Consider the following 230,686-nt stretch of genomic DNA (forward strand, 5'->3'; position numbering starts at 1 on the left):
TTCCTTTACTAAAGTATGCATCACTTATATAATTATAAATTTCAGCTCTCTTTTCCTCTTTATCTTCTAACTTTAATGCCTCTTTATATTCTGCTACTGCTTCCTCATATTCTCCTTTATAATAATATGAGTTACCTTTATTATTATAAACAATTGCTTTTAACTCATCTGTACATTTTAGCTTTAATGCTTCTTCATATTCTCTTATTGCTTCTTCATATTTTCCTTTATAATAATATGAGTTACCTTTATTATTATAAATTTCTGCTTTCTTTTCCTCATTATCTTCCAACCTTAACGCTTCTTCATATTCTTTTGTTGCTTCTTCATATTTTCCTTTATAATAATATGAGTTACCTTTATTATTATAAATAATTGCTCTTAACTCACCTGTACATTTTAGCTTTAATGCTTCTTCATACTTTTTTATTGCTTCTTCATATTCTTTTTTATAATAATATGAGTTACCTATTTTATTATAAATTTCTGATTTTTTTTCTTCTTTACCTTCTAGATTTAATACTTTTTCATACTTTTTTATTGCCTCATCATATTCTCCTTTATTATAATACAAGTTACCTAAATTTTCATAAATTTTCACTTTTAACTCATCTTCACATTTTAGTTTTAATACTTCCTCATACTTCTTTATTGCATCATCATATTCTTCTTTATCATAATATTCATTTCCTTTTTTAAAAATATCTTCAACTAAACAAAATCCACTTTTATTGTTAGGTAAATTTTTTTCTATATCAACATTATTTTCTTTATTTCTATTCACATCACAATTTTTCATATGTTCCTCCATTTTCTAACCTTAAATAAGTTGAATAACCTATTTTTAATTAAGAAATACTTCCATTATATCAAATTAATCACATTTTAATTATACATAAATTACCTAATAAATCAAATTATACATAATAAAAAAGCTAAGAATAACCATAAGTTTACTCTTAGCTTTTAATGTTTATCATTTAATTGTTAAAAATCACTATACTCAATATATTCTCTTAACAATATATCTTTTTTATATTCTTCTTTTTCATCAATTAATTTCTTTAAATAATGTTTATGCTTAATAACGCCGACTTTTAAAGAACCTTTTAATTCTTTTAAAAAGTCAATTTTCTTCTCTATTAAAGGAACTTCACTTCCAGACCATGAATACGAACTAGAAAATAGTTCTATATTTTTAAAATCTTCTATATCTTTATTTCTTTCAAGGAAATATAATATAAATTCTATACAATTATTACTAAATATTTCTACAATAATCTTAAAAATTAATCTTATTTTTTCTTTATCTTCATAAAAATTATTAATATAATTTTTAATCCAATCTATTTTTCTTTCCTCATTATCATCATCTATAAAAAGATTTCCTAACCAGGTATGTTCAACACCACAATAATAATGTTCCTTTTCAGATTCTACTATTATTTTAAATGCTATAGTTACTAACTCGTTATAACTCTTTTCGCTCCATAACCTTTTAAATATTTCCCCATAATAATTAACACAATCAGATTCTAATATATTAATTATTAACTCCTCTAAAAAGTTCTTACTACCATTATTTATTAAGAAAATAAATAAATTCCCTTCATAATCAAATTCATTTCCAAATCCATAAATATATAATTTTTCTAACAAATCAAGATTACCATTGAACATTTCTACAATTTCTTCTTGATCATTAAGATCAAAATAACTTTTTAAGAAATAAGCTACATCAATTCTATTTACCTTATTATCAAGTAGTATTCTTGAAATATCTGTAATCAAGTTAGAATCAATTTTTAAAAATACTTTTAACTCTCTTATATTAGGCATAAAAAAATTTTCTTTTCTTATAAACTCTAAACATACACTTTTTATAGAATTACAATGTCTTTCTTCTATTAATCTCTCTGGAATATTAATAAGATACTTGTAAAATAAAGATCCTTTATTTTCATAATTATAACTATTTATCAATGCTTCTATTTCTTCTAACTTCATATATTTAAATGCTATAGCTATTATGTTATCTATACAATATAAATTTTTTACTTTAAATTTAAAATAGGCCTTTATAGCAAATATACTTAATTCTTTTTTATCTTCAATTTTTTGAAATAATATTTTAATTCCTTCACCTAGCTTGAAACTTTCATGACTATTTTTAATTGAAAGATTACTTAAATTTCTAAAAAACTCTATAAAACCATCTTCATTATAATTTTTAACTAAATTATAAATTTCATTACTTCTATTTTTTATCATAGTTTCATAATCTTCATAATTATTTCCTGTTAATGTATTATATATAACAAACTCTCTACATTCATTGTAATTAAATAAATCCTTGTTTTCTTTAAGATTAAATCTAATTATTTGCTTTTCAAAACACTTTAATATTTTAGCTTGTTTAAAAGTTAAATTAATAAACTTACTAAATATAAAATCTTTTATATATTTAAAATCTAATTTAAATATATTTTCAATCTCATCTTCAAAATTAGAATAAGGTTTATATTTTAATAAAATTTCATTTATATTTTTTTGATAATCTTGATTTAAATATAAAGTTCCTAGTATGATCCATATTTCTCCTCTTAATTTTTCTAACCCATCACAAGCAATTAAATTCATGCTTATTTGATTAAATGTTCTTTGGTTAACTCCTTCAAGTCTAGTAAAATCAAATTTTAAATATGTAGGAATTATATTTAAAAGTAATAAAGTTAAATTGATATTTTCACCTTCTCCTGATGCTTCCCATAAACATTTAATAATCTCTAATTCTTTCTCATAATTTAAGCTAAAAGATTGTTTATCATAACATAACCTATCTGAAAATAAGAAATAAAAATCCATTACATTTTTAGGCTTTTTATTGAATAACTCTAAACTTAAATATAGTGCATCCTCAAAGTTCTCACAATGCTTAAAAGCACCTAAAAGCTCTATTATTTCTGAGTCTATTTTATTATTATTTTTATCTTCAAAATTAAAATCTTTTAATGAAAAATCTTCATTTTCCATATTATCAATTTTCTCTTGAATATACATTAATGTTTTTTCTTCATTAAACCAATAAAATGTTTTAGCATATTCTAAATTTTCTCTATCATCATTAACTCTGTTCCATGCTTTCGTCACTTCATCTTTAAAATATTCTAAAACACCATCTCCATTAAAAAGTTGAAGAATCGTATTAATCATATAAACAATCTTTCTTTTATATCTAAAGAAAGCATATTCTATAATTTTCTCTAGAGTAATATATTTCTTTTCTATTAGAACATAATAAAATAAATAGTCCCTTATATTTTGGTCATTTATTTTCGTTGCTTTATCCATATATATATCAATAAGTTCTTTATCATGTAATTCTTCGCATATTAAATTGAATTCACTTTCTGATATATCACATTCTTCCAATAGTTTTGTTGCAACAGTATTTTCTTTATATTTAATTGGTCCAAATGATGCAATAATAAAAGCTGAAATTATCTTATTTTTTTCACCAAACTCTTTTTTTATTATGTCTCCATAATAATTTTCAAATATATCAACAGAATCATATATTGAATATATATCTTTTTCTTTAGCTATTTTTCCAGATAATATAGCTAATCTAGCATTTCCTTTTGCTATCTTTATAATTTGTTCAAGATATTTTTCATTTTTAATTCCAAGATTTTTTTTAAGTATTTCTTTTATAACTTCATCACTTAAAATATCTATTTTAAACTCTTCTAACCTTGCCTTTTTTGAAGTAATTTCTCTTACTCTATCTATAGCATACTCCCTAACGGTCATTATAACTTTAACTTTACAATTTACTGGAGGATCTATGACTTTATCTATTATATGTTGTAATTCTGTAGTTTGATTAGCATCATCTACAAATATTAAATATTCACCAGAACCTGAAATATAGTACTTTAAGTCTTCATAAAGCATATTACTATTATTTTTAATACAATATACCTTTGTATTAGTAATTTCACTATATTTCCTACAAGCCTCTATAACTAATCTTGTTTTTCCTATACCAGATTTTCCAATAACAAGCATAATATTATTATTTTGAATTTTACTAACTAAATCATTTAACTCTTCAACTCTTCCTATTAAGTCCATTCCTATAGACGCATTTATGTCACTTTTATCATATTTTTCTATAAAATCATCTATCTCAAAAAATTGTCCTGAATCAATTTCTATAGATAAATGATCCTTTGCTATTATAGGAAATCTTTCTAATAAATCATGTGAAACCGTACTAATATCAATTAAAGTTATTTTTACTTCTGGTATTAAATTTTCTAATGTTTCTTTTTGTTCAACATGTATATTAGTTGATGTATGGCAACATATAATTTCTTCTATTTTATCTATTTCAATATTTACTTTATTTTTATCAACACATGACAGTATATCCTTTTTAAGCTTTTCATATGAAGTACTTTCAACTGTTCCATACATTATAAAAATATACTTACCATTCTCAAGCTTAACATAGGAATCTGGAATACCTTTTGTAGGCTTATTGGTTCCCGTCTGAGATCCTAATGTTGTTATATTTTCATATTTATATTTCTTATATAGATAACTATCCATAAGTTTTTGATAGTCTCCACCACCTAAACCCATAATAGCTTGTTCAATTGCATTTATCTTACTCATAACCTCTCCTAAATTTTATTAATAAGTTTTAATTGATAAATAAAAATCTCTCTACCTATAATTTTATAAGCAAAGAGATTATATTAAAAGAAAATTTACACAAACATCTGTTGTAATAATCCTTTTTTCCATTTTCTTAATTCTTCTAATTTTTGATTTTCTTTTTCTATTATATTATCTATATTAGATAAAAACTTAGCAATTCTATTTTGTTCAACCAAACAAGGAAAATTAAAACTTAGCTCTTTAATAATAGCTGCTGATAAATTTCCCTGCCCTCCTTGAATATATGTTTCTATTATTTTTTCTTTATTATATCGTAATAAATTTAATAAATAGCAATTTATTATTTCTTTGCTTTTAATACATAAAATAGCCTGATTTATTGCTCCTTTCATTCTAGCTATACCAACCTCACCACTAGTAGCACCATATAAAGCATATAATAAGTCTCCCTTATCCACCATTTTAGCAGATGAATTTTTCAAACCAAGCTCTGATAGTTTTAATTCAGTTGTACATAAATTTATCTCAGCCGATCTTATAAAAGGAATATCTCCATCATAGTACATTTTATTTTTAGATGCAGGAGTACCACCTGAAAACATTGAACATACACTTCCGAGTTTTTTCTCTTCCCACTCAGGATAATCTCTCCCGTTCTCATCTTTAAATCTTATCTTTTGTGAGAATATTTTCTGCATCATTCCTTTTTTATAAGAGTTCCAATATTCTACTTTCTTTTCTTGTTTTTCTATTATACTATCTACTTTACTTAAGAAATTTGCTATTTTTTCTTGTTCTTCTAATGATGGGCAAAAAAATGTCATTGTTTTAAAATCTGTAAAACTAATAGCTTTTCCATCTCTTACCCCATATATTAACCCAGCTAATTTTTTTATAAAACGGCTACTCTTAAAAATATATGAAAAATATTTAGAATTAAATTTTTCTGAGTCTTTAAAGTTAAAAACTGTATATGCTGGACTTATTAAGCCTTCTTGATTTGATATTTCAAATCCCCCTTGAAAAGATCTCAAGCTAATTATAAAATCTCCTGCTTTAACTCTCTTATAATTTTTTACACTTTCAACATCAAACTTAATGTCTATTTCCAACTCTTCTCTTAATAATACACCTTTATCTTGCGTTACAGATAATACATTTAATTCTCCATTATGTTTTTTATCTGATATATTTATAAATAAATCATCAGCTTTATATTTTTTCCATTCATCTTCAAACCCTTTAAATCTTAACTTTGGTACATTCTTACTCATCCCTGTACCCCCTAAAGACCTAATTCTTTTAAGTCTGCTTCTAGACTTTTCTTTAGTTCTTCTATTTCTTTATCAAGTTCTTTTATATTATTTTGAACTTCTATTATATCTATTTCTTCTTCTTCCTCAAAGGTATCTACATATCTTGGAATGTTTAAGTTATAGTCATTTTCTTTTATTTCTTCCATAGTAGCTACATACGCATATTTATCTACATTTTCTCTATTTTTGTATGTTTCTACTATCTTTTCTACATCACTATCTCTTAATACATTTTGGTTTTTACCTTTTTCAAATTCATTTGATGCATCTATGAACATTATATCTTCAGTATTTTTTCTATTCTTTTTGAATACAAGTATTACTGTTGGGATTGATGTTCCAAAGAATATGTTTGCTGGTAATCCAATTACTGCATCTAAAACATTTCTTTGTTCTATAAGATATTTTCTTATAACTCCCTCTGCTGCTCCTCTGAATAATACTCCATGAGGAAGTACAACTGCCATTGTTCCATTATCATCTAAATGATGTATCATATGTTGTATGAATGCAAAGTCAGCCTTAGATTTTGGAGCTAGTTTTCCATAAGCTGAAAATCTTTCATCATCTAAAAACTTAGCATCTGCACTCCAGTTTGCTGAGTATGGAGGGTTAGCAACTATTGCTTCAAATTTTAAATCTTCATGTTGTGGATTTTCTAGGGTATCATCATTCTTAATATTGAAATCACTATATTTAACTCCATGAAGAAGCATGTTCATTCTTGCTAGGTTGTATGTTGTTGAAGTTTTCTCTTGTCCATAGAACATTCTAACCTTTGCTTCTCTTGCAACACGAAGTAGTAGTGAACCTGATCCACATGTTGGGTCATATACATTTTTAAGGTCAGTTTTTCCCATTGTAACTATCTTAGCTAATATCTTAGAAACCTGCTGAGGTGTATAGAACTCTCCTGCTTTCTTACCTGCATTAGCTGCAAACTGTCCTATAAGATACTCATAAGCATCTCCAAGTATATCTATTTCACTATTATCAAATTTAAAATCTATTTGAGCTATTTTTCCCATAACCTTAGCTATTAGCTCACTCCTACTCTTAACATCTTTACCAAGCTTAGTTGATTTTAAATCCATATCATCAAAAAGATGGTCAAAGTCCTCTTCACTTTCTTGTCCTAATGTAGATTCAGTTATGTTATTTATAGCTTCCTCTAGCATTTCTATATCAAAATCACCAGTTTCTATCTTTGCTAAAAGTTTACCAAATAAGAACTTAGGCTCAATGAAGTATCCTACATCATTTATTAACTCTTCTTGAAGTGCTTCTCTGTATTCTTCATCTTCCCAAGCTTCTTCATATTTCATGCCATCTTCTTCTAAAAGCTTGTTGGCTCTACTTTCTGCATTCTCTGAAAGATATCTATAGAATATAAGACCTAGTATGTAGTTTTTAAACTCACTAGCATCCATGTTTCCTCTTAAATCATTTGCTATATTCAATAAATTACTTTGCAAATTACTTTGCTGTTCCTTTTGTATTTCTGATGTACTCATTCTGTCTTCCCTGCTTTCCATATAACTTTTTCTTATACTATTATACTTAATAAATACTATATTTTAAATTAGTTTTTGTTTCATATAAAAGGATAATTCAATCTTAGTTAACACCTATATCTTCATTATTTACAATAGCTAATATAAACTACTCTTTGAAAAATTAATTAGGTATGACTCTCTCTAAAATCATACCTAATTAAAACATATCTATATTAAAAATTAAATTTCTTTACATGATTAACTATAAACATTTTTATCTTTTCTGCAAGTTTCTTCTTCTTTAAAAGACCTCCACTTAAGTTATCCTTTATTTCAGAACTATCAATTCTTCCTGAATATTCATATTCTGAAACATATTCTTTAACTTTAAGCTTATCTAACTCAACTTCATTTGAGAAATATTCTATTTCATCTACTCTTTTTGACTCTACAAAATCATTAAACATTTCATCTATAGAATCATCCTTTGTTGCACTTGGTACGACTTTATCTAAGAATTCTCTAATTAATTCTGATTTAAGTCTTAGGTTCTCATTATCAGCATTATCTAATAATCTCTTGATTTTTTCTATATCCTTCTTAGTTTTCTCTTTTGTATCAAAATCTATAGTTCTTATTAAGTTTAGTATATAGTTAACATTTATCTTATCTGTTTGCATAAGCTCTATGCCAAAGTCTATATCTACTAATATAGAAGTTTTAGGTTTACCTTTGACTCCTTCATATATAGTAAAGTATTTACTCTTATAGTCTTCATATTTTTGAGATGATATTCCTAATTTTCCTTCATCAAACTCAAATTCAACGAAGGTCTTAAGCTTAGTTAATTGTTTAGTTAGTTCTCTAAAAGCTTCTACAAACTCTTTCTTTTCAACTTCATCTTGCATGTAATCAATAGAATCTATTGTTGGTGCCACCTCATATAATCTATTAAGCTTTTCTTGGAACAGATTTAAATAATGGTCAAAGCTTTCCATTAATACTACATCTGTACTATCAGTTTGTGAGAATAAGCATATAGCATCATCTGTTTCCTTTTTTAAATTTCTATAACAAACTACATTACCATAAGGTTTTGTAGCATCTAATATTCTGTTAGTTCTTGAATATGCTTGTACAAGTCCATGATAGTTTAAGTTTCTATCTACATAAAGAGTGTTAAGTGGTTTACTATCAAATCCTGTTAAAAACATATTTACGACTATAACTATATCTAACTCTGAATTTTTAAGCTTTGTTGATAGGTTCTTAAAATATTCTTGGAAAGTATCAGTTGAGAAGTTTGATCCTTCCGCTTTAAACATATTGTTATAATCACTTATGATTCTCTCAAGGCTATCCCTTGAATGTTCATCTTTTCCACTTAAATCCTCATTATCTTGGAATGTATAAACTGCTGCTATTTTTAAATCATGGTCTAAAGCTTTAAAAGCATCATAATATTTTATAAGCATTGGAATGCTCTGAACTGTTAAAAGTGAACAGAACTTTCTTCCTGCTGTCTTTTTATCATGATTCTCTATTATGTGTGCAGTAATTTTCTCTATACGCTCATCATTCATAAAGACTTCTTCTTTATCTATAGCCTTTATAAATTCATCATCATACTCATTAACCTGTCCATCAAATGTTTTTATATATTCAACAGAAAATCCAAGCACGTTACCATCATTAATGGCATCTTTAATTAAATAATGATGTAAGCATTTATCAAAAATATCTGCTGTAGTTCTTCCATCTTGGCTCTTATTTTCTGGAAGTCTTGGTGTTCCTGTGAATCCAAAGTATTGAGCTTTAGTAAAATGCTTGTTTATAGCTGTATGCATCTCTCCAAATTGAGATCTATGGCACTCATCTATTATGAATACAACTTTCTCATCTCTATACTTATCCATTCTATGTGCATATTTTTCTGATTTTAAAAGTCTAGCTAACTTTTGTATTGTCGTTACAATAAGTCTTGTGTTTATATCCTCTATCTGTTTTATTAAAGTTCCAACATTGTCAGTTGTATCAACACAATCCTTTTCAAACTTGTTAAATTCCTCAACAGTTTGGCTATCTAAGTCTTTTCTATCTATTAGGAAAAATACCTTTTTAACATTCTTTTCATCTGCTAAAAGCTGACTTGCCTTAAAAGAAGTTAAAGTCTTTCCTGATCCTGTAGTATGCCAAATATATCCGTTGTTATTAGTTTCCTTAGCTCTATTCATTAAAGCTTCAACAGCATATATCTGATAAGGTCTCATAACCATAAGATTTTTTTCGCTCTCATTAATAATCATATACTTAGCTATAACCTTATTTAACATATGTCTATCTAAGAATGATTCAGCAAATTCTCTAAGGTTAGTTATTCTCTTATTCTTTTCATCACTCCAGAAAAAAGTAAAATCAAACTTAATATCCTTATCACTATTAGAATAGTACTTAGTATCAATACCATTACTAATAACGAAACATTGGATATATCTATATAAACCCTTAAAAGAATGTCTTCTATATCTTTCTATTTGATTAAAGGCCTCCTTAAAGTCCTTACCCCTTCTCTTTAACTCAATCTGAACCATAGGTAATCCATTAATAAGTATGGTAACATCATATCTATTAACATACTTACTTTCCATAGTTACCTGATTAGTAACTTGGAATATGTTGTTGTGCCAATTCTTACTATCAAAAAACTCTATGTAAACCTTAGTTCCATCCTCTCTCTCAAGAATGAACTTGTCCCTAAAAAGCTTAGCACTATTAAAAATACTCTTCTTCTTTAAATGAATAAGTATTCTCTCAAATTCTTTATCTGTAAAAGCTACACCTGCTAATTTATCTTTGTTGAACTCATATAAAACATCCCTAAAGTTTGCCTCTAAAGCTGATTCATCAGGTATAGTAACTCTTGTGTAGCCTTGCTCAACTAATTGATTAATTAATAATTCTTCTAATTCATGTTCGCTTTGATAAGTCATTATTAAAAAACTCTCTCCCCTGTAATCTATTTAAACTTACATTTCTTTTTATTTACCATTACTTTAAAATCTAAGCAAACTTTAAAGTATTTAGTATCTATTTGTATAATTATATTATAACAATAATGTTTGTTTATGGAAAATGTATTTTTTTATTTTTCACTGTATTAATCTATCATCATGTAATGCTAAATTATAAGTTAATATATAACTTTCATTTAAATATATTCAAAATCTTTATTATATAATTAATAATGTTTATAATAAAAAAATTACTAAGATATAAAAAACAGAATTATTCTAATCTTATTATCTCTTAGTAATTATATATTAAAAAACAGTTAATATATTTAACAAAGTAACTTTATATACTCATTCCTTAAGTATGTATTAATTATTTAGCAACTGCTACATGTATCTTTTTTTCTAGTTTAATGCAAAGATTCAAATTATATGTTACTTGTTTTTCATAATGTTTAAAGTTATATAATTTAAATATCTCTAAGGCCTCTATATAACATTTTTTTGACTTTTCTATACTCTCACTACTGTTATCAACCTCAGAAAGTGAAAAATATGCAGCACCTAAGTTTAGCTTAGTAATAGCATAATCTATAGGCAAACCTTCTTTAGTACGTATTTTTAATGCATTATTAAATGACTCAATAGCTTTCAAAACATTATTTTTCTTATCCTTACTTTCTGACAACTGAAAATAAGCTGCACCAAGATTAGCTTCAGTTGTTGCATAATCAATAGGTGTTTCATCAATAGTTCTAATTTTTAAAGCTAATTTAAGAGCTTCAATCGCTTTATTAATATTTGTACTTGAATCTTTAATCTTAGATAAATAATTATATGCATTTCCAATACTATTTTGGGTTGAAGCAAAATCTAATGGATATAGTTTAATACTTCTTACTTTTAAAGCTTCATTTAAACATTTAATAGATTCTTCTAAACAAGACTCTTTATCAGCTACATACTTAGATAACTCCATATATGCCACTCCTTGATTGTGTTTAGCTTGTGCATAACTAATAGAATACTTATCTATTGTAAAAACTTTTAATGCTTCCTTGCTAGAATTTATTGATTCTAATAGATATTCATATTTATCATCACCTTCATATAATCTTAGATATAATGTACCTAAGTTTATATTACAAATTGCATAATCTAAAGGATACTTTATAATACTTCTAACTCTTAATGATTCGTTATATGCAACTTTAGCATTATTTAAATTTTTATCTTTATCTATCAACCTAGAAAGTTTTTCATAAGCTATTCCAAGATTATTTTGTATTGAGCCATACTTAACTGGATCATTATCTATAGTTATAATTTTTAATGCTTCTAAATACGAATTTATAGCTATATATATATTAAATTCTTTGCCATCAATATCATAAGCTATTTGATAAGCAATTCCAAGATTATTTTTAGTGGAACAAAATTCAATAGGACATCTTTCAATTGTATAATACTCCAAAGCCTTTTCAAGATATTTTTTAGATTTACTTATATTTATTATAGTATCTTTGACTTCTGACAAACTCAAATATGCTACACCCAAATTATGACATGTTGCTGCATATTCAATTGGATATTTAGTAATAGTATAGTAGTCTAAACTAGTTTTAAAACACTCTATAGCTTTATTTAAATAAACTTCAGTGTTCTCTAGTTTGGAAAGTCCTAAATATACAAGCCCTAATGAGTGACTATTTGCAATATGTTCAGATAAAGTTATATCTGTCATATCTACACTCATTGCATCAGAATACATACTTAATGCTTTTAGTAAATTTTCTTCTTTTTCTCTTATTTCAGATAGCCTAAGATATGTTAATCCAAGATTATTTAAAGCAGAAATAAATTTTTTATTATTTTTATCTGAATATACTGTTATCGCATCGATTAATGCTTGCTCGGCTTTATTAAGATTTTCTTCTTTATCAGTTGCCTCTGATAGTCTGATGTAAGTGCAACCAATACTATTTTTGGTATATGTATAAATATCTGGATCAGATTCACTCGAAATTTTTTTCAAGACATTTTTATATTGATTTAACGCTTCCTTATAATTTTTTTTTTCGTAAAGACCATTTGCCTCTTTTAATATATCAACAGAATTATTAACCTCATTAATTGGAGAAGTAAAATTTATAGTATTATTTATAGTATTATTTCTTCCACTTATCTTACCATTATAAATCCCCTCATTGTTCTGTAAATTATCTATATTTTTTTCTTTCTTATGTATAAATAGATACTTTATTATCTTATAAGTAACGCCTATAACTGTAAGTCCTATTCCAGAAAATATCCACTCCTTTTGCTCTATTATATAATTTATAACATTGTCCATATTTCCATTCCTTTCAAACTAAAATCTACATTTATATAATATTTATTAAAAATAAACTTTTTATAGTATATTTATATGTTTATTAATAAGCTTGTTCTAATCTCATTAAATAAAGGTTAATATCAACTTAACTTTTATTTAATTAAATCTTCTTAGTAAATTCCACATATAAATTCTCTGGAACCTTATTATGAAGTTCTATCTCAACTGTTATTGGTTTCTCCCCTTCATACTTAACTACATCACCTTTTCCTATATAGATATAAGGCTGTACCTTTCTATCTATCTCCTTATACTTTCTAACGAAAAGATGTAGGTTAATTCCTCTTTCCTTATTGAATATTATGTTTTTTCCTCTTTCAGATGTTTGTGCTGTACTATTTGGTGTTTCCCATTGGAACAAGGTTCTACTTAGGAATTCATCCTTATAGTTAATGCTATCCTTTATATCTTCATCCTTATGCAAGTCTACAAAAAGGAAGTACTCTTTTCCATTTGCCATTAATCCACTTCCTCTAAAGGAACTATGTTTTTTCTCATAATTAGATAGAATTGCAGCATCTACCATTTGATATTGCTCATATAGTTTAAAGAATGGTACTCCAAAGTTTTCACTACCAAATCTCTTCTCATAAGTTATAAGTCCATAATTTAATAAATCCACTATTATTTCCTTATACTTTTTATCTGCCAATATCTTTTCAAAACTTAATAGTTTTATTAATTTCTCTCCAATTAGATCAAATAACTTAATATAATTGTTCTTTTCTCTTGAATCATAATAATCTTGGTTTAATGTTCTAAAAGCATGTTTAACTGTCTCTTCATCTACATATTGAATATACTTTCTTATTCCCTTTGAAGCCTCATCCACACTTAACTCACTTTTATTTATTAATTCCTTTATTATTGCAAATTCATGAGGTCTTTTTAAAGGTAATTTATCTGATAATTCCTTTAACACTTTAGCAAAATTTTCATCTAAAAGCTCTGGAGTTTCATAAGCTTTTTCTACCTTCTTAAGAAATCCTTGATAAGTCTTTCCATAGTTAATAAACTTAAGTGGATCTGGAGCTCCATCAAACTTAACATAATCCATTAACTGATATGGAATTTTTCCACCTAGTAAAGATTTAAACTCATTATATTCTTCATTTAAATACTTTAAGCTATTGAAATTCTCTGTATTAAGCTGCTGTAATATTCTCTCCTGTGCAATTCTATCCATCTGAATATTTGAACATCCTGGAATATCAGAAAAGTCTGTAGCAACTGAAACCTTTAAACTATCCTTATCATAATATCTACCACCCTTTAAGGCTAAGGCTATTAAAAAGGCCTTGTTATGATTTCCTATAAAATCTAAAACAGTTAAAAATTCTTTGCTTTTATGCTTTCTTAATCCTCTTCCAAGCTGTTGTATAAATATGATTGGTGAATTAGTAGGTCTAAGCATTAGCACCTGATTAATTGAAGGAATATCAACACCTTCATTAAATATATCAACTGTAAATATAACCTTTAATTCATGTTCCTCATTTTCAAGATTTTTTATCTCTTCTGTTCTCTTATCTATGGAATGATCTCCAGTTAAAGCTATACTAGGAATTCCAGCTTCATTAAACTTCTCTGCCATGTAGTAAGCATGTTCCTTAGTTATACAAAATCCCACTGTTTTTTGCTTGCTTCCATCAAAGCCATAGAAATTCATCTTGTCTATAATAAAATCAACTCTTGAGTTAATCATTAACCTCTTAGAAATCTCTGAAATATTGTCTAAATCAACATTGCTATAGTCAACTGAATCTATATCAGTTATTCCAAAGTAATGAAATGGAACAATAAGTTCATGCTCCAAAGCCTCATTTAATCTAATCTCTAAAGCTACATTGTTATCAAAGACCTGAAAAATATCTCCAGTATCACATCTCTCAGGAGTTGCAGTTATACCAAGTAAAAACTTAGTAGTAAAATGATTTAATATTCTCTCATATGTAGGGCTTGTACTATGATGCGCCTCATCTATAACTATGTAGTCAAAATCATCCCTCTTAAACTCTTCTAAATTTCTAGACATAGTTTGAATAGTAGAAAATAAATAATCAGCTTCCTGTTCCTTTGCATTCCCTGTGTAAAATCCCATGGTTATATTTTTGTTCTTACATAAACTTTTATAAGTTCTCTCAGCACTTCTTAAAATATCTTCCCTATGAACTAAGAATAATAACCTTTTAGGATTAAATGCCATAACATCAAAGGCTGACATATAAGTCTTTCCTGTTCCAGTTGCTGCAATGACTAAAGCCTTATCCTCTCCAGTATTTCTTAATCTTTCAAGGTTTTCCATAGCTTCTTTTTGCATGAAATTAGGCTTTATAACTTGATACTCACTAAAATCAACAGCTATTTCTCTCTGTTTCACTTTAAGGCTTTTAATAAACTCATTGTATTTCTCTAAAAACTCATCATCAACATATCCAGTTGAATTCCATATGCCATCATATTCTTCTAGTACTTCCTTAACAAAATCAGTATCCTTCTTAGAAATAATCATAACATTCCACTCAACATTGCTCTTTAAAGCCCTTTGAGTTATGTTAGATGAACCAATTATAATCTTAAAATTATCCTCATTTTCAAATATGTACGCCTTAGTGTGAAACCCCTTCTCACTATCAGCAATAAAAATCTTTAAATCTATATTCTCAAAACTTCTTACCTTATCTAAAGCCTTTGGCTCAGTAAAGTTTAAATATGTAGAAGTTATTATCTTTCCTTTAACTCCTCTTTCCTCTAAATCCTTAAAAGAATCTAAAAGAAGTTGAAGCCCACTAAAATTAATAAAGGCAACACTAAAATAAAAACTCTTACACTCACTTAGACTTTGCTTAAGTTCCGCTAAAAGATTTCCTCTTTGTGAATTAACAATAAGTCTGTTCTTAATAAGATATTTATCTTCATTGATGCCTTTATAATTTATTTCATCTGCTTCTATTTCATTATGTATAACTTTTTCCTTTATATCCTGTAATACGCTCATTCTAATGCTCCTAATTTAATAATATATAAATATATTTAACCTAGTAAATATCAATTATTCTAATAAAAACTTACCTCAATAAACACTTTCTATATTTGTATTTACTGTTTTATTTTAGCATTAAAACAATTTTATTTCCATTTAATAGTTAGTAATTATTAAACTATTTTATAACTAATAAATTCTCTAATTTTATCTCTTTTTAATTTAATCTCTAAGATTTTTATAACTATCCAAATAATACTTTTTGTAATGTTCCCATTTTCTTCTTTATTTATATAGGATAAAATTATATATAGACAATATATAGGTGAGGTTTTGACTATGGATTTTAAAAATATATGTTTAAAGAATTTAAATGAAAGAGATATACATCCTTTTCTTGTAAGGTACTTAGCAAAAAAATTAAATGTATACTCCAAAACAATATATCATGAATCATCGACTAAAGGTAATAAAGGTAAAAATGAATGGTTGCATCCAGATGTAGTTGGATTTAATCTTCCTGTTGAAAATTTGAGTGAGAAAGTTTTAGAGTTATGTGGCAATTTTTCAATAAATAGAGCAACAGTGTATTCTTTTGAACTAAAAAAGACTATTACTTTAGAATCATTAAGAGAACAGTTCTTCCAAGCAGTATCAAATTCAAGTTGGGCTAATGAAGGATACTTGGTAGGTGTAGATATTGATGTTAAAAATTTAGAACTAATACAAGAAATAAACCGATTATCAAGTGCCTTTGGCATAGGTGTTATAAAGCTAAACTTAAATAACTGTGAAGAAAGTGAAATATTATTTCCCGCTAAAAGAAAATCTGAACTAGAAGGCGAAACAATGAATAGACTTTTCACTATTAATAATGACTTTAGAGATTTTGTACAAGCTGTACTAGATAGCATAAAGATTAATCATCCTGTCGCTGATAAGTTCGATACTGTTTTACCTAAATCTGGTTTAAAAGAAATAATTGAAACTGCCATATCACCAATTAATAATAATAGTTATGCTGATATTGATAACTCTAATAACACAACCATAAAAAATACCTATTTAGGTTTAGATAACATCTTTACTGGCCAATCTCCAATTGAACTATGTATAGGAGATACTAAATTTCAAGTAAACAATTGGAAGGATTTATATATACAGACTTGTAACTACTTAATCGACTTAGATCCAAACCTTTTTATTTCCGCCGCTGAAAAAGTAAGAGGCAAAAAAAGAATGTACTTTAGCAAAAATAAAAGTGATGTATTTAAAGCACATTTATTAGAAAAAGTAGGTCTATATGCTGAAGTTAATTTTAGTGCAAATGCTATAATAAGAACTATTAGACATTTATTAAAAGATTTTAAAACTGATGAGAGCTCCGTGTTAATTCTTGTTGAAAATAATTAATACAAACTAATAAAAAAGATAGAAAGTCTATACCTTCTATCTTTTTTATTATTGTCTTTTAAAACTATTTTTTCTTTCTATAAACTCTTATTTTCTCATTAACTTCTTTATGAGATGACACTACCCCCTTAGATTCCAAATCATCTAAAAATTCAATAATAACATCATCTAATTCCAATTCAAAATAACCATTAAAGCCTAAAAACTCTTTATATTTATCATCTATATCTTTTAGTTTATTTTTTATTTCACTTACTTCTAAGTTGTCCATATCCTTAATAAGTTTCTTTATCTTTTCTAATTTTATTGATTCTTTTAATCTGAAAAATTCATCATCATCTACATCAGAAATTAATTCTTCTATTATATTATAATTTTTATTAAGTTCTAAATTTTCAAAGCCCAATTCTTTTATTATAGATACTTTATTATCTGTAGTTATTTTATCTGATGTTAATATTATACCAATTTCTCCTTCTTCTAACTCATAAAGATTTACATCTTTTATATAATCATCTATACAATTAAGTATTAATTTAATTGCATTTTTTCTATTAATTTGATTATATATAGATTCTGATAGACCAATCATTTTTTTATCTATTAAAAATGATATTCTATTTTCCGGTATGCTTTCTAAATCTAAATCAATAAAAGGCCTTTCAAATGATTTAACTAAAGATGATAAACTATTTTCAGATAACTTCATATTTAAAATTATAGCAGTCACTAACTCTTCGCCCTTTGTTTCATCTTCTTCGTAACCTAGTTTTTCTTCAGATAATTTTTTAACAACTTTTTTATTATCAAGAAAACCTATTAAAATATCATCTAAATTTTTATCATCTAATTTTCCATAATAACTAACTATATTTCTCCAATTAAATTCAACAACTCTGTTTTCCATCAAATATTTCCAATATATAGTATTATTCACATTATCTATATACTGTATTTTAAAATTCCTTTTTTTTATTAATTTTATTATATTTTCCTCTTTTGCACTCGAAGCATTTATTAAACTAATTATCTTATCGCCTTCTTCAGAAACATTATTTTCACTCAAAAGAACATTTTCTAAATATATATTAATATTTTTATTAATATATTCAATTATATTTTTCATCCCTGAATTCATTATATTTGAATAGCTAATTAAATTATTTTCGTTGTTACTCCCTCTATAAATTTCTTCATTAAAATCATTATAAAATTTTTCATTGAATAAAAATCTTAACATATTTTTATTTATACAATATAAATTCTTAGTATAGATATGCTCAACGACTTTACTACTTCTATCATTTTCACTTTTAGAATTTTCTAACCTTTCAAATTTTATATTTAAAGCATTAATTATATTAATTATTTTCTCAGGTATTTCATTAACTATATCCATATTTATAAAGTCTACTCTTCTAAGTAAATATTTTTTTATATCTGAAGCAATATTTTCTAAAAGAGTTTCTTCACATACGCCTTTTAATATACTATTAAAATTTCTTTCTCTGCTTATTTCATCAATTTTTTCATTAAAACATAACTCATAAAATATTTTTGGATTTAACTCAATACATCTTAAAATAAATATATTAAAACTTTTTAAATCACGATCCCTTAAAGCGTACAGGACCTTTAACTTAAAATCATCTAACTCTTTAAACTGTTCTAATATATTTCTAGCATTTATCTTATAGTCTTCAAAATTTTCAAAAATGAACTTTAATATATCCAAATTTAAAACACATTCATTTCTAAAATCATCTAAACTTATTTCATCAATAACTTCTTTTATATTCTTTAAAGAATAATCTAAATCTAATTTTTTATCACATGTAACTTCTTTTAAAAAATATTTTTCTTCTTTTGTTATTTTACCTTCTATAAAAATAGATATTAAATCATTATATTTTTCATCTATATAAGCTCTTCTAAAAAATAAAAGTAATATATCATTTCCTTCGAAATTATCTTTATATAATTCAATTTTAAAATTTTCTAAAAATAACTTGTCCTCTAATAAATATTTTAATGGCATTAAATTTAATCTATTTTTTTTATAACTTAATTCTTTAATTTCATTTTCTAAATTTTCAATTCTCTCTTTACAAGATAATCCATTAATATTTTTAATAGTGTTAAATCTTTCAAAAAAATTCCTCTTACTTCCATATACAGTAGCAAAATCCTCATTATTTATTGTCTTCCTAGTATTATATCTATACCCATCTTCAATAATTTCTATTTTTTCAATTTTTTCAATATTTTCTATTTGTTCCATTGTCAAATCTTCCAAATTTATATCACTATTATTATATGCAACACTAATTATTTTTTTATTATTCCAAGCATTAGAATAAACCTCTATTAATTCATCAAAAGAATTTAAACATTCCTTTTCAGTATTTATTTTTTCTTTCTTTTTTCTTTCTATTGATTTATCTATTGAATTCAAGCGTTCTTCTATAATATCCCTTTTCTTATTAATAACATTGTTGATATAACTTTCATTATTTTTAAGTTTAGCAAAATCCGAAGGATATAAGTTTTTATAAAGAATTATTGCAAATAATTTTTGAAACATTTCTTCTGTCTTTGCAATTTTTATTTTTTCATAATAGATTAAAAACTCATTAAAAGTATTGGTTAACAATCTCATATCATCTATAAATATTGATACATCATTTATAAATTGCTTACTTATTTTTATTTTATCTTCATCAATTTTATCCTCATTATATTCATCTATTAACTTCTTTAACTCCCCAAATGAGTTATTAGAATCAATCTTAGGTATTACTGGTATTATGTAATCAAAAAATTTCGTTCTATTTTTACAACAGTTAAAATCCTCATTTTGATTTTTTTTATCTTTTTCATTACAACATGAAAATATATCATCTTTTATAGCATAAACAAATTTAATTTTTCTTTTTATCATTAGCTTATTTGTGTTTATCTCTTCTGATTCATTAATTATATTATTTAGCTCCCTCAACCTAGTGAATATTTCTATATTATTGAATCTATCTAAGTCTTCAAAGAATACTACATTGTATTTATTTTTTTTAAAGAAATACATTATTTCATCTATATATTTATCAAATGACTTTATATCACTTTGAGCTTCTAAATTTAACTCAACACTTTTACTAGCTTTTATACTTTTTATACTAAAACTATTTAAAATAAACTTAATTAAAAAAACTAAGAAAATTAAACTTATTAGACATACTCCACCAATTATAAAAATAAATTGAATCTCAGTAGGATTAATAGAAAATTGATTTTGTAAAAATGTTAAAATTATTTCTTTGCATTCAACATATTTTTCACTTAGCCATTTAACATTAAATAAAATAATTGGAATCATTGCTATTATAGCTATCAATAAAATTTTAGAAACTTTTAATATTGTAAATTCATTGATTCTTTTAAATCTAGAATTAGGTATCTTACTATAATTTACTTTATAAAATAGTTGTTTTAATATACTTCTCTCCAATTGATCTTGTAGACTATCAATTTTATCTTTTTTACTATCCTTTTCAGCTCCTATACTCTCATTATTTTGTTTCTCTAAGAAATTCGCTAAAGATATATTTATACATTTAAATTCTTCGTAGTGTTTCTTAAAGCTTTCAATCACACTACTCTTACCAGCACCATAAGGTCCTGATAATGCTATGTTTAACGCTTTTTTATTTTTTATAGCTTCTAACAAAGTCCTTATATAAATATCATCCTTAGGCAAATCATCATTAGGAGATAATACCTTGATATTGTTCTCCTTTTCTTTTTCTATAAAATTCAATTTTAAACGCTTAAAAAAAACTCTCATTTAATATATGAATCTTCAAATATAAAATTTAAAGACTATTTACCTCCTTAATCTTAAATTACTTACCTTGTTATATTAACATATATTGATTAAAAATGTATTGAATTCCATATATTCTACTAAAGCTATCTAACTAATATTTACAAATTCAAAATTACTATAAAAAAAGAATGAGTTAAGCTCTAATTTAACTTATCAACTCATTCTAAATTTATCTTACCTAAATTTCTCTAACCTCAAATTTCCCTCTTCATCTAATTCACTAATTCCATCCTTATATTCATATCCCATCTTTCTATAGAACTCACATGCTGTAATTGATGCAGGTATCTCAATCCTTCTTGCTCTCAAAAAGTACTCATCATTTTCTAATGTTTCTATTATTTTTCTACCTATACCTTTTCCATGTAATTCTGGTTTAACAAATATAGTTAATAGAATACTCTCATCTTCTTTACCCCAGAAGCTTGATATTGCACCTACTCCAACAACTTCTTCTTCTACACAAACAACATACATATGTGCATATCCACTAACAAACAAAACTTTATCTTCATTATAAGTTTTTGCTAGTTCCTCCATCTCCTCTTTAGAATAGTCTTTATGTTAAATTCTAAAGAGTTTCTTCTTACTAATTCTGATACCTTTGCTGCATCTTCATTTTTAAACCTTCTTATACATAAATTCTCCATTTTACCCTTCCCCTTATATCTATCCTATTTTTCATTAATACCAAAATAGGAAATTAAATTTTGCGCCTTTTTTCTTCTAGCTTCTTTCTGTGTTTTCATAAGCTTTAACACTCTTCTCTTTAACCCTATTATTATCATAATAAGCTTTTACATAGTTCTTTTATTCATTTACTTCTGTCTTCCATTTCTAAAAGTTTAATAATCCTTCTTTAGTCTTTTCATAACTACTCAAATCAACACTTCTCATTAAAATATCTTTATTATCATATCCCTTAATATTCCAAAGAACATCACTATTCTCTTCTTCCCTAGGATAAAGCAACACGCACTTCTCACATTCCTTATAGCTAGTTATGTATGCATACATCTGATACACATCAGCTTGGCTATAATTTTCCTTTCCGTTCCTTGTTCCTCTTTTCCACTTTGTATCTATTATAATCTTAGGAACTCCTTCCTTATATATAACTATATCTGGCTTTAAGGATATTTCTTCTTTATTTCTTTTCTGATTATATAAAAGATGTTTTGATTTTTCTTGAGTACTTACAATTACATCTTTCTCTTCACACATTATCTCTTTTAAAACCACACCTATATATTCTTCATAAAGGTAGTTCATTTCAAATAATAATGTAAATCCAAAGTCTTTTCCTTTTGAGTTGTCTCCAATACTTCCATTTAGTATCATCTTGGCAAGTTCAAAGGAATTTTTAAATCTTTCGTTTCTTCTATTTAATTTATATCTATTAAGATTATGCTTCTCTATAAATTCATCACTTACATCTTCAAAACTTCTCTCTAAAATCCTTAAGTTACTTTTTAATCTTTCATTTTTAATTTCTCTTAAAAGAAAATATAAAGCTCTTTTAAGAATCCTATTAAAGAAATTATCCTCTGTAAATTCATCATAAGCACAATAGGCTTTACTTTTATTAAATCTGTTCACCTTAGAATGTTTAGTTACTAAAAGCTTTCCCTTTATGTTTCCTATGGAATTCTCCACAGAAACATATTCATTATAAGTTCCTTTTTGAAGTTCTTTTGAAAGCTCCCTATAAAATATCTCCCCTATAATATCTATAAGAGTTTTGTTTATACTATTGCTTTCCATAAACTCCTCAGCTCTTATGTTAAGCTTTTTGCATTTACTTAGCATAAATATAAGCATACTTCTATCCTGAGAATAATCTCCTGAAAGAGATATTTTAGGCAATATTTCTATTACTAAGTTATCTAAGGCTATAATCCCTACATAGTTTATAAATTTTAACTTTCTATATCCAAAGACCACTAATTGAGTGCTTAAATTCTCTTCTATATATTTTGATAAACTTTGAAACTCTCTTTCTGTTACATTGTTTTCTTCTTCTCCAATATAAAGGTAATTAAAGCCCTCTCTTAAGGTTATATACTTTTTACTCATAAATATTTTTAATCATATCCTTGGTGATTTCTTTATTAACAACAAAGTTTTCCTTTGTTCCTAAATCAGAGATATTATTAAACCCTTTGAATAAATCATCAGCTTTAATGCTTTCCTTATAAACTATGCATTTATTGTTTTCCTTATCATCAATTCCACCTAGAACCATACCAACTTTTTCATTATCTCCATAGAAATACTCTTGAAGAAGTGGTATTATCTTCTTTGTCATAGTATCAATAAGTTCTTCTAAAGTATTTATTCTAACAAAGTAAGCATGTCCTATTAAATGATCTCTATCAAGTAAAAATTCAACTCTCTTATTTATTTCCTCTAAAAGTTTACTAATGTCTATTTCATCAATCTCTTCTAAATCTTCATAAGAAGGCATCATCTCTTCAAAGCTAAACCTTCTTCTTAATGCAACATCTATTTGAGCAATAGATTTATCTGAAGTATTCATTGTTCCAATTATATAAAGATTACTTGGAAGGGCAAACTGTTCCTTAGTATATGGAAGACTTACAGTTACATGATTTGTTGTTCCAATTCTCTTATCCTCTTCTAAAAGAGTTATAAGTTCTCCAAAGACTTTAGATATGTTTCCTCTATTTATCTCATCTATAATAAGAACATATTTTTTATTATCTCTAAAAGCATCTTCCCTATTTATATTATCTAGAACAACCTTCTTTTTCTCTTCATAGTCTAGCTCTTCTCCACCTTGAGATTCCTTCTTTAAATCTCTCTTTAAAGCATCATAAGAAGCTCTTAAGGCTATTTTTTTCAAAACTCCATCCTCAGTTATAAAGTTTCCATTTCCATCAGACTTAAGACCTTCAACAAATTCCTCATATCCATAGCTTTGGTGAAAAGTACAAAACTCTATTTGTCCACTTTCAACTAACTGCTTATATCTATTTAATATCTTTTCTCTAGAATCACTTATCTCACTATAGAAATCCTTATCTATAATCTCAAGAGCCTTGTTTATAACATTATAAGTTTTTCCTGTTCCTGGAGGCCCATATAGTATGAAGTTCTTAGTTGATTCATCTAAACTTTCATTTTTATCAGAACCTATGTATTCTATTTCTTCTCCTGCATCACCTTCAGTTTTTTCTCCATTTAAAGCTCTATTAATCATTTCTAGAAGTTTCTTGTCGGCTACTTTTTCTATAGGTCTAAGATAGTTTATTCCCTCAATTTCTACAGGTTTATAATCTAAAAACTCAACATTTATACAATGACCAAGTTCTTCATCAAAATCATATCCTTCTCTTACATCTTCTAAAACCTTAGCTACAGCGTCAACTCTGTAAACTGTTGTCTTACCCTTTTCTCCTCTTGTAAATGAAGATTTTAAAAATATAATATCTCCTGTTTTTATATTGCTAAACTTTTTTAAAGACCTTCTTTCATTATCATTAGCCCCTATTGAGGATAAATATTCATCTAAAGCTTTGCTATCACCAATAACATCCTCTAAGTTCTCCTTAATATATCCTATGCAGACTTTTGATTTTTCCTTAAACTTTTCTAAAACATCTTGTCCACTATAACTATGTCCTAAAGACCAATAAGTAGGTTTTTTATTTGGATCTGGAATTTTTGAATATAAATATCCTGTAAGCTCTACATTATCAAAATCCTTAAACTCTGGAATCTTCTTTAAGCTTTTAGTTATAATAGCATTTAACTCAAAAACATTATCTATATTTCCTTTGACTCCAATTATCTTTCCAAGTTCCACAAGTTTATCCTTAGAATATATATCTAAAAATTTATCTGGAATATATATAGCTAGTATTTTTAAAAGCATAGTCTTAAAAATTGGAATATTAAGTTCTTCAATTTCATCAAACTTATCCTCTTTAGCAAGCTCTATTGCCTTCTTAATATTGCTCATCAATTTCTTATATTCATTATCAAGTTCAATACCCTCTACATATCTCTTCTTCTTTCCAGCACCTATACAATATTTCCCTGTACTATCCATATAAATATAAGACTTACTTGCATTTCCTCCGCCTATTCCTCCTCCAACTTTTTTTCCTCTCTCTAATTCATAAACGAAAGCCTTATCATAGGTTTCTGGATAATTATCCTTCTGTACAATATATCTCTTTATATCCATCTTATCCAAATCATCTAACTTAAACTCTTCTTTAAACCATTCTTTCCCCTCTTTTAACTTAGTAAAATAATCTCTCTTCAACTCAAAAGTATCCACATCATTTATAAGCTCTTGTAAATTCATATAACCACTCCTTACCACTTAACTTTACATAATATTTTATTTATTAAATTAACCTATATGTTAAATATACCCCTCTTAAAACACACTTACAATATTTAACTAAATGTTAACCACCAACTATTTTCATATAAAAAACAGTAGGTAGTCTTGTTTTTCCACAAAACTATCTACTGTCCCTTATCTAAAGCTTATAAAATATAGGTTTGTCTAATTTTTTTCTAAATTCAATTTATTTTATCTCCAATAAAATTCTTCACTTCATCTAAACTAATAGGTTTTGAAAAATAATATCCTTGAAATAAGTCACAACCTATTTCAACTAAAGATTCAAACTGCTCTTTTGTTTCAACCCCCTCAACAACTATTTTAAAATTAAGTTCATGTCCTATGTCCTTTATACTATTAATAATCCCATATTCATTTTGATCGGCATCATCTAATATACTCTTATCTATTTTTAATGAACCACCTTTAAATTTTTTTAAATATGAAAATGAAGTATATCCTGTACCAAAATCATCTAAAGACAATTTAAATCCTAAAAGTTTTAGTAAATTAAGATTTCTTATTGAGGCTTCTTCCTCCTCTATCATTACAGATTCTGTTATTTCTATACATATATTTTCACATCTTATACCATTCTTTTCTACTATTTCCTTAACCTTGTATGCAAAATCTTTTTCTAATAGTTGAATTGATGAAACGTTAATATTTACAACAAGGTCCTTATTCTTTTTAATAAGCTCTTTTACCTCAAAACATACAGTATTAAATATCCAATCCCCCAATTTTATTATATCTCTGTTATTTTCTGCAACACTTATAAATTCCATAGGTGGTACAAATCCAAGATTCTTGCTATTCCACCTTATTAAAGCTTCTAACTTTCTAACCTTTTTATTTTTATCAACAATAGGTTGATAAACCATAAAGAACTCATTTTCATCTATAGCTTTACTCAATTCCATAGATATAGTATCTTTTCTTTCTATCTCCTTGTACACTTTATAATCAAAGAATGCTAATTTATCAAAAACTCCTTTTTTCTTGTTTGTGTACATCATATAATCACTTTTTTTCATCAAAGTTTTAAAGTCTTTTCCATCCCTTGGATAAATAGCTACTCCAGCAGAAAAGGAAACTTCTAAATTGTAATTAAGAAATTTCTTATCCTTAAAAGTTCCTAATATATTTTTTTCATAAAAACCTTCTAATTCTTTATTATTTAAAAAGTTTTTATATAGAATTATAAATTCATCCCCTGATATTCTTGCCAAAGTTCCCCTCTTACCAATAGCCTTTGATAGCTTTTCCGCAAATACCTTTAAAAAACTATCTCCTACCCAATGTCCATAAACATCATTAATATTTTTAAATTTATTTAAATCTATAAATATTAATGCAAAGCTTTTTTCTCTTTCAACTTCTTTATGAAAAATCTCCTCTAATCCCTTTCTATTTGGAATCTTTGTAAGTGGATCAAAAAGTATATATTCCCTTGCCTTCTCATTAATAGCTGAATCAAAGGCATTTACAATAAAGTCTAACTGATTAAATCCCTTTTTATCTTCAAACTCTTTTTCATCATATTCATTTAATTGTTTTAAAAGTTTTTTTAACTTTGAGATATTATTTAAAAGAGGATTTAAAGCCTTTCTTTTAATTATTTCGAAGGAAAAAATAGTAAATAAAATGAATATTAAAAGCATTAATTCATTAGATCTATTTACATCATTCATCACCTTATAAATAAGCGTATTTTTCTTATCAAAATCAAACACTAAATTTTTTCTTTTAACAACAATCTCTTCATTATTTTCATTTATTTCTTCAAAAGTTCTTATCCCCTCTTTATGGTTATAATACTCTCCATCTGGAAGTTCAACATATATTGTTACTCCTCCATTTTGTTCATAAAGCTTTTCCATATATTCAGTAAATGCATCCATATATGCATTTACTAAAACACATCCTATAATATCCCCCTTTTCATTTTTTATAAATGATATTATAGATACAGTTTCTCTATTGTTATATAAATCTTTATGTATAGATGTAATAATTACATTCTTTCCCTTAAGAGTCTCCTCATATGCCTCCTTAAACCAGGGTCTACTTTCCATATTAAATTTAGCATAATCCCCCTTACTACTATAAAGTTCATCCGCCCTACTATCTACAACATCTATGGATTCTACAAAACTTGTAGCTGTTAGTAATCCTTGAGCATGTCTAATGCTTTTTTTAATTTCTTCTTCTTTCTCACTGTAGTTATTATCGGCTTCTATCAATTCTATTATCTTAGGATCACTTGCAAAATCCTGTACTAACACTTCAAGTCCCTTAAAAGTATTCTCTGTTAAACTCTCTGTTTGCTCACTATTGTTTATACATACTTGCTCAGTTATATTTCTTACAATATTTCTAGACCATAAAAAATCTAATATAGTCAAAGAAATTATCAATGCCAAAATTAAACCAAAAAAAGTCTTCAATGATCTTTCTATTTTCAAAAAGCTTCCCCCCTCAACCCCCAATTATCCTTGTCTATTTTCAAACATTATTAACACTTTATTGATATTATTATATCATTATCCCTCTCTAAACAACTTATACCCTATATTTCATATTTTTAAAAATTAAGGTAAAAATATAAAAAAGGAGAATTTTTTTCTTATTTTTTATATATAATGTCATAATTTAATCAAATATTTTGCTTTATATTTAAATATTTTTCACTTATTTTTTATTTAGCTCTGTTTTAGTTGAATGCTATTTATACTATAAACTTAGATAGATTAGATATGACAAGGATGATTTTAAAATCATAAAGTAGCTACTCAGCCCACTCACCACCAATGAAAAGCTTAGAAATGAAGTTATCATTTTTTCTTATGAATACTTGGATTTAATATATAGTAATGTATTATTAATAAAACTTATTAATAATATAGAGCCCACCTAAAAAACTTTAAAAATTAAGCAATTACGCAGAAAAATTTGCCTTAATAAAGAGATTTCTTTGACTATCAGTCCTTCTTTATCTTGGCAAATTTCTCATAGTAATTGCTATAAATTCTTAGTTAAACTCATTAAATTTCATAATATTTGATTTTCACTTAAAATTAAGTTAGGTCTGAAGTTTTAGTTAAAAATCAAAACGCCTCTAAAACAGAGCCTTATCAATCCTTATATATAGTTGAATTTTTTACTACTCCTCAATTGATGAAGTAATCCTCTTTAAGGGTCTTTCATTTGTTGAAGATGAACTTCCATACATATACTCAGTTCTATATTTCAGTACACATATTAATCCAAATATAGATGTTATTGCTTCAGCAAATGGAATTACTAACCACACTCCAGTTACTCCAAATATATATGGCAGAACTATAATTCCTACTATAAATAGTACCAATGTTCTTAAAAATGATAACATAGCAGATATCTTTCCATTAGAATATGCTGTGAACATACCTGATGTAAATATGTTGAATCCACTAATCAAAAATCCTACTGAGAATATAGTAAATCCTTCTAAAGTTATATTAAAAATACTGCTTCCCTTTGGTGAAAAGGCAGCTATTAGATTTTCTGAAATAAGATTTGATATAACAAAGGATAATACTGCAAATATTCCTATGGTTATATAACTATATCTTACTATCTTCTTTAACTGCTCCTGATCTTTACTTCCATAGCTATAACTTATACGTGGAGCTACTCCAGATGTAAATCCTATATATGCTGAATTTAATAGTAGCTCTGCATATAAAACTATTGTTATTGATGCTACTCCATCCTCTCCTAAAAACTTAATCATAACTATATTAAATAAGAATGTTGCTACTGCTGCTGCTAACTGAGTAACCATTTCTGATAATCCATTTATACAGCTATCTTTTATTAGAGAAAAATCTAACTTAGGTTTTACAAAATGAAGTATATTCTTCTTTTTATAGAAGTAGAAAATTCCTATAATAGCTGGTACAACATATCCTATTCCTGTTGCAATGGCTGCACCTGATATTCCCATACCTAATTCAGCTATAAAAATATAATCAAATATTATATTTAATATTCCTCCTATTATAGAAGATACTAAAGCTAACATAGGCACTCCAGCTGTTACTAAGAAGTAATCAAAATACATTTTTAACATTACAAATGGTGAGAATAATAGCATTATAGCTAAGTATGCATAACAGTCCTTAAATAATAAATCAGTTCCTCCTAATATTCTTATAATGTCATTTATAAATATAAAAGATACTATTGCTATAACAGTTCCAATTATCAAAAGAGTAACAATTAAAAGTGAAAAAGTTTCTCTAGCCTCTTTTATATTCTTTTCTCCCATATATTTAGCTACAATAGCACTTCCTCCTGTAGCAAACATAACACTAACCCCTGAAAAAAATAATACTATTGGTATTACTATATTTAAAGAAGATAATGCATTAGCTCCAACAAAGTTAGATACAAACACTCCATCTATAATTGTGTATAATGAGAAAAAAATCATCATTACAACTGTTGGTAAGGTCAATTTCATAAGTGTAAAAAAATTAATCTTTTTATCTAAATAGTTTTTCATATAATACTCCTTGAATTTTTATTTCTTTTGACATAGAATATTCTAAAGTATTACCTAAGGGCATAGTCAACAAGGAGTTTTTATTATGGATAAAGAAAATAAAATGTATTTCACAACTGGAGAAATCGCAAAGCTATATGATATAAGCAAAAAAACATTATTTCACTATGATAAGATAGGATTATTTAAACCTGAAAAGGTTCTTCCTAATGGATATAGATACTACTCTCACTACCAGCTTGAGCTATTAAATGTAATATGTATTTTAAAAGATATAGGAGTACCGCTTTTAGATATAAAGGAGTTTATTGATAAGAGAAACATTACTAACAGTATAGAATTTCTAGAGTTAGAATCACAAAAAATTCTTAATGAAATAAGTCGTTTAAATAGAATAAATAACATAATATCAAATAAAATTAATATCATAAATGAAGGTAAAAAGCATACTGATGAAATCTTTATGGAAGAACAACCAGAAGAATATCTTATTTTAAGCGATGAAATTAATATAAGCACAGAGCTTCTTGACTATGATCTTGAAAATTATAGTGAAATAATTAAGTACTGCAATGAAAATAGCCTAGATGCTGGATATCCTGTAGGAAGTCTTATGAGCAAGGAAAATCTTCAAAACAATATTTTTAATGAGTACAGTTACTATTTCATCAAGGTTGATAAATTACCTCCCAACGACAAAAAAGGATTAGTTAAACCTAAAGGACTATATGTTGTTGGATATTCTCACGGATACTATGACAAAATCATTGATATGTACCCTCGCTTAATAGAATACATAAAGAAAAATAACCTAACTATTGTAGGTAATGCCTACGAACAAACCTTAATAGATGAAGTTTCCATCAAAGATATAAATAACTATGTAATTAAAGTCTCTATAGAGGTAAAGTAAAAATTAACACTTACCTAAAAAAGAGCTTTAAAATAACTTACTATGAAACCTGCAAACAAACTCTATTTGCAAAGGTTCTAAGTTATTTTAAAGCTCCTAAAACTTTATTTTAAAATATACTTTTTAACTATTTTATCTAATGACTCTAAAGTGTCCATCTCACTTTCCAAGTTCACTGCATAAACCCTAACCTTCTTATTTTTTTCCTCATCTAAATACCAAGACTCCAAATACTCCCCCTCTTCACCCTCTATTTTCTCATTATAAGGATAAAGCAATATTACTGTGCTTACATTTTTGTATCTGGTTAGATAAGCATACATTTGGTAAAGATCCTCTCTTTTAACTCCATGCCTATTGTAACTGCTTGATATTCTCTTCCACTTAGTATCTAAGATTATGCTTTCCTCTCCATTCTTTTCAATAACAATATCAGGTATCAATTTAAATACACCTTTATTGGTTTCCTCATTTATTAAAAGCTTATATTTTGAATGCTGCATATGAAGAGTTTCCTCTTGAATTAACTTTCCTAAAAGCTTTCCTATATAAAGTTCAAAGACTTCATTCATCTTAAATAGAATTGAATATGCCTTACTATCTCCCAAAGTTCCAAGAGATGATTCCCCTAAAACCAGCATTTTACCTAATGTAAAAGCTTCTTCAAACCTTTCATTAAGCCTGTTGAATCTATAGTTCTTCACATCATTTAAAGTAATGTTTCTTTCATCCACATCCCCTAAAATACTTTGAGAAAATTTAAGAAGCTTTAAGGTCTCCTTGTTTTTTATCTCCCTAATAAGACTTTTAATGAAATAGCTAAATATTCTATTTAACTTATTATCCTTAGAAAACTCCTCATACTTACAGAAAGCCTTTGGTGTACAAGAAGCCATATTTTTAATCTGTTCATTAAATAAAAGACTTCCCTTTAAAGAATTTCTATTTTCTTCAATATTCACATACTCTAAATAAATACCCTTGCTTAATTCTCTCTGTAGTTTTTTGCTAAATAAATAAGCCAAAATCTCATTTAAACTTTGCTTATATAATCTTAAGGAACTTATTTCTGAATAATTAATCTTCAAAATGCCACATTTAGAAAGCATATTTAGTAAGGATTTTCTTTCAAAATCAGGGTTATTTTTATTTATACTTATCTTGGGTAGTATTTCTATAGAAACCGTTGAAAGTCTTATATATCCTACATAGTTTATAAACCTTATGGTATCCTTGCCCCAAATTATGTTATCCTTATTTAGCTTTTCAGAAAGAACATAGTTATAAAGCTCATCAGACTCTTTTTTACTTATTACCTTCTCATAGTTATACTCATCATAAAAAGTTCCTTCTTCATATTCATGAAAGCCATTTTCCTTCTCAAAGCTCTCTTCATACAAGACAGTCTCCTCTTTAATCTCTTCCTTAATATCCTCTTCTAAATCCTTTTCCTTTTGAAAAAACTCTTTTCTCTTACTAAAATCATCTTCACCTTTTAAAGGCTCTTCCTGAAAATCCTCTTTTAAATAAACATCAAAGTTATTAGAAACTTTTTCTCCTAAGTCTCTTGCTTCTACCTCTTCTTTAAACTCTTTTGTTCTCTTTAAATCTTCTTTCTTACTTCTTATATTTATAAAATCATCTACAATCCTAAGTGATTCATAGCACTCCTGAACAACTATATGTCTCATATCTCTATTCCTCATCTTTATAAATATTAAAGAAGGATTCCTTTTCTGGATTCTCCACTATAGAATACTTATACTCTTCTCCATAAGACTCTACTCTCATTCCCTTAAATAGTTTCCTTACATCAATGCTTTTCTTTTCTATAAACCTGTTAGATTTACCTGCTTTACACGCTCCTCCAAGAACTAATTCTACCTTTTCCCAATCTCCATAGAAATACTCTTGTATTAAAGGAATAACCTTATTTTTCATTATGTAAACTAACTCTTCAAAATCAAGATTCTCCTTTAAAAAATAAGAATGTCCAATAGTATGTTCTCTATCAAATAAATATTCAATTCTTTCATTAATAACTCTTAAAAACTCTCTCACATTGATTCCTTCAACATCCTCTGGTAAAAGCTCTTCCTTAGGCATATATTCAAAGAACTGAAATCTTCTTCTTAAGGCAGTATCAAGTAAAGCTATGGATCTATCTGCTGTATTCATAGTTCCTAATATGTACAAATTCTTTGGTATTCCAAATCTCTCATTGGAATATGGAAGAGTAACCTTAAGCTCATTTTTCTCTCCAAGTCTCTTATCATCCTCTATTAATGTTATAAGTTCCCCAAAGATTTTAGATATATTTCCTCTATTAATCTCATCTATAATAAGTATGTAATTCTTATTGCTATTTAATGCCCTTTTGCAAAGTTTTTTAAAGATACCATCTTTAGGAACAAACCCTGTTCCACTCTCATTACTACGTAAGCCCTCCACAAAGTCCTCATACCCATAGGATTGATGGAATGTACAAAACTCTATTTGTCCATACTCTAAAAGCTTGTTAAATATTTTAACCGCTTCATCCCTTCTATGCTCATCATTTATTAGATTCTTATACTTTTTAAAGTCAATGATTTCTAGAGCTCTATTAATAGTATTAAAGGTTTTTCCTGTTCCAGGAGGACCATATAGAATTTGATTTTTAACTTTAAGAATATAAGGCTTTTCCTCTAAATAATCCTCTCTTTTACCCTCACTAACTCTCATTTCCTCTTCATAAGATAAAGAATACTCTCCTTCAACAGCTAAGTCATAGTAAGGCTTAAGTTTCCTAACTGTATTTTCAAAGAAGTCTCTTATTTCCTCTTTACTCATTTTTTGAGCATCTTCATAATATAAGCTTTTTCCAACTTGAAGTTTTAACTCTTTTCTCTCTTTTACATCATGTATTAAAGCGCTTATATCCTCTGTTTTTCCTCGCTCCAAATAACTATAAGGGCTATAATTATCCCAGTACTCAAGATCACCATTATCCTCATCTAATTTATCTAGAAATCTAAAATGTCTAATATAATCAACTTCATCACTTTTTAAATCCTTAGTTTCTAGAATTATTCTAAATCTAAGCTTATTTCCCTCATCAATTTTATCTGCAAATAAGGATATACTTGTAGATAAATTCAACTTTTCTGCATTTTTAAGCTCAATCCAAAGATAATTTCTAACTCTTGTTACTCTTGAAACTACTAGCCACTTTGATGCTCCTGCCTTTTCATAGTCCAAGCCATAAACTCCAAAGGACTCTGCAATACTCTTAAATTTATTTAAAGCTTTCTTTGCCTCTTCTCTTAAATTAATATACTTATTCCTATCTTCAACACTCTCTTCATTTTCTGGATTCTTATATTCTTCTCCTGCATACTTCTTCAAAAACTCTAATATGCTTAAATAATCTTCCTTACTTAAATTACTCATATCCTTTGAAATAAGCCAGTCCATTTTCCCCTCTCCTTTCTTCCTTAGTATCTATCACCTTCAAAATTTATTTTCATAATATTCCGTTTACACTCTTCTTCATACCTACTTCTATTATATACCTTTATTACCATTAGTCATTTGAAAATTTCTCTCTACTTTTAAAGCATAATTAGGGATGTATCAAAACTTATATATAAATTTAATATCCAACTTATATGTTATCTTTTTTTATGTATAACTCTAATATGAAACTTATTTATATGAGCTTTCTATATTTATAATCAAGTATTATTCTATATATCTTTGTATCATATGTCCTCGAAATTAATTACTTCTTACTTAATTGCATTTATTGCATATTTATATACATCACTCTTAAGTATCACTTAAGTTCTATTTTCAATAACTTAATTCATCTTTTATCTGTATTATTTTTCATTACTTACTTTATAATTAAATACATTTTTCCCATTTGTTCAATAGTTTTCTCTACTTTTCCTAAAGATATTAATTAATTTAATAAATAACCCGTTTAAGCTAAATAAATTTGAATAAAAAAAGGATTGGAAAACCAATCCTTTTTTTATAGCCTTTATAAAGCTGAGTATTACTAATATATACCTAAAATACCTGACCTTTATATTTAATATTAATATACTTTAAAATATTAAATCTTAAAGTATCAATTTTAAACTTACTATATGGTTTTAAAGTTTTAAGTATATTATAAATAAAAATTCTAAGAAAAGAATAATGTATATAGTCCTAATAATATTGAAACTACTACTATTATATATGCAATATTTGACTTTTCAGGCTTTTTAATATTAAAAATAATTGCAACTATTGATAAAAATCCAAAAGACCATGCAACTAGCTGTTCAGTTAAAAAGTTTATTGGCAAGCTAGTTGCGTTAAGATAAGCAATACACATTGACCATGCAGCTAAACAATAAAATATTATATTTTTCGCCTTTTTATTTTTTAAAAGATAAAGTAAAGAAATTCCTACTATACTTACTACCATCATGACAATAAATAATATTAATAAATATCCAAGAGCCATAATTCCCCCTCCTTTATAATGTGTTTTTCTATATCTTTATAATAACCAAAATTTCTGTATTTTTTAGTTATATAATTCTAAAGAATTCTAAAGATTATATAGGAAGTTTTATCTCTATTTTATATATTTTATTTGTTATACTATAGTCCACTTTCCCATTATAGCCTTCTACAATTTTTTTAATGTTCTTAAGTCCTATTCCATGACTCTCAACATTTTTATTTATTTTGTCCTTAATAATATTTGTTTGAATAAATGTAAGAATATTATTTGTAACAAATATCTTAATATCTACTTTTTCATTATTATTTGCATATTTTATAATATTTGAGTAAAGATTATCAAAAATCCTAGCTATATCCTGAGCATTAACTCTAATTTCAAAATTAATTAGTCCAAGATTATCTATTTCCACACAAAAATCATTATCCTCTAAAGCATCAGTAAACTCACTAATAAATTGTTCAAACATTAACTTTCCTTCAAGAATAGAAGATTCAAGAGAATTATTATTTTCAGTGTCTGTGTTTAAAAGTAAATTTGTTAACTCTTGTATTTGATAGGCTTTGTTTTGTATTATTTCAATATAATTTTCAAGCTTCTCATTACTATCATAATTTTTATTTTTTATAAAATCTGAATAAGATATAATAGCTGTAAGCGGTGTTCTAATATCATGAGATAAGGATCTAATCAACTCTTCTTTTTCTTTTTTTAGCTTCTCTTCATTTTCCATATGGTTTTGTAATGCAACAGAAAAACTATTAATATTATTAGCTAACTCTGAAAGTTCATTATCTCCTACACTATTTATTCTAAAGTTTAAGTTTCCACTTTTTAAAATCTGTATAGATTTAGTTATATATAAAATGTAAGATATTTTTTCACCTAAAAAAAATAAAAAAAATACGAAAAATATTATTAATGTAGCTAAAATACAAATTAGCTTTAACCAACTCAAAAACCCTGGATCTGATATAGAGTATGCACTATAATACCCATTTTCAACTAACTTTTCTGCAAAAGAAGTAGCAGTATAATAAAGAAAAGCAAAGCTAAAGCTTGCTATAACAACAGATGTAAGTAAGTAACCTATAAGTTCTAACCCCAATTTAGGTATTTTATATCTATTAATCAATATAATATCCCTTTCCCCAAGCTGTTTTAATATATTTTGGATTTCTTGTATCACTTTCTATCTTTTTTCTTAAATTCTTAATATGAACCATGACAGCACTATCTCCAACTACTTCTTCTTGCCATATGCTGTTATAAATGTGATCAATTGAAAATATTTTTTTACGATTAGTAATCAATAATTCTAAAATTTTATATTCAGTATGAGTAAGAGATATATTCCTTCCCTCACATATAACAGTCTCTGTCTCTGTATCAACACTCAAATCTTTAATCTCTATTTTAGATGATTTAATGTTAACTTGAGGTTGATATACTTGATAGCGTCTAAGTAATGCTTTTACTTTAAGCAACAATTCAGAATGAGAAAATGGCTTTGTTACATAATCATCTGCACCAGCTGAATATCCTATTGTCTTATCAGAGTCTTGAGAATAAGCTGTTAAAAATAAAATAGGTACAAATGACTTTTTTCTAATCTCAGTACTTATGATAAACCCAGACTTTCCTGGCATATCTACATCTAATATAACAATATCTACAGTATCATCTAATTTTTCAAGTGCTTCATCACCATCTTTAGCAGCAATTACATTATACCCCTCTCCAGAGAATAATATTTCAAGTATTTGTCTAATATCATTATCATCATCTGCAATTAAAATTGTATTTTGTTGTTTCCCTGGCATATTCTAAACTCCTTAACATTTCTTATTTTTTATAATTCTAATATAAAACTATAAAATATTCTACTAAACAACCTATTTATTCTCATAAAGTTAAACTGTCTATAATCATAAAAAATCCCTTCAACACTTTTATCAAGTAAAGTATTGAAAGGATAAAATCCATATTCAGTATTACAATTTCCTTTAAGAATGAATTTATCCCTAAGAAAATAAATTCTGACTTAATTCTTATTTTAATCAGTTTTATTAATACTAAAATAGAACTGTAAGCCCCTCTTAATGAGCAGTTAGTATTGTATCAAAGGAATACAATCTCACTAAAGTTCCATTGCATAAGTTCAAGATACCAAATTAAAAATTTTGACTTTCACTTAAACTCTATTTCTTCTTATTTAGGCCTACAATCATTCCACCTAACATACCAAAACATATTCCATATGCAATGGCTATTGACCCAAATTTATTTATGAATATTGAACCTATTGCTACTCCAAAGCACATTCCAAGGCTCATTCCATTTGCCATGTTATTATCTTCTACAGTTTCTTTCTTTTCCACAGAGCTTGTACTACCACCATCAGTCCCATCGTCCCCTTTGCTAAGCTTTGCATGCTTCTTACTAGAAACATTTACAGCTATTGCAATAGCGACTGAGAGAACAACTAAAGGTAAAGCCACTAAAATAAAGTCTTTCATAAATTCACACCCCAATAATTTTTCACTTATTTATTTAAAATCTTACCATAAAAGTATTATTTGCTTGACTAAGCCCCATAAAACTTTAAGTACTTTTCAATATTTGATTTTATATATTCAACACTATGATTTCCAGGAAATACATGATTTTCAGCATCTATTCCTTTTTCTTTTAATACTTCATATAAAGCTAAACATCCTTCATAAAATCTTCCTTCATCCTTATGTCCAGCATCAAGATAAACTTTAATATTAGGAGAAACCTCGTTATTTTTTACAATATATATTGGATCATATTTTTCCCATATATCCATACTCTCAAAATAAGCCTTATCTTCCTCTTCAAGCTTTAATTCTAATGCTGGCATATGTCCTCCCACCTTTGAAAACATATTTTTATGTCTAAAAGCATTATGAAGAGCTATATATCCACCGGCTGATGCTCCTCCTATGTATTTTCCCTCTTTATCCTGTATAGTATTAAAGTTCTTATCTATTAAAGGTATAACTTCTTTTATAAAATAATCTTCATACATACCTAAGTTTATAACTCTATTTTTCTCTTTAGAATCAAATACTTCCTTATATTTTAAAGATGAATTTAATCCCCTACTATTTTCAATTCTTGGACATACAATTATCATAGGATTTATTTCTTTAGATTCAATCATTGAATCAGCTACTTCATTCATATTAATGTGAAATATTATATCCTCATTTCCACTTCTCCCATGAAAAAAATACAATACAGGTACCGCCTTGCCCTCACTATAACATTCAGGTAAATACACATTAACTGCCATTTCCTTGCATAATATCTCACTATAAAAATTTATTTTTTCTACTCTTGATTTATTCAATTTTCCCCACCTCATCTACGTTCTCTAAATTAAATGATAAATACTAGGAAGCACTTAAAACTAGGCGTATTTTTCTATTCCATATAGTTATTTATTAAATAATAACATCTATTTTTGCTTTCCTCTGCAACTGCAGAATTCACTTGAAGTGGTAACATTGAACCACCCTCAAATTCTTTCTTTATTGACTCTACTCTCTTCTCTTTTTGATTAATCCATTCCACTTCACTTTTTTCAAGCTCTTTAAACTTTTCAGTACTTAGATTTTGCTTTAAGAATTTATAAATTTTATTTAGTTCATCATCATAAAGTTTAGATTGTTCATAGCTTACAGAATTCATCTCTGCTTGCGTAACATTAGGATTATTATTGCACTTTTCACCTATTTCATCTGCTTTATTGTCCACCTCTTGCATCTTACTAAAATACTCAGATTTTGTTTTAGGTAATGCTGACTTTTCTTTTTTAGAATCAGTTCCTTTATTCTCATTACTCTTAGTATTCTTACTTTCATTAGAGTTTTCTGTTGCCTTGCTATCTTTATCACTCTTTGATGAATTGCTGTCTTTATCATTGTTAGCAGTATTTGCCTTATCTTCTGAATTCTCCTTATTTAAGCTATCTTTATTTTCAATATTATTTTCCTTAGAAGCACTGTTATCTTCCTTATTATTACTTTCTGCATTAGTAGCTTCCTTATTTTCTGTGCTGCTTGTAGTAGTACTTTCATCTGTAGGAGTTGTCTTATCTCCACATCCAATTAAAGTTCCTAAACTAATTAATACAGTAGCCAAACTAATTAAACAATATTTCTTTTTCATAACCTATCTCCTTTAAAGTGTATTGATAATTACAATACTTTATTTCCATACTTATCAAAGTTTTTCTTTAATGCTTTCTCTGTAAAAATTATTGGCAAAATCATAAAGACAAGCTGTACTGCACAAAGTACACCACCCCAAAGCCCTATGGTGTTTTCATCCTTTTTAAGTAAAAATAACATACCTATTATAGAAATAATTAATACTACATACCCCATTTTAACCCACAACTTACCAAAATAATGATGTGCAAAGTCCCAAGTATCCTTGTTTTTCATAGACATTGATGTTCTATATCCAAAAGTATTATTAATCTCTCTAGGTGCTTTTTCACTAAAATATTTCCCAAACCCAATCATTGTAATTGGAATTAGCAAGTCCATAATCATCATAAAAATCCAAAATCCCATTTCACACCTCCTATTTTAATTCCATTATACTCCATTAATTCAATATACTCTATAAATCCACCACTGAATGTCATATTATAGAAGCCCTTTGTATAATATATACTAAAATGTTTGGAGTGATAATTTACTATGAAAAAACTTAATAATTATATAAGCTTAGGCTTATTATTTAATTGTATCTTCTTATTAGGTAACTGCACCAACTTACTTCCTGAATTTATAAAAGGCTTCTGTGTATCTTTAGGCATTGCACTAATATTCGTAGGAATCTATTATGAAAAAAACTCTATTCCTAAATAAATCTCTATTTTAAAGTAATATTAACAAAAGGGGTACCTACAAAGAACAAGTTTGCATTACTACTGTTATTGATGGACAAAATAATTTAATTATAGAATTAGTATTTAAATGAGACTTACATCTGATAGACACATGATAACTGATTATATCCTTTTAGACATATGGTAAATGGCCCTGTACTTTGTGCTAATATTCATAAAACTTATATTGTACTTTCAAAAGATTTATCATTAAAACATGAACTTATAAAAAGAGGAAAACATAAATAAGGATCTTATCCTATTCAACCTATTAATGTTATCCATACCACTTTAAAGAAATGGATGAATAGCTTTAATGGTGTTACAACAAAATATATAAGTAATTATATTATTAAGTGGTTCAAATGACTTCAAATATTCCATAAAAACAAAGAGATACTAAAGGCTAAGAATCTTATTGGTCAAAACAATATAAGCCATTTATATATCACAATAAAAGATTTGAAAAATAGAAATCCAATCTATGCATATGGTATGTTATATTTTGTTAATTATGTTATAATAAGTGTTACTAAAAACTATAATCTAATGAACAATGGTAAATTATTGGGTAACTAATGAATGACTACAAAATATATTTTGTAGTATCAAAGGGAGGTATGAATAATGAAAATAGTTTTTATGGGAACTCCTGATTTTGCAGTTCCATCATTGAATAAAATGATAGAGAAATATAATGTAAGTGCGATTGTAACACAACCTGATAAACCAAGTGGAAGAGGAAAAAAGATAACAATCTCACCAGTTAAAGAGGTGGGACTATTGAATCAAATTCCAATTTTTCAACCTAAAAAAATAAGAACAGACTCTATAGTTATTGAGAAATTAAAAGAAATAAAACCTGATTTTATCATTGTTGTAGCATATGGTCAAATTATAACTAAGGAAATACTTGATATACCAAGACTGGGATGTATTTGTCTACATGCGTCTCTACTTCCAATGTATAGAGGATCATCACCAATAAATTGGAGTTTAATAAATGGGGAAATAAGAACTGGAAATACAACTATACTAATGGATACTGGTATAGATACAGGTGATATGCTTATGAAAAGTGAGTTTGACATACCTGAATCTATGACAGCAGGAGAATTATACAATTTATTAAAAACAAATGGTGCTGAACTCTTAGAGGAAACAATAGATGGAATTGCCTCAGGTAAAATTTCTGGAGTAAAGCAACCAAGTGATGGAAGTTCTTATGTACAGATGTTAAACAAGCAAATGGCAAAGATTAATTGGAATGATAGTAGTATTAACATACATAATTTAATAAGAGGATTAAGTTCTTGGCCATATAAAAATATAAACTCATGGCCAACTGCTCATACTTATTGTAAAGATATTCCAATTAAAATATTCAAATCCAAGTCATTAGAGTCAAATATTATTAAACCACCTGGTTATATTATAGAAGCAAATAATGACGGAATTGCAGTCGCCACCAATAACGGTATTCTGGTTATAGAAATATTACAGTTTCCAGGGGGAAAACCTCTTGAGGTAAAAGAATTTTTAAAAGGAAATAAAATAGAAAAAGGCGTTATATTAACATAATTAATTAATAGTCTATATAAAACTACAATATTATGATTATTACTTTATAATATTGGAATATTTAACGTTATAGATGTGAACAATCACACCTATAATTTTTATAAGACTATCTTTCAACACTATATTAAAACATAGCCAAATAAAAAGACTTCATAAAAGCTTGATATTACCTTAAGTTATAAGTAATATAAAATACTTATTTATCCTTAAAGTTCTTTTTGCTTAAATGTAGTCTTTTTATATTTAAATCTCTAAGCTTTCCTCTAAATAAATCTAAGCCTATCTCTTTTTATTTTTACTGCTTGTAGCTATAATACTGCAAAAAATAGCAACACCTATTGCAATCCAAATAGCAATATCCATTTAAAACTCCCTTCAATTCATCTCTATACTAAGAATTATTACTTTTCCTCTTCTGGAATATTTCCATATTGTCTTTCAGCAGTCCATTCAAAGTGAATTTCATCTTTTTCATCTTTAAATATTTGTATTTTCTCATTATATTCCCCAACTTTCTTCTCGAAAGTTTTATACTCATTGATAACCGCCATATTAGGAATAGCTTCATTTAACTCCTTATCTAAAGATGAATAATCATAGCTAGCTACCCCATAAACTGCATTCATTAAATCAGTTAAAAGTGGTGTTTTGCTTATATTAAATTGTTCTCCCTTTTTTAAAGCAAAATTTATTCTCGCCAGTTCTGATTTATCATCTTCTAATTTTGTATCTTTAAGACCAACATTAAAGTACAATCCAAATTTAAACCCTCTTAAAGGCTCATTAACTTCACTAGAAACTATACCTACTGCTGTTTCAATACTGTTAACTTGAAAATGAATATTATTCTTTTCAAAAATCTTCTCTATAGGAGAAAACTTACTTTTCATCTCTTCTAACCATTGACTTCCAGATTTACTAGCAACAACATCTACTTCCTTTTTAACTACTCCAGTATTAATAGGTTTTATTAAAAACTTAGGAAGAATAATTAAAATAATAACTACCATTGTTATAATAATATTTTTCAATTTCATATTTATTCAACTCCACCAATTAATTCTGATTCTATTCTTCCCCTATCAATCTCATAAACCTTATCACATAAAAGCTTTATATCCTCTGAATTATGACTAGCTAAAAGTATAGTTGAACCCTTTTTCTTCAAATCAAATATAAGATTTCTTATATCAGAAACTCCTTGTTTATCAAGCCCATTCATAGGTTCATCTAATATTATTAGACTTGGCTTTTCCATAATAGCTTGTGCTATACCAAGACGTTGCTTCATGCCTAATGAATACTTTTTAATAGCTCTCTTATCCTTTGGATCTAAATCAACTATCTCTAAAGCCCTCTTTATATCTTCATCATTGATTTTATTTTGAATACTAGCTAAATATTTTAAATTATCAAAACCACTTATATGTTCTAGAAACCCTGGATTTTCAATTAAAATCCCAATATTTTCAGGAAAATCCTGATCTTTGCCTATTACCTTTCCATTAACCTTAACAAATCCTGCTGTAGGTTTTATAAGTCCACATATAGCCTTAAACAACATTGATTTTCCTGATCCATTTCTTCCTATGAATCCATATATCTTCCCTTCTTTAATCTTAAGATTTATATTATCTAAAATATTCATCCCTTTTATTTCTTTTCTATAGTTTTCAAAATCTATAATATAATTTTCCATAATATCCACACCCAATCTTAAAATTCTATATTTCTTCTATATAAAAAATGTCCACCTATTAAGTTTAAAACCAAAAATATGCTTAAATATATTAAAGCAAAATTAAAAGTTAAGCAATTGTTTCCACTAATAAATATATCTTCCTTCATAAGCATAGCTGCATTTCCAATTAAATATTTACTATTACCTAAGCTAGTTACGTATGATAGGACAAGAACTCCCAAAATAGATGCATTAAACTTTCTTGTTAAAAATGATAAATTACTTGCTAGTAATATTAATCCATTAAAAAATAAAAAATTAAGCACAAAAGTTTTTAAAATTATACTCTTCAAACTCACACCTTTGACTAATGAATTAAATTCATTAGGACTTGTCCAGTAACTCGCACCTTTAAAAATTAAAGATACTAAAAAAGTTATAGTATAAATAGTTATCAAAAATATTAATACATTAAAAAATGTCCATATAACATTAGAGTAATACCAATTCTTATATTCGTTTACTCTATAAAAAACAAAAATTTTCTTATCCTGAAACTGCTTAGAAAGTACATATATCATAGGAAGGTAAACAATTAAAATTAGTCCAAACCAATTAATATAACTAAAGAAGTTTTTTCCCTCTTTTGTTCCACCTGTTAAAAATAAAAATAAATCTCCAGTAGAATAAGCTATATATTCTGAATTTCTTTGAAAGAAAGTTGCTCCATAAAAAGCTAGTAAAATTGAAAAAAAAAGAAAATAAGTTATTAATCTTAAATTCTCATATTTTATATTTAGGAAAAACATATTATACTTTTTCAACATCACACCTCCTAAAAGCAATAATGCCAATTAGAAACAATAAACATATTATACTTATAGCCACTATATTTTCTTGACCAACAGTTAATAACTTCATACCATCTAATATATTTAAAGATAAATTATTGCTATAAGTAAATTTATGACACCAAATAGTGCCTAAATATCCTGTAGAAATCAATTTCAAAAACACTATACTTCTTGCATTGATTATTATGTAAATAAAGCATATAGAAGTAACTATTATACTTTTCTTAAATATGTATAGTAAAACATCTCGTACTAAAACCAGAAAATAACTAGCTATTATAAACTCAAAAATAGATATAGCCATAGCTTTAATTGGAGTGTATTCCTTTATGAAGTTAGCAAAATACAAATATTTACTTAAAACATCTACATTTTTTTCATTTAATATAGCTTGACTCCATTCACTGCCAAAATTGCTATAATATATTCCTAATACAAACACACATGCTCCTATAGCTGTTATGTATAAAGTTATAATTAATAAGTTAGTTATTTGATTTCCTATAAAAATTTTAAACTTACTTTTGCATCTAACAAAAAGATACTTATTACTCTCTTGAAAATTAGCTATTGGTGCTGTTACTAAAAACATAATAGGTAGAATTAACCATGTAAGTAAAAATCCATTAGAAAATATTCTAAAGAAATAGTCCCATTGATTTATTCCCTTTCCTGATAAAACAAAATACTCTGAAACACTATCCATATATACTCTGCAAACTATTAAAATTGCTAAAAATGTTAGGATAATCACATTCTTTTTATAACACTTGATTAAATTATATTTTATTAAAGCTATCATTGAATTATCTTTCATACCTATATTCCTTTCTTGAAAAATAAAAGAATACAATTGAAAATATCAATATTATAACAAAAAGTTGTAAAAATACTTGTCCTACAGTTACCCCATCTACTAATAGCCCAAAATCTGTAGCAACCTTAGTTTTTAGAGGTAATGGAAAGTTTAAAATCTCTGTTATATAACTACTTACAAAATAAAAAATTCCTGGGAATAATAATACAATAATCTCATTATCAATTAATGTAGAAACTCCTAATGCTATAGTTGAATATGCAAAGCCTACACAAAATTCAATTAATATTACTAAAGCTACATACCCATAAGGATTCTTTATCATAAAGTCATAAGTTATTCCACCAAGAGCAAGATTAGTATCATTAATATTTCCACCAATAAAAATATTAGTAAAATAAAATACTATTGCTATTGGTAAAATTATAGAAAGCCCTCCTACAATTCCATTTATAAGAAATCTAGAAACTCTATACTTTAAATCAGACATTCTACAGTCAATAAATATATCAAATCCACTTTTTCTCTCTCTTAAAAAAGTTGCTCCATAAACAAAAGGAGCTACAATAGGAATAATTTTTGAATATACCAAAATTGTAGCTCCTGAAAAAATTGCAAATTGATTTAAAACACCACTTCTTGTTAGTTCATTGATATTCAAATCACTTAATTTAAAAGGATTTAAATTAGGTAACCATAAATATATTCCATACAAACTAATTAAAATCATAAATAAAATAAATAACCATATCTTTTTACTTTTAAAAACTTTAATTAAGTCATCTACTATCATTTAATTTCTCCTATCTTAAAATATAATAGCTAAAAGTAACTACTTTTAGCTATTATAAAGTATTTTATATTAATACCATCCAAAGCTTCCAACTGCATTTCTATAATTCTGAGTGTAATTTAAATTTTTTAAAGCTAAGTAATATGTAGAACCTACTTGCATTCTTTTATTCCAATAATATTCATAAACATCCGCTGCAGGTGCTCCCTGTCTTACAGTAACAGGTTCTGAATACGCATTATCAGCAGATTCTAAATCGCCATTAGGATTTGCCACTGCTCTCGCTGACATTGTATATGAATCTAAATCTTGAATTTTATCCAGTTTAACATATCCATACCAAGTATTTGACCACTCTTTAACATCCTTTAAATCTGCTGCATCCTTAGCTCTCCAATTACTATGTGGAGCTAATGCCATTAAAAATGATTTTGCTTGTGGTAAAGTACTCTTAGAAAAAACTCCTGTTAGTAACATTATTCCTAACATAACTTTAGCTATTTTTTTTTTATTCATTTTAATCCTCCTTAGTTCTTTTTTATAATAATAACATATTTTTACTGTTAAATAAATACTTTTTTTGAATTTTCTTTGAATAAAATCATACTTTATTAATATATAATTAAAATATTAATAAATATCCTGAAAAATAATATTTATATCCAGTGTTCTCTATTACAAAGTATCTCTATTTCTAAAAAAGAGACTAAAGTCAATATTCTATAAAAATCACCTAATAATAAGCTTATTTATGTTCCTATTCCTCTAATTAGTTATCTATTAAGCTGAATGCTTCTGGTTTATAATCACATTAATGCTATAATTGTACTAAAGAAAATTTTATTACTATGGGTTTATAAAAGATTTTATTGAGTAACTTTAGGAGGAAAAAAATATGGAATTAAAAGATATTTTAAATTCTGGTGAGATGTATAATGATCTCTCAGAAGATTGTGTTAAAGCAAGAGATTATGCAACTAAACTAACTAAAAAATATAATGAAAGCACTGATCAAGAAGAGAGAAACAATATATTAAATAATCTTCTAAACAAGTGTGGAAAAAACTCTCATTTTGAACCAAATTTTAGATGTGAGTATGGTTTTAATATTTCAATTGGAGATAATTTCTTTGCAAACTTTGATTGTATTATATTAGATTGTGCTCCTGTAAATATAGGAAATAATGTCTTATTCGGACCAAGAGTAGGAATCTATTGTGCAAACCATGCCATAGATCCAATAGAAAGACAAAATGGTGGATGCTATTCCAAAGCAGTTAATATAGGCAATAATGTATGGATAGGTGCTGGTGTTCATATAGTTCAAGGAGTAAACATTGGAGACAATAGCGTAATTGGAGCTGGAAGCGTTGTTCTATCAGATATCCCTCCTAATGTGGTAGCTGCTGGTAATCCATGCAGAGTAATTAGAGAAATCACAGAAAATGATAAGACTGGCTATATTAAATAATAAAAATGGGGTAAATATTATGAAAACAGATGTTAAAAGAGAACTTGTTTTAAAGGAAGATTTAATTGAAGGTTTTAAAAAATTAGGACTAAAAGAAGGTCAAAACATAATGGTTCATGCATCCCTTGGTAGCTTAGGCTTTGTTTGTGGTGGAGAACAAATCGTAATTGAATCCTTAATTGAGGCTGTTGGTGCCAATGGAACCTTAATGATGCCAACTCAAACTTGGAAAAACCTAGATCCTTCTTATGGAGTTCATTGGGAAGAAGATGAAGAATGGTACCAAGCTATAAGAGATAATTGGCCTGCCTATGATAAAAATATAACTCCAACAAACACTATGGGAAAAGTAGCCGAAATGTTTAGAAAATGGCCTAATGCAGAAAGAAGTAATCACCCTGTTAGATCTGTAGCAGCCTTAGGAGAAAATGCTGTCTATCTAACAAAAAACCATGACTTAGAAAACATATTTGGTAAGGATTCTCCTCTAGATAAACTATATGATTTAGATGGATATATCTTATTAATTGGTGTTGGATATGATAAAAACACCTCGCTCCATTTAGCAGATGCCCTAGCAGAATACCCATCAAAGCACTATGAAACCAACAGCAGTGCAATGATGGTAAATGGTAAAAGAGAATGGGTAACATACAGAACCCTATATGTAGATGGTGAGGATTTTGAAAAAATAGGTGAAGACTTTGAAAAGACCAATAAAGTTAACACCATAAAAATTGGAAATGCAACAATTAAATTCATGAAACAAAGGGATTTGGTTAACTATGCAATTAAGTGGATAGAAAAAAACAGGAAGTAATATAGCTTCCTGTTTTTTTATTATCCATAATCTCACAATAATTTTATTGAACATCTTTGAATTTTAGGTATTATTTAAAACCTAAACCAACAAAGAATATTATTATATTTCAAAAAACCTTCAGAATTACATTTTTATAAAACATTAACTTAAAGTTATTAAGTTAATCTATAATATTACTAATGCACTCCAACTCTCTTTATATATACTATTCAATTATAGAAATTATTTTATTTCTAATAAATAATCCCTAAACGGTGATTCTTCTTTATTGATTATAATCCACTCCTCTTTAAACTCATTAAAACATTCTTCTGATATTTTTTTAATTTTTTCACATAATTCAATAATATAGTTATCCCATCCATCAGACTTATAACATTTAATTACTTCTATTATGTCTTTTATATTATCCAAACTAATGATTCTTTCTAAATATCTACAGACGCTATATGAAAGACTTGAATTTGCTGGAATGTTTTTAATAACTTTTTTAAGATTTTTTACTATTATTTCATTTATAGAATCAAAATTAATCAAAACTATTATAGTATCTTCTATTAAATGAAATTCTGTCTCTTCCCATCTATGGCTCAATAATTTATCCCAAATCTCAATTATTTTTTCTTCATAAATTTTCTCATTATAACTAGAATCTAACTTTTTGCACGAATTTTTAAGATTAAATATTCTAACTATGGTATTTCTATCTAAATTGTATTTATTATTTATAATATCTAAATCTGATTCACTATATCCTAATAAGAATGCTAAAATATAATATTCTATTATGTTAGATCTCATACTTTCATCATTAATTTCATTATCAAAAACATGTAAAATAGTTGATTTCAACAAATTATATCTTTCTTCATCAATAACTCTGCAATATGCAAAACCACTTAAAAACATCTCTTTATCAATATCTTTCTCCATATTTGTTATAATATTTTCAGTAAAATCTTTATCGATTGCTATAAAGCTATACAACTTTTCACCTAAAAATATATAAAACTCTTTCGGAGATTTCTCTTTTCTATTTAGTATTAATTCCTCTATATATTCTTTTTCTTCACTAAAATCCTTTAATTTAAATGAAAATACTATTTCTAGCTCTAAAATACCTCTATGGATTGAATTTATAAAGCTTGTAAAATTATCATTTTTTCCAGCCAATATCTTTCTAAAATCATCTACATTAGAAATTTTAATCTCTAATTTATCTATAATTCTTTTATATATAAGCTTAATTTCTTTCTTATTGATGTCTATTTTATTTAAAATAGTTGTTAACACTGAACATATTTTCCCTACTAAGTGTTTTTTACTTATAGAATGTTTATTCGGTTCTTCATATATATTATCTAAATTTTCTAAATAATTATCTATTAGTATTAAAATATTCTCATAATAAAGTGAAAAATCATTACTATTCTTTTCAATTATTTTATTTAAATTATTAAAAATATAATACATCCATTCATAATTTTTAATATTATTAAGTAAATTTATATTACTCATAAATAAATCTACATTTCTTTTTAAACACTCAATAAATAATTTAACATCCTCTTCCAAATCATATTCAATCAAAAAATCTTTATGCTTCTTCTCCTTATATTCATTCATATATCTAACCCAATCATTTAAATTCATAGATTTAGATTCATCACTGTTAATTGAAGCTATCTTTTTTACCCATCCCCCTTCACACTTTCCTATTATTGGTGTCAATTCATAATCATGTTTCATTTTGATTTTTAAACTTTCAAGCTCTTTTTTTATAGTTTTAAAATTACTTAATTCTTTAAATCTCTTATATCTCCATTCTTTTATATATTCTTCATCTTTTTCTTCATCAATATAAACAAAATATTTTCCCTTGTTTATCATACCTAGTAAATTTCCTTCTTTAATTTCCTCAAGATTGTTATAACTATTTAATAATCTAAAAACCTCTTTTATCTCTCCTGAAAATTCACTATTTCTAATCATATATTCTAAATCAAAGCTTTTCTCATTAACTTTTCTAATTAAATATTCAAACATATTATTTTTCACCAAAAAGTATAATGATAACTTTTTAAGGAAATATACTTCATTTTCAAATAATTTATCTATTAAATAATTGCCAATATTATGTGATTTCGAAATATTAAACAAAATTTCTATTTTTTTATCATTCATTAAGTAATCATCATCAAAAACTGATGAATATGAATAATAATTTAATAAACTTGAAACTATTTTTTTAAGATCATCTTTATCAGTAGGCTCTATTATATCTTTTATATCATCTATCTGATCATATATATTTTTTAAACCTACAAATTTTATTACAAAATTTGTACTTTCATTAATTTTAGATTTAATAAATAACTCCTTATTTTTTAAACTTATTTTAAATTTCTCATTTTCACCTTCATTCTTTATATAAATAGTTTCATATTCTTCAATAAAATTATCTATAAATTCTAAATTATTAGTTTCTAATAAATATCTCATTAGTCTATCATTGTATAAAACTCTACACTCAGTAAATCTATCCTTAAACATCTGCTTAACTATTAACTTCAATATTATTTTATCGTTCTCTTTAAAAAAGTTAAATATAGAAAATTCTTCAAAGCTTCTTAAAAAAGTATCTACTAAAACCTCAATAAATCTAGTGTTTTTTGTTTTTTCTAATAAGACTTTAAGACTAAAATTATTTATTTTCTTATTATATTTAGCTATAAATATAATAAACTCATATATTGATACATTATTCATGCTACTTTCTAAGCTTAAATTATATAAATTTTCTATATCTTCATCTTTTATTTCATTTATCTTGTTGTAAATACTATTTGTATACCTTAATATTGCAAGTATATTGGTACTTTCAGAATTAAAATAATTGCTTTTTGATATATCCTCATAATATTCAAAATTTCCATTTATTTTTTTGAAAAAATCTGATTGTAAATCCTTATAAAATGTTAACTTTTTTAATAATTCTGTTAAGTCACTTGCTTTTAATTTATCATTTTTATCAGTTCTAGACATCTTTTATATCCTTCCTTTTTTTCTTCGATATCATTTTTTATTTCCTTAATCAATCTAACAGTATTAGTAATTTCATTATATCCCATCTTCGATTTACTATATGTACAAAGCTTAATACAATAATTATCTTCATAATATCTGCTTAAAAAGTCCAATTTCTCAATTTCATAATCAAAGGAATCAAGAATAAGTATCCTCTGTTTATCTGTTTTATCTAACTTATTTTTCTCACCTTCAAATAAATAATTGAGAATTTCTAACTCCTGTAAACTATAACCTAAAAAAATAACATTATATTCTTCAAATATTTTTTTTAAGAAATTTTTATATACATTTTCTCCACTCCAATATCTTACAATATAATCTTCATTAGAAACTATCATGGTACTAATTTCATTTATACTTCCATGAATATGAAATACTTGTCCTGATTTTATTATACTTGGATTACTATCTACTAACTTAAAATCTTTTTCACTATAAAAAACTTTATTTACACTTCTTTTAGAATCACTACTAATAATCTCATTATTATCTTCAGCTAAAATATCCAATATGTCATCATAATTTGTTGTTACATTTATCATATTTAAATCATAAATCTGCTTAAAAATTTCATTTTCAGCTTTTATTCGTTTTATTCTGTTTACTTTTTCCCTAAAATTAACAATTGATTTAAAATCTTTATTAGATGCCTCTGAAAGTTTATCAATATTAGCAATAGCATCAAACTCATTTTCATTATAAGAAATTTTAAAAATCTCTTCATACATTTTGTTTGCTCTTTCCTTTAGATTATTATCCTTATTTATATTATGTTTAGCCATAGATATTACTGTTCTAAAATTTTCTTTTTTTAATAATTCGTAAGTTTCGAAATTAATCTTATTATTATCTTTTAAAATATCTAAATGCATATATGCAAATTCTTCCCAAGTTGGTAACCCTAAATTTTTAGAAAATCCAGATCCTATAAAAATTACTTTTTCACTTTTATCATCATCAAAAAATTCACTTAAACATCTTTTAAATTTTTCTTTCAAAACTATTCACCTCTTATAATAAATTAAAAAATAACGAGCAAACCTATAGCTAATTATATAATATATTGTATATTTTTTAAATTTATAAAGAATTTTAACATTAATTTTAGTTATATCAAAAAAGAATATATGTTACTTAAGCATATATTCTTTCTTTAATACATCAAATTTTCCTAACTAACTAATATCAAGCTGTATCTTGACCAATATATTATAAAAATTCCTCTTAACTTCTTTCCTTACATAGAATATTATTCTTAAAATAACTACTATTTAATAATTTTTTATCTCATAAAGGCTTACCATACAAAATAAAATTAAGTAAATAGATATAATCCAGTACCCACTTTTGATTTTATTTAAATAATCATCTAATATTATTATTGAAAACAAAGTTACTAAAATTTTGACCACTAACTCTGGCATAAAGAGAATACAAACCTTAATGTTAATAATTAAAATTTGATCAACTCCTAAAGTAATTAGTAACATTAAAGTTCAAAAAATTCAAAACCATCCAATAAATATATTCCCATAGAATTTTTTCTTTAATTTTAATACATTCCTTTCCCTCGCATTATTAAAATAAGAACTAATATTAAGCTATATCTTGCCTTATCAGAGAAGAAAAAGAATATCAAACTTAATATGGTGTATCTTAAAGCCAACTTCTTATTATATTTAAAGTAAATAATGCTGAGTATGAATATAATTAAATTTAAAATCATTAAGCAATCTATTATTAAATTTAAATTCTCATATAGTGTTGTGAAATTAAAGAATATAAATGCTGTACAAATAAACTCTATTATTAATCCCATGAATATTACTCTATCCATGTTTATTTCAATATTAGATTTTTCCCTTACTACCTTCTCCATAATAGATCCTCCCCTTACTTTCTTTTAACAACCTTCATTCTATGTGAAGCCTCACTGCCTAACTCTATGCTTCCCTTTTGCTCTAGGGTATTTTCATCATATATAAATAACTTTGAATCCTTAGTTAACACAAACACATAGCCATCAAGATTTTCTATATAGCTTATATTCTTTACATCATCAACTAACTTTTCAAACTCAAGTGTCTCCTTATTAAAAAGAAGGAATCCATTATTTTCATTATGAACTTTTCCATTTAATATATACTCATACTTCTCATTTCCATAGAAGTTGCTATTCATGTCATAAGGGACCTCTTTTCTCTCTTTGATTTCTCCTTGATTATCCATAAGAATAACTTCATTTTTATCTAAATCTCCATTTTCTTTAAAGGTTAAATTACTAAAGATTACATTGTTCCCCTTAGAATCCTGACATAGGGCATTAACCACATTACCTATGGCCTCTTTACTAACTACTCTTCCCTCTAATGTCTTTCTATTTATGGCATATAAACTTCTGTCTTGTGCATCTTTAAATCCTAACTTATTAGCACCTTCTAAGCTTAGAATTATCTCTTCCTCTCCAACATAATAATCCCTAATATATCCCTTTAAATAAAGTTCATTAATTGTCTCTTTACTATTACTATCAATTACTTTAAGCTTTAACCCTGGAGAATCCTCTGGTTGAATAGTAACATTCTGCTCAAGAAAAATCCTATTATTTTCACCATCACTTATTATGGTCTGTGGATCTCTTATATCATCAAACTCTATTTCATCCTCTAGCTTACCCTTATTAAAAATTAAAAGTCTATTTGCTCTTTCATAATTTTCTATATCCCTTGAATAAGGAACATATATTTTCCCCTCTGAATCCTTCTCAATAAAGAAAAGATTAGCCGAAGCATACTTTACATTGATATTATCTATCTTTGAGTATTGAATATTATCTTTCTCAATATCCTCAATTTGAAGAAGCATTAATCCATTACTATCTGTTATATAGATATCATATAATGAGTCCTCAGAATAACTTTTCTCAATATTTCCTTTACTTATAATAATTCCTACCTGCCGCTTAACACTTGGCCCTATAGCAATTAAAAACACTATTATAAGCGCTGCTATAAATACTTCCTTTTTATGTTTCATAATTCCCCCTTAATTCTCTCTCCCTATTATTTCTTTACAAGGTCTTATAATACTCTCAGATAAAAAAGATAAATTAAGTAACTTATTAAATTCAATAACCATCCTGATTCATCTAAGAGCTGATACGTACATATTACCATTTATTTTATAAATTTACTATATTTTCAATTAATTTGACATAAATTTTATAAGGAACATTTTTTTCTTAAACCAACACTGATTTAAAACATAACCAATACTCTTAATAATATGTAATAAAGGAGATTTTATGAAAAGAAATATAAATAAAAGCTTTGAAACTCTATGTGCCATCTTTATACTTTTCTCTCTGCTACTTTTTAAAAATGCACTTTTAATAATGTTTTTATCCTTAGCACTTCTTATCTTTGGATTAGTTAGCTTATTTAAAAATAACTCAGTTAAAATGAAATCTTAAAAAACACAAAACAAGGGTATATATCAAGACCACTTAAAATAAAACTTATAAATAGTATGAAGAAACTCTTCTAGCTTCTCTTTAGAATTTAAGCTAGTAATATTTATAAGTTTTATTATTTAAGTTTTGATACAGACCCTTGTCCATAATTAAACCTTATTTTATTTAATTATCTTTTTCTACTATGTATAAACAAAATTGTCACTACTATAAACCCTAATGCTCCAAATATTATTCCTATAACACCACCGGCTCTAGCTGTGGCTGAATCAATCATGGAATGAGTTTTAATACTATAATGAGCTTCTCCATGCATTGCACCATATAATCCACTTAGTATAAAACTCATAAGAAATATAACACAAATTATGAAACCAAAGGGTGTCATCTTCTTGTTCTTATTATTATCATCCATATGTTACTTCTTAATTAAAGAACGTGCCCTAATCCTTTCTCTAACTAAAACTCCTCATTCTTTACCTTATACTTTTATCTCTAAATCTAGTTCCTTATTCTCTCATTAGGCAGTAAAGTTCCCTGATTAAAAAATATCTTCCATTTTCCATTCTCTTCTTTCCATATGGAGCTACGAAGAAAATATCTCTTTCTTTCATCAATTTCATCATGTTTTACTACCTTATAAGTGGCTAACACGCAATCTTCTGATAATTCTCTTACTTCAAAGTTGAAAATCTCCCAATCTAAGTTTTTATAATCATCCTCAGCTTGAAATATATCTCCATTTTTATAGTGATATTCACTTCCCGAGCTACAGAATTCAACAAAATCATCTGCTACTATTTCATTTATTTTTTCTGCTGATTTTCTCACATCAGCCTTTAATAAATCATTTTCTAATTGAAATATTTCTTCTCTAACAGAATTCATATTATCACCTCCATATTACCCTCTATTTTTTTCTAATTGTTCTTTAAGTCTTTTCTATACAAGCTATGTATTTTTCTAAGCATTAAAGTTCTCTCTTCCGTACCTCTCTAATGTTCAATCTATTAATCTGTCATAAGTAATTTTTATGTCTTGGTCACTTTCTCTAGGCATAATTTTCCTCGAAATTCTTCCTAACTAAAAAATATTACTTTAAATACTCAATTAATCTTCCTTATACAAAATATTTTACTAATGAAAAATTACAAAATGAAGGCAAATAACAAATAATCTCAAAAAAATATAAAACAAATTTATTTCTTCTAAATACTCTTTATTTAAAATAAACTAAAAATAAAGCAGTTACAAAACAAAACTAAAATTTTGTCTTATAACTGCTTAAAAAAGGTTCTTTAATTTTTACTGTAGAACTTTGATTTTTAGATAGCTTTTAATTTACTTGTCGAGTAATAATTTGTATACATTGGGCAGATATATACTGCTAACTAGAAATCAAAATACACTTAAAAGAAAGCCTATTATTTATTAACTGAATAAAAACATCTCTTTGGTGAGCTTATTTTTTCTTCTTTCTTTAAATCTTTTATTGCTTTATCCACATCTTTTTTGTCTATTCCTGCTTTTTCAGCAATTTCTCCACCTTTTAATGGTTCTTCGGAGTTAGTTAATACTTCTAATACTTTTTCTTTAATGTCCATAATTTTCCCTCCTTGTAAAATAAATTCTCTCTATCTCTATTATAGACCTTAAAATCTTATTTTAAAATAGTAATTATTAATAAATATAAATTATTTTATATTTACTTCCCCAAAATATATTCATTTATATGTTGAAAAAATTGTTAACTTACTTCAGCTAATAGGCTATTATATTTTTCATTTAATTTATTCCATATATATTCTTTCTCTATTAAGTCTTTTGATATATTTATAAAACTCTTCATCTTAAATAAGAGCCACTCTCTTGTCTCTATATTGCTTACAAATTGAATATAATTACTATTATCAAGAATATCCACCGCTTTTACAATTAATGCTTCTTTTCCATAAGTCGCACACCTATTAAACATATCCTTAAATTGTTCGGTTTTATCATCAATTAAAGTATTAAAGGAGTTTGAAGATACTATATTGGTTATCTTTGTCCCAAAGTTATCCTGTAAATCACTTTCTGAAGTTTCAGTGTCCTCTAAAATGTCATGTAATAAACCTGCTAAAACAATATCTTCACTATACCCTAACTCATATAAATAGAAACCAACTCTAATACTATGAAGAAGAACAGACTTATTATTATGTCCTGTAGTATTTAATGCAATAGAAAGGTATTCAATTGCACTGTTCATTAATCTTTCCAAATTAAGATTTATATTATTCATTTTTTCATCTCCAAATCACAATAAATGGTAATATTAACATTATAGATTACACTATAATATACTTCAATTGTTCTACATAACTAAATATGAACACTTATTTGAAACAGAACCTAAATCTAAAACTAAAAAAACTCCATTTGAAATTTTATATTATTCAATGGAGCTTTTTAATTTAAACTATTTATTTTTTGGTTATTTTAAAAGTCATTCATTAATATAGTTATTATTTCATCAACTTCAAAGATATCCTTAGTTTCAAATATTTCTTGTAGATCTTCTATATTCTCATCTGAATGCTCTATATCCTTAGAATAAATACGGCTAACTTCAACCATATCCTCTTCAGTAAACTCACCTTTATCTATAAATCTTATTACAGATAGCTCCTTAATCATTAATGTACTGATTATAGCTAACTTTATTTTTGCAGACATATCATAGTCAAAGATAGCTTTCATGAAGTATCTAAATATGAAATAAACTAATATGTTCTTAAACTTGTATAAGTTCTCTTTATAATACTCATTAAACTCTCTATGTTTCTCAACATAGAACTCTTCTCTTCCCTCTAAATACTTTAATCCATTATCTAATCCCAGTGGATCATTAGAATTTATATGCTTTATGCTTTTATATACATTAAAATATTCATATAGGTTAGTGTATTTTGCACTTTCTTTTCTTTTGTAATTATCTAAATCCTTTATAAGTTTATTTAAGAACTTCTCTTCTTTATATTCTTCAATAACATCTTCTATTTCATCCATGTTACCTAAATCTATTTTATTTTGAACTTCTTTAACAAATTTAAGTGTTAGTGCTGCTTTTGTTCCTAAATCTAAATCAGCATGTTCCATAATGTTAAATACAACATCCCTACACCCTAAAAAGTCTGAAAGAACCTCTTCATCAATACCTTCGTCAAAGTAATTTTCGCCCTCATTAAAATCATTCTCTTCTCTATTATCCTCACAAATCTCCTCTTCGCTTAACTGAAAAGTATTATTTTCAGGCTTTCTTAAAATAATTCTTGCAGCCTCTGGACAGGATAGAGATATGCCTATTTCTCTTAAGTCCAAAAACTCTTCAGTATATCTTGGAAATTGCTTACAAGTGTGACAAAGATGCTCTTCTCCAAGATTAATATAAATATCACACATCTTGTCCTTATTTAAGAAAGAACAATTTCCATTATTCAGAAGAAAAACATTATCTCCATCATCATCTTTAACTATCTTACTTCTTAAGATTTCTCCAAATTCACCCTCAACATTCTCATAATAGTCATGGGTTTCATCATCAATAACAATTCCCCATCCAGCACAACAAGTATCTTCACACTCTGACGCTATACATTTAAAATCATTAAAATAAATCGGTACTCTTACTTTCATTTTCTTCCTCACAGTTTATACTAATTCTAAGTCTTACCTTTTAATTATATCAAAAAATATAAGTCCTTTGTTTAATACCACATATTTAAAAATATTTCCTATTTTATACTCTTTCTAAACTCTTGATTTCTCCTCTCAAAAGCTATTATTTTTATGAAAAACTCTAAAAATAATTATATTTACATTATTGCATAGTAAAGAAATCCAAATACTGTTATAATTTATTTGAAAAAATTCTATATTTTTCAAAATAGAGAAGTTTTTAATAATTAGGTTTCCATGCCTATTTATATCAAAAATAACTTTTAAATGAATGGGTAAATTTGAATTTTATGGAGGAGATTATATTTATGTGTAACAAAAATAATACATTTGAAAAGAATCTAGATATAAGCCATAAGCCAGAACCAATAAAGCTATTTGACAAGAATAATAACATATGGGATTCAAAGTATTTTAGAATTCCCAATATACAATTATTAAATGATGGTACAATTTTAACCTTTTCAGATATTCGTTATAATGGTCCTGATGACCATGCTTATATAGACATAGCTTCTGCACGTAGTACTGATTTTGGGAAGACATGGAGTTATCAAATAGCAATGAAAAATAATCGTATTAACTCTACCTACTCTCGTGTAATGGACTCCACAACAGTTATTACAAATACAGGTAGAATAATATTAATTGCAGGTTCATGGAATACAAATGGAAACTGGGCAATGACTACTACTTCCCTAAGAAGTGATTGGTCTGTTCAAATGATTTATTCTGATGATAATGGATTAACTTGGTCTAATAAAATAGATTTAACTACTAACTCCTCAAAAGTAAAAAATCAACCAAGTAATACAATTGGATGGCTAGGAGGTGTTGGCTCAGGTGTTGTAATGGCTGATGGAACAATAGTTATGCCAGCACAAATTTCATTAAGAGAAAATAATGAAAATAACTATTATTCATTAATTATCTATTCAAAGGATAATGGTGAAACATGGACAATGGGAAACAAAGTTCCTAATTCAAATACTTCTGAAAATATGGTTATAGAATTAGATGGAGCTTTAATTATGAGTACAAGATATGATTACTCTGGTTATAGAGCAGCATACATCTCTCATGATTTAGGAAACACTTGGGAAATATACGAACCTTTAAATGGTAAAATTTTAACTGGTAAGGGATCTGGATGCCAAGGTTCATTTATTAAGGCTACTACCTCAAATGGCCATAGAATCGGCTTAATTTCAGCACCTAAAAACACTAAAGGTGAATATATAAGAGACAATATTGCTGTTTATATGATTGATTTTGATGATTTATCTAAAGGAGTTCAGGAAATATGTATTCCTTATCCTAAAGATGGTAACAAATTAGGTGGTGGATATTCTTGTCTATCATTTAAAAATGGACATTTAAGCATTGTTTATGAAGCTAACGGAAATATAGAATATCAAGACTTAACACCTTATTACTTACTAATTAATAAATAATAATAAAATATCACACTATACTAAAAAAATCACACTAATTAATAAGACGCAACAAAATTTAAGACTAGAGGAGAATTTATAAAACAAATCCTTCTCTAGTCTTATCTATTACTAAAAATATTTCTAATTTTTCTAGAAGTAATTTTAATTTTTTCTTTCAAAGCGATTCCCTGTATTGGCATATATTATTGTAAATATTATTGAAGCTATTAAGTTAACTATCTTTTCACTAATATAAATCATCCTCATTTATGATAAAATATAAAAAAGATTTAAAGCTTACTCTGCTCTAAACCTTTTTCATTCTAACATATACATAATAATTCTCTTTTCTAATCCTATTTATATTGTCTATTTGTTTTTATTATTTTAAATCCTCTTTTTCATCATATCCTAAAAATGCTACCTTAGCTAAAACTCTCACTAAATCAATTGCTTTTTTCATAATAACTTCTCTCCTTATTAACTCTTTAATTTCAACTTTCTTATTTATTTATCCACTTAAATTCTAACTTTTTATTAGCTTGTCCACTTATTTTTTCTATTATCTTAAATCTTCTTTTTCGTCATATCCTAAGAATGTTACCTTAACTAATACTCTCATTAAATCCATTACCTTTTTCATAACTTACTATCTCCTTCTTAATTCTTTAAATTTAACTCTCTTATTTATCTACTTAAATTTCAACTCTTTTATAAGCTTGTCCAGTTTTTTATTATCTTAAATCTTCCTTTTCGTCATATCCTAAAAATGCTACTTTAACTAATACTCTTACTAAATCCATTGCTTTTTTCATAATCAAATCTCTCCTTTTTTATCTCTTAATTTCTCTTTTTGGTTGTTTCCCTCAACCCTTGATTTAATTATATATTCATAAGTAAAAATCTCATATTTAAGTTGATTACAACAAAATTACATATTTGAAAGGTAATATTTCTTTTATGTCATCTAAATTAACTATCCATAAATTATTATGATAGAAATATATAAGAAATATTTTAGTAAGCACCTATTAAACAATATAGTAAATATAGTAAATATTATTAAATACTATCTATTATTCATTATTGGTTTATAATATAGTTATGATATTTAGTTTAGGAGGATAACAAATGAAATATTTTATTGTTGAAGGTATACTAAAAAATTCAGAGAAGATTAATGAAAATATTATGAAAAAACATATGGCTTATACTCAAAAAGCAATGGATGAAGGAATGATATTAATGTCTGGTCTTAAGTCAGATATGAGTGGAGGTATCTTTGTTATTAAATCAGAGTCTATAGAAAAATTAGAAGCTTATTTATCAAATGAACCTTTTAAGCTTTACGGGATACAAGATTATAAATTTGTAGAATTTAATGCTCATTACTTTAATCAATCCCCAACTGAATGGTTTAATAAGTAAAAAGTAATATCTATTTCATATTTTAATAAATTAAAGTTTTCTTGAATCAAAAACTAAGCATAACCAATTCTCAATTTCAAAGAAAAAAAGATTTAAAGCCTACTCTGCTTTAAATCTTTTTCACTCTAACATATACATAACATTTACCTTTTCTAATTCTATTTTTTATACCTCATCATCTTTTGTCTTATTTTAAATCTTCTTCTTATCATATCCTAAAATGTTACCTTGACTAATACTTTCATTAAATCCATTACTTTTTTCATAATTAAATATCTTTTAATGAAATATAAAATTAGATGATTAATAAAATTAAAAAATTGAAACTGCTTCACATACCTTCAAACCTAACTTAATTTTTAAATTCATCATATATTTCAAAGTCTATTTTATCAGCTACTAACATATTATTTTCAAATTTATACTCTACTTTTACTTCTCCAACATATGATATGAAAGAAACCTGACCACCTATAGTAGCTTTTAGCTTTCCATTAGTAAGTTCATAACTTATGTTATTACCAAAATAAAGATCATTACCCCAATGCTTTTTAAATAAAGATTCATTATAAAGCATATTAATATGTTTACCACCAATATTAGTCTCTTTACCATTGATGTTAATACTAATATCAACCCTATCCTTAGCTTTATTTACTTTTGTTTTAACATTTTTAGCTATAATATCAAGAGGATTTTGAACCTTAATCTCTTCTAAAGTATCACTATTAAATATGTGTACTTCTTCAACATGAACCCCTGTTCCTGTCCATTTAGTTGTTATAACTATTAACTCTTTTTTATTATCATTATTAATGTCACTTAATATTAATTCAGGTCTAAAAGACAAACCAGAGTCAACAATCCAATTGAAAATCTTCTGTTTTCCTTTAACATCAAGAAGTATCTCCTGATATACGCCTTTTCCTTCATCAGAATCTAAAGCATATAAGTATATATACTCTTTAGGTATTGCTGCTAATACTACTGGAGGATCTGAATTACTCCTATAATTGGATTTATAAATAGTTTTCCCACTAACATAGGTATTCATCAAAATTGAAATCATTATAAAACCTATGAAAAGTATAAAAGCCCCTTTATTTTTAAACACCCAAATCACCTCAGTGTATTTTTTGCATTTCACTTTATAATTATTAAATAATGGTACTAACCCAATTTAAAAGTCTATTTTTCTATGTATTTAATTCTTGACTATCAAATAAACAATTAACTAAAAATCCACCACATAAATAAAGGGAATTTTCTTATTAAATAGAAAATAATATTATAAACTCTAAAATAGCCAGTATTCATATTGTCCTATTTCAAATAATAAAATTTAGAAAAATGAAAGAATCTAATGATCCTAAAGTATATAGCAAAACTTTTTATGGGCTATCCTTATGAAGAAAAAGTTATAATATATAGACAAAAATGAGATTGGAGATGTTAATCATGATACAGTTAGGTTGCTTAGCACGCTTTTTTAATAGATATGAAGATGAAGTTAAGTTTGCAAAAGAAAGTAACTTTGACTTCATGCAACTATGGTATGACAATAGAGGTATGTGTTTGCATGAAGATGATAAGGACTTTATTGATACTATAAACAAGCATAACTTTACCACAATTATTCATGCAGTTTTAAACATAAATGAATTTAAAGAACACATACCTAAATTATTAGATATTCTAAATAAACTAAATCATAAGGAGTTAATAGTTCATCCAATATGTGAAAATGAAGAAATAAACGAAGAAACATTAGACAAGTTAGATAAAAATATTAAGTATGCTTTAAATATACTTACTCCAAGTGGGATTACTCTATTCTTAGAAAACAATAGCAAGCTAGATCCAATCTTTACAACTACTGATGAAATTAAAGAAATATTTATCCAAAATAATGATTTAGAGTTCTTATTGGATATTGCTCATATAGATAATATGAATCATCTACAAGAAATGATTAATGTCAAAACACCCAAAATTCTTCACATTTCAGACAGACATTTTGATGTAGTTCATGAGCACTTACCCCTAGGACAAGGAGATATAGATTTTCAATACATATTTAGCAATTTATTGCCTGAATATAATGGAAAAATAATATTAGAGGTCGTAAATAAAGATTCAGATATACTACACTCTAAAGATTTAATTAAGAGCTTACTAAACACACCAAATTAATATAAATGAACCATATTTATCTTATTCAAAACATAAAAAAGAGATGTCTATGCCATGTATTATTATTTAAGATGCAAAGTAGTCTATTTTGCATAAAGTCACATTGAAAATCTTAACCTAAATTCAATCAAAAATAGAGCAAAGTACATATCTTTGCTCTATTTTAATTTAACCTGTTAATATAAATTGGAATTTACTTTTATTTATTTTTATTTTTTCCACTATCTAATCCTACTCCAATAGCTAAATTATCAAACACTAAACTAAAAGCAACACCTAAGCATAGCCCTAATCCTACATAACTTATATTTTTATTTTTCATATCTTTTCCCCTACAAATTCCTATTTATCAATTAGTTTAATGAATAATCTTACTTTTAATAAAAAATCTATACATAAAATTTATTCAAGATTTGTAGCTTTTAAAGAAAATATCAATGGTATAGTATCCCCTTCAGAAAATCTCCACCAACCTTCACTATCTTGTTTCATATTCATAAAATACTGATCATCACAAAATGGAAATTCATGAAGATACTCTAATTTTAGATTTGTTGAACACACTGCATTGATTATATCACTTAATGTATATTGCCATTCATAACTTGGAACCTCTACTATCACATCTTTATTTGCATAGTCTTCACTAGGTTCACAATATACTGGTTCATTACCCTCTCTAAAATATGATTTAGCCACACTTAGAGTCTTTCCATCCAATTCATCTGTCATCATCATACTAACTGGATGCCCATCCATCAAATAAAAAATACCATTGGGTTTTAAATACCCTTCTACTATTTTCATAAATTTATCTATATCATATAGCCAACAAATAACTCCATGTGAAGCAAAGACCATATCAAATTTTTCATCTAATATTTCTCTAATATTATAAACATCGCTACAAATAAAAGTCGCAGATAAATTACTTTCCTTAGCAATCTGATTTGCAACCTCTATTGATTTTGATGAAATATCCACCCCAACAACCTCAGCACCTAATCTAGCTAATGAAAGTGTATCTAATCCTATATGACATAATAAATGTAAGATCTTTTTTCCTCTAACATCACCAATTTCATCAATATGAATTTTTTTTAGAGATGATTTTCCTTTAATAAATCCGTTAATGTCATAATATCCTTTAGGCGACTCATTATGTATTATAGCTGCAGCATCCCAATGTTCTTTATTAAGCTTATTGTAATTCATACTCTCTCCTCCCCTTGTTACCATAAACGTATTAATACTGATTATCTATATCCTTATCTATGTAACAAATTTAAAGATTCCTATTTCCCTTTTTGAATAAAAAATACCATTTCACCCATTGTACCATATAATTAAATTAATGTAATATAAAACCAATATACTCTTATAAAAAAGAGCTTCATCACCTGAAACTCATTTATCAATTCACCTAATAATATATTTATAGTGTTCATAACTGGCCTTAACTTCAATACAATTGCTACTTATTTTTAAACTCCATAAACCTTCTATATGTTACTAAGCCAACTGACTCATAAAACTTTAATGCATCATCATTAAATTCCCACATATCTAATTCTATTTTATCAAACTTTTTAGCAGTAGCTTCTTTCTTAATAAAGTCAAACAACTCAGTTGCTACTCCTTGTCGTCTATACTTTTCATCTACACCAAATTCATTTATATGATAAAATCTCCTTGCTAAATTATATGGTGATTCTGATTTTTCAACATAGTCTACACATGCAAATCCACATATTTAATTATCTCTAAGAGCTACAATCACATCTGAATTATCACTTTCCCATAAAGTATAAATAAAATCTTGTAACTCTTTGCAAAATCCATCTTTAAAAATATCTGGACGCCCATTACAATGTACTTCATTTACAATTTTTCTAAGTTCATTAACTCTTTCTAGTTCTTCTCTAGTTGCATATCGTATCATAAAACCCTCTCCTATTTGTATTTATTCTTGGTTTTCTATATCATAGCAAAGTAAACTTCTTCGCCACTTAAAATCCAAGTAAAAAATTCATACTTTTTCCACTAGTTCTTGAATTTTAACTAATACATTTTTCTAATTGTTTCATCCACCGAAATACACTCTGCATATCTACCATTCCACATAAATTTATTATAATATTTATAACTTTTTTCCGCTGTCATAAATTTACTATTAACTGTTGTATTCGCATATGCTGGCACTATAATATTAAATCCATGTTCAAACCCGCATTTTATAGTAGCATCAATACAATAGTCAGTTTGAAGTCCTACAATGATTATTTTCTTTTCACCTTTATCTCTTAAGTATTCTAACAATCCTGTACCTTTAAAGGCACTATTAACCTTCTTATCAAATACTTTTTCTCCATTAATTGGTTTAAACTCTTCATATATTTCAAATCCGTCAGTTCCTTCTGTTAACTCACTTCCCTCTCCATCATCATGACGTACATATATTACTTCAATATTATTTTTCCTAGCATTACTTATTATTTTTTTAACATTATATACAAAGGTATCAAATTCATATAGTTCCTCATTTGTTATTAATTTTTGTGTATCAATTACTAGTAAAACCATTCTAATCTCCTTTTCAAATTCACACAGTTCATTCTTTTCTTTCAAAACGATTTCCTGCGTTGGTATATATTATTACAAAGATTATTGAGACTATAAGTACTGTAATTCCAATATTAAATAATATCTTCATCATAAAAACGTCACTCAATACAAACAATGTTATGCAGAAAGCAATAATAAATATAAGTTTGTCCATAAATTTTACTTACTAAACACCATTTTAAAATCTTCAAATACAACTGGCATGTCCTCTGTAAAGTTATAACCTAACATACTTCCTTCGCTAGAAAAGATTTTAGTATGCCCTTCGATCCATGACTCTAAATTTTTATCTTCTCCTTCTCTTTTGCATATATCAAAAGTAATATCTTTAAAAGGAATAATCATCACATTTGTAGTCTCTATCACACATTTAGGAATACCTTCCCAATCTGTAACAACGCTTAAATCACCGACCTGCGGTATTCTTTCTCCTTCAATTTGATACGCCAACAAGCTACTAGATGTTGCTTTTTTTTGTCCTATAAGTACTAATCTAAGTAATTCATTTGCCCATTTTTCAGTTAATTCAAAATGAAAGTACTCTATATATTTAGTATCTTTACTTCTATTTGTTTTCAATAAAAAATCTTCCCAAAATTCATTAATTATCTTTATTTTTTCACTCATACTTTCTCACTCTACAAATACCCATTTTATTACTTAATAGAATTATTACACTTCTATTTTCATTCCATCATATGCAAACTCTATGCCATCTAGCTCTTTTTCAAGTTGAACATAGTCATCATAAGATTTACCCCAATCCTCTTCTAGATGAGTTATGATTACTCTTTTAATATTATATTTACTTTTTAAATCCTCAATTTCATTCATGGTAAATAACTCATCCCTTAAAGGATTATCTTCTTTTAATAAGAAACCATCTTTTAATACATCTCCTACTATTGTGTTACCTATGACTAAACAATCTGCATCAAGAAACAATTTACTTTCTGGAAATGGCTTAACATCACAAGGTGCATATATTAGTTTCTTTCTTTCTTTTTCAAAAACAAATACTGTTGCATGATTTACTTTTAGAAAACTTATCTCTACCCCATGAATAAACACTTTATCATTTACACTTTTCCTATTAATAAGATTTCTCACATTCTCATAGTAGTCTAAATACGAACCATACTCAAAGCCTATTGAATTTATACTTTTCATAACATTGTCTAATGCAAAAACTTCTATTGGATTTTCACAATTCTTACCACAAGATATATCTAGCCAATTAAGTCTAAGGTGTTCAAAAACCCTCATTCCTAAAGTATGATCTGGATCAACATGACTAAATAAAACTCTCTCAATCTCATTTATGCCACAATAATTTATTCCATAAGCAATATCTTCTGGTGTATCAACCAAAAGGTTTATATCTTCTAAAAACAAACTACACCCACATCTTGAATAAGGCTTTCCCTTACTCCTTGCCTCTTTACAAACCTCACAATTGCATAATGGCTTAGGCAGTGAAACACATCCTCCACTTCCAACGATCTTAAAATTCATCTTTCTCATTCCCCCTTAAAGCTTAAAAAATAATAAATACTGTTTTTACATAAAAATACTTGCTTACTTTATCATTAAAAGTTCTTTTAATTTTATATTACACTCATAATAGCATATTTTTCCATAATTAATAATAAAAAAAGATTTAAAGCTTACTCTGCTTTAAATCTTTTCATTCTAACATATACATAATATTTACCTTTTCTAATTCTATTTTATAACTCATTATCTTTTTTCTTACTTTAAATCTTCTTTTTCATCATATCCTAAAAATGTTACCTTAGCTAAAACTCTCACTAAATCCATTGCTTTTTTCATAACTAATCTCTCCTTTTGTATCTCTTTATTTCTCTTTTGGTTGTTTTCCCTCAACCCTTGATTTAATTATATATTCTTAAACTTAAATCTCATATTTAAGTAGATTACACTTAGATTACATATTTGAAAGATAGTTTTTAAGTAATGTCACACTTCTTATTAGTAATAAAAACTTCTAAACTTTACCCATTAGTTCTATAAAAAATATAAGAAGTTTTACATATATAATTGTTATTTAAAAAAAGAAAAATTAAGAATAGATCATTAATTTATGTTAATATAATATTATGAAAATTTACCCAAAAACATTTAGGAGATACTTATGAAAAAAATTAAATACTTATTCAAATATAAAAAAGTAGGAATGTATTTTGTTATATTTAGCTTTGTATGCTCTATAACTAGCTTTATAAAAGTGTTTAACTATAGACTTACATTTTCAAAAATATTAAGCTTTTTATCTGGAGTTTTATTTTTAGCAGGCTCAATATATTCTCTTTGCTATTATTTGAAAGATTTAAAGAATAATTAGGAGGCACTTATGAAGGAAAGATTATCATACATATTTGAATTTAGGAAAAAAAAGATATTTACATGTACTTTGATATTTGTATGCTTCATATTAAGCATTTTTAGTACGTTATATACTACTTCATCACACACTAAGATACTTAACATATTATCAATACTATGTTTTTTAGCAGCTTTTATTACCTCTCTTTTTAATTTATTTAAAAAGCCAACTGATAATAAGACAAATAATAGTTCTAAAAGTAAGGTAAGTAAAAAATCTAAACGCTAAAGAATTAAAGAAACTTATAATCAATATAAAAATAATGTATGAATAAATATATTAATTTAAAGTTATTATATTTATCCATACATATTCTATTCTCTATATCGTTTTAAAATTTCACATCAAATAACTCTAATTTTTTTCAAGCTAGTTTAGTAATTTTTATTCCTTTTAATAGAGCAATTAAAGCTCCAATTCTTAATCCTGAAAATAAATTTTCAATATTGTTAGATTTAATTAAAGTATCTAAAGTCCCACTGGTTAATATGAATACAGTAAAAATAATAGCTATATTTATATACGCTCTTATAGGTTTTTCATTAATATAATCAAGAAAAGAACAACTCTTGCATAACTTCATTACTAAGAAATAAGCTACAAAGTACCCAGGTCCAAAATATAATGAAAACTCAAGCATAAAACTTCTCCCCCCACAACCACATGCAAATTTCTCTATAAATATTAACCTCTATTTTTTTAATTTATTGATTGCTTTTTAATAGTACTGAATTATTGAAATGTTTTGAATTCAAGAATGTGTACATAGCAACAAAAGCAGAATAAATTGTGTTTCCTATAAATGGTTGACTGACATAATTAATTGCTTGAAATAAACTTATAAAGAAAAAGGCTATAGAATAGACTAACATACTCCAATATCCCCATTTTCTTTGCTTTAAATATCCATAAGCTATTACTGCGGAAATTACAATTAATAATATTTGCACTAATCTTTCTGACATAAAAGGTACTGCAAATCTCACATTAAATGCAACATCTTGCTCAACATTTAATGTAAGTAGCACTGCCAAAGCACCAAATATTTGAAACCAACCAATAAATTTAATTCCCCCAGGATTTTTCCCCTCCATTTTAACACCTCCAACCAAATACCTTTTAGCTTGTTTCTATTTTAAATTGTTATATACAGTATATCTCACTTAAAGTATTCAAATAATACTTTTTGTAATTATTTACATTTAATTTGTTTTTAATCATACATATTTTATTCTCTTTTACTTAATTCAATAATTTCTTCTTGGTTATTCCATTTCATAATCACATTTAACTTATCTTTATTTTTATATTTTGATATATCTCCATATAAGTTCTTATCATAATCATCTTCTAAAGTAAAACCTCCTAATTTTTCAGATAACTCACCATATTCTAAAACTCCTCCACTAGTATTACCAGATAAATATTCAATATTAAAAGTAACCTCTAAAGGTAATTCTTCCTCACCTATATACTTGATATTTACCATAAACTTATCATCTTCATCAAATTTCATTATGGACTCCCAATGTAAATTTTCTCCCTCATAAGATACTTCTCTTACCTTCTTGCCATTGCACCCTATTATAATAATACAGAGCACAACCACTATAAATATTATGAAATATTTTCTCACTTCTTTGCCTCCTTTTAGTCAAAGTAATCTACACTTATTTCTTACTTTTTTCAGTATTATAATATGATAAATTACAATATTATTACAAATAAAAAAGCCTATATACTTAATTCATGTATATAGACTCTTTTTCATACTCTATCTTCTTATTATCTTTTGGTTTGAAGTGGCTAGCTTAACATCATATTGGATATTGTTACTTACCTTTAACTTTTCATCATACCTTCCAAACTTAAAGTACATATCTCCCTTTAGATTATATATATCTGGAAACTTTTCTTTAAACTTCTCTTCACTAAGTCCAGAATAAACTATAACCTTAAGCTTTCTCTTTCTTGCTGAATTAACCATGGCTCTTAGTTCCTTAGGTTGAAGTGACCATTCAAGACCTGCAAGTATGATTCCTTCATTAAAAGGGTCCTTTGTTACTTCATCCAATATTTCTTCTGAATCCTTCTCTATGTTTGGTAATTCCTTTAGATGCTGATTAAAGCACCCTTTGCAGTTTAAATTACAATCTACCGCACTTATTAGTGCGCCTATAAAGGGAGCATCCTCCACTCTCTCATGAACGATGCCCTTTGTTTTTATAATCATAGGCTTAACTGATTTCTATCCTTAAACTCTGATTTTTTACCATCATTGAAGAATTCAACTTTTCTTAAGTAGCCTGTTATTCTTTGATATAAATCTAATTTTTTGCCACATATAGGGCATTCTTCTACTTTTTCCTTTACGTATCCATGCTCTTCACAATATCTATTTAAAGGAGAAATGCTTACATAAGGTGTTCTATATTGCTTACAAACTGTCTTTACTATGTGTTTTGCCTTCTCTCCACTTATGGCTCCATCACAGTAAATATGGACAACAGTTCCTCCTGTGAATAATACTTGAAGCTTATCTTGATGATCAAATAATTGCTTTAAGTTTTTAACCTCACTAGGTGGCATATGACATGAGTTTGTATAGTATGGGTACTCTCTTCCTCCTCTAACTATAATGTCCTCAAAATCCTCTACATCCTTCTTAGCTAACCTGTAACATGTTGATTCTGCTGGAGTAGCCTCAAAGTTATAAAGATTTCCTGTTTCCTCTTGGAAGTTTATTAACTCTTCTCTTATGAAGTTACAAACCTTCATTGAGAATTCCATTCCCTCTTCAGTTAATATGTTCTTTCCATTAAAGTTTTCACACATCTCATTTAATCCAACTATTCCTATAGTACTAAAGTGATTTTTAAGTGTTCCTACATAAGTTGAGAAAGCTGGTAACATATCTTTATTTATGATATTCTCATTAAGCCATTTTCTCTTCTTCTCTAAGCTATCCTTTGCTATAACTAAGATTTCTCTTAAAGCACTGAAAAACTCTTTCTCATTATTTTTATGCTTGTATGCTACTCTTGGTAAGTTTATTGTAACAACACCTATACTTCCTGTGCTATCTCCACTTCCAAAAAGACCACCGTTTCTTTTTCTAAGCTCTCTTAAATCAAGGTTTAATCTACAACACATTGATCTTACATCACTTTGATCCATATCTGAATTCACAAAGTTTGCAAAGTAAGGATAACCAAACTTTCCTGTCATCTCAAATAACATATCATTATTTGGATTATCAAAGTCAAAGTTACTGTTTATATTGTAAGTTGGTATTGGATAAGAAAATGGTCTTCCATCATAATCCCCTTCATTCATAAGTTCATAGAAGGCTCTATTTAACATGTCCATTTCCTTTTGACATTCCTTATATGTGAACTCTTGAATTTCCCCTCCAATTAAAGCAGGATCATTTTCTAAATCCTTTGGTGGGAAAAGGTCAAATGTTATATTAGTGAAAGCTGGTTCTGCTCCTGCTCTACTATTACTATTTATACTAAATATGAAGTTTTGTAGATTTTGCTTAACTTCTTCATAAGTTAAATTATCACTTTTTATATACGGTGCTAGTAATGTATCAAAGGAGTTAAAGGCAACTGCTCCCATAATCTCATTTTGATATATTGTAACTAGGTTTGCTATTTGGTTTAATATGGCATCAAAATGTTTTGCTGGGCTACTAGTTGGAATATTAGGGATTCCTTGTACTCCCATAAGTATTATATTTCTTAATGAATATCCGCAGCAGTAAAGAGTTAATCCTCCTAAATCATGAATATGCATATCTCCATTTCTATAAGCATCTATTATTCTCTTCTCTTTATAAACCTCATTAAGCCAATAATCCTTAGAAACTTCAGCTATTATGTGCTTATTAAGACTTCCAAAGCTGTATGGTGAATTGGAGTTTTCATTGACTCTCCAATCTATTTTTTTAATATAATCATCTACTATTTTCTTACTAGATAACATATTTTTCACATCCTTTTTTCATATCCCTCTTGTTTTATACTGACATTATACATCAGTCCAAAATGTTATAATAAATACTCATATACCTATATAGTCATAATCAATTAGTTATTTGTTTTTTTTGGAAACACCTCTAATCTCTCATGCAATCTAAGTTTCTCCCAACTCACAACTTTTCTAAAAAATTTTAACCAAAATTATCCTAAATTACTCAGAATCATAAGAGAAACTAGTCTTTTCCTTGATTCTAAAAAAACAAAAATTTTTTATATAATTTTTTAAATTTATCCCTCAATTTAATATTTCCCCTCCTAAAATCAAACAAATTTTACATGATTTTATGTATTTTTTTTACAATCACTAATATTATTAACTAAGAAATATATAATTCATATATAATAATATATTATTTATTGGAGGAAATAATGAAAGATACTCTAAATACAAAGAAATGGGGATTAGGAAGTTTTTCATTTCTAATTTCTATATTTGCAATTATGTTTTCCTTTACCTATATAAATGGTAAATACCTAGGACAATATATATTTAACACCTTAGAAATATCTTTTCCTTATGAACTTACATCTTTAATACTATTAGTTATAGCTATTATTCTTAGTTCTAAATATAGTGAGGACAAGTTTGCAAAAGCAGGAAAAATTTTATCCCAAGTAGTAATTTCCTTAATATTAATTTCAGCTCTCCTTACTGCATTGCTTTAATTTTTAGCTATATTTTAAATTAATATTGTTTTTCATATATCTTCTTTCTACCTAAGCAAATTGTACCTATTACCGACTAAACAAATAAAACATTAATTTACACCTCTTATATTTCCTCTTCACTCTCTTTAATTTCCTCATTAACCTTATAAGCCTTAATAAAACAAAGTACTGCCAATAGGATATTTACATATGGAACTATTATTGTTATTTGAATAAAAAAGATTAATAAAACCCCACCAATTATCCAGAGGTTTCGTTTCATAGATAAACTCATTATATTCTCAACCCCTTTTTATATAATCAATTCATAATTTTGTAATATATTGAAATTATATTCCAGTAGAGTTAAAATTATTTATAATAAGATGTTTTTGATTGGAGGGATAAACTATGAAAAATGTAATACATACAAAAAAATTGGGAATAGGAAGTCTTACTTTATTAATCTCCCTATTTTCAGTTATGTTTTCATTTACCTACTTTAATGGAAAATATTTAGGAGAACATATCTTTAATTCCTTAGGAATCGTCTTTCCTTATGCGCTTACATCTTTAATTTTATTTGGCATAGCCTACTTTATTGCCTCTAAAAACATTGATGACAAATTCGCTAAAGCAGGGAAGAATATCTCAATAGTATTCTCAATATTGATTTTAGCATCATCTATACTTTCAATATTATTATAGCGTCTATTATAAACATAAACCTATGAAAGTAAGGTATTCTATCTATTTTGGCTAAAATAAATGGAATACCTTATTTAGCTTCTTAAACTCACTTTCACTATACTTTAATTCTCTTCCATTAATTTAAATAGCATTATCCTCTTTTTCTCTTCTATTAATCTACTAAAATCTAAGTATAAAAATTCGGACTAAAATTCAGAGTTCACATTAAGTTCTCTGTTTTTTCCCTATCACGTTTAAAGTTCTTGCCTGTTTTCTTATTTAAGTACTCAATTACAAAAGTATATATATTATTATTTTTTAATAGATTAATCTTTTGGTTCAGCTTTTCAGTAGGACAGGGTTATTTATATGAGCCGACTCCTCTTTACTTTTCAGTAGGCTGCTTTTTTCCATAATACTCCCTATGTGTTGCTTAATTCTTTTCTTTCATCTGTTTATTTTCAACACTAAGTTCCTCATATCTCTTTCCTATGCCATAAAAGGTATAGGTTCCTCCACTTTTAAGCAACTAAAAAATTAACACATCAGCATCTACTAATTTCTTTAGCCTTCTTCTCAAAACATCCTTAATTTTAATCCCTAAGATTGGTACACTTTCTAAACATTTTTCATACTTTACTCAATAAACAAAGTCACCCTCAATTTCTCTTTCAAGCATAACTCCTGTCCTTATAAAATTTACAAAATATCTTAGTATTCCTAAATCAATTGAATCTAATCCCATTTCTAAAGCCTTTTTTGGATTAAATCCTAAATAAGTAAACTGCATAATTTCCCCTCCCAAAATAACACCTAAAAAATTTATACATTAAACTTCTCTTCACTATATAAATACTTTTAACTTTGACTTTCAGCTATAAAAATCTAAAAAAACTTTATTTTTGTAATTTCATACAAAAAAAATCATTAGCTTAATTGGGTTCCATCTTTAGACTATCTATGCTATATCAATTTAATATTACAAAGTAATGTATCTTACAACTATATTATGGTTAAAGATTTTAAGATAAGACAGACTATATTTCTTTGGATATAATAAAATTTCTATGTCATTTGGAATTATTACCCATAAATTATGTATAATAAAATATACATTAATAAACAATTATATTGAATTTTGTATCATTTTTTATTTGATTAATATATAAATAGAAATTTACAAATGAGGTTTATAACAAGTTTATTATAATGTGAAATAAAAGGGGGATTTTAAATGAAAGCATATGAGAAGTTATATAAATTTTATAAAAAAGATTGGGGTAAGGATAGTATTAGATATGTAGATTTAATTATAAATGTAATTAGCACATTCAATTTAAATGTAAGTTCTATATTAGATGTTGGTTGCGGTACAGGAATCCTTGCAAAGGAGTTAAAAAATATGAACTTTGAAGTTAGTGGAATCGATATTTCAGAGGATATGATTAATGTAGCAAATGAAACAACAGCAGGAATTGAATTTGCAGTATCAGATATGAGGAATTTTAATTTAAATAAGAAATTTGATATGATTACATGTACCTTTGATGCTATTAATTATGTAATTGCTGATGAAGATATGAAAGACACTATGAATAATATTTATTATCACCTAAATTCGAATGGCTTTTTCATCTTTGATATCAATACACCTTATTTATATGAAGATAAGCACTTTGGAGTAATTAAGAGAGAGTTTGATGGTATTCATTTTGAACAAATATTAGAATATGATAGAACAACTCAAATAGGTACAACACTTTTTGATTTTGGTAATGATGATTTAGAAAAACATGTTCAAAGAGCATATTCAGTAGAAAAAATGGATGAATATCTTGTGAATGCTGGATTTAAAATAATTGGCAGATATAAGAACTTTAGAATGTTTCCTATAGAAGATAGAACATACAAAGTTTTTTATGTAGCAAAAAAGAAGTAATCCTTAATTTTATGAGAATTAGTTAAATTCCAACTTGTTTTAGAGATTATAGAAATTAAAATGTCAGCAAAAACTTGCTGACATTTATTTATATAATATTAAAAAGTAATTTAAATGTTTTGTAGTTTTAAATTAATTAGTCTAACCTATAAAGTAAAAAGCTATTTCCTACTTTACTGGTCTATTACCATATATAAATATTGTAATTACATTTAATACTATAGTAATCACTAAAAGAGTTCCTCCTGCAAATACCACGGCACCAATTGTATCCATAATAGCAGTCCAGTCTTCAATTTTCACCAAATAATTTACATAGAAAATTTGAAAAAATAATGAGGTAGCACATGCAATCATGCTCATAATAGATAGTAAGCCCCAATTTCTATTATTATGCTTTTTATGTTGTATAATGCTAATAACAGGAATTATCCAAGCAATTAAACCAAGAATTAAGCTAGCTGGATTAAGTAAAGTAATCATAATATTCTCCCTTCATTAAAAATTTAAAGTATTAATTTTTCTAAAAGTCCAACTCCATTTTAAGTATTCTTTTCTAGTCTTTCATTATAATTTTTTAAATCCTCACTTAATAAAAAGCTCTTTCTAAAATCACTTACTATTTTCTCATTCCTACTTATTATAAGTGTCTTCTCTCCATCCCAAGATATTATTTCCACCTCTGCAAGTGGATGTTGAATACTAACTGGATTTTTCCAAAGCTCCCCATTACCCTCTGCATAAGGAAGATCATATTTCATAACCTCTTTTAAGGATATCCCTTTCTTAAATCCACTTAATACACCCCAAATAAGTTGAAAATCTTCTGACTTAACTATCTCATCCAACTCACTTCCTGATAAAAAACAATATTCTCTTGATAACAGCTCATTAATCCTTTCATCCTTTGGATAAGCACAGCAGTCTGTAATAAGCCAATTAAACTCAGTATGAATATTATTAATAGCTAAAAATACCTTCTCTAAATCTGTATAATATTCTTCTCCTCTTTCTAGAACTAATCCTTTCAAGTTTCTCATCCCCTTCTAATATCCTATTTATATTAAACATATTCCTTTATTATTTAAAATAAAAGAAGGTTGCATATTTAGACAACCTTCTTTTATCAATAATAACCTTACTCAAATTTAATGATCCTATAGTCCTTCAAGCTCTCTAGCTTTCTCTTCTATCTTCTTTAATTCCTTATATGCGTGCTGAACCCTATCTTGTACAACATTAAGTTTCTCTAAATGCTCTATTGCTGCCTCTCTATAAATATCTCCAAGATCATTATCACACCAATTTGAGTTTTCAAGTTCATAGCCTTTAACCATTTCCTTGTCCTCATTATCCATATCATCAATATATGCCTTTAAAACATCAGATATATGTGTTAACTTAAATATTGCTTCTCCACTATATCCAGGCATTATATTTTTAAGAACTAATGTAGCTCCATCATCTCTAATTTCTATTTCTTGTTCTGGCAATTCTCCATCTAAAAGAACTGACTCCATCTTTTCAAAATCATCTATAAGTTTCTTTGCTTTTTTAGCTAATCTCATTTCCTTTGATTCCATTTTAAACTCCTCACTTTCTAGTCCAACTTTGAAGTTTTATTTATTCTATTATACTACATTACAACACTGCATTTCTGGATTGTCCACAAGTTTTAGAGTTATCTTTGAAAGATTAGTAACTCCACAAGCTTTTAGGTTATCCAAACAATTCTCTAATACTTTTTCAGTATTTTCAGAATTAACATCATAAGAATATGGCTTCATCTTACTTAAAGAGACCTCTTTATATCCTACCTCCTGAAGTACCTCACTTAAGTTTTTATCTAAATTAAAGGCTTCCAAAACACAACATAATTGAAAATAACCATACATCATGACACTATTCATTATTTCAGTTCCCCATATTTTATTGAAGAACTCCTTAAAGTTACTTTCCTTAGTCAATGGACTTGGTATATCCTTAATTATGTGGTATATCATCTCTTTTACCCTATTTAAGTTATTTTTTTTATCAACTTTTTTCCAATATGCAACAGCAAAGGAATTAGCAAAAAGCTCCTCATTAACACCATCCATGTCTACATTATTAATATCAACTAATACATGTCCAATTTCATGAATAATATTATACCAATGAAAATACAAATCAAACTTCTTTTGCACACTTTCTTCTCCAAAAAGCTGAGCAAAACCCATTTGTTCTTCCACTGTTCCTGTTTCATATTTCCCACTGATTATTTCATAACTCATAGATTCTCCCTCATTTCTTGTAACTTTCTAATACTCAAGAAAAATTTTCTTAAATACTTTTTATCCTGTGTCCCTCTTATATAATACTCTTAAAAGTTTATAAGTGTAATCATTTACTTTGCATATTTATATTTTATCACACCTAAATCACATTATAAAATTAACTAAGATTGAACTATTTGTATCATTTTGTATATATAGCAAAAAATAAAGAACTGTATCAAACTTAAAATAATAAAACTTACAAATTGAGATGAAAATAATACCCTTATAAGCTTTATTCTAAGTTTTTAATGATACAGCTCTTTAACATCTAGAATTTAAAATTTATGTCTAAAATTCATCGTAATTTATGCCAAAATCATTTTCAGGAAGATCTTTTGTCAGAATATAATAAGCAACTCCTATTAAAATAGGAACAATAAAAATTGATAAAGAAAATAAATAATATAAATTTAATAATTTCATAACAAAAACCTCCTTTTAATAATAAATAAATAACTAAATTATTTATTTATTAATAATATTATAACACCTCAAATCATAGATAAACAGACTGTTAACAAATTTTCTTTTATGTTATAATTAAGAGGTAGGTAATTTTATGAAGTTTTTCCTTATAATACACAAAAGCCTATATGCTAAAAACATACATATAGACCTTTTTTATTTAAGCTATTTTCTACTAACTTTCTTAATATTACAATCTTCTGATTGGAAAGAATAAATATAATTGTCCATTTTCCTTAGGATAATTATAATCAAATATAGCACCTGCTAATTTAATACCCTTTACTAAACTTTGTGTTTAAGTCACTTCCCATAAAACCTTATTACTTCATCTATTACCTAATAAAATTAGTAAGTACTCTCTCTTCTAATTCTGGTTTAAGAATGTTATTATCCTTACCTAATTCTATGCACTTCATTAACCATGCCATATTTCTACCTAAGACTCTCATTGTTTGCATACCTTCTAGGTCATTCCTTACATCCTCTGGGGTATATCCATGGACCATATTCCAATATTGAGAACTTACAACTGGCATATTAGATATTGTAAGATACTTGCTTAATTGATCTAAAGTTGAGGTTGTTCCAGCACGTCTAGCACTACATACAACTGCTCCTGGTTTAAATGCTAGATGTTTACCTCCACTATAAAATACTCTATCTAAAAAAGAAGTTATTGAACCTGATGCTGATGCATAATAAACTGGAGAACCAAATACAAATCCATCTGCATCCTTAGCCTTTTCCACAAAGTCATTTACAATATCCTTCATAAAGCATTCTCCTGTTTTTTTACATACACCACAGCCTATACATCCACCTATAGGTTTATTTCCTAATTGAAATATCTCAGTATCTATCCCATTCTCCTCTAAAGTTTTACTAACCTCTTGCAATGCTGTATAAGTGCATCCTTTCCTATTTGGACTTCCATTAACTAATAATACTTTCATTTTTGTACCTCCTTATTTTTAAACCACTTTATTATATTTTGGTTTTTACTTATTAATTCTTATTAATTTTTATTCCTAAATCTTCTTTTAATAAAATTATAAACCTTTGAGTTAACTTAAAGGCAAGAATTCTTTATTTTTCTTTAACTAAACTCTTAATGGCCTATATTTTAGTTGATTATTGATTTCATCTATCTTTTCAAATCTAACTTACATTTCTATCTAAAAATTAATACTAATTTAAAATAACTATTTTTAATAAGTTAATTAAATTGTCCCCTAATAATTCTGTAATTCTCAAAAAAAGAGGGCAAGATTGAATCCTGCCCTTCTACTTATACTAAGTTAATTTCAATTCATATAGTCTTACTTCATGTAACCTATAGCAAAGCTCTTTTAATTCTTCCTTTCTTTCTATAGGTGCTTCAAAATTAAAAGCTCTAATTCCAAATATCTCTCCACAATCATTAAGATTTATAAACTTCTTAATAATCTTATCTGTACTATTTCCTTTTACAAAAGCATTTAAATATTCTAACTTTCTCTCGAACCCTTGCTTTATATACCAATTATTTGCTTCTTCATCCTCTTGTGTCCATGCTTCAAATCGCCTTATTCCAAGTTCCATCAATCTCATCTTTGCATAATCAAGCATTTTAGTTGCAACAGAAAGATTTCTATACTCTGGCAAAACAGCTATGTTCCAAATTACTCCACCTAATTCACCTTTTAGATAACAAAGCTCTCCTTCTTTTCTCTCATATTCAATGTCAAGAATTCCTATTATCTTTCCATCCTTCTCAGCTACTATAGAAAGAGATGAATTTTTATAAAGCTCTTTTTCTCTTCTTATATCATCAAAATATGAAGTGTTCAAAAAAGAAAGCATTCTACAACATACCCATCCCTTCTCATCTTCACCTCTATACTCCCTAATAACCATATATCCACTCCTAAAATCAATATTAGGTATAAATAAACTTAAATTACTCGTTAAGGAAGTCTTCTAACCAGTTTATGGCTTCCTCTCTTCCCATAGGTGCACAATGACCATGTACATATGTTTCAAAGTCAATTTCCTTAACCTTATTTATGTAAGCTTCTAATTTATCCTTATCATACTTTTCCTTCTTTCCATAGAAGTCTATGCAGTCTGCATCTCCCACAAAAAGAACCTTATCTTCTTTTATATAAACTATAGATGAATCCTCTTCATGAGGCCCTCCAACTAGCTCCATGTCACAATTAATATTTCCTAAATCTAGGCTTAATTTCTTATCATATATAATATCAGCAGTTTCCACCTTTATCTTACTTCTATCTGGATACTCTATACGAATATGTTCATCACAAAACTCTATTTCCTCTCCACTTTCAAGACGTTCCTTCATAGCCTCTTCTGTCCATTCCCAAGCTTTCATATTCTCTAGCTTTTTATTAGTTAGTTTATTAGCTATCACTTGTCCATCAAAAGCACAAATAGCATATGTATGATCCCAATGCCAATGAGTTATTACTGCAATCTCTGGCTTTTCAAGTCCTCTTTCCTTTAATCCTTCATAGAAAAGCTCTAAATGAGCAGGTGAGTTTCCAGTATCAATCATAATTGAAAACTTATCCCCTTTAACATATCCTAAAGTGGGTCTATCACTATGAGAATCATTTTGCATATAATATACATTTTTGCTTAATTCCTTTAATATCATCTTTCTCTCTCCTCTTAATTTCATCCTAAATAGTTATTTAAATCTTATTTGTTCTCTAATACTTTTTATTAAATTAATTTATCTTAATCTGAGAGTTTCTTAAATCTCTTTTTAATCTATTTCAGTAAATTTCTATATAACCAATATCAATTTTTAATTGTCTTTTTTATTCACCTAATCATTTTATCTATATTAATACTAACTCTCTAAAGACTCAATTTCATAAAGCTTTGTAGGACTTCCCCACTTATCTATATCAAGTCCAATTTCACGAAATCCCATTTTTTCATAAAGCTGAATATGATCTGTACTTATATAAACCTTATTATAACCCAATTTATGAGCATATCTTCTTCCATGACTTATTAACTTTTCACTTAATCTCTGTCCCCTATGCTTCTCATCAATAAACAAAGTTGCAATCCAAGGAGTAAGCTCAATATTCCTAATTGGTTCATTCTTAATAAATTGATAAAAACCAATTATCTCTTCACCCTTAAGCATTACAAAACTCTGTGGTACTTTTCCCTTTAATGAAATTCCAAGCTCTAATTGTTCCTGAAAAAATGGTTTAACTCCCCATCCACAATTCTCTACATATTTTAAAACCCTATCCTTTAAGTGAAGATTTTCTTCAACTGAAAGTATTTTATATCCTTCTATCATATACACCTCTTAATTTAAATTACTATGAAAAAGTTTACTTAAATTATACACCATTGAAAATAAATTTTCCGCTCTTCTTCCATTTCTTAATATTAATGTTACAATGAAAGGGTACATAATTTACATGATTTTTCATGATTTACATTAAGAGGTGATTCTTATATGACTTTAATATTTATTGTGTTACTTATGGATTTATTATTTCCATTTATAATAGCTATTCCCTATAAGAGATATAGTCATAAAAAGGCAGTAATGAGCATGCTAGGCACTAAAAAAAACCCCTTAGGTTGGCTTTATAACCTCTGGATGGTTATATCAGGTTTTGTAATGATCTACTTTGGGTACGTATTATTTTCATACTACAACTCCCTTGAACACTCCCTAGCCCTTGCTCTTTTATTTTTATTTTTTCTATATGGTATTGGAGATGAAATTATATCAGGTCTTTTCACCTTAAATGAAAATAAGGAAGAGATAACTCTTTCTTCTAATATTCACGGTATAGGTTCTGCCTTAGGATTTATATCACTTCAATTTGCCCCCTTAGTTCTTGCTCTTTTGCAGTTTGAATCTAAGGAAACACTTTTAGGAATTTCCAGTATTATATTCTTTATGCTAAGCTTAATCTCCTTTGCATTCTTTGCTCTAGGAGAAAAACCTAAGTTTCAAAACACATTTTTATCCTTAGAAGGCTTATGGCAAAGACTTGCCCTACTATTTATGTATTGTCCATTTATAATTTGGATTTTATATAATTAATTTGTTAACTTTATTTCTCTTATGAATATTATTTTTGAATTTGAATATATTAATAAGCGGGTTATAAAGTCAAATATTTTCTCAAGGTTGATAAAGGTGTATTAAAATGCATTTACCTTGGCAATACCTATTTGAATGAACTTGAAAAATGCTAGATAGTTTAAAACTATCTAGCATTTTCATTTTAAAGCTTATTTGAAAATTTAACTTTTTGATCATGTTTTAAACTATTGTTGCTTTTTAGATATAACAGTAAGTCTAGCTAGAAACACAAACTTAAAACAGTACTTATTTTTAATATAAAAAAATAGAGTAAATCTATATAATAAATTTTGTATTTTTTACTTTTATTGGTATATAATGAAAGGAGAATTTAATTGTGGCTGGTGATAATTATGAAAACTATAGTTGATATATCAAATAATACTGTCATGGTAGGTGCAAAAATATATATTGAAGCCTACTCTAAAGAACCTTGGAATGAAAATCGTGAAATAGATTCAATATGCAGTTACATAAAAAGATTTCTTTTAGGAAACATGAATTTTGGATGGTTACTCTATGAAGATAACATTGCTATTGGAATAATTTTAGGAAGCATAATTCCTGCAATAGATGGTGATTATTTTAGAATTGAGGATTTATGCATATCTCCAGATAAACAAAATCTAGGTAATGGAAGTGAATTTTTAAAGCTAACCTCTGAGAAATTACTAACTTATGATATAGATTCTATTTTATTAAATACAGTTAAAGGGTTTCCTTCATGTAAATTTTATCTTAAGAATGGTTTTAATGAAATAAGCTCCTCAGCTCTATTTTGCTTAGAGTTAAATAATGAAAACTATTAATAATAAAAAGGTAGTCAATCTAAGCTTATTTACTCTAATTAAGAAAATTTTCTTTATAAAGTTTTCTTAATTTCAGTATTCTTTCTTAAGGACTACCTTATTACATAAAATTATACTTAACTTTTTACCTTTAATTGATATTATTTCTTTATAAAAACTTTTCTAAACTCTTAATGCGTTTCTAAAAGTTTAACTTTATAAACCTTATTAATTTTAGCAGGCCAGCCTTCTTCAATATCCCCGTCATAAATAACCTCTATCTTGTCTCCTTCTTTAATACAATCTACTGTATTTTTCTTTCCACTCCTATCAAATATATCAGCTCCAGAAGTGTTTACAAGAATAAGTTCATTTTCATAATTGACCAAAAGTCCATAATCAATTGTTCTAGCAACATCAGCTGTTAAGCTTTTTTCTTCCCTACCAAAAAGTAGAAATCCTGCGAAGAATATCATCAAAACAACTAAAATTCCAATAAAAACCTTCTTCATCTGTTTCTCCTTTGCTTATTCTATTAAATTATATTTATAAAATCTTATTTAGAGTTATCTCCCTCCTAACTCTAAATAAACATCTTTTTTTATTATATATATGAAATTCATCTTCTGTCATGTTCTGTCACGTTCTGTAATAGACCTTCATTGAATAATAGCTTTCATTTCCATATTAAACCATAGTTGTTTCTGTGATTATTTAGATAATACGTTTACTGAAATAAAAAATAATATTAATTAGTTATTTCTATAGCCTAACTCTTAATCCATCTAATAATCTTGTTTGAAAAATACCCTAAAGCCTCACATATGGTATAAAAAACAATATACCCTATGGCTGAAGAATTAAAAAATATTAAAGCAACAACTATAAAACTAACAGCTGAAACTATGTATGGAAAAACTATTCCCATATGTTTCTTACTTATCATAATCCCTTGAAGGAAAAATAATATTGGAAAGATGATTATTAAGCTTGCTATTAAAAGTCCCTTTAAATCTAATGTGCCTAATTGGGCTAAATCCAGTGATAAGAAAGCAGATAGAAGAAACATAATTAGGGCTGGAAAAAATACCACTACTCCATTTCTCTTATTTAATCCTCTCTCCTCATTCAAATCTAAAATCCTCCCCTTAAAAATATTTAACAGTCTCACTTTCAAGCTATATTCTAAATATAAATATAACTATAACTAATAATATTATAAATATATTCTCTCCAAAGTATATATATCCTCTAAAAAAGTAAAGAATTCTATAAAAGACTGCCTGGTTCCCATAATAATCTTTATACCATATTAGCAAAAGTACGATAGTACTTTATTCTAAAATACTTTTTTATAAAAACTCAATAAAATTTACAAATTTTAGTAATACACTTAAGAATTCAAGCATATAAATATCATAGTAGGGGAGTTTTTTGATAATGTACTAATTTGTCTGTTTCTTCATGAATTATGCAAAAAAAACTTCTCACAACATATTTGCCAAACTCTACATCAAATAAAATCTTAATATTTACCTAACCTAATTTGAGACTACTTTAATAAAAAGGTAGTCTCTACACCTTTTTAAATTGAATTACATGCTATTTTAAAAATTCTAACTAATCTAATACAAAAATAGAACCTACTTTTATTAAAAGTAAGCTCTATATTTTTTACTTCAATCTATTTATTTTTAAATCTTCTCGCCTGTTATAGATTTAAACTTCTAAAATTAGTTTCTCTCATTATTGTAGCTTTAAAACATCTATATAATTTTCCTCTTATTTTGTCCCTGCTTAAAAACTTATTATGCTTGGCTTGCCCAATCTGCTGGGTAAGTTACATATATAAATCTAGCATAATCTGGAACTGAGAATTGAATCTTTGATCCTTTTGGAATTAAGATAAGTTCTCCAGCATCTGCTGAAACCTTTCTTCCATCTATTATTATGTCTAGATGACCTTCTATAACATAGTCAATTTCATCATAGTTTAAAGTCCAGTCAAAAGTAGTTTCCTTCATTTCCATGATTCCAGCACCTAATCTTGGGCTTTCTTCTAATGTAAATAAGTCTTTAGTATAAACTACATCTCCTGATTTTCCTGTATCCATTCTGTTTGACTCATCAACCTTAACTGTTGGAAGCTTCACTGACATTATTCCACTTTTATCTTTATTTCTTATAAAGTCAACTGAATCATTATTACAAGCTCCAGCAAGCTTTTCTTCAATTATTTGTCTTACTAGTTTTTCTAATAAATCTTTACTTATGTTTTCCATAACTATTTAGTCTCCTTTACTTTTACTTTTCCTAAAGTTTTGTTTGCTATAAACATTGCAAGGATAACTGCTGTGATACCACCAACTAATTTAGCAACTATCATAGGGAATATCATATCTGCATTAAATCCAGCTGTAAATCCTAAGTGATCACCAAATACGAAAGAAGCTGATACTGCAAAAGCAATGTTTATAATCTTTCCTCTGTCATCCATGTCTTTTAACATACCAAACATTGGAATATTGTTTGCTAAGCTGGCAACCATACCTGCTGCAGCTATTTCATTCATTCCTAATACTTTTCCAAGAGCCATTAAAGGTTTCTTGAATACTTTAGTTATTATATAAACTAGTGGGAATGCTCCAGCTAAAACTATAGCAATGTCTCCAACTATTCCTATACCTTCGCTTATTGGATTCATTCCTGGAATTATTACTATTCCTGTTAAAGCTTCTATAATAGCAGCTGCTAAAGCTAAAGTTATGATTATAACAACTCCTTTTCCAAAGTAAGTAAATCCTTTAATCATAGCCTTTTCAGCTTTCATTAATCCTATAGCTATTAGAATTGCAAATATTATGATTGGAACTAAGTTTTTAAGAACCATCATTACTGGGAAACCTGCAACTAAACCTCCAACGAAAGCTCCTATTGGTATAGTTATTATCCCAGCTAAAATTCCTGTTGCTAAGAATTTATGATCTTTCTTTTCTATGATTCCTAATGATACTGGTATTGTAAATACTACAGTGGCTCCCATCATAGCTCCTACGATTAATCCACTGAACATACCTGCTTGTGGGTCTTGTGCTAAGCTTGCTGCAAGAGGTGCTCCTCCCATATCATTTGCAAGAATTGAACCTGCAAACATTGCTGGGTCTGCTCCTAAAGCATTAAATGCTGGTGTTACTATTGGCCCTAGAACATTAGCAAGTACTGGTGCTAAACAGATAACTCCAACCATGGCTAAAGCTAGTGCTCCCATAGCCATAATACCTTCTTCAAACTTTTCACCTATTCCAAACTTGTTTCCAAAACATTTGTCTATAGCTCCTAAAGCCATACAAATAACCATTATATAGATTATAACTTGGTTAATACTACTCATTTCTCTTCCCCCTTATTCTCAAAATTATTTTATGTCTTTCACTTTAAGTCCAAGTTCATACATCTCAAGTGATTAATCATAAATAAATTGAGTCTACTCAATAATATTTAAATTATTTTAATTTATTTAATTAAGTTCTTTGCTATTTCACTATGTACAAAAGGAATTATTGAAACATTTATAATATCCTTATCCTGTAAAATAGCTTGTCCTTCCCTCATTCCATTTTCTACACTGCTTAAATCTCCTGAAACTATATATACAAGCTTTCCTCCAATCCCAAAAGCTAACTGAAGTTTAACTAAGTTAACATCACTGCTTTTTAAGGTCTTATCTAAAGCTAATATACCTGATGAAACTTTTCCTGTTTCCATTATTCCAATTGATTTATCTTCTATATTTTTTTGAGAATATTTTCCCTTAAGGGCCTTTATTATATCATCATGAATAGAGTTTATAATAAAACTCCCAACTAGATATTTTTCTCCAAGACTTTCTCCAAACTCTATGGCCTCCTTAACCTCTCCAGCATCTCCATTAACAATCAAAAAGAATTTTCCTGGACATATGCTCTTAAGGTAAGAGACCTCTACAAAAGACTTTTTAACAACTTCATTTGAGACCTCAATGCCCTTGCTGATACTTCTAAACTCTAAAGCTCCAATGCTTTTATTCATATGAAACCCTCCAAACTTAAGCACCCTTTTGCTTTTCCCTAATATGTAAGTTCCAGATCCTAAACTTTTAAATAGAACTTTAAATTAAGTAGATGCCAAAATTTATCTAAAAATCAACACCAAGCTAAAACTTGCTTAAAAGTCTATTAATCTTCTAGGTCTATAGAATCAACAATACCAACTATTGCAGCATCTATAGGAACTTCTCTATTTCCAATTGATTGTCTTGCAGCACCACCCTTAGTTATAAGAACAGTGTCTCCGGTACCAGCACCAACATTATCAACGGCTACAAATAAGCCTTCCTTCTCCTTATGTTTACTTATAAGGATTTTAACTATTAAAAACTTTTGTCCATTTAGTTTTTCGTCTTTTCTAGTTGCCCACACATTTCCTACTACTTTTCCTAGTTCCATAATACTCTCACTCCTAATTCTTCTATTGATACTTTCCTAAGTGAAACTCCAAATCTTGGATTTGGCAATTTGAAGTTACACAACGTGTACTCCTACAAACATAGTGCGTAGTAAGTTTCTTTATTTTCAAATATGGATAACTCTAAAAACCCTTTAAGAAAGCCTTCTATGAAAAATCTTACTTATGTCTCTATCTCTGTTTATATAAAATAAAAAAATGGACATAATTTTAATCCTACAGTTTTAAGTGTTGGCATATATTCATTATTTATAGGTTAATCTTCTATTAGATACTTTCCCTTTATGATCCTAAAAGTCATCCATATTTAAAAAACTTAAGTTACTCTAAGAAAGCACAACGTTCAAATTATTTATGCGTATATAGTCCTTTGCTAACGGAGTAATTATAGCCTTTTTACTAACTATTAAAGTTCTTACTCCACTTATGTGAGGCTTTCTTAGATCACTTTCTGATACTAACCTTTTATTTGAAAGATTTATTGTGAACTTATCTTCAACAATAGAAGTTTCTAAGTTCTTTTCTCCTTCAAATTGCTTTTTTTCTTCACACAGGCAAACATTTTCATTTATTTTACACTTGATCTCGTTACAAGAAGCAAGCCTTTCTTCTTTGTTTCCTATTAAAATCTTGTTTAAGTCATCAATAACTTCTATACCATAGGCTAGAAGTTCCTCTTCAAACTTAATATATTTATTATATAAAACTTTTGGAGCTGTATTTTTGTACTTTCTGTACTCTATACCCTCCTCAAGAATATAAACTTTCTTACCTTTTAAAAGCATTTCTAAAGCAAAATTTTCTGACTTTGTTGTACATGTTCCTTGGGCAATATTGCTAAGACCTTTAATACAAAGCTTTGATATAAGTAAAATATCACAGTCCTTGCATTCTGATGTTAATGGATTGATATCAAATTCTCTTAAAGCCTTTCTATAAAAATCAACATTGCTCTCTCCAATTACCACAATAGACTTTTTCTTTTCTAAAGAATTGCCTTCCTTATTTTCCTCTTGAATTCTTTTGTATATTTCATCCACTAAAAATTCAATCAGCTTTTCATAATCCATATTAATTTTTACCTCCCTTCCATTTAGAGGTTTGATTTAACTTTTCTTACATATAGTTTTAATATCTATTAAGTTTAAATAAACTCTTTATTTTTAAATAATCTCTACCTACTCTAGTGAGTTCTATAGATATTTATTATTTATCATCTTTTCCAACTATTAAAGCGTAAGTTCCTTTTGAAAATCCACAAGCATTAGCTTCATCATAGTCAATATGCATAAAGGTTCTATACTTGTCACTAACTCTTACAACAACATCATCAAATATTAGAGGTCTTTTTCCTAAAACCTTGGCTCTAACAATTTCATTGTTATAAACTCCAAATTTCTTTGCATCCTCTGGTGTCATATGTATGTGTCTCTTAGCAACCATTAATCCTTTACTTAAAGCAATAGAAGCTCTATCTGTTGAAATTGTTATTCCTGCAGTATCTTCTAAATCTCCACTTAATTTGACTGGAGGTATAACTCCTAAGTTTAAAGCATCTGTAAATGAGATCTCTACTTGTGTTTCATCTCTAGGTGGTCCTAAAACCACAACATTTTCTATATTTCCTCTCGGTCCTGATATAGTAACTCTCTCTTTACAAACGTACTGACCTGGTTGAGATAAATCTTTTACCTTAGTTAACTCATGTCCCTCTCCAAAAAGTATTTTTACATGCTCTGGCTTTAAATGGACATGTCTACCTGAAGCCTCAACTTCTATAAAAGCCTCATCCTTAACTCTTCTAACTACTTCTTCTATAATATCATGTAATAGATTGTCCATAGCTTCCTCCTATTTCTCGTACTTTCCTGTTCTAACTTTAAAGATCATAATCCAAAATACTGAGGATAGTCTATTTAAAGCTCTAATTAAATCTTCTCTTTCAACTTGTCCATATTGACCCTTAAAAGCTTCATAAGCTGAAATCTCTGTTTCTCTTGTTAAGGTTCTTAAAACATTTAATTCAGCCACTACTTCACCCATCTCATAAGTTGGCATTTCATGTCCTATACCAAAGTATTTCTTAGGGTTATGTGATTTTTCTCTAAGCTCCTTTTCTGTCATTCCTTGAAGATAAAATCCTTCTAAAGGTTCACTTAAAACCTCACATCTTAATATTCTACCTGTAAAAGCTAATATTTCTTGAAGGTCATCCACAAGCTTATTCATTCCCTGCTTATGACAAATAACTTGAGTTTCTATGATTCTTGCTTCAAGAGAATCTATCTTTCCTCTGAATATTATTCTCTTATGATCTTTAAATACAAGAAGATTTCCAGTTAGATGTGTCATATGCTCTGGCTTTTCATCTAACTTTGCTCCAAAAACAGTTTCATATTTGTATTCTTTTTCTTTAACGACTTCTCTAATTATCTCTTTAGGTTCTGTTTCTTTATTTAATTTTTCCTCTTCAGAATTAACATAAACTAAATTTATATTATGTTCAGCTAAATAAGATTTGGCAGATGGAGTTATTATCTCTCCCTTAACAACCTTAAACTCCTTTAAGGCTTTCAGGTCTTCTCTGCTTAATCTTTTTCTTACCTCACCTTCTGTCAAAACAGCCATTTTATCACATCCCCTATTAGATGTATAAAAGGGATTACATAAAAATTTTTTTAAAATTCAGAGGGATCTTTTACTCCCTCTGAATTAAGTCTTATTTATGTAACCCCTAATTACAACTTTCTATTATTCAACTCTTGCTGCTTTTGGTAATATAGCATCAACTTCGAAGTGTGGTCTTGGGATTACATGTACTGAAAGTAATTCTCCAACTCTTTCTGCAGCAGCAGCTCCAGCGTCAGTAGCAGCTTTAACAGCTCCAACGTCTCCTCTAACCATAACAGTTACTAGTCCTCCACCAACTTGTTCTTTTCCTACTAATTGAACATTTGCAGCTTTAACCATTGCGTCAGCAGCCTCTATTGCTGCTACTAATCCTTTAGTTTCGATCATTCCTAATGCATTTCCGTTTGCCATAATAAATTCCTCCTCAAAATATCCTTCTTAATTCTTTTAATTTTGTTTTTAATTTAATTTTAAACTTTTTTGGTTAAAATTTCACATTGACCTTTTTTTGATCAAGTATTTTTAGTATTTTGTATTTTTTGACTTGAATTGTTTTAACTTTACATTTATATATGAGTCTAAAGATTTTTTCTCTAGACTTTTAATATTGCCTTAGTCTTAAACTTAATTTCTAAGTTAAAACTAAAACATATCAAACTAATTTGACTTTTATTAAGTAAGTCTTGTAGTTTCTCTTAAAATCAACTTACTTAAGCTCTTCAATAATCTTCTTAACTAAGTAGTTTATTAATTCTTCCTTCTCCTCACCTAATTCTAGGCTTGTAGCAACTTCTCTTGTAGCATCAGTAGCTAACTCTCTAATATCTTCAAGTTCTCTAACTCCATAAGCTACATTTCTTGTATTCATTAAATCTAATGGTCCTATGTTATTTGATGTAGAACTTCCTCCAATTGCACCGCATCCTAATGTTAAGGCAGGTACTAGGTTATTTGTAGCTCCTATTCCAGCAAGAGCTGCTGGTGAATTTACTACCATTCTTGAAACTGGCATTTCTAATGCAAATCTTTTAACAAGATCTTCATTATTTGCATGCATACAGAATGTATGTCCAGCTCCCTCATTTAGTAATATTTCTTTACATTTATTTAATACAGCATCTACATCCTCTTCTACAAAGAAAGTTAAAATTGTTGTTAACTTTTCTCTTGAGAATGGATACTTGTGTCCAACATGGCACTCTCTTGGAACTAAAACTCTTGCCCATGAAGGAATTCCTTCTAGACCAGCTAATTTAGCTATATCTTGTGGAGTTTTCCCAACTATTTGTGGGTTCATAGTTCCATTTGCTCTCATTACAAATTTAGAAAGTTGCTTTGCTTGTTCATCAGTTAAGAAGTAAGCTCCTTGTTCTTTTAATTCTCTAACAACTTCTGCTTCCATAGCTTTTTCAACTATTACTGATTGCTCTGAAGCACATATTGTTCCATTATCAAAAGTCTTAGAATCTAATATTCTCTTAACTGCTAACTTAACATCTGCACTCTTATCTATGAAGGCTGGTCCATTTCCTGGTCCAACACCTATAGCTGGTGTTCCTGATGAATAAGCTGCTCTAACCATTGCTTCTCCACCAGTTGCTAATATTAATGAAGTATCTTTATTTTTCATTAATTCATTAGTTCCCTCTATTGAAGGTACTGTTATACATCCTATAGCTCCTTCAGGGCATCCTGCTCTCTCAGCGGCAGCTGCTATTATCTTAGCTGTCTCAATAATACATTTCTTTGCACTTGGATGCGGTGATAAAACAATTGCATTTCTAGCTTTTATTGATATCATAGCTTTGTAGATAGCTGTTGATGTTGGGTTTGTTGATGGGATAAGACCTCCAACAACTCCTACTGGTATCATTACCTTGAAAACTCTCTTCTCAACATCTTCATCTACTATTCCAACTGTTTTAATGTCTTTTATTGAATCATAAACACTCTTTGCTGCGAAGACATTTTTTAACACCTTGTCTTGCCATTTTCCAAAGCCTGTTTCTTCATTTGCCATTTTAGCAAGCTTTTCAGCATTCTCATAAGCAGCCTCTGAAATTGCTTTGACAATTCTATCTATATCTTGCTGACTCATAAGTGCTAACTTGCTTTGTGCTTCCTTAGCCTTCCTTATAAGTCCCCTAGTTTCCTGAATGGAAACTAAGTCTTTATCTAAAAATTCCATTAACTTTCACCTTCTTCATCATATTTTAGTAGTATATCTACTAAATCTTTTTTCTTTAGAGATTTAAGCTTGTTAGAACTTATGTTAATATTTAAGGATTTTATTTTCTTTTTTAATTCCTTAACACTCATTTTAGATATTTCTTTTATATCTATGGAATTCACTTCTTTATCTAAAGGCTCTATAGCCTTGTTCTCTGAAGCATTTTCCTTTTCTTCTATAATTTCATCTGTCTCAGTAACTTCCTCTGAAGCTTCCTTTGATGTTTCTTCATTTTCAGAGATTTCACAAGCTTCTATTTCTTCTATTTTAGAAATATTCTCTTCTTGATTTTCCTCTATAACATTTTCAATACATTCAACAACATCTTCTTGTGGACTTTCTTCTTCAGATTCTGTATCTTCTAAAATAGATTTCACCGTATCTTCTTTTATTTCTTCATAGCCCTCTTGAATCTCTTCTTGAATTTCTTCTTCGATTTCCTCTTTTTCTAAATCCTTGTTATTTATTAAAAGAGCCTCCACCTCATCATCAAGTCTTGGAATCACATGAACACTTCTAAAACATCCAATTCTACTTGCATAGTTTTCAGCAGACTCCACTGCAGCTTGTACAGCATCAACATCTCCTGTAATCTTTACAGTTACGATTCCTCCAGTAACCTTCTCTATTCCAATCAAATCAACACTTGCAGCTTTTAAGGCTGTATCTGCAGCACATAAGGCTGGTACATATCCTATAAATTCTATTAATCCTAAAGCTTTTCCCATATTTTTAGCCTATTAGAATCCCATTGGGTTACTAGCTACTGATTGTACTGCCTCTGCAAAGGCATCACATGCTGCTTTACATGCTGATTGTGACCCTGTAAGTAAGGCTCCTGCAAAGTTTGTTTCTGTTGGAGGTGCAAAGAACTCACACATTTCAACATCTGCAGCCTTTAATGCTGCATCTAAAGCATACATTGCTTCTAATGGAGGAGCTACTAGGTAAGCTAATGCTTCCCCTTCTCTTATTCCGGCTGTTTTTGAAAGATATGATCCAGTTCTTGATACACATTGAGCATAATAACAAATTGAATCATCTTCATTTGCACTTATAAATCCAACTCCGCTATCTATGAAATCTATAGCAGCATTTAATCCACTTCTAACCTCAGCAGGACTTGGTCCAGCAAGGATACCAATTACTTCTCCAGCTAACTTTGTTGAAGCATTTCCAGCTCCTGCATACATTGATCTAGCATAAACTACATCAACCTCTGCTGCCTTTGTAGCCTCATCTAAAGCTGTATAAGTTACATCATCACAGTCAGATGTGATTAATCCTAAACTCTTGTGATGTGGCCCTAATTCTAATTTTTTAGCCATTTCTGGACTAACATTTGATATTATCTTAACGCTTAAAACATTAGGACGTATTAAATCATTTTTCATGCTTAATTCCCTCCAAACTTATAATTTAAGATCTATTCCTGAAGCTTTTTTATCTAACATTGTTTTTATTAACTCTGCAATGTGAGCTCCAGCTTCAACGGCAGTTGTTCCACCTCTATGAATATTTGATATAACGGTTCTCTTAGCCTCTGGCATTCCAACCTTTGGTTTATATGCTAAGTAAGCTGACATTGATTCTGCAGTTACAAGGCCTGGTCTTTCTCCAACTAGTAAGCAAACAACATCTGCTCCAGTTGCCTCGCCTACAGCATCCATAGCTGGAACTCTACAATATTTAACGAATAATATAGGTCCAACTTCTAAGCCATACATTTTTAATCCTTGTTCTATTGCAGGAAGAATATCTTCTAAGTTAGCTTCTATAGCAGCTGAGCTTAATCCATCTCCAACCATGATTTGAACTTTAGGATTTTTATCACACTCTGCTTTTATAAAATCTATTGTTTCTGGTGAAAACCTTCTTCCAAGGTCTGGACGAGTTACATATTCATCCTTATCAGTACATAAAGTTTTTACAGCTATTAATTTATTTTTCTTAATAAAATCCTCTGAAACATCTGAGAATACTGAATCTTGAGCTGCAGCATGGTCTGCTCTAACTCTTAAAGCTGTTATAGTCTTATATCTAGCACCAGCTCTTCCTGTTCCTAATCTAGCTGGAGTTTTAGCTTTCATAGCTAAGTAAGCTTCTCTATCAGCTGGATCATCAACTAAAAGCTGTTTCTTTATATCTATTTCTGTAATATCTGGTATAAACTCATCATCACTTTCTATTTGAGATTGATTTTGAGTAACTTCCTTAACCACTTTTTCTATTGATTGCGTATCAACTTGTCCAACCATTTGGCTAACTAATTGCTCAACCATTAGTTTTAAATCTTTTTCGTTCATAACTCTCTTCTCCCTCCTATCTTAAAAGTACAGATGCATCTCCAGCTTTTTTAGTAAGCTTTCCATCTTTATCTACAAATCCCATTTCTACTAACCATTCTTGGAATTCCTTAATAGCTGTTAATCCAAACATTTCTCTTAAGGCAGCTGTTTCATGGTATCCTGTAGTTTGGTAGTTAAGCATTACATCATCTCCATGTGGAATTCCCATGAAGTAAGTACATCCTGCTGCTGTTAATAATACAGCTAAGTTTTCTATATCATTTTGGTCTGCTTTCATGTGGTTTGTATAGCATGCATCACATCCCATTGGTATTCCTGTTAATTTACCCATGAAGTGGTCTTCTAAACCTGCTCTTATAACTTGTTTTGAATCATATAAGTACTCTGGTCCTATAAATCCAACAACTGTGTTAACTAAGAATGGTTGGAATCTCTTAGCGAATCCATAACATCTAGCCTCCATAGTTACTTGGTCAACTCCATGATGAGCATCTGATGAAAGCTCTGAACCTTGTCCAGTTTCAAAGTACATTACATTTGGACCTGTAGCTGTTCCTTGTTTTAAAGCTAATTGTCTAGCTTCTTCTATAGTTGCTGCATTAAATCCAAAAGCTTCGTTCCCTTTTTCAGAACCTGCTATTGACTGGAATATTAAGTCTGTTGGAGCTCCTTGTCTTATAGCTTCCATTTGAGTTGTTACGTGAGCTAGTACACAAGTTTGAGTTGGAATTTTAAACTTTTGCTTAATTTCCTCAAATCTCTTTAATACCTTAGTAACACTCTCAACTGAGTCATCAACTGGGTTTAATCCTAAAACTGCATCTCCAACTCCATAAGTTAATCCTTCTAATAATGAAGCCATGATTCCATCTGGATCATCTGTTGGATGGTTTGGTTGAAGTCTTGCTGATAAAGTTCCTTTTTCACCGATTGTTGTATTACAGTGAGCTGTTACAGTTATCTTTTTTGCCCCATATATTAAGTCCATGTTAGACATTAATTTTGCTACAGCTGCTACCATTTCAGAAGTTAAACCTCTTGAAACTCTTCTTATATCAGAACCTGTTGTATTTTCATCAAGTATCCATTCTCTGAAGTCAGATACTGTCCAGTGTTTTATCTCATCGTAAATTTTTTCGTTTACATCATCTTGAATTATTCTTGTTACCTCATCTATTTCATAAGGAACTGCTGGATTATTTCTTAAATCCTCTAAAGTTATATTTGATAATACAACCTTTGCTGCTACTCTCTCCTCTGAAGATTCAGCCGCTAATCCAGCTAATCTGTCTCCTGATTTCTCTTCATTTGCCTTAGCCATAACCTCATTTAAAGATTTGAAAGCATAGACTTTTCCAAATAATTTTGTTTTTAAAATCATTTCTTATCCTCCTTCCAATTAGTTAAAAACTAGTGTTTTTATAACAACAGGTAATACTCTTCCCTCTGCAATTGGTGCTCCAAGATCTATGTAATCACCATTTTCAACCTTAATACCATCAATACAGATAATTTCTTTTTCGAAATTAAGTAAGGAATATATTGCTTGTCCTAAAACCTTAGCCATGTCATTTTCTACAACTACTATGAGTTCTCCATCTTTCTTAATTAAATCCTTCATTCCATTTACAAGACCTTTTGCATACTCTTGTATTTCTTTAAAGGATGGGTTCTTTTTACCATTAATAGCTATAGCTATCTTTTGAAAGTCATTTTCTAATCTGAACCACTCTATTTTCTTTTTAAGAGCTTTTTCTAATTCTTCTGCTCCTTGACTTTCATCTTCTAGACTAAGCTTTAATATAGGTAAGTTTTTTATTGGGAAGCTATCATCTGTGTAAGTAATTGTACTTCCACTTATTTCTGTTGTATGAGAACCTGCTCCTACAACAGTTGCTCTTATGGTTTCAATGGATTTTATTACTTTAAGCTTCTTACATAAATCTGAGTTTTTAATAGCTTGTCCTAATATTATTCCAATATCGCCATATTTAAAGTAGTCTTGGATTTCTCCATCATAATATATATAATCTGCAACTCCTCCTGAGAAGGATATGCATTTTATCTCTGTTTCCAAGGCTATACTCTTGTTTGTTACTATGTAATCAAAGTATTCATCCTTAGGTCTTAAACCAACACTTTCTTCTAGCCAAGCAACCATCATATCAATTATTGGTTTAAGGTTTTCTAATGTGGCTCTAGTTCCTATTTCTAGTCCTAGATTTTTTTCTTTTATAATCTTTTCTATCTTAGGTGAAATATAAGTTATCTCTCTTGTACTTGGATTAATCTTTATAAGTCTTCCTCCTACATCAAGACATCCTGTTTCCTTCACCTCACCTCTTAAGAAAAGTGCAAGGTTACTTGTTCCTCCTCCAATGTCCATATTTACAACACTGGTTGAATGTTCCTTAGAATAAATATGTGCTCCAGCACCCTTTCCAGCTATAATACTTTCTAGGTCTGGTCCAGCTGTTGCCACAACGAAGTCTCCAGCGAATCCACTTAATGTATGTAATACATCGTTTGCATTTTCCTTTCTTGCTGTCTCTCCAGTTATGATTACTGCACCTGTTTGAATATCATCTTTATTTATTCCAGCCTTTTTATATTCTTCTTCAATGATTTCCTTTATTCTCTGTCCATCTATTTCAGTATTTGAAATAAGTGGCGTAAAATAAACTTCGCTTCTATAGATAATCTCCTTATCTACAATGCTTATTCTTGGAACGGTAAAAGCTGATGCTTCATTTTCAACTATTAACTTAGAAAATATAAGCTGAGTTGTACTTGTGCCTATGTCTATTCCAACACTTAAAAGTTCTTCTCTCACCCTTTCACCTCCTTAATGCTTTTCAAAAATTTTATAAGTTGTTGTTTTTTATGCCAACTCATAACACTCTAACTAAACTCTTTAGCTTAGATAAGTGTTTATTTTTTAGTTAGTCCTTAAAGTTCTAGCTAAAAAATAAACCCTCTCTTAAGCTAAAATTTTATTTTAAAGAACTAAAAAGGCTTAAAGTTACAGAAATAAACTAGATTAAAAATCTAAGTTTCCTTTTCTATAACCTTAAGCCTCTTTGCTCAATTCAAACCACTACCTCGCAGTTCATAGTTATTTACATTCTTTATTCTCTTCAATTTTAAAATTTAATATTACCCTAGTTCCTTGTTTACTAGAAGTTATATCCATAGTTCCTTTTAGTTGATCTTTCATATAACTATTAACTATGAATAATCCTAAGTTATTATTATTAACTAACCCTAAATCAAAACCACATCCATCATCTACAACAGCTATAGTCTTATCTTCTCCATGACTTTGAATAAGAATTTGAATTATTCCCTCTTCCTTATTACCAAATGCATGATCATAACAATTTTGTATAAGCTCATTCATTATTAGAAGCAAGCCAGTTAATTTTTCTCCACCTATATAAAAATTGTTTCCTGTTATATAGATGTTTATATTGGTTCCATACCAACTTTTCTTTATATTTTCTATTAGTACCTCAAAGGCATCTCTAACCTTAATATTACTTCCTTGTGACTTAGATAATAAATCATGAGTTGTGGCAATAGCAAGTATTCTGTTTACACTCTCTTCTAAATACTCTTTAGCTTCCTCACTTTTACAGCGTCTACTTTGACTTCTGAGTAATGCAGCTGCTGTTTGTAAACTATTTTTAACTCTGTGATGAGCTTCTTTTAAAGCTACTGACTTTAAAACTAATTCAGCCTCTTTATTTTTAACCTCACTTATGTCCTTTATTATATCTATCACTCTTAAGTTTTCTTTATTTGTAAATGTTCTACTTAATTCAAAATAAGAATTTTCAACTTGGATTTCTCTAACCTGTTTAAAACCCTCTTTTTTATTAAAAATTCTAGAAATGTCTTCAAATTTAGCTCCATCTAGGGATAATTTATCAAAATCATCTCCATAGTCTATGCTCTCATAGCCTAAACAATTATAGATGTTATCAGCCCTAATATTTTTTATAACAAGCTTTCCTTTTTTATCAAAAACAAGAATCCCATCATGAAGGTTATTTGTTATTAAAGTACCTTCTTTTAAAAGTTTTAAGAACCCTTTTGATTCTGATTTTTCATTTGCAGAACTTATGTCTATCTTGAAAGTAATTTCAAGCTCATTACTAATGTCTTTTTCTACTATTACAACTCCTACAACCTTTTCTTTATGAAGAATTGGATGTATTCTCTGTTTTACAAACTTATTTTCTTGATTTAGTGCCTTTATATCCTTATTAACTGTTCCAGTTTCTAAAGTTTCTAAAACACCAGGCTCATTTTCCTTTAAAGCTTTTTTTCCAACTACTTTTTCTCTATATAAGGAAGGTTTGTCCTCCGGAATAGCATGTTCTACTACAATAGCAAAGTTTTTATCTTTATCTAAAACATCTATAAATACATCACTTTCATAAAAATCAGCCATAAGTTGTAAAGACTTAGAAACTTCTCTTATCTTATTTATTTCTTCCTGGCTTAAAAGTGTGTACTCTCTACACAGTGTTCCAATCATTTGATTATTCCTCATATCCAACAATGATAATTTTTGCTATTTCAGCCATGGTAGTTCTTCTATCCATACTTAACTTTCTTATTCTATTATAAGCTTCATCCTCAGTTGAATTTAATTGCTTAACAAGTATTCCTTTTGCCTTCTCAATTAATTTTCTATCATTTAATTTGTTATTTATTTTATTAAAATCTCTTTTTAGTTCATCAAATTCTTCTGCCTTTGATAAGCACATTTCTATAGTAGGAATAAATACTTTTTCATTTACAGGCTTAATTATATATCCAAAGGCTCCTACTTCCTTAGCCATTTCAATATACTTTTTATCTTCAAATGCTGTTAATAATATTATGCCCCCAACTAATTTTTCTCTAGTTAATACCTTACTAGCTTTTATTCCATCTAATAAAGGCATATCTATATCCATTAAAACTAAGCTAGGATTACATTTTTTACAAACTTCAATTGCTTCAAAACCATCAGAAGCCTCTCCTACAACATCGTATCCATTAGCCTCTAAAATTTCCCTCGTATCCATTCTTGTAATAGGCTCATCATCGACTATTACTATAGTTCTTTTCATTAACAGTTCACCTCAAATTAAAATTTGTTTAAGTAATTAAATAACTCTTCTATTCCCACACCATCTACTGTATCAACTTTAAATATTTTACTTACTCCAGCTAATTTTAATCTTTCTTCTGCTATGTCTATTTCTTCTTTATTCTTAGCTAGATTTATCTTTGTGATAATACCTATTACATCTTTGCAAAATATACTTGCAAAACCTGGAGCAATGTAATTTTCTTCTGAAGTACAATCATAAACTAAGGCTATAATATCAGCATCTGTTGCTGTAACTATTAAAGCATTGTAGTACCCTCTGTTCTCCATGTACTCTCCAGGAGTATCTATGGCATTATCGTAAAGTTCTATGGATTGAGTTTTCTTATATTTTATCTCTAAATTGTTTAAGGCTTGGCACAAAGTTGTTTTTCCACTTCCTGTCTTACCCATAAATATTACTCTACTCATATCTTAAGTCCTCGTAATCTTAGTTGATGAGAAATTTAGAATGTTACTTAAAACATCTAAAACTTCATTTAAGGCTGACTCAACAGAACTTATATCACCAGTTACTATTAGGGATCCACTAAATCTATCAATAAAACCTAATGAAACTCCTGAAGCCTTTGTAGCAACATCTGCTGCTATTATAGATGCTTCACTTGGCGTTATAGTTAATATTCCTATAGCATCTTTCTTTGCTACTATAAGCCCTAACTTTTTATATATATCCTCATTAGGGTTTGCTATTATATGAGCAAGTGTAACTTGTTTCCCTGGTACATATTCTTGTATAATTCTCTGTTTTGACTCTTCTCCCATATGTTTCTCACCTTACTTTCACACGTTAAATTATTGACTAGTTAAATCCTTTTCATAACTCTTTAATAAAAAAGCCCCTTAAAGTTTCATTCCTATTTTTGAGTAAATGAAATCCCTTAAGAAGCTACATCGCTCTAAAACTTAATCACACCTTTGTGATAATCTTATTATAAATTTTAATCAATTCATTGTCAATATATTCATATATTTTTCATATTATTTTGTCATATTAACAAATTTACTGTCTTTTTCTTGGGCCTTTTCTAAAATAGTGACTTATGAAAACCATTTAAATAAAAGCTCCCTAAAAAACTAAATACCATAATCTTTTAAGGAGCTTTAAAAACAACTATTTATTTAATTTTGTTTAAAATTAATATTATATCCTCTTCATCTGGCACTCTTGGATTAGCCTCTGTACAAGCATCCTTTAATGCTAACTGAGCAACTTCTCGCTCTAATTTATTAACCTCTTCAATATCAACTTTACACTCTCTTAAAGTTGTAGGCATATTCATAAGTTTTTGCATCTTTTTAATTTCATTTATAAGATTTTTAACTAAACTTCTAGTATTTGATCCTTGTAAGCCAACTATTTTAGCTATTCTAGCATATTTTTTAGCAGCCTCATTAAAATCCTTTGTGTTATATCCTGTTATGTCTGCATTATATTCTATTACATGAGGTAATAATATTGAGTTAGTTCTTCCATGAGGCACATGGAATTTTCCTCCTAAAACATGGGCAATACCATGATTCACTCCTAAAGAAGCCTCATTAAATGCTAAGCCAGCTAAACAAGAAGCATTGTGCATCTTCTCTCTAGCTTCTATATCGTTTCCATCTTCATAAGCTTTTAGTAAATAGTTAAATACTAAAGTAGCAGCCTTCTCTGCCAAGGCATCTGAAAAGTCTGTTGCATTCTTAGAAACATAGGCTTCTAAAGCATGAGTAAGTACATCTATCCCTGTGTCAGCAGTTATGAAATTTGGAACTGTTTTAACAAGTTCTGGATCTAAAATTGCTATGTCTGGTAATAATTCATCTGAAACTAAAGGATATTTAATTCCTTTTTCCTTGTCTGTTATTACGGAGAATGAAGTAACCTCTGAGCCTGTACCACTAGTTGTTGGTATAGCTATAAACTTAATTTCATTTAATTCAACTATTTTCTTTGAGAAATCTATTATTGCTTTAGTTGCGTCTATGGCAGAACCTCCCCCTAAGGCAATAACCACATCTGGATTAAAAGCCTTAATCATTTCAATTCCACTTACAACTAGTTCAATTGGTGGATCTGGCACTATTTCACTAAATACACCAACCTCTGATGATGTTAAGTTATTAGTTAATTTTTCTATAGTCCCTGACTTCACCATAAAAGGATCTGTAACTATAAAAACTTTTTTGTTTTTAAGTTCTTTTAAATAATCTAAGGCTCCTTCTCCAAAAAGTATTTCTGTCTTAATCTTAAACCTATTCATTATTAGCTCCCCTCTTCTTATTAATTATGGGCAAGAGATTTTTATAAAGTAATATAGTTAGAATAAGTTTGATTTTCAAGAAATTAAGCTAGTTCTGAAGTACTAGCTAAAAATCAACAAATTCTTAAAATATATACTTATAAAAAAATAAGAAGCTCCATAGGGATTCCCTATGGAGCTTCTTTGCTCTCTAAACACCACATTGTGTTATTTTTAATATACTCTTTTAAAAAAAGCTTGTCAATAAAACTTAATTTTCTTTCTTTAGCTTCTTATCCTTTAAAGCTCTATAAATATAATATCCTCCAATAGCTAAGACTACAATACTAATTAAGGCTATTGAATAATGTTTTAAAGCTTTTTCTATAAAATCTTTGTTATCATAAGCAAAATATCCTAATGAAAGATAAAAAACATTCATAATTGTTATTCCTATGGCTGAAAGTACAATAAACATCCCCTTATTAACCTTTTCTGCCCCAGCAAAAAGAGATATGTATGTTCTTGTAAAAGGTAAAACCCTAGCTAAAAAAACAGTTATTCTTCCATATCTAGAAAATAGTCTATTTATCTTTTTAAATATAAATTTACTCTTTTTATGCTTTCTTTCAACAAAAGCAATAACTCTTTGCCCTGCATATTTTCCTACTGAATAACTTATTAAGGCACCAATAACTCCTCCAACTATAGATATTGGTAAAGCATACATAATGTTATATTTGCCACTTGCCACATTAGCCCCAACTGCAGGAAGCACGACTTCACTTGGAAATGGTAAACAGGCATACTCAAGTATATTTAATATAAATATTCCAACATACCCACAAGTACTTGCCAAATAAACTATAAAGCTAATAAAACTAGCAAAAAAATTCATAAACTATTTTCCTTTCTGTTTTTCTATAAATTTACTCTTTACTTATAGAAATAATTAAATGATAATAAGAAATCTAAACCTATTAAGAGTGATTATTCTTTCATGGATAAAAAAAACCTTAACCCTCAAAAGCTTATTCTAATTATTATCCTCTTTTAATATTCTTTGAGCTTCAGTAATTCCACCTGAAATAGCTCCTTCATATCCACCACCTGGGTTTACCCAAGCACCTACTAAGCTTAAGTTTTTTATAGAGGTTGTACTTTTAAGTCTATGTCTTCCTGCTTGCTTTACACTTTGAGCATATCCATAAACAGCTCCTTTAGGATTTCCTGTATATCTTTCCATAGTTCTAGGTGTTCCAAGCTCCTTAACCACAATATGCTCTTTAATCCCTTTATAATATTTTTCAACCCTCTCTATTATTTTCTCTATTACTTCTTCCTTTTGCTTCTTATATTCTATTCTATCCTTAGACCAATTATCATAATTATCTATATATGTTACAGTAAGAACTCCCTTATTATCCTCATTCAAGTTCTTGTCCATTCCATTGTAATTAGTAAGTAAAAAGCTGGCCTTCTCATAACTTCCTTCTAAAGATAGTAAGTAATTTTCTTCATGAGAACCATCACCTAAAATAAACACTTCATCATCTGGTATATTTAATTCTCTAGGATTACAATCTAATCCTAAATAAAGTTGAGATAAAGTACATCCTATCTTCTCATCAAAAATCTTCTTAACCTCTTTTTCCTCTAAGGCACCCTCTGGTAAAAGTTTATATGTACTTATAGGATTAACATTTGATACTATTCTTTTAGCTGTAAATATTTCTCCATTTTTAAGAGATATGCCCTTTACTTCTCCATTCTTATATATTATTCTTTCAACTTCACTTCTTAGCTTCACATCTCCCCCATACTCCTTTATAACTTCAACAAAGCTATCTGAAAGAACTTGAGCTCCTCCATGAACATAGTATTTTCCATACTTGTGGTAGGAAATCCAAGGAATAAAGAAGTATAATGCACTTAATTCTTTAGGTGGAAGTCCATAATACATCCAAAGTGCAGTAAATACCTTTATAAACTCCTCATTTGAAACATATTTCTTAATAACTTCATAAGTTGTCTTTTCTGACCAATTAATAAATAAGAAAACCTCTTTATTTATTTTTGATAAGAACTTAGCATCCTTATCTAGGATAAACTTATTAAATCCTTTTTCAAAGCTCTCAATAGCATTAAAAAGTTTTCTTATTCCATTTTCCTCAAGAGGAAATTTACTTATTAAAAGCTTTAAGTATTTTTCCTTATTATTAGGAATACATAGGTTCTCTCCATTATACTTTATATAATAAGCCTCTTCATTTCTTAAAGGCTTTACTTTATCATTTATTTTACATGCCTCAAAAATTCTTTTTAAGTTTCCGCCTTGATCTAATCCTCCAAGTCCATGAAGAGAAACATCAAAATTATATGATTTTCTCTTAAAGTTAGTAGCATATCCTCCTGCTAAAAAATGCTTTTCAAATACTCCAACCTTATATCCGCATACGGCTAATCTACTTCCTAGAGTTAATCCTCCTAATCCACTTCCAATAACTATTACGTCATAATCCATATTGGATTAACCTCCTTTCTCTCAAAACCATTTATAAATATTATAATACCAAATTATTCTTTTGAATTTATTACTAAAATCTTTATTATTTTTTGAAAACATTTTCTTGATTTTTTTAAAATAATATATTATAATCAATGTAAAGGTTTTATTGGTGACACCCTCTTTTCTTAATTTGTCATCAGTAAACTAATTATTTTTTCATTTTTAATGCACTTTTGTGTTATTTACGTATTATTGAATGTGATTTAAAAAAGACAAATACTTTGAGTATTTGTCTTTTTTGTATTTTTTATTCTTTTCTCCAATCATATACTTCTTTTTCAACGTTTATATGATGGCCATTTATTGAAACAGCATTACCATTAATCCATTTAATATCCACTGTTTCTATTTTATAATCCCAGTAAATATTTTTAATATTACCACTTAAATTATCTACTAACTCACATCTTGCAGCCCAATCATTTAAAGTTCCTGAGCTACATATATATGAATTTATGGTGTATCTCTTGTCTGGAGAATCATGACTCTCTTGAAAACTACCTACTGGTAATCTATCCATTGATATCTTATTATTTTTAAGACCCTTATAATAATAATTAAAGGTAGAAAACCAAATTGCTCCCAAAGTACCAATGACTATAAAAAATGTAAAAGCAATAATAACTTTATTTACCTTACATCTCTTATTTAAATCTATTTTCTCCACTTAATCTCTCCTTACGTTTTTAATAATCAAATTTTAAAACATTTTACCATTACTCAATAAAATTTAATTCGTAGCTTTTTGATTATTATGAAAATTTCTATATAAATTTAAAAAATTTTCAAGTATTCTAGCTGTCATTCCCCAAATAACATATTTATCATACTTGTAAAATATAACTTTGTACTTTCCTTCCCTAAATTTATAATCCTTTCCCCCGATTATATTATGAAAAGGAAAATCCTCCTTTGGAACATTCAGAATCTTACTATAAGTTACCTCTGGCTCATAGTTTATAAAATATTCTAAAGGAACTATTAATACATCCTCTACCTCCTCCTTATTTATCAAAATACTATTTATTATATCTTCTTTAGTATCTTTTGCAAAACCTAAAAATGGATAAATTAATATATTATTAGGTGAAACGTAAAAATCTAGCTCACTTATAATTTCTAAGTTCTCTTTTCCTAATCCAATTTCCTCAAAACATTCTCTTAAAGCAGCTTCCTTAGGGCTTTCTCCATCTTCCATAGCTCCTCCTGGAAAACATATTTCTCCTGGATTACTATTTAACTTGTTATTTCTTATCTCAAAAATAATATTATATTTCCCATCTATATTTATAAGAGGTATTAAAACGGCACATCTTTTCATGTCTTCCGATCCATTTACTCCAACTTCATATCCCTTAAATACTTCTTTTAATTCCTCAATATTACTCATAATATTTCTCTCACCTCTTGATACTAAATCTACTATTTCAAAATACTTATAATCTCTTTTTAAACCATAATAATTTCATATAAGTAAAGCTTTTTCTCAAATTTAAATCATAATATCTTATAAAATAAAATTTCATAAAAATTAACTTTATTTTTATAACCTTATGTTTCATAGTATTGCTAATTAACTCATATAATTTAATAACATGATATATACTTATATGTTAACCTTAATTAATATATAACATGAAAGTTCTCTGTGAACAAAGATTTAAATTCAAACTATTCTCTATATATTCTAAAGAAACTTTTAAAAACTCTAAAATTCTAAAGAAATTATAAAATACTATTCTTTTTTTATTATAAATTACTCACTTTAAATTTAATTAAAGCTTTCTTTTTAAATCTAACTATTTTTACAAAATAAATATTCCAATAATTAAGGAGGCCTATTCCATGGATTTCACTAAAACTATTGTACTATTAATTATCACTTTACTACTTCTCATCATAGGAAAATTTACCAAAAGTAGATTTATAACAATACTTTCACTAGTACCTTTTTCCTTAATCATATTAAACTTTTTATCATTTTTACATCACAGACTAATGAATTACTAAGCTTATTTTATTAAATACTCATAATAAACTCTTCAATCATCAATAATAATCCATTAAAAGTTTAAAGCCTACAAAAAGACGTTTATAAATTTAAATTTATGATACTAAAGTAAACTTTGAAATTTATATATGAAAGGACTTTATTATGAGTAAAAAATTTAATACAGAGGATTTAGAAAAACTTAATAATCCAGAAAGGTTAAGCTTAATAGATTTAAGATGCTTATAGAGTTTAAGTGAAGGTGAAAGAATTTTTGTTGCTGATTAGAAAGAAGGATTCCTTAAAGAAGTTCTTAATATTTATTTTAGGCTATGATTTAGACTATTGCTGATTTTCAGAGAAAAATAGCCCTCCCTAAACCGACCAGGAAGGCTAAAAAAATAAGTTAATAATTAAATCTATACATATATAAACCAATATCTTAATACGTTTACATTATAATTCTAATTTTATACTAAATCAAGCTTTTTTAAGAAAAATAGTAATTTTTATCCATATCAAATATTTTGTTTTTGAATATAATAATATATTCCCCTTAAATTTATTATTTGTTAAGGAATCTTAAGCCAAATGAAAATTATTTTGCTTAAGATTCTTTTTATTGTATATTTTACAAAAATTGGTCAACAATCCTAGTATAAATTTAAATAGGAGGGCTATTAAAAATGAACAAAAAAAATACCTTGATCCTTGTAGGATCACTAGTATGTGTAGCTTTATTAGGCTACTTTACATATTCAACTTTTTCTATATTAATGAAAGACAAAGCAACTTCTCAGAAGGTTTCAAGCAATAATCCTACTGATTATGATGAGGCTGATGATGTAGATACTTCTTCTGAGAATAAAGATAAAAATCAAGATTCACAAAATGACTTAAGTGAGAGATTGAAAGAAACTGATCCAAAGCAAAAAGAAAATGACTCATATACAAATGAAAAGCAATCTGAGAAAACTTCTAATAATTCAGAGGAAAAATCTACTGAAGAGAAATCAAATAAGAGCAAGACTAATGAAAACAGTGAGAAAACTTCCAATGAAAACTCAAACTCAAAGAAACCTGTAGATAATAATAACAAGGGAACTAAAACTGATGACTCTAAATCTGAAAGCAAGAAAACACTAAGCTACTCTTCTTACTTAAATGATTTAGAAACTGAAAAATATACTCTTAAAGAAAATGAAAGCTTAAGTGACGTTGCTAAAAAGTTTAAGGAAACTTGTACTGTTAATTCTAGTTTAAATATTATAAAATCTCTCAATCAAGTAAGTAATGTTTCTTCACTAGAATCAGGGGATACCTTACTAGTTCCTGTAAATGCTTTTGAGGATGGAAAAAAATACACAGTAAAAGAAGGGGATACTTGGTATAACATAGCAAGAAAATACTATCCTACTTATAATCATGAGGTTGTTATAGATTTTCTTATGAATGTTAATCCATTCCACAACGATATACTTCCATTAGGAGAGGAAGTATTCTTACCTAACATATAAATAATTTAGGTAAATATTACACTTAGCATCTTAAAAAACTTTTTTAAAGTAAACCTCTTTATTAAATAAAATTTTGAATAAAATGAAAAAGGACTTTAGATAAATACCTAATTAACGAAACCTATAACCATTTTTAAAAGACTGATAAATGTCTATTTTCTAAAATGTTTATAAGCCTTATTAATATAAGTATTTTCATAAGTCCTTTTTATTTTTAGACTATATTTTAAACTAGTGTTGATTTTTAAATAGAACTGTAAGACCATCTTATATCTTAAGAAAATCAAGTTTAAATATAAACTCATCATTTTTAATTTCAATGTCATAGTCAATATTACCATGGGTCTCTATTAAAGTTTTAACTATATAAAGCCCTAAGCCACTTCCGACTATTTCTTTATTTCTAGATTCATCTCCTCTATAAAATGCCTTAAATAATAAATCCTTATCTATATCTTCAGCATTTTCTACAAAGTTAATTATATATACAGATCCATTTTCAAATATCTTTATTCTTATATCTCTATTACCCTTTGAATATTTTAAACTGTTGTTTATTAAATTTGAAAAAACCATCTTTATTATATTTTCATCTCCAACTATATGTAGTTTTCCTTCTTCTAATATGTTTATCTTCAACCCTTTTTCATTCTTAAAGTAATCATGACCATAGATAACTTCATACACTAACTCATTTAAATTAAACTTTTTATAGGTTAAAGTTAGGCCCTCTTCATATTTAGCAAGGTTTATTATTTCCTGAACAAGACCTCTAAGTTCTTCCAGGCTTTCTAAGCTTTCTCTTAAATATTTATCTCTATCCTTATATGGACCTATATTATAAATCATACCTTCTATTTGTCCATTTATAACAGTTATAGGAGTTTTAAGTTCATGAGATATAGCCTTTAAGAAATCTCTTCTTCTCTTATCTTGTAGCTTTTCTTTTTCTATATCATTTACTAAGCTTTTATTAGCTTTTTTTAAATCCTTTATTGTTTTCTGTAAATTATAACTTATTGAATTAATACTTCTTGAAAGCTGCGCAATTTCATCATTTCCAGAATAATTAAGAATTGTGCTAAAATCTAAATTGGCAATTTTCTTTGATACCTCATTTATATTGCCTAAAGGCTTACTTATTACCTTTGAATATATGTATTGAGCTAATATTCCTATTCCTAAGGTTATTAAAGCTATTATTGGAAGCATAATTAGCATTATCTTCTGAATTTCATCTTTCATCCTATTAGGTGATATTATCTTTAAAGTACAATACTGATCTATTGATTTAAAATAGAAGTTTTTAATAATTTCAACATCTTCTTGCCTTGGTCTTAAGCTATCAACTGATCTTTTTAAGTGATTCATTCTATACTTCGTAACCATATTGTTATTAGATGCATAAACTACTTCACCATAGGAGTTGGTTATAAACACAAAACTTTCATTTTTATAAGCATATTGGTTTAAAGCACTTGTATAGTCACTTTCTTTTCCACTTTCTAAAATATTTATAATCTCGATTGTTGATTTTTCAATGCTATTTTTCTTGGAAGCTGAATATATTTTAGGAGCCGTAAAAAACAAAACCGTATATGTTATTATAGAGGTTATTAAAATAACAGCTGTAGATATAATAAATAGTTTTTTCTTTACCCCTATGCCGCACCACTTATTCTTTAAGAACATAACCAATTCCTTTAACTGTTCCGATATAGTCATATACGATTTTCTTTCTTATGTTTTTTATATGTGCATCAATAACCCTCATATCTCCATAATAGTCATATCCCCAGACTTCATTCATAAGAACTTCTCTAGAAAGCACTCTTGGATATGAATTCATTAAAAACTTCAATATATTAAATTCCTTTAAAGTCAATTCAATTTCTTCATTATCAACATAAGCCTTGTAGGTACTTAAATCTAGCTTTAACCCTTTAAACTTTATTATGCTATTATTTTCTTCCTCTTCTTCAATTCCACTTCTTCTTAAAACCGCTTCTACTCTTTTTATAAGCACATGAAAAGAAAATGGCTTAGTTATATAGTCATCAGCCATAGCATCAAAAGCCTTAATCTCATCACTGGCTTCACTTAAAGCAGTTAAAAATATATTGGCACCTTATTTTTTTCTCTTATTAAACCACATAGAGAGTATCCATCTAGTTTAGGCATCATGGCATCTAAGATAATTAAATCGAAATTATTATCCTTAAACTTATAGAATCCTTCTATTCCATTAAAAGCATACTCAACATAATATCCTTCACTTTTTAAAAACTCCACCACAAGTTCATTTATTTTCTTATCATCTTCAACTACTAATATTTTTTTCATGATTCCTCCTAAAGTATTTATCACTTAAAATATTCTATTAGAAATTTTAATTCTCATCCTTAAAACTTATTTAATAAATTTTATACTGTCTCATTATAATTTTTAATTTATCCTTTTTCTAATCTACTAATAAATACTTTCGCATACTAAAAACTCACTTTATAATATTATCATTATATTTCTCAAAAACTCATAATTTCACATTGAAAAGCAAATAAACCTCATTATAAATTTTAAATATTACATATCCTTCATTTATATAGATTAAATAGAAAAGATTATATAAATGATAATTATAATTTTAGCAAAATTAACTACAAAAAATTTAGTTTTAGAATTTTGTAACATATAGTTGTTTATTTAAATTCTAGATAATTTAAACAAAAAAATGAGTCGTAATTGTGACTTCAATTTCGACTCATTTATTTAATTCTTATAAATCTGTATTTATATAACTTGCTTTTAAAACAAAGCTCTATACTTCACCTTAGTTCTATTTGTTTCTTAGTATAGTTTATTTCTTAATGCCAATTTACTCCTACATAAAACCAAGTAATTATGAAGATTTATCTGGAAATCAATATCCACTTAAAACTAATCTAAAATTAAATATAATTCAAAATTTTATTATACTTTATAATATTTCCCTCTACTTACTATTGTCCATAGAATCCATATTATTATAAGTTCTAAGGCTATAAAAATATATACTCCATATGAAATCTTATTAATGAAATAATGCATTCCACCTAATATTCCACTTAATATAAAAATTAATATTGTTACTCCTAAATCATCCATTTTTCCACCATCCTTAAAACTTATGGAAAAAGGAAGGTGCTTGTCCATTGCTTTAAGAGCTATTAAGCTTAAAATCACTATTACTAAAAATATAGCTATAATTTGAGGTAAGATTCTTAAAGTGAATATCCATAAAAATATCAAAGATAATAAAATATAAACTGGTAAAACCATCTTATAAAAAACTCCCTTATATGCTCCCTTAAATATTGAAGCCATATCATCTATAGGAACAGCCTTATATATCCATGCTGCCTTAAATTGATCTGAATACTTAATCATAAGTATAACAGGAGCTAAGATGAATATACCAAGATACAACGTAAAAAAACTATTTGAATGAGCCATTCCAGTTTTCCACTCCGTAAAATTTCCATACTTATCAAATGTATTTGCTAGAAATATAAAAGGGAATATTAAAGCCATAGCTAAATTAGGATATGTTCTTAACTTAAAATTCCTCTCACTTTTTATTATATTTACAGTAAAGTTAAAGAAACTCTTCTCAGTATTGCTTCTACAAATTAAATTTCCAATCCTAAAAGAGAATGGAATCTTATCTTTTCCCTTATATGTATTGTTATTTAACTTTTGGATATAATCTTCAAATTTCTTAGCTATTTTAAAATAAATAAGTATTGATACTAATGGTGCTAAAACTGCTAATATGGTAAGCATTATCAATGTATTATTTATTTTCCCACTTTCTACTATTTCAAGTGGAGCTGCAAACCATAAAGAAGGAATTAATCCTTGCCACCATTTAGTGACAGTAAAAGTACTCTCCACTTCTAAAACATTAAAAAGTCTTCCTATAATTTGATACATAACCATTATTCCTACAGTAAGAAATATTTGAACTCCATTTATTATATCTTTAAGTTTTTCTCCATTAAAAAATTTAAGAACTAAATAATAAATAAAAGCTGTTATTAGTACCATAAATAAATTAATAAGTATAATCTCTAAAATAAAAACCACTGTAAATACTATTCCATATCTTAAGGAGACGATTATTCCTGCTCCACCATAGGCTAAACTTATTTTTGTCATATAAATCAAAATGTTAGTAATCTTAGCTGCATTTATTGTTTTAGAGCTCACCCCTGTAATTCCTAACAAATTCTTATCTTTAATATCTAAAAGAACATAGGCAAAATCTGTTATGAAACTACTTCCTATTACAAACATGAAAAATCCAAAATAAAGAGTCATTTGAAGCATTATATTATATTTAAAAACTATAACTAAGGCCATAAAGGCTCCCATTAATGCATACAATCCTAATGCCATACCAAACTTATTCTCTTTTTCTTCATTATATTTATTATTCATAGTAATTGTAGGTGCTCTTCTTTTATCCATAATAAGTTTAGTTTCTAAAATTAATTTCATCATTTCATAGTCAACACCAAGTTTTTCATAAAGGCCTCTAAATCTATCTACTATTTTTAAAGCTCTATCCTTCTTCATAAACTACACCCCTTTATAAGTGCAGTAAATTCTTCTGCTAATTTTTTATGATTATTAAAGCCAGTTAAATCATTAAATATTTCTTCTAAAGACTCTTCATTGCAGTTTTTCTTAAGCTCTTCAAAGCTTCCATCAGCAGCAACTACTCCATTATTTAGAAGAATTATTCTATGACTTATTTTTTCAACCACATCAATTATATGAGATGAATAGAATATGGTTTTACCCTCCTTAACTAGTTCAGATAAAATCTCTTTTATAACCATAACGCTATTTGCATCTAAGCCATTTAAAGGTTCATCTAAAAATAAAATATCTGGATTATGTATAAGACTTGATATTAAAAGAACTTTTTGTCTCATTCCCTTAGAAAAACTTGAAATTCTAGAATTATAAACTCCACCTATGCCTAATATTTTCATAAGTTGTTTACTCTTATATAAAACATCTTTATATTCCATGCCATATAATTGTCCCATAAAAGTTAGATACTCCTTAGCTGTCAAAGTATCATATATATCTGCCATTTCTGGGACATATCCAATTCTCTTTTTATAGCTTCCATCATTTTTTAGAATATTCTCTCCAAAAATCTCAACAGTACCTGTATACCCACTTAAAAGACCTAACATTATTTTAACCGTAGTACTTTTTCCTGCCCCATTAGTTCCAATGTAACCTATTATTTCACCTTTATGTATATCTAAATTTATTCCTTTTAAAACCTCTTTTGAACCAAAGTTCATTTTTAAATCTCTTATTTTTATAATAAGCTCATTATTTTTCTCAATACCTACCAAAGTTTTATCCCCCGTTTTATTAAATTATTTTTCTTCTAGCTCTTTCATATATCTAGCTAGTTTTTCAGAAGTTTCTTTTAAGCTTTCTTCCCTTTTATTCTCATTTTCTTGTTCTTGTAACTTTCTCATTTCATCAGCAAAACCTTTAGATCCTTCCCTAATCATTTCATTTCTAGCCTCTTTATTGCTTGTGTAAGCATCAATATTTTTCATATTTCTATCCTCTTTCTTAGTTTATTTAATGTAAAAATCCTCAACTTAATTATTAATTACATATGAATAATTTCTATGTCAAAAGATTCAATTTTCTCTAAAAAAATTAATTTAATCTGTTCTTAAAAATGTTAATTCCTATGAAATCCTATTATTTTTCTAAAGAATTTTTTTACATTATAGCATTATTTTACACCAGCAACTCTGTTCATACAATATTAACATTATATCAACTTACTAAATTATATATTCTTTTATTTTCAATAAATTAAATTCCTCTAAACTTCTCTTAATTTTAGCTAATCACTTAGAAGATTTACTACTTAATTAAATTCAAAAATTTATAATCTATTTTAAAGTAGTATCAATTTTTTTAGCCTGGTCTGAAAATCTAGCCAAAAATCAATATTCAACTAAAACATAGCCAAAATTTATATTCAACCTTTCAAACCTTAATCCCGACTAAATATTTTATCATATCTTTTAATAAGTTTTTTAATACTATATATTGAATTATTTTTTAACTCATGATATCATTTATTTAACAACTTAGTTAGTTTGATTTTTTCAACCTATCTATTATCTTACTAGCTAAGTTTCTATTCAGGATAAAATTAAATTTAAAACATAAAATATATAAAATACTTTCAGGAGGTATCTATTATGCTAATATTAACAACTGAAACAATTCCAGGTAAAGGAATAAAAGAAGTTAAAGGACTTGTTAAAGGAAGTACTGTGAGATGTAAGAACATTGGTAGAGATATAACTTCAAGCTTTAAAAATTTAGTTGGTGGAGAAATGACTTCATATACTGAAATGCTTACAGAAGCTAGACAAATCGCTATTGGAAGAATGGTAGATGAAGCTGAAGCTTTAGGTGCAAATGCAATTATCGGAATGAGACTTGTTTCTTCCTCTCTTGCTGCTGGAGCTGCTGAAATGGTTGCTTATGGTACAGCTGTTGTTTATGAATAGAAATAGGTAGGAAGTGTTTTTATGATTATAGTAGGATTAGTTGCCTTGTTTTATGGAACTATGATTCTCGGCTCTATAATTTTAGTTATTTGGGCAATAAGTAGCAGGATTAAAGAAAAAAAACGTGAAAAAGTTGATCACGAAAAATATAAAAAGTATTAATTTTTAATTTAATATATAAAAGTAATAACAATTTTTCTATTTATTTAAATTCTTTTCCTATTTAATAAAGGCAGTAAGTTAATTAACTTACTGCCTTTATTTTATCTATTAACTTTACTAAAATTCAACTTAGAGATCAGAAAATATTCTCTGTATCAAGTTTTACTTTTTATTGATTACTTTTTCTTTTTAACGGTTAATCCCCCAAGTGTAGCTAAAGCTGCTCCTGCTAACATTAACTCACCTGCTCCAATAGGCAATCCAGTGTTTGGAAGATTTTCATCTCCACCTGAATCCTCTCCACCTTCATTATCTCCTTTGTCTTCATCATCGCTTTCATCATCTGAGTCTTCTTTATCTTCATTATCCTCAGAATCATTTTCTTCATCACCTGGTTTATTTGAATCATCATTATCCTCTTCTTTATCTGACTCTGAATCAATAAACTTATTTATTTTATTTGTTAAATCTTCATATGCCCTTACAATTTCATCATCTGAAACATTATTATTTAATAACTCTTCAATATTTTTTAAGGCTTCTTCTAATTGAGTTCTTTCTTCATTTTCTTTATCTTTATTCTCAATTAAAACATTTTTCCCACGTTGAATTTCTTTTTTAATATCTTCAATTATAGACTCTAAAGACACAAATGTAGGTTTAACCTCAAATATTTCTACCTTTCCAGCCTCTTTCTCCCATAATAACTTTACAGATACTAACTGTCTTGGATTCTTAAGAACAAGCTCATTTAAGCCCTTATCTAATACTCCAAGCTCTAAAGTTTCTCCATTTACAGTCTTTCCAATAACCTTAGCACCTGATAAATTATCTGTACTTTGAGCCACTGTAATCTTTGAAATCAATCTCTCATCAAAGATTCTACGAAGAAGATAGTCTCCACTCTTAATTTCCCCTTCCGGTATATAAGCAGTATTTAAATTATTATCTCTTATATTTTCACTTCTGTCTGTATATGTGCCTTCTGAAGTAGCCTTAGTCTCAAACTCTTCTACAGTTGTATTTACTGTAAATTCTCTGACTCTTGACCAACGATCTTTGTATCCACTTGAAAGAACTCTAACATATTTAGCTTTTACATCTAAATCCTTTATTAAAGTATCCGTTCCTTCTACAATTCCTACCTTAATCCAATTTTCTCCATCTAAAGAATATTCAATATCTCCATCTATATAGTCTCCACCTGGTCCTTGAACTAGGCTTATATCCCTAATTCTCTTTTCTGTTCCAAGGTCTAATTGTACAAAATCATCTTTTTTAATGGTATCTGAACATACAAAAGATGTTCCATAATCATTATCCACAACAAAATCAGGATGTATATTTAAATTTGAGCTTATTCTTCTATTTGTTGTTACTACCCCCTTAGAATATCCTTCTAATAAAACCTTAATCTTATCAATATTAGCTTCAGTTTTCTCCTTGGCTTTTATTCTAAAGAACTTACCTACTACAGGAACTTCATTTTTAAAGCTAATACCTTGACTAACTTCTTCCCACTCTATATTATCAAAGGAACTTTCTAATACAAATTTATCACTTTCTATATCTCCTAAAACTTCAAAGCCAATTACACTCTTAACATCATTTATAGCAATTCCTATTGAATCCCCCTCTTCAAAAGAGACCTTATTTATATTGCTCATAGATATACTTTGATTTTCTCCCTCTGAAGTCTTATTTATCTTTAAATCTTTAACTTCCACATTTCCAATTAATTTTTCCTTACTCTTTCCAGTGTTAACTTTGAAATCTCTAACATATAATCTATTTTCAGAATCTGAAGGAACTCTATATCTTATGAATCTAGCCTTTATTCCAGTTTCAACCAATAATTCTTTATCTCCCTTATTAACTTCTAACTCTGTCCAGCTTTCTCCATCTACTGAATACTCTATTACTCCATCAGTTATAACATCTATATCATCATTATTTCTTCCCATAAGAAGATATATATCTTTAATTTCTTCAACTTGCCCTAAATCAAATCCTATAAACTCATCCTTTTTTACTGGAGCTGCAGACCAAAAGCCCGTATTGTCTTTATTGTCAAACATGTAATTTGGAACATGTGTTTCTTCTGATATAAACCACTCTGAATATTTATGATCAGCTATATTTCCAATTGATGTATAAGAATATTCCTTATTCTCTAATACAGTAGTCTCATTATTAAAATATTCATTTCCAACTTCATGAACCTTTCTTACAAATGGATCAACTACATTATTAGCAATTGTAGCTTTTATTCCATCTAAGTTTCTAAGGAGTTTTATTCCATCATACTTATCATTCCAAAACTCTGACATATCCGCATTTAATATATCTTCTAAAATCTCTATAGATTTAAGCCCAGATTTTCCATAAATCTCAAACTTTGATAAATGTGAATCTAATTGATTTAATAAAGTTTTATTTTCAAAATTAGCTCTTAATTTACTTGGTACCTGAACCATTTTAGAAAATTCATCTTCTAAACTATTTAATTCCTTACTAATATCAGAACCAACTTCCCACTTTTCCCATAAATTATCTATGGTATTTTGAAGTTCTGGTGAATCTGGTCTTCCTGTATCTAATCTAGTTGAATGGTTAGCAAAAATCTTAAATTCTTCTTTCATTTCACCTGCAATAATTTCAATAGCCTTGTCCCAAGATTCTTCTGCCTCATATGCCACTGTGTTCCATCCATAATCAGCTCCTGTTAGCGTTGAAATCTTTGATGCTTCAGAAAATCTCATAGGGTTAACTATGAATCCTGAAACCTCCTCATCCAATTCCTTATCTAAAGCATATATTGGTCCTAAAGCCATCTTATCTTCTTTATAATCATTAACAGGATAGTTCCACCATAACATCATTTTTCTATCATAGACATTTGAAACCTTCTTAGCATCCTCTAGACTAACCCCATTTGGAGGAATAACATCATTTCCTGTCCACATTACTTCAATATCTTTATCCAAAGTTTCAGCAAATTCTTTAGTATATGTTTTAACCTCTTCTCCGTTAAACATTGAACTTCCCCAATATTCTACCGGAACAGTTATTAAAGGTTTAACTCCCTCTTTAATCCTTATAAACTCCTCATTAAATCTATTTAAAACTTCTGCTTGTTGAACTCCATTATGATCCTCTATATCATCCCAAAGAATTGCAAAACTTCTAACTCCCATATTATATAAAGTTTCTGCTTTATTTATTAAAGCCTTAAAATCAGCTTCTCCCTCTTCTCCCTCAAACTTTATATCTAAACCTGGTGATATTGCAAAAACAAAATCAACCTTATTTTCATTAGCTGTTTCTATAAGCTCTTTCATTCTATCTAATTCAGAAGATGGATAAGGTTCTCTCCACTTTTCCCTATGATATGGATCTGACTTTGGAGCATATATATAAGCATTCATTTTATATTCGCCATACATTTTAATTTGATCCAATCTTTCTTCCTGAGTCCACGGTGTTCCATAGAAACCTTCAACAACAGCTCTCATTTTAAAAGTTGGCTCATCTTTTATAATAACTTCATTTAAAGTAATCTTATTATCTTCCTTTTCAATTAACTGTTTCAAACTTTTTACTCCATAAAAAGTTCCTGTTTCATCATTTCCTCTTATAACTATTCTATTTCCCTCTGTATTTTCATCAGCTACTAGTACATATCCATCATCTTTACTTATTGAAGATGTATCTACATTCATTTCTTCTAATGTATTTTCCATTTCCTCAATATTATCATCAACTTCTCCTATATAGATAGTTGTAGCACCTTCAACTTCTGACTCATTAATTTTTATTCCAAATTCAGTCAATATATTTTTTAAAAGTTCAAAGGCATATGTGTCTGCTAAATCTCCTCCTATTATATTAACTGAATTTTCCAAAACAAATTCACTATCTCCTAAAGACATCTCCTTAGGAGTCGGATATATACTTATATCTCTAGTAATATCATTCTTTTTCATTTCATTTTCTAGCCCTTCATCAGCCCTTACTGATACACTTATACCCAAGTTTAAGGCCATAACAGATGCCAAACACATTGTTAATTTTCTTCTAAAATCCTTTTTTATCATAAAATCCCCCAATATTCCCTTAATATTTAATCTAACTGTATTAAACGAAGTCAAAACCTTTTTTATTCTTTTAATACTTTATTTTACATTTAATACATTTTTATGATAACATGCGACACACTCTTTTGAAACCGTTTTTAAATTAATTAAACAAATGTTAATATAAACAATAATTAATAAATTTCTCTTTAATGAACAAACTAATAAAAAATAGAAAGGGTGATTTTATGAACGTATTTAAAAGGTTTTATGTAAGTTTATTTAATCCTAAGGAATACAAAGAATTTCTTAAAACCTCAGGAATCAGCACATTCTTTTACTTATTAGTATTATCTATTTTATTAGGTCTATTAGCTTTCAGCAGAAATTATACAAGTTTAAATACCTATTTTATTTCTAGAAAAACTTCCTTAGAGCAAAAAATACCACCTTTTGAAATTAAAGATGGAATTTTAGATTTAAAAGGCTCTAGTTTCGTGGTTTTTCCAGATGAAAGCTGGACCTTCGTACTAAATGATAAAGAACCCGCAGCTAACCTACTAAATGATTATAAGTCTGGAATTGCCTTTGGTAGTGATTCTTTATTAGTTAAATATGACAATAATAAGATTACTGAAGCTAATTATTCTAATATGAATCTTTCTTTAACTGACCAGCAATTAAAGGATTACTTAAACAGCATAGATAGAACATTAGGAAATACTTATTTAACTTCAATGGTAATACTTTTTGTTATTTTCTCATTTATAGCAGCCTTTATCTTAGCCATAATAGCTAAAATAATTTCTAGTATTAAAAATGACTCCTTAAAATTTGGTGGAGCAATGAAAATGAGCATGTATGGAATAACGCCTTGCTTACTAATTCTAGCACTTTTAAATTTAGTTAATATAAATATGCTTTTTAGTCTTCCATTAAGTTTTCTAGTTTCCATAATTTATGTTTACTTTGGAATTACCTACTTAAATGAATATCCAACCAAATAGATTTAATGTGTTATCTTTTCTTTTAAATTAGCTATTTTTATGATAAAACAAATAAAACTTCCTATATTGCTTTTACTATTGCTATATAGGAAGTTTTTTAATTAAACGAAAGTTTATCTATGTCTTGTGCAAAAATCAATATGACTAACTTTTATTGATTATTATCTCCTAAAAATTCATTTGCATATCTAACAACACCACTTACATTTTTTAATGCTTCTTCATTTAATTCTATTGCCATAAAATTCTCTTCTGGAACTTCAAAAGGTGAATTTATTCCCCATGTTCCAGCCTTTTTAAATCCAAACCTAGGATAATACTTATCATGACCTAAAACTATTATAGAATTATATCCAAGTTCCTTTGCCATTTTCATTCCTTCTCTTATAAGCTCACTTCCAATTCCTACACCTTGATACTTAGGTAAAACTGAAACTGGAGCTAAAGCTAAAGTCTCATATTTATTACTTTCATTTTCTATATTAGCCTTAGTTAATAATATGTGACCAACTATTTCTCCCTCTTTTTCGGCAACTAAAGATAACCCTTCAATGAAGTTTTCTCCATTTCTAAGCTTACTAACTAAAACATGTTCCATGTGATCACTATATTCTGCATTCTTAAAAGCTTCCTCAACTAAAAGCTCTACTGTCTTATGATCTTGTTCTAATTCTTTTCTTATGATTACTTGCATAAATCTAACTTCCCTTCTTAAATATAATAAATTTGTTTTCTAAAAAAATACTATTTACTATTCATATTATATTATCTCAAATATTGCTAAAATTATATATATTAATTGCTTGTTAACTACTTATTAACTTCTTATTTCATTCTTATTAATAAAAATTTTCTATTCATTTTGCAAAAGCTTGCAAAAATGAAGACCTCAGAGGAAAACAGATGACCACAGAGTCTATTTAGTGCCATTACAGAATTAACCCTTTAATCCTTACTACTCCCAATTTACCTAAGTTGCCCTTAATTATTACTAAGATTATAATTAAACTATAAGATAATTTACTATAAAATATAATTTAAAATTCTATAATTTTTTTGCTTAATAGTAGACTTGATTTATGTCTGCTATTTTCTTTGTAAATTAACTTATGAAGAAATTTAGGAGAGTGATATTTTGGAATCGAAAAAGAAGATCTTGAAAAGTGCCCTACTTATTGCACTTGGTTCAAGTATCTTAGCCTTTGGTAGTTATAACTTTAACTATCAAAACAATGTAACGGAAGGTGGAGTTTTAGGTCTATTACTTTTAGTAAAGAATGTCTTTGACGTATCTCCTTCTGTAACAAATTTAATTATAGACCTTTCATTATTTACATTGGGTGCTAAATTCTTTGGTAAAAAGTTCTTAGCCTGCTCAATATTCGCAACATTTTGCTTCTCAGTATCATATAAGTTTTGGGAAAGCATTGGATTTTTAACACCTGATTTTACTAATAACATGCTAATTGCTAGTATTTTAGCAGGTATTGGTGTTGGTGTTGGTGCAGGAATCGTCCTTCGTGGCGGTGGTGCCTCTGGTGGAGACGACGTAATAGCCTTATTGGGTAACAAATTTACACCTCTTAAGGTACAACATGTTTACATGTTAACAGATGCCATTGTTTTAATCTTATCATTAGTTTACCTAGACTTTAAACAAGTATTTTTCTCAATAATAGCAGTATGCATTAGTGGTAAATTAATAAGTGTTATATATGAATACAAAAACGATGGTATTGATACTAAAGATGAAACTAAGGAAGAGGAAGCTTTGGAGAACGGTGCTTCTCTTACGACTTAATAATTTAATAGATTTTAGATAAATAATTATAGATAAAAGAGCTTTAGAGGATTATCCTTTAAAGCTCTTTTATTTATAAAAATATTTAATTCATGCTATTTAAGTTCTTTTCTCATCATTATTAATTCCTTTGGAACTTCATACCCTCTTTTATTGTAAAAGGTCTCTGCAGTACTTCCTTTCATAGTCCAAAAATGAATTAATCCTACTTCCGTATCAATCAATCTATTCTCTAAAGCATTTAAAAGTTTCTTTCCAGTTCCTTTACCCTGCGAACTAGAATCAACAAAGAACTCCTTCACACAAAAATGTTCTCCATCATACCATTGCTCTAAAACCCCTAAAATAACACCCTCTATTTTTTCATCATTTTTCAAAATAGCTCCTCTAAATCCTGGTGTTAAAGTTACGTCTTTTAATCGCTTCTTAGCACTTTCAAAATTCCAAGGTTCATTCCAAGGTTCTTCACTAAAAGTTTTAACAAAAAGCTCAGCGCACTCATTTAAATCTTCTTCTTTAAATTCATATATATTGCTCATATCTCTTAAACTCCTATCAATTTTGATGCAAATTATAATATTATACTTAATTAAAAAATTAAAATTATCCAAAAATTATTTATTCTTTACTGACTTATAAATATAAAAAGCAAGTGTTCCAAATATAATAACTAAAACTATTGGTAAAAACCAAAGTGATAAATTATCTGTTTCACTAAAAATTGAAGTAGCTTGTTTTAACTGAATATAAGTAAAAGTTAACACAAGTTCAATATTAAGCACCCTAATTAAGGTTGATGCCATATTATATTGCCTTTCCTTATTTTCCTCTGTTATCCTTATTGCATAATTATATACTTCAGGATATCCTGCTAAAACATATAACCCTATATAAAGTATGACTACTATTGGCAATAAAAAAAACAACATATTTTTAGAGCCATATGCATCTATTTCTCCTTGGAAATTATAATGAGTTGGTATAATATTCGGTGCATTTCTCCATTCTATAAAAGTAATTATACATAAAGATATTGTTAATAGAACACCTATAATATCTAATGCCTTATTAATATTTTTATATTTTCCACTGCATCTCCATTTAGCCATATAATCTCACTTCCAAACTACATCTCTTACTATAATATATAAAAACCTTCTATTAAATTGCTTTTTTCTCTAATATTAATATATTTCTTCTCATCAGTACTTTTCTTTAAACTAATTATACACCTGGAAATATTGGAAAACCATAAAAATTCAAACTTATCTTTATACCCTAAAAATTAAAAGAGGATGATTTTACTCATCCTCTAATTCAGCTTTATTTTAAGTTACTTTCCTCTTTATATTAAAGATTATATTTTTCTAATATCTCTTTTTTAAACTCTCCATTTTCATAGAAAAGTTCTCCATCTGCATATATTCTTCCGCCATTTCTCATGTTACAAAGCATATCCCAATGAAGTGATGATCTATTTTTTCCACCAGCCTCTGGCATAGAATCTCCTATAGCCATATGAACTGTTCCACCTATTTTTTCATCAAATAACATGTTTCTAGTAAATTTCTTAATTCCATAGTTTGTTCCTATGGCAACTTCTCCAAAGTGACTTGCACCTTCATCAGTTTCTAATAAAGCCTTTAACAAATCTTCTCCTTTTTTAGCTTTATATGAAACAACCTTACCATCTTTAACTTCAAGTTCTATTCCCTCAATTTCTTTTCCCGCGTAAATGCCAGGGAATGAGAAAGTTATATGTCCATTTATTTTATTTTCAACTGGTGATGTGAATATTTCTCCATCTGGGAAGTTTTCTTTCCCATCACAGTTTATCCATTTTCTTCCCCCTACTGAAACCTTAATATCAGTTCCCTCTGCCAATATATGAAGTTCTTTTTTAGTATCTAGATACTTAACCCATCTTTCTTGCTCAGCACTTACTCTATTCCATTCTGCTACAGGATCTTCATAATCTAAAAGCCCCGCTCCATAAACAAAGTCTTCATATTCACTAAAACTCATAGAAGCTTCTTGTGCATCCGCATATGTAGGAAATTGAGTTCCACACCATCTTAAAGAACCATCTCCCATTCTTCCTGAATAGAATTTTCTCCATCCTTTTTCTCCAACTCTACTATCCTTTATTTTTTCTGAATCTATATTGCTAAAAGCTCTAGTATTTCTAGCTCCCCAAGCACTTAGCCAAACGTCAGCTCTCTCAAGCATAGTTTCCATAATTAAATTTCCTTCTATTAATTGCTCCTTTGAAGCAAATTTAAGCCTAGCTTCCTTAGCCTCTTCTGATTCTAAAATGTACTCAACATGAGCTCCTGCCTTAGTAGCTTCCTTCACTACTTCAGTAAGCCAAGGATTTGCAACCTCATTACAAGATACAAAAACAAAGTCTCCTTCCTTAACCCCTGTTGAATAATTTACAAGCAATTTAGCTAGCTTATTTAATCTTTGATCTGCCATAACTCTCATCCTTTCCCGATATATTAATTTATATATTATAAGTTGTCCTTATTTTTACTATGTTTTTCAATATTCACTTATAAGATTTTTAATAAATATTTTCTTCTTTATTTTATCTAATTATATTTTAACCCTTTTAACTTTTCATTTGCCTTAATAATATTCCCACACATAATACACATAGGAATTATAAAATATAAAAATGCTTTAACTCCTATTTGTGAGACTGCAAAAAGTGATATAAATATTGTTATAGTCATAAGTCAAATATTAGCTCTTACGGAATGATTACACTTTCTTAATTTATTAACAATAAAAATTCATCTTTTTTCTAAATCAATTATATTAATAAAAAATATGCACTAATTAAGCTGCCGTACTTCATTCACTTTTGTATTAATTATACACCTGTAAATTTTGGAAAACCATATTATTTATCAAATCTTTTCCATATTAAATATAAAAAAAAGAAAGTGAATATATTTTCACTTTCTCTTTTTAAACTCTATTACAAATTAACTTCCTACTCCCATAATCATTAAATACACTGGAACGTTAATTTTGTCCTATTATAATTTCCTATAGTATTTCTCTAGTTTCCTTCTTTAAGAATTCTTTTTCTTCACTATTTAAGTAAGATGCTAATGATTCATAAACCCTCTTATGGTAATCATTTAACCAAACCTTTTCTTCATTGTTTAATAGATCAACATTTATTCCTTCTAAATCTATTGGACAAAGTGAAATAGTATCGAATTTATAAAACTCTCCAAACTCTTCTGAATAAGTATCCTTAACAACTACCATTGTATTTTCTGTTCTTATTCCATACTTTCCTTCTCTATAAACTCCTGGTTCATTAGTTAAAATCATTCCAGGCTCTAAAGCTACTTTATTAGGTACTGGGCTTATACTTTGTGGTCCTTCATGAACATTTAGAAAGAATCCTACGCCATGTCCTGTTCCACACTTATAATCAATTCCTTCATTCCATAAAGGTTCTCTAGCTTTTATATCAAGTGCTGACCCAGTAGTCCCTTTTAGGAATTTAGCTCTCATAAGTCCTATATGTCCTTTTAAAACTAGAGTATAATCTTTCTTTTCTTCCTCTGTTAACGGCCCTAAGACAAAAGTTCTTGTTATATCTGTAGTTCCATCTAAGTATTGTCCACCTGAATCTATTAAAAAGAATCCTCTTGGTTCTAAAGTATAATCACTTTCTGGTGTTGCTGAATAATGCATCATAGCACCATGTTCCTTATGACCTGCTATAGTTCCAAAGCTAATTCCTTTAAACAATTCTCCTAAACTTCTAAACTCTTCTAATTTATCTGAAGCTGATATTTCACTTATCTCTATTTTACCAATATTATCTTTAAGCCATTTCATAAATCTAACCATGGCTACTCCATCTCTAACTTGACATGTCTTTAAGTTATCCAATTCAGTTTCATTCTTTACAGCCTTAAATCTAGTTGTTATATTACTAACTTCAACTATGTCATTTTTATCTTTAATACATTCGTATAAATAAGCACTTATTTTATTTGGATCAAGTAGAGTCTTTCCTTTTAACTCCCTAATATCATCTCCAATTTCATCATACCCTTTTAAAGTTATTCCTTCAGTTAAGAGTTCTGCTTCCATTTCAAAAGTAAACTTTGACTTGTCTACATAAATATAAGCCTCATCTTCTTTAACTATTGCATAACTTAAGACTACTGGATTACACTTAACATCATTTCCTCTAATATTATAAAGCCAAGCAATATCATCTAAAGAAGCTATAATGTAATTTTTAGCTTCCAATTTCTTCATTTCCCCTCTAATTTCTACTAATTTTTCTTTAGCACTTTTTCCACAATACTTAACCTCATGTAAAAATGCCTTTTCTTTAGGAAGACTTGGTCTATCTTCCCAAACTTCATTTAATAAATCTTCATCTATTTTTATTTTAACCTTATTTTCTTCTTCTAACTTTTTAAACTCTTTATAATCTCCTAATGAGAATACCTTACCATCAAAGGCTATGCATTCTCCCTCTTTTGAGTTTTCTTTAAGCCATTCTACTAAAGTTGGCCATCCTGGAATTCTCATTTTAAACATTTCAATTCTAGAACCTTTTAACTCATCTAAAGCTTGTATAAAATATCTACCATCAGTCCATAAAACAGCTTTATCTAACCCCACTAATAATGTTCCTGCTGACCCAGTAAAGCCTGACATATATGCTCTGCCCCTATAGTACTCACACACATACTCACTTTGGTGAGCATCTCCACTTGGAATTATATAATAATCAATTCCTTTTTCTTTCATAACTTTTCTTAAAGCTTCTAATCTTTCAGTCACTTTCATACTTCTAGCCCCCGTATTTATAAAAATTTTATACTTTTTAAGCATCTTATAAAAATATAAGTAAAACTTTAAAAATCACTCCTAAAAAATATTTTTAGGCTTTCAATAATAATAACACAAAAACAATCTCCTAAAAATACCAATTTTTCAATTAATATATTATACTTTATTTTATGTTTTTCTTTTGTCTTAACTATCATTTACGAGTATATTATTTAAGATAAAATTTCTTATATTTTAATAAAAACAAAAAAACACCTTAAAATATTATTTTTAATCTAATATTGACACCATTTATTTCCCATTATATATATTTAATGTCAAAATCACACAAAATATTTCCTAAAATAACAATATTAATGAAAATTATGTAAATATATCTTTAAAAAAAGGACTAACCTATGTAAATTCCTTGTTTTTTTATTATAATGTAACCATATTACATTTACTTAAATTCTATACAACAAAAAAATATATAAGAGAGATTTTTTATGAGAAAATTTTTAAAATCTGCTGTAGAATATTTATCCAAAGATCTTGATTTGGATAAAGAACTATTAGAACAAATTCAATATGTTGTCATTGTATTAACTTTTGAATTTATCAAATGTGTTTTAATTTTGTTGATTGCTGGAATACTAGGATACTTTAAGGAAAGTTTGATAGTAATTACAAGTATGTGTTTTATAAAGCCATTTATTGGTGGTTATCATGAAGATACTCAACTTAAATGCTTTATAGCTACTTTAATTATAACAACTAGTATAATTCTACTTACTATTTTTAGTAAATTAGATTTTTTTAGTATTGTCATCTTAAACTTATTTAGTATTTTTAGTATTTATAATAAAGCTCCAGTAATAGATAGTAGATTTCCATTGACTAAAGAAAATTTAATTAAAAGAAATAGAATAATAGGTGTTACAAATTCAATTATACTTTTTTTTGTAGCCTTAATATTCTTTAAAACTTCATGGATTTCTCAAACAATAACCTGGACTTTATTAATACAATCAATATTATTATTTAATAAATATAAAAGGGAGGAATTTTAAAATGAAAAAAACATTATTTTCAATGTTAGCATTATTAACAACATTCACTATTAGTGCAGGAACTGCTTCTTTCGCGACTATAGGAGTAGAAGAAATGCCTGAGTCAATGAAAAAGTCTAGATAAATGCATATATCTTTAACTTTAGCTGATATGATAAACTCTTTTTTACAATGTGTAATATTTATAAACACAATAAATTTATGCAGTAAAAAAGAATGTAAAAAACCAAAGTCTAAAATGTTATTTTATATATTGTTGTTATGGATAATAATATCCATAACAACTTTTTCCTTAGGAAATTCTAGTGTTGCAACTTTAATTTTGCATTTGGTAATGTTAATAATGGGAGGATTAATATATAAAAATGATTTATTAGCTGCTGGCATTGGGTTCAGTGTAGTTTATGCTTTTATTGTAATAACATTAATAATTTCATCTTTTATATATAATATTCTCTGCCAAAACATTCTAGTAGTAAAAGAAAATAATATATTCTACATACTTATTATGTATTTTCCACAGTATATTCTTTCTTTTTTAATTTTATCTAAAGAGAAATCTATATACTTAATTTATAAAACTATAAAATCTAGAAATAGTTCAATCATCTATTTAATACTTTGTACTATAGTATTAGACTTTATAGTTTCATTTAATGCGATTATTAATGCAAAAGATAATCCATTATTCAAAGAAATACTATTGATTTTATTATTCTTGTTTATAATATTTATTATAATATATTTTTCTAGTATAGAAAAAAAATCAAAAAAAATTGATCTATTAAATGCAAATTTAGAAGAAAACATTAATTCATTAAAAAAATTAAAGCATGATTATGGTTCTCAAATTTCTTATTTATATGGATTACACCTTATGGGGAACCATGAGAAACTAGGAGAATTATTAAAAAACATAATTAATGGAAATGATAATATTCTTAATAATGTTATTATTTCTGATAGTACTTCAATTATATCCATGATAGTGAATACGATTAACTTAAAGGATATTACTGTTTTAATAGATGAAAATGCTAATATTTCAGAAACTAACGTAAATGAATTAGATTTTCAACGCATAGTCTCTAATATCTTAAGAAATGCTGTTGAAGTATTAAATGGTAATGGTTTAATAAAAATCAATACTTATTATAACTTTAATTATTTTGTGCTTAAAATACAAAATAACGGCCCTAAGATTCCAAGTGAAATGTTAGATAAAATATTTAATAATGGATTTACTACAAAAAAAAATAGAGAAAATAATAATGGTTTTGGACTAGCTATAGTAAAAGAGTTAGTTGAATCATATGATGGTAAGATTGTTGTAAATAGTAATAGTAAACATACTGAATTTACAATTTACTTACCTATTAATAAAATAATTTTTTGATGAAAGAAACAGAATAATAAATTCTGTTTCTATTTTTAATCTATCTATACTATTATATTAGACCCTTTATTACCTCAATACCTTCTAAGGTTCTGTTTTCAATTCCTCCTGGGAATTTTTCTTCTGTCTCGAAAGCAAATCCAGCCCATCTATATAATTTAATAGCCTTGTGACTCCAAGTCTGAGTTGGGATATACATATCACAATCTCCCTCAATAGCTACCATTAGTTTTACACCTTCAGAAATAAGAGCTTTTCCTAACCCTTTTCCTTGATAATCAGGTTTAACAGCAACCCACTCCATAAATGGATGTCTTCTTTCCCCTGTATATCTCCACCAAGCTGTAAATGTAGCAATCTTTTCTCCATTTTCATTTTCTATAAATAATATTCTTCTCTCTATTTCACTTGAATATGGTATATATTTGTTTTCAAAATACTCTTTAGCGACATTAACATTCTCAAATTCTAAAACAGATGTTTCTATTTCAGCCCATGCTTTTTCATCACCTTTTTTAAACTTAACAAACTTAAATCCTTCTGGTAATGATGCACTCTTTAGCTTTGTTCCCTTTTCTCTTTTTAACACCATTCTGAAAAACTCAACACTCTTATCTAGCATAAAATTCACTCTCCTACTTACTTGTACAAATATTAAATATTTAAATTAACCACATTTTAAAGTAATCTTATTTCAAATCTCTTTATAATATTATATGAGAAACCCACTTTAATTAAATTATACTTCTAAACTAATCATAAATATTAAGAGCTTTAATATTTATTTTTTTAAACTTATTCATAGTTTAAGTTTCGCAAAGCCTATTCCATCTCCACTAAAAATTCTTCCTCTTCACTTCTTAAGACTTTTAAAAGTCTTAAACTTCCCAGTGCACAAATTAAGCTACACCCTCCAATGAATATGAATCCTCCACTATATGCCAGTTTAATGCCTAACTCAATTCCATAAATATTAGAAAAGATCATTTTGCATAGATCCACAACTACACCTACTAATAAGTTCCCTATTACTATGGCAATTCCCATAAATGTTAAAACAAAAGACATAGCTATCTCTATTTTTTCTCTAAACTCTTTAGCTATTATAGCCATAACTGTTGGATATATAGGTGCTATTCCAATTCCTGATAACATTAAAAGTAATGTTGCTCCCTTTCCTAAAAGTATCCCTATTATAATTGAAATTCCAGCAAAAGTTGAAACTATTAAAAGTGACTTAACAAACCCTAATTTGTCTATAATAGGTCCTAAAACAAGTCTAGCTAACATAAAAAAGAAGAAAAATCCCATAAGAACTTTAGAAGCATCTTCTCCTGAAAAACCTTGAGCTTTTTCTAAGTAATTAACTAACCATCCTCCTACAGTCATTTCACAGGTAACACCAAAGGATAATATAAATGTTATTAGTAATATCTTTTTATCCTTTATCATTTCTTTAAAAGATTCTTTTATACCAACAGATTCCTCATTTTTTGACTTTGGAAATTTACCCATTAAAGTAGGTATTATTGGAATTAAGGAAAGTAATAATACAATTAAATACATTCCTCTCCATCCCAAAGCTTGTCCACCTAAATTTGAGCTCATAAGTTTTGTAGCAATTAATGGAGCTATCATAGAGCTTAATCCATAAAAAAAGTGTGATAAGTTCATCATAGTTCCTGTATTCTTAGTAAAAGCTATAGCCGCAATTACCCCTAAAGCAATCTCAAGCATTCCATTTCCAAGATACATAATGAAATATGAACCTGAAAAAAATATATAATTTGGAGCCATACCTATTAAAATTCCTGAAAAAGCCATTATTAAAAAACATAATATAGTAGTATTCTTAAGTCCTATCTTCTTTGATAAGAATGGAGTATAAGTACAAGCAATCAAATACCCTATAGAATTTAAGGCTAAAAGCATTCCCAATTGTGCTTCATTTAAAGAAAAATTATCTTGAATTCTAGGAATGGCTGGTCCTTTTATATTCTCTGATAATCCAAATACTAAGAAACCAATAAACACAGTTGCTATTAATATTATTCCATTTAAATCTCTTTTCTTTTTCATCTTATTTCTCCCTTTATGATTTCTAAATTCCGTTTAATTATATATGCATTGTTATCTACTTTATAGTGAAAATATTCTATATTAACTTGATTTTTTAGTTTAAAATACACTTTATATTCTTAGACTATGCTTCAAAGTAGTTTGATTATTGAGCTAGAATTGGGAAACCTATTAATGAGCTAATTAGAGTTTTTCATTATGCGAATTTACTTATAGATTAATAATTAATCTATAATTCTATCTTCTAAAGTTTATACTAAGTGAAACCACCACCTCTAAAAATTACAATTAGGGTGGTTCTTCATTTTATGTTACAATATCTTATAATAGTATTATAGGACTGTATTTTATTGAGTTGTGGTTCTAATCCACTATACTCAAAAATTATCTAATTATTTAGCTATGTTTTAAACTAGTGTTACATTTAAATAAAACTGTTAAATTTTTAGATAAAATTACAAAAGTTGTAGATTATTTGAGGTGTTTTAAAATGGATATATGTGTTAGACCTGTATGGGCTGAAATAGATTTAGATGCAATAGCAAGCAATATGAAAGAAATAAAAAATTTAGTCGGTAACAAAGAAATAATAGCCGTGGTTAAGGCTAATGCTTATGGTCATGGAGCTTTAGATATAGCTTCAACTCTTTTAAAAAATGGAGCTTCTAAACTAGCTGTTGCAATAATAACAGAGGCTGATGAGCTTAGAGCTTCTGGTATAACTGCTCCAATAATGATTTTAGGATATACTCCTATAAGTTTCGCTGAAAACTTAATTAATAATGAAATTGAGCAAACAGTTTATGATGTGGAATACGCTAAAGAACTATCAGAATTTGCTTTAAAACTTGGAAAAAAAGCTAAAATACACATTGCAATAGATACTGGAATGGGCAGAATAGGCTTTCTTCCAAACGAAGAAGGATTAAATAATGTTTTAGAAATTTGTTCTTTACCAGGAATTGAGGTTGTAGGATTATTTACTCACTTCTCAACATCTGATGAGGAAGATAAAACTTATACTTATGAGCAATTTTCAAAATTAAATACTTTCAATAAAGCTTTAGAAGAAAAAGGAATATACATTCCTTTAAAGCATGCTTCTAATAGTGGTGCCATAATAGATTTACCGGAAACTTATTTAGATGGCGTTAGATGTGGAATTATTTCTTATGGATATTATCCATCTGAGGAAGTAAAAAAAGAAAACTTAAAACTTAAGCCAGCTCTTACTTTAAAAACAGCTGTTGCTTTTGTTAAAGAGTTAGATGAAAATATGTATGTAAGTTACGGAAGAACATATAAAACTAAAGAGAAAAGTAAAATTGCTACACTTCCAATAGGCTATGCTGATGGATATTCAAGATTACTTAGCGGAAAAGCAAAAGTTATAATAAATGGCCAATTTGCCAATGTTATAGGAAGAATTTGTATGGACCAATGCATGATTGATGTAACTCATATAGATGATGTTAAAATTGGTGATGAGGTAATTCTTTTAGGAGAAGAAAATGGCTTGAAATTTGATGCTAATGATATGGCAGAAATCATGGGAACAATAAACTATGAAATACTTTGTATGATAAGTCACAGAGTTCCTAGAATATATAAAAAGAATAATGAAATAGTTAAAGTTAGAAACTATATTTAATATAATAAAGCTTAAATAATAGGCTATGTTTTAGCTAAAAGTTGATTTTTAGCTAGTCCTTCAGACCTAACTTAATTTCGCAAAGTATTGCTATCACCTATTCCAGAATAATAGCTAAAGCTTTTAAACTCGCTCCGCTCAAACAGAAAAAGCTTCTTAACGCTATTATTCTTACATATATGATGCAATACTAACTGCTCATTAAGATGGTCTTACAGTTCTATCTAAAAATCAACATTAGTTTAAAACACAGACAAATAATAAAACTTATAAAAATATTCCGATAATTACTAGATATTCTCTTCATACTATTTATAAGTTTTATTTTAAGTTACTTTTTTATGTAGTCTATACTTTAACCTTCTGAATGCTCTTTATCATCATTTAAAACTATTATCAAACCTAAAATTGCAAATACTACACTAGTTGAAGTGACAAATGGATTTATATCCCCCGGTATAATCCATGATGTTAAAAAAACATATATTTCTGAAAAAAATGCTCCTAAAATCGGACTTAATAAAATTATAATGTATCCTAGATAATTCATATTTGTTTCCCCCTTATTTCTTATGAATAGTTATGATACTTTTTCCATAATACCCTATCAGTTCTTTTATTTATTATGAAGTCTATTATGATATTCCCCTAAAATTTTATTTTGTGTTTTTTATTATATTCTTCCTTTTTTACAGACTCTATCTTTGTTACATAGGTCACATACCCATCTTCCCATTCTCCTGTAATAACTAAGATATGTTCTCCTAATTCAGTTGGAGTAATTATAGTATTATTAGTTACGGTATATCCTATATTCTTTAATGAATCTTCCTCTACCACCTTAATACTCTTAGGTTCCTTTGAAAATTTTAAGTTTAAGCTGGCTCCTGCTGGCACATCACTACCCTCCATTTTCTTTGCAATATTCTCAGTGCTTTGTGGATCAGCTATAACTGCTTTCCCATTTTTATTCCAATTGTATCCATTAGCTTCAAATTCAATTTTTTCATTATCATAAGTTATTTTCAAACTTGGTAGATTAAATTCATTATCTTTATTTCTCCAAATTCCATAAAAAATAAAGCTAATTAAAAATATTCCTATTAAAATAAGTATTATTTTTTTCATACTCTTCTCCTACCATTCCCAAAGAAGCCTCTATAATAATTGAATTATTTTTCATAACAACATAACAGCTTCTCTTATTGACTATTAAATATACCTTTTTAATATTTTAATTTCAAAAGAAAATTTAAATATTGAAAAAATATTTACATAATATATTTTATGTAAAATTCTACTAGATTATTACTAAATTCAATATTTTTCATTCTTTTTTTCATAAAAAATACACACCAAAAAGGTGTGTATTTTATTAATTCTAATTATATTTATTTTTATTTATTATTAGGCTATTTTTTAACTAGGATTGACTTTTAGCTACGTCTGAAGAGCTAGTTAAAAGTCAACATTCATCTAAAACATAGCCTATTATTAAAATGATTAAACTTTTATCTTTCAGTTCTTAAGGTAATAGATTCTTTTGAAGAAAGTTCTCCATTACTATATTTAGCTGCAATCTTAAAGTTGTATATAGTGTGTCTATTCAATCCTGTAAAGATGTAAGAAGTTTCATCTTTTCCTATTTCAGCTACCTCTTTACCATCTTTGTAAAGTACATATCCTTCTAATCCAAATGAATTTTCAGGTGCACTCCACTGAACAGTAATATTTTTCTTTGAAATATCAGTTGCTTCAAAATCTCTAACTGGACTTACTATAATCTCTGTAGAATCCATAGCTTTTAAAGCCTCTTCTATTACAGCTTTTAATTCATCTAAAACTTTATTTACATCTTCTGTTAATGAGTTTTCATCATTATTAACCTTTTCAGCCTCTAAAATAGCATCTTCTAGCCTTATTTTTATATCTTCAAGATTATTGAATTCTTTAAGCTTCTCTAAAACTCCATAAGCTTTTTCTATTTCTCCTATTAATTCCTCTTTATTAGGAACCTTTGAAATTTCAAATTTAGCTTCTGCCTCAGTTAAATCAGAAATAGCATTATTTACAGCTTCTTGACCTACCTCTTCATCATTCAATACTTCTTTAGCCTTTTCTAAAGCACCTCTTAATTCTTCTATAGCACTAGGAATATATACTCCTTCTGCATTTTCTAACTTACTTTCTATTGAAGTTATTATCTTCTCCAATTGACCTTTTTCAACTACGTTTACTGATTCTATGAAAGTATCTAAAGCCTCTTTTAAAGAATTCGTTATATTTCTAACCTCTTCTGAAGTTGTAGAACTTTCAAATCCTTCTTCTGCTATTCTTATAGCTTCATTTAAAGCATCTAAATCTTCCTGATAATACTGACCATTTCCATTTCCAACAACTGCATTTTCTGCTTTTTCCTTAGCTAAAAGTAACATTGATTTATATGCAGTTTCAGCACTTACAGCATCATAGTATGAATCTAAAGCATTCTTTAATTCTTCATAAGCCATGTCTATTTCACTTTGTGAAACTTGTTTCTTATTGTAAACTTCTTTAGCCTCATCATTTTCATTTCTAAGCTTTTGAACTTCCATATTAACTATAGCTTTTTCATTGTAATTCATACTATTCATAATCTCTGGTAATATTTCATTTAGTAAAACATCAACATCACTTATTAAAGTTGCAAGTTTAGTTCTATTTATTTGAACAAATCCTTTATAGAACTCATTTAAAGCTGTCTTTAAATTATTTATAACTTCCTTAGCTTCTTTTGAGTTTATATCATTTCCTAAAGCTTCTTTAGCTTGCTCTATAGCATTTCCAAGTGCTTCTTTAGCCTCAGCAGTATAGTTTCCTGCCATATCTCCAACTACTGCACTATTATATATATCCTCAATAACTCTTATATAAGAAGCAAGACTTGAAGTAGAATCCCCTTTGTAAATTCTAATTTCTCCAATCTTAACATCCTCATTACTAAAATTAACTCTTACAAATCTTCCTATTTGACCTGATTTTAGTATATTAGAATATACAGCTTTGTTTTCTTCATTATCATTCTCATCTACTAAGTTTGTCCACTCTGTTCCATCATTAGAAGATTCTATAGAATACTTTAATGAAGAGCTTCCTTTACTTAATATCTCTATTGCTGATATATCCTTTTCTTTACTTAAATCAAAGGTTACAGCCTTTTCTTCTCCTTGTTCTGGAATCCAAAGAGTATTTTCATCTCCATCTCTTAAATTATTTATTTCAGAATTATTCGATGTTGCCTCAACCTTAGTTTCTTCTTTCATAGCTAAATTTTCTGGTATGGCAAATACATTTAATTCAGCTGCTGAAGCGAAGCCACCAACGCCTTCTAAAGCTACAAGTTTAACATGAGTTGCCTTTGTACTATCAAATTTTAATGTTTTTAAGCTTCCACTCTCATCCCAAGTTCCCTCTGAAACTTTTCTAAATTCATTGCCATCATTACTTACATGAAACTCATACTTAGTTATATTTCCATTTTTATTGCCACTTCTCGGAAGATAAGTAAACTTATTAATTTCATAACTTCCTCCAAGCTCTAAAGTTATACTTTGTGGTAATGCTTCTACAGGAGAATATTTTGTATGCCACATAGTATTTTCTTTTCCATCAATAGCAAAGCTTGCTAACCCTTCATTTCCTACATTAGGATGCTCTGAAGTTGCTGTTGCTTTCATATTTCCTTGTGGTAATGCTATTGAAGCTTGTTCTCCTTTATTTACGACTTCCTTAGCCATAGCCTTAATCTCTGCAATGGCCGCCCATGCTGCTGGATATGATCCACCTGGTGCTTTTCCTGTAATAGTAGCATGTATCTTCCTTATTTCTTTTCCTACAGGTATTTTATATGATTTTTCATTATCTTCTGTATTTGAAGTCATATCTAATACAGTCTCTCTATTTCCGCTTTCATCCTCTACTTCAACTTTAAACTGGAATCTAAAGCCTGCTTTTTCAAAATGAAGTTCTAAGAAATCAACAAAATTATTTTCTTCTAAATCAATTGTAGCATTTGCTGGAACTGCTCCATTAGCACTTATCCAAAGTGAACTTAAATTACCATCTGTAATATTTGATAGAGGATTTCCTCCTTGAGAAGGAGAACCACTTACTGATTTATTTTCTGCTATATTTACATATTGAACAGGCTTTTCCTTAGACATAGCTTTTACTTCTGCTATAGCTGCCCAAGCCCCTGGGTATTCACCACCTGCTGCTTTTCCAGTCATAGTAACATGTATTTTATTTATATCTTTTCCTACAGGTATTTTATAAGACTTTTCATTGTCTCCTTTATTTGAAGTCATATCTAATACTTTCTCTCTATTTCCACTTGCATCCTCTACTTCAACTTTAAACTGGAATCTAAGTCCTGCTTTTTCAAAGTAAAGTTCTAAGAAATCAACATTTTCTGTTCCTTGTAAATCTATAGAAGCAGTTGCTGGAGTTTGTCCTCCATTACTTACCCAAAGAGAATTTAGATTGCCATCTGTAATATTAGATAGTGGTTTTCCACTCTCTGATTCTGATCCAGCAACTGGCTTACCTAAAGCAACGTTAGTATATTCATCTACTGACTCTTTTCCTTCATATACCATTATTTCTGCTAATTCTGGTATTGTATATGATGGACTTAAACTTAAATCTACATCTGTCAATGTAACTCTAACTTTTTGTGCTTTACCTTTAAAATCAACTTCCTCAATAACACCTTTATTAGAATAATCCTCTGATTTATCTGATACTGTTACCCATTGTCCATTTTCATCCATGATTTCTACTTTGTATGCAACAGCTCTATCTCCAGCTTGATTTCTAAAAGCAAATTCTATTCCATCTACAGTTTTAACTCCTTCTAAGTCTACAATTACACTTGCAGGGTATCCCTCTCTATCAGCAACCCACATGCTTCCTGTGTTTCCATCTGTAATATTACTTAGAGGACTAGCTTCATTAGATCCATGAGTTTCACTGCTTACAGGCTTTCCTAAAGCAATATTAACTCTTTTCTCAACTTCACCTTCACCTAATATTTTATCCATATTAGTTACTGAATAGCCTTCCATAGCTATCTTAGCAAGTTCACCTAAATTTTCATTAGAAGCCTCTGTTGGATAAAGTTTATCTGTATCACTTTTCTTATTTACCCAATCATACTCCATCTTGAACCAATCTATATTAGGTGCCTTAGCTCCACCATCTAATTCTGTTTGTAATCCATTTATCCATTTTTCCCATCTAGCATAGTAATAATCCTCTGTTAATCCTGACCATTGTCTATTAGAATAGTCTTTAAGTCCACCACTATTAGCATTATTTCTTGATCCCCAAGTTGTTACCAAGGCTCTAGCATTAAACTCAAATAAGTCTTTAGTCCAATCATCAGCATCCTTAAGCATTGTTCTAGCATCTTCAATCCAATTTCCTATCAAAAATTCAGGTCTACTTGATAATACTCTCTCTTGAAGCTCTACAAGCTCTAAGAATTTTCCTGAAACAAATCTAAACTTATCTGAATCGCCATTATTGTAAGCATCACACATAACAGCATAATATTCTTGAGCAGAGTTAGCTAATAATTGTTTTAAAATATCTGCAAAATCATAAAGGAAAGCATCACTTTCTTTAAATTCATCATAGTTATTTGCAAAAATTTCAATAGCTTTTTCAAACTCACTCTTATCATAAACTATTTTTGAATGTCCCCAAGTTGAAGCACTTTGTATTCCAAATCCTGGTCTTGCATTTATAATAGACTCAGCCGCACCTTGATAATAATCATTTCTCTTCTTATAAGCTGTATCTAATATAATATTCCAAGCCTCTATAATTTCTTCATTTACCTTACCATATCTTCTTTCAATGTAGTCCTGAGTCCATGTTCTGAAATTTATTTGGTCTCTTGTCCAAGCCATATCAAATAAAAGTTCATATGCTAAAGGATTAGTATTTATAGCCTCTGGTGTAATACCTATACCAATCATATTTTCTGAATTTGCTAAGGCATTAGGAATCTCTGTAGCAAGTTTTTCTGGCGCTGCATCCATTCCCATTCTTCCACCAAAGTTGTGAAGCATATTCCAAACCCAAGGTAAGTCTCTATCCTCTAATCTCTTCCAGTCTGGACTTACCTCTGAGAAAAGATCTAAAACTATAACTTGGTCCTTCTTAGTTAATCCTTCTAATTTATTATTACTAGGATTTCCTTGCCAGTTTTGAATAACCCAAACTGCTTCATTATCATGTTCTATCATCTTATCTTGAATTATTTGATATATTCTTCCGTTATCTAATCCTCCAGTATTTCCTCCTTCATGGAATGGATCTACTCCATAGAAGTCAGTTACATCTCCAAATACTTCTTTTTGCTTTTTATAGAAAACATCTGCAACTTCTTGAAAATAATCTCTTTCTCCTTCATTCACATATGTTTTAAGCATGTCTGGTCTATCGAAACCACACCATCCTCCTTGAGAAATAGTTTGTGCTTCTGGATTTTTCTCCCTAAAATCTCTTGGAACCATACCTGAATATCCTTGTAAGACTGGACTTATTCCATAGGATTGCATTCTATCATGAAGCTTTCTTCCAAGTTCTGCTCTTTGCTCAAACCAATCATTAGGAAGTGGTCCTCCAAATCCAGTCATATTTTGCATATAGAACCAAGCAAAATATGCAGGTCCTGAAATAAATTCTTTAACCTCTTCATCACTATATCCAAACTCATTTAAAGTTCTTCTTAAAACCTCTTCTTGTCCAATTATATCTAAGACTAAATTTACTCCATTCATTGCACACCAGTCTAAGAACTCTTCATATTGCTCCCAATCCCAGAAAGCCATTGTATAAGAATAGGTACAGAAATTTAATGCATATCTATGTTCATATGGAGTATCTATAACTACCTTTTCTCCAACACTTGGCATTGTTTCAGGCATTTTTAAATTAGACTCCATTATTGGATTATAACTAACATTACAATAATTTTTTAAGTAATAATTAAACCCTGATGCTAATGAAACTCCATTATTTCCTTTTATTAAAATCTTTCCATCCTGTGAATCTGAAACTTCAAAAACATCATTACCATTAATCTCTTCTCTAAGTTCAAAGGTAAAGTTATCAACATACTCAGCTCCAATTACTCTACTGACTAAACTCTTAATCTCATTTATTGTTTTTTCCTCTGCATATCCTTTATCACTTTCAAATTTTTCATACTCTGTAGCCCATTTTGTTTCACTAAAATTAGATGTAGTGATTGGAGCTAATTCTGATAAACTTTCTCCTGTTTTCTTTCCAAAAACCTTAATTTCAGCTATATTAACCTTGTCATTATTACTATTTTGAACAACATCGATTCTTAATTTTCCAGCTCTAATATTATCGATGTTATGTGTATCTCCATTATTATCAGCTACTTTCTCATCATTTTTATATGCTATTTTATTGAATGTTTCTCCATCCTCTGAAGCATATATATTATATTTATAGGAAGCACCTACATTATTAAATATTTCTATTTTAGATAATTCATATATCTCTCCCAAATCAATTTCTATCCATCTATAGTCATTTGAAGACTCCCAATATGTTGATACATCTCCATCAATGACTAAGTCTGCTGTGTTCCCTTCTGTATTCCCCTTAGCAGTAACCGTAACCCCTTCTGTAATCTCAATTCCAGTAGATGCAAAAACTTTTACTGAACTAGGATTAACTAACCCTAATAAAAAAGTACTAGTTAAAGCATATGCCATTTGTTTTTTGAATTTTTTGCTAAACAAAATCTCTTCCCCCTAAACTAAAAAGTATTAAAATTATTGTCTACATAATATATATATGTAAATGTTTTGAAATTAATTCTTTTTACCCCAAAAATTTATGTTTTTTTACAAAAAATACACACCTAAAAAGGTGTGTATTTGAAATGTAATTAATTATATTTACTTTTTAATTTATTAAAATCCCTTATAAGGATTGTCTCTAGTATCATTTTTACCTAATTTTCTTGATTCTTTTGAATATCCTACTTCATCAGCAGTTTCATGTTTCATTTTTTCTACTTCTTTTTTAGTCTTTTGACCAGACTTCTTATTAGCTTTGCTATTTTTATTATTCTTATGAGCCAAAGTAAACACTCCTTTCAAATTTAGTTCTTATTTAGTATTTAACTTTAACAGCTCATCTATCCTAAAAACAACTTTCCAACACTGCTAACTATTTCTATAACTCTTTTAAGCTATTACTCTGAAACAATTAATATTATTCTATAAAGAATTTTTTTCATCCTCTCAAATGGATAATTTTTAATTTCAAAATTCAAACTTCAAAATTTTATTTTCACTTAAAATTAAATTATGATTGAAGATTTAGCTGAAAATCAATATTAATATAAAATAAAACTTAAGATTTTAAACTTAACATGGAGCTTCTTCAAATTCATAATCCTTTGTTACATCATTTACCCATTTTCCACTAATTACTCTATATACACTGACAAGTGACTTTAATATTTCATCACATTTTATAACTAAGAATACCAAGGCAACTGGAAGTTCTAAAACAAAGGCTGCAAAGAATCCTCCTGGAATAGCAACAAGCCACATAAAAATAAGATCATTTATTAAAACAAACTTCGCATCTCCACCACCTCGAAGTACACCCATCATAAAGTTGCTTGCAAGGGATTGAAATACTATTATTCCAGAAGTTACAGTCATTATTTCCATGGATATTAATTTTGTGCTATCAGATACATTATAGAAATTAACAATAGCTGGTTTTATAAATAAAATCATAAGTCCTGCTATGATTCCCATAATAACACTGAAAATTCCAACACTATGGGCATACTCTCTTGCTTTTTCCTTTTTACCTTCACCTATGGTATTTCCTATTATTACTGCTGTAGCATTAGACATACCAAAAATAAAAACTGTTACAAATTGGTGAGCCACTCCATTTATACTATTGGCAGCAACAACCTCAGTTCCCATTCTTCCAACTACAACTGATATCATAGAAGCTCCAATTGCCCAAAGCAACTCATTACATAACACAGGAGTACATAATCCAACATAGTCTTTTAAAATATTTTTATCAAGCTTTAATAAATGCTCTAACTTAAGCCCAATCTTTCTTTCATATAAAAACATAAATACTAGAACTATTGAAAATTCAGTTATTCTAGCACATACTGTGGCAATTGCTGCTCCATTTATCCCAAGCTCTGGTACTCCTAATTTTCCAAATATAAGAACCCAGTTTAATATTGCATTTACCACTAAAGAAGCACTGTAAACTATCATTGATATCCTTACAGTTTTTACTGAACGAAGCATCATTATTGTACAGTTTGTTATGGAATAGAATAAATATCCTATGCATACTATTCTTAAGTAGCTAGCTCCTAAATCTATAACAGCCATATCTGTTGTAAAAATCCCCATAAAATGTTTTGGTAAAAATGCTGCTATAAATATAAAAATTCCCGTTAAGGCTATACAAAATCTATACATTATAGCTAAAATTTTATGAATTGTTTTAATGTTTCCTTTTCCCCAATACTGCGAAATCATAATATTAGATCCACCAGCTAGTCCAAACATTAAAATCGTAAGTACAAAAAATAAATTATTCGCTATAGAAACTGCTGATAGTTGAATTTCCCCCAAAGCTCCAACCATTAAAGTATCTACCATGCTTACCATAAAAGTTATTAAGTTTTGTACTGCTATTGGCAAGGCAATACTAAAAAGTAACCTATAAAATTTTTTGTCCCTTGTTATAAGCATAATTAACCCCCCTTACTAAAAAATGCTTTCTTATAAAATTTCAATGTAAATTATAGCACTCTACATTAACTTATAATACTCCTTTAAATTTAATAATATATGAATATTTGAAAAATATTGTTAATATAAAACTAAGGAACTGTATCAAAATAACTTAATAAAACTTATAAACATATTCCGAGAATTGCTAAATTTCACTAAGAATTTATAAGTTTTATTATTTAAAGTTTTGATACAGTTCCTTAAAATCTAAACTAAATCCCCATTAACATAATGGTAATTTCCTTCTATAACTTTCATATCTTTTAGTTTTTCTACATCAATATAACTAGATGGTATATAAGTGTATTCTATAAGCTTATTTTTACCACCCTTGTCAGAATGCTTAACAAAAGCTAACATATAGACTTCTGTTATTTCTGAATTGTATGTTTTTTCTGGAGCATAAGTATCTACATTTGTAAAAAATTCGTTTACATCTTCATATGGAGATATTAAGTAAACTTCATCCCACTCAAAAGCTGTTGTTTTATTTAAAGAAGTTAAATCTAACTTTTTATCCTCTTCATTTTCTATAAGAGTAATAACTTCTTTATTTAATGATTTATTTTCTCCAATAAAATCATTTTCATATAATCCTAAATATGCTATAGAGACTAAAAAAACTACAACTAGAGACGTAATAGAGATAGTAACTTTTTTCTTCATATAGACCACCTCTCCATAAAATTCTTTAGCTTTTTTTAAATTAAAAAGGTAAGATATTATTTGTATATCTTACCTTAATTTTACCATATTACACCTAATTAATCACTCTATTAAATATAATTTAACATAAATAATTTATTTTCTAGCCTTTTGAATCTTAACTTTTTTACCTTTTATAGTAACTTCCTTAAAGTTTTTTAGGACTTTTTCTCCTTTTCCATTTAATATATCAACATAGGAAAATCCATCTTGAACATCTATTATTCCTATATCATCTCCAGTTAATCCTGGAAGATTACTAAAGCATCCAACAATATCAAAAGCTCTTATTTTCTTTTTCTTTCCACCATTAACATGTATTTTAACTATATCACTATGAATCTCTTTTTTAGGCTTTTTACTCTCTTTTAATTGAATCCTTTGGCTTTCTTTAAATATATTTCTTCCAGCCTTAACCTCTTCATCAGTAGGCATAGTTCCTTTTTTTATTTCATACCCAATATACTCTTCTATATTTTCTAAGTATTTTTTTTCATAGTTATTTACAAAAGTAACAGCCTTTCCTTCTCTTCCTGCTCTACCTGTTCTTCCGATTCTATGAACGTAACTTTCCATTTCCATTGGCACTTCATAGTTTATAACAAGCTCTATACTATCTACATGAATTCCTCTAGCAGCTATGTCTGTACAAACTAAAACCTTGAAGTGCTTATCTCTAAAGTTCTCCATAACCTCAATACGCTTCTTTTGATCCATGTCTCCATGAAGTTCATTACAAGTTATTCCTTCATCCTTAAGCATTTTGTAAACGGCTTTAACCTTGTTTCTTGTGTTACAGAAAACTATAGCACTTTCTGGATGATTAGCATAAAGAGTCTTCCATAAAGCTTTTTCTTTATTTTTCTCTTCTATTTCAATTACACTTTCTTCTATTCTATCTCTATTAAATACCTTTGATTTAACTTCTAAAAGAACAGAATTTCTCATATACTCCTCACACACTTCTTCTATTTCCTTAGAAAAAGTTGCTGAAAATAAGGCTGTTGTCTTATTTAATCTTAATCCTCCTAATATGTCTTTTATCTGATCAATAAATCCCATAGAAAGCATCTTATCCGCTTCATCTATTACCACATAGTTAACTTCACTTAAATCTAAAGTTCCTCTTTCCATATGGTCAAATACTCTTCCTGGTGTTCCTACTACTATATGTACTCTTTGTTTAAGTTCTCTAACTTGCTCATTAAAAGGTTGTTTACCAAATATGGCCGCACATCTTACCTTTTTTAATCTTCCTATATTAGCTAACTCATCTTTAACCTGAATTGCAAGTTCTCTAGTTGGTGTTAAAACCAAACATTGAACATTTTTTTCTTCAATATTTATTTTTTCACAAATAGGTATTCCAAAACTTGCAGTCTTACCACTACCAGTTTGAGATTTAACTATTATATCTCTTCCCTCTAAAAGCTTTGGAATTGAAGCTTCCTGAACCTCTGAAGGGTTCTTATATCCTAAATTATTAAGGGCCTTAATAATATCATCACTTAAATTAAATTCATTAAATTTCATATATTATGTTTATCTCCTTTGTTTTAAAACTTATGATCTTCTATAGTTATACCACATATTCATTCGTTATCCTAATTTATAATAAATAACTATTATACAATTTTCCATTCCTATTGTTTAACTTGTTTATTGTTCTAATACATTTCTTTTTCCTACATATTAAAATAATAACGAATATTAAAATCTGAAATAGATTAATTTTATTGAAAAATAATTCATAAAAAAGAGTGAAAATAAAAATTAGATACTTTTTATTTTCACTCATTATAAATTAATTCATATTATTTTTTATTTTAAAAGTCTAATTACATTTTCAGTTGTTATCTCTAAATTCCTAGTTCCATTTTGTAAAGCTTCATCTAAAGTTGAAACTCCAGTCATTATACTAAATATGCTCTTTATTCCTATTTCATAAAGACCTTCTATTCCATCTCCTACTTTACCTGCAAAAGCTATTGTGGAAACTCCACCTTCCTTAGCTACAGTGGCTACTCCCATTGGAGTTTTTCCATATATAGTTTGATCATCTATACTTCCTTCACCTGTAAATACAAAGTCTGCTCCTTTTACTTTCTCAGCTAGCTCTGTATGTTTTATCACAAGTTCTATACCTCTTTTAAGTTCTCCACCTAGTAATAATAAAGCTGCTCCAAGACCACCAGCGGCTCCTGATCCTTCTATATTTGAAACCTCTTTTCCTAAATCTCTACTTATTATAGAAGCATAATGAGTTAAGTTATTATCTAACTCTTTAACTACCTCTGGAGTCGCTCCTTTTTGTGGTCCGAATACTGCTGATGCTCCTTTTTCTCCTACTAATGGGTTAGTTACATCACAAGCAACTTCTATAGATACACCCTTTAACCTCTCATCTAAAGAAGTTAAATCTATACTTTCTATATCCTTTAGTGCTCCTCCACCAAAAGCTATTTGATTTCCTTCTTTATCTAAAATTTTTCCACCTAAGGCTTGAAGCATTCCTACTCCCCCATCATTAGTGGCACTTCCACCTATTCCTATAACTAAGTGCTTTATTCCCTCATCTAAAGCTGCTTTTATCACTTCTCCAGTTCCAAAAGTTGTTGTTATTAAAGGATTTCTCTCTTCTCTTTTAACAAGTTGAATTCCTGAAGCACTTGCCATTTCTATGACAGCAGTCTTCCCATTACCTAATACTCCATAGAAAGCTTCTACTTCTGTTCCTAATGGACCTGTAACCTTTAAAGTCTCAATTTTTCCACCTGTTGCATGAACTAAAGCCTCAACTGTTCCTTCTCCTCCGTCAGCCATAGGAACCTTTATACATTCTGCATCTTTAAAAACCTTTTTAATTCCTCTTTCCATGGCATTACAAGCTTCCATTGAAGTCATACTTTCTTTAAATGAATCTGGCGCTAATACAAATTTCATCTATGTTTCCTCCTGTAAGATACTTTCTCTTAATTTTTATTTTAAAATTCATTATGCTTACTAAAAATATTTTAATTTAATTCTTTTACTATTTTTAATTACATTCCTTAATAAATTCTTACTCCTTTTTAAATAAGTTTGACTTACCTAAATCAAAGTCTAAACTTTAAAATATAATATAGAATTTTTATATTTTATATGTGAAAAGTATAATTAGGCATTTTAATAAACACCAAACTATACTTTTCTAAAAAACTATTTTAATATTATTCCAAATATTATAGTAGATACAACTGTCATTGTTAATCCAACTAAAGACTCATATGGTATAAGCTTAAGTCTTTCTTTCATATCCATTGCTACGCTACCACCAGTTGAGTGGAAGAAACTACCGTGTGGTAAATGGTCTAAAACTGTAGCCCCAGCATGTATCATAGCGGCTGTAGCAAGTGGTGCAACTCCAAGTTGAACGATTGTTGGTCCAAATACTGATGTAGCCACCGCTGTTCCTGATGTAGTAGAAGCTGTTGCCGCTGACATAAGTATTCCTGAAACAGGAGCTAACATAAAGCTTGGTAAACCTAAAGTATTTATTCCGTTTATGATAACATCCTTTAATCCTGAGTTAGCAATTATTCCTGCTAAAGTTCCAGTTCCTATTAAAAGGATTGCAACACCACTCATCTTAGCTAGTCCATAAGTAGCGTATTGGTTAATATATTTAACTTTTCCCATAGCTATTATTCCACATAGACCACCTACTGGTAAGGCTATTAATGGGTCTATAGCTATTCCTGCTAATGGCCTTAACATTAATAATATTATTGCCACTAACGGTCCAACCATAGCTGGTAAGAATCCTGGCATATCTGCCGCTTCTTTCACACGTTCCTCTAAGTTAACAAAAGAACCTTTTTTCTTTATTCTACTTGCTAATATGCATGTAACTATAACACCAAATATAGCCGGTATAATACCTGCTATCATAACATTTGTTAATGAAACTCCTAAGTTATCAGCAGCTGCAATTGTATTTGGGTTTGGAGACATAATATTTCCTGCCTTACCTCCACCAACCATTGCTAATAATATAGCTGATTTACTTAAACCTGATTTGTGAGCTATTGCTAAAGCTATTGGAGATACTGTTATTACTGAAACGTCTACAAAAACTCCAACCATTGTTAATACCATCGTAGCTATGGCTAAAGCTATAAGAGCTCTTGATTCTCCTATTTTCTCAACTATTGTCTCTGCAATCTTTGCTGCGGCACCGGATTCAATTAAAACCCCTGCTAGTACCCCTGCTGTAAGTATTCTTAAGATAGCAGGCATCATATTTTTTGCGCCATCCATCATTAAATTAACTGTTCCTGTTAGTCCTGCTCCACCAATAAGTCCACCTATTAAAGCTCCTAATATAAGTCCGTATGCTGGATGAACCTTTTTTATAATAAGAGTAATTGCAACAACTAATGCAATCACTGCGCCTAAAGCTGTAACTGTTACGTCCACAATAAAATCCTCCTTTTCTTAATAAATCTAAGACCTAACTTATTCTTAAATTTGTTGACGAATTTCATTGTATAAGTTTTCATTTTTAAAATCATTATTAAATTTTCCTAATTAAAAAGGTTTTCTTTATGCATATGCACAAAGAAAACCTATACTTTTACTTTAATTCATTTACTATGTATGTAATCATAAATTGAAATAAATCCAAATAATTATCAAAGCTTAATCCTGTTATTTCCTCAATTTTCTCCAGCCTATAATTCAATGTATTTCTATGTATATGTAGTGACTCTGCCGTCTTTTTTCTCTCTCCACTATGCTTCATATAAGCTGTAAAGGTTTCTAATAGTTCTTCTCCCATATTTTCTTTTAATATCCTGTTTCTTATAATCTTCCATTCTTCTTCATTAAGAAAATTCTCTAAAAAACTAAAAACCTTTACCTTTGAATACTCATAAAAGAATTCACCTTTATATAATTTTTTTCCTATATCAACTGCTTCAACAGCTTCATTCATTGATTTAGAAATAATTTTATGTCTTGCACTTAGTCCTATTCTAGAGTTCATATTCATAATCATTTCTTTTAATTCCTTTAAGCGCTTATATAATAAATTATTATCTAATAAAATCATAACTATTCTGTTTGAAGTTAAATTTATATAGTACTCATCTTCTTTTATAAATCTCTTTACCATTTTTACATTTTCTTTGAATTCATCTTTTTCAAACTCTAAAACTAAAATTATTCTATCTAAGGAAATATTAATACCTACATTAGCACCTCTTTGTATAAATTCTAAATCATAAGATTCTTTTAAATATAACCATTCATAAAGGAATTCTTCCTTTAGTCTTTCCTTTATTATATGTTTATTTAAGGTATACTCTTGATTTATTAAAAGTTCAGCAGTAACCGTTACCAGTTGTGTGAATTGCCTAACCTTTTTAGGATTTCCAGTTATACCAATAACCCCTATAGCCTTGTCTCTAAAGAATATTGGTGAATTTACTCCAGACTTGACCTTATCTTCATCCTTAGATATTTCTATTACTTTCTTTACCTCTAATGCTTCTAGAGCTCCATTATGTAAAGTTCCAATTCTACTTGAATCACCACTTCCTATTATTATCCCTTTATTGTTCATTATGTTTACATTGTAAGGAATAACCTCCATCATTTTATTAACTATATTTTGAGCTAACTCCCTATTTAACATCATACTACGCTAAGTACAATTTTAATTTTTATTATACTTAACTCCTCCTCTCCTCAAACTGATACTAGCAAAAAATTTAAACATTTACAATAACTTAACTAAATAAAAGGATACAAAGTATTAATAACTTGTATCCCTTAAAATCTAAGCATAAATATTTTCTTTATTGAATCTATTTATTTTTATAGTTTTTCTAGTTATCATTTTATCTAAATTATAAAGAATCTAAATTCATGTACTATAATGCTAATTTGTAGATTTCAAAAACATCAGCTGTATTTAATTTGACAAAATTACCAACAGTATACGCATCATTATCTGTACATTTTTTAGCCATTTCTTCTAATCTATCTTCTCCTATTTCTAACTCTTTTAAAGTTGTTGGAAGATTTATTGATTTAAAGAATTCCTCAAGTTTTTTAATTCCTTCTAAAGCAATTTCATCTTTAGTTTTACCTTCAACTTGAACATCAAAAACCCTAGTAGCAAATTGATTGAATCTATCTAAATCATGCTTATAAACAAATTTCATCCAAGCTGGGAATATAACTGCTAAACCTGCACCATGAGTTACATCATATATTCCACTTAACTCATGTTCTATTTTATGTGATGCCCAGTCTGTTTCTCTTCCTGTACTTAGAATATTATTATGAGCTATTGTTCCAGACCACATAACTTCTGCAAAGCTATCATAATCTTCTTTATTTTTTAATACCTTAGGAACATTATTTATAACAGTTTTCATTGTTCCTTCAATTAGTCTATCTGTAAGTTCTACATTTTTTGTGTTTGTAAAATATCTTTCCATTAAATGAGCTAGAATATCTGCACTTCCTGCAGCTATTTGATACTCTGGTAAAGTAACACACAATTCTGGGTTTAACATTGAAAATTTAGGATATAAAAGTGGTGATCCTGTTGATTTTTTATACCATCCATCTTCATTAGTTATAACAGTTCCTGAACTTGATTCACTTCCAGCCGCTGGAATTGTAAGTACTGTGCCTATTGGTAATGCCTTTTCTATATTTAAATTCTTAGTGAAGAAATCCCATACATCTCCTTCATAAAAAACTCCAAAAGCTATAGCTTTAGCTGAGTCTATAACACTTCCTCCACCAACTGCAAGTATAAAATCAACCTTGCTATTTTTACAAAGTTCTATTCCTTTTTTAACTAAGCTTAATCTAGGATTAGGTTTAACCCCTCCAAGTTCTATTACATGTAGTCCTGCTTTATTTAAAGAATCTAAAATTTTATCATATAGACCATTTTTTATAATGCTTCCTCCACCATAATGGAAAAGTACCTTGCTTGCACCTAAATTCTTAATTTCTTCTCCAACAGAAGATTCAACACCTCTACCAAAGTTGATTTTAGTAGGATTATAAAAAGTAAAATTATCCATTCAAATCATCCCTTCTCTTTTTTCTCATATTGCTTTTATTTTTCCAAATTAATTACGTTTACATTATTATATATGACTTTTATCTTAAGTACAATATTCTACTACTATAGCTTAAACCTTAATTATGTTTAAAATATGTATATTCATTCACTAAGAACAATAAATAAATTCTATTTACTTAAAAATCCATATATTAAATCTAAAAGTTATAAAACTTTTAAATCACCATGGAAATTATTGCAATTTATCATTACGGGTATATAATAGATTTAAATTATGGGTTATGAGAGGTGATAAATATGATAAATCATAAAGGAGATTTTTGTACTGTATCACAATATGCAATATTAAAGTCCGACCCACGTTAAATAATGTGAATCTAAAAATCAATATTCTCTGAAAAGACTTAGTAAATTCATTAGTAAAAATTTAAAAGGGACTATATCAAAGTAACTTTTTAATAAAACTTACAAATATTACGAAGAAAATATCTAGATAATTTTCAGAATAATGACTATAAATTCTTAGCAAAATCTAGTAATTCTCAGAATATTTTTGTAAGTTTTATTATTAAGTTTTGATATAGTCCCATTATTAAATATATAAACTATGTATATTTCTATTTTATCTCATTTTCTATTTCTCTTAACCATTTTTCTATTATTTGTTTTTCATGTTGAAATTCTTTATCGTGTCTTTCATAGTTTTGAACAAACTTACTTAATTTATCATATAACTTTTCTAATTGCGCATCACTAACTATTGTTTTATTTGAATAAACTTCTCCAGTAGCTTCTCTTTTATTTTTTGCTTCTTCTAAAATAAGTAATAGCTTTCCTGCTAATTCTCTTTTCCCATCAATTTCTGCTGATATTAAAGCTTTTAATCTTTCTTCAGTATGTTTAGATGTTATATCAAAAAAATCGTCATCTAATCCAAATTCCTTTATAAAATTTTTAAATTCCTCAAAATTATTTTCGTTTTCCTTTTCAAAAATATCTTTAATTGCTACATATTTCATATTAATTCTCCTCCTAAATTTTCTAATCTATTAAGTTAAATGAGCATTAATACTTTATAATACTTGAATATATAATAATTTTGAATTCAATCGGCAGGCTAATCAAAAATATCAAATTAAATATTTTTTCTTACTTTCTGTAACTTAAATCATTAATATCGTTGATTAACTTGCCTAAAGCAAAACTTATTATAATTTTTAATTTACAATATAAAATTCATATAATTCAAAATAGCTAATACTCTTGTAATATTTAGTATTTTTTTCACAATAACCCAATAAATTTCTTTTCGTTCATTATAAAACTTTTTTAATGAATAATAAATTTTAAAAACAAATTAAAATATTAGTAAAATTTAAATTTACTAGTATTTTTCTAATATAATATTTCTATCTTTCTATTAATTAATATTTTAGAAGCATAAAAAATATTAAAATTACAAATTTTTATAATTTCACAAAAATTTCTTTATAATTTTAAATACTTATATCTTTTTCTATTAAATTAGAGGGTGGAAAAATCCACCCTTCTCCTTACAAAACAATATCTACATGTCCTATTAGTTATATACTAAAATCATCTTGCTCTTTAATTTGTAACTAAATTCTTTACTGGCAATTTTATTCTTTCTAAATATTTATTAAGCCATTCCTCTGTAGCAACTGAATATAGTGTTTTTCCATTCTCATCTAAGTTTGTAATATAAACTGTTGGTTCCTCTTCATGAGTAAAAACTGAAAAAGTAAATTCTTTTATGTTTGTTGCAACACCCCATTGTCCATCTTTATTCATAGCAACTACAGATAAATCTCCTGCTTGTCCTCTTCTTTCAATAAGTTTTCTATTCAAATCAATAATAACCTTATCACAAGCCTCTTGAGGAGTGATGCCTTCTTCCATTAGTCTAACTATTTCATAGGAAATGCATCCCTTCATTAAGTCTTCCCCTAAACCAGTAGCCGTTGCTCCTCCAACTTTACTATCAACATAAAACCCTGAGCCTATAACTGGTGAATCTCCAACTCTTCCTCTCTTTTTCATAAATAATCCACTAGTAGATGTAGCAACAACCATCTTTCCATTTTGATCTAAGGCAATTGCGCCAATAGTATCATGTCCATCATATGGGCTTAATCCTTTCTCTAATATTAGCTTCTTCTTTTCCTCATAAAACTCTCTTGCTCTTTCTGTAAGCATATCTTTTTCTTCAAAGCCCTCTTCCTTTGCATACTCATTAGCTCCTTGTCCAACTAAGAAACAATTCACTTTTCTTTCGCTTAATTTCTTTGCTATAGACACTGGATTTGCGAAATTATTAATTGAAGCAACAGCTCCCACATCTAAGGTATCTCCATCCATATAAGCTCCATCTAGTTCAACCTCACAACATTCATTTGGAAGACCTCCATATCCAACTGATTTAAAAAACTCAAAATCTTCAACAACATTTATGACTTTTTCAACAGCCTCACCTGCACTAAGCCCGCTCTTCATATCTGATTCAATTTCATTTATTCCGTCTATACCCATTCTCCAAGTTGTTATTACTCCATACTTCATAAAAAATCCCCCTATAAATTCAAAACTTTTTACTATAAACTTAATCTGCTTAAGTAATACTCAAGTCTCTCCCCTAATCTAGCACTTAAATTTAACTGATATTTTCAGAAAAGAAATTATAAGCTGAGCCTATAATACCAGCATTATTCTTGTGCTTGCAAAGGTCTATATTACATTTTACAAACTTCCACTTTGGTATTTTATTTAATGAATTTTCTAATCTTTCTAATAAATCTTCTCTTAAACTTATTCCGCCACCAATAAGTATTTTTTCTGGATTTAATATTGATGATAAATTATAGATCATTCTAGCAATATTTCCGTACCATTTTTCTATTATTAAGCTTACATTCACATCATTTTTAGCTTCTTCAAATATATTAGTTCCTAAAACATTTATAGATAAATCTAAACCCATATACTCACAATACATTCTTGAAAGTGCTGTAAACGAAGAATTATCACTTAAAGTCATATATCCTTCTTCATCTTTTGTAATCATGTAACAGAATTCTCCCCCTTTGAATTCTTTTCCTCGAATTAAATCCCCATTTAGAAATATTCCTCCACCTATACCAGTTCCAATAGTTATACAAATAAAATCGTCACAATTCATTGCACTTCCTGTGAATTTTTCAGCTAGCGCAACACAATTAGCATCATTTTCAATTAATACTGGAATATTTAATAGCCTTTCTAAATTTTCTTTTAAAGGATATCCTTCAATAAACCTAAATACTGTGCAATTATTCACTACTCCTTTTTTATTATGGACAAACCCAGGAATACTTATAGAAACTCCACTTATGTTTTCTTATTTCTTATATTCATGTACTATTCCTATTAAAGTATTGAGAAATTCTTCAATATTTAATTTATTTGTATTTGATTTATTAGCTTTAATAATTTCTCCATCTTCTCTTACTATTCCATGTTTAATAAATGTTCCACCTACATCTATTGCTACTATTTTTCTCATACCCTTCCCCCTATTTATTAGTTAAACTTAAAATTTGTAAATTTCTTTAATACTTCTACTTTAATTATTGATTTTTACTAAAAATAGAAAAGGCAACCCTCCCTTAAAGGTTGCCTTTTCATAATACCTAGTTTCCCTAAGCAAGCTATTGCTTGCTATCTTCTTTAAGTAATAAGAAGTGTTCTTTTAATTCCCTTATTGTTACTGTTAGTATCATCTTCTATATAAATATTACTTAAATTCTTAGTTATTTTAATGTTACTTTTAAAGTATGAACTTCAAATGGTTTAAACGTAAGTTCCATTGTTTCTTTGTTTAATTCTTTTCCATCTATGATGTCTTCTATTAAATTAACCATTTCTACGTTAGCATATGGAACATTTATATTAACCTTAACTTTAGCATCTTCACCGTGACACTCATATAATCTGATTATCATGTCATCATTATCTTCTGCTTTTTTAATTGTATCAATTATTACATTTTCACAATCTATTGAAGCCATTGCTTCTTTAACTAGATTTTCACCTAAGTTTTCACTGTATATTACTTGAATTGGAGCATTAACTTCATGAGCTTCATGAACAACATTTCCTTCAATATAATCACCTTTGTGTGGGAATAAGCAATAAGTAAACTCATGCTCTCCTCTATCTGCATTTGGATCTGGATATCCTGGGCTTCTTAATAGATTTAAGTCTATCTTAGTTTCTGAAACATTGTGTCCATACTTAGAATCATTTATTAAAGCAATTCCATAATCTCTTTGTGATAAATCTACCCATCTTTGAGCACAGATTTCTCCCTTAGCCATATCCCATGAAGTATTTCCATGAGTTGGTCTCTTTATTGTACCAAATTGGATTTCACAATCTACTTCTCTAGTATAAACATTAGTATTGAAAGATGTTCTAAGCATCTTACCATTTTCTTTCCAATCAACCTTTGTCCTAAAGTCAATTCTCTTGCTACCTTCTAAAATACTTATTTCTTGTACTAAAGTAGACTCTCCATACTTGTAGCTTTGTTTAATTGTAGCTTTTGGTCCATCTACAATAACTTCTGATTTTACTAATTCAAATATTTGAGATGGTCTATCTTCATAAACACCTGAGAAATCCCAGCCATCTCCATTATCTTCATAAACTCTTAGTTCATTTCCTTTTTCATCTCTTAAAACTTCTTTATTTAATTCTTTATCGAAAACTCTTGAAATTGTTCCATTTTCATTAAACTCAACTTTAACTAATCCATTTTCTAAGTTATTCTCAGAAACTTTTAAAGTTGAAATTTCACAATATGGCTCAACTTCTTCTTTTCTGATTATTTCTCCACTTAAAGAGTTTAATTGAACCTTTGTCCATCTGTCATAAAGCTTGATCCATTGTTCTCTGCTCCATGATAATGAGTTGATTAATATAGCTCCTTCTTCTTTACTATCTGCACTTTCTAAAATATCTCTATATAACTTTTCAGTCATACCTTCTACTTTAGCAAGCATCTTCTCATAAGCTTCTACTGACTCATCATAAACTCTACCTATTGATGAACCTGGAAGAATATCGTGGAATTGATATAAAAGAACTTCCTTCCAAACTTTTTCTATTTCAGCTTGAGGATATTCTCCTTTTCCTAAAACCTTAGCTTGCATTGCTGCTAATTCTAAGTTCTTAATAGCTATTTCCATCTTTCTGTTATACTTTTTATTTTTACCATGTGTAGTGTAAGTTCCTTGATGTTTCTCTAAGTATAGTTCTCCACTCCACACGCTATATTTATCTATATCTTTTTCTATTCTCTTAAAGAAATTACTTGAAGGCTCTTGCTTAACTGGAGCTATTCCATTTATATTTCTTTCTCTTCTTAATCTTTCTAAGTGTTCCTCTCCAGGACCACCGCCTCCATCACCAATTCCAAATAGCATTAAGCACTCATCTGATAAACCTTTATCTAAGAAAGCTTTCTCTGATTTAGCAACTGCTCTTGGTGCGGCTGAACTATTATAAGTTCCTTCTGGTGGCATATGTGATAATACCTTACTTCCATCTAATCCTTCCCATAAAAATGTATGATGTGGGAATTGATTGTGATTGTTCCATGATAATTTAATTGTCATGAAATAATCTACGCCACTCTTTTTAAGAATTTGTGGAAGAGCTGCTGAATATCCAAATACGTCTGGAAGCCATAAAGTATCCATTTCTTTTTTAAACTCTTCTCTAAAGTATCTCTTTCCATATAGTAATTGTCTTACTAAAGATTCTCCTGATGGAACGTTAGTATCGGGTTCAACCCACATACCTCCTTGAGCTTCCCATCTTCCCTCTTCTATTTTTTCTTTAATTCTTGCATATAAATCTGGGTAGTATTCCTTCATCCACTCATAAATTTGAGGTTGGCTTGCTCCAAATACATACTCAGGATATTTTTCCATATTAGCTAAAACTGTTGAATATGTTCTAGCACCTTTTCTTATAGTTTCTCTTATTGGCCATAACCAAGCCAAATCTATATGAGCATGTCCAATAGCTGAAACTGAAAGTGAAGGATCTCCACCTTTTTTATCTAATTCTTTCTTTAATATTTCTCTAGCTTTTTTAACTTCTTCTTCATTTAGGATTGTAACCTCTTGTTGAGTAACAACTCCATCCTTTAAGAAATCACATCCACTCATTCCAGTTTTAATACTTAATACCTTTGATGCTTCATAAAGAGCATTTAATATAGTATGGTATCTAGCACTCTCTTCTGGAAGTTGATTCATAAGTTCATGTAAAACCTCTATATCGTAGTAAAGAGCTTTTACTTCTTCATTACAAGTTGCAATATATGCATCTTTTATAATTCCATTGTCTCTATATTTACCGAATAAGTCATTACAAGCACAATCTGCCCATACATCAATGACTTCTCCACCAAGAGCTCTATCAAACATAGGAACTTCTCTCTTACCAGGCATTCCCAGACTTAAATCAAACTCTGAATTTAAAGTTGTAAGACCTCTCATAGGAGCTCCTTTTTCATCTACAACAAAGGCTTCTCCACTTACATCTATTAAAAGAACAATCTTTTCTCCCTCACAACTTGCTGGTACTTCTCCCTTGAAGTTAAACCAACCACAGTCCCAAAGTTCTCCCCAAGACTCTCCTATAACTCCTTTTTTATGCTCTCCAGTTAATCTATTTTCATAACTTACTGGTTCCTTAGTGATATACATATCTATGTCTAAAGGTGCAACCACATTATATATTGCCTTCTCTAACTTCTCACACAAACCGTTTACAATATTCTTACGTTCATTTATCTGAAATAACATTCATCTCACCCCTTGATAAATTTAAAACTTATAAAATAAATCTTTAGAGCTGTACATTAATAACCAAAATTAATGAGCTTCTTTTCTTTAGATTCATCTATATTCTATATTTTAAAGATATCTTATAAGCAATTAAGTGTAAAGTGGACAAATATTAGTTTTATGGTTCATATTTTTAATAGTTAAATTTTGTACAAAAATATATTTAAATATAAAATAAATAAGACCAAGGTTAGGGAAAATTTTAGAACCTAAACCTTGATCTCAATTTATTTAAAAAGGATTAAAAAAAGCATTTTATAGTTAATACTAATTTGCGGAAGAAGTTAATTCTATAAAATTATATAATTTAATCCTTGTTAAATACTATAATTAAAATTTATCACAAACTATTTCAAAATATGATTTTGGATGATGGCAAACAGGACATTTTTCTGGAGCTTCTGTTGCTTCTAAAATAAATCCACAGTTTTGACATCTCCACAACTCTTTTTCATCCTTTTTAAATATTTCACCATCTTTTAACAGATTATGTAACTCTAGATATCTTTCTTCGTGATGCTTTTCTATTTCTCCTACTTTTTCTAGTATGAATGCTATTTCATTAAAGCCTTCTTCTCTTGCTTCTTTTGCAAATTGAGCATACATATCTGTCCACTCATAGTTTTCTCCACCTGCTGCATCTTTTAAGTTATCTACAGTTTCACCAACTGTACCATCATGTAAAAACTTAAACCAAATCTTTGCATGAGCCATTTCATTATGCGCAGTCTCTTCAAAAATATCAGCTATTTTATTATACCCTTGTCTTCTAGCTTTTTCTGCATAAAAGGTATATTTGTTTCTTGCTTGTGACTCGCCAGCAAAAGCCGTCAAAAGATTTTTTTCTGTTTTACTTCCTTTTAGCTCCATAAATTTCACCTCAAAAATTAAATTTTATAGTTTATTAATTTCCATTTCTAATAAACATAAATACAATTTAATTTTTCCCTTTTTGAGGTTTTATATTCTAAATTCCCTCTTAAAATTTTTAGCTAAATTCAAACAAAATTCTTCTTAAATAAAGACAACCCATAATTTTTATATATTACTCATAAATAAATCTACTAAACTTTTATCACTATAAAAACCTAAATTCTTTAAACTATTATCAATCGCATTTAAGACTATAGCTATACTTTCAATTCTTGCATTTTCTCCCATATGTCCTATTCTTAATAACTTATTCTCATATTTATCTAAGGATGTTGACATTAATACATTATACTCTTTGTTTAAATAATCTCTTAATTTTAAAGCATCTATTTCTTCTGGTATTTCAACAGCTGTAACTGTATTTGAATATCCATTTTCTAAGAATAAATTTAAACCATATTCTTTTAGTGCTTTTCTAGTTGCCTCTCCAATTTTTCTGTGTCTTTCAATAATCTCTTCTTTTCCTTCATCTAAAATATTATCTATAGCAACTCTAAGTGATATAATATCGCTTGTTGGCATTGTATATGGGAACCATTTATCTTTGTAGTAATTTTTCCATATATTTAAATTACAATAAAATCCAGCCACTGGAGTTTCTCTATTTTCCATAGCTTCTCTTGCATCATCACTTATACTTACCATAGTCAATCCTGGCTCTGCTGAAAATGCCTTTTGTGAACCTCCTAAGGCTATATCAATCTTCCACTCATCGACCCTTAACTCTTCTCCTACCATTCCAGAAACAGAATCAACAACAGTTAAAATTCCATAACTTTTAAGTAAAGGACAAATCTTATCTACTGGATTTAAAACACCAGTTGGAGTATCACAATGAACAATAGTAGCATATTTAAAATCATTATTTTCCTTTAAAAATTTAGATAAAGCTTCAACATCAATCTCATTAGTATAGTCTCCTGAAAAATAAGTTACTTCTCCACCATACATAGTTACAAATCCATCAAACCATCTTCCATATAATCCATTATCAAGTACTAAAACCCTATCTCCCTTTTCAGTTATGGATGCACATGCTGCTTCTAGTCCTAAAATTCCCTCTCCACAAAGTATATAGCAATCATTTTTTGTATTTATAATTTCTCCAAATCTATCACATGTCTCCTTATAAAACTCAACAAACTCTAAATCCACATCTGGATTAGTAGTTTTTAAAGCTCTAGCCATTCTAGTATTTTCACTTAAATTAGTAGGTCCCGGTGTATAAATTATCTTATTACAGTTCATGATTTATTCCTCCCAATAAGTTCTCAATTTTATATATTTATAAAATACCATATCATATGAAAACTTCAAATTATACCGATACAAACTTATATTTTTTAATATTAGGCGCTGTTTTAAACTAGTATTGATTTTTAGTTAGGTCTGAAGGACTAGCTAAAATCAACATTCACATAAAACATAGCCTAATATTAAGATTATTAAAATTAAAAAATATAATAAAAAGAGGCTGTGTCAAAATTCAATAACAAATACTATAAAAATATCTAAAGTAACTTTCTAGATATATTCATAAAATTTATTTAATGATTTGATCCCAGCCTCAAAGACTTATCTTATTAAGATAAATTGACTAATCTTTTATAATTCAGTTCAACCTAATTTAATAGTTTGTTTGATATAAAATTAATCTCATACTCTGTAATAATATTATCTCCATCTAAATCCCACTCTTTTTTCTCTTGTCCATAATATTTAGAAGCTAATGCTAAATCGCCTAAATCTATTACTCCATTTTTATTAAAATCTCCTAGTAAACCTTTCTCTTTTTCTGGTCCATATACTTCTAATTCAAGAACTGAATATGAAGAATTATTATTTCTCTTAGAGCAATTAACTCTCACATATCTAGCCATTTTTTCTCCAAATGTTATGGAATTTAAATTTTCCGAATTATTATTTAGTGTAGAAATCTTATTCCACTGATATCCGTCTTCTGATATTTCAACTGAAAACTCTTTTGCTGGATTTCCCCATCTTATTAATATTTCATTTATTTCTTTTACTTCTCCTAAATCAACCATAAGCCATTGGTTATCTGAATTCTTAGATACCCACTTAGAACCCTCATTTTTAATATTACCATCAGTTGCTCTCCATTCATTGGTGTATAATAAATCATTTGAAGAAGAATATGCATCTTTTCCACAAGCTAGATTCACCTTGTAACTCTCATCTCCAGCAATAGCTTCATCTGCTAAGACTCTATTATAAAGTTTAATATTGTCCATGCTACCTACTAAACCTTCTCCAATCTTCTCCAAAGGCAAAACAAAGGAGGTTAGGAATTCTTGTCCACTTATAATGCTATTATCATGTTTTCTATAACTATGAAGTTGTTGTATAAACTCCCCATTAGCATATAAAGATAAGTTTTCAAAGGTTCCTACTAAGGTTATAGTTGTCCATTCTCCTTCTTTCAATCTATAATCAAAATTTTGCTCATAAAAACTTCTTCTTATAGCTAAAGTTCCATCCTCTAAAACTTTCAATTCTCCTTCATATCCTGAGAAAAGATTCATAACCTTTCCAAGTTCATCAACCTTAACATCAAAAGAAATTGTATATGGATAAGCTAGAGCCTTAAGTGGAGTTTCTATCACTGTATTACCATTAAAGTTTAAATATTTATTTGAATTCTCTTCCTTAATTTCTCCATTTTGAATATTTCCATCATATCCGTTACCACTCTTATCTAAGACATTTTCCTCATTTTCAAAGTCATATTCTATAACCACATCACTATTACTTTCAATTTCTCTTGAAACCTCAGTGTTTGGTCCTTCATCTAATTTATTAAATGTCTTCATAAACTCCGTATAATCTTTATCCGCTTTATTTCCTCTCCATATCTTTTCGCTAATAGTAGCAACAGCTGGTAATAGTCTTTCATGTAAATCAGCCTCTACTATTCCTTCCATGGATTCATCTCCCCAAATAGCCATTTTTCCCCCTAAAAGATTTGGCTCTCCTAATGGCACAAATGTATTTGCATTAAACTGATTTGGCTCCCAATTATTATAAACATATTGAGTATCCATAAAATCCTTATGCCATCTTGAAGGAGTTATATAAGTATATGGCTGTGGAACATTAACAACCTTGTATCCTTCCTCAATTCTCGCCTTAGGATCTTCCCAAGCTAAACTCCATACATCTATAACAGTTTCTTTTGGAAGTATTGTATCTCCTGCAAAAGGTTTTAAAGATCCCCAAACTCTTGGTGTTTTTCCTTTATCCACTAAGTATTGTGACATATTTGCTGCATATTTTCTAAATTTATCTCCTACCCTTGTATCATACTCATCTATTCCCAAATGAACTGTATCTCCTAAGAAAACAGGATTCTCCTCATTTAAAAACTCATCAAATAATTCTTTTATAAACTTAGCTCCCTCTGGATTATCTATATCTATGTGATCAAACCAATAATTTTCTGAATGTATAGGTGTACCCTTCTCCCTATTATACTTAGTAAAAGGAAGTGAATGAGCTGGTGTATCTATTTCTGGTACAACCTCCATACCTCTGTCCATAGCATCTAATTGTAAGTTGATAAACTCTTCTTGAGTATAATAAGGATCGTTTAAATCATCATTATTAGGCTTTAATCCTGGATGATTCTTACTTTCTAATCTAAAGGCATTATAAACTGAATCCCAACTTTCTGGCTTATTATAATTTGTCCCCGATGGAGCCCATTGATTGTCATTTAAATGTATATGGAACTCATTAATCTTATACCATGACAATATCTTGGAATAATCCTCTAAAAACTCCATTCTCATAGGCATTCTTGCTACATCAAGCATAGCTCCTCTAATTTCATACTTAGGGAAATCTCTAATGACTCCACATGGTATCTCATCATGATTTTCATCCTGCCATAATATTTGAAGTAAGGTTGTTGTTCCATATAATGCTCCCGTGTAATAACTTGAGTATATCTTTATAGAATCTTGAACCTGTGTAAAATATCCTTCTTCTCCAACTTCATATTGATCTTCCAATTGAGACTCTATATAAATATCTCCTTTTTTAACTTCTGAATCTGATGAAACTTCTACTATATCAAGCTCAATTCCTTTAAAGTCCTTTAAGTTTTCGTTAAATAGCTTAGCTACCTTCATTAAACCTACATTATTTCTATCATTAATTAATATTCTTGACTCTTCTGTTAAAGTAAAATTACCTTCTAATCCGTACCACTCTTGAAGACTTGGAATTACTTTTGGTTCTTCATTTCCCTTCTCTACTGGAGGGAATAAATCTTCATTTAAAGAAGCTTTATTTGGAACATTTAAATTTAAACTCTTTTCAACAGTCTTTTCTGGCTCTTTCTCTTTATAAATTTCAAACAACAAACTAACATCTCTATCTTCTATATTAGAATCTGTTATTTCTCCTTCATTACTTACTACATTTTTAAACTCACTTCCTCTTAACCTAATACCAAAGCCCTCTGGCACTTCTGGGAACTTAATCATCTCATCACTTACTGTTACTTCTGACAAAGAAGTTATTGAATTTGCAACCTGTTCTAAAGAAGGATCAAAATCAGGTATTATTTTTTCTGTTCCCTGTACTTCTAACTCTCTTATAGAAACATTATTATATGCATTAGCATTTCTTTCCCTTATATAAACTCTTATATATCTAGCATTTTCCTTATTATCAAAAACAATCTCATCCACTTTATTCACATCATTGCTAGGATTATGCTTTACTCTTTTAATCTCTGTCCATTCTTTACCATCATCTGAAATCTCTATACTATAATCCTCTGCAAAAGCTTTTTTGTACCAATGTATTTTGGCACTTTCAATCTCTAAAACTTTTCCAAAGTCAACATATACCCATTGATGACTATCTTCTGAGGACTCTACAGTCATTGTAGGGCTAGACCATCTTGAATCATCTGAAGTAGTATCTCCATCAACTATTTTGTTAGAAGTCCACTCTGAATTATTATTTTCCACAGCTGATGCCTTTGTTTCTTTCCCTTCAGCTACATTTCCCTTAAAAAGTTTATATCCCATAACCTCAAACTCTCTAATACTAACACTTGTCCACTGATTTCTCTTAGTAATAAATATTCTTACATACCTTGCAGTTTCTTCATTATCAAAACTAGCTTTATTAACCTTATTTTTATCGTTTTCATTCTTACCTACTGGATTAGTTAATGTTTCTGTTATATCTCTCCAATTTTCCTTATCAGCAGATGTTTGTATCTTAAACTCTGTTGCATATGCAAAATTCTGCCACCGTATATTAATATTATTTATAACATACTCTTCTCCTAAATCAACCATAAGCCATTGTGGTTGAACTGATGTTACTTCTGCACTAGACCATCTAGAATCTTCTGTAATGTAATCTCCATCTACGGCCTTATCACCTTGCCAATTACTTGATGACTCTACGCCAGAAACTTCAACTGATTTTCCCAAAGCTAGATTTACATTTGAAACATTACTTGAATTTTTTATTTCATTGGCTTTTGCAATTCTAATATTAGTTCCACATAAAATATTCATCATAAAAACACCACATAAAATCGCACCAATTCTCTTTTTATTCAATTTTTAATTTCCCCCTTTATAACACAATATCACTATATATTTTTATTCTAATGAAGATTATTATATAATTAACTTATTAAAAATTATTTTATTTAGCAAATAAACCATATATTTAAGGAGTTGATTTTATGATAAAACACATTGTTATGTGGAAACTAAAAGATGATGCTGAAGGAAATTCAAAGGCTGAAAATGCTAAAATAATAAAAGATTCTTTAGAAGACTTACAAGGAAAAATTAAGGAAATAGTTGCTCTTGAAGTTGGAATAGATGTTAATAAATCAGAACAAGCTTACGACATCGTTTTATACTCAACATTTAATTCTTTAGAGGATTTAGACTCTTATCAAAAGAATCCTGATCATGTAAAAGCAGGTTCTTTCGTAAAAAAAGTAGCAAGCTCAAGGGTTGTTGTTGATTACGAAGTTTAAAGAATATAAAACAAATCCCCTAGAATTATAAGTTATCTCAATTATAATTCTAAGGGATTTTTATTTAATCTATTTTCTCAAAAATTAAAACCTCTTTTATAGATGAAGTCATTTCTTTAATTACAGGACCTATGATAATTTCACCATTTTCTCTTTTCCACTTCCCTTTTGGGAATTTCACACTTCTTTTTATTACCCCTTTTTTAATAGTTGGAGCCACCATGTATTTGGGTCCTAACATAAATTGATCTTGAATTCCTTCTAAACCTTCATTAGGAAATTCATACTCCATATACCTAACTATTGGTTCTCCAGTTTTGCTAGATTCTTCTGCTAAGCTATAAATATATTCTGAATATTTCACATGTTTCCAAGCTACATCTTTACATAGTTCAAAATTTTCTCTAGATAGTACTCTCCATGGTGCTGCTGAAAATTGCATCATTGGCATAAGTGTCGCACATTGAGCATATCTTACAAACAATTCTTCATCTAGATTATCACTATTTTCTAAGAAATTAAGATACTCGCCTCCCCCAATCATATCTGGGCATGTGTATGCATATCCTAAAATTCCTTGCGCTAATTGATTAGGAATAAGTGAAGAGACTCCATTATATTCCCAGCTATGATTTTTATCCGCTAACCTTTGTACTAAAGGTAATCCTGCACATTGGAAACAAGCTCTAAATTCATTATATTCATAATCTAACCCTAAAAGCGCCCAAAGCTTACTTTGCTCATTTGCCTCTATTTCTCTATATGTTAAATCATCATTACTATAAAAACTCGCATCCCCAGCATCAAATTTAAAACCATCAACTCCATATTCTTTAACTAAGAAGTCATTTTGATCACAATACCATTTGACAGCTTTTGGATTTGTCAAATCCAAAACCGCTGAATATCCATTCCACCATTTTTTTATTGCAACAGATCCATCTTTATTTTTAACTAAACAATCCTCATCCCTTAAAAATCTAAATTCTTGTGTATCTGAAGTTATAAAAGGACATGTCCATAACATTACTTTAAACCCTAATTCATGTAGTTTCTTTATCATATTCTTAGGGTTTTTAAACTTCTCACCATTAAATCTCCATTTTCCATAATAGTCGCTCCATCCATCATCAATCATTATTATTCCCGTAGGCATACCATTTTTAATTATAGAATTAGCATATTCCAATATCTTTTCTTCTCTTTGATCATATAAAAGCTCAATCCAAGTATTATATTGTGGTTTAGTAAAGAAATTTTTAGGTGGTACTTTACCATTAGCATTGAAAAAATTTTTAGAAGCATGTAAAAAAGCATCCTTTAAATTTTCTCCTACCTCATATAATTGTGGTATTTCCTCTTCAGTAATCATTTCTATAACACCCTTAGAAACTTTTAATTTGAATCCAGAATTGCACCATATGTATCTCCCCTTATTTGAAATAAGCAATGTATTTACTTGGTTAGGACTCTCATTTGGATATATATTAGCTTCGTAATTTGAGTTAAAACTCAATGGATACTTTCCCCCATCATTAACAATTGGTCCATACCAGAATTCATTTTCCTTCATAGAAAAAGCATAACTATTAAATTTCCCCATATAAACTTACCTCTCAAACCTTTAAATTAAATTTACCTAAAATAAACAAATTATAATCAATCAAATATATTTTTTAAATCTCTTCTTATTATATACTATTCTTTTACAATTTTGGATATAAATAATATATTTTCACAAAATAAAAAGAAGCTCAAATTAAACAATTCAAGCTTCTTTATTTTATAAGTAAGTTTATTGGCTTTTCTTATTATTTTTGTTTTAGAGCATTCTTTACTGTTGCTTTATACCCGGTATATGTTGCGTAGAAATACCCACCATAAACAATTACCATTATTAAAGCAGTTACTAATGATGATGCTCCTATATCTGGTTTATTAAACATAGTTAGGAATCCATTTACCACTTTTATTGCAACTACTGAGTGAACTAAAGCTACAACTAATGGTAATCCAAAATAAATACTTACTTGTGTAAATATTGATTTATTTATCATCTTTTGAGATACACCAATTCTTCTTAAAGATTTGTATCTTACAACACTATCACTAGCTTCTGATAATTGTTGAAGTGCAAGTACTGCAGTACTTGATATTAAGAATATTATTCCTAAATATATTCCTATGAATAATATTGTATTTGTCACACCGTTATTTTCTTCATATATACGATCTCTTGTATATCCATTTACAAAGCCATATTGGTCTGTATCAATAATTCCATCTCTGTAATCACTGAATAATTTTTGCACTCTTTTTTCTTCTTCTTTTGAATTATTAGGGAAGTTTATATTAATTTTACTTGAAAAAGGCTCTAAATTAGAAACAACATCATCTGGTACTATTAAAGTAAGGAAATTACTTGCCATTCCTGTGCTTTCAAGAGATTCCTCTATAGCCTGATTTTTCCCTGTTAATGAACTATTTGCAATAGTATATTCTTTACCATTAATATCTATTTTTTTATTATTTTCAATTATATTTTTTAAAGTATTTTCTAATTTAGTAAAATTAGATGATATTAATACTTCATTATTATTTAAGTTTAATGGTTTTTCTCCTTTTAAAGCTCTTATGTCATTATATGAACTTATACTTATAGCATTTACTCCATAATCACTAACTGTTGTCACTAAACTTTTTGTATTTTTATCTTCTGCATTTTTATCTAATAAGTTTCCTAAATTAGTATCTTTTAAATCATATTCATTATATGAAACAATCTTATCCTCTGGATTAAATTTAAATCCTAACTCTTTTATTGATTGCTCAGCAGTTTTTATATTACCAGCCTTATCTGGAAAATATTGAGCTGATGCATCAAATGGAGTTGTAGCTTCTAATCCTTTTTCTAAAGCATTTTTGAAGCTTAAACCAGTTGATAATGTTCCTATAGTTAAGAATAACATAAGACATATTACTGTCATTGATAAGAAGTTAGTATTTATCTTACTATTCATTTGTCTTAATACAAAGATGTTTAATCCTTTTAAGTAAACATTTTTGTTCTTTTGAACAACATATAAAACAAATCCTGCTAAACTAAAGAATAATAGTAATGTTCCTAAAACACCTAAAGCTATTGATCCCCAGAACATACTATCTGTTGGATTTAAACCAACTTTAATTACTAACCCATAGGCACTACCTAATAATCCTAAAGATAATAAAAAGATTATTGCTGTTAATATAGGATTTTTGATTTTCATATCCTCATTCTTTTTAGCTGCTGTTAACATGTCTATAAGTTTATACTTTGAAATTACAACAGTGTTAAAAAGCATAACTAAGATAAATATTATCCCAAAATATAAAACAGTCTTTATAATAGCATCAGTTGATAATAAGAACTTATAATTACTTAGTGGAACTTCAAATAACTTAGCTGCAAAAGCAGATATTCCTTGAGAAACTATTATACCTACTCCTAAACCTACAACTAGAGATATAATTCCTACTAAAGCTGTTTCATATGTAAGTATTTTTGAAATCTTATTTTTCCCCATACCAAGTGTCATATATATACCTAATTCTTTTTTACGCTTCTTAACTAAAAAGTTATTTGCGTAAAGAATTAATCCACCTAAAACACAAGATATAAATACAGAGATTCCAGATATTAAACTCTGTAATACTTTTATATATTCTGCCTGTCTTGATCCTAATTCTGTAAAGGCTTTTTGATCTCCTATGGAGTTAAATGCATAGAATATACATACTCCAAGAGTTAATGTTAGAAAGTATATTGAATAATCTTTAAAGCTCTTTCTAACATTGTTTAAAGCTATCTTAAAATACATCTCTATCATCCCCTCCAAGAAGTGTTATAACCTCAATAATTCTGTCAAAGAATTCTTTTCTTGAATCTGTTCCTCTTACTAATTCATTGAATATCTTTCCGTCTTTTATAAATAAAATTCTATGAGCATAACTTGCTGTAAAAGCATCATGAGTTACCATAAGTATTGTAGCTTCTAACTCTTTATTTAAATTTTCAAAGGAATCAAGAAGCATTCTTGCTGATTTTGAATCTAATGCTCCTGTTGGCTCATCGGCTAATATTAATGATGGATTTGTCACTATTGCTCTAGCTGAAGCAACTCTCTGCTTTTGTCCACCTGATATTTGATATGGGAACTTATTTAATATTTCCTCAATCCCTAAGCTTTTTGCAACTTTTTTAATAAGAATATCTATTTCTTTTGGTTTTCTACCTTGTATAGTTAATGCTAAAGCTATATTTTCATATGATGTTAATGTATCTAGTAGATTAAAGTCTTGGAATATAAATCCTAACTCATCCCTTCTAAACTTTTCTAATTGCTTTGATTTTAATTTTGTAATATCTTTTCCATTAATAATTATATTTCCTGTAGTAACATTGTCTATAGTTGATATACAATTAAGTAATGTTGTTTTACCACTTCCTGATGGTCCCATTATTCCAACAAACTCACCTTTATCAACCTTAAAGCTTATATTGTCTATAGCTTTTGTTACATTATCTTTATTTCCATAATATTTTTCTATATTTTCAACACTTAAAATATTTTTCATATCTTGTTCCTCCTCATTTCATCTTACAATGTTATTTTATCTTCTTTAATGAAAATCACATATTTATTTATCTTTCATATACATTACAATTTTGTAAGACTTCTATACTAAAATAAAATTAATATAAAAATTTTATTGCAGTTATCAATAATATATAAATAATAAGAGTATAATTAGCTTTCTATATTTAAACTAATCATACTCTTAAATTAAAACTTAATTAAATTATAAGTTTTAGATTTCTTTATAGCATTTTTAAATCTGTATGTAATCTTAAACTCAAAATTAACTTAAAACAAAGCTAAATTTAATAAACACATATTTTATTTTGCCATTAAAGCATTTCCTACAGGGAAGACTATACTTACTTCTGTTCCTTCATTCTCTTCTGAATTTATTTTAATACCTAACCCTAACTTCTCACAAAGATTCTTACATAGATATAATCCCATTCCTGTAGATTTAGTAAATCTTCTTCCATTTTCTCCTGTAAAACCTTTTTCAAAAACTCTTCCTAAATCTCTGTTAGGTATTCCAACACCACTATCTTTAATCTTTAAAATTATACTGTTTTTAAACTCATTCGCTGATACCTTAACTCTACTATTTTCTGAACTATACTTTATTGCATTGTTTATAATTTGATTTATTATGAATTCAACCCACTTTTCGTCACTATAAACATTATAATCTAAGTCCTCTAAATCTATAGCAATTCTCTTATTTATAAAATCTCTAGAATTCTTCTTGATTACATTTCTTACACTTTTCCCCAAAGAAAATTCTCTTACAATGTAGTCTTTACTAACATCTGTACTTCTTGCATAATATAATGCTTGATCTATATACTCTTCTATTTTTTTAATTTCCTTTTTAATAGTTTCGCTCATCTTACTTTCATTATTTTCTAAAATAAGCCTTGTAGATGCTATTGGAGTTTTTATTTCATGAACCCAAGTTTCTATATACTCTCTATATTCTTTTTGTTCAAGTTTGTATTTCTTAACCTGTTCATGCATATCCTTATCAGTTTCCTTTAATACCTCATATAAGAACTTTCCATGATAAAAATTAGGTTCTTCTATTACTTCTGGTAGTAAATATTTCCTATCTAAATTATCTAAAGCATTAGTTATATTATCATAGAATTTTTTACTTTTATAAAAATCTAAAATTATATATGTAAAAAGGGGAATAAACCAAAAACATGATATTAAAAATATTATTCCTGAGCCAATGTTACCTATGAACAATAAAACTGCTATAGTAGCAAAAATTATAAAGTTTGAAATTATAAAAAATAATTTATCTTCAAAGTATTCTCTTAGCTTCATGGCATAATATATCCTAATCCTCTTCTAGTTTCTATAGCACCTTTTACTCCAACTTCCTCTAGCTTCTTTCTAAGTCTTGTTACGTTTACTGATAGAGTATTATCATCTACAAAAATATCAGAGTTCCACATATAATCCATAAGATCTTCTCTTGAAACAACATTTCCTTTATTTTTTAGAAGACACGCTAATATTTTAAGTTCATTTTTAGTTAATTCCTCATTTTTTCCTTTACAAGAAATTGTTCCATTAGATAAATTAAGCTTTAAATCTCCGTAAGTTAAAACTTCTTGTTCTGCTAGCGAATAAGTTCTTCTAAGTAAAGATGCTATTCTAGCTAATAATATTTGAGTATTATAAGGTTTTGTTATAAAATCATCAGCACCTAAATTCATACTCATAATTTCATCCATATCACTATCTCTGCTTGTAACTATTATTATAGGTACATTAGAATCCTTTCTTATTTCTCTACAGATATGATATCCATCAAAATAAGGTAAATTTATATCTAATAATATTAAATCTGCATTATTTTCTTTAACATATTCTAATATGTTTTCAAAATCTGTTGGAGCTAAAACTTCATATCCATATCTAGTAAGAAGTTTTGTAAGCTCTTCTCTTATTGTATCTGTATCTTCAATTATAAGAATTTTCTTCATTTAACTCATCCTTCCACTTTATTTATAAGCTTAGAATATCACAAAAAGTTCAAATTTTAAAACTCTCTCTTGCTTCATCTTATTTAAACTTCTTCTTTATTTTAATTATTATTTGTAATTTTATATTTTTTAATATAATTTCTATTTACATTATATTAAAAAAACTGCATCAAAGCATCTTAACAAATAAATACTTTAATACAGTTCAATTTAAATAATAGACTCTATTTTAAGTAAATTTTGATTTTTAGCTAAATTTTTAGACCTAACTTAATGAGCAATTCTGTCTAAAATCAACACTAGTTTAAAACATATCTAAATATCAAAACATTATTTTTCATTACATAAAATATATTTTTTATAAATCCTAAATCTATAAATTAAACAAGATATACTTCCTTTTAATATATTTGATATGGCTATACTCCACCATACTCCATTTATACCTAAGAAGTTAACTAAAACTAAAGCTATAGGTATTCTTAACATGGTGAATATTATGCTTATAGCCGATGGTATTTTAGGAAGCCCTAATCCTGAGAAAACTCCATTTGATATCATTTCAAAACTACTAAATATTTGAACTATACCTAAAACTCTTAAATAACTACTTCCAATTATAATTGTAGCCTCATCTTTAACAAATAACCTTACTAAAGCTCCAGGAATACATATAAATATAGCCGAAATAAGTATTGAATATATTGATCCTAAGAATAAAGCCTTCTTATATCCTTCATTTACTCTATTAAATTTCTTTGCTCCGTAATTTTGCCCTGTAAAGCCTGCTATGGCTCCATTTAATCCTCCAACAACCATGAAACTTACTGACTCTATTTGTAATCCTATTTTCTGAGCTGCTATAGCATCAGCCCCAAAACTAGCTATTATTCTAGCTAAAATAATGTTTACTAAAGTAAAAAGTACTCTTTGAGATGCCATAGGGAATCCTAGTCTAGCTATTTCTCTTACTTTTTCATAATTTATTTTCTTCTTTAAATCTATTTTGAATATTCCTTTTCCATGATACAGATACATAAAGAACATAAGCATATTAGCTAATAATGTTGCAACTGCTGCACCAAAGACACCCATTTTAAATATATATATTAAAATCGGATCCAATACCATATTTAGAATTATTCCAATAGCACTTATTTTTAAAGCTACTTTATTATTACCAAAGCTAGCTAATATTCTTGTGAAAAGATAATTAAAAAAGCTAAAGAATAATACTGGAGCACTTACAGCTAAGTATATATATGAGTCCTTCTCTACTATTGGATCATTTAAATTTAAAAAACCTATAAATCCCTTTCCAAATATAACTAATATTAAAGTATATATTATACCTATAACAAAGTTCATAATAAGACCATTTCTTATATAATCCTCTGTTTCTATTTCATTTTTTCTTCCTACCTCATGAGAAACTTTTATTCCAGTCCCAGTCACTACTAAAGCATTTATAGAATATCCAAGTCCTAAAAAGAAGCTTGAAGAACCAATGCTTGCTACAGCACCACTTCCTAAACCTCCAACCCAAAACATATCTATAAGTCCATATGCAAACTGAAGAAATGAACTCCCCATAATTGGAAGTGCTAAAGTGGTAAGTACACTTAACACCTTTCCCTTAGTTAAATCTACTTTCTTCATATTACTCTCCTAAAAATTTATTAAGCTTTTTATAATTATAAAATCTATAAATATGTTCCGAGAATCAGCTGTATTTCACTAAGAATTTATAGAAATCATTACAATAAATTTATTAAAGCTTCGAAATTCCTTCGGTCAAACAGTCTCAGCTTCTTAACATAAATTTCTTTCCATGATTACTTAAATTCTAAAGCTCATACAGATATTCTCTTCACATACTTTATAGATTTTTATGAACCAAAAGCTTAATACTTATTTTCATAAATACCTCTTTATTAAAGTTGTCCATTTTTTATTCTATATACTAACTCTTCAACTTTTTCCTTTATTTTATTTCTTGTATATATAAAATCATCATCACTTTTACCAGTTGGATCCTCTAATCCCCAGTCTTCTCTATGTTTGCAAGGTAAAGTTGGACACTGAACATTACATCCCATAGTTATAACTATATCTACTTCTGGAATTTCACCTAATAATTTAGGTCTTTGAGTTAACTCCATATCAATTCCTATTTCTTTCATTATTCTAACTGCATCTTGATTTATCTTATCTCTTTCTTCTGTTCCAGCAGAATAACTTTCAAAAACATTTAATCCAATTACCTTTCCAAAGGCCTCTGCCATTTGAGATCTACAAGAATTATGAACACATACAAATGCTACTTTTTTCATAATAATAATCCCCCTTAATCTTCTTCTATTAAATATAAATACTTAAAAACATTGTTAATTCCAAATTTTCATTATATTATCCCACATCATTTTTCCATATCTGAATAAGTTATTACATCCATAAAGAATAGTATTGCTCTATTGGCATTGTTTAAATTAAGACTATAATGATTCCAAGTTCCTTCTTTTCTAGATTTAACTAACCCACATTCACTTAAAATCTTCATATGATGAGATAATGTTGACTGAGAAATATCAAAACATTTAAGTATTTCACAAGCACACTTTTCTCCATCTGATAATAAATTTAATATTCTTAATCTATTTGAATCTCCTAAAGCTTTGAAGACTCTTGAATTCTTTTCAAATCTATCTTCCATAACTATACACATCCTAACACAAAGTAATCCTTCATTCATTATATTTATAAATATCGATATATGTCAATATAATTTATTAATATAAGTTGTATCACAACACACTATAATAATAATAATACATCTATATTTATAGATGTATAACTAAATAAATTCATATTAATATTGTTCAATATAATTAAACATATAGTCACCTTTTATTTTTGGCTATATTTTAAACTAGTGTTGATTTTAGATAGAACCGTAAGACTATCTTAATGAGCAATTTAGAGTTTCATCATCTATGGAAAAATAATAGCGTTAAGAGGCTTTTTCTGTTTGAGCGATAGCGAGTTTAAAAGCCTTAGCTATTATTTTGGAATAGATAATAGAAACTCTTTGCGAAATTAAGTAAGTCTGAGGGGCCAGCTAAAATCAACACTCACTTAAAACAGAGCCTATTTTAATATAATAAAAAGGATGCTAATTAGCATCCTTTACTTCATTTACTTTTAAAGACTTCTTGTATGATTCATTTAATATTTCATTAACGAACTCTTTTTTCATATAAGGTAACTTTACTTCCTCAACTATTTCACTATAGTAATCTATAATAATTTTTCCTACTCCTAAGTTTGATTGTATAGGATTATCTTTGAAACTCACAGCTTGTATATCTCTTGCCTTTAATATGTGTATAGTTCTAAAGAATCCACCAGTAACTGCCCGTACCTTATTGTCTTTAACTTTTAAATTTGTATTTTTTACTTTCAAAATTGCAGAAGGTATTACTATTAATAAAAGTAAATTTATTAACATTACCCATGGTGTTTTAAAAATTAATAAAGCAATGACTGATGTAAAAAGAATACCTAATACTGGCTTAATTATCATGGTTATTCTACCATGTTTTATTCCTTCTCCATCACCTTCTACTTTCCACTGTGGTATAAGTTCTTCAATTAAATTTTGTACTTCTTCTAAATCTCCTAATGGATATAATAAAACACGATCTTTTCCGTCTCCAGAATATCCTTTTAAAGTTAAATTCACTTCATACTTTTTAATAAGCTGTCTAATTGGATTAGATTTTATCTTTATCATTTTAATATTATCTTCTTTAAATGAAAATTCTTTAGTACTTAGTAACCCATACTTTATTTTTATGTTCTCACCACTTTTAGAAATAGTAAAATTATAATATTTTATAAAATAATATATTGTTGCTATAAGTTTAAGTCCTAATAATATTCCAACTAAACTTATAAATCCAACTACTATGATTCCAGCAGAAAAAGTATATTGCTCTACTCTTGAGAAAAAACTATCTAAAAAATTAACAGTCACTATCTTTTCTAAATAGTCTATTCCATTAAAAATAAATATTAATGCTACAAATAAATTAAAGCTAGTAAAACCAAAAAGTATTAGCTTTTTATTTTCAAACTTTCTTTCGTATTGTTTTTCAGATGTAGTATTATTACAATTACTATTTTCTATAGGCTCTTTTTTATTTAATACTAAACTCGCCTCAGAAATTTCTAATTTCTCATCATAAATTTCATTATCTCCTGAAAAAGCAAAGTTCTTTAAAATTTCTATTTCTTTATCAGAAAACATAAACTTAATTTCTTCTAATCCTGCATTCTTAGCTGAACTTTCTATTTTAAGTACCTTATAACCTAAAATTTTTTCTATTAGATTCTGAGATATATCCATTGACTTCAAATTTTTTCTAGGTATTATTAGAGTCTTCTTTGATAATATGCCTTTATGATATTTAGCTTCATCATTTGATATAACTAAAAAAGTTTTATTCCACTCAATTATCATAAAAACTAAATCAAGTAAGATAACAATGCCAATAATATACCAAGCCTTATTTTTAGAAAATGCTATTGTTACTAAACAAAAAACTAAAATATTTATTATTGATTTAGGCAAGCTATAAATCAAACTTTTCCAATTATTTTTTATTTTTATTTCTCTATTATGTAAAGGATTTTCATAATTATTAGATTGATTTATTTTTTTACTACTCAACTCTTCACTCATAATTAACCCTTAAGTTCCTCCCTTACATTTTCATTTATCTTTTTACTTAAAAACGCTCTAATCTTTTCCACTTCATCTTTATCGATATTAGGAATATCATAACTTCCACCAGCTGTTCCTATCTTAACAGTAGCTAAATTAAAATAACTATTAATTGGTCCTTCACTTAAATTTATATTTTGTATTCTAACAATAGGTATTGTTACACTCTTCCTAAAGTAGATTCCCTCTGTAAAAAATATTTCATCTTCACTTATTCTATAGCTCCATTGCTTATACTCAAAAAATGGCTCAATAAATGCACTTACAGCAGTTAATAATATTACTATTAAACTTACTATATTTATTGGTGTACTAAATTTATTTATAAACCAATTAAATCCCTGAAAATTAAACTTAGGCAGAATAACCATTGCTACTATGTATATAATTAATAATATTATTAGAGCAATACTTCTAGATATTACCCAAGATTTAATTGCTTTATTACTAAGCTTTCTATTCATTAACATCCCCCTTTTTAATTTATTCGTATTTATTTTTATGACAACTTATTAAAAAGTTTAAATTTTATAAAATTTGTTAACTTTTCCTTAAAATATCATATAGAATTTACTTAGTCAATTTTAACCTAAAAAAATTAAGATAAGCTTAAGAAAGGAACCTAATTATTTATTTGAATAAAAAGACTGCATTTATTGTAATAGACTAACTTTTATAAAATTAGTTCTATATCTTAGATACAGTCTTAAACATTAAATTTCTATATATTTTTAAGGCCTTATTTAAATATAATATTGAGCCTGTGCACTATACATAACCTCATATTCATTGCCTTTATCTTTTACAAGCTCATCATGTGTACCATATTGAATAAGTCTTCCTTTATGGAACACTGCAATCTTATCACAGAATTTACAGCTAGATAATCTATGTGAAATATATATTGTAGTTTTCTTTCCTATAAGCTCATTAAACTTACTATATATCTCATGCTCGGCTTTTGGATCTAAGGCTGCTGTTGGCTCATCAAGGATTACTATTGGTGCATCTTTGTAAATAGCTCTAGCTATGGCTAATTTCTGTGCTTGTCCTCCTGAGAATTCTATACCACCCTCATCAAAGTTTTTGTATATAGGTGTATATATTCCCTTAGGTAGCTTTTCTAAATCTTTTTCAAATCCACCTTTCCTTAAAACCTCTTCTATATCCTCATCCTTAACATTTTCAACCTTATCTAATGCTATATTTTCTTTAATTGAAAATGATAGAAGCTTAAAGTCTTGGAATACCACAGATAAAAGTTTCATATATTCATCATAATCATACTCCCTTATATTCACTCCATTTAGTAGAATTTCTCCCTCTGTTGGATCATAAAGCCTTGCTAAAAGTTTTATAAAAGTTGTTTTACCGGCTCCATTTAATCCAACTACTGAAAGCTTTTCACCTTCTTTTATATTAATTGAAACATTTTTCAAAGTGAATTCTTTACTTCTTGGATATTTAAATGAAACATTCTTAAATTCTATATTTGCCTCTTCTAAATTTTCAATATGCTTACCATTCTTAACTTGTTTTGACTCTACACTATCAAATTTCATATAAGCTTGAAGGTATCTACACATTTGTCTTATTGTCACATAGTTTTTAAAAAGGTTAGAAATTGATGTGCTAAAGTTTATAGCTGCATTTGTGTACATTGCAAAATCACCAATACCTATACTTTTATTTAAAACTCTGTAAGTTATATATCCATAAACTATAAGCATTTGTAATTGTACTACTACTTGATTAAATCCTTCAAAAACACCTAGTTTATTAAACATTCTAGACCAAATGCTCATGCTGTTTTTATTGAAATTATCTATCTTATTAACAAAAAGAGGTGCTACATTATAAAGTCTTATATCCTTTGCTGCTCCAAAATCATTTACTGTATTTATATAGTATCCATACTCCCTGTTTAGTGGAATTAACATATCATAAAACTTGTGTTGTAATCTTTGAGATTTCTTATAAACAAAGGTATTTAAAAGAACTATTCCAACTATTATTACTATAATAATCCAGTCTAAAGTTAAGATTAATCCTATTAAAGCTACGATTTTAATCATTTCAGTTAATATACTTGATAAAGTAAATATAAGTTGCCAAATAGCTCCCTGATTTCTTATTGGAAATAAGGCTCTTTCTTTCAAATTAAGCATTTCTGGATCTTCTATATTTTCAAAATCCATATCCATAACCTTTTTTCCTATTAGCAAATCAAAACCTGCAACTATTTCCTCATTTTTAAAGGCACATTTATTTTCTAAGATTCTATTTATAGCATTTAATATTCCATTACCTACTACTGTTGCCAATACTAAAAAAACAAGTACCTTTATTCTTTTAGCCCCTAATAATTCATCTATAATATACTTTGGCATTATTATATTTAAGAAAGGAACTGCCGCAGCAAAAAATGATGAAAAGAACAATGTAGGCAAATAAGTTTTTGACATGCCATGTGCTGTTTTCAAGAAATATTTTATTATATATAAATCACTAGTGTACTTTTCTTTCCTTTTCATTATGCTAAAGCCTCACTTTCTTCTTTATAATATTGAGACTGTATGTTAAACATCTCACTGTACTTTCCATTTTCACTTAAAAGTTCATCATGTGTTCCATATTCAACAACCTCTCCATTTTCAAAGAAGGCTATAACATCACAAAATTTTGTACTTGCTAACCTATGTGATATATAAATTGCTGTTTTCTCTCCTATTAACTCATCAAAACCCTTATAGATATTATATTCTGCTACAGCATCTAAGGCTGATGTTGGTTCGTCCAAAATTACTATTTTCCCATTCTTATATAAAGCTCTTGCTAAGGCTAACTTTTGATTTTCTCCTCCTGATAGTTCTACTCCCTCTTCATCTAATATTTTTAAAAGAGAAGTATCTATGCCTTTTTCAAGTGAATCTATCTTTTCTTTAACTCCAGCTTTATCTATGCATTTTAAAACCTTATTCCTATCTGTATCTTTTGCCTCTTTTAAAGATACGTTCTCTGAAACACTAAATGCAAATGTCTTGATTTCTTGAAATACTACAGATAAAATCTTAAAATATTCTTCCTTTGAAAAATTCTTTATATTAACTCCATTTATTAATATTTCCCCGCTTGTGGGCTCATAAAGTCTACATAAAAGCTTAACAAAAGTCGTTTTTCCTGCTCCATTAATTCCAACAATAGCAAGTCTTTGTCCTTTTTTAATTTTTAGAGAAAGATTCTTATAAATATATCTCTCTGTTCTTGGGTACTTAAATGCTACGTTTTTAAATTCTATCTCATAAGAATCATCTTTTGGAACCTCTATTGGATTTTCTACTTCAGCACTATCCTTCATCTCTAGAAATTCTCTCATATCATCTAAATACATGCTCTGAGCCTTGATATTAGCAAAATCCTCTAATATACCTTTCATCCAATCTCCAAAGCCACTTATTGTTGAAAAATACATTGTAAAATCTCCAATAGTCATAGCAGCAAATAATACCTTATATATTAAATAACCATAAACAACAGATTCCCTTACTACAATAAGCCCAACATCTGCTAACTTAGCTTTTATTTCTTTTTTTCTTAAAGCTTTAGAAATATCTAATCTCGCACCTCTAAATTTTTTAAACTTTTTAACTAAAAGATTTTTCAAATTATATATTCTTATATCTTTTCCATATGAGAAATCATACATAGTATCAAAGGCATAAAAACTTCTTCTATCCTTATCTGCCACATCATCTTTTAGACTATACTCATATTTCTTAACATTTAATGTTAAATAATAACTTATTAAAACGTTTAACATTAAAAATAATAAAATCCATGGGCTTAAGAAGAATAATATTGAAATGTATCCAATAAAAGCAGTAAGTTTACCACAAAGCCCTAACAATAAATGATATATTCCCTCTACCCCAGTATTATTGTTACTAACCGCATTATATACACTTTTTATTTTATTTAATACCTCTGGATCTTCAGTATTTTTAAAATCCATTCTCATTACTTTTTCACTTATCCTTGAGACATAATCCATCCTAAGCTTAACAACTCTTGGATAATATGCATTTCCAAGCCATGTAACAATAAAATTAGCTATTGATGATAGAACAAAAAAACTAGCTAAAATTATTAAGATAACTTCTATTCTCTGCTGACCCATAAGTTCATCAATCAAAAATTTAGGTAAAAATATACCTAAAAAAGTAACTGCTGGCGCTAGAATAGTGTAAATAGCACATTGTAAAAATACTATTTTATCCTGTTGCCAAGCATATTGCAAGACATACTTTAAATTACTCATAAGAGTACCCTTCTTCTTATGACCACTCATAAATTCTCACCCTCCAAATACCTTTTTATTCCAAATACTCTATATATATTTTATCATTCTTTCTTGATTTTTCTGTAAAATACTATGGTTTATTAAATTTTTTAACTTTATCTAGAATTTTTACAATAAATTTAATTAATCAAACTATACTTTTTAACCATATCCTTTACTCTATCTAAATTTATTTTTTGTATTACCACAGCTATTTCATCTAGGTTTATCTCTTTGCCCTCATTGACTAAATAATAAAAACACACCCCTAACTTTCTTTTTATTATTAAAGTCATTTCATCTTCAATTCTTCCATACTCCCTTTTTAGGGCAAGAACAATATTTTTTGCTTCATCTCCATTAATAAGACCACTCAATATTAAGTCCTTATATATTAATAAAGTAAACAAAGTAACTTCATTATAATTTTCTTCTCTTCCTGCAAAAGCATCAAACATGTTTAAAATTGTCTCTGAAACAATGTTACGTTCCACTATATACTCTCGTCTTAGGTAAATATTTTTGATCTCATTAGAGAACTTCTCTGCCAATTCATCTAGAGAGGCATCATCTTTAAGTTCTATTATGGTATTTACTCTTTCTATGATCTTCTCCTTTGGGAAAAATGTCTCTTGTCCAGTAGAAACACTCTTTTTTATAAACCATTCCTCTGGAATTAGATTTTTTCTCTTCCATCTATATAACTGTCCATATGATATTCCCATTAAAGCTAATAAATCTTTTTTTGAAATTAATTCTTCATGCATACCTTATCACCTACTGTGCTTTTTTCATCTGTTATTTTTAATTCACCAGTATATTCTACTTTCTCTATTTCACATCCCTTTCCTATAGTAATATCATCTCCTCTAAGAATTTTACATTTTGTGTTTTCTAAGGATATTTTATCTCCTTCAATAATATCACATGTTAAGAATCCATCTGAATTAATAGAAAATTTAAAAAACATAAATTTTTTCCTATATTCAGCTTTTACTGTAATTTCTTCTCCTCCAATTTCTTTTATATATGACTCTCCCTCTGGAAGTATTGTTATTTTATCAGCTGCCAAAAGATTTTCCATATATATATTTCCAATACTATAAAAATCTTCTCCCTCACATTCCCCATCAATTTTGCATCCACCTCTTATTATCATCTTTTCAAAGTTTACATTACCACGAATTGAACATCCTCCATTTAAAACTATCTCTTTCCCCTTTAAATCTTGCTTAAATATTCCTGATCCGTTTACTTTTAATGTTTCTGTTGATGTTACATTTCCATCGCATACCACACTACCTGAACACTTAATTTCTTTTGTAATTATATCTCCTTTAACATCTGTGCTTCCACTTGTTTTCACTGCATTAGCCTTTATATTTCCCAAAATTTGACCAGAGCCTGATACCTTAACATTGTTATATTCTCCTGGTGAAATTGTTCCTGAACCTGCTATTTTAACATCATATAAGTTTTCTTTATTTTCCATAAGACTACTATCTCCTTTTATAAAAACTATTTATCTACTTACAAACTAATATTTCATTCAACTAAATTAAAATTTTTTCTTTAACACAACTTCCCTCAGCTACACTCAATTCTCCTGAGTATTCAATCTTCTCTATTTTGCAATTTCTACCTATAATTATATTATTTCCTCTAACAATCTTCGCAGTGGTATTTTCGATCTCTATATTATCACCTTCTATAAGATTACAAACTAATTCATTTTTTTGTTTATAATTAAAAATAAAAATTTTAAAGAAATTTTCCTCTCCAGCTTTAATTTTTATATTTTCTCCACCTATTTCATTAACATTAGATCTACTTAATAGTTTTATATCAATTTCATCGGCAGATAATAATCCTTCAACATTTATTTTTCCTTCGCCATAAATTTTTCTTCCTTCACAATCATTCTTGCATTTTAACCATCCTGAAAGCTCAATCAAATCAAAGTTTATTCCTTCTAAACATTTTAAAGCACCTGATATATTTACTTTGTTTGCAGTAATATTTTTTAAGACTTTAAAACTTCCTGATGAGTTAATTGATTCAATAACTTTAGCCTCACCTAAAACTTTAAACATTCCAGAAATGTCTATAGAGTTAGCTTCTATATTAGCTAAACTGTCTCCCTTTCCTGATACTCCAACATTGTTAGCTTTTATATCACCCAAAATTTTAACCATACCTGATATGTTGATATTGTTATATTCACCTCCAGCAATTTTCCCCATTCCTGAAATATCTATATTATTAAGCATTGTTTCATCACCCTTCTTTCAATATAACATTGTTACGTTATATATCAAAATAATAATAGTTTATACTAATTTAAAATTAGATTTAAAACTTACTAACGAAACATTGTTACGTTAAACTTCAAAAAAATATAAACCTATTTATATTTTTAGTATATACTAAATACCATGTTTTGTAAACAAATTCTTTTAAATTTATTATTTTTATTTTCAGTCTATTTCTAAAAAATATTAAGTTACCTATGTCTATCACTTTATATTTTAAACATGTTATATAAGAAAATATGAAGTTATAGTTATTAACTATAACTTCATATTAAAAACTGCCTGAAAAGCTCTATTATTTCATGAACTCTTGTGTAGCATAGTATGTATCTCCAACTTTATAAACTCCAACTCCCATAGAAGTAAAGTTTGAAGATAATATGTTAGCTCTGTGACCTGATGAATTCATCCAGTTTGTCATAAACTGATTAGCTATGTTCGCGTCACCTGAGTATCCACTTAAATATGCTATATTTTCTCCCCATGAATTATAAGAAACTCCATCAGCTTTCATTTTAGCTGTTATTAATTGTCCATTTGGATCTTCATGAGAAAAATACTTTTTAACTCCCATATCTTCTGACTTAATTCTTGCATATTTTTGCATTGTATTATTATAGCTTAAAGGCGCTACCCCTGCTTTAGCTCTTTCCTCATTAACTTTGTTGAATATCATTTGTTCAATTTGAGCTATATAAGCACTATCGTTACTTGGTTGCTCTGCTGGTTTTTCTGCTGGTTTGTCAGCTGGCTTATTTTCAGGTTTATCTGCAGGTTTGTTAACTGGTTTATCTGCAGGTTTTTCTACTGGCTTATCAACAGGTTTATTTTCTGGTTTTTCTGTTGGATTGTTAACAATAGGATTCTCAGCAGGCTTGTCATTAGTTGGTTTTTCTGCTGGTGCTTCAACTGAATCATTTTTATTTGAGTTACCAGTTTCTGAACAACTATTTCCTTTATTTAAAGTCCCATTATTAAAACATGGAATTTTAAATCCAAAAATTGAAAATCCATTATCATTTATTTCTTTACTATTGTCACAATTTTGATCCTTGCAATTTATTCCTTTGTCATTGGCACAATCATTATTATTTTCACAAGCTTGATCATTAGCTCCATTACATGCTGCATTTCCTTCATCACATTGTGAAGAATTATTTATGTTATTATTTTTTTCAGCATTAGCTTGTCCTTCTTCTTTATTAGCTTGTCCTTGATCTTTACAGAATGTTTTAGCTACAGATTCACATACTTTTGTAAAAGGATTGCTACTCTCAGTAGTTGCCTTAGTATTTTCAACAGAAGCTTGTCCATCTTCTGCTTTCTTGTTAGTCTCAGTTAAAACATTATTACTAGCTTCTAAGCTTTTAGGATTTGTTGTACTTATAGTATTAGCATATGCCATTCCAGCACTACCAGCAACTACTCCTAAAGATACTATTACAGAAATTATTTTTTTATTCATATTTTTTCCCCCCAATTATCTTTTGTTTTTCCTAAGAAAGCTAACCATAATTCTTATAAAGCTTCATATGTAGAGACAATATTATTGAAAGCTTTAATTATATATTAAGTAAAATATAATTTAAGAATTATTTAGCTATTAAATAAAAAAGTGTTACATCTTAACTACTCATATGTATAAGTCATTTTGGCTCTTACATTTTTCTGTAAACTTAAGATTAACACTTCTTCTCTAACTTAGGAATCAATTGATATCAAAGTCTTTTATCTAGACTTTAACTGAATTATATATGACTATTAAGCTAATATCCACTTTTTCACCTATGTTTTACCAATATTGTTTTTGGGTATACAGTAAAAATGATTCTATACTATTAAATTATTCATATTAATCCTATTTTTATAGTATAAAGCATATAAAATCTCTATGATATTTTTTCATATATTAGCTAATAATATTATTGGATCCTCTTATTTCTTTTTTTGAAAAATTATATTTTCGACAGATGTCGTCCTTTCAAAGTTACATAAAAAAGGGTTATATCATTATTAATTACATGAAATTATAGAAATCATAATAAGATACTCTATAATGACTTTTAAAATTAATATAATATAATATAACCCTTTTTGCTTAAATATTTAATTATCCAATTTATAAGTTTTAAACTTTATATTAAAAGATTTATTAAATAAGCTCTTCTAAAGTACTTTAGAATAAATACTACTTTACTTAACTTCTATAGTAACTTCTTCTTCAAAATACATACTCTTAACCTTTATTTTACAAAGTCCAACTTCTCCATGAGTTCTTACCCAAAAGGCTGTCGCTCCTCCAGAAATTCCAAATTTACTTGGGCCCATTATACTTAAAGGTCCTTCTATTTCAACCTCAATAAAATCATTATTTATGAAGAGAACCTCGCCTAAATTATCTAAAAGTTTAACAACAATCCTTGTAGCATCATAACTTGACTTATCTAAAGAAAGTTCTAAGTCATCTGGTGTAATTTGAAGCTTGTTCATACTTCTTAACTCACCAATTTCCTTTGAAGCAACCTCTTGATCATTTATGAAACCTTTTATAGTTAAAGCATTTTCTTTATCACCCCAGCCTCCAGCTAATTTATAAACTAAAGACATTATCTTAAATACTGGTACATTAACTTTTTCACTGAATTCTTCTATATATTTATAGTCCTCTTCAGCTAAATTTGTTAAATTTGAATTTTTTAATTTATTTAATACAAACTCCTTGATTTCAACTTTTGCATCCTCACTAAGAGGTATTTCTAAATCCATAGCAAGAATGTGTGAAATCTCTATTGGTGGATGTGGTAAATTAGGAAATTTCTCCTTATTGGGGTGATAAGTATCAATATATATTCCATCTTTAAATAGCTTTATATAATCACAGTTTGTAAGAACAGTAAATGGAAGTATTGCACCACCATCTCTTTCTCCTTTAGCACCTAAAGTAATAGGCTCTAAAACAACTCCATTTTCATTATCTTTTTGGCTAGCATATGAATAAGCTGCATACTTAGGATTTCTAAACATATCAGAAACTCCATGATAACAAATCTTATCTCCTGATCCAAAGGAGCTATGTGTATTATAGTCAAAAGCACACCATCCTATTGCTCCGCTTATTTCATCTAATCCAAAAGACTTATTAATAACTCTTAAATGTCTATATGCATGTTCAACCTTCTTACTTTCTTGATCAAAACTTTTAGTTGGATACATATGACCATTATACTCAGTTACTAAGTAAGGAACTTTTTCAGCTTGTCCTGTTACTTCACTTTGAGTTCTTAATACCTTTTCTCCACCACTGTGTATAAAATCATTCATAGTGTATACATCTTCTATGAAATCACTATTTTCTAGATATCTAACTCCTCCAGTTTGTCTAATAGGATCTAAACTTTTTGCCATAGCATTAGTTTTCATATAAAAATCATGACTATCTTGAGACTCATTTATTCTAACTCCCCATAAAATTATAGAAGGTCTATTGTAGTCTCTTTTAATCATCTCTTCTACATTTTTAATTGATTCAGCTTGCCATGCCTCATCCCCTATGTGTTGCCATCCTGGTATTTCTTCAAAAACTAATAATCCAATTTCATCACATTTTCTTAAAAAATGTACTGATTGTGGATAATGAGATGTTCTAACTATGTTAAGTCCTAATTCATCTTTTAGAATTTCAGCATCTTTTTCTTGAATCCTTTGAGGCATAGCATATCCTACATATGGATAAGACTGATGACGATTTAATCCTACAAGTTTTACTTTTCTTCCATTTAAATAAAAACCATCTGGTCTAAACTCTGCTTCTCTAAATCCAAAGGTATCTTTATATTCATCTATAACTTCTGATCCTTTTAATAGTTTTACTCTTATTTCATAAAGTTTAGGATTTTCTATATCCCATAATTCAACCATATTTAATTCATCTATTTCTATATTTTTAACGCTTACCCCTTTTTCTATTGGCAAACTCATTTTTAAAACTTCTTCGAAAGTTTCATCACCAAACTCTACAACTATCTCTAAATCATTTCTGTCTTCTTCAAAGTTATTTATTTCTATATCAAGTTCTAATTTTTTCTCTTCCTTTAGACAATCATATGCTCTTGCATATAAGTTATTAATAAATGTAGGTTCAACTATTCTTAAGGAAACTTCTCTGTATATTCCTCCATAAGTTAAATAATCAACAACATATCCATGGGGAGGTATATCAGGTCTTTCAGTTGAATCAACTACAACTTTTAATATATTATCCTCATTTATTCTTATGGCCTCTGTAATGTCTACTGAAAAGTTAGTGTAACCACCCTTATGTCCACCAACATGAATTCCATTTAGATAAACCTCTGCTGCTATCATAACCCCTTCAAAGTCTATAAATACCTTTTTCCCTTTAACCCCTTCATCGAATCTTAATGTTTTAGCATAAGTAGAAATAAACTGATATGCTTTTTCATCAAAATAGTTATATGGTAACTCTATATTCGTATGAGGTAAATCTACTCCTTCAAAACTACTAAAATCAAATTCATTTTTTAAATACTCCTTATTGTAATCCTTTGCATAAAACCATTGATTATTGATATGAATTATTTCTCTCATAAATTCCCCTCCTAATTTTACGATTAATTCTACGTAAATCCCAAGTAAATTATTACCATATATATTATACACGCTTTCTCTATGAACTTTCTTTTAACAATTAAAATTTCTAACAAATAATTTAAATTTGTTCAATATAAAAACACTTTAAACATAACAAGATAAATAAAACTCCTTATTAATGTTCAAAGTGTTCTAATTTGCATTTATAATTTTTTAATTAATGTTATTTTTCCCCTAGATAAGATTAAAACACCTTCGTTTTCTAACTTCTTAAGTTTTCTACTAACAACTTCCCTTGAAGATCCTATTTCTTTTGCAATCTCATTATGGGTAATATAAATATTACTTGTACCTTTTTCTTTTAAAAACTTAGCAAGTCTAGTATCGATTGGCTCATGTATTATATTTTCGTTTTTATCTATTATTCCTCTGAACTTTCTATATAAATCTTTATATAATAGTTGAAAAAACTCTAAGTTATTAAATAAATATTTGCTTAATACTTCTGGTGGAACTATAAACATTTCTAAATCTTGAATAGCATACCCTTCTATGTTAAGAGGAAGACAATTCATAAAGCATCCAAGAGCTTCATGACATAATTCACCTTTCTTTATAGTATATAAATTAGTCTCATCTCCCTCTTCATTTATTCTTTGAATTTTTAATTCTCCTTTAATTACTAAAGGAAAACCTGCACAACTTTTTTCTTCACTTGACTTAATGAATTCCCCACTTTCAAGTTCTATTAATATTATTTTTTCTTCAAAAGCACCATGACTCTTCTTATTTATATCCTTTAATACTGGATATATCTCATAGAGTAAGTCTAATTTTATACTTATATTCTTGCTCATATCTAAAACTCACTCCTTTTTATTTTTTTAGGCTCTTTTTAAATTAGTGTTGATTTTAAGATATGACTGTAAGACCATCTTAATGAGCAATACTTTGCGAAATTAAGCTAGGTCTGAAGGGCTAGCTTAAAATAAACATTCACTTAAAACATAGCTTTTATTAAAATCTTATTTATGCATTGTTTCTAGGTTTTCTCACTACCAAACTTATTTATCTACTAGGTTTTATTTTTTTTACCTCTTCTCTTATATTCATATCCATTTTTTTTAATATTTTTAAAGCTAACTCTTTTTCCTCTTTATTAAATCCTTCTGTAAGTATTTCTGACATATTACGGAGAACATTTCTAATATCCTCTTCTATTTCCTTTGCCTTATCTGTTGAATAAAGCCTGTGCTTTCTCTTGTCAACTTCATCTTTTTCTTTATATAAATACCCTTTTTCAATTAAAGATTTAACACCTTTAGCAACCTCATATTTATCTACCTTTAAAAGATTAACAATTTCATCTTGGCATATACCTTCTTTGTTATAAACCTTAATAAGATAAATATACTCACTTTTATTTATATTAAATCTTTCAAGATTTTTACCTATATAATAAACATTATTTCTATATATTCCAGTTATAAATTTTCCAAATAGTTGATCATCATATAAGATTTTCACAGCATTTCCTCCTAGTAAAACTCTCTATATTTATAGTAGCAAATAAAATTACAAAATAAAACAATCTCCTTTTACAACTTAATTAAATATAATAGTTGTATAAAGCAACTATTATAGGAGATATTAGATGAATCATGATTATATTTTAGGCGAAGAAAAAATTCTAACTGCCTTAATGAAATTAAGCATTCCAGCAACCCTTGCTATGCTTGTTAATGCTATATATAACATTGTTGATACAATCTTTGTAGGTCGTGAAGTTGGTGCTTTAGGAATTGCAGGTGTATCCATATACCTTCCCTTACAAATGATTATGATGTCACTGGCAGCATTAATTGGTATTGGTACAGCTTCAATTTTCTCAAGAAAAATTGGACAACATGACTTAGAGGGAGCTAATAAAGCTTTTGGTAATCTAATTTTATTAGTATATTCCTTTTCAATATTTACATTAGTATTTGGATTTATATTTTTGGAGGAACTTGTAAAATTTCTTGGTGCTAGTAATGAAGTCTTACCTTATGCAATGGATTATGCTAAGTCAATACTTCCTGGAGTTTTATTTTTTCCAATTTGTGTAGCAGCTAATAATATAACAAGAGCTGAAGGAAGTGCAAAGGATGCTATGTGCTGTATGAGTATTGGAATGGTTGCAAACATAATTCTAGACTATTTGTTCATATGCAAATTTAATATGGGAATAGTTGGTGCTGGTTTAGCAACATCAATTTCTAAATCACTAAGCTTTTCATATTTAGTTTATTATTTATTAAATAAATCCTCTGTAAAAATTAAATTTGAGTATATAAAATTTGATTTTTCAATATTTAAAGAAATTATTGCAATAGGTTCCTCTGCTTTCATAACTCAAGTATCTATTAGTCTAGTTACATTACTACTAAATCATTCCTTAGTTAAATATGGTGGAAATCTTGCCTTATCCATATATGGAATAGTGTACAAACTTACCTTGTTTATACAAATGCCTTTATCTGGACTGGTTCAAGGAATGCAGCCTATTGTTGGTTTTAATACTGGAGCTAAAAACACGACTAGGGTTAAGAATACATTTAAATTAACATTAATAATATCAACTTGTATTGCTACAATTTTCACCTTAATAATATTAATAAAATCTGATATATTCATGCAATTATTCACAACAGATGCTATTCTAATAACTGAAGGAAGTAAGGTATTGAAAAGTAATATAATTATGTATCCAGTACTAGGCATATACCTAACATCTATTGGTTTCTATCAATCAACAGGAAGAGGAAAAGAATCATTAATTTTATCTTTACTAAGACAATTTATTTTCTTTATTCCACTTTCAATAATACTACCATTATTATTTAACCTTGACATATGGGGTATATGGATAGCCTTCCCTATTTCAGACTTCCTAGCATTCATATGCACATTAATAATTGCTAAAATAAGCCTTAATAAAAAGTCTATAAGCAATGAATCACTAGTTTAATTAACTATCTAAAAACTTTAAAAGGGAGTATATCAAACTTATATACTCCCCAAATAATTTCAGTTCATTTTCTTTTCAACCTATTTATCAATAATATTCCTTCTACTATAATTAAAAGTAATACTATTTATATAACCTCTGAAACCTTCTATTTTTATTAAAATTTTATTGATGCATTATTTCTAGGTGTTCCTTCTGGGTATTCATAAGTATAATCAGGAAGTTTATGATCTTGATGAATATCTCCATTTAAAGCATTAAGCTCATAGGTTCTAGTATGTTCTCCATTGAAAAATATATTACCATAAAAAGAACCATCTGCTGGAGTTATATACATAAATAAGTTCTCTCCTGAATGTTCCGGATAGCGTTTAAAATAAGCCTTTGCAATAACCTTTTCGGCTTCTCCATAAGTTATGTATGGAAATCCTGGCTTTTCTCCTCTCTCATTCTCTGAGATATTTGTTTTATAATAGTATGTTTTTAAACTAGCCTGCTTGTTTTCATTTTCTTTTAATTCTTGTTCCTTCTTAGCTGTTTTTTCTTGCTCTACTCTTTGTTTTTCTTCCTCAATTCTCTTCTTTTCAGCTTCAGCTTTTTTTCTTTCCTCTTCTTCTTTTTCTTTTGCTATTCTTTCAACTTCCTTCTTTTTCTCAATCTCTTTGTTTATCTTATCTTTTAAGCTATTTAATTCTGTGTTTATAACTTCTACAGTGCCTTCATTGGTTGTATTTAATATATCTAAGGCCTCATCTAGCTTATCTTCATCATAAATTTCAGTTGCTAATTTAATCTTTTCCTCTTGAACTTCTATATCAGATATCTCTTCAAGCTTCTTATTAACTTCTGTATTTTCTTTTATTTTCGTACTTTCTATATATAGATTTTTAGCCTCTTCATAATTATTAGCTTCAAATTCAGCTAATGCTTTTGAAATTAAATTATTATATTTTGCTCTTTCTCTAGCTTCAGAAACAACTATCCCGGTTGTTCCTACCAATAAAATAACTGTAGCCGTAATAATAACAATTTTTATTCTCTTTTTTCTCACACTAATTCCCCTTTAACCTATATTATCTTTTTAATTTTACAATTAGCTTTAATAATATTAATAGAATACACTTAACATTAAATTTATTCTTCAACAGATTATCATAGGTATTATGAAAAAACAATTTAAGGGAATATTAATTTAAACTTTCTTAATACATCTTTAATCATTAGCTTATTAAATGAATTATATAAAATTTTAATTTTTCTTTTTAATTAATTTTTACTACAAGTTATTAATAATTCTATTATGAAAATATTGTCCTTTAAAATATAACTTTAAAAATTTCGTTAATTAAATATACACATATTTTTTTCTAACTTTTTAATGATATACTTATGTTATATGTAAAAATATGGAGGTTTTATATGAAAGAATTATTAGAATCAATATTTTTATCCATAATCATTTCAATTGCAGGCTTATTTTTAATTTCTTTAGTGCTACCATCAATTGAATTGGCATCATTAATTCTTGTTTTAACAGTAGTAATACATTGCACACGACTAATTATAACTAAGCTTGATGAACTAAAAAAAGACTTATCTAAAAACAATGAAAGTATTAAAACTACAGAAATTAAGGATACCCTGTAGCTAAATTTAATTATGAGTGGCATAAACCTTACACCACTCATAAAACTTTTAATTCCTTATTTAATATTAATTAAAATTATATTCTGTTACTATTGGCTCTCTATTCATTGTCTTATCATTAAAATATTCGTAGAAAGAAAGTGCCAAGAAACTTCCTGCTATATTAGTTATATTACTATATCCTAAGTTTTGAAGAACTAAAGCTGCATTATAACTTCTTTGACCAGTTCTGCAATGCACGTAAACTGGTATATCCTTTGGAATTTCATTTACTCTTTCTCTTAATTGGCTAAGAGGAATATTTTTTGCTCCTTTTATATGACCTCTTGCAAATTCTCCTTCTTCTCTAACATCTATAATATAAGCTCCTGATTCTACTAACTCTCTTACTTTATCTACATTTACCTGTTTAAATGATTCTCTTAATAAATTTGATCCTACATAACCTGCATAGTTTACAGCATCCTTAGCAGTATCAAATGGTGGTGCATAACAAAGCTCTAAGTCTCTTAAATCATCCACTGTCGCTCCAAATTTTATAGCAGTTGCAACTACATCTACCCTCTTAGTTATATCACCTTTTCCTATAGCTTGTGCTCCTAAAACTCTTCCTGTAGGAACCTCATAAATTAATTTAAAATGAATTGGATGACTTCCTGGCATTATTCCAACCTTATCTGATGGTATAACTCTAACTATTCCATATTCTATATTCATTTTTAAAGCCTTTATTAATCCTTCATTTAATCCTGTTGATGCTCCATTATAATCGAAGACTTTTATTGCTGATGAACCAATATATCCTTTGTTTAAAACTGGTAATCCGTTTATGTGGTCAGCCGCATTTCTAGCTTCCTTTTGAGCTGGCCCTGCTAATGAAATCTTTGCCTGTGATTGAGTTAATGCATTAAATACTTCAATAGCATCTCCTACAGCATAAATATCTTCATCTATTGTTCCATAGTTTTGATTCACTTTTAAAGCACCAGTTACTCCTATTTCTAATCCTGCTTCTCTTGCAAGCTCAGTTTCCGGCGCTATTCCAATTGCCATAATAACAGCATCAGCCTTTATTTTCTTTCCAGACTCAAGTATAACCTCATTCTCACCAAATGATGTAACCTTTTGTCCTAATATTAGATTAATTTCATGGTCATATAATTCTTTATGAATAATTTGAACCATATCATAATCAAAAGATTTTAATATTTGATCCATAGCTTCTATTAAAGTTACATTAAATCCTGCTTCTTTTAAATTTTCAGCAACCTCAACTCCAATAAATCCTCCACCTATTACAGTAATATCTTTAACACCATCTGATTTAACAAAAGTATTTAGTTTATTTATATCTACAACATTTCTTATTGAAAATACATTAACCTTCTCTATTCCTGAAATATTAGGAATTATAGGCTTAGCCCCTGGAGACAATACCAATTTATCGTAAGATTCTGTATAAGTTTCATCTGTAACAAGATTTCTTACAGTAACTTCTTTTTTATCTCTATTTATAGAAACAACTTCATTATTTACTCTAGCTTCAATGTTATATTGTGCTAAAAACTTTTCTGGACTCATAAGAATAAGTCTATTGGCTTCTCCTATGGTTCCACTTAAATTATATGGAAGTGAACAGTTTGAAAATGATACATTAGGTCCCTTTTCAAACATTATAATTTTATCTTCTTCACTAAGTCTTCTTAGTCTTGCTGCTACAGAAGCGCCTCCAGCAACTCCTCCAACTATTAAAATCTTTCTTCTCATATTTATACCTCCAAATTTCTCTAAAATTTATCGAACACTCTAATAATTTTTCTTCATAAAATACATCTTACAAACTACTTAAGTTTTGTACCTACATATGAACCAATACCACCTGACACATTTACAACATCGTATCCTTCTTTACTTAAAGTACTTGTTGCTCTTGAACTTCTTCCTCCTGATTGGCACATTATATAATATTTCTTATCTTTATCTAGATATTTTGATGGATTTCCTAATATATCTCCCATAGGAATATTTTTAGAATTTTTTAAAGCTCTTAATTTATATTCATATGGTTCTCTTATATCTATTAAATTTATTTTTCCTAACATAGAATCTAAATCATTAACATTTATACTTTCTGCCGAACTTCTTCTTAAAAATGAAAACATAATTTTTTCCTCCGCTTCTCATACCATATTTTATTTAGATTTAATCTCTTTATATAAATCAATATTTCCTTTTATTAAAGAAATTAATTTTTAATCTTCCTCATGACCTTATTATAATTCTAAAAAAAAGATACTTATGTGACTAAGTCACACAAATATCTTTTTTTATATTAAATCTTAAATTTTCTTAGTACTTTTAAAAAGCTATTGTTGTAAAACTATATGATTAATATATATATATTAATCAACTTACTGTTCTAGCTATATTTTCTAACTTTTCATTTAATTCTTTAATTTTCATATTAACTCTTATTTGTTCATTTTTTAATTTTTCCGCTATTCTTCTTATTTCACCTTCAAGTTCATAAATTTCATACAATGAGCCTTTTGTATCTTCTTTATCTGAAAAATCATTAAGCATACAATTAAAGAAGTGATCGAAAATATAAGCAGTTCCACTAATATCCTTATCTTCTAAAGACATTGTTTTTCTAACAGCTTTTAATTCTTCGTTTAACATCTCAACAGAATAACTTAATCTTTCCATAGTAGATTTTATATAATCTATTTTTTCACTATTTTCTATGGAATTTATTATCCCTGTACCTACAATAGTATATGGTCCCCAATTTTCAATACCTTCTAAAGCGCTTTTTATTTCATCAGCTATCATGAGAGCATTTTCTGCTTTATTTAAAACTTCTAAAACCAAAACTTTTTCATTTAAAAGAGAGCTGATTTCATTTTCATATTTAATTATCTCATCTTTAACATCTAAATTACTTCTTTTTAATATATCTATTTTTTGTATTATAAGAGCTTCATATTGATTATCCTCTACTTGTAGCTCTCTTAACTTTTTCTTTTCTTCCTCTAAATCATTGTTTAAGTTTTTAATATCTGATTTTAAATTATCGTATTTCAATTTAGCATCTAAGTACTCTTTCTCTTCCTTGTTTAATTTTTCTTTTTTATTATTCATTATACTTGCCATTAAGTTTGAGAAAGAAAATGATTTTAGCCTTTCTACATCTTTTTCTTCCTTAATCAAATTTTTTTCTAAAACTTTCAATTCATCTTCTTTATTGCTTAAAGCTTCTTCTATTGATGAAATTTTATTTTCCAAAGCTTCTTTAAGTACCTTATTATTTCTATACTTTTTGATTTTTTCATCTATTTCTTTAATCATTTGCATGTCTCTTCTATTACTAACACTTTTAAAAAATTACAAATCATAAGTTTTTAAAATTATTAGCAACTTCTCCTCCTCTTCATCAAAATTTAATTGTTCCCTATTAAACTGAATATAGCATACCCCTAACTTATTGTAAATATATGTATTACTTTATTCAGCAACGTAAAATTTATAGTTTAATTTAAAGTAATACATATATTTTATTTCTAATTAATTTTTCTCAATAATTTTTTCTAATTTATCATTCAAAGTATTAATTTTTACATTTATAATATTTTCTTTTTCTTCTAATCTATTTATTAACTTTATCATCTTATTCTGAAAGTCTTCAATCTTATATAAAGAATCATTTATTTCTCCTTGGACAGAAAAATCAGTAAATATGTTATCAAAGAAAATATCAAAGGTATATGAAAGTCCACTTATATTTAATCTTTTACTAAATACTGAAACATCAATATCTCCTAGTTCTTTATTAAGTCTTTCCACAGCATAACTAAGCCTTTCCATATAAGTCTTAGCATCATCAATTCTACTATGTTTAACTGCAGAGGAAATCATTCCTCCTGCGATTATGTCATATGTTCCCCAACTATGAGCACTATCTAAAGAGTCTTTAACTTCTTTACTAATCATTAAACAATTATTAGCCTCTCTTAAAGCCTCTGAAATTTCAGTTTTGCTACTTAATAATTCTTTTATTTCATTTTCAATATGAATTATCTCATCTCTTATATTTAAATTTAATTTTTTAATTAATTCCCTTTTCTCACTTATAAGATCTTTATATCTTCCTTCAATATTGATTAAATAACCTAATCTCTCATTAGTACTTTCTATATCATGTTTCAAATTCTCAACCTTGGACTTAAAGCTATCATATTTAAGCTTTGCCTCTAAATATTCTTTTTCTTCTTTCGCTAATTTTTCATCTTTATTTCTTAGTAAACTAGCCATTAAATTTGAAAATGAAAGCGTCTTAAGCTTTTGAACATCCTTTAATTCCTTTTTCAGACTTTTTTCAAGCTCAAATAGTTCTTTTTCTTTATTATTTAAATCCTCATTAAGAATTAAACTCTTCTTTTCAAGAATTTCTTTTAAAGCTATATTTTCACGGCACTCTTTTATTTTTTCATTTAACTCTTTAAGCATAACCACTCTGCTACCTATATTTATTGAAATATTTTAATAACAATACAAAGTTAAGGTAGCATTCTATCCCCCTTTTCCCAAAATTATTAAAACTATTATAAAACCTTATATTAATTATCAATAATTAATATAAGAAATTTAACATCTTTATACTCTATAATTACCTAATCCTATAATAAAGATGTAAATTCATAAGTTATGAAATTAATTTAAATTATAATTTCCTAATATTATTAAAAAATATCCCAGACCTCTTTTTGTGGATATTATCATTTAACCATACAGATTTATATTTCTCTAAAGAGTCATGTTTTTTCTTATATCATCAATAATTTTTATATTTTCAAACTTTGAAAATATCACTATAGTTCTTCTTATATTTTTCATTTCCCCCTCTCTCTTCTCCTATAATTTTATCACTTATTTTAGAATTTATGTTAATATATTACTTTAGTTTTTTTATTTTACTAAAAAATTTAGGATAGGAACTTTTTAAAAGACCTATCCTATTATTTAGCCTAATTTTTAATTATATCTATGATAAAAACAATCTTCATATTTAATTAGTACAATAAATGTAGCTACTAAAAATACTATTAGCACCAATTTTAATTTAATTCTTGTATTTTTTATGCTTTTCAATTTTATTGTCAAAATATGAGTTAATATTATTTATTAACCTCTCAAAAATTAATACCATATTTATCTTATCTCCCTTAAAGGCCTATTTGTATGATTAATTATATTATGTACCTTATTACACTTAAAGGAAAACGCTTTTCAATTTCTTCTTTAAAAAATTCTTTTATTTCTTGCATATCTTCTTTATTATAAACATATTTGCCATAACCAAATTGACCATATTTAAATTTTCTTTCTTCTTCATTCATAGGAAGTGAGGTATCTGGAAATATTTCAATTATTCTATTTTTAGCCTTTATGGTATATCTATGACTTATGACTTCAAAACCTAAATTTTTATCTTGTTCTATTGGAATTTCGCTTCTTAGCATATCTAAAAGCTCCTTATACTCTTCCTTCCAATTTTTATATAAAAATACTGGTGCAATTATAAATCCTAAAGGATATCCTGCCCTTGCAACCTTACCAGCAGCTTCAATTCTTACTTTTGCTGAAGAAGTTACATGTTCATAATCATTTATTACTTTATCTGTATTTATGCTAAATCTTATTTCTGTGTGACCATTATGATTTAAGTTTAAAAGGCTATCTATATCATTATATTTAGTAACAAACCTAAATCTAGCAAACTCTTCTTTTCCAAAATACTCTATGCATTTAGCCAAAGATTTAGTATATGGTTCAACAGGAATTGGATCTGAAGTTGCTGCCCCTTCAAATATTGTTACATCGTACTTTCTCTCTTTAATATATTTATCAGCTTGCTTTAAAATTTCATCTATATTAACATGTACTCTAACAAAAGGTTTATCCCCTAACTGAGTATTTAAATAACAATATTCACATTGTCCCATGCATCCTGAAACTAAAGGTAATTGATAATGAGCAGAAGGCTTACAACTTTGAAATTTCATACTCTTTTTAACTCCTACAACTAAGGTTTTCTTTCCTTCTCTATACTGCTCATGAAGATTTTCACCTGGAATAGATGATTTTGCTCTATTAGATGTTAAATTTATAATTTCTACTGGTTTTTCTTTAAAAAATCTATATATATCTTTTCCTAACTTATAATCTAAAGATCCTTTTTCAAATATAACTCTCTTTGGAACAAACATATATGTGCTTTAGTAAAAGTACTGACCTCTTACTAAATCCTCCTCTCTAATATTTAATATATAATTATTGTTTCCAAATACTATTTAATAAATTTAAAGAATAATCTCTCTAGGTTTTATGCTATAATTTGCTTAATTGGTAATTTTAAGAAAAGAGGTGTTTTTCTTGATAAACTTTTATGAAATGAATCTAAACGACTTTGAGGCTCTTAATAAAAAATTTCCATATTTAAAAACTCTGTTTTTATTTATTCTAAGTATCCTCTTACTTCTTAGCCTAAATTTATTTTCACCAAAGATAAAAGTAGATGCTTCAATATCTAAATTAACAGAAGAAGATATGTATGCTAATAATTTTGTTGATGAAAATTGGAATGCAAAAGATAGTACTAACTATAGAAATGTAGATATTTCAATATCAGTTAAAAGTTTTCCCTTATTTATAAAAAACTTTAAAGTAGAAAAAGATAAATTGCTTGATTTCTTTGATTACAATTCAAATATTCAACCTATAGGTGGAGGTGGTAGTAGCATTTCTGAAAATTACAGTGGACAATATTCAGAAAATAAAAAAGTTATACTACTCAACGGTGCTACTGATAATGATATTATTAGTAAATTAAAAAATTATAAATTAAAATTCTCTTGGGAAAATATATATGGTAAAAAATTTGAAAAAGATATTAATTTAAAAGAATGTTTTTAAAAATTAATGCTACTATATTATCATAACTTAAATATACATTTAGACTTATACCTTTTATAGCTCTTTTTTAGCTTTATTTGGTTCTTTTCCACAATCTATTAGTTCTTTTTTTCTAATATTTCTAAATGTCTATAAAGAGTTAAAATTGATTTTATATTTAATGTTTGAGTTATTTCGCTGACAGTTTGAGGAACCCCCTTTCATCTTATAAATTCTACTAAAAACTTATATATTTCTTCTTGTTTTTTCATATGTTCACTATATATATATAAAAGAAGTAGCCTTTAATTTTCTTATAAAGCTACTTCTTTTTAGGTTTTTTATTTTTTTCGTATATATTATATTAAAAGAGCTTGTAATGACCATCTTCATTTTTTTCACACTAATAGTTACAATACCAATATATAAGTTTGAATTTTTGTATCCAAAATATTGATATAGATCTAGACCCATCTGGTTCTCTGTTTTATATCTATTTTGTTATACCAAATACAAAACTCTTTAATATTATTTCTTCTTAAATAATGATTTTACCGCTCTTTTGACAACATCAAAAAAACTTAACGACTTAACCATGTGATCTGGGTCAACATATTTTCTAACAGTACGAAGTACTTTCTTTGTTTCCTTAGAAGCAAAAGAATATGTACCATTTTTCTTTGTTTTTATTGCATATCGTGGAATCCACTTTCCTTTTAGTATTACTGACACAATGACATAATCAACCTCTTCCCAAGGAATTTGAATGAATTTTTGGTAATCACTAGAATTATAAAATTCAAAACCTTTGTCACCAATCATTATTTTCCCATAATCCGCAAGGCCTGTAAAAGCTGTTGCATCAACTACTAGATCCACCTTTGTATTGAGTGATTGAATCATACGTTCTACCTCTTTCTACTTAGTATAACAATTTTATTTTATCTATATATTTCTTAAAAGAATTAAAAAGCCATTAACAAAAAAATCAGATAAATATAATTAATGTGCTCATTAAATTTAATACTAACTTTATTTATTTTTTAATTAGAATTTAAATTTAAGTACTTATTCTTCCATTCTATAATATCACAAAAATTATTTTTCTTACTCTACTTTAGCTTCTTTATGTTTAAGAAAAGCCTAGGCTAAGTAAAAAATATTACATTAACCTAGGCTAAATAAAAATATTACATTAAACCTATTACATGGAAAACAATACCGATTACGAATAAAGAAAGAATAATGACAATTGGAGATACTTTCTTCTTAAGTAACCACATACAAAGGAATGTTAATAATAATCCTGCAAGTCCAGGAATCAATGAATCTAAGTTACCTTGTAATGTTGTAACCTTATCAGGAGTTAATGATAATCCAGAAGCTTGTTGCAATAAAGCTTGTTTAACCCCTTCTGCTCCAGCAGGAAGACTATTCCAATCAATATAAGCACCTGGGCTTAACTGAACAGATGATACTACTGGTGTAAATTTAATGGATACCCATCTATTTACCAATGACCCTAATATGAACATACCAAGTATAGATGCCCCTTTTGTAATATCCTGTAATAAATTACCTGATAAATCTTCTGTAATACGAGAACCTGCTTTGTAACCAAACTCTTGTGTGTACCAAGTAAATGCCATACGAATAATATTCCAACCTAAGAAGAATATAATTGGCCCCAATATGTTACCTGCCATAGCAAGTGAAGCACCTAATGCTCCTAATATAGGTCTAACAGTAAACCAGAAAACAGGATCTCCAATACCAGCTAAAGGTCCCATCATACCAACTTTAACCCCTTGAATAGTTACATCATCTACCTGTGCTCCATTTGCACGATCTTCTTCTAATGCTAATGTTACACCAATAATAGGTGATGCTACATATGGGTGAGTGTTAAAAAACTCTAAGTGACGTGTTAATGCTGCTGATCTTTCTTCTTTAGTTTTATATAATTTTTTGATGGCAGGAATTAATGAATATGCCCAACCACCATTTTGCATTCTTTCATAGTTCCAAGATCCTTGAATGAAAGTTGAACGCCACCAAATAGAAAGACGGTCTCTTTTTGTTAACTTTAATTTTTTTTCCATTTTCGTCTTATCTCCTTCCTTAGTATCTATCTATAATATCGCCTATAGGATCTCCCATATTTGATCCACTATTACCTGAGCCACCTTTTTTACTAAGTGCTAAGTAAATAAGAGCTAAAGCTACACCGATTGCACCTAATCCTATAAGTGTAATTTGAGGAATAGTTGCTAATACAAAACCAATTGCAAAGAATGGCCATACTTCTTTTGTTGCCATCATGTTGATTACCATTGCATAACCAACAGCTACAACCATTCCACCACCTACTGCTAAACCATCTGTTAACCAAGCAGGCATAGAAGCAAGTAATGAACTTATTGGACCAGCGCCAATTAGTAAGATTAATGCAGCTGGAAGTGCTATACGTACACCTTGCATACAAATAGCAATAATATGCCACATTTCAACTTTTCTTATATTTCCTTCTTTAGCGGCAGCATCCATAAAATGTACAAATGCTGTAGCTATTGTACGACAAATGATTGTTAGTAATAATCCTGCAACTGCTAGTGGAATTGCTATAGCGATAGCTGAAGGAATTCCTGCTTGACCTTCTCCACTAAGAACTAGAATAATCGCAGCTGCAACAGATGCTAAGGCTGCATCTGGTGCTACGGCAGCACCTATATTTGCCCAACCTAAGGCAATCATTTGAAGACTACCACCTAAGATTAAGCATGGTAGTAAGTTACCTGTAACTAATCCGATTAAAGTACAAGCAACTAGAGGTTGTTGGAATTGGAATTCATCTAGGATACCTCCCATCCCAGCTAAAAATGCAATAATAATAACTAATATTACTTGAAATATATTTAGATCCACGATTGTTAATCCTCCTTTTTCTATTAAAATAATTTATATTATTTTAATTTTTTTAATTCTTCTTGTGCTTTTTTAAGAATTTCATCCATATTTCCTTTTGAATCATTTGGAACTTTACGAACATCAAAATCTAATCCAGCTTTTTTAAGTTTATTGAAAGTATCGATATCTTCTTGATTAAAAGCAAGTACTTTATTTGGTTGAACTTTTCCTGGAGAATGTGCCATAGAACCAACATTAATTGTCTTTAGAGGTACTCCTCCTTCTACTGCTCTAAGTACATCTTCTGGATTTTCAAAAAGAAGCAATGCACGTTGTCCTCCAAAATGTTTATCATCTTTTGCAAGTTTAATCATTTGACTAACCGGAACAGTATGAGCTTTAACCCCTGGAGGAGCAGCTTGTTGAATCAATTTCTTACGAAGTTCATCTTTAGCTACATCGTCTGATACAACTATAATTCTTGTTGGACGCACAGTTTTTGTCCAAGCAGTTGCTACTTGACCATGAAGCAAACGTGAATCAATACGCGCTAAAACGTATTCAAATGATCCAGGTGCACCTACATTAGATTGTTGAGCAGAATCTTCAACAGGTTTATCAGAATCCGCAGGTTCTAATGATTCTGGCTTAACTTTAACTCCTTCTCTAGCTGTTTTTATGATACTAGCCGCAATTTCTTGTGCTGATTCCATTGAAAAACGTGAAGCATAGGCTTCAATAACCATTGGTAGATTCATACCAGCTACGATTGCCCATTTATCTTTATGTTCTTCAACTAGACTATCTGCTTGGTTAAATGGTGTTCCTCCCCATAGGTCAACTAAGAATAAAACCTCATCTTGATTGTCAAAGGATGCAATTGCTTCTTTCATTTTTGCTTTAATATCATCAGGTCCTTCACTAGGCATCAATGTAACCGCTTTTACATTTTCCTGTTCTCCAAAAATCATTGAGCCAGATTGCAGTATTCCTTTAGCAAACTCTCCGTGACTAGCAAGAATAATTCCTACCATATATATACCTCCTATTTTTTTATTTTTTGCGATAAAATTTATTTATTTTATCTTAAATTAATTTTACAAGCTTTTCATTAATTTTACAACTTTTTATATTTAAATACAAATTTTATTAAATGGATAAAACCTAAAAATATGGATTTATGCTAAATAAAGAGTATTTTCTACACTTATACTAATTTTTTGAGTTATTTTCAAATATTTTCTAAAAATAAAAAATTATATAATTCATCTCTATACAACTTCAAAATCACAAAAAGTTTTTTCATCGCTACTTATTTTTTCTTTATTTAGTGTAGTCGAAACAATATTAATATTAAATAATTCTCTTTTAATCTCACTTAATTTACATATCATAATTAATCACTAATTATAGTTTATCATGTCAATTTATTTTCATATTTTTTTACTAAATTATAAAAAATATTCTTTTTAAATTGCATTAATCCATTCTTACCCACTAAATCTTCAACAGATTTACACTTTTTAATTTCTTCTTGTTAATTAATTTCTTTACTCACTTGAATTCCTCTTTAAAAACATTAAGAATATTGTTCCAAACTCTCCATATAAGTATTCAAAAAAACTGTAGGGAAATTTGTTTTTACACAGATTTCCCTACAGTCTCTAGTAGTTTTTAAAATACTTCTGAAAATATATTCTATATTTATTTAATGCTTTTAAACTCAAAACCTTTGCTTTGTAAATATTCTATTATGCTTGGTAATGCTTTAACAGTTTCTTCTTTTCCATAAGTATCATGCATTAAAATTACTACATTATCTGCATTAGGTCCTAAAGAATCTATACTTTTCTTAGCAAATTCCACTAACTCAGTAGAATTTTTCTTCTTTCCTTCTGCATCTCCATTTAAAGCATTCCAATCAATATTTTGAATTCCCACTTCCATCATTTTCTCTTTCATAGGAGTTCTTTCTTGCCAAGACCAATATCCTCCTGGAAATCTAACTACTCTTGTTGAAAAGTTTTTTCCTAATACTTCTTTCATTAATTCATTATTTTTATTTATATCTGAAATTATATTATTAACATTCATTTTTCTATTAGGATAAAGGTATTTGTAATCGTGACTATATGTATGATTTCCTATAGCATGTCCATTTTTTACGATTTGCTTCAATAAATCCTTTGATTTATCACCAGCACTTATAGAATTTCCAGTTACAAAAAAGGTTCCTTTTATATTATATTTATCTAATATGTTTAAAACCTCTGGTGTATTAGTTGTTGATGGTCCATCATCAAAAGTTAAATATGCTACTTTCTTTCCATCTTTTCTTACTGGATACTGTAATGTTCCTTTTAAAAGACCATTAGTATATTCTGATACAACTTTAGCATCCTCAGCATTTGGATCTTCCTCAAAAGATAAGTATTCCAATTCATTTGTTTTTTTCTCATTAGTCTTTTCATCATCTGACCCTTTAATGTTTGTAACTTCTTTACTCTCCGTTGCTTCAACATGTTTTTCATTTAATGACTTACAGCCTACAAAAGTACCTAAGCATATAAGTACACTAAAAAAAAGGCCAAATTTTACTCCTTTTCTCATAAGTTTATCCCCCATTCAATTTAATTGTACAAGTTAATTTTACAAAAATAAAAAATTGTAAAAAGTACAAAACAGAAACAAATAGTTTAAAATTATTTGACTTTTTTACTATATTTTAAAGATTAAAGTTTTCTTGAGAAAAAACATATAGCAAAAATTATAAATTAATAAAGTATTTTTTAAACACTTCTAATAAAATGCTAACTCACCAAAATACCTTAAACAATATTTTATGTATAACTGGTCTTTTTTTGAGTAAAACTGGATACAAATAAAAAAAGCCACTAATTAAGCAGCTTTTAGATGGTTGCCCATGCCATGTAATAATCATCTTCATTGTCTTTGTTAAAATTAACCTTAACAATCTTATAAGAATCATCATTACAACAACAAGTCATTTTATTGCCATATTCATCACAAGTTCCAGTTTCATAATATTCTTTTAAGGAAACAAAATCATATCCTAAAGAATGTACTATATCTTTTAAATTTTCTACTCCAGTTCCTTTTATACCTAGCTCTTTTATTACATCGCATTGGCACTCTTCACATAGTGTCATGGCATATAAATTTAGTTCATCATCATGGAGAACTAACTCTACAGTACCACATTGAGTTAATAAATCTTTGAGTTTTTCTTTAAACATAATATTCTCCCCCTTAAGTATAAATATATTATTATATTTATATCCTTTAAGCAAAGATTTAATACATAATTAAATTATGTACCTTAAAATTATTATACTCCTCTATATTTTCTCAATCAAACCTCTATAGAAAGCCTAAACCTTCGAATTTATTAGATATTCTTATTTACACTAAATTTTGTTTACTTTTATACTACAAATATAAGTTATTTTTTATAGATATATTATTTTTTCTTTTGAATCTTTAAGTATTCTTTTAGCTAACTCTTTTGGTGTAAGATTCTCATTAACCCGACATTTTCCTGGCCATAATATATAATCACTACAATTTTAACATATTCCATCAATAATTTTCTCTACCTTTTCTAATTTCTCTTTATCAAATATAGGCAAATCAAAATCTGCTCTCATTTTTCCTCCTATTTATATAAATATAATAAAAAACAATATCTATTAGCTATTTATAATTAAAGTTGCTAATAGATACACTATGGTCTATTTTAATCTTTCAATTAAGAACTTAACAACAGCATCATCATTGTTATTACCAATAACTTCTGTTGCTATAGCCTTTAAATCATCTGAAGCATTTTCTAAAGCATAACATTCATCTGCTATTTCAAACATAGGAACATCATTTTCTCCATCACCAAAAGTTATAACCTTACTATGTTCTACATAATCTGCTAGAAACTTTATTCCATTAGCTTTAGAAGCATCTTTATTATAAATATCTAAGAAGAAAGCTCCATCATTATATATATCTTTATAGCAGTTACCTGTAACCCCTTGTACATTCATTATCTTCCCAAATAATTCTTTAGCTATAGCTTCATCATTTTCAAAAAACACGAAATTTACTATTTGATTATCTTCTAAAACATCTAAATAACTTTCAACCTTCTTAAATGACTTAAGAGGCTTATTACATCTCTCCTCATAATATTCCTTTTCAAAATCATAAGTAAAATCTTTATGATAAACCCATAAATAATCATCTTTTATTCCATAAAGAAAAAATGTCTTATTATACTCTTCAAGTATTTTAATTACCTCTTTAACACTGGCCTTGTCTATTTCTTTTACATCTATATACTTTTTATTTTCAACATCAAAAATCATAACACCATTCATAAGTACAACAGGCGTTTTTATATTGATTCCTTCTAAAATTTCTGAAACAGTAGCTGGACTCCTAGCTGTTGCAATTGCAAAATTAACTCCTGTGTTTATTAATTTATTAAGTTCTCTCTTTGAATAGTCTGATATAATTTGATCCTTATTTAATAAAGTTCCGTCTAAATCTGAAACAAATAAATCCATTTACTACCTCTTTTCCTAATGCTATAAACATTAATTACCTTTTTCATCTAATATACAACATATCTAAATATTATTCAAAGTAACTAAAGAAAAAAAGTCAATTAATAAAGATTACCCTTCAATAATTGACTCTTTAAACACTATTAATCATCTTTCCTTAGACACTGAATTAGTAATAGATTTTTCTTTTGCTCTTCTTTTATCTATTATCTTTATTACTATTTCTACAATTAAAACTAATATGTACATCGTTATTATATTTATTAAAAATGCGAATAAATTTATATGACATGATAAAAGTAAGCTAGATTTAAAGTCAGAACCGCTATGAACAAGAGTTATATATTTATAAGGAAATCCAAAGGTTCTATATCCTTCAAAATTAACCCCAGCTCTTGATATTATAGTTAATATTACTGTTAACCATGCAGATAAATTTAATAATTTTAAAGAAAAAACTTTGCTTAACATTTTTTTCATAAAACCATCTCCTACATATAAGTATAATGTAATTTTTTTAATTTGAAATAAATCTTATCCATCTAAGAAAGATGATTTTTTAGATATAAAAATTTTATTTAATAATTATAAAAAAACTAAACATGTTTTTAAATTCATTTTAAATAATTATTAAAATAGTCTATAAATATTTATAATACTGATTATTATATACAAAAAAAGCCTTCTTAAAATATAAGCTAATAAATTTTATACATAGCTTATATTAAATAGGCTCTTCTCTCAAAACTCTATTTAATTTCATTTAAATATTCCAAAACATTTCCTTATCATTAGTGTATATTGTTTCATTTAAAGCTCTATCTTTTATATTATTATAAAACTCAACAAGATCCTCATCATCTATAAAATTTTCTTTAATATATTTTTCTGCACAGGATATTTTTTTTAGGTTATTATCTTTTCCATCATAATTTAATGGATCTAATTCTACTAACTTATTTTCTCTTATATTCTCTGAATTATATCCACTAATTTGAGTAGTCTCAAACCTAAAAATATTTTTACTTATATAATCTATATATTTTTCTTTTTTAAATACTTGTCCATTCAAATTAATCTCATCACTAACTAGAAGCTCCTCTCCCTTAATAAGAGCATCTCTGATTTCTTGCAAATTTAATATATTTTTATTTGAATCCATAACATAAGAATTAAAAGAAGGGTCCATCATTATCCACTTTTTTAAGTTTTTTAAGTAAACTTGCACGACAACATGACAATGATTATCTTCGTAATTCATAGGTCTGCATCTAACATATTTACTTTTAAAACCTAAAGATAAATAGGCTTCTGATAAAGCAATAGCTAAATTAAAACATGTTCCACCTTGTTCCCTTCCTCCTTCTATTATTCCATCTATATTTAAATTTTCACTAGGAATAACTACTTCTCCATTGTGTTTAATACTATCATGTACCCATGTCATTACATTCTTTATTTGTGAAAATTCATTTCCTACTCCAGCTATACTCTTAATACTGTATTTTAAATTTATTTTTTCTAAATTTTCATCATAAATATACTTATATTCAAATTTTTTATCATCACTTTTATACTCATTGTATTTACGTAACAAATCTCTATATCTCATAAATATCCCCTCACACCATTAATTATTAAGTTATTTAATCCCCCTCTAATAACTTTATATCTAAAAATTTATATATATATATATATTAATTATACCTAAATAAAAAAGTGTTTTAAACAAAATTTTCCATTTATTCCTAAATAAAAAAGTATCAAAAACTTGATACTTTCTAAATTTTATTAACTATTATAAATATTTATTCTATTATTTTTTAGTCTTCTTCAATGATATTTCTATTATAGAATCTATAAACTGAGAATATGTCATTCCTCTTTCCTCAGCACTTTGAGGGAATAAACTTGTGGCTGTCATCCCTGGTAATGTATTTATTTCTAATAGATATGGAACTCCCTCTTCAGAAACTATCATGTCAACTCTAGCATACACTTCACATTTTAAAGCATTAAAAGCTTTTAATGCCATTTCTTTAACCTCATCATATAAAGGCTTTTCTAAAGTTACTGGTAAATGTTCTGCTCCATTTACTGAATACTTTTGTTCATAATCATAAAACTCTGTTTTAGCCTTTATTTCAAGTATTGGGAAAAGTTCATTATTTAGTATAGGACAAGTAATCTCTCTTCCTCTTACAAACTTTTCAATCATTACTTCCTCATCATACTTTAAGCCTTCCTTAACCGCCTCTTCTATATCCTCTTTTTTATGAATTTTAAATGTAGCAACACTTGATCCACCACTATTAGGTTTAACAAAGACAGGATAACCTATTTCTTCAATTTTCTCATAATCAATATCTTCTATTGACTTAACAGTCGTCCATTTAGCTGTTCTTATATCTTCATCTCTTAATATCTTCTTGCTTAAATTCTTGTCCATACATAAAGCACTACTTAAAGCTCCACAACCTGAATATAGTATATCCATTATATCTAAGAAGGCTTGAACAGTCCCATCCTCCCCAAACTTTCCATGTAAAGCTAATAAAGCAAAATCTATGTCTTTGACTTTTTCTATAATATCAGTTTTATTATCTATTATAATTTTACTTACTTCATACTTTTCTTTATCTATATGATTAAAAATTGACTCTCCACTTACTAAAGAAACTTCTCTCTCTGAAGAAATTCCTCCCATAATTATTCCGACCTTCATATTACTATCCTCCAAATATAAATATTATAAATAACTAAAATCTTTACTCTATAATATTATTATAAGATTATAATATATAAAGGTAAGAGCCACCTAAGCTGAAAATTTACACAATAGTGGTTTAGCGCTATGACATATCAACCCATATTATATACTTTTTACAATGTAGACATCTAAATAAATATCCTGCGATACCTCCATCTTTACTTAAATGTTTTTTAAAATACTCAATATCCATTATTGGCTCTTTTTCATGATAATCTTCTAAAACTTCTTTTAGTATCCCCATATCTTCTAATTCTTTTGTACCAATAGGACCTATATATTCACATAAATCATTGCAATGCACAAGCCAATACTCACCTTGCCAAGAAAGATATCCAGGAGTTATCTCAAAAAATAAATACTCTTGAAAAAAGCCTAAAAATGCCTTTCTAAAGAGTTGTAAATACTAATTAACTACTCTACTTTTAAAGATTTTCTCATTTATTTCGTCTTCAACTTCATAATATTCCTCAAATATACTCCATATTGGCCATTCTTCAGATACCTTAATATTATTTCTATCTAATAAAAATGCTCTATTATCCTTAATTCCAAATAAATGCTCGCACTGCTTTATATGATATTCTATAATCTTATTCTTTTTATCTTTATTTAACTTATCACTAACTTTTTCATATAATAATTTAGCCCTATCAAATTCACCTTTTTCAATAGCTAAATACTCTATCACACTAAATAATACTATCCTTACACTTGTTAACTTGCTATTTAATAAAACATATGGATTCTCTTCAAAATATTTTAGATAATCCTCTATATTACTTAGAGCTTCTCCCTTATTAGCTAATGATATAGTTAAAGAGTTATCTATAACTCCAAGCGTAAATATATTAATAGATTTCTCCTTAAACTCTTCTTTGATATACTCATTAAGAATTCTATTTAAATAGCTATTCTTAGATTCATATTCTCCCTGAATAGTTCTATACTGTTGAAGCATAATAGCCATAAAATACTTATCCTCTTTACACATCTTAAAAGCAGGAAAATCTCCAATAGCAAGTTCATTTTTTATTAAACAAGACAAAGCTAAGAATATATTTATAATAAATAAAGCAGTTGTTATAAATATAAGAATTCCCTTTAGGGTATTATTAGGATAAATTGATATTATTCCAAAAGATATTAATCCAAAAACTATTGGTATTAATATTGTAACTATAGGCGCTGCTATAATTGACTTAGCAAAAGCTTTCTGGTAATACTTTAATTCCTCTTCACTTTTTATCTCTGGAATATACGGAATAGCTATACCTCCTGTAAGCATTACAGCATTAAATCTAAATTTAAAATTCCACTTCCCTTTATTCTTTATAAACAATAAAAACATTATATATAAAGCTCTCATCTTTATTTCATTTTTTATAAAAGCAATAAAATGTCCTAATTCATGTAATGCTACAGAAGATATATATGAAACTATGAATATTACTATCTTTACCCACAAAGGTATATTTTCTGTTAATGTCTTAATATTGAAAATATCCTTGCTATATAACAGAAATACAAAGAAAGCTAATACTCCAAATAACACTCCTATTATTATTTGTATAAAAGATTCTTTCTTTTTTGGATACAAATCACTTTTTTGCCTTTCCATTTTCCCCTCCTATATTTAAATCAGTTTCTTAATTATTTCTTCTAATACAACCAAATTCCTTTAAAGTTTTAAAAAACTTATTTTTAATTTAAATATATAACAAATATAATCTATTCTATAACTCATATTATCTATCTACAATAATATTATTAAGAACCTATCTTCCCTCCAAAACTTCAAGCATATATTAACATAAAGTCCTTAAATTCAATAACAATATTAATAATTAAAGAAGCTAGGCTATTAATAAAGAATTAAAAATATAAACTTTTTTAAATAATCAAAAGTTAATAAAAAAAATGATATTAGACAGAATCCAAAGGATATATGAACCTGTCTAATATCATTATTGTTAACCTTTTTAGTTTATCTATCTAGCTGTTCTTACTGTTATTGACTCTCTCTCTGAAATTTCTCCATTAGAGTACTTAGCAGCAACCTTAAAGTTATAGATTGTGTGTCTATTTAATTTTTCTACTGTAAATTCAGTTTCACTCATTGAAACTTCTCCAACCATTTTATTATCTTTGTAAATTATATATCCATCTAATCCATAAGTATTTTCTGGTACATCCCAAGCAAGACTTACACTCTTCTTTTGAACATCAATTGTTCTAAGATTTTTTGGTGCACCTTCCTCTATTGCCATTGTAATTTCTCCAAATCCTGAATATGGAACTTCAATTCTTCTAGCTTTTTTGCCTTCTGTTTTAACTTCTAATATGAATACTCCACCTTCTTGATTCACAGGTATTCTATCTAATATAGCAGTATCTCCACCTTTAGCCACAGGTATACTAACCTTATCTGGGAATATTGAATCAGCACTACTGAATATACTTACCACATCTCCAGCTTCTAAATCTTCTATTTTTAAAGTACCATAATTAGGATTTTCTCCATTCATTCCTGGAGCCTTATAAGGAATTAACTCAAAGTTTTCTGGAGCTTTTGAATATTCCCACTCTTCTCCTTCAAAAGGAACACTCATTCTTAAGCTTTCTTCTTTACCTTCTTCAACTATTCCATAGTAAATTCTGCCACCATCTTTGCCAAAGTCTAAGCCTTCAAATTTAGCTTCACCATTAGCACCTATAGTAGAAGTTACAAAAGGAGTTTCATCATTTAATGATTTATAAAGATTAACAGTTTGTCCCTCTTTACCTCTTGTAACTAATACAGAGTCATTTGCACCCTTATTATTTTTAGCATCTACAAATCTCATTGGAATTTCAGTTGTTTGATCTACAAATGTATCTTCATATAATTGGAATTCATATATTCTTATTGCAGCCCAAGGTGAATCACCTGAGTCATCTATTCTAAGTCTTAAATGTTGAGCCACTATTGGTTCTGCTAAGTTTCTATCAGTAACAGCATCCTGATTTCCTGTTACAACATCAACTTCTTCATATGTTTCTCCACCATCATATGAAACCTCTAAAGCAAAATCTTTTGTATTAGTATCCTTAGCTTCTCCACCTTCTTCTCCATGCATAACAACCCATCTTTGAATAGTCTTAGGCTCTTGTAAGTCAATTTCCAGCCATCCTTCTTTTACTCCGGCTGCACACCACTTACTATTATTATCTACTGTACCATCAACGGCTTTAATTCCTGGCTCTGCAGCGCCCTCTGCACTTACTTTAACTGGCATATTTAATGCAAAATTCACAAGATTTTCTTCTTCAGGAATTTCTGTGGCATCGTTAGGAATTCCCCAATTAAATGTTACTTTCTTTCCTTCTCCTCTATTGTAATTTACATCTACAGGCACTACTTCAATATCAAATTCCATTTCTTCGCCATATCTATTGAACTCTTGAACATAGTAAGCATCATTTGGAGTTGCTCCCATAAGTTCTTTAGAACCATCTGGTTTAATTCTATATATTTCATAAAAAGCTAGATCATCATCATTTCCAGCTTCTAATCCATCCCAATAAATTCTAGCTTCTGCACTGTTTGCATTGTGAACCATTGTTTCTTCTAAAACAACATTGCTATTTTTTAATCCTTTATTATTTTCAGCAGTTTCCTCTATAGATATTTGTCCTACATTTATCTTGTAGTTTTCAATATCTTCCTGACTTTCAAACTTTAATGATATTGCAGAAATTGTTTTGCCTATATGATCTCCTAAAGGTATTTTAACTTCTGTCCATGCCCCATTACTTACTGCATTTACATCAAAGAATGTAAAGTTTTCCTCATCATAGTTTTCTCCAAAACATAATCCAACCTTCATATTAGGAACTGAATCAGTTTTATAAACAATTGATAATTCTGTTGAATTATTTTCTATAGCTAAGTCTGTGCTATAAAGTTTTATATGATTTGGATTTGCAGCCTCTAAATTTCCTTCAACCTTTAATGAACTTCCTCCATTATAAGCTGTTTTGAAATCAAAGTCTGGTGATAATTTAGGACCGTTTGATTCAACTATCCATCTCCATGTTGGTAAATACTCTTGCATTGCTCTATTGTTCCACTCTTCATCTCTTGAAAGTGACCCATCTATATAATAATCTTCACCATGTCCTAAATTAAAGTTAGTCACAAATGGTAAGTCGTTTATTGCTGATCTATCTGGAACATAATTAGCTAATCCAACCCAATCTTGTTCTGTATCTGATTTTGAAGGATCCCCTGTTGGTCCTACCCAGAATTTTTGATCATGATTATAGAAATCATAAACATCCTTAGCCATTGAGAATGTTGAATTTGGAGTATACATAGCTAATGAAAGTCTGAGTTTTCCATTTTCATCCAATAAATAATCATCATTAAATGGTGTATTATATGCATTTTGCTGAACATCTAAGCCTGCATAAACATCAAAAGGACTTCTACCTAAACCAACTGCAGTACTAACTGAAGTTTCTACTTTTTCTGGAGTCCAGTTATAATTTAAGAAGAACTCATCTGTCGTTCTATTTTCTCCATTTTGGAAGAAAGGAGCATTCTTACTATTTAATGCATCTTGCCACTTAACATTTCCATCAACAGTCATAGAATCATACCAGCCTATAACCATATTTGGAGCTTTCTTTTTAATATATTCAAGCATTTCTATCATTCTATCTGCATCGTCTTTTACACAACCATAAGACTCTTGATTGAAGAAATAGCCATCAAATCCATAGTATTCCGCTATTTCAATCATTTTATCTGCTACTGGGAAGTTTCCATTTTCATCTTTTTGAAGGAATGATCTTACTTGCTCAGCATATCCTTCTCCTGGTCCCCATGGAAAGCCTATTGTAGCTAAAACTGGGACACCATTTTTATGTGCATTATCAACTACATCTGGAGTTGGAAGTGCAAATATCCCTCTACTTGATCCTCCCCAATAAACATATGAATTTACATACTGCCAATATGAGAACACATATGCATCCATTGAATCACTACCTTGTGATGGTGCCTTGTCCACATATGGATTAGTTAAAGCTACATTCATTATTTTCGCTTCTGGGTGAGCATTTTCATTTACTATGTCCCCCATAAATCTGTCTTGAAGTTCAATACTTGCTCTGTTGTACTTCGCATCTGGATCACTTTCTGGATTCCAGTTTAATAAAGTCTCAATGCTGTAAACCTCTCCTAATGGTGCTAATGATTCCTTTTGGTCATATGGAATATTTGGTGAAGCTTTAACCTCAACTCCTCCAAAACCAAATAATGATGTTGTTACTGATGCCATGCATAAAGCAGCTAGCAAACGTTTACTCATGATACCTCTTTTTCTCATTTTTTTATCCCCCCAAAAAATCTAGTATTACTTTTATGACTTTATATGTATATTCAGCAAAATCACATAATATGACAAAAAAATAAAACTTTTTTCAGAAAAAATTTTCAAATAAGAATTGATTAAGTCTAAAAAAGGAATCTTAATTGTTTAAATCTCTAAATTTATCAAATAAAATAATTCTTCTTCAACCGCTTTTTTCTTTAAAAATTATAATATTTAATCTAATCCCACTTTCTTGGAAAATATTATTTATACGTGTTTAAATTGGTTCAAAATTGTATTATAATTATTAGTATATAATTGTTTAAATATTACTTATTAGATAAATTTCACTAATTAAACTTAATTTTTCATTTAACCTAAATAATTAAATAAACTTATAAAATTAATGCTAAATTTATGAATGTTAAAAAATCTATACAACTATTAAACAAAAGATATGAGATGTACACTTATTTTTTAGTGCTAAAAATTATTTATATAAAAAATAAAAATTTAGTAATCAAAAGTAAGTGTGAAAGGAGAGAATATTATGGTTTTAATTCTTATTCTTATTGTCGGGTTAATATTTTTATTTACAGGTCTTTATATATTTAAAAATAAGAAATTTAAACTTGGATATTATCTTTTCTACTTTAAAAGAATTGAAAACTATTGTGATGAAAGCAAAATTAAAAATAAAGATTATATTACAGAGTTGATAAGCATGACCTTTATAATTATTGGTGCTATTCTAGTAATAACAGAGTTTACATTTTTTGTTTTTAAATTTGAATATGTTTATCTACTAATTCCAGTAGGAGGTTGTTTTATTTACTACCTAATCGAAATGTTTGCAATTAATAAAAAATTATCTGAGTAATATTTAAATAATAAAAGAGTTGTCATTATTAGCAACTCTTTTTTTGTTATACATACCTTATATTATCTTGTCTTCATTTTCACTTCATCATAAGCTTGATTATAAAGTGCAATATTATTAATATTTTTAAAATCTAGTTTTAAGTCTCTTTTAATTACAAACTGCATAATTAAATCTTTTTTACCTGTAACATCAAGTTATTAACAATCATATTTATTAAAAAGAAGTAATAACAATAAATTACAAAGAACATTATATTAAACGCTTTATAATTTATTAGTTTTCTTTTTAAATTTCTAAATACTCCAACTATAAAAATTATCCAATAAGGTCCCAATACTAAAAATGAAATTCCTATTCTATTAATAATAGAAACTTCTCTTGTTCCCATGTCACTAAACCATATTGCAGCTAAATTAGTTCCCCATATAAAAGGAATTAAAACTATTAAAACTATTATTAGAGTTCTTAAGTTCATTTTATTAAATTTCATTGCTTATTTTTCTTTCAAAAATTATTTCATAAGCATAAGTAACATTAACTCCTGTCTTTTCATTAATTGGTGTAACTATTTGCTTCAATCTCCACCCATTTTTAGCCTCTTCTCTTATAATCTCTTTGCATTTTTCAAAGGAATATCCTCTTTTAGTCTTAAAAGATTTATCTACCGGAACATTTACAAACTTATATTCATACATTTTTCTCTCCTCCTAATATATCTTAATATTTGTTAACTATTTTTTATTCTAGCCATCATCAATTCATCAGTATATTCACCATTTTTCAGGGCTGACTTTACTTTTATTCCTTCTTCTAAAAAGCCAAACTTCTTGTATAAATTTATAGCCTTATAGTTATCCCTAAATACACTTAACTCTAATCTTATAATATTAAGTTCCTCACCTAAATCTATTAACTTATCCATAAGCATTTTTCCAACACCTTTATTTTGATAGCTACTATCTACCATTAATGTTATTGATGCAACATGTTTTTTTCTTGGATTACAATGACCATTTAATATAGCCAACCCTATAACTTTATCTCCTAGTTCAGCAACATACCAATATTCCTCTTTTCTTTTATTTAGAATTCTCTCCTTAATTTTTTCTGCTTTTTCATCATTATTTGAAAGTATGTTCTCTCTAACTCCTATCATCTTTCTAATATTACTAATTTCTTTAAAGTCATTAATATTAGCTTCCCTAATATTTAAATCCACTATTTTACCCTCCACAAAAATATAGATAAGAATTTTAACTTTTTGTCTATTTGATTTCTTCTATATTAATCTTATTCCACACTATTTATTAACCACCTTTTATCTAGTTTTAAGTTTTAAGTTATTTAACAATATTTCTTTTTAATTAGAAACATATCTTTTCATATATCTACTTCTCTATAAATATGCTATTATATATTCAATTCCAATTTAAACCAATTAATAGTACAAATAACTTATAAAAATCGTGCTTTTAAAATATCTTTTAGCTAAAATCTCATAGTTATCTAATATACTTTTAAATTAGGAGGATTCAAATGAATAATACAGTGGTTATTTATAAATCTAGATATGGTTCTACTAAAAAATATGCTCAATGGATTAGTAAAACTTTAAATGCAGATATTTTCGAAAGCTCTAAAATTAAATCCAGTGATTTAGAAAAATATAAAACCATAATATATGGTGGAGGCCTTTATGCTAGTGGAATTGCTGGTTTTTCTTTAATAAGAAAAACCTTTAATAAACTGAAAGATAAAAATATAATATTATTTACTGTAGGATTAGCAAATCCAGATAATAAAGAACAATTTACTCCTATCTTAAATAAAAATTTATCTGAAGAAATGAAAAGCAAAATTAAAGTTTTTCATTTTAGAGGTGCTATTGACTATAAAAAATTAAACTTTATCCATCGATCTATGATGGCCATGTTAAAAAAATCTCTAGATAGAATAACTGAAGATAAAAGAGATGAAGAAACAAAAATGATGTTAGAAACCTACGGACAAGTTGTAAACTTTACGGATAAAACTTTAATAGCTCCTCTAATTAATTTTTATAATAGTCTGTAAAAATATAGAGATTTAATAAGGAGGTCCTTGATTGAATAATAATTATATTATCAAAAAATTCTGCAGTTTATTTTTCATACTCACTTTATGTTCTTTTATTAATTGTTATTTAACTTTTAAATTTATCAATATTCACATTTTACCTTTAATATTGATTTCATTATCAATATACTTACTTATATTTAAAAGAACTTCTCTAAAAGAACAATTTTCAATGGTTAAGCCAACCCTATATTTAAATAAACATATTCTTATAAGCACTGTTCTTTATATAATTTTTATAATTGTTTTATTTTTTACTCTTGCAGCAATCTTATTTCCATTTAATCCATATAATAACCCTAATTGGATTGCATTTTTCACTAATTTACTTTATTTAATAACTGGTGCTTTTCAAGAAGAAATTGTTTTCAGATTTTATGCCTTTTATGAACTAAGAAAATTTAGTTTTAAAAAACAAATAATTATTTCAAGCTTTATTTTTTCCATTATTCATTTAATAAGCCCCATTCTTTACGGCAATCTTTTTAACTTTAAATCACTCTTAATCTTACTATTTACTTTTTCAGCTGGTATATTTTTAGCTGTAATATATACTAAAAATAAAAACTTAATCCAGGTTTCTTTAATACATTTATTCATCAATATTTCAACAAGCTTAATTTCTATATTTTTTATAGATGTGCTTGCAATAAATTTATTTCAATCAATAATATCTTTTATATTCTTACTTTCATCACTTTTAATTTTTAAATCAATAAAATCAATTTCCTGATTTAATAAAGCTAGTAATATATTCTAAAAAATTAATTTTAAAAGATAAATATACTAATCAATTCTTTTTTATAAAACAAAAGAGACTGTGAAAACACTTAAAATAATATTATTTTAAGATTTTTCACAGTCTCTTATTTATCTAAATTATATTGAAATATATTTGATATTTTTTAATATATCCTTATAACATATCATAAGTTACACATACAGGTTTGTTGTTTCTTGGATCTTGTACGATTTCTGCATCTATATTAAATAATTCTTTAAGATTTTCCTTTGTCATAACTTCGTATGCAGTTCCCTCACAAGCTATCTTTCCACTTTTCATACCTATCATATAATCAGCAAATCTAGCAGCATTATTAAGTTCATGAATAACCATAACTATTGTTGTACCCTGCTTTTCATTTAACTCTTTTAGTAAGTTTAGAATTTCTAATTGATGCGCTAAATCTAAATAAGTTGTTGGTTCGTCAAGTATAAGTATATCTGTTTGTTGTGCTAAAGCCATTGCAATCCAAGCTCTTTGTCTTTGTCCTCCAGATAAGTCTTCTATATCTCTTTCTCTAAATTCAATTAAACCAGTAGCTTCTAGTGCCCATTGAATCACTTTTTTATCCTCTTTCTTTAATTTACCGAAACCTTTTTGATGAGGAAATCTACCATAACCTATTAATTCCTCTACAGTAAGACCATTAGGTGCTTGAGGACTTTGAGGTAATACAGCCATGGTTTTTGCTAGTTCCTTAGAAGATTGTTCCTTTATACTTTTTTCATTTATATATATATCCCCGCTCTTAGGAGTTAAAATTCTAGCTATTGTCTTTAATACTGTAGACTTTCCACATCCATTAGAACCTATTATGGTAGTTATCTTTCCCTTTGGTATTTTTAAATTTAAATCCTTAACTATATCTATACTTCCATATGAAATATTTAAACTATCTGTAGTTATACAATACATCTTTATCTCCTCTGCTTTCGTAAAACTTTAATTATTAACACTCAAAAAATTTATTCTGATAACATTAAATAAATAAAATATGGAACACCTATTATGGATACTATTATTCCTACTGGCATTTCCATTGGCGCAATTAAATTTCTAGCTATAGTATCAGATACTAACAATATTAAACTCCCAATAAGAGCCGCTGTTGGAATTAATTTTTTATGCTTAGGTCCAACCAGCTTCCTTGCAATATGAGGAGAAACTAGACCTAAGAATCCTATGCTACCGGCTACAGATGTTGCTACTCCTGCTAATATAACAGCATATATTATTAGTTTTCTTCTTTCCTTTTCAACCTCTATGCCTATTCCTGTGGCAACTTCATCACCTAAATTTAATCCATCTAAATATCTTGATTTATATATAGTTAAAGCCATAAATATAATTATGAATGGTAGTATTGCTAAAACATATTTCCAGCTTGCTCCCCATATACTTCCTGATATCCAAGCCATAACCCTATTAAATTCTTGAGTAGTAAATCTTAATTGAAATATTGTTAATAATGATGTAAAAGCTATATTTATTCCTATACCAATTAATAATAATCTTGATGAATTTATTCCATCTTTCCATGCTAATATGTAAATTAAAAATGCCCCAAAAATTGCTCCACCTAAAGCCACTATAGGCATAGTAAATATAGTTAAATTGCTCACTCCATCATATACATTTCCATTCATTATGTACATATAAATTACAACAAATAAAGCAGCACCTGAATTTATACCAAGTATTCCAGAATCAGCTAAATCATTTTTTGTAACCCCTTGTAAAATAGTTCCTGCTGTAGCTAAAGCTGTTCCTACTAATATTCCTATTAGTATTCTAGGCAGTCTTAACTTAAAGATAGCAATTTCATTACTTTTAGTACCTTGTCCAATTAATGTTTTAATGACTTCACTTGGTTCTATTGATAATGAACCCATGTTCAAACTTATTAAGAAGGTAATAAAGATTAATCCTATTAAAATTCCCGTAACTAAAATAAATCTATGATTCTTTTTTATATTCATAATTTACTTACCTTCCTTTCTAACTAGGTATATAAACACAGGAACTCCTAATAAAGCCGTTAAAGATCCTATTGGTGTTTCATAAGGAGGATTTATAACTCTAGCTAATATATCACTGTATACTAATAAAACAGCTCCTAATATCATAGAACTTGGTATTATATATTTATAATCTGATCCTACTATTGCCTTACATATTTGAGGAACTATTAAACCTACAAAGACAATATTACCGGCTACAGAAACAGAGGCTCCAGTTAAACATATAACTATCATTATAGCTATAAATCTTACAAGATTAGTTTTTTGCCCAAGACCTATAGCCACTTCTTCTCCTAAACTTAAAATTGTTATTTTAGGTGATATAATCATAGCTCCAATAAAAGCTATTCCTCCAACTAAAGCTAATAAGATTACACCTTCCCACTTAGCACTAACTAATCCTCCTGATACCCAGAAACTTAATTGTTGAGATAAATTAAAATACATTGATATACCCATAGCTAAAGATATAAGTAAAGTTCCTAAGGCTGTACCTGCAAGAGCTAACTTTACAGGATCAACTTTTCTAGAGGATCTTGAACTTATGAAATATACTAAAAGACCGCTTATACTAGCCCCTAAAAAGGCAAATATCATAAGGGCAAAGCTATTTATTACTAAATTAGGATATATTCTTTGAAGAACAAATGCCACAGCTATCATAAATGTAGCACCTTGAGTTATTCCCATTACAGAAGGCTCTGCAATTGGATTCCTAGTTATTCCTTGCATAATAGCGCCAGCTACAGCTAAAAAACCACCTACTAAAGCGGCCGCAAGAGCTCTAGGTATCCTTACATCTCTAATTATCTTAATATTTACATCTGCATCATTTGTGAAAATAGACTTTATTATCATAGAGAAATCAATATCCTTTGCTCCTATAGATATGGATAAAATAATTCCACTAATCAAAAGTACCAGCCCTATAGCCATTAGCCAATAAGCTAAAGTCTTTTTCTTTTGTATTTTCATAAGTTGTCCTCCTTAAAGTATCACCTGAGTTAAATAATTATTTTACTAAAAATCTTCTACTAAAATTCAAATAGTAGGTGCAAAATTTTAAATCTTACACCTACTAAAAATATGTACTATTTTACAAGCTCATCTTTAATTGATTGTAATAAAAGTTCTCTTCCCATTGGGTTGTAAGCCTGAGTAAAGTATGGACTTACATCAAGCATTGTTACATTTCCATCCTTAACCGCTCTCATTTCTTTCCAAACACTACTTGACTCTAAGTTAGCCTTATCTGACTCTGTTCCTAAAACTATTATGTGATCTGCATCTATTTCAGTAAGTCCTTCAAGAGTAACTGTAGGTAATGTTATACTATCTTGTTTTGGCATTTTACTTGGTTGAGGTAATCCCATATCATCCTTTAAGATTGTTCCTATTCCACCTTCAGTAAATACCATAAATTGTCCTGAATTAGCTAAAACAGTTAAGTAAGTTCCATCTCCATTTGCTTTCTTAATTTCATTTCCTACTTCTTTTGCTTTTTTATAGTAATCATCTAACCACTTTTGAGCTTCATCTTCTTGATTAAATAACTTTGCTATATCTTTAAACTTGGCTTCCCAGTCATTTGAATTATCATTAATCACAACCACTGGAGCTATTTCTGCTAATTGATCATATATTTTTTCTTGTCTAGGTGACATTATTATTAAATCTGGATTTACTGATAATATCCCTTCTATATCAGCTGTATCCATCATAGAATGACCAACTATCTTTGTATCTTTTAATTTATCTGCCATGTATGATGGCACTTGATCCGTTTTGTATGAATCCACATTTGCTGTAGCCACAGGAGTATGTCCTAATAGAACTAACTCTTCTGTACTACCAGAAATATCAACTATTCTCTGTGGATTAGCTGGTATTTCAACTTCTCCCTTTACAGATTGTACAACTCTTTTTTCCCCATTATTACTATTTCCTTCACTAGTCTTACTACCTGAACATCCAACAAACATTCCAACTGTAAGTACTGCAAGTCCTAAAACTGCTAATCTTTTAAATCCCTTCATCATTTGTCCTCCAACTTCTTTTTTGATTCTCGTTAATATATATTAATGATATTCAATATCATTTAAAACACAAATTTATTATAGCATCTAATCTTATTTAGTCAATATATTTTTCTATCATTCCAAAATTTAACAATATAACTAAAGTTATTTGATATCTTTCCATATCTAAAATAAAACTCTCTCTTTTCTTATAAATCACTAAGAATAAAGTATTTCACTAAATCTTAAATTAAGTATAAAAACTTCTAAAAATCAATACGACTAAAAATAAATAGAAGTATAAAGGATTATCTCCTCTACACTTCTATCTATATAATAAAATTTATTCTACATAGTAAAGTTTTGTATCTCCAAAAGTAGCATGGTCTGAACCATTTCCATTGCCACCATCTGTAACTATAATCTTAAGCTCTTTTGCTCCCTTAAGATTTACTTCTATATACTTTTGAGTAGAAGTAGAATTCATTAATCCACTATCATACACTTTCTTATTATCAAGCCATACTTCAAAAGTTACTGATCCAACAGTACCATACATTTGTCTATCAACTCCAACATAACTTGAGAAATAACCATAATTTCCTTTAGTCAAATCATATTTTATTGTTGATGTTGAATGTGTTCCTATACCTTTTTCATAAGTTACACTTTGTCCATTTTCATCAGTTAATCTTAATGGATTACCACTTACTGATATATCCTTATTAGCTTTTGCATAAGTATTATTTGCTGATATCCAATCAATATCACTTAAATATGTGCTATTTTTCATATCAATTACTTTAATTGTTCTTGTTGCTTCAGTAGTATTTCCATCTGAATCTTCTACAGAGTAAGTTACTCTATAGATACCAGCTTTATTAAAGTCTACATTTCCTCCAATAACAACCTTTGAAGTTAAATCTCCATCTTCAACATCTGTAGCTGTATATTTCCCAGTTATGCTCTCTAATGGTTGCCCTACCTTTGTCACTGCATCCTCTTCAACCTTTAAAACTGGTTTAGAATTCATAACTAATAATTTAGCATCTGCAAAGTCTGCATGGTCAGAAGAATTTCCATTTCCTCCATCATTTACTACTAACTTCAATTCCTTTGCTCCTTTAGTTTCAACAAATACATCCTTTTCTAGATCTCCAGATTTCATCATGCCACTATCATATACTTTATTTCCATCTAAATATACTTGGAATATTACTGATGAAGCTGAGTTACCTGAAACTTCTTGGTCTACTCCAACTTTAGCCATAAAATATGAATAATCTTTTCCACTTAAATCATAGACTATTTCTGAATTTGAGTGTGTTCCAATTCCTTTGTCATAACTCTTATTTTCATCTGTTCCTTTTAAAGTTAATTTGTTTCCTTGAACACTCTTATCTTTTTGTACAGTTCTCCATCCTGATGTAGCTTTTGTCCAGTCAATATCACTTAAATACTCTTCTTCTGTTGTTACAATAACACGTCTTTCCTTAGATGTCTTACGTCCTGAGCTATCAGTTAATTCATAAAGAATTTTATAAACTCCAGCTTTGGAAGTGTCAACATTATTTTCTTTAACAACAATCTTATCAGTTATATTTCCATCTTCATTATCTATTCCTCTAACACCGTTCATTGCATTAAAGCTATCTTTAATATGAATTATTGTGCTATCTTCAACCTTTATTTCAGGTTTCTTAGAAATTAAATCCTTAGCCTTTTCAACGTCTTCTTTGTAGTAATCTTTTAATTCATAGTTCTCAAGCTGATTTTCTAGTTCGTTTATTTTGCTTATATCTTTATATTGTTCTTTTAATTCATTTTTAGATGAATCAACAAACAAATCATCTAATGTAGCTCTTAACTTATCTTCTTTATACATGCAGAATTCTGATGCACTTGCCCAGCCATCTTTAGCATTTTTAAATACAAATTTAAATCTCTTTGCTTTAGTTGGAGTGAATTTTATTTCAACAAAATCTCCAGTGTTTCCACTATAAGAACCTTCAGCTACTTTTCTAAAAGTATTTCCTGGCTCAGTATTTGAAGCATATAATTCATACTCAAGTGGGAATCCCTTTCCTCTTGCTCCATCCTGTCTAGTAGCATATACTAATCTATCTACAACATCATTACCATTTTCCATAGTTAATATAACTTCATTAGTAAAGTTATCACTATTTGGAGTATCTGTTTCCCAATGAGTATTTCTATTTCCATCTATTGCTTTATCTATAGAGCTTGAACCATACTGTCTTCCATTGTTACTGATAGCCACTATATTTTCTTTATATTTTTTATCATATTTAGGTAAGCTTTCATTGTTTAATAGATTAAACTTGCTCATTGTTGAAATTGTATTTAAATCTGTGTTGTTTACAACAAGCCCTTTAGCTTCAGCTTCTATTTTATTGTCAGCCTTTGAAGTAGCTATTATTTTAATTTCACCATCATATGCCACTCCTGTTCCTTTTAAGACACCATTTTCATCTATTGTTACATACTCGTCTACAGGTTCATTAGTTTTTGCATCAACAACTTTCCACATAACATCTTTATCAGTAGCATTTTCAGGATAAATTTTCGCATCTAAGTCAATACCTTCTCCAATTGTGTTTATTTCATATATCTCTTGTGTTCCATTTTTAGATGTAACCTCCATTTTATTCACAGGTATGTTCTTCTCAGTTGTAAATGGACTAAACTCTAAAACGGCCATCTTATTGTCACCAAACTGAGTTTCTAAACACTCAAATCTTATATACCTTGCAGTATAAGTTTTATCTAGTAATATATTTTTACGCTCTTTAACGTCTGCTCTTGGAACTACACCATTATCAACTATTTTTGTAAAGTTTTCTCCATCATCACTTATATATAAATTATATCTCTTAACTTGTCCCTCTGTTGAGTTTCCATTAGCTTTATTATGATAAGCAAATCCATTAAAGCTAAACTCATTCTTCATATCTATTGTTAAATATTTAGTTCCTTCTTGACTAGCAGATTGGAATATATCATACTCTCCTGTTTTTCCATCTACGGCCTTATTAGGTGCATATCTCCAATCAGTAGGTGCACTAGTTTCAGCTGTCCAATTATTCTTTTCTATATCTTTATAAGTTCCTTCTTCAGCAAGCTGTGAAGCATTTGAAGTTATAGTTATTTCATTCATTACCTCTTTGTTGTACTTTGAAGTAGCTACTACCTTAACAGTTTCTACTTTTCCTGTTGAATTTGGTGTTACAATAACATTTTCACCCGATACATCTAACTTAACAGCTTTGCTTTCTTCACCAGTTTTAGAATCAACTGCCTTCCATTCTACTTCTTTTAGAGTGGCACCTATTGGTTTTGTTTTTGCAGTTAATTTTATACTCTCATCAAGTCCATTAATCTCTTTTTTATTATTTTCACTAACTATTTCAATGTTTGATACCTCTATATCCTTTTCCTTATTAATAGGTGAAAACTCTGAAACTGTCATTATTCCATCTTTTTGAGCACTTTGTACACATTCAAACTTTATGAATCTAGCATTATAAGTTTTATCCAATAAAACTTCTTTTCTTCCTCTTTCTGAAGCCTGTGGTATATCCTCATTATCTACTATTTTAGTAAAGTTTTTGCCATCATTACTTATATAAAGATTATAAGTTTTAACCATTCCTTTTCCGTTACTATCACTTGTTGCATTGTAATATTCAAATCCATCAAAGTCTTTATTTTCTTTCATATCTATTAATAAATATGGACTTTCCATAGGATTAGTTATTCCTTTTTTTATTTCATCATCAGTTACCCTTCTTGTTTGAAAAACACCATACTTTGAATACTTTTCATCAATTGCTTTAGGTACTTCCATTCCACTTACTGTTAGATAATTAGTTTTAGCTTCCCAATTACTCTTATCAAAGCCTACATAAGCTCTTTGTATTTCGTAATTAACTGGCTCACTCTCACTTGAAGTAGATAAATCCTTTCCGTAAGCTCTCACTTTATATTCATATTTAGTATTAGCTTTTGCTGTTTTATCTGTAAATGAAGTTTTAGTAGTAAATCCAATAACTTCATCATTTCTTGTTATTTCGTATCCTAATAATTCATCATTAGGTATATCTGAAGAGAACTTTATTTCTGGTTGTCTAAAATTATTTTCTTCTATTTCAGAATTCATAACTGGTTTAGCACTTTCATCAATTGAAGGTCCTTTATAATTTATAGAACTATTATTTAAATACCATATTTTTTTAGAAGGCTTATTATACTTAGCTAACTTATCTAAAGTTTCTTTACTAGCCACAAAACCATGACGTCTGAAATATTCTGATAAATCTAAGTTTAATGCATCAGATGAATATTCAACGAATATATCTCTCTTTTCTTGTTCATTCTTTGGAGATGGTTTTCTTTCTCTATAAAGCTTATTTAAATTTGGCCAATAATTCTCATCATACATTTGTAATTGCCAGAATAATCCTAAGCTCTCAAAGTAATGACCATGCACAAATTCTTCATCTCTTTCATTTGGTGCAACATTTGGATAAATCTCTGATTCATAAGGTATTCTATTATCTATGTTGTTAAACTGTACACCCATATGCATAGGAAGCATATTATTAGTAACCTCTCCCCAAGTGCGTCCATTAGTATCCATTCTATGTCCTATTTCGTGTATAAATCCCCAATAACCACCTTTTATAGAATTTGGATTTAACATAGCACTCATAGCACTTTTTTGAACTCCAACATGATCTCCAGAAGCATACATTGCTCCAAAAGGTTGAGCTAATCTCATATGCTCTTTTATATTTTTAGGATTATTAACTTCACTACTTCCATCAAATCCATAGTATTTAAATAGCTCCGCCATTGTTTGATCCCAGAAAGTTGTAGTCTCACTAGGTTTTACTCCTTGATTTATATATGCATCATAGGCTCCAGTTGTAGTTCCTGATAACGTCATTCTATCCGAGTCAACCTCAGCTATATCAAGAACTTTATTAGTTCCAGCTGCATTGTCTTCATCTAGCTTTTTCTTATATTCCACTAAGAAATTTTTAAATTCCTCTTCATTATCACCCTTTTTAAATAAAGGAAATCTTTGAGCACCCTCAATCCTTATAATAGGTGCTTGTCCCTGTTCCTCTGGAGTATATGGGTTTTCTATGTATATAGACCCACCTGGTTTAGGATTACTCTTATAGTTTCCATCCCTATTTACTGTTGGAACAGTTATTTCATTAATTCCAGTATGTAAATTAACAGTTTTTCTCCAACTACTATAACTTCCCTCATTTTGTGAAAAGATTAATCTTGGCATTGGTTTTCCTGCTTCAGCATTGACATAAACTTTTAATTTATCTCCTGGTAAGGCATAAAGTCCTGTTACTTGGAAATTTTCTCCCATACTAGACATGCTTAAAACTTCACTGCCGTATCTTGCTAAATCTCCATATTGAGTAGCAACAAACTTTGTATTTTCAGAATCAATTTTATTGTTTAATATGTCTTTTGCTATATTTAATCTTGATGCTAATTCATCTTTTAAAGGATGATTTTGAACTTCTTGTTCTAAATTATTTATGTATTCACTATTTTTAAATTCTGGTTTTAAATCTGAATAAGTTTTATCAGTGAATATATTTTCAACTTTATCTGCTAACTCATCATTCTTATAAAATTTAAGTTCTGATAAAGTTGCCCAATTCTGATCAGATTTTTTAAACACAAACTTTAATCTCTTAAACTCAGCTTCTTTAAATTTCGCTTCTATAAAGCCACTAGTTTTAGAATAAGAGCCTGTTGCTACTAATTGATATGTGTCTCCTTTAGATGTAGTTGAACCATATATATCAAATTGCTCTGCAAATCCTTTATTATCACTAGGTCTTGCACCATACACAACTCTACTTAATTTAACATTGTTTTTAAAAGTAACTTCTACTTCATTATTAAAGTTATTTCCATTTGCTCTTCCAGTTTCCCAATAAGTTTTTAAGTCTCCATCTATTGCATTCTTTACGTTTTGAGAAGAATATTGGCCTCCATTGTTACTTATTGACTCTATATTACTTTTATCTATTTCAAAAAGTTTATTGTATTCTTCATTATCTTGTAAATTAAACTTCTCTACTTTAGCTTCTTCAGCTTCGATTTTACTGCTTTTAAGTATTCTTTTTGCATTTTCTATGTCTTCTTTAAAGGAATTATATAAAGGGTGTGTTTTTGCTTCCTCTTCTAAAGCATCTAATTTTTCTACTGTATTAAATTCTTCACTAACCTGACTTAGTGTATCATCTTTAAATAATCTATTCATTTTATCTAAAACATCATCAGGCTTATAAAGCATGAATTCTACAGCACTTGCCCAATCTTGATTTGCCTCATCAAAAACAAATTTTAAACGTTTAAACTCAGTAGGTTTAAATTTTATTTGAACTATATCACTATTTGATTTTGAATAATCTCCATCACATACTAATGTGAAATCATCTCCACTTTCACTTGTTGAAGCATACAATTTAAACTTTCTAGCAAATCCTTTACCCATGGCAGAATCACGTCTTGCACCATAAACTATTCTGTTTAACATCGTAGGTTCAGTTAACTCAATTATAACTTCATTCTTGAAGTCTGTTCTATTTGGAGTTCCTGTTTCCCAATGTGTTTTAAGGTCTCCGTCTATAGCTTTGTTAATTGATGAACTTCCATATTGTCCCCCATTATTAGTTATTGACTTAATTTTTTCTCTTTCAATTTTGAATACTTTGTTATACCCTTCAATGTTTTCATTGTTTAGCAAGTCAAATTTTTTGACTGTAGCATCTGTTGAATTTTCTTCTCCAGTTCCTTGAGTTTCAGTTAATACCGCCTTTTCCTTTTGCACTTCGTCTGCCAAAGTTATGATAGCTGGTGTAGAAAAGCTCGATATTACTGCCGCTACAATAATTAATGAAATTTTTTTCTTTAACATAAGTGTTTTACCCCCTACTTTTTTAGCTGGTTATCCAAAAAGAATACATCAAAAAAGGCTACTCCTAAATGAGTAGCCAAAAATGCATAAAATTACATAGAAATAAGCAAATCATACTTAAAACTATTAAATATTAATAAAACAAAATGTATAATAAATATATACCTTTTGGCAACTGGCTAACATTGTTATTTAAAACTTTAGTCCCTATAGCTTTGCGTCCTTAGATTTCTCTAAGTTTGCCTATTGAATTTTCTGTAAGGAAATAATAGCATATTATTTACAATTTTCATATAAAATTCACTTACTTTTTCATATTTTTATAACTAAGTTAAAAAACAACCCATTTTTTTATTAAATCGCAAATAAAATCCATTATTATTTAATACTTAATATCCACTTGTATACTTTTAAAAATAAACTTAAAATTTCCTATTTTTAAGTTACTACTAAAGATAAAATAAAAAAACTAATGTTATATTAAATAACATTAGTTTTTTTATTTAATAACTATTTTTCACTTTATCTAGCTGTTCTTAAAGTTAATGATTCTTTTTGTGACAGCTCTCCATTTGAATATTTAGCTGCTACTTTAAAGTTATATATTGTATGTCTATTTAACTTTTCAACATTATACTCAGTAACATCTTTTTCAACCTCTGCAATCTTTTTACCATCTTTGTAGATTACATAACCTTCTAATCCATAAGTTGATTCTGGAGCTTCCCATCCTAAC

General features: G+C 27.9%; 198 protein-coding genes, 2 pseudogenes and 1 riboswitch (1 of these 201 cut by a window edge). Of the genes and pseudogenes, 32 read left to right on the forward strand and 168 right to left on the reverse strand.

Translation table 11 applies throughout. The features are described 5' to 3' along the window. The 7 genes from OIF33_RS08595 to OIF33_RS08625 form a co-directional block, all read right to left on the reverse strand. Positions 1-799 (reverse strand): tetratricopeptide repeat protein (locus OIF33_RS08595; RefSeq protein WP_322503834.1); only part of this gene is annotated, 799 nt, incomplete at its 3' end. A gap of 188 nt (positions 800-987) precedes the next feature. Further along, on the reverse strand, positions 988-4,683 hold the full coding sequence (locus OIF33_RS08600) for a hypothetical protein (protein ID WP_322503835.1): 3,696 nt from the start codon (positions 4,681-4,683) through the stop codon (positions 988-990). A gap of 95 nt (positions 4,684-4,778) precedes the next feature. Beyond that, the gene (locus OIF33_RS08605; RefSeq protein ID WP_322503836.1) at positions 4,779-5,963 is read right to left on the reverse strand and encodes a restriction endonuclease subunit S; all 1,185 of its coding nucleotides are present in this window, start codon (positions 5,961-5,963) and stop codon (positions 4,779-4,781) included. Positions 5,964-5,974: 11 nt separating this feature from the next. Next, entirely contained in the window at positions 5,975-7,519 is a 1,545-nt protein-coding gene (locus tag OIF33_RS08610; RefSeq protein WP_322503837.1) for a type I restriction-modification system subunit M, read from the reverse strand. 215 nt (positions 7,520-7,734) lie between these two features. Beyond that, a complete protein-coding gene (locus OIF33_RS08615; protein WP_322503838.1) occupies positions 7,735-10,491 on the reverse strand; it encodes a type I restriction endonuclease subunit R in 2,757 nt (918 codons plus the stop codon). Positions 10,492-10,885: 394 nt separating this feature from the next. Next, complete coding sequence (locus tag OIF33_RS08620; RefSeq protein WP_322503839.1) at positions 10,886-12,865, reverse strand: tetratricopeptide repeat protein; 1,980 nt, start codon at positions 12,863-12,865, stop codon at positions 10,886-10,888. 142 nt (positions 12,866-13,007) lie between these two features. After that, positions 13,008-15,905: a DEAD/DEAH box helicase gene (locus OIF33_RS08625; RefSeq protein WP_322503840.1), complete on the reverse strand. Its 2,898-nt coding sequence runs from the start codon at positions 15,903-15,905 to the stop codon at positions 13,008-13,010. 324 nt (positions 15,906-16,229) lie between these two features. Between OIF33_RS08625 and OIF33_RS08630 the strand changes: the two genes are divergently transcribed. Next, positions 16,230-17,303: a hypothetical protein gene (locus OIF33_RS08630; protein WP_322503841.1), complete on the forward strand. Its 1,074-nt coding sequence runs from the start codon at positions 16,230-16,232 to the stop codon at positions 17,301-17,303. 64 nt (positions 17,304-17,367) lie between these two features. Here OIF33_RS08630 and OIF33_RS08635 read toward each other — a convergent pair whose 3' ends face one another. The 7 genes from OIF33_RS08635 to OIF33_RS08665 all read right to left on the reverse strand — a co-directional run bounded on the left by OIF33_RS08635 (position 17,368) and on the right by OIF33_RS08665 (position 30,119). Further along, the gene (locus tag OIF33_RS08635) at positions 17,368-21,117 is read right to left on the reverse strand and encodes a hypothetical protein (RefSeq protein WP_322503842.1); all 3,750 of its coding nucleotides are present in this window, start codon (positions 21,115-21,117) and stop codon (positions 17,368-17,370) included. A 243-nt stretch (positions 21,118-21,360) separates the two neighbouring features. Then, positions 21,361-21,726 (reverse strand): GNAT family N-acetyltransferase, encoded by a 366-nt coding sequence (locus OIF33_RS08640; protein WP_322503843.1) that lies wholly within the window; start codon positions 21,724-21,726, stop codon positions 21,361-21,363. After that, positions 21,714-21,836 (reverse strand): hypothetical protein, encoded by a 123-nt coding sequence (locus OIF33_RS08645; protein WP_322503844.1) that lies wholly within the window; start codon positions 21,834-21,836, stop codon positions 21,714-21,716. The genes OIF33_RS08640 and OIF33_RS08645 overlap by 13 nt, the downstream gene beginning before the upstream one ends. A 187-nt stretch (positions 21,837-22,023) precedes the next feature. Continuing rightward, positions 22,024-23,262, reverse strand: coding sequence for an McrC family protein (locus tag OIF33_RS08650; protein WP_322503845.1), 1,239 nt, complete (start codon positions 23,260-23,262; stop codon positions 22,024-22,026). Next, the gene (locus OIF33_RS08655) at positions 23,255-25,522 is read right to left on the reverse strand and encodes an McrB family protein (protein ID WP_322503846.1); all 2,268 of its coding nucleotides are present in this window, start codon (positions 25,520-25,522) and stop codon (positions 23,255-23,257) included. The genes OIF33_RS08650 and OIF33_RS08655 overlap by 8 nt, the downstream gene beginning before the upstream one ends. Positions 25,523-25,746: 224 nt before the next feature. Then, entirely contained in the window at positions 25,747-28,035 is a 2,289-nt protein-coding gene (locus OIF33_RS08660; protein WP_322503847.1) for an EAL domain-containing protein, read from the reverse strand. Between the two features lie 698 nt (positions 28,036-28,733). Further along, the gene (locus tag OIF33_RS08665) at positions 28,734-30,119 is read right to left on the reverse strand and encodes an MATE family efflux transporter (protein WP_322503848.1); all 1,386 of its coding nucleotides are present in this window, start codon (positions 30,117-30,119) and stop codon (positions 28,734-28,736) included. 85 nt (positions 30,120-30,204) lie between these two features. On the opposite strand from OIF33_RS08665, the gene OIF33_RS08670 reads away from it, so the two are divergent. Further along, positions 30,205-31,032, forward strand: a complete 828-nt coding sequence (locus OIF33_RS08670; protein ID WP_322503849.1) for a MerR family transcriptional regulator — start codon at positions 30,205-30,207, stop codon at positions 31,030-31,032. A 104-nt stretch (positions 31,033-31,136) separates the two neighbouring features. Here the strand turns inward: OIF33_RS08670 and OIF33_RS08675 are convergent, their stop codons facing one another. From OIF33_RS08675 to OIF33_RS08715, 9 genes are all read right to left on the reverse strand, one after another. Next, positions 31,137-32,723 carry an McrC family protein gene (locus OIF33_RS08675; RefSeq protein WP_322503850.1) on the reverse strand — a complete coding sequence of 529 codons (1,587 nt, stop codon included), beginning with the start codon at positions 32,721-32,723 and terminating at the stop codon, positions 31,137-31,139. A 4-nt stretch (positions 32,724-32,727) separates the two neighbouring features. After that, the gene (locus tag OIF33_RS08680; protein ID WP_322503851.1) at positions 32,728-34,488 is read right to left on the reverse strand and encodes an McrB family protein; all 1,761 of its coding nucleotides are present in this window, start codon (positions 34,486-34,488) and stop codon (positions 32,728-32,730) included. A gap of 718 nt (positions 34,489-35,206) precedes the next feature. Continuing rightward, positions 35,207-35,533: a hypothetical protein gene (locus tag OIF33_RS08685; protein ID WP_322503852.1), complete on the reverse strand. Its 327-nt coding sequence runs from the start codon at positions 35,531-35,533 to the stop codon at positions 35,207-35,209. Positions 35,534-35,627: 94 nt separating this feature from the next. After that, entirely contained in the window at positions 35,628-36,671 is a 1,044-nt protein-coding gene (locus OIF33_RS08690) for a HAMP domain-containing sensor histidine kinase (protein ID WP_322503853.1), read from the reverse strand. Then, entirely contained in the window at positions 36,664-37,359 is a 696-nt protein-coding gene (locus OIF33_RS08695) for a response regulator transcription factor (RefSeq protein ID WP_322503854.1), read from the reverse strand. The genes OIF33_RS08690 and OIF33_RS08695 overlap by 8 nt, the downstream gene beginning before the upstream one ends. A 378-nt stretch (positions 37,360-37,737) precedes the next feature. Continuing rightward, positions 37,738-38,055 carry a hypothetical protein gene (locus OIF33_RS08700; RefSeq protein ID WP_322503855.1) on the reverse strand — a complete coding sequence of 106 codons (318 nt, stop codon included), beginning with the start codon at positions 38,053-38,055 and terminating at the stop codon, positions 37,738-37,740. A 68-nt stretch (positions 38,056-38,123) separates the two neighbouring features. Then, positions 38,124-38,915, reverse strand: a complete 792-nt coding sequence (locus tag OIF33_RS08705; protein ID WP_322503856.1) for an alpha/beta hydrolase — start codon at positions 38,913-38,915, stop codon at positions 38,124-38,126. A 74-nt stretch (positions 38,916-38,989) separates the two neighbouring features. Next, positions 38,990-39,736, reverse strand: coding sequence for a lysozyme inhibitor LprI family protein (locus OIF33_RS08710; RefSeq protein WP_322503857.1), 747 nt, complete (start codon positions 39,734-39,736; stop codon positions 38,990-38,992). Between the two features lie 29 nt (positions 39,737-39,765). Further along, on the reverse strand, positions 39,766-40,146 hold the full coding sequence (locus OIF33_RS08715) for an SdpI family protein (protein WP_322503858.1): 381 nt from the start codon (positions 40,144-40,146) through the stop codon (positions 39,766-39,768). Between the two features lie 319 nt (positions 40,147-40,465). On the opposite strand from OIF33_RS08715, the pseudogene OIF33_RS08720 reads away from it, so the two are divergent. Together OIF33_RS08720 and fmt are read left to right on the forward strand one after the other, a co-directional pair. Continuing rightward, a pseudogene (locus OIF33_RS08720) lies at positions 40,466-40,952 on the forward strand (IS1595 family transposase); the annotation flags it as partial. Positions 40,953-41,093: 141 nt separating this feature from the next. Next, positions 41,094-42,047: a methionyl-tRNA formyltransferase gene (gene fmt, locus OIF33_RS08725; protein ID WP_322503859.1), complete on the forward strand. Its 954-nt coding sequence runs from the start codon at positions 41,094-41,096 to the stop codon at positions 42,045-42,047. A 401-nt stretch (positions 42,048-42,448) separates the two neighbouring features. On the opposite strand, the gene OIF33_RS08730 is transcribed toward fmt, so the two are convergent. From OIF33_RS08730 to OIF33_RS08755, 6 genes are all read right to left on the reverse strand, one after another. Continuing rightward, on the reverse strand, positions 42,449-43,084 hold the full coding sequence (locus tag OIF33_RS08730; protein WP_322503860.1) for a hypothetical protein: 636 nt from the start codon (positions 43,082-43,084) through the stop codon (positions 42,449-42,451). Between the two features lie 2 nt (positions 43,085-43,086). Further along, positions 43,087-43,746: an ATP-binding cassette domain-containing protein gene (locus OIF33_RS08735; RefSeq protein ID WP_322503861.1), complete on the reverse strand. Its 660-nt coding sequence runs from the start codon at positions 43,744-43,746 to the stop codon at positions 43,087-43,089. A 17-nt stretch (positions 43,747-43,763) separates the two neighbouring features. Next, entirely contained in the window at positions 43,764-44,552 is a 789-nt protein-coding gene (locus tag OIF33_RS08740; protein WP_322503862.1) for a hypothetical protein, read from the reverse strand. Then, complete coding sequence (locus OIF33_RS08745; RefSeq protein ID WP_322503863.1) at positions 44,539-45,399, reverse strand: hypothetical protein; 861 nt, start codon at positions 45,397-45,399, stop codon at positions 44,539-44,541. The genes OIF33_RS08740 and OIF33_RS08745 overlap by 14 nt, the downstream gene beginning before the upstream one ends. Next, positions 45,389-46,192, reverse strand: a complete 804-nt coding sequence (locus OIF33_RS08750; RefSeq protein ID WP_322503864.1) for a hypothetical protein — start codon at positions 46,190-46,192, stop codon at positions 45,389-45,391. Before OIF33_RS08750 ends, OIF33_RS08745 begins: the two co-directional genes overlap by 11 nt. Before the next feature lie 69 nt (positions 46,193-46,261). Next, positions 46,262-46,708 (reverse strand): hypothetical protein, encoded by a 447-nt coding sequence (locus OIF33_RS08755; protein ID WP_322503865.1) that lies wholly within the window; start codon positions 46,706-46,708, stop codon positions 46,262-46,264. Positions 46,709-47,087: 379 nt separating this feature from the next. Here OIF33_RS08755 and OIF33_RS08760 point away from each other — a divergent pair, with 379 nt between their 5' ends. Both OIF33_RS08760 and OIF33_RS08765 read left to right on the forward strand, forming a co-directional pair. Then, a complete protein-coding gene (locus OIF33_RS08760; RefSeq protein ID WP_322503866.1) occupies positions 47,088-47,663 on the forward strand; it encodes a sugar O-acetyltransferase in 576 nt (191 codons plus the stop codon). Between the two features lie 19 nt (positions 47,664-47,682). Continuing rightward, a complete protein-coding gene (locus tag OIF33_RS08765; protein WP_322503867.1) occupies positions 47,683-48,483 on the forward strand; it encodes an AAC(3) family N-acetyltransferase in 801 nt (266 codons plus the stop codon). Positions 48,484-48,708: 225 nt separating this feature from the next. On the opposite strand, the gene OIF33_RS08770 is transcribed toward OIF33_RS08765, so the two are convergent. From OIF33_RS08770 to OIF33_RS08785, 4 genes are all read right to left on the reverse strand, one after another. Further along, complete coding sequence (locus OIF33_RS08770) at positions 48,709-51,531, reverse strand: hypothetical protein (protein ID WP_322503868.1); 2,823 nt, start codon at positions 51,529-51,531, stop codon at positions 48,709-48,711. Beyond that, positions 51,501-52,574 carry an SIR2 family protein gene (locus OIF33_RS08775; protein WP_322503869.1) on the reverse strand — a complete coding sequence of 358 codons (1,074 nt, stop codon included), beginning with the start codon at positions 52,572-52,574 and terminating at the stop codon, positions 51,501-51,503. The genes OIF33_RS08770 and OIF33_RS08775 overlap by 31 nt, the downstream gene beginning before the upstream one ends. A 554-nt stretch (positions 52,575-53,128) precedes the next feature. Further along, positions 53,129-53,455, reverse strand: coding sequence for a hypothetical protein (locus OIF33_RS08780; RefSeq protein ID WP_322503870.1), 327 nt, complete (start codon positions 53,453-53,455; stop codon positions 53,129-53,131). Positions 53,456-53,469: 14 nt separating this feature from the next. Beyond that, positions 53,470-54,612: a hypothetical protein gene (locus tag OIF33_RS08785; RefSeq protein WP_322503871.1), complete on the reverse strand. Its 1,143-nt coding sequence runs from the start codon at positions 54,610-54,612 to the stop codon at positions 53,470-53,472. A gap of 268 nt (positions 54,613-54,880) precedes the next feature. Here OIF33_RS08785 and OIF33_RS08790 point away from each other — a divergent pair, with 268 nt between their 5' ends. Further along, positions 54,881-55,048, forward strand: a complete 168-nt coding sequence (locus tag OIF33_RS08790) for a hypothetical protein (RefSeq protein WP_322503872.1) — start codon at positions 54,881-54,883, stop codon at positions 55,046-55,048. A gap of 169 nt (positions 55,049-55,217) precedes the next feature. Here the strand turns inward: OIF33_RS08790 and OIF33_RS08795 are convergent, their stop codons facing one another. The 5 genes from OIF33_RS08795 to fliB form a co-directional block, all read right to left on the reverse strand. Continuing rightward, positions 55,218-55,463, reverse strand: coding sequence for a hypothetical protein (locus OIF33_RS08795; protein WP_322503873.1), 246 nt, complete (start codon positions 55,461-55,463; stop codon positions 55,218-55,220). Between the two features lie 86 nt (positions 55,464-55,549). Beyond that, a complete protein-coding gene (locus OIF33_RS08800; protein ID WP_322503874.1) occupies positions 55,550-55,936 on the reverse strand; it encodes a DUF4440 domain-containing protein in 387 nt (128 codons plus the stop codon). 536 nt (positions 55,937-56,472) lie between these two features. Then, the gene (locus OIF33_RS08805; RefSeq protein WP_322503875.1) at positions 56,473-56,652 is read right to left on the reverse strand and encodes an HTH domain-containing protein; all 180 of its coding nucleotides are present in this window, start codon (positions 56,650-56,652) and stop codon (positions 56,473-56,475) included. A gap of 143 nt (positions 56,653-56,795) precedes the next feature. Next, positions 56,796-57,332: an HD domain-containing protein gene (locus OIF33_RS08810; protein ID WP_322503876.1), complete on the reverse strand. Its 537-nt coding sequence runs from the start codon at positions 57,330-57,332 to the stop codon at positions 56,796-56,798. Between the two features lie 197 nt (positions 57,333-57,529). Then, entirely contained in the window at positions 57,530-58,726 is a 1,197-nt protein-coding gene (fliB, locus tag OIF33_RS08815) for a flagellin lysine-N-methylase (protein WP_322503877.1), read from the reverse strand. 350 nt (positions 58,727-59,076) lie between these two features. Here fliB and nanH point away from each other — a divergent pair, with 350 nt between their 5' ends. Then, positions 59,077-60,222 carry an exo-alpha-sialidase NanH gene (nanH, locus tag OIF33_RS08820; protein ID WP_322503878.1) on the forward strand — a complete coding sequence of 382 codons (1,146 nt, stop codon included), beginning with the start codon at positions 59,077-59,079 and terminating at the stop codon, positions 60,220-60,222. A gap of 1,113 nt (positions 60,223-61,335) precedes the next feature. Continuing rightward, a complete protein-coding gene (locus OIF33_RS08825; protein WP_322503879.1) occupies positions 61,336-61,632 on the forward strand; it encodes a YciI family protein in 297 nt (98 codons plus the stop codon). A gap of 352 nt (positions 61,633-61,984) precedes the next feature. On the opposite strand, the gene OIF33_RS08830 is transcribed toward OIF33_RS08825, so the two are convergent. Then, positions 61,985-62,746: a hypothetical protein gene (locus OIF33_RS08830; protein WP_322503880.1), complete on the reverse strand. Its 762-nt coding sequence runs from the start codon at positions 62,744-62,746 to the stop codon at positions 61,985-61,987. Between the two features lie 344 nt (positions 62,747-63,090). Here OIF33_RS08830 and OIF33_RS08835 point away from each other — a divergent pair, with 344 nt between their 5' ends. After that, a complete protein-coding gene (locus tag OIF33_RS08835; protein WP_322503881.1) occupies positions 63,091-63,825 on the forward strand; it encodes a TIM barrel protein in 735 nt (244 codons plus the stop codon). 199 nt (positions 63,826-64,024) lie between these two features. On the opposite strand, the gene OIF33_RS08840 is transcribed toward OIF33_RS08835, so the two are convergent. The 8 genes from OIF33_RS08840 to OIF33_RS08875 form a co-directional block, all read right to left on the reverse strand. Beyond that, positions 64,025-64,147 (reverse strand): hypothetical protein, encoded by a 123-nt coding sequence (locus tag OIF33_RS08840; RefSeq protein ID WP_322503882.1) that lies wholly within the window; start codon positions 64,145-64,147, stop codon positions 64,025-64,027. A gap of 80 nt (positions 64,148-64,227) precedes the next feature. Beyond that, positions 64,228-65,040 (reverse strand): class I SAM-dependent methyltransferase, encoded by an 813-nt coding sequence (locus tag OIF33_RS08845; protein WP_322503883.1) that lies wholly within the window; start codon positions 65,038-65,040, stop codon positions 64,228-64,230. A gap of 259 nt (positions 65,041-65,299) precedes the next feature. Continuing rightward, the gene (locus OIF33_RS08850; protein ID WP_322504313.1) at positions 65,300-65,578 is read right to left on the reverse strand and encodes a GNAT family N-acetyltransferase; all 279 of its coding nucleotides are present in this window, start codon (positions 65,576-65,578) and stop codon (positions 65,300-65,302) included. Then, positions 65,579-65,767 carry a hypothetical protein gene (locus OIF33_RS08855; protein WP_322503884.1) on the reverse strand — a complete coding sequence of 63 codons (189 nt, stop codon included), beginning with the start codon at positions 65,765-65,767 and terminating at the stop codon, positions 65,579-65,581. A gap of 119 nt (positions 65,768-65,886) precedes the next feature. Next, positions 65,887-66,408, reverse strand: a complete 522-nt coding sequence (locus OIF33_RS08860) for a cysteine hydrolase family protein (RefSeq protein WP_322504314.1) — start codon at positions 66,406-66,408, stop codon at positions 65,887-65,889. 201 nt (positions 66,409-66,609) lie between these two features. After that, positions 66,610-67,077 carry an ASCH domain-containing protein gene (locus OIF33_RS08865; RefSeq protein ID WP_322503885.1) on the reverse strand — a complete coding sequence of 156 codons (468 nt, stop codon included), beginning with the start codon at positions 67,075-67,077 and terminating at the stop codon, positions 66,610-66,612. A gap of 45 nt (positions 67,078-67,122) precedes the next feature. Further along, positions 67,123-67,965: an MBL fold metallo-hydrolase gene (locus OIF33_RS08870; RefSeq protein ID WP_322503886.1), complete on the reverse strand. Its 843-nt coding sequence runs from the start codon at positions 67,963-67,965 to the stop codon at positions 67,123-67,125. Positions 67,966-68,202: 237 nt separating this feature from the next. After that, on the reverse strand, positions 68,203-68,337 hold the full coding sequence (locus OIF33_RS08875) for a hypothetical protein (protein ID WP_322503887.1): 135 nt from the start codon (positions 68,335-68,337) through the stop codon (positions 68,203-68,205). A 268-nt stretch (positions 68,338-68,605) separates the two neighbouring features. Between OIF33_RS08875 and OIF33_RS08880 the strand changes: the two genes are divergently transcribed. Beyond that, positions 68,606-68,815, forward strand: a complete 210-nt coding sequence (locus OIF33_RS08880) for a hypothetical protein (protein ID WP_322503888.1) — start codon at positions 68,606-68,608, stop codon at positions 68,813-68,815. A 9-nt stretch (positions 68,816-68,824) separates the two neighbouring features. After that, a complete protein-coding gene (locus OIF33_RS08885) occupies positions 68,825-69,085 on the forward strand; it encodes a hypothetical protein (protein ID WP_322503889.1) in 261 nt (86 codons plus the stop codon). A 136-nt stretch (positions 69,086-69,221) separates the two neighbouring features. Here OIF33_RS08885 and OIF33_RS08890 read toward each other — a convergent pair whose 3' ends face one another. The 5 genes from OIF33_RS08890 to OIF33_RS08910 form a co-directional block, all read right to left on the reverse strand. Beyond that, entirely contained in the window at positions 69,222-69,497 is a 276-nt protein-coding gene (locus OIF33_RS08890) for a hypothetical protein (protein WP_322503890.1), read from the reverse strand. Positions 69,498-69,561: 64 nt separating this feature from the next. Then, positions 69,562-69,951: a hypothetical protein gene (locus tag OIF33_RS08895; RefSeq protein ID WP_322503891.1), complete on the reverse strand. Its 390-nt coding sequence runs from the start codon at positions 69,949-69,951 to the stop codon at positions 69,562-69,564. 134 nt (positions 69,952-70,085) lie between these two features. Beyond that, positions 70,086-70,493: a hypothetical protein gene (locus tag OIF33_RS08900; protein ID WP_322503892.1), complete on the reverse strand. Its 408-nt coding sequence runs from the start codon at positions 70,491-70,493 to the stop codon at positions 70,086-70,088. Between the two features lie 138 nt (positions 70,494-70,631). Then, positions 70,632-71,090 carry a 4Fe-4S cluster-binding domain-containing protein gene (locus OIF33_RS08905; protein WP_322503893.1) on the reverse strand — a complete coding sequence of 153 codons (459 nt, stop codon included), beginning with the start codon at positions 71,088-71,090 and terminating at the stop codon, positions 70,632-70,634. Beyond that, a complete protein-coding gene (locus tag OIF33_RS08910; protein ID WP_322503894.1) occupies positions 71,087-72,847 on the reverse strand; it encodes a ribonucleoside triphosphate reductase in 1,761 nt (586 codons plus the stop codon). Before OIF33_RS08910 ends, OIF33_RS08905 begins: the two co-directional genes overlap by 4 nt. Before the next feature lie 425 nt (positions 72,848-73,272). Between OIF33_RS08910 and OIF33_RS08915 the strand changes: the two genes are divergently transcribed. Next, complete coding sequence (locus OIF33_RS08915) at positions 73,273-73,569, forward strand: hypothetical protein (protein WP_322503895.1); 297 nt, start codon at positions 73,273-73,275, stop codon at positions 73,567-73,569. Positions 73,570-73,675: 106 nt separating this feature from the next. Here OIF33_RS08915 and OIF33_RS08920 read toward each other — a convergent pair whose 3' ends face one another. Beyond that, positions 73,676-73,846 carry a hypothetical protein gene (locus OIF33_RS08920; protein ID WP_322503896.1) on the reverse strand — a complete coding sequence of 57 codons (171 nt, stop codon included), beginning with the start codon at positions 73,844-73,846 and terminating at the stop codon, positions 73,676-73,678. A 116-nt stretch (positions 73,847-73,962) separates the two neighbouring features. Between OIF33_RS08920 and OIF33_RS08925 the strand changes: the two genes are divergently transcribed. Further along, complete coding sequence (locus OIF33_RS08925; RefSeq protein ID WP_322503897.1) at positions 73,963-74,259, forward strand: hypothetical protein; 297 nt, start codon at positions 73,963-73,965, stop codon at positions 74,257-74,259. 622 nt (positions 74,260-74,881) lie between these two features. Here OIF33_RS08925 and OIF33_RS08930 read toward each other — a convergent pair. Then, on the reverse strand, positions 74,882-75,031 hold the full coding sequence (locus OIF33_RS08930; protein ID WP_322503898.1) for a hypothetical protein: 150 nt from the start codon (positions 75,029-75,031) through the stop codon (positions 74,882-74,884). Between the two features lie 444 nt (positions 75,032-75,475). Here OIF33_RS08930 and OIF33_RS08935 point away from each other — a divergent pair, with 444 nt between their 5' ends. Next, positions 75,476-76,180 carry a class I SAM-dependent methyltransferase gene (locus OIF33_RS08935; RefSeq protein ID WP_322503899.1) on the forward strand — a complete coding sequence of 235 codons (705 nt, stop codon included), beginning with the start codon at positions 75,476-75,478 and terminating at the stop codon, positions 76,178-76,180. A 168-nt stretch (positions 76,181-76,348) separates the two neighbouring features. Here OIF33_RS08935 and OIF33_RS08940 read toward each other — a convergent pair whose 3' ends face one another. The 9 genes from OIF33_RS08940 to OIF33_RS08980 form a co-directional block, all read right to left on the reverse strand. After that, complete coding sequence (locus tag OIF33_RS08940) at positions 76,349-76,663, reverse strand: hypothetical protein (RefSeq protein WP_322503900.1); 315 nt, start codon at positions 76,661-76,663, stop codon at positions 76,349-76,351. A gap of 59 nt (positions 76,664-76,722) precedes the next feature. Continuing rightward, entirely contained in the window at positions 76,723-77,211 is a 489-nt protein-coding gene (locus OIF33_RS08945; protein ID WP_322503901.1) for a DUF2691 family protein, read from the reverse strand. Positions 77,212-77,337: 126 nt separating this feature from the next. Continuing rightward, on the reverse strand, positions 77,338-77,763 hold the full coding sequence (locus tag OIF33_RS08950; RefSeq protein WP_322503902.1) for a hypothetical protein: 426 nt from the start codon (positions 77,761-77,763) through the stop codon (positions 77,338-77,340). A 48-nt stretch (positions 77,764-77,811) separates the two neighbouring features. Further along, positions 77,812-78,453 (reverse strand): hypothetical protein, encoded by a 642-nt coding sequence (locus tag OIF33_RS08955; protein WP_322503903.1) that lies wholly within the window; start codon positions 78,451-78,453, stop codon positions 77,812-77,814. Between the two features lie 333 nt (positions 78,454-78,786). After that, on the reverse strand, positions 78,787-78,921 hold the full coding sequence (locus OIF33_RS08960; protein WP_322503904.1) for a hypothetical protein: 135 nt from the start codon (positions 78,919-78,921) through the stop codon (positions 78,787-78,789). 377 nt (positions 78,922-79,298) lie between these two features. After that, the gene (locus OIF33_RS08965) at positions 79,299-79,919 is read right to left on the reverse strand and encodes a flavodoxin family protein (RefSeq protein ID WP_322503905.1); all 621 of its coding nucleotides are present in this window, start codon (positions 79,917-79,919) and stop codon (positions 79,299-79,301) included. 340 nt (positions 79,920-80,259) lie between these two features. Then, a complete protein-coding gene (locus OIF33_RS08970; RefSeq protein WP_322503906.1) occupies positions 80,260-80,862 on the reverse strand; it encodes a GNAT family N-acetyltransferase in 603 nt (200 codons plus the stop codon). A 43-nt stretch (positions 80,863-80,905) separates the two neighbouring features. Continuing rightward, positions 80,906-81,625 carry an MBL fold metallo-hydrolase gene (locus OIF33_RS08975; protein ID WP_322503907.1) on the reverse strand — a complete coding sequence of 240 codons (720 nt, stop codon included), beginning with the start codon at positions 81,623-81,625 and terminating at the stop codon, positions 80,906-80,908. A 198-nt stretch (positions 81,626-81,823) separates the two neighbouring features. Beyond that, entirely contained in the window at positions 81,824-82,291 is a 468-nt protein-coding gene (locus tag OIF33_RS08980) for a GNAT family N-acetyltransferase (protein WP_322503908.1), read from the reverse strand. A 162-nt stretch (positions 82,292-82,453) separates the two neighbouring features. On the opposite strand from OIF33_RS08980, the gene OIF33_RS08985 reads away from it, so the two are divergent. Both OIF33_RS08985 and OIF33_RS08990 read left to right on the forward strand, forming a co-directional pair. Then, on the forward strand, positions 82,454-83,053 hold the full coding sequence (locus OIF33_RS08985) for a DUF998 domain-containing protein (RefSeq protein WP_322503909.1): 600 nt from the start codon (positions 82,454-82,456) through the stop codon (positions 83,051-83,053). A gap of 395 nt (positions 83,054-83,448) precedes the next feature. Beyond that, positions 83,449-83,904, forward strand: coding sequence for a GNAT family N-acetyltransferase (locus OIF33_RS08990; protein ID WP_322503910.1), 456 nt, complete (start codon positions 83,449-83,451; stop codon positions 83,902-83,904). Between the two features lie 170 nt (positions 83,905-84,074). On the opposite strand, the gene OIF33_RS08995 is transcribed toward OIF33_RS08990, so the two are convergent. From OIF33_RS08995 to OIF33_RS09115, 25 genes are all read right to left on the reverse strand, one after another. Further along, positions 84,075-84,395, reverse strand: coding sequence for a hypothetical protein (locus OIF33_RS08995; protein ID WP_322503911.1), 321 nt, complete (start codon positions 84,393-84,395; stop codon positions 84,075-84,077). Between the two features lie 257 nt (positions 84,396-84,652). Beyond that, positions 84,653-85,015, reverse strand: coding sequence for a hypothetical protein (locus OIF33_RS09000; protein ID WP_322503912.1), 363 nt, complete (start codon positions 85,013-85,015; stop codon positions 84,653-84,655). Positions 85,016-85,691: 676 nt separating this feature from the next. Then, a complete protein-coding gene (locus OIF33_RS09005; protein ID WP_322503913.1) occupies positions 85,692-86,165 on the reverse strand; it encodes a cupin domain-containing protein in 474 nt (157 codons plus the stop codon). A gap of 2 nt (positions 86,166-86,167) precedes the next feature. Continuing rightward, positions 86,168-87,274: an ethanolamine utilization protein EutH gene (eutH, locus tag OIF33_RS09010; RefSeq protein ID WP_322503914.1), complete on the reverse strand. Its 1,107-nt coding sequence runs from the start codon at positions 87,272-87,274 to the stop codon at positions 86,168-86,170. 122 nt (positions 87,275-87,396) lie between these two features. Then, the gene (locus tag OIF33_RS09015) at positions 87,397-87,951 is read right to left on the reverse strand and encodes an ethanolamine utilization microcompartment shell protein (RefSeq protein WP_322503915.1); all 555 of its coding nucleotides are present in this window, start codon (positions 87,949-87,951) and stop codon (positions 87,397-87,399) included. 146 nt (positions 87,952-88,097) lie between these two features. Beyond that, positions 88,098-88,367: a EutN/CcmL family microcompartment protein gene (locus tag OIF33_RS09020; protein ID WP_322503916.1), complete on the reverse strand. Its 270-nt coding sequence runs from the start codon at positions 88,365-88,367 to the stop codon at positions 88,098-88,100. Positions 88,368-88,712: 345 nt separating this feature from the next. Further along, the gene (locus OIF33_RS09025; RefSeq protein ID WP_322503917.1) at positions 88,713-89,456 is read right to left on the reverse strand and encodes a TIGR02536 family ethanolamine utilization protein; all 744 of its coding nucleotides are present in this window, start codon (positions 89,454-89,456) and stop codon (positions 88,713-88,715) included. Between the two features lie 136 nt (positions 89,457-89,592). After that, a complete protein-coding gene (eutD, locus tag OIF33_RS09030; protein ID WP_322503918.1) occupies positions 89,593-90,228 on the reverse strand; it encodes an ethanolamine utilization phosphate acetyltransferase EutD in 636 nt (211 codons plus the stop codon). A 9-nt stretch (positions 90,229-90,237) separates the two neighbouring features. After that, the gene (locus OIF33_RS09035) at positions 90,238-91,014 is read right to left on the reverse strand and encodes a cobalamin adenosyltransferase (RefSeq protein ID WP_322503919.1); all 777 of its coding nucleotides are present in this window, start codon (positions 91,012-91,014) and stop codon (positions 90,238-90,240) included. 123 nt (positions 91,015-91,137) lie between these two features. After that, the gene (gene eutM / locus OIF33_RS09040) at positions 91,138-91,428 is read right to left on the reverse strand and encodes an ethanolamine utilization microcompartment protein EutM (protein WP_322503920.1); all 291 of its coding nucleotides are present in this window, start codon (positions 91,426-91,428) and stop codon (positions 91,138-91,140) included. A gap of 295 nt (positions 91,429-91,723) precedes the next feature. After that, positions 91,724-93,205, reverse strand: a complete 1,482-nt coding sequence (locus OIF33_RS09045; RefSeq protein WP_322503921.1) for an acetaldehyde dehydrogenase (acetylating) — start codon at positions 93,203-93,205, stop codon at positions 91,724-91,726. Then, complete coding sequence (locus OIF33_RS09050; RefSeq protein ID WP_322503922.1) at positions 93,205-93,975, reverse strand: BMC domain-containing protein; 771 nt, start codon at positions 93,973-93,975, stop codon at positions 93,205-93,207. The genes OIF33_RS09045 and OIF33_RS09050 overlap by 1 nt, the downstream gene beginning before the upstream one ends. 12 nt (positions 93,976-93,987) lie before the next feature. Beyond that, the gene (gene eutL / locus OIF33_RS09055; RefSeq protein WP_322503923.1) at positions 93,988-94,641 is read right to left on the reverse strand and encodes an ethanolamine utilization microcompartment protein EutL; all 654 of its coding nucleotides are present in this window, start codon (positions 94,639-94,641) and stop codon (positions 93,988-93,990) included. Between the two features lie 18 nt (positions 94,642-94,659). Continuing rightward, positions 94,660-95,553 carry an ethanolamine ammonia-lyase subunit EutC gene (eutC, locus tag OIF33_RS09060; RefSeq protein WP_322503924.1) on the reverse strand — a complete coding sequence of 298 codons (894 nt, stop codon included), beginning with the start codon at positions 95,551-95,553 and terminating at the stop codon, positions 94,660-94,662. Between the two features lie 16 nt (positions 95,554-95,569). Beyond that, positions 95,570-96,937, reverse strand: coding sequence for an ethanolamine ammonia-lyase subunit EutB (locus tag OIF33_RS09065; RefSeq protein ID WP_322503925.1), 1,368 nt, complete (start codon positions 96,935-96,937; stop codon positions 95,570-95,572). A gap of 18 nt (positions 96,938-96,955) precedes the next feature. Beyond that, positions 96,956-98,389 (reverse strand): ethanolamine ammonia-lyase reactivating factor EutA, encoded by a 1,434-nt coding sequence (gene eutA, locus OIF33_RS09070; protein WP_322503926.1) that lies wholly within the window; start codon positions 98,387-98,389, stop codon positions 96,956-96,958. 282 nt (positions 98,390-98,671) lie between these two features. Continuing rightward, positions 98,672-100,099 (reverse strand): sensor histidine kinase, encoded by a 1,428-nt coding sequence (locus tag OIF33_RS09075; RefSeq protein ID WP_322503927.1) that lies wholly within the window; start codon positions 100,097-100,099, stop codon positions 98,672-98,674. A 4-nt stretch (positions 100,100-100,103) separates the two neighbouring features. Beyond that, positions 100,104-100,679 (reverse strand): ANTAR domain-containing response regulator, encoded by a 576-nt coding sequence (locus tag OIF33_RS09080; protein WP_322503928.1) that lies wholly within the window; start codon positions 100,677-100,679, stop codon positions 100,104-100,106. A gap of 17 nt (positions 100,680-100,696) precedes the next feature. Beyond that, a complete protein-coding gene (locus OIF33_RS09085) occupies positions 100,697-101,131 on the reverse strand; it encodes a EutP/PduV family microcompartment system protein (RefSeq protein ID WP_322503929.1) in 435 nt (144 codons plus the stop codon). A 3-nt stretch (positions 101,132-101,134) separates the two neighbouring features. Then, positions 101,135-101,485 carry a BMC domain-containing protein gene (locus OIF33_RS09090; protein WP_322503930.1) on the reverse strand — a complete coding sequence of 117 codons (351 nt, stop codon included), beginning with the start codon at positions 101,483-101,485 and terminating at the stop codon, positions 101,135-101,137. A 353-nt stretch (positions 101,486-101,838) separates the two neighbouring features. Beyond that, the gene (locus OIF33_RS09095; protein ID WP_322503931.1) at positions 101,839-102,969 is read right to left on the reverse strand and encodes a 1-propanol dehydrogenase PduQ; all 1,131 of its coding nucleotides are present in this window, start codon (positions 102,967-102,969) and stop codon (positions 101,839-101,841) included. 250 nt (positions 102,970-103,219) lie between these two features. Next, a complete protein-coding gene (locus tag OIF33_RS09100) occupies positions 103,220-103,846 on the reverse strand; it encodes a DedA family protein (RefSeq protein WP_322503932.1) in 627 nt (208 codons plus the stop codon). Between the two features lie 138 nt (positions 103,847-103,984). Then, positions 103,985-105,472: an NAD(P)/FAD-dependent oxidoreductase gene (locus tag OIF33_RS09105; RefSeq protein ID WP_322503933.1), complete on the reverse strand. Its 1,488-nt coding sequence runs from the start codon at positions 105,470-105,472 to the stop codon at positions 103,985-103,987. A 292-nt stretch (positions 105,473-105,764) separates the two neighbouring features. Then, complete coding sequence (locus tag OIF33_RS09110; protein WP_322503934.1) at positions 105,765-106,184, reverse strand: DUF5412 family protein; 420 nt, start codon at positions 106,182-106,184, stop codon at positions 105,765-105,767. A 63-nt stretch (positions 106,185-106,247) separates the two neighbouring features. After that, on the reverse strand, positions 106,248-106,907 hold the full coding sequence (locus tag OIF33_RS09115) for a CoA pyrophosphatase (protein WP_322503935.1): 660 nt from the start codon (positions 106,905-106,907) through the stop codon (positions 106,248-106,250). A 1,286-nt stretch (positions 106,908-108,193) separates the two neighbouring features. Between OIF33_RS09115 and OIF33_RS09120 the strand changes: the two genes are divergently transcribed. Next, positions 108,194-109,024: a LysM peptidoglycan-binding domain-containing protein gene (locus tag OIF33_RS09120; RefSeq protein WP_322503936.1), complete on the forward strand. Its 831-nt coding sequence runs from the start codon at positions 108,194-108,196 to the stop codon at positions 109,022-109,024. Positions 109,025-109,291: 267 nt separating this feature from the next. Here the strand turns inward: OIF33_RS09120 and OIF33_RS09125 are convergent, their stop codons facing one another. From OIF33_RS09125 to OIF33_RS09145, 5 genes and pseudogenes are all read right to left on the reverse strand, one after another. Further along, positions 109,292-110,716: a HAMP domain-containing sensor histidine kinase gene (locus OIF33_RS09125; protein WP_322503937.1), complete on the reverse strand. Its 1,425-nt coding sequence runs from the start codon at positions 110,714-110,716 to the stop codon at positions 109,292-109,294. Beyond that, a pseudogene (locus tag OIF33_RS09130) lies at positions 110,700-111,370 on the reverse strand (response regulator transcription factor). The gene OIF33_RS09125 and the pseudogene OIF33_RS09130 overlap by 17 nt, the downstream one beginning before the upstream one ends. Before the next feature lie 624 nt (positions 111,371-111,994). Further along, a complete protein-coding gene (locus OIF33_RS09135; protein WP_322503938.1) occupies positions 111,995-113,641 on the reverse strand; it encodes an ABC transporter permease in 1,647 nt (548 codons plus the stop codon). Next, positions 113,638-114,387, reverse strand: coding sequence for an ABC transporter ATP-binding protein (locus OIF33_RS09140; protein WP_322504315.1), 750 nt, complete (start codon positions 114,385-114,387; stop codon positions 113,638-113,640). Before OIF33_RS09140 ends, OIF33_RS09135 begins: the two co-directional genes overlap by 4 nt. Before the next feature lie 78 nt (positions 114,388-114,465). Next, positions 114,466-114,654 carry a hypothetical protein gene (locus OIF33_RS09145; protein ID WP_322503939.1) on the reverse strand — a complete coding sequence of 63 codons (189 nt, stop codon included), beginning with the start codon at positions 114,652-114,654 and terminating at the stop codon, positions 114,466-114,468. A 663-nt stretch (positions 114,655-115,317) separates the two neighbouring features. On the opposite strand from OIF33_RS09145, the gene OIF33_RS09150 reads away from it, so the two are divergent. Both OIF33_RS09150 and OIF33_RS09155 read left to right on the forward strand, forming a co-directional pair. Then, complete coding sequence (locus OIF33_RS09150; protein ID WP_322503940.1) at positions 115,318-115,632, forward strand: heavy metal-binding domain-containing protein; 315 nt, start codon at positions 115,318-115,320, stop codon at positions 115,630-115,632. A 21-nt stretch (positions 115,633-115,653) separates the two neighbouring features. After that, on the forward strand, positions 115,654-115,794 hold the full coding sequence (locus tag OIF33_RS09155) for a hypothetical protein (RefSeq protein WP_322503941.1): 141 nt from the start codon (positions 115,654-115,656) through the stop codon (positions 115,792-115,794). Positions 115,795-115,970: 176 nt separating this feature from the next. On the opposite strand, the gene OIF33_RS09160 is transcribed toward OIF33_RS09155, so the two are convergent. Beyond that, positions 115,971-119,891 (reverse strand): beta-N-acetylglucosaminidase domain-containing protein, encoded by a 3,921-nt coding sequence (locus OIF33_RS09160; protein WP_322503942.1) that lies wholly within the window; start codon positions 119,889-119,891, stop codon positions 115,971-115,973. Positions 119,892-120,118: 227 nt separating this feature from the next. On the opposite strand from OIF33_RS09160, the gene OIF33_RS09165 reads away from it, so the two are divergent. Further along, entirely contained in the window at positions 120,119-120,877 is a 759-nt protein-coding gene (locus tag OIF33_RS09165; RefSeq protein ID WP_322503943.1) for a DUF1189 family protein, read from the forward strand. A 151-nt stretch (positions 120,878-121,028) separates the two neighbouring features. Here the strand turns inward: OIF33_RS09165 and OIF33_RS09170 are convergent, their stop codons facing one another. Beyond that, the gene (locus tag OIF33_RS09170) at positions 121,029-121,571 is read right to left on the reverse strand and encodes an N-acetyltransferase (protein ID WP_322503944.1); all 543 of its coding nucleotides are present in this window, start codon (positions 121,569-121,571) and stop codon (positions 121,029-121,031) included. A gap of 441 nt (positions 121,572-122,012) precedes the next feature. Between OIF33_RS09170 and OIF33_RS09175 the strand changes: the two genes are divergently transcribed. Then, positions 122,013-122,678: a YitT family protein gene (locus tag OIF33_RS09175; RefSeq protein ID WP_322503945.1), complete on the forward strand. Its 666-nt coding sequence runs from the start codon at positions 122,013-122,015 to the stop codon at positions 122,676-122,678. A gap of 95 nt (positions 122,679-122,773) precedes the next feature. On the opposite strand, the gene OIF33_RS09180 is transcribed toward OIF33_RS09175, so the two are convergent. The 4 genes from OIF33_RS09180 to OIF33_RS09195 all read right to left on the reverse strand — a co-directional run bounded on the left by OIF33_RS09180 (position 122,774) and on the right by OIF33_RS09195 (position 127,514). After that, positions 122,774-123,217 (reverse strand): GNAT family N-acetyltransferase, encoded by a 444-nt coding sequence (locus tag OIF33_RS09180; RefSeq protein WP_322503946.1) that lies wholly within the window; start codon positions 123,215-123,217, stop codon positions 122,774-122,776. 75 nt (positions 123,218-123,292) lie between these two features. Further along, complete coding sequence (locus tag OIF33_RS09185; protein WP_322503947.1) at positions 123,293-123,787, reverse strand: DUF1648 domain-containing protein; 495 nt, start codon at positions 123,785-123,787, stop codon at positions 123,293-123,295. Positions 123,788-124,028: 241 nt separating this feature from the next. After that, positions 124,029-125,156 (reverse strand): aminopeptidase, encoded by a 1,128-nt coding sequence (locus OIF33_RS09190; RefSeq protein WP_322503948.1) that lies wholly within the window; start codon positions 125,154-125,156, stop codon positions 124,029-124,031. Positions 125,157-125,735: 579 nt separating this feature from the next. Next, positions 125,736-127,514: an aminopeptidase P family protein gene (locus OIF33_RS09195; RefSeq protein WP_322503949.1), complete on the reverse strand. Its 1,779-nt coding sequence runs from the start codon at positions 127,512-127,514 to the stop codon at positions 125,736-125,738. A gap of 491 nt (positions 127,515-128,005) precedes the next feature. On the opposite strand from OIF33_RS09195, the gene OIF33_RS09200 reads away from it, so the two are divergent. The 3 genes from OIF33_RS09200 to OIF33_RS09210 all read left to right on the forward strand — a co-directional run bounded on the left by OIF33_RS09200 (position 128,006) and on the right by OIF33_RS09210 (position 129,965). Then, positions 128,006-128,569: an accessory gene regulator AgrB gene (locus OIF33_RS09200; RefSeq protein WP_322503950.1), complete on the forward strand. Its 564-nt coding sequence runs from the start codon at positions 128,006-128,008 to the stop codon at positions 128,567-128,569. 1 nt (position 128,570) lies between these two features. Continuing rightward, on the forward strand, positions 128,571-128,693 hold the full coding sequence (locus tag OIF33_RS09205) for a hypothetical protein (RefSeq protein WP_322503951.1): 123 nt from the start codon (positions 128,571-128,573) through the stop codon (positions 128,691-128,693). Between the two features lie 219 nt (positions 128,694-128,912). Continuing rightward, on the forward strand, positions 128,913-129,965 hold the full coding sequence (locus OIF33_RS09210; RefSeq protein WP_322503952.1) for an ATP-binding protein: 1,053 nt from the start codon (positions 128,913-128,915) through the stop codon (positions 129,963-129,965). Between the two features lie 52 nt (positions 129,966-130,017). Here OIF33_RS09210 and OIF33_RS09215 read toward each other — a convergent pair whose 3' ends face one another. Both OIF33_RS09215 and OIF33_RS09220 read right to left on the reverse strand, forming a co-directional pair. Beyond that, on the reverse strand, positions 130,018-130,587 hold the full coding sequence (locus OIF33_RS09215; protein ID WP_322503953.1) for a GNAT family N-acetyltransferase: 570 nt from the start codon (positions 130,585-130,587) through the stop codon (positions 130,018-130,020). Positions 130,588-130,787: 200 nt separating this feature from the next. Beyond that, positions 130,788-132,044, reverse strand: coding sequence for an MFS transporter (locus tag OIF33_RS09220; RefSeq protein WP_322503954.1), 1,257 nt, complete (start codon positions 132,042-132,044; stop codon positions 130,788-130,790). Positions 132,045-132,534: 490 nt separating this feature from the next. Between OIF33_RS09220 and alr the strand changes: the two genes are divergently transcribed. Then, entirely contained in the window at positions 132,535-133,695 is a 1,161-nt protein-coding gene (alr, locus tag OIF33_RS09225; RefSeq protein ID WP_322503955.1) for an alanine racemase, read from the forward strand. A gap of 355 nt (positions 133,696-134,050) precedes the next feature. Here alr and OIF33_RS09230 read toward each other — a convergent pair whose 3' ends face one another. The 19 genes from OIF33_RS09230 to OIF33_RS09320 all read right to left on the reverse strand — a co-directional run bounded on the left by OIF33_RS09230 (position 134,051) and on the right by OIF33_RS09320 (position 164,827). After that, the gene (locus tag OIF33_RS09230; RefSeq protein WP_322503956.1) at positions 134,051-134,245 is read right to left on the reverse strand and encodes a hypothetical protein; all 195 of its coding nucleotides are present in this window, start codon (positions 134,243-134,245) and stop codon (positions 134,051-134,053) included. Between the two features lie 98 nt (positions 134,246-134,343). Continuing rightward, positions 134,344-134,823 carry a hypothetical protein gene (locus tag OIF33_RS09235; RefSeq protein WP_322503957.1) on the reverse strand — a complete coding sequence of 160 codons (480 nt, stop codon included), beginning with the start codon at positions 134,821-134,823 and terminating at the stop codon, positions 134,344-134,346. 383 nt (positions 134,824-135,206) lie between these two features. Beyond that, complete coding sequence (locus OIF33_RS09240; protein WP_322503958.1) at positions 135,207-141,521, reverse strand: alpha-N-acetylglucosaminidase TIM-barrel domain-containing protein; 6,315 nt, start codon at positions 141,519-141,521, stop codon at positions 135,207-135,209. Between the two features lie 174 nt (positions 141,522-141,695). After that, complete coding sequence (locus tag OIF33_RS09245; RefSeq protein WP_322503959.1) at positions 141,696-141,866, reverse strand: small, acid-soluble spore protein, alpha/beta type; 171 nt, start codon at positions 141,864-141,866, stop codon at positions 141,696-141,698. A 288-nt stretch (positions 141,867-142,154) separates the two neighbouring features. Beyond that, the gene (locus tag OIF33_RS09250; RefSeq protein ID WP_322503960.1) at positions 142,155-143,531 is read right to left on the reverse strand and encodes an MATE family efflux transporter; all 1,377 of its coding nucleotides are present in this window, start codon (positions 143,529-143,531) and stop codon (positions 142,155-142,157) included. A gap of 249 nt (positions 143,532-143,780) precedes the next feature. Further along, on the reverse strand, positions 143,781-144,239 hold the full coding sequence (locus OIF33_RS09255; RefSeq protein ID WP_322503961.1) for a hypothetical protein: 459 nt from the start codon (positions 144,237-144,239) through the stop codon (positions 143,781-143,783). Between the two features lie 135 nt (positions 144,240-144,374). Next, positions 144,375-145,811: a DEAD/DEAH box helicase gene (locus OIF33_RS09260; RefSeq protein ID WP_322503962.1), complete on the reverse strand. Its 1,437-nt coding sequence runs from the start codon at positions 145,809-145,811 to the stop codon at positions 144,375-144,377. Between the two features lie 288 nt (positions 145,812-146,099). Continuing rightward, positions 146,100-147,221: a glycerate kinase gene (locus OIF33_RS09265; protein WP_322503963.1), complete on the reverse strand. Its 1,122-nt coding sequence runs from the start codon at positions 147,219-147,221 to the stop codon at positions 146,100-146,102. Between the two features lie 255 nt (positions 147,222-147,476). Further along, entirely contained in the window at positions 147,477-148,736 is a 1,260-nt protein-coding gene (locus OIF33_RS09270; protein ID WP_322503964.1) for a GntP family permease, read from the reverse strand. A 157-nt stretch (positions 148,737-148,893) separates the two neighbouring features. Beyond that, positions 148,894-149,955, reverse strand: coding sequence for a CdaR family transcriptional regulator (locus OIF33_RS09275; RefSeq protein ID WP_322503965.1), 1,062 nt, complete (start codon positions 149,953-149,955; stop codon positions 148,894-148,896). 238 nt (positions 149,956-150,193) lie between these two features. After that, positions 150,194-151,366: an iron-containing alcohol dehydrogenase gene (locus OIF33_RS09280; RefSeq protein WP_322503966.1), complete on the reverse strand. Its 1,173-nt coding sequence runs from the start codon at positions 151,364-151,366 to the stop codon at positions 150,194-150,196. Between the two features lie 619 nt (positions 151,367-151,985). After that, on the reverse strand, positions 151,986-152,387 hold the full coding sequence (locus OIF33_RS09285) for a hypothetical protein (RefSeq protein WP_322503967.1): 402 nt from the start codon (positions 152,385-152,387) through the stop codon (positions 151,986-151,988). Positions 152,388-152,976: 589 nt separating this feature from the next. Further along, a complete protein-coding gene (locus tag OIF33_RS09290; protein WP_322503968.1) occupies positions 152,977-153,948 on the reverse strand; it encodes a N(4)-(beta-N-acetylglucosaminyl)-L-asparaginase in 972 nt (323 codons plus the stop codon). Between the two features lie 91 nt (positions 153,949-154,039). Further along, positions 154,040-154,756, reverse strand: a complete 717-nt coding sequence (locus OIF33_RS09295; protein WP_322504316.1) for an ROK family protein — start codon at positions 154,754-154,756, stop codon at positions 154,040-154,042. Between the two features lie 6 nt (positions 154,757-154,762). Then, a complete protein-coding gene (locus OIF33_RS09300; RefSeq protein ID WP_322503969.1) occupies positions 154,763-154,927 on the reverse strand; it encodes a hypothetical protein in 165 nt (54 codons plus the stop codon). A gap of 247 nt (positions 154,928-155,174) precedes the next feature. Then, positions 155,175-158,243, reverse strand: a complete 3,069-nt coding sequence (locus tag OIF33_RS09305; protein ID WP_322503970.1) for an alpha-mannosidase — start codon at positions 158,241-158,243, stop codon at positions 155,175-155,177. A 372-nt stretch (positions 158,244-158,615) separates the two neighbouring features. Further along, positions 158,616-159,155, reverse strand: coding sequence for a rubrerythrin (gene rbr, locus OIF33_RS09310; protein ID WP_322503971.1), 540 nt, complete (start codon positions 159,153-159,155; stop codon positions 158,616-158,618). Positions 159,156-159,323: 168 nt separating this feature from the next. Further along, complete coding sequence (locus OIF33_RS09315) at positions 159,324-160,466, reverse strand: alanine--glyoxylate aminotransferase family protein (RefSeq protein WP_322503972.1); 1,143 nt, start codon at positions 160,464-160,466, stop codon at positions 159,324-159,326. 374 nt (positions 160,467-160,840) lie between these two features. Then, positions 160,841-164,827: a discoidin domain-containing protein gene (locus OIF33_RS09320; RefSeq protein ID WP_322503973.1), complete on the reverse strand. Its 3,987-nt coding sequence runs from the start codon at positions 164,825-164,827 to the stop codon at positions 160,841-160,843. Positions 164,828-164,955: 128 nt separating this feature from the next. Here OIF33_RS09320 and OIF33_RS09325 point away from each other — a divergent pair, with 128 nt between their 5' ends. Then, positions 164,956-165,258, forward strand: a complete 303-nt coding sequence (locus OIF33_RS09325) for a Dabb family protein (RefSeq protein ID WP_322503974.1) — start codon at positions 164,956-164,958, stop codon at positions 165,256-165,258. Between the two features lie 64 nt (positions 165,259-165,322). Here OIF33_RS09325 and OIF33_RS09330 read toward each other — a convergent pair whose 3' ends face one another. The 19 genes from OIF33_RS09330 to OIF33_RS09420 form a co-directional block, all read right to left on the reverse strand. Next, positions 165,323-166,861, reverse strand: coding sequence for a glycoside hydrolase family 31 protein (locus tag OIF33_RS09330; protein ID WP_322503975.1), 1,539 nt, complete (start codon positions 166,859-166,861; stop codon positions 165,323-165,325). A gap of 208 nt (positions 166,862-167,069) precedes the next feature. Next, the gene (locus tag OIF33_RS09335; protein WP_322503976.1) at positions 167,070-169,118 is read right to left on the reverse strand and encodes an ABC transporter permease; all 2,049 of its coding nucleotides are present in this window, start codon (positions 169,116-169,118) and stop codon (positions 167,070-167,072) included. Further along, the gene (locus OIF33_RS09340; RefSeq protein ID WP_322503977.1) at positions 169,108-169,875 is read right to left on the reverse strand and encodes an ABC transporter ATP-binding protein; all 768 of its coding nucleotides are present in this window, start codon (positions 169,873-169,875) and stop codon (positions 169,108-169,110) included. Before OIF33_RS09340 ends, OIF33_RS09335 begins: the two co-directional genes overlap by 11 nt. Before the next feature lie 323 nt (positions 169,876-170,198). Further along, positions 170,199-171,209, reverse strand: a complete 1,011-nt coding sequence (locus OIF33_RS09345; RefSeq protein WP_322503978.1) for an ATP-binding protein — start codon at positions 171,207-171,209, stop codon at positions 170,199-170,201. Then, on the reverse strand, positions 171,206-171,874 hold the full coding sequence (locus tag OIF33_RS09350) for a response regulator transcription factor (RefSeq protein WP_322503979.1): 669 nt from the start codon (positions 171,872-171,874) through the stop codon (positions 171,206-171,208). Before OIF33_RS09350 ends, OIF33_RS09345 begins: the two co-directional genes overlap by 4 nt. Before the next feature lie 330 nt (positions 171,875-172,204). Continuing rightward, positions 172,205-173,533, reverse strand: coding sequence for an MATE family efflux transporter (locus tag OIF33_RS09355; protein WP_322503980.1), 1,329 nt, complete (start codon positions 173,531-173,533; stop codon positions 172,205-172,207). A 275-nt stretch (positions 173,534-173,808) separates the two neighbouring features. After that, positions 173,809-174,207 carry an arsenate reductase ArsC gene (locus tag OIF33_RS09360; protein WP_322503981.1) on the reverse strand — a complete coding sequence of 133 codons (399 nt, stop codon included), beginning with the start codon at positions 174,205-174,207 and terminating at the stop codon, positions 173,809-173,811. An 86-nt stretch (positions 174,208-174,293) separates the two neighbouring features. Continuing rightward, positions 174,294-174,587, reverse strand: coding sequence for a metalloregulator ArsR/SmtB family transcription factor (locus tag OIF33_RS09365; RefSeq protein WP_322503982.1), 294 nt, complete (start codon positions 174,585-174,587; stop codon positions 174,294-174,296). 459 nt (positions 174,588-175,046) lie between these two features. Next, positions 175,047-176,618, reverse strand: coding sequence for a PH domain-containing protein (locus OIF33_RS09370; RefSeq protein ID WP_322503983.1), 1,572 nt, complete (start codon positions 176,616-176,618; stop codon positions 175,047-175,049). A gap of 2 nt (positions 176,619-176,620) precedes the next feature. Further along, positions 176,621-177,124 carry a PH domain-containing protein gene (locus OIF33_RS09375; protein ID WP_322503984.1) on the reverse strand — a complete coding sequence of 168 codons (504 nt, stop codon included), beginning with the start codon at positions 177,122-177,124 and terminating at the stop codon, positions 176,621-176,623. A gap of 279 nt (positions 177,125-177,403) precedes the next feature. Continuing rightward, a complete protein-coding gene (locus OIF33_RS09380) occupies positions 177,404-179,194 on the reverse strand; it encodes an ABC transporter ATP-binding protein (RefSeq protein ID WP_322503985.1) in 1,791 nt (596 codons plus the stop codon). Next, positions 179,194-181,008 (reverse strand): ABC transporter ATP-binding protein, encoded by a 1,815-nt coding sequence (locus OIF33_RS09385; protein WP_322503986.1) that lies wholly within the window; start codon positions 181,006-181,008, stop codon positions 179,194-179,196. The genes OIF33_RS09380 and OIF33_RS09385 overlap by 1 nt, the downstream gene beginning before the upstream one ends. Before the next feature lie 131 nt (positions 181,009-181,139). Beyond that, a complete protein-coding gene (locus tag OIF33_RS09390; RefSeq protein WP_322503987.1) occupies positions 181,140-181,766 on the reverse strand; it encodes a DUF4004 family protein in 627 nt (208 codons plus the stop codon). Continuing rightward, positions 181,751-182,491: a cell shape determination protein CcmA gene (locus OIF33_RS09395; RefSeq protein WP_322503988.1), complete on the reverse strand. Its 741-nt coding sequence runs from the start codon at positions 182,489-182,491 to the stop codon at positions 181,751-181,753. The genes OIF33_RS09390 and OIF33_RS09395 overlap by 16 nt, the downstream gene beginning before the upstream one ends. Before the next feature lie 61 nt (positions 182,492-182,552). Next, positions 182,553-183,269, reverse strand: a complete 717-nt coding sequence (locus tag OIF33_RS09400; protein ID WP_322503989.1) for a cell shape determination protein CcmA — start codon at positions 183,267-183,269, stop codon at positions 182,553-182,555. A 337-nt stretch (positions 183,270-183,606) separates the two neighbouring features. Beyond that, a complete protein-coding gene (locus OIF33_RS09405; RefSeq protein ID WP_322503990.1) occupies positions 183,607-184,776 on the reverse strand; it encodes a CAP domain-containing protein in 1,170 nt (389 codons plus the stop codon). A gap of 728 nt (positions 184,777-185,504) precedes the next feature. Then, the gene (locus OIF33_RS09410; RefSeq protein WP_322503991.1) at positions 185,505-187,919 is read right to left on the reverse strand and encodes a glycoside hydrolase family 2 protein; all 2,415 of its coding nucleotides are present in this window, start codon (positions 187,917-187,919) and stop codon (positions 185,505-185,507) included. Positions 187,920-188,125: 206 nt separating this feature from the next. Next, complete coding sequence (locus OIF33_RS09415; protein ID WP_322503992.1) at positions 188,126-188,779, reverse strand: Crp/Fnr family transcriptional regulator; 654 nt, start codon at positions 188,777-188,779, stop codon at positions 188,126-188,128. A gap of 211 nt (positions 188,780-188,990) precedes the next feature. Then, a complete protein-coding gene (locus tag OIF33_RS09420; RefSeq protein ID WP_322503993.1) occupies positions 188,991-189,449 on the reverse strand; it encodes a MarR family winged helix-turn-helix transcriptional regulator in 459 nt (152 codons plus the stop codon). 127 nt (positions 189,450-189,576) lie between these two features. Between OIF33_RS09420 and OIF33_RS09425 the strand changes: the two genes are divergently transcribed. After that, complete coding sequence (locus tag OIF33_RS09425; RefSeq protein ID WP_322503994.1) at positions 189,577-190,932, forward strand: MATE family efflux transporter; 1,356 nt, start codon at positions 189,577-189,579, stop codon at positions 190,930-190,932. A 157-nt stretch (positions 190,933-191,089) separates the two neighbouring features. On the opposite strand, the gene OIF33_RS09430 is transcribed toward OIF33_RS09425, so the two are convergent. From OIF33_RS09430 to splB, 7 genes are all read right to left on the reverse strand, one after another. Then, the gene (locus OIF33_RS09430) at positions 191,090-191,983 is read right to left on the reverse strand and encodes a hypothetical protein (RefSeq protein ID WP_322503995.1); all 894 of its coding nucleotides are present in this window, start codon (positions 191,981-191,983) and stop codon (positions 191,090-191,092) included. A 364-nt stretch (positions 191,984-192,347) separates the two neighbouring features. Then, positions 192,348-192,602 (reverse strand): hypothetical protein, encoded by a 255-nt coding sequence (locus tag OIF33_RS09435; protein ID WP_322503996.1) that lies wholly within the window; start codon positions 192,600-192,602, stop codon positions 192,348-192,350. A gap of 43 nt (positions 192,603-192,645) precedes the next feature. Next, positions 192,646-194,346, reverse strand: coding sequence for an FAD-dependent oxidoreductase (locus tag OIF33_RS09440; protein ID WP_322503997.1), 1,701 nt, complete (start codon positions 194,344-194,346; stop codon positions 192,646-192,648). A gap of 74 nt (positions 194,347-194,420) precedes the next feature. Continuing rightward, positions 194,421-194,741 (reverse strand): rhodanese-like domain-containing protein, encoded by a 321-nt coding sequence (locus tag OIF33_RS09445; RefSeq protein WP_322503998.1) that lies wholly within the window; start codon positions 194,739-194,741, stop codon positions 194,421-194,423. 244 nt (positions 194,742-194,985) lie between these two features. Beyond that, positions 194,986-195,930, reverse strand: coding sequence for a hypothetical protein (locus OIF33_RS09450; protein ID WP_322503999.1), 945 nt, complete (start codon positions 195,928-195,930; stop codon positions 194,986-194,988). A 216-nt stretch (positions 195,931-196,146) separates the two neighbouring features. Continuing rightward, on the reverse strand, positions 196,147-197,088 hold the full coding sequence (locus tag OIF33_RS09455; protein ID WP_322504000.1) for a hypothetical protein: 942 nt from the start codon (positions 197,086-197,088) through the stop codon (positions 196,147-196,149). 740 nt (positions 197,089-197,828) lie between these two features. After that, complete coding sequence (splB, locus tag OIF33_RS09460; protein ID WP_322504001.1) at positions 197,829-198,848, reverse strand: spore photoproduct lyase; 1,020 nt, start codon at positions 198,846-198,848, stop codon at positions 197,829-197,831. A 166-nt stretch (positions 198,849-199,014) separates the two neighbouring features. On the opposite strand from splB, the gene OIF33_RS09465 reads away from it, so the two are divergent. Beyond that, the gene (locus tag OIF33_RS09465) at positions 199,015-199,554 is read left to right on the forward strand and encodes a hypothetical protein (RefSeq protein ID WP_322504002.1); all 540 of its coding nucleotides are present in this window, start codon (positions 199,015-199,017) and stop codon (positions 199,552-199,554) included. Positions 199,555-200,061: 507 nt separating this feature from the next. On the opposite strand, the gene OIF33_RS09470 is transcribed toward OIF33_RS09465, so the two are convergent. The 13 genes from OIF33_RS09470 to OIF33_RS09530 all read right to left on the reverse strand — a co-directional run bounded on the left by OIF33_RS09470 (position 200,062) and on the right by OIF33_RS09530 (position 215,165). Further along, positions 200,062-200,436: a DUF956 family protein gene (locus tag OIF33_RS09470; protein ID WP_322504003.1), complete on the reverse strand. Its 375-nt coding sequence runs from the start codon at positions 200,434-200,436 to the stop codon at positions 200,062-200,064. Positions 200,437-200,723: 287 nt separating this feature from the next. Further along, positions 200,724-201,635, reverse strand: a complete 912-nt coding sequence (locus OIF33_RS09475) for a PTS system mannose/fructose/sorbose family transporter subunit IID (RefSeq protein ID WP_322504004.1) — start codon at positions 201,633-201,635, stop codon at positions 200,724-200,726. Positions 201,636-201,654: 19 nt separating this feature from the next. Further along, on the reverse strand, positions 201,655-202,458 hold the full coding sequence (locus OIF33_RS09480) for a PTS mannose/fructose/sorbose transporter subunit IIC (RefSeq protein WP_322504005.1): 804 nt from the start codon (positions 202,456-202,458) through the stop codon (positions 201,655-201,657). A 38-nt stretch (positions 202,459-202,496) separates the two neighbouring features. Further along, complete coding sequence (locus OIF33_RS09485; protein ID WP_322504006.1) at positions 202,497-203,474, reverse strand: mannose/fructose/sorbose PTS transporter subunit IIA; 978 nt, start codon at positions 203,472-203,474, stop codon at positions 202,497-202,499. Positions 203,475-204,144: 670 nt separating this feature from the next. Then, complete coding sequence (locus tag OIF33_RS09490; RefSeq protein ID WP_322504007.1) at positions 204,145-205,050, reverse strand: polysaccharide deacetylase family protein; 906 nt, start codon at positions 205,048-205,050, stop codon at positions 204,145-204,147. A 299-nt stretch (positions 205,051-205,349) separates the two neighbouring features. Further along, positions 205,350-205,697: a hypothetical protein gene (locus OIF33_RS09495; protein WP_322504008.1), complete on the reverse strand. Its 348-nt coding sequence runs from the start codon at positions 205,695-205,697 to the stop codon at positions 205,350-205,352. Between the two features lie 495 nt (positions 205,698-206,192). After that, positions 206,193-207,020, reverse strand: coding sequence for an HAD family hydrolase (locus OIF33_RS09500; RefSeq protein WP_322504009.1), 828 nt, complete (start codon positions 207,018-207,020; stop codon positions 206,193-206,195). 147 nt (positions 207,021-207,167) lie between these two features. Next, positions 207,168-207,500, reverse strand: a complete 333-nt coding sequence (locus tag OIF33_RS09505) for a hypothetical protein (protein WP_322504010.1) — start codon at positions 207,498-207,500, stop codon at positions 207,168-207,170. Between the two features lie 283 nt (positions 207,501-207,783). Further along, complete coding sequence (locus tag OIF33_RS09510; protein WP_322504011.1) at positions 207,784-208,632, reverse strand: transglutaminase-like domain-containing protein; 849 nt, start codon at positions 208,630-208,632, stop codon at positions 207,784-207,786. 204 nt (positions 208,633-208,836) lie between these two features. After that, on the reverse strand, positions 208,837-209,745 hold the full coding sequence (locus OIF33_RS09515; protein WP_322504012.1) for a D-alanine--D-alanine ligase: 909 nt from the start codon (positions 209,743-209,745) through the stop codon (positions 208,837-208,839). A 127-nt stretch (positions 209,746-209,872) separates the two neighbouring features. Continuing rightward, a complete protein-coding gene (locus OIF33_RS09520) occupies positions 209,873-210,136 on the reverse strand; it encodes a CbrC family protein (RefSeq protein ID WP_322504317.1) in 264 nt (87 codons plus the stop codon). Positions 210,137-210,196: 60 nt separating this feature from the next. After that, positions 210,197-211,411 carry a site-2 protease family protein gene (locus OIF33_RS09525; protein ID WP_322504013.1) on the reverse strand — a complete coding sequence of 405 codons (1,215 nt, stop codon included), beginning with the start codon at positions 211,409-211,411 and terminating at the stop codon, positions 210,197-210,199. Positions 211,412-211,781: 370 nt separating this feature from the next. Further along, positions 211,782-215,165, reverse strand: a complete 3,384-nt coding sequence (locus tag OIF33_RS09530; RefSeq protein WP_322504014.1) for an endo-beta-N-acetylglucosaminidase — start codon at positions 215,163-215,165, stop codon at positions 211,782-211,784. 535 nt (positions 215,166-215,700) lie between these two features. Between OIF33_RS09530 and OIF33_RS09535 the strand changes: the two genes are divergently transcribed. Then, positions 215,701-216,030, forward strand: coding sequence for a hypothetical protein (locus tag OIF33_RS09535; protein ID WP_322504015.1), 330 nt, complete (start codon positions 215,701-215,703; stop codon positions 216,028-216,030). 169 nt (positions 216,031-216,199) lie between these two features. Here OIF33_RS09535 and OIF33_RS09540 read toward each other — a convergent pair whose 3' ends face one another. The 3 genes from OIF33_RS09540 to OIF33_RS09550 are packed head-to-tail and all read right to left on the reverse strand — an operon-like array spanning position 216,200 to position 217,252. Next, positions 216,200-216,523, reverse strand: a complete 324-nt coding sequence (locus OIF33_RS09540) for a hypothetical protein (protein WP_322504016.1) — start codon at positions 216,521-216,523, stop codon at positions 216,200-216,202. Continuing rightward, complete coding sequence (locus tag OIF33_RS09545) at positions 216,513-216,728, reverse strand: DUF4177 domain-containing protein (RefSeq protein WP_322504017.1); 216 nt, start codon at positions 216,726-216,728, stop codon at positions 216,513-216,515. Before OIF33_RS09545 ends, OIF33_RS09540 begins: the two co-directional genes overlap by 11 nt. A 32-nt stretch (positions 216,729-216,760) precedes the next feature. Further along, complete coding sequence (locus tag OIF33_RS09550) at positions 216,761-217,252, reverse strand: GNAT family N-acetyltransferase (protein ID WP_322504018.1); 492 nt, start codon at positions 217,250-217,252, stop codon at positions 216,761-216,763. Positions 217,253-217,569: 317 nt separating this feature from the next. On the opposite strand from OIF33_RS09550, the gene OIF33_RS09555 reads away from it, so the two are divergent. After that, on the forward strand, positions 217,570-218,106 hold the full coding sequence (locus tag OIF33_RS09555) for a flavodoxin domain-containing protein (RefSeq protein WP_322504019.1): 537 nt from the start codon (positions 217,570-217,572) through the stop codon (positions 218,104-218,106). A gap of 31 nt (positions 218,107-218,137) precedes the next feature. Continuing rightward, positions 218,138-218,881, forward strand: coding sequence for a type II CAAX prenyl endopeptidase Rce1 family protein (locus tag OIF33_RS09560; protein WP_322504020.1), 744 nt, complete (start codon positions 218,138-218,140; stop codon positions 218,879-218,881). A 183-nt stretch (positions 218,882-219,064) separates the two neighbouring features. Here OIF33_RS09560 and OIF33_RS09565 read toward each other — a convergent pair whose 3' ends face one another. From OIF33_RS09565 to OIF33_RS09590, 6 genes are all read right to left on the reverse strand, one after another. Continuing rightward, positions 219,065-219,847 (reverse strand): ABC transporter ATP-binding protein, encoded by a 783-nt coding sequence (locus OIF33_RS09565; protein ID WP_322504021.1) that lies wholly within the window; start codon positions 219,845-219,847, stop codon positions 219,065-219,067. 50 nt (positions 219,848-219,897) lie between these two features. Continuing rightward, a complete protein-coding gene (locus OIF33_RS09570) occupies positions 219,898-220,911 on the reverse strand; it encodes an iron ABC transporter permease (protein ID WP_322504022.1) in 1,014 nt (337 codons plus the stop codon). Between the two features lie 3 nt (positions 220,912-220,914). Next, the gene (locus OIF33_RS09575; RefSeq protein WP_322504023.1) at positions 220,915-221,928 is read right to left on the reverse strand and encodes an iron ABC transporter permease; all 1,014 of its coding nucleotides are present in this window, start codon (positions 221,926-221,928) and stop codon (positions 220,915-220,917) included. Between the two features lie 116 nt (positions 221,929-222,044). Further along, entirely contained in the window at positions 222,045-222,989 is a 945-nt protein-coding gene (locus OIF33_RS09580; RefSeq protein ID WP_322504318.1) for an iron-hydroxamate ABC transporter substrate-binding protein, read from the reverse strand. A gap of 325 nt (positions 222,990-223,314) precedes the next feature. Next, complete coding sequence (locus OIF33_RS09585) at positions 223,315-229,950, reverse strand: NPCBM/NEW2 domain-containing protein (protein ID WP_322504024.1); 6,636 nt, start codon at positions 229,948-229,950, stop codon at positions 223,315-223,317. 167 nt (positions 229,951-230,117) lie between these two features. Further along, positions 230,118-230,204, reverse strand: a riboswitch (cyclic di-GMP riboswitch). Positions 230,205-230,472: 268 nt separating this feature from the next. Then, a protein-coding gene (locus OIF33_RS09590; protein WP_322504025.1) for an endo-beta-N-acetylglucosaminidase crosses the window boundary here: on the reverse strand, positions 230,473-230,686 show its final stretch. The gene runs 3,173 nt beyond the window's last position; only the last 214 of its 3,387 coding nucleotides appear in the window; its start codon lies beyond the right edge, outside the window — the gene reads right to left on this strand; it ends in the stop codon at positions 230,473-230,475.

It is taken from the genome of Clostridium sp. LIBA-8841 (assembly GCF_034439435.1).
Taxonomy (GTDB): domain Bacteria; phylum Bacillota; class Clostridia; order Clostridiales; family Clostridiaceae; genus Sarcina.

Excerpts from the sequence above, each read along its gene's own strand:
- OIF33_RS08975 (WP_322503907.1), bottom strand. The coding sequence starts at position 81,625 with ATGATATTAAAGGAATTAAGCAAAAATGTATATTATATGCAAAATGAT.
- OIF33_RS09050 (WP_322503922.1), bottom strand. The coding sequence starts at position 93,975 with ATGGGAAAAGCTTTAGGATTAATAGAATTTATAGGATATGTACCAGCC.
- OIF33_RS09230 (WP_322503956.1), bottom strand. The coding sequence starts at position 134,245 with ATGAATTATCTAGGATACATTATAATTTTATTAAGTCCGATTTTAGGA.
- OIF33_RS09145 (WP_322503939.1), bottom strand. The coding sequence starts at position 114,654 with ATGAAAAATATTGATGCTTACACAAGCAATAAAGAGGCTAGAAATGAA.
- OIF33_RS09545 (WP_322504017.1), bottom strand. The coding sequence starts at position 216,728 with ATGTATGAATATAAGTTTGTAAATGTTCCGGTAGATAAATCTTTTAAG.
- OIF33_RS08860 (WP_322504314.1), bottom strand. The coding sequence starts at position 66,408 with ATGGTTTTACTAGTAATTGATACACAAAAATTAATAACAAATGAGGAA.
- OIF33_RS09325 (WP_322503974.1), top strand. The coding sequence starts at position 164,956 with ATGATAAAACACATTGTTATGTGGAAACTAAAAGATGATGCTGAAGGA.
- OIF33_RS09445 (WP_322503998.1), bottom strand. The coding sequence starts at position 194,741 with ATGTTTTCATTTTTAAGAAGAAGTTCGGCAGAAAGTATAAATGTTAAT.
- OIF33_RS09405 (WP_322503990.1), bottom strand. The coding sequence starts at position 184,776 with ATGAATAAAAAAATAATTTCTGTAATAGTATCTTTAGGAGTAGTTGCT.
- OIF33_RS08750 (WP_322503864.1), bottom strand. The coding sequence starts at position 46,192 with ATGATAGTAGATGACTTAATTAAAGTTTTTAAAAGTAAAAAGATATGG.
- OIF33_RS09210 (WP_322503952.1), top strand. The coding sequence starts at position 128,913 with ATGGGAGGATTAATATATAAAAATGATTTATTAGCTGCTGGCATTGGG.
- OIF33_RS08865 (WP_322503885.1), bottom strand. The coding sequence starts at position 67,077 with ATGAGTGAAAAAATAAAGATAATTAATGAATTTTGGGAAGATTTTTTA.
- OIF33_RS09135 (WP_322503938.1), bottom strand. The coding sequence starts at position 113,641 with ATGAAGAAGGATAGAGCTTTAAAAATAGTAGATAGATTTAGAGGCCTT.
- OIF33_RS08990 (WP_322503910.1), top strand. The coding sequence starts at position 83,449 with ATGAAAACTATAGTTGATATATCAAATAATACTGTCATGGTAGGTGCA.
- OIF33_RS09390 (WP_322503987.1), bottom strand. The coding sequence starts at position 181,766 with ATGCATGAAGAATTAATTTCAAAAAAAGATTTATTAGCTTTAATGGGA.
- OIF33_RS09340 (WP_322503977.1), bottom strand. The coding sequence starts at position 169,875 with ATGAAAAATATTTTAAGTGTTGAAAATATAGAAAAATATTATGGAAAT.
- OIF33_RS08605 (WP_322503836.1), bottom strand. The coding sequence starts at position 5,963 with ATGAGTAAGAATGTACCAAAGTTAAGATTTAAAGGGTTTGAAGATGAA.
- OIF33_RS09125 (WP_322503937.1), bottom strand. The coding sequence starts at position 110,716 with ATGTTCTTAAAGAATAAGTGGTGCGGCATAGGGGTAAAGAAAAAACTA.
- eutC (WP_322503924.1), bottom strand. The coding sequence starts at position 95,553 with ATGAACGAAAAAGATTTAAAACTAATGGTTGAGCAATTAGTTAGCCAA.
- OIF33_RS08970 (WP_322503906.1), bottom strand. The coding sequence starts at position 80,862 with ATGGTTATTAGGGAGTATAGAGGTGAAGATGAGAAGGGATGGGTATGT.
- OIF33_RS09530 (WP_322504014.1), bottom strand. The coding sequence starts at position 215,165 with ATGAGAAAAAGAGGTATCATGAGTAAACGTTTGCTAGCTGCTTTATGC.
- OIF33_RS08905 (WP_322503893.1), bottom strand. The coding sequence starts at position 71,090 with ATGATTATAAAAACAAAGGGCATCGTTCATGAGAGAGTGGAGGATGCT.
- OIF33_RS08890 (WP_322503890.1), bottom strand. The coding sequence starts at position 69,497 with ATGCTTGAGTTTTCATTATATTTTGGACCTGGGTACTTTGTAGCTTAT.
- OIF33_RS08695 (WP_322503854.1), bottom strand. The coding sequence starts at position 37,359 with ATGCCAGGGAAACAACAAAATACAATTTTAATTGCAGATGATGATAAT.
- OIF33_RS09370 (WP_322503983.1), bottom strand. The coding sequence starts at position 176,618 with ATGAGTGAAGAGTTGAGTAGTAAAAAAATAAATCAATCTAATAATTAT.
- fmt (WP_322503859.1), top strand. The coding sequence starts at position 41,094 with ATGAAAATAGTTTTTATGGGAACTCCTGATTTTGCAGTTCCATCATTG.
- OIF33_RS09400 (WP_322503989.1), bottom strand. The coding sequence starts at position 183,269 with ATGCTTAATAATATAGATATTTCAGGAATGGGGAAAATTGCTGGAGGT.
- OIF33_RS08765 (WP_322503867.1), top strand. The coding sequence starts at position 47,683 with ATGAAAACAGATGTTAAAAGAGAACTTGTTTTAAAGGAAGATTTAATT.
- OIF33_RS09415 (WP_322503992.1), bottom strand. The coding sequence starts at position 188,779 with ATGAGCAAGAATATAAGTATAAAATTAGACTTACTCTATGAGATATAT.
- OIF33_RS09330 (WP_322503975.1), bottom strand. The coding sequence starts at position 166,861 with ATGGGGAAATTTAATAGTTATGCTTTTTCTATGAAGGAAAATGAATTC.
- OIF33_RS09350 (WP_322503979.1), bottom strand. The coding sequence starts at position 171,874 with ATGAAGAAAATTCTTATAATTGAAGATACAGATACAATAAGAGAAGAG.
- OIF33_RS09220 (WP_322503954.1), bottom strand. The coding sequence starts at position 132,044 with ATGAAAAAGAAAAGAGATTTAAATGGAATAATATTAATAGCAACTGTG.
- OIF33_RS09580 (WP_322504318.1), bottom strand. The coding sequence starts at position 222,989 with ATGAAGGGATTTAAAAGATTAGCAGTTTTAGGACTTGCAGTACTTACA.
- OIF33_RS08915 (WP_322503895.1), top strand. The coding sequence starts at position 73,273 with ATGAAAGATACTCTAAATACAAAGAAATGGGGATTAGGAAGTTTTTCA.
- OIF33_RS09215 (WP_322503953.1), bottom strand. The coding sequence starts at position 130,587 with ATGCTAGATAAGAGTGTTGAGTTTTTCAGAATGGTGTTAAAAAGAGAA.
- OIF33_RS09150 (WP_322503940.1), top strand. The coding sequence starts at position 115,318 with ATGCTAATATTAACAACTGAAACAATTCCAGGTAAAGGAATAAAAGAA.
- OIF33_RS08700 (WP_322503855.1), bottom strand. The coding sequence starts at position 38,055 with ATGAAAGACTTTATTTTAGTGGCTTTACCTTTAGTTGTTCTCTCAGTC.
- alr (WP_322503955.1), top strand. The coding sequence starts at position 132,535 with ATGGATATATGTGTTAGACCTGTATGGGCTGAAATAGATTTAGATGCA.
- eutD (WP_322503918.1), bottom strand. The coding sequence starts at position 90,228 with ATGGACAATCTATTACATGATATTATAGAAGAAGTAGTTAGAAGAGTT.
- OIF33_RS08625 (WP_322503840.1), bottom strand. The coding sequence starts at position 15,905 with ATGAGCGTATTACAGGATATAAAGGAAAAAGTTATACATAATGAAATA.
- OIF33_RS09505 (WP_322504010.1), bottom strand. The coding sequence starts at position 207,500 with ATGAAAAAAATGTTAAGCAAAGTTTTTTCTTTAAAATTATTAAATTTA.
- OIF33_RS08655 (WP_322503846.1), bottom strand. The coding sequence starts at position 25,522 with ATGAATTTACAAGAGCTTATAAATGATGTGGATACTTTTGAGTTGAAG.
- OIF33_RS08715 (WP_322503858.1), bottom strand. The coding sequence starts at position 40,146 with ATGGGATTTTGGATTTTTATGATGATTATGGACTTGCTAATTCCAATT.
- OIF33_RS09255 (WP_322503961.1), bottom strand. The coding sequence starts at position 144,239 with ATGAAGAAAAAAGTTACTATCTCTATTACGTCTCTAGTTGTAGTTTTT.
- OIF33_RS08710 (WP_322503857.1), bottom strand. The coding sequence starts at position 39,736 with ATGAAAAAGAAATATTGTTTAATTAGTTTGGCTACTGTATTAATTAGT.
- OIF33_RS08770 (WP_322503868.1), bottom strand. The coding sequence starts at position 51,531 with ATGTCTAGAACTGATAAAAATGATAAATTAAAAGCAAGTGACTTAACA.
- OIF33_RS09585 (WP_322504024.1), bottom strand. The coding sequence starts at position 229,950 with ATGTTAAAGAAAAAAATTTCATTAATTATTGTAGCGGCAGTAATATCG.
- OIF33_RS08930 (WP_322503898.1), bottom strand. The coding sequence starts at position 75,031 with ATGCAGTTTACTTATTTAGGATTTAATCCAAAAAAGGCTTTAGAAATG.
- OIF33_RS08650 (WP_322503845.1), bottom strand. The coding sequence starts at position 23,262 with ATGAGTAAAAAGTATATAACCTTAAGAGAGGGCTTTAATTACCTTTAT.
- OIF33_RS08610 (WP_322503837.1), bottom strand. The coding sequence starts at position 7,519 with ATGAGTACATCAGAAATACAAAAGGAACAGCAAAGTAATTTGCAAAGT.
- OIF33_RS09195 (WP_322503949.1), bottom strand. The coding sequence starts at position 127,514 with ATGAAAGTGACTGAAAGATTAGAAGCTTTAAGAAAAGTTATGAAAGAA.
- OIF33_RS08880 (WP_322503888.1), top strand. The coding sequence starts at position 68,606 with ATGAAAAAAATTAAATACTTATTCAAATATAAAAAAGTAGGAATGTAT.
- OIF33_RS08810 (WP_322503876.1), bottom strand. The coding sequence starts at position 57,332 with ATGAATAATATAAATCTTAATTTGGAAAGATTAATGAACAGTGCAATT.
- OIF33_RS09095 (WP_322503931.1), bottom strand. The coding sequence starts at position 102,969 with ATGAATAGGTTTAAGATTAAGACAGAAATACTTTTTGGAGAAGGAGCC.
- OIF33_RS09500 (WP_322504009.1), bottom strand. The coding sequence starts at position 207,020 with ATGGATTTATTTGTTTCAGATTTAGACGGAACTTTATTAAATAAGGAT.
- OIF33_RS09565 (WP_322504021.1), bottom strand. The coding sequence starts at position 219,847 with ATGTATTGTATAACTACAGATAGTTTAAATATTTCATATGGAAGTATA.
- OIF33_RS09575 (WP_322504023.1), bottom strand. The coding sequence starts at position 221,928 with ATGAAAATACAAAAGAAAAAGACTTTAGCTTATTGGCTAATGGCTATA.
- eutL (WP_322503923.1), bottom strand. The coding sequence starts at position 94,641 with ATGAAAAATGATTTAATACGTCCTAATGTTTTAAGCGTTAAGATAATA.
- OIF33_RS08600 (WP_322503835.1), bottom strand. The coding sequence starts at position 4,683 with ATGAGTAAGATAAATGCAATTGAACAAGCTATTATGGGTTTAGGTGGT.
- OIF33_RS08615 (WP_322503838.1), bottom strand. The coding sequence starts at position 10,491 with ATGACTTATCAAAGCGAACATGAATTAGAAGAATTATTAATTAATCAA.
- OIF33_RS08935 (WP_322503899.1), top strand. The coding sequence starts at position 75,476 with ATGAAAGCATATGAGAAGTTATATAAATTTTATAAAAAAGATTGGGGT.
- OIF33_RS09425 (WP_322503994.1), top strand. The coding sequence starts at position 189,577 with ATGAATCATGATTATATTTTAGGCGAAGAAAAAATTCTAACTGCCTTA.
- OIF33_RS08870 (WP_322503886.1), bottom strand. The coding sequence starts at position 67,965 with ATGAATTTTAAGATCGTTGGAAGTGGAGGATGTGTTTCACTGCCTAAG.
- OIF33_RS08670 (WP_322503849.1), top strand. The coding sequence starts at position 30,205 with ATGGATAAAGAAAATAAAATGTATTTCACAACTGGAGAAATCGCAAAG.
- OIF33_RS08760 (WP_322503866.1), top strand. The coding sequence starts at position 47,088 with ATGGAATTAAAAGATATTTTAAATTCTGGTGAGATGTATAATGATCTC.
- OIF33_RS09300 (WP_322503969.1), bottom strand. The coding sequence starts at position 154,927 with ATGAGAAAAATAGTAGCAATAGATGTAGGTGGAACATTTATTAAACAT.
- OIF33_RS09345 (WP_322503978.1), bottom strand. The coding sequence starts at position 171,209 with ATGAAGCTAAGAGAATACTTTGAAGATAAATTATTTTTTATAATTTCA.
- OIF33_RS09170 (WP_322503944.1), bottom strand. The coding sequence starts at position 121,571 with ATGCAAGTAATCATAAGAAAAGAATTAGAACAAGATCATAAGACAGTA.
- OIF33_RS09045 (WP_322503921.1), bottom strand. The coding sequence starts at position 93,205 with ATGGAATTTTTAGATAAAGACTTAGTTTCCATTCAGGAAACTAGGGGA.
- OIF33_RS09180 (WP_322503946.1), bottom strand. The coding sequence starts at position 123,217 with ATGAGCAATATATATGAATTTAAAGAAGAAGATTTAAATGAGTGCGCT.
- OIF33_RS08965 (WP_322503905.1), bottom strand. The coding sequence starts at position 79,919 with ATGAAAGTATTATTAGTTAATGGAAGTCCAAATAGGAAAGGATGCACT.
- OIF33_RS09515 (WP_322504012.1), bottom strand. The coding sequence starts at position 209,745 with ATGAAGGTCGGAATAATTATGGGAGGAATTTCTTCAGAGAGAGAAGTT.
- OIF33_RS08950 (WP_322503902.1), bottom strand. The coding sequence starts at position 77,763 with ATGGAATCAAAGGAAATGAGATTAGCTAAAAAAGCAAAGAAACTTATA.
- OIF33_RS08910 (WP_322503894.1), bottom strand. The coding sequence starts at position 72,847 with ATGTTATCTAGTAAGAAAATAGTAGATGATTATATTAAAAAAATAGAT.
- OIF33_RS09490 (WP_322504007.1), bottom strand. The coding sequence starts at position 205,050 with ATGAGAAAAGGAGTAAAATTTGGCCTTTTTTTTAGTGTACTTATATGC.
- OIF33_RS09290 (WP_322503968.1), bottom strand. The coding sequence starts at position 153,948 with ATGAAGTATGGAGTAATAACAACTTGGAGAATGGGTATAGACGGAATA.
- OIF33_RS08680 (WP_322503851.1), bottom strand. The coding sequence starts at position 34,488 with ATGGACTGGCTTATTTCAAAGGATATGAGTAATTTAAGTAAGGAAGAT.
- OIF33_RS08825 (WP_322503879.1), top strand. The coding sequence starts at position 61,336 with ATGAAATATTTTATTGTTGAAGGTATACTAAAAAATTCAGAGAAGATT.
- OIF33_RS09155 (WP_322503941.1), top strand. The coding sequence starts at position 115,654 with ATGATTATAGTAGGATTAGTTGCCTTGTTTTATGGAACTATGATTCTC.
- OIF33_RS08855 (WP_322503884.1), bottom strand. The coding sequence starts at position 65,767 with ATGATACGATATGCAACTAGAGAAGAACTAGAAAGAGTTAATGAACTT.
- OIF33_RS09105 (WP_322503933.1), bottom strand. The coding sequence starts at position 105,472 with ATGGATTATGACGTAATAGTTATTGGAAGTGGATTAGGAGGATTAACT.
- OIF33_RS09410 (WP_322503991.1), bottom strand. The coding sequence starts at position 187,919 with ATGAGAGAAATAATTCATATCAATAATCAATGGTTTTATGCAAAGGAT.
- splB (WP_322504001.1), bottom strand. The coding sequence starts at position 198,848 with ATGTTTGTTCCAAAGAGAGTTATATTTGAAAAAGGATCTTTAGATTAT.
- OIF33_RS09005 (WP_322503913.1), bottom strand. The coding sequence starts at position 86,165 with ATGGAAAACATAAGTAAAGATTTATTAGAAAAACTAGTAAGACAAATA.
- OIF33_RS09190 (WP_322503948.1), bottom strand. The coding sequence starts at position 125,156 with ATGGCAGATCAAAGATTAAATAAGCTAGCTAAATTGCTTGTAAATTAT.
- OIF33_RS09535 (WP_322504015.1), top strand. The coding sequence starts at position 215,701 with ATGGTTTTAATTCTTATTCTTATTGTCGGGTTAATATTTTTATTTACA.
- OIF33_RS09075 (WP_322503927.1), bottom strand. The coding sequence starts at position 100,099 with ATGATTGGAACACTGTGTAGAGAGTACACACTTTTAAGCCAGGAAGAA.
- eutM (WP_322503920.1), bottom strand. The coding sequence starts at position 91,428 with ATGGCAAACGGAAATGCATTAGGAATGATCGAAACTAAAGGATTAGTA.
- OIF33_RS08620 (WP_322503839.1), bottom strand. The coding sequence starts at position 12,865 with ATGGACAATGTTATAAATTATATAATAGAGCAAAAGGAGTGGATATTT.
- OIF33_RS09475 (WP_322504004.1), bottom strand. The coding sequence starts at position 201,635 with ATGGAAAAAAAATTAAAGTTAACAAAAAGAGACCGTCTTTCTATTTGG.
- OIF33_RS08790 (WP_322503872.1), top strand. The coding sequence starts at position 54,881 with ATGAAAAGAAATATAAATAAAAGCTTTGAAACTCTATGTGCCATCTTT.
- OIF33_RS09540 (WP_322504016.1), bottom strand. The coding sequence starts at position 216,523 with ATGAAATTTAATAAAATGAACTTAAGAACTCTAATAATAGTTTTAATA.
- OIF33_RS08895 (WP_322503891.1), bottom strand. The coding sequence starts at position 69,951 with ATGGAGGGGAAAAATCCTGGGGGAATTAAATTTATTGGTTGGTTTCAA.
- OIF33_RS09450 (WP_322503999.1), bottom strand. The coding sequence starts at position 195,930 with ATGATTAAAGAAATAGATGAAAAAATCAAAAAGTATAGAAATAATAAG.
- OIF33_RS08795 (WP_322503873.1), bottom strand. The coding sequence starts at position 55,463 with ATGGATGATAATAATAAGAACAAGAAGATGACACCCTTTGGTTTCATA.
- OIF33_RS08960 (WP_322503904.1), bottom strand. The coding sequence starts at position 78,921 with ATGAAATTATTAAATTTATATTATTTATTTTCTTTATCAATTTTTATT.
- OIF33_RS08735 (WP_322503861.1), bottom strand. The coding sequence starts at position 43,746 with ATGGAAAATTATATTATAGATTTTGAAAACTATAGAAAAGAAATAAAA.
- OIF33_RS09470 (WP_322504003.1), bottom strand. The coding sequence starts at position 200,436 with ATGATTCAATCACTCAATACAAAGGTGGATCTAGTAGTTGATGCAACA.
- OIF33_RS09570 (WP_322504022.1), bottom strand. The coding sequence starts at position 220,911 with ATGAATATAAAAAAGAATCATAGATTTATTTTAGTTACGGGAATTTTA.
- OIF33_RS08630 (WP_322503841.1), top strand. The coding sequence starts at position 16,230 with ATGGATTTTAAAAATATATGTTTAAAGAATTTAAATGAAAGAGATATA.
- OIF33_RS08645 (WP_322503844.1), bottom strand. The coding sequence starts at position 21,836 with ATGGAGAATTTATGTATAAGAAGGTTTAAAAATGAAGATGCAGCAAAG.
- OIF33_RS08665 (WP_322503848.1), bottom strand. The coding sequence starts at position 30,119 with ATGAAAAACTATTTAGATAAAAAGATTAATTTTTTTACACTTATGAAA.
- OIF33_RS08940 (WP_322503900.1), bottom strand. The coding sequence starts at position 76,663 with ATGATTACTTTACTTAATCCAGCTAGCTTAATTCTTGGTTTAATTGCT.
- OIF33_RS09185 (WP_322503947.1), bottom strand. The coding sequence starts at position 123,787 with ATGGCTAAATGGAGATGCAGTGGAAAATATAAAAATATTAATAAGGCA.
- OIF33_RS09360 (WP_322503981.1), bottom strand. The coding sequence starts at position 174,207 with ATGAAAAAAGTAGCATTTGTATGTGTTCATAATTCTTGTAGATCTCAA.
- OIF33_RS09435 (WP_322503996.1), bottom strand. The coding sequence starts at position 192,602 with ATGCCACTCATAATTAAATTTAGCTACAGGGTATCCTTAATTTCTGTA.
- OIF33_RS09035 (WP_322503919.1), bottom strand. The coding sequence starts at position 91,014 with ATGGCTGTTTTGACAGAAGGTGAGGTAAGAAAAAGATTAAGCAGAGAA.
- OIF33_RS08980 (WP_322503908.1), bottom strand. The coding sequence starts at position 82,291 with ATGATAGAAGGATATAAAATACTTTCAGTTGAAGAAAATCTTCACTTA.
- OIF33_RS08985 (WP_322503909.1), top strand. The coding sequence starts at position 82,454 with ATGACTTTAATATTTATTGTGTTACTTATGGATTTATTATTTCCATTT.
- OIF33_RS08805 (WP_322503875.1), bottom strand. The coding sequence starts at position 56,652 with ATGGACATTAAAGAAAAAGTATTAGAAGTATTAACTAACTCCGAAGAA.
- OIF33_RS09280 (WP_322503966.1), bottom strand. The coding sequence starts at position 151,366 with ATGGATAATTTTACTTTTTATAATCCTACTAAAATCAACTTTGGTAGA.
- OIF33_RS09160 (WP_322503942.1), bottom strand. The coding sequence starts at position 119,891 with ATGATAAAAAAGGATTTTAGAAGAAAATTAACAATGTGTTTGGCATCT.
- OIF33_RS09250 (WP_322503960.1), bottom strand. The coding sequence starts at position 143,531 with ATGCTTATAACAAGGGACAAAAAATTTTATAGGTTACTTTTTAGTATT.
- OIF33_RS09510 (WP_322504011.1), bottom strand. The coding sequence starts at position 208,632 with ATGAGATATAGAGATTTGTTACGTAAATACAATGAGTATAAAAGTGAT.
- OIF33_RS09235 (WP_322503957.1), bottom strand. The coding sequence starts at position 134,823 with ATGAAAAAAATAATACTTATTTTAATAGGAATATTTTTAATTAGCTTT.
- fliB (WP_322503877.1), bottom strand. The coding sequence starts at position 58,726 with ATGAAAGTAAGAGTACCGATTTATTTTAATGATTTTAAATGTATAGCG.
- OIF33_RS08785 (WP_322503871.1), bottom strand. The coding sequence starts at position 54,612 with ATGAAACATAAAAAGGAAGTATTTATAGCAGCGCTTATAATAGTGTTT.
- OIF33_RS09335 (WP_322503976.1), bottom strand. The coding sequence starts at position 169,118 with ATGTATTTTAAGATAGCTTTAAACAATGTTAGAAAGAGCTTTAAAGAT.
- OIF33_RS08955 (WP_322503903.1), bottom strand. The coding sequence starts at position 78,453 with ATGAGTTATGAAATAATCAGTGGGAAATATGAAACAGGAACAGTGGAA.
- OIF33_RS09065 (WP_322503925.1), bottom strand. The coding sequence starts at position 96,937 with ATGATTTTAAAAACAAAATTATTTGGAAAAGTCTATGCTTTCAAATCT.
- OIF33_RS09200 (WP_322503950.1), top strand. The coding sequence starts at position 128,006 with ATGAGAAAATTTTTAAAATCTGCTGTAGAATATTTATCCAAAGATCTT.
- OIF33_RS08745 (WP_322503863.1), bottom strand. The coding sequence starts at position 45,399 with ATGAAAGATAATTCAATGATAGCTTTAATAAAATATAATTTAATCAAG.
- OIF33_RS08800 (WP_322503874.1), bottom strand. The coding sequence starts at position 55,936 with ATGAATTCTGTTAGAGAAGAAATATTTCAATTAGAAAATGATTTATTA.
- OIF33_RS09140 (WP_322504315.1), bottom strand. The coding sequence starts at position 114,387 with ATGAACTTTGGTTCAAAAGAGGTTTTAAAAGGAATAAATTTAGATATA.
- OIF33_RS09100 (WP_322503932.1), bottom strand. The coding sequence starts at position 103,846 with ATGAATTTTTTTGCTAGTTTTATTAGCTTTATAGTTTATTTGGCAAGT.
- OIF33_RS09085 (WP_322503929.1), bottom strand. The coding sequence starts at position 101,131 with ATGAGTAGAGTAATATTTATGGGTAAGACAGGAAGTGGAAAAACAACT.
- OIF33_RS09285 (WP_322503967.1), bottom strand. The coding sequence starts at position 152,387 with ATGAAATATGTAGCAATTAAAGATATTTTTGAAAAGGAAAACGAAAAT.
- OIF33_RS09455 (WP_322504000.1), bottom strand. The coding sequence starts at position 197,088 with ATGCTTAAAGAGTTAAATGAAAAAATAAAAGAGTGCCGTGAAAATATA.
- OIF33_RS09485 (WP_322504006.1), bottom strand. The coding sequence starts at position 203,474 with ATGGTAGGAATTATTCTTGCTAGTCACGGAGAGTTTGCTAAAGGAATA.
- OIF33_RS09265 (WP_322503963.1), bottom strand. The coding sequence starts at position 147,221 with ATGAAATTTGTATTAGCGCCAGATTCATTTAAAGAAAGTATGACTTCA.
- eutH (WP_322503914.1), bottom strand. The coding sequence starts at position 87,274 with ATGAGTAGTATTAACCAAGTTATAATCTATATAATGGTTATTTGTATG.
- OIF33_RS09365 (WP_322503982.1), bottom strand. The coding sequence starts at position 174,587 with ATGGAAGATAGATTTGAAAAGAATTCAAGAGTCTTCAAAGCTTTAGGA.
- OIF33_RS09395 (WP_322503988.1), bottom strand. The coding sequence starts at position 182,491 with ATGGAAAATAAAGAAAACTTATATGATGTTAAAATAGCAGGTTCAGGA.
- OIF33_RS09090 (WP_322503930.1), bottom strand. The coding sequence starts at position 101,485 with ATGGGAGAAGAGTCAAAACAGAGAATTATACAAGAATATGTACCAGGG.
- OIF33_RS09020 (WP_322503916.1), bottom strand. The coding sequence starts at position 88,367 with ATGGAACTAGGAAAAGTAGTAGGAAATGTGTGGGCAACTAGAAAAGAC.
- OIF33_RS09525 (WP_322504013.1), bottom strand. The coding sequence starts at position 211,411 with ATGGAAAGGCAAAAAAGTGATTTGTATCCAAAAAAGAAAGAATCTTTT.
- OIF33_RS08845 (WP_322503883.1), bottom strand. The coding sequence starts at position 65,040 with ATGAATTACAATAAGCTTAATAAAGAACATTGGGATGCTGCAGCTATA.
- OIF33_RS09120 (WP_322503936.1), top strand. The coding sequence starts at position 108,194 with ATGAACAAAAAAAATACCTTGATCCTTGTAGGATCACTAGTATGTGTA.
- OIF33_RS08885 (WP_322503889.1), top strand. The coding sequence starts at position 68,825 with ATGAAGGAAAGATTATCATACATATTTGAATTTAGGAAAAAAAAGATA.
- OIF33_RS08755 (WP_322503865.1), bottom strand. The coding sequence starts at position 46,708 with ATGAATAAAAAAAAAATAGCTAAAGTTATGTTAGGAATAATGTTACTA.
- rbr (WP_322503971.1), bottom strand. The coding sequence starts at position 159,155 with ATGGAGCTAAAAGGAAGTAAAACAGAAAAAAATCTTTTGACGGCTTTT.
- OIF33_RS09080 (WP_322503928.1), bottom strand. The coding sequence starts at position 100,679 with ATGAAAAGAACTATAGTAATAGTCGATGATGAGCCTATTACAAGAATG.
- OIF33_RS09025 (WP_322503917.1), bottom strand. The coding sequence starts at position 89,456 with ATGGATTATGAAAAGCTGATTGAATTTTTAGTGGATGAAATATACAAA.
- OIF33_RS08685 (WP_322503852.1), bottom strand. The coding sequence starts at position 35,533 with ATGGCTCTTGGATATTTATTAATATTATTTATTGTCATGATGGTAGTA.
- OIF33_RS09205 (WP_322503951.1), top strand. The coding sequence starts at position 128,571 with ATGAAAAAAACATTATTTTCAATGTTAGCATTATTAACAACATTCACT.
- OIF33_RS08835 (WP_322503881.1), top strand. The coding sequence starts at position 63,091 with ATGATACAGTTAGGTTGCTTAGCACGCTTTTTTAATAGATATGAAGAT.
- OIF33_RS08730 (WP_322503860.1), bottom strand. The coding sequence starts at position 43,084 with ATGAAATTGAAAAATATTATTATAACAATGGTAGTTATTATTTTAATT.
- OIF33_RS09115 (WP_322503935.1), bottom strand. The coding sequence starts at position 106,907 with ATGAGTAATATTGAGGAATTAAAAGAAGTATTTAAGGGATATGAAGTT.
- OIF33_RS08925 (WP_322503897.1), top strand. The coding sequence starts at position 73,963 with ATGAAAAATGTAATACATACAAAAAAATTGGGAATAGGAAGTCTTACT.
- OIF33_RS08640 (WP_322503843.1), bottom strand. The coding sequence starts at position 21,726 with ATGGAGGAACTAGCAAAAACTTATAATGAAGATAAAGTTTTGTTTGTT.
- OIF33_RS09380 (WP_322503985.1), bottom strand. The coding sequence starts at position 179,194 with ATGAAAAGGAAAGAAAAGTACACTAGTGATTTATATATAATAAAATAT.
- nanH (WP_322503878.1), top strand. The coding sequence starts at position 59,077 with ATGTGTAACAAAAATAATACATTTGAAAAGAATCTAGATATAAGCCAT.
- OIF33_RS08675 (WP_322503850.1), bottom strand. The coding sequence starts at position 32,723 with ATGAGACATATAGTTGTTCAGGAGTGCTATGAATCACTTAGGATTGTA.
- OIF33_RS09260 (WP_322503962.1), bottom strand. The coding sequence starts at position 145,811 with ATGAAATTTAATGAATTTAATTTAAGTGATGATATTATTAAGGCCCTT.
- OIF33_RS09555 (WP_322504019.1), top strand. The coding sequence starts at position 217,570 with ATGAATAATACAGTGGTTATTTATAAATCTAGATATGGTTCTACTAAA.
- OIF33_RS08920 (WP_322503896.1), bottom strand. The coding sequence starts at position 73,846 with ATGAGTTTATCTATGAAACGAAACCTCTGGATAATTGGTGGGGTTTTA.
- OIF33_RS09375 (WP_322503984.1), bottom strand. The coding sequence starts at position 177,124 with ATGAATAGAAAGCTTAGTAATAAAGCAATTAAATCTTGGGTAATATCT.
- OIF33_RS09275 (WP_322503965.1), bottom strand. The coding sequence starts at position 149,955 with ATGTTAAATAGGGAGTTAGCTCAAAATATAGTTAATAAAATGATGGAG.
- OIF33_RS09385 (WP_322503986.1), bottom strand. The coding sequence starts at position 181,008 with ATGAGTGGTCATAAGAAGAAGGGTACTCTTATGAGTAATTTAAAGTAT.
- OIF33_RS08840 (WP_322503882.1), bottom strand. The coding sequence starts at position 64,147 with ATGAAAAATAAAAATATAAGTTATGTAGGATTAGGGCTATGCTTAGGT.
- OIF33_RS09440 (WP_322503997.1), bottom strand. The coding sequence starts at position 194,346 with ATGAGAAGAAAGATTTTAATAGTTGGAGGAGTTGCTGGAGGCGCTTCT.
- OIF33_RS09355 (WP_322503980.1), bottom strand. The coding sequence starts at position 173,533 with ATGAAGAAAGTAGATTTAACTAAGGGAAAGGTGTTAAGTGTACTTACC.
- OIF33_RS09305 (WP_322503970.1), bottom strand. The coding sequence starts at position 158,243 with ATGTTATTTCAGATAAATGAACGTAAGAATATTGTAAACGGTTTGTGT.
- OIF33_RS09495 (WP_322504008.1), bottom strand. The coding sequence starts at position 205,697 with ATGTTTAAAGAAAAACTCAAAGATTTATTAACTCAATGTGGTACTGTA.
- OIF33_RS08780 (WP_322503870.1), bottom strand. The coding sequence starts at position 53,455 with ATGGAGAAGGTAGTAAGGGAAAAATCTAATATTGAAATAAACATGGAT.
- OIF33_RS09315 (WP_322503972.1), bottom strand. The coding sequence starts at position 160,466 with ATGAACTGTAATAAGATAATTTATACACCGGGACCTACTAATTTAAGT.
- OIF33_RS09015 (WP_322503915.1), bottom strand. The coding sequence starts at position 87,951 with ATGAATAAAAGCATTGGAGCTTTAGAGTTTAGAAGTATCAGCAAGGGC.
- OIF33_RS08995 (WP_322503911.1), bottom strand. The coding sequence starts at position 84,395 with ATGAAGAAGGTTTTTATTGGAATTTTAGTTGTTTTGATGATATTCTTC.
- OIF33_RS09165 (WP_322503943.1), top strand. The coding sequence starts at position 120,119 with ATGAACGTATTTAAAAGGTTTTATGTAAGTTTATTTAATCCTAAGGAA.